The organism is Telluria sp. ZT3P26, from assembly GCF_059686035.1.
Genome location: NZ_JCASII010000001.1, coordinates 628,097 through 856,649, shown reverse-complemented (window position 1 = coordinate 856,649; position 228,553 = coordinate 628,097). Strand labels below are relative to the sequence as shown.

At 63.4% G+C, this 228,553-nt stretch carries 209 protein-coding genes, 3 tRNA genes and 1 pseudogene (2 of these 213 cut by a window edge); 122 read left to right on the top strand and 91 right to left on the bottom strand.

Annotation, left to right across the window (positions count from 1 at the left end):
• The 4 genes from rdgB to AC56LN_RS03770 form a co-directional block, all read right to left on the bottom strand.
• Window positions 1–515, bottom strand: the 5' portion of a protein-coding gene (rdgB, locus tag AC56LN_RS03785; RefSeq protein WP_499570776.1) for an RdgB/HAM1 family non-canonical purine NTP pyrophosphatase. It extends 76 nt beyond the left edge of the window; 515 of the gene's 591 nt are visible here — the first part of the coding sequence; its start codon is at window positions 513–515; its stop codon lies beyond the left edge, outside the window.
• A gap of 69 nt (window positions 516–584) precedes the next feature.
• Window positions 585–1,316: a ribonuclease PH gene (gene rph, locus AC56LN_RS03780; RefSeq protein ID WP_499570016.1), complete on the bottom strand. Its 732-nt coding sequence runs from the start codon at window positions 1,314–1,316 to the stop codon at window positions 585–587.
• An 11-nt stretch (window positions 1,317–1,327) separates the two neighbouring features.
• Entirely contained in the window at window positions 1,328–2,257 is a 930-nt protein-coding gene (locus tag AC56LN_RS03775; RefSeq protein ID WP_499570015.1) for a PP2C family protein-serine/threonine phosphatase, read from the bottom strand.
• 8 nt (window positions 2,258–2,265) lie between these two features.
• Window positions 2,266–3,273 carry a serine/threonine-protein kinase gene (locus AC56LN_RS03770; protein WP_499570014.1) on the bottom strand — a complete coding sequence of 336 codons (1,008 nt, stop codon included), beginning with the start codon at window positions 3,271–3,273 and terminating at the stop codon, window positions 2,266–2,268.
• A gap of 94 nt (window positions 3,274–3,367) precedes the next feature.
• On the opposite strand from AC56LN_RS03770, the gene AC56LN_RS03765 reads away from it, so the two are divergent.
• The 4 genes from AC56LN_RS03765 to AC56LN_RS03750 all read left to right on the top strand — a co-directional run bounded on the left by AC56LN_RS03765 (window position 3,368) and on the right by AC56LN_RS03750 (window position 7,648).
• Window positions 3,368–4,255, top strand: a complete 888-nt coding sequence (locus AC56LN_RS03765; protein WP_499570013.1) for a YicC/YloC family endoribonuclease — start codon at window positions 3,368–3,370, stop codon at window positions 4,253–4,255.
• Window positions 4,256–4,390: 135 nt separating this feature from the next.
• Entirely contained in the window at window positions 4,391–5,038 is a 648-nt protein-coding gene (gene gmk / locus AC56LN_RS03760; protein WP_499570012.1) for a guanylate kinase, read from the top strand.
• Window positions 5,039–5,116: 78 nt separating this feature from the next.
• The gene (gene rpoZ / locus AC56LN_RS03755) at window positions 5,117–5,320 is read left to right on the top strand and encodes a DNA-directed RNA polymerase subunit omega (protein WP_019922806.1); all 204 of its coding nucleotides are present in this window, start codon (window positions 5,117–5,119) and stop codon (window positions 5,318–5,320) included.
• A 78-nt stretch (window positions 5,321–5,398) separates the two neighbouring features.
• A complete protein-coding gene (locus AC56LN_RS03750; protein ID WP_499570011.1) occupies window positions 5,399–7,648 on the top strand; it encodes a RelA/SpoT family protein in 2,250 nt (749 codons plus the stop codon).
• Between the two features lie 123 nt (window positions 7,649–7,771).
• Here the strand turns inward: AC56LN_RS03750 and AC56LN_RS03745 are convergent, their stop codons facing one another.
• The gene (locus AC56LN_RS03745) at window positions 7,772–8,374 is read right to left on the bottom strand and encodes a biliverdin-producing heme oxygenase (RefSeq protein ID WP_499570009.1); all 603 of its coding nucleotides are present in this window, start codon (window positions 8,372–8,374) and stop codon (window positions 7,772–7,774) included.
• 28 nt (window positions 8,375–8,402) lie between these two features.
• The gene (greB, locus tag AC56LN_RS03740) at window positions 8,403–8,969 is read right to left on the bottom strand and encodes a transcription elongation factor GreB (RefSeq protein WP_343028046.1); all 567 of its coding nucleotides are present in this window, start codon (window positions 8,967–8,969) and stop codon (window positions 8,403–8,405) included.
• 47 nt (window positions 8,970–9,016) lie between these two features.
• Between greB and AC56LN_RS03735 the strand changes: the two genes are divergently transcribed.
• The 11 genes from AC56LN_RS03735 to AC56LN_RS03685 all read left to right on the top strand — a co-directional run bounded on the left by AC56LN_RS03735 (window position 9,017) and on the right by AC56LN_RS03685 (window position 20,056).
• Entirely contained in the window at window positions 9,017–9,709 is a 693-nt protein-coding gene (locus AC56LN_RS03735) for a sensor histidine kinase (RefSeq protein WP_499570008.1), read from the top strand.
• The gene (locus AC56LN_RS03730; protein WP_482899772.1) at window positions 9,702–10,349 is read left to right on the top strand and encodes a response regulator; all 648 of its coding nucleotides are present in this window, start codon (window positions 9,702–9,704) and stop codon (window positions 10,347–10,349) included. Before AC56LN_RS03735 ends, AC56LN_RS03730 begins: the two co-directional genes overlap by 8 nt.
• A gap of 102 nt (window positions 10,350–10,451) precedes the next feature.
• On the top strand, window positions 10,452–12,062 hold the full coding sequence (locus AC56LN_RS03725; RefSeq protein ID WP_499570007.1) for a GGDEF domain-containing protein: 1,611 nt from the start codon (window positions 10,452–10,454) through the stop codon (window positions 12,060–12,062).
• 193 nt (window positions 12,063–12,255) lie between these two features.
• Window positions 12,256–13,740 carry a flagellin N-terminal helical domain-containing protein gene (locus tag AC56LN_RS03720; RefSeq protein ID WP_499570006.1) on the top strand — a complete coding sequence of 495 codons (1,485 nt, stop codon included), beginning with the start codon at window positions 12,256–12,258 and terminating at the stop codon, window positions 13,738–13,740.
• An 86-nt stretch (window positions 13,741–13,826) separates the two neighbouring features.
• The gene (locus AC56LN_RS03715; RefSeq protein WP_499570005.1) at window positions 13,827–14,171 is read left to right on the top strand and encodes a flagellar protein FlaG; all 345 of its coding nucleotides are present in this window, start codon (window positions 13,827–13,829) and stop codon (window positions 14,169–14,171) included.
• A 180-nt stretch (window positions 14,172–14,351) separates the two neighbouring features.
• Complete coding sequence (fliD, locus tag AC56LN_RS03710) at window positions 14,352–16,973, top strand: flagellar filament capping protein FliD (RefSeq protein WP_499570004.1); 2,622 nt, start codon at window positions 14,352–14,354, stop codon at window positions 16,971–16,973.
• Between the two features lie 25 nt (window positions 16,974–16,998).
• Window positions 16,999–17,451: a flagellar export chaperone FliS gene (gene fliS / locus AC56LN_RS03705; protein WP_499570002.1), complete on the top strand. Its 453-nt coding sequence runs from the start codon at window positions 16,999–17,001 to the stop codon at window positions 17,449–17,451.
• A gap of 8 nt (window positions 17,452–17,459) precedes the next feature.
• Entirely contained in the window at window positions 17,460–17,795 is a 336-nt protein-coding gene (locus AC56LN_RS03700; protein WP_482899778.1) for a flagellar protein FliT, read from the top strand.
• A gap of 22 nt (window positions 17,796–17,817) precedes the next feature.
• Window positions 17,818–18,957: a flagellar hook-length control protein FliK gene (fliK, locus tag AC56LN_RS03695; protein ID WP_499569999.1), complete on the top strand. Its 1,140-nt coding sequence runs from the start codon at window positions 17,818–17,820 to the stop codon at window positions 18,955–18,957.
• Window positions 18,950–19,294, top strand: coding sequence for an EscU/YscU/HrcU family type III secretion system export apparatus switch protein (locus AC56LN_RS03690; RefSeq protein ID WP_499569998.1), 345 nt, complete (start codon window positions 18,950–18,952; stop codon window positions 19,292–19,294). Before fliK ends, AC56LN_RS03690 begins: the two co-directional genes overlap by 8 nt.
• Before the next feature lie 9 nt (window positions 19,295–19,303).
• Window positions 19,304–20,056, top strand: coding sequence for a flagellar brake protein (locus AC56LN_RS03685; protein WP_499569996.1), 753 nt, complete (start codon window positions 19,304–19,306; stop codon window positions 20,054–20,056).
• An 11-nt stretch (window positions 20,057–20,067) separates the two neighbouring features.
• Here the strand turns inward: AC56LN_RS03685 and AC56LN_RS03680 are convergent, their stop codons facing one another.
• Window positions 20,068–20,868, bottom strand: a complete 801-nt coding sequence (locus AC56LN_RS03680) for an alpha/beta fold hydrolase (protein ID WP_499569995.1) — start codon at window positions 20,866–20,868, stop codon at window positions 20,068–20,070.
• 157 nt (window positions 20,869–21,025) lie between these two features.
• On the opposite strand from AC56LN_RS03680, the gene AC56LN_RS03675 reads away from it, so the two are divergent.
• Window positions 21,026–22,552, top strand: a complete 1,527-nt coding sequence (locus AC56LN_RS03675; RefSeq protein WP_499569994.1) for an HD domain-containing phosphohydrolase — start codon at window positions 21,026–21,028, stop codon at window positions 22,550–22,552.
• Here AC56LN_RS03675 and AC56LN_RS03670 read toward each other — a convergent pair.
• Both AC56LN_RS03670 and AC56LN_RS03665 read right to left on the bottom strand, forming a co-directional pair.
• Window positions 22,549–23,133, bottom strand: coding sequence for a PEP-CTERM sorting domain-containing protein (locus AC56LN_RS03670; protein ID WP_499569993.1), 585 nt, complete (start codon window positions 23,131–23,133; stop codon window positions 22,549–22,551). The two genes, AC56LN_RS03675 and AC56LN_RS03670, sit on opposite strands and share 4 nt — an antisense overlap.
• A 35-nt stretch (window positions 23,134–23,168) precedes the next feature.
• Window positions 23,169–25,412 (bottom strand): phosphocholine-specific phospholipase C, encoded by a 2,244-nt coding sequence (locus AC56LN_RS03665; protein WP_499569992.1) that lies wholly within the window; start codon window positions 25,410–25,412, stop codon window positions 23,169–23,171.
• Between the two features lie 299 nt (window positions 25,413–25,711).
• On the opposite strand from AC56LN_RS03665, the gene AC56LN_RS03660 reads away from it, so the two are divergent.
• The 15 genes from AC56LN_RS03660 to AC56LN_RS03590 all read left to right on the top strand — a co-directional run bounded on the left by AC56LN_RS03660 (window position 25,712) and on the right by AC56LN_RS03590 (window position 39,780).
• Window positions 25,712–27,541 (top strand): ATP-binding protein, encoded by a 1,830-nt coding sequence (locus tag AC56LN_RS03660; protein WP_499569991.1) that lies wholly within the window; start codon window positions 25,712–25,714, stop codon window positions 27,539–27,541.
• The gene (locus tag AC56LN_RS03655) at window positions 27,538–27,915 is read left to right on the top strand and encodes a response regulator (RefSeq protein ID WP_482899787.1); all 378 of its coding nucleotides are present in this window, start codon (window positions 27,538–27,540) and stop codon (window positions 27,913–27,915) included. The genes AC56LN_RS03660 and AC56LN_RS03655 overlap by 4 nt, the downstream gene beginning before the upstream one ends.
• Window positions 27,916–27,942: 27 nt before the next feature.
• Entirely contained in the window at window positions 27,943–29,496 is a 1,554-nt protein-coding gene (locus AC56LN_RS03650) for an HD domain-containing phosphohydrolase (RefSeq protein WP_499569989.1), read from the top strand.
• On the top strand, window positions 29,493–31,529 hold the full coding sequence (locus tag AC56LN_RS03645) for an ATPase, T2SS/T4P/T4SS family (protein ID WP_499569988.1): 2,037 nt from the start codon (window positions 29,493–29,495) through the stop codon (window positions 31,527–31,529). Before AC56LN_RS03650 ends, AC56LN_RS03645 begins: the two co-directional genes overlap by 4 nt.
• A gap of 5 nt (window positions 31,530–31,534) precedes the next feature.
• Complete coding sequence (locus AC56LN_RS03640; protein ID WP_499569987.1) at window positions 31,535–32,659, top strand: type II secretion system F family protein; 1,125 nt, start codon at window positions 31,535–31,537, stop codon at window positions 32,657–32,659.
• 96 nt (window positions 32,660–32,755) lie between these two features.
• On the top strand, window positions 32,756–33,358 hold the full coding sequence (locus AC56LN_RS03635) for a prepilin-type N-terminal cleavage/methylation domain-containing protein (RefSeq protein ID WP_499569986.1): 603 nt from the start codon (window positions 32,756–32,758) through the stop codon (window positions 33,356–33,358).
• A gap of 24 nt (window positions 33,359–33,382) precedes the next feature.
• On the top strand, window positions 33,383–33,937 hold the full coding sequence (locus AC56LN_RS03630) for a prepilin-type N-terminal cleavage/methylation domain-containing protein (protein ID WP_499569985.1): 555 nt from the start codon (window positions 33,383–33,385) through the stop codon (window positions 33,935–33,937).
• 14 nt (window positions 33,938–33,951) lie between these two features.
• Window positions 33,952–34,398, top strand: a complete 447-nt coding sequence (locus AC56LN_RS03625; protein WP_499569984.1) for a type IV pilus modification PilV family protein — start codon at window positions 33,952–33,954, stop codon at window positions 34,396–34,398.
• On the top strand, window positions 34,395–34,886 hold the full coding sequence (locus tag AC56LN_RS03620) for a PilW family protein (RefSeq protein ID WP_499569983.1): 492 nt from the start codon (window positions 34,395–34,397) through the stop codon (window positions 34,884–34,886). Before AC56LN_RS03625 ends, AC56LN_RS03620 begins: the two co-directional genes overlap by 4 nt.
• Window positions 34,886–35,761, top strand: coding sequence for a DNRLRE domain-containing protein (locus tag AC56LN_RS03615; RefSeq protein WP_499570775.1), 876 nt, complete (start codon window positions 34,886–34,888; stop codon window positions 35,759–35,761). Before AC56LN_RS03620 ends, AC56LN_RS03615 begins: the two co-directional genes overlap by 1 nt.
• A 19-nt stretch (window positions 35,762–35,780) precedes the next feature.
• Window positions 35,781–36,905, top strand: coding sequence for a pilus assembly protein PilM (gene pilM / locus AC56LN_RS03610; RefSeq protein ID WP_499569982.1), 1,125 nt, complete (start codon window positions 35,781–35,783; stop codon window positions 36,903–36,905).
• Window positions 36,898–37,566 (top strand): PilN domain-containing protein, encoded by a 669-nt coding sequence (locus tag AC56LN_RS03605; RefSeq protein ID WP_499569981.1) that lies wholly within the window; start codon window positions 36,898–36,900, stop codon window positions 37,564–37,566. The genes pilM and AC56LN_RS03605 overlap by 8 nt, the downstream gene beginning before the upstream one ends.
• The gene (locus tag AC56LN_RS03600; protein WP_499569980.1) at window positions 37,563–38,093 is read left to right on the top strand and encodes a GspMb/PilO family protein; all 531 of its coding nucleotides are present in this window, start codon (window positions 37,563–37,565) and stop codon (window positions 38,091–38,093) included. Before AC56LN_RS03605 ends, AC56LN_RS03600 begins: the two co-directional genes overlap by 4 nt.
• A complete protein-coding gene (locus AC56LN_RS03595) occupies window positions 38,090–38,434 on the top strand; it encodes a hypothetical protein (RefSeq protein ID WP_499569979.1) in 345 nt (114 codons plus the stop codon). Before AC56LN_RS03600 ends, AC56LN_RS03595 begins: the two co-directional genes overlap by 4 nt.
• Entirely contained in the window at window positions 38,431–39,780 is a 1,350-nt protein-coding gene (locus AC56LN_RS03590) for a type II secretion system protein GspD (RefSeq protein WP_499569978.1), read from the top strand. The genes AC56LN_RS03595 and AC56LN_RS03590 overlap by 4 nt, the downstream gene beginning before the upstream one ends.
• A 6-nt stretch (window positions 39,781–39,786) precedes the next feature.
• Here the strand turns inward: AC56LN_RS03590 and fliE are convergent, their stop codons facing one another.
• Window positions 39,787–40,161, bottom strand: coding sequence for a flagellar hook-basal body complex protein FliE (fliE, locus tag AC56LN_RS03585; protein WP_499569977.1), 375 nt, complete (start codon window positions 40,159–40,161; stop codon window positions 39,787–39,789).
• 187 nt (window positions 40,162–40,348) lie between these two features.
• Here fliE and fliF point away from each other — a divergent pair, with 187 nt between their 5' ends.
• The 15 genes from fliF to AC56LN_RS03510 all read left to right on the top strand — a co-directional run bounded on the left by fliF (window position 40,349) and on the right by AC56LN_RS03510 (window position 54,926).
• Window positions 40,349–42,049, top strand: coding sequence for a flagellar basal-body MS-ring/collar protein FliF (gene fliF / locus AC56LN_RS03580; protein ID WP_499569976.1), 1,701 nt, complete (start codon window positions 40,349–40,351; stop codon window positions 42,047–42,049).
• Window positions 42,042–43,046, top strand: a complete 1,005-nt coding sequence (gene fliG, locus AC56LN_RS03575; RefSeq protein WP_482899802.1) for a flagellar motor switch protein FliG — start codon at window positions 42,042–42,044, stop codon at window positions 43,044–43,046. The genes fliF and fliG overlap by 8 nt, the downstream gene beginning before the upstream one ends.
• Window positions 43,046–43,789: a flagellar assembly protein FliH gene (gene fliH, locus AC56LN_RS03570; RefSeq protein ID WP_499569974.1), complete on the top strand. Its 744-nt coding sequence runs from the start codon at window positions 43,046–43,048 to the stop codon at window positions 43,787–43,789. Before fliG ends, fliH begins: the two co-directional genes overlap by 1 nt.
• 1 nt (window position 43,790) lies before the next feature.
• The gene (fliI, locus tag AC56LN_RS03565; protein WP_499569973.1) at window positions 43,791–45,215 is read left to right on the top strand and encodes a flagellar protein export ATPase FliI; all 1,425 of its coding nucleotides are present in this window, start codon (window positions 43,791–43,793) and stop codon (window positions 45,213–45,215) included.
• Between the two features lie 40 nt (window positions 45,216–45,255).
• Window positions 45,256–45,699, top strand: coding sequence for a flagellar export protein FliJ (fliJ, locus tag AC56LN_RS03560; RefSeq protein WP_482899805.1), 444 nt, complete (start codon window positions 45,256–45,258; stop codon window positions 45,697–45,699).
• Window positions 45,700–45,724: 25 nt separating this feature from the next.
• On the top strand, window positions 45,725–47,023 hold the full coding sequence (locus AC56LN_RS03555) for a flagellar hook-length control protein FliK (protein WP_499569972.1): 1,299 nt from the start codon (window positions 45,725–45,727) through the stop codon (window positions 47,021–47,023).
• A 199-nt stretch (window positions 47,024–47,222) separates the two neighbouring features.
• On the top strand, window positions 47,223–47,744 hold the full coding sequence (fliL, locus tag AC56LN_RS03550; RefSeq protein WP_499569971.1) for a flagellar basal body-associated protein FliL: 522 nt from the start codon (window positions 47,223–47,225) through the stop codon (window positions 47,742–47,744).
• Window positions 47,745–47,756: 12 nt separating this feature from the next.
• Window positions 47,757–48,740 carry a flagellar motor switch protein FliM gene (gene fliM / locus AC56LN_RS03545; RefSeq protein ID WP_482899808.1) on the top strand — a complete coding sequence of 328 codons (984 nt, stop codon included), beginning with the start codon at window positions 47,757–47,759 and terminating at the stop codon, window positions 48,738–48,740.
• Between the two features lie 47 nt (window positions 48,741–48,787).
• Window positions 48,788–49,231, top strand: coding sequence for a flagellar motor switch protein FliN (gene fliN / locus AC56LN_RS03540; RefSeq protein WP_499569970.1), 444 nt, complete (start codon window positions 48,788–48,790; stop codon window positions 49,229–49,231).
• The gene (fliO, locus tag AC56LN_RS03535; RefSeq protein WP_499569969.1) at window positions 49,228–49,911 is read left to right on the top strand and encodes a flagellar biosynthetic protein FliO; all 684 of its coding nucleotides are present in this window, start codon (window positions 49,228–49,230) and stop codon (window positions 49,909–49,911) included. Before fliN ends, fliO begins: the two co-directional genes overlap by 4 nt.
• Window positions 49,901–50,641, top strand: a complete 741-nt coding sequence (gene fliP / locus AC56LN_RS03530) for a flagellar type III secretion system pore protein FliP (protein ID WP_258835324.1) — start codon at window positions 49,901–49,903, stop codon at window positions 50,639–50,641. The genes fliO and fliP overlap by 11 nt, the downstream gene beginning before the upstream one ends.
• A gap of 12 nt (window positions 50,642–50,653) precedes the next feature.
• A complete protein-coding gene (gene fliQ / locus AC56LN_RS03525) occupies window positions 50,654–50,923 on the top strand; it encodes a flagellar biosynthesis protein FliQ (RefSeq protein ID WP_332532384.1) in 270 nt (89 codons plus the stop codon).
• 30 nt (window positions 50,924–50,953) lie between these two features.
• On the top strand, window positions 50,954–51,796 hold the full coding sequence (gene fliR, locus AC56LN_RS03520; RefSeq protein ID WP_499569968.1) for a flagellar biosynthetic protein FliR: 843 nt from the start codon (window positions 50,954–50,956) through the stop codon (window positions 51,794–51,796).
• A 54-nt stretch (window positions 51,797–51,850) separates the two neighbouring features.
• Window positions 51,851–52,759, top strand: coding sequence for an alpha/beta hydrolase (locus AC56LN_RS03515; RefSeq protein WP_499569967.1), 909 nt, complete (start codon window positions 51,851–51,853; stop codon window positions 52,757–52,759).
• Between the two features lie 139 nt (window positions 52,760–52,898).
• Window positions 52,899–54,926 carry an AsmA family protein gene (locus AC56LN_RS03510; RefSeq protein ID WP_499569966.1) on the top strand — a complete coding sequence of 676 codons (2,028 nt, stop codon included), beginning with the start codon at window positions 52,899–52,901 and terminating at the stop codon, window positions 54,924–54,926.
• Here the strand turns inward: AC56LN_RS03510 and flgL are convergent.
• From flgL to flgB, 11 genes are all read right to left on the bottom strand, one after another.
• Window positions 54,913–56,136 (bottom strand): flagellar hook-associated protein FlgL, encoded by a 1,224-nt coding sequence (gene flgL, locus AC56LN_RS03505; protein ID WP_499569965.1) that lies wholly within the window; start codon window positions 56,134–56,136, stop codon window positions 54,913–54,915. The two genes, AC56LN_RS03510 and flgL, sit on opposite strands and share 14 nt — an antisense overlap.
• A gap of 17 nt (window positions 56,137–56,153) precedes the next feature.
• Window positions 56,154–58,124, bottom strand: coding sequence for a flagellar hook-associated protein FlgK (flgK, locus tag AC56LN_RS03500; RefSeq protein ID WP_499569964.1), 1,971 nt, complete (start codon window positions 58,122–58,124; stop codon window positions 56,154–56,156).
• Window positions 58,125–58,222: 98 nt separating this feature from the next.
• A complete protein-coding gene (flgJ, locus tag AC56LN_RS03495) occupies window positions 58,223–59,200 on the bottom strand; it encodes a flagellar assembly peptidoglycan hydrolase FlgJ (protein WP_499569963.1) in 978 nt (325 codons plus the stop codon).
• Between the two features lie 15 nt (window positions 59,201–59,215).
• Complete coding sequence (locus tag AC56LN_RS03490; RefSeq protein WP_499569962.1) at window positions 59,216–60,328, bottom strand: flagellar basal body P-ring protein FlgI; 1,113 nt, start codon at window positions 60,326–60,328, stop codon at window positions 59,216–59,218.
• Between the two features lie 12 nt (window positions 60,329–60,340).
• A complete protein-coding gene (locus AC56LN_RS03485; RefSeq protein ID WP_499503436.1) occupies window positions 60,341–60,988 on the bottom strand; it encodes a flagellar basal body L-ring protein FlgH in 648 nt (215 codons plus the stop codon).
• Window positions 60,989–61,003: 15 nt separating this feature from the next.
• On the bottom strand, window positions 61,004–61,786 hold the full coding sequence (gene flgG / locus AC56LN_RS03480; RefSeq protein ID WP_499569960.1) for a flagellar basal-body rod protein FlgG: 783 nt from the start codon (window positions 61,784–61,786) through the stop codon (window positions 61,004–61,006).
• A gap of 64 nt (window positions 61,787–61,850) precedes the next feature.
• Complete coding sequence (gene flgF / locus AC56LN_RS03475; protein ID WP_499569959.1) at window positions 61,851–62,591, bottom strand: flagellar basal-body rod protein FlgF; 741 nt, start codon at window positions 62,589–62,591, stop codon at window positions 61,851–61,853.
• 18 nt (window positions 62,592–62,609) lie between these two features.
• Window positions 62,610–64,136: a flagellar hook protein FlgE gene (locus AC56LN_RS03470; RefSeq protein ID WP_499569958.1), complete on the bottom strand. Its 1,527-nt coding sequence runs from the start codon at window positions 64,134–64,136 to the stop codon at window positions 62,610–62,612.
• Between the two features lie 41 nt (window positions 64,137–64,177).
• Complete coding sequence (locus tag AC56LN_RS03465; protein WP_499569957.1) at window positions 64,178–64,894, bottom strand: flagellar hook assembly protein FlgD; 717 nt, start codon at window positions 64,892–64,894, stop codon at window positions 64,178–64,180.
• 19 nt (window positions 64,895–64,913) lie between these two features.
• Window positions 64,914–65,315 (bottom strand): flagellar basal body rod protein FlgC, encoded by a 402-nt coding sequence (gene flgC / locus AC56LN_RS03460; RefSeq protein ID WP_183555738.1) that lies wholly within the window; start codon window positions 65,313–65,315, stop codon window positions 64,914–64,916.
• A gap of 11 nt (window positions 65,316–65,326) precedes the next feature.
• Window positions 65,327–65,743 carry a flagellar basal body rod protein FlgB gene (gene flgB / locus AC56LN_RS03455; protein ID WP_482899821.1) on the bottom strand — a complete coding sequence of 139 codons (417 nt, stop codon included), beginning with the start codon at window positions 65,741–65,743 and terminating at the stop codon, window positions 65,327–65,329.
• A gap of 167 nt (window positions 65,744–65,910) precedes the next feature.
• Between flgB and flgA the strand changes: the two genes are divergently transcribed.
• The 5 genes from flgA (at window position 65,911) to AC56LN_RS03430 (ending at window position 69,341) form a co-directional block, all read left to right on the top strand.
• Window positions 65,911–66,609, top strand: a complete 699-nt coding sequence (gene flgA, locus AC56LN_RS03450) for a flagellar basal body P-ring formation chaperone FlgA (protein WP_499569956.1) — start codon at window positions 65,911–65,913, stop codon at window positions 66,607–66,609.
• Between the two features lie 116 nt (window positions 66,610–66,725).
• On the top strand, window positions 66,726–67,040 hold the full coding sequence (gene flgM, locus AC56LN_RS03445) for a flagellar biosynthesis anti-sigma factor FlgM (RefSeq protein WP_482899823.1): 315 nt from the start codon (window positions 66,726–66,728) through the stop codon (window positions 67,038–67,040).
• A 3-nt stretch (window positions 67,041–67,043) separates the two neighbouring features.
• A complete protein-coding gene (locus tag AC56LN_RS03440) occupies window positions 67,044–67,514 on the top strand; it encodes a flagella synthesis protein FlgN (protein WP_499569955.1) in 471 nt (156 codons plus the stop codon).
• 174 nt (window positions 67,515–67,688) lie between these two features.
• Complete coding sequence (locus AC56LN_RS03435) at window positions 67,689–68,924, top strand: GGDEF domain-containing protein (protein ID WP_499569954.1); 1,236 nt, start codon at window positions 67,689–67,691, stop codon at window positions 68,922–68,924.
• Between the two features lie 96 nt (window positions 68,925–69,020).
• Complete coding sequence (locus AC56LN_RS03430) at window positions 69,021–69,341, top strand: hypothetical protein (RefSeq protein ID WP_499569952.1); 321 nt, start codon at window positions 69,021–69,023, stop codon at window positions 69,339–69,341.
• 19 nt (window positions 69,342–69,360) lie between these two features.
• Here the strand turns inward: AC56LN_RS03430 and AC56LN_RS03425 are convergent, their stop codons facing one another.
• Both AC56LN_RS03425 and AC56LN_RS03420 read right to left on the bottom strand, forming a co-directional pair.
• A complete protein-coding gene (locus tag AC56LN_RS03425; protein WP_499569950.1) occupies window positions 69,361–70,506 on the bottom strand; it encodes a DUF1501 domain-containing protein in 1,146 nt (381 codons plus the stop codon).
• 3 nt (window positions 70,507–70,509) lie between these two features.
• A complete protein-coding gene (locus tag AC56LN_RS03420) occupies window positions 70,510–71,880 on the bottom strand; it encodes a DUF1800 domain-containing protein (RefSeq protein WP_499569949.1) in 1,371 nt (456 codons plus the stop codon).
• 187 nt (window positions 71,881–72,067) lie between these two features.
• On the opposite strand from AC56LN_RS03420, the gene AC56LN_RS03415 reads away from it, so the two are divergent.
• The 4 genes from AC56LN_RS03415 to AC56LN_RS03400 all read left to right on the top strand — a co-directional run bounded on the left by AC56LN_RS03415 (window position 72,068) and on the right by AC56LN_RS03400 (window position 76,924).
• Window positions 72,068–73,429, top strand: a complete 1,362-nt coding sequence (locus tag AC56LN_RS03415) for a chloride channel protein (RefSeq protein WP_499569948.1) — start codon at window positions 72,068–72,070, stop codon at window positions 73,427–73,429.
• Window positions 73,430–73,669: 240 nt separating this feature from the next.
• Entirely contained in the window at window positions 73,670–74,902 is a 1,233-nt protein-coding gene (gene nhaA / locus AC56LN_RS03410) for a Na+/H+ antiporter NhaA (protein WP_499569946.1), read from the top strand.
• Window positions 74,899–76,227 (top strand): TrkH family potassium uptake protein, encoded by a 1,329-nt coding sequence (locus AC56LN_RS03405; RefSeq protein ID WP_499569945.1) that lies wholly within the window; start codon window positions 74,899–74,901, stop codon window positions 76,225–76,227. Before nhaA ends, AC56LN_RS03405 begins: the two co-directional genes overlap by 4 nt.
• Window positions 76,220–76,924 (top strand): potassium channel family protein, encoded by a 705-nt coding sequence (locus AC56LN_RS03400; protein ID WP_482899832.1) that lies wholly within the window; start codon window positions 76,220–76,222, stop codon window positions 76,922–76,924. Before AC56LN_RS03405 ends, AC56LN_RS03400 begins: the two co-directional genes overlap by 8 nt.
• A gap of 33 nt (window positions 76,925–76,957) precedes the next feature.
• Here AC56LN_RS03400 and rfbC read toward each other — a convergent pair whose 3' ends face one another.
• From rfbC to AC56LN_RS03370, 6 genes are all read right to left on the bottom strand, one after another.
• Window positions 76,958–77,503, bottom strand: coding sequence for a dTDP-4-dehydrorhamnose 3,5-epimerase (gene rfbC, locus AC56LN_RS03395; protein ID WP_499569944.1), 546 nt, complete (start codon window positions 77,501–77,503; stop codon window positions 76,958–76,960).
• A complete protein-coding gene (rfbA, locus tag AC56LN_RS03390; RefSeq protein WP_499569942.1) occupies window positions 77,503–78,396 on the bottom strand; it encodes a glucose-1-phosphate thymidylyltransferase RfbA in 894 nt (297 codons plus the stop codon). The genes rfbC and rfbA overlap by 1 nt, the downstream gene beginning before the upstream one ends.
• A complete protein-coding gene (gene rfbD, locus AC56LN_RS03385; RefSeq protein WP_499569941.1) occupies window positions 78,393–79,298 on the bottom strand; it encodes a dTDP-4-dehydrorhamnose reductase in 906 nt (301 codons plus the stop codon). Before rfbD ends, rfbA begins: the two co-directional genes overlap by 4 nt.
• Window positions 79,295–80,371 (bottom strand): dTDP-glucose 4,6-dehydratase, encoded by a 1,077-nt coding sequence (gene rfbB / locus AC56LN_RS03380; RefSeq protein ID WP_499569939.1) that lies wholly within the window; start codon window positions 80,369–80,371, stop codon window positions 79,295–79,297. The genes rfbD and rfbB overlap by 4 nt, the downstream gene beginning before the upstream one ends.
• 661 nt (window positions 80,372–81,032) lie before the next feature.
• Window positions 81,033–82,283: a spherulation-specific family 4 protein gene (locus tag AC56LN_RS03375; protein WP_499569938.1), complete on the bottom strand. Its 1,251-nt coding sequence runs from the start codon at window positions 82,281–82,283 to the stop codon at window positions 81,033–81,035.
• Window positions 82,284–82,743: 460 nt separating this feature from the next.
• Window positions 82,744–84,927: a putative bifunctional diguanylate cyclase/phosphodiesterase gene (locus AC56LN_RS03370; RefSeq protein WP_499569936.1), complete on the bottom strand. Its 2,184-nt coding sequence runs from the start codon at window positions 84,925–84,927 to the stop codon at window positions 82,744–82,746.
• A 372-nt stretch (window positions 84,928–85,299) separates the two neighbouring features.
• Between AC56LN_RS03370 and AC56LN_RS03365 the strand changes: the two genes are divergently transcribed.
• Genes AC56LN_RS03365 through AC56LN_RS03345 form a run of 5 tightly spaced genes read left to right on the top strand, consistent with a single transcriptional unit; the run spans window position 85,300 to window position 93,396 of the window.
• Window positions 85,300–86,220, top strand: a complete 921-nt coding sequence (locus AC56LN_RS03365; protein WP_499569935.1) for a M35 family metallo-endopeptidase — start codon at window positions 85,300–85,302, stop codon at window positions 86,218–86,220.
• A gap of 5 nt (window positions 86,221–86,225) precedes the next feature.
• Window positions 86,226–89,042: a type VI secretion system Vgr family protein gene (locus tag AC56LN_RS03360; protein WP_499569934.1), complete on the top strand. Its 2,817-nt coding sequence runs from the start codon at window positions 86,226–86,228 to the stop codon at window positions 89,040–89,042.
• 9 nt (window positions 89,043–89,051) lie between these two features.
• The gene (locus AC56LN_RS03355) at window positions 89,052–91,289 is read left to right on the top strand and encodes a T6SS effector phospholipase Tle3 domain-containing protein (RefSeq protein WP_499569933.1); all 2,238 of its coding nucleotides are present in this window, start codon (window positions 89,052–89,054) and stop codon (window positions 91,287–91,289) included.
• On the top strand, window positions 91,286–93,103 hold the full coding sequence (locus AC56LN_RS03350) for a type VI lipase adapter Tla3 domain-containing protein (protein ID WP_499569932.1): 1,818 nt from the start codon (window positions 91,286–91,288) through the stop codon (window positions 93,101–93,103). The genes AC56LN_RS03355 and AC56LN_RS03350 overlap by 4 nt, the downstream gene beginning before the upstream one ends.
• A 26-nt stretch (window positions 93,104–93,129) precedes the next feature.
• On the top strand, window positions 93,130–93,396 hold the full coding sequence (locus tag AC56LN_RS03345; RefSeq protein WP_499569931.1) for a PAAR domain-containing protein: 267 nt from the start codon (window positions 93,130–93,132) through the stop codon (window positions 93,394–93,396).
• A gap of 1 nt (window position 93,397) precedes the next feature.
• Here the strand turns inward: AC56LN_RS03345 and AC56LN_RS03340 are convergent, their stop codons facing one another.
• The 6 genes from AC56LN_RS03340 to flhF all read right to left on the bottom strand — a co-directional run bounded on the left by AC56LN_RS03340 (window position 93,398) and on the right by flhF (window position 98,462).
• Window positions 93,398–93,913 carry a hypothetical protein gene (locus AC56LN_RS03340; protein ID WP_332532430.1) on the bottom strand — a complete coding sequence of 172 codons (516 nt, stop codon included), beginning with the start codon at window positions 93,911–93,913 and terminating at the stop codon, window positions 93,398–93,400.
• A gap of 79 nt (window positions 93,914–93,992) precedes the next feature.
• Entirely contained in the window at window positions 93,993–94,748 is a 756-nt protein-coding gene (gene motD, locus AC56LN_RS03335) for a flagellar motor protein MotD (RefSeq protein WP_499569930.1), read from the bottom strand.
• 9 nt (window positions 94,749–94,757) lie between these two features.
• Window positions 94,758–95,501, bottom strand: a complete 744-nt coding sequence (locus AC56LN_RS03330; protein ID WP_482899843.1) for a flagellar motor protein — start codon at window positions 95,499–95,501, stop codon at window positions 94,758–94,760.
• Window positions 95,483–96,211: an RNA polymerase sigma factor FliA gene (locus AC56LN_RS03325; RefSeq protein WP_343027940.1), complete on the bottom strand. Its 729-nt coding sequence runs from the start codon at window positions 96,209–96,211 to the stop codon at window positions 95,483–95,485. The genes AC56LN_RS03330 and AC56LN_RS03325 overlap by 19 nt, the downstream gene beginning before the upstream one ends.
• 42 nt (window positions 96,212–96,253) lie before the next feature.
• Window positions 96,254–97,072, bottom strand: coding sequence for a MinD/ParA family ATP-binding protein (locus tag AC56LN_RS03320; protein WP_499569929.1), 819 nt, complete (start codon window positions 97,070–97,072; stop codon window positions 96,254–96,256).
• Window positions 97,065–98,462: a flagellar biosynthesis GTPase FlhF gene (gene flhF, locus AC56LN_RS03315; RefSeq protein ID WP_499569928.1), complete on the bottom strand. Its 1,398-nt coding sequence runs from the start codon at window positions 98,460–98,462 to the stop codon at window positions 97,065–97,067. Before flhF ends, AC56LN_RS03320 begins: the two co-directional genes overlap by 8 nt.
• 301 nt (window positions 98,463–98,763) lie before the next feature.
• Between flhF and AC56LN_RS03310 the strand changes: the two genes are divergently transcribed.
• From AC56LN_RS03310 to AC56LN_RS03300, 3 genes and pseudogenes are all read left to right on the top strand, one after another.
• Complete coding sequence (locus AC56LN_RS03310; RefSeq protein WP_499569926.1) at window positions 98,764–99,087, top strand: hypothetical protein; 324 nt, start codon at window positions 98,764–98,766, stop codon at window positions 99,085–99,087.
• Between the two features lie 110 nt (window positions 99,088–99,197).
• Window positions 99,198–99,656 (top strand): annotated as a pseudogene (locus AC56LN_RS03305) (DUF2778 domain-containing protein).
• Window positions 99,653–99,928, top strand: coding sequence for a hypothetical protein (locus AC56LN_RS03300; RefSeq protein ID WP_499569925.1), 276 nt, complete (start codon window positions 99,653–99,655; stop codon window positions 99,926–99,928). Before AC56LN_RS03305 ends, AC56LN_RS03300 begins: the two are co-directional and overlap by 4 nt.
• A 36-nt stretch (window positions 99,929–99,964) precedes the next feature.
• Here AC56LN_RS03300 and flhA read toward each other — a convergent pair whose 3' ends face one another.
• The 3 genes from flhA to AC56LN_RS03285 all read right to left on the bottom strand — a co-directional run bounded on the left by flhA (window position 99,965) and on the right by AC56LN_RS03285 (window position 104,707).
• A complete protein-coding gene (flhA, locus tag AC56LN_RS03295) occupies window positions 99,965–102,076 on the bottom strand; it encodes a flagellar biosynthesis protein FlhA (protein ID WP_499569924.1) in 2,112 nt (703 codons plus the stop codon).
• A complete protein-coding gene (flhB, locus tag AC56LN_RS03290) occupies window positions 102,073–103,248 on the bottom strand; it encodes a flagellar biosynthesis protein FlhB (RefSeq protein WP_499569923.1) in 1,176 nt (391 codons plus the stop codon). Before flhB ends, flhA begins: the two co-directional genes overlap by 4 nt.
• A gap of 166 nt (window positions 103,249–103,414) precedes the next feature.
• Window positions 103,415–104,707 (bottom strand): MraY family glycosyltransferase, encoded by a 1,293-nt coding sequence (locus AC56LN_RS03285; RefSeq protein ID WP_499569922.1) that lies wholly within the window; start codon window positions 104,705–104,707, stop codon window positions 103,415–103,417.
• Window positions 104,708–105,042: 335 nt separating this feature from the next.
• On the opposite strand from AC56LN_RS03285, the gene AC56LN_RS03280 reads away from it, so the two are divergent.
• Window positions 105,043–106,185, top strand: a complete 1,143-nt coding sequence (locus tag AC56LN_RS03280; protein ID WP_499569921.1) for a hypothetical protein — start codon at window positions 105,043–105,045, stop codon at window positions 106,183–106,185.
• Here AC56LN_RS03280 and AC56LN_RS03275 read toward each other — a convergent pair.
• The 3 genes from AC56LN_RS03275 to AC56LN_RS03265 form a co-directional block, all read right to left on the bottom strand.
• Window positions 106,166–107,173: a fumarylacetoacetate hydrolase family protein gene (locus AC56LN_RS03275; protein ID WP_499569919.1), complete on the bottom strand. Its 1,008-nt coding sequence runs from the start codon at window positions 107,171–107,173 to the stop codon at window positions 106,166–106,168. The genes AC56LN_RS03280 and AC56LN_RS03275 overlap by 20 nt on opposite strands.
• Window positions 107,174–107,228: 55 nt before the next feature.
• A complete protein-coding gene (locus AC56LN_RS03270; protein WP_499569918.1) occupies window positions 107,229–108,323 on the bottom strand; it encodes a phospholipase A in 1,095 nt (364 codons plus the stop codon).
• A 156-nt stretch (window positions 108,324–108,479) separates the two neighbouring features.
• Window positions 108,480–109,196, bottom strand: coding sequence for a pseudouridine synthase (locus tag AC56LN_RS03265; protein WP_499569917.1), 717 nt, complete (start codon window positions 109,194–109,196; stop codon window positions 108,480–108,482).
• A 214-nt stretch (window positions 109,197–109,410) separates the two neighbouring features.
• On the opposite strand from AC56LN_RS03265, the gene AC56LN_RS03260 reads away from it, so the two are divergent.
• On the top strand, window positions 109,411–109,821 hold the full coding sequence (locus AC56LN_RS03260) for a hypothetical protein (RefSeq protein WP_499569916.1): 411 nt from the start codon (window positions 109,411–109,413) through the stop codon (window positions 109,819–109,821).
• A 407-nt stretch (window positions 109,822–110,228) separates the two neighbouring features.
• Here the strand turns inward: AC56LN_RS03260 and AC56LN_RS03255 are convergent, their stop codons facing one another.
• The 3 genes from AC56LN_RS03255 to AC56LN_RS03245 form a co-directional block, all read right to left on the bottom strand.
• Window positions 110,229–111,230 (bottom strand): S49 family peptidase, encoded by a 1,002-nt coding sequence (locus AC56LN_RS03255; RefSeq protein WP_499569915.1) that lies wholly within the window; start codon window positions 111,228–111,230, stop codon window positions 110,229–110,231.
• Between the two features lie 144 nt (window positions 111,231–111,374).
• The gene (locus AC56LN_RS03250) at window positions 111,375–112,034 is read right to left on the bottom strand and encodes an HAD-IIIA family hydrolase (RefSeq protein ID WP_482899855.1); all 660 of its coding nucleotides are present in this window, start codon (window positions 112,032–112,034) and stop codon (window positions 111,375–111,377) included.
• Window positions 112,035–112,125: 91 nt separating this feature from the next.
• Complete coding sequence (locus AC56LN_RS03245) at window positions 112,126–113,106, bottom strand: RluA family pseudouridine synthase (protein ID WP_499569914.1); 981 nt, start codon at window positions 113,104–113,106, stop codon at window positions 112,126–112,128.
• A gap of 664 nt (window positions 113,107–113,770) precedes the next feature.
• On the opposite strand from AC56LN_RS03245, the gene AC56LN_RS03240 reads away from it, so the two are divergent.
• The 3 genes from AC56LN_RS03240 (at window position 113,771) to moeA (ending at window position 120,136) form a co-directional block, all read left to right on the top strand.
• Window positions 113,771–116,959: an Rne/Rng family ribonuclease gene (locus AC56LN_RS03240; RefSeq protein WP_499569913.1), complete on the top strand. Its 3,189-nt coding sequence runs from the start codon at window positions 113,771–113,773 to the stop codon at window positions 116,957–116,959.
• A gap of 180 nt (window positions 116,960–117,139) precedes the next feature.
• Window positions 117,140–118,252: a GTP 3',8-cyclase MoaA gene (gene moaA, locus AC56LN_RS03235; protein WP_499569912.1), complete on the top strand. Its 1,113-nt coding sequence runs from the start codon at window positions 117,140–117,142 to the stop codon at window positions 118,250–118,252.
• Window positions 118,253–118,258: 6 nt separating this feature from the next.
• Entirely contained in the window at window positions 118,259–120,136 is a 1,878-nt protein-coding gene (gene moeA / locus AC56LN_RS03230) for a molybdopterin molybdotransferase MoeA (protein ID WP_499570774.1), read from the top strand.
• 336 nt (window positions 120,137–120,472) lie between these two features.
• Here the strand turns inward: moeA and AC56LN_RS03225 are convergent, their stop codons facing one another.
• From AC56LN_RS03225 to AC56LN_RS03210, 4 genes are read right to left on the bottom strand one after another with little or no spacing between them, the layout of a single operon-like run.
• On the bottom strand, window positions 120,473–121,798 hold the full coding sequence (locus tag AC56LN_RS03225; RefSeq protein ID WP_332532449.1) for a DNA recombination protein RmuC: 1,326 nt from the start codon (window positions 121,796–121,798) through the stop codon (window positions 120,473–120,475).
• A gap of 4 nt (window positions 121,799–121,802) precedes the next feature.
• Entirely contained in the window at window positions 121,803–122,204 is a 402-nt protein-coding gene (locus tag AC56LN_RS03220) for a group II truncated hemoglobin (protein WP_499569911.1), read from the bottom strand.
• Window positions 122,205–122,206: 2 nt separating this feature from the next.
• Entirely contained in the window at window positions 122,207–124,738 is a 2,532-nt protein-coding gene (locus AC56LN_RS03215) for an ABC transporter permease (protein ID WP_499569910.1), read from the bottom strand.
• Between the two features lie 21 nt (window positions 124,739–124,759).
• Window positions 124,760–125,767 carry an adenosine deaminase gene (locus AC56LN_RS03210; protein WP_482899863.1) on the bottom strand — a complete coding sequence of 336 codons (1,008 nt, stop codon included), beginning with the start codon at window positions 125,765–125,767 and terminating at the stop codon, window positions 124,760–124,762.
• Between the two features lie 551 nt (window positions 125,768–126,318).
• On the opposite strand from AC56LN_RS03210, the gene AC56LN_RS03205 reads away from it, so the two are divergent.
• The 17 genes from AC56LN_RS03205 to AC56LN_RS03125 all read left to right on the top strand — a co-directional run bounded on the left by AC56LN_RS03205 (window position 126,319) and on the right by AC56LN_RS03125 (window position 146,647).
• Window positions 126,319–128,241: a PrkA family serine protein kinase gene (locus AC56LN_RS03205; RefSeq protein WP_499569909.1), complete on the top strand. Its 1,923-nt coding sequence runs from the start codon at window positions 126,319–126,321 to the stop codon at window positions 128,239–128,241.
• Window positions 128,242–128,439: 198 nt separating this feature from the next.
• The gene (locus AC56LN_RS03200) at window positions 128,440–129,708 is read left to right on the top strand and encodes a YeaH/YhbH family protein (RefSeq protein ID WP_499569908.1); all 1,269 of its coding nucleotides are present in this window, start codon (window positions 128,440–128,442) and stop codon (window positions 129,706–129,708) included.
• A gap of 42 nt (window positions 129,709–129,750) precedes the next feature.
• Window positions 129,751–131,274, top strand: a complete 1,524-nt coding sequence (locus AC56LN_RS03195; RefSeq protein WP_499569907.1) for a SpoVR family protein — start codon at window positions 129,751–129,753, stop codon at window positions 131,272–131,274.
• 856 nt (window positions 131,275–132,130) lie between these two features.
• Window positions 132,131–132,796, top strand: a complete 666-nt coding sequence (locus tag AC56LN_RS03190) for an energy transducer TonB (protein ID WP_499569906.1) — start codon at window positions 132,131–132,133, stop codon at window positions 132,794–132,796.
• An 84-nt stretch (window positions 132,797–132,880) separates the two neighbouring features.
• The gene (locus tag AC56LN_RS03185; RefSeq protein ID WP_482899868.1) at window positions 132,881–133,825 is read left to right on the top strand and encodes a MotA/TolQ/ExbB proton channel family protein; all 945 of its coding nucleotides are present in this window, start codon (window positions 132,881–132,883) and stop codon (window positions 133,823–133,825) included.
• Window positions 133,826–133,828: 3 nt separating this feature from the next.
• Window positions 133,829–134,248: an ExbD/TolR family protein gene (locus AC56LN_RS03180; protein ID WP_258835394.1), complete on the top strand. Its 420-nt coding sequence runs from the start codon at window positions 133,829–133,831 to the stop codon at window positions 134,246–134,248.
• Between the two features lie 74 nt (window positions 134,249–134,322).
• A complete protein-coding gene (locus AC56LN_RS03175) occupies window positions 134,323–134,757 on the top strand; it encodes an ExbD/TolR family protein (protein WP_183555798.1) in 435 nt (144 codons plus the stop codon).
• 71 nt (window positions 134,758–134,828) lie between these two features.
• Window positions 134,829–136,058, top strand: coding sequence for a tetratricopeptide repeat protein (locus AC56LN_RS03170; protein WP_482899870.1), 1,230 nt, complete (start codon window positions 134,829–134,831; stop codon window positions 136,056–136,058).
• Window positions 136,059–136,279: 221 nt separating this feature from the next.
• Window positions 136,280–137,251: a bifunctional riboflavin kinase/FAD synthetase gene (locus AC56LN_RS03165; RefSeq protein WP_499569905.1), complete on the top strand. Its 972-nt coding sequence runs from the start codon at window positions 136,280–136,282 to the stop codon at window positions 137,249–137,251.
• A 112-nt stretch (window positions 137,252–137,363) separates the two neighbouring features.
• Window positions 137,364–140,249, top strand: a complete 2,886-nt coding sequence (ileS, locus tag AC56LN_RS03160; RefSeq protein WP_499569904.1) for an isoleucine--tRNA ligase — start codon at window positions 137,364–137,366, stop codon at window positions 140,247–140,249.
• 18 nt (window positions 140,250–140,267) lie between these two features.
• A complete protein-coding gene (gene lspA / locus AC56LN_RS03155) occupies window positions 140,268–140,810 on the top strand; it encodes a signal peptidase II (protein WP_332532458.1) in 543 nt (180 codons plus the stop codon).
• 19 nt (window positions 140,811–140,829) lie between these two features.
• Window positions 140,830–142,050, top strand: coding sequence for a bifunctional phosphopantothenoylcysteine decarboxylase/phosphopantothenate--cysteine ligase CoaBC (gene coaBC, locus AC56LN_RS03150; RefSeq protein WP_499570773.1), 1,221 nt, complete (start codon window positions 140,830–140,832; stop codon window positions 142,048–142,050).
• A gap of 16 nt (window positions 142,051–142,066) precedes the next feature.
• Window positions 142,067–142,516, top strand: a complete 450-nt coding sequence (dut, locus tag AC56LN_RS03145) for a dUTP diphosphatase (RefSeq protein WP_258835399.1) — start codon at window positions 142,067–142,069, stop codon at window positions 142,514–142,516.
• 21 nt (window positions 142,517–142,537) lie between these two features.
• Window positions 142,538–143,632, top strand: a complete 1,095-nt coding sequence (locus tag AC56LN_RS03140) for a M48 family metalloprotease (RefSeq protein ID WP_499569903.1) — start codon at window positions 142,538–142,540, stop codon at window positions 143,630–143,632.
• Window positions 143,633–143,715: 83 nt separating this feature from the next.
• Window positions 143,716–144,711 (top strand): XdhC family protein, encoded by a 996-nt coding sequence (locus tag AC56LN_RS03135; RefSeq protein WP_499569902.1) that lies wholly within the window; start codon window positions 143,716–143,718, stop codon window positions 144,709–144,711.
• Between the two features lie 92 nt (window positions 144,712–144,803).
• Window positions 144,804–145,721, top strand: coding sequence for a DMT family transporter (locus AC56LN_RS03130; RefSeq protein ID WP_332532462.1), 918 nt, complete (start codon window positions 144,804–144,806; stop codon window positions 145,719–145,721).
• Window positions 145,721–146,647, top strand: a complete 927-nt coding sequence (locus tag AC56LN_RS03125) for a DNA-3-methyladenine glycosylase family protein (protein WP_499569901.1) — start codon at window positions 145,721–145,723, stop codon at window positions 146,645–146,647. The genes AC56LN_RS03130 and AC56LN_RS03125 overlap by 1 nt, the downstream gene beginning before the upstream one ends.
• Before the next feature lie 10 nt (window positions 146,648–146,657).
• Here the strand turns inward: AC56LN_RS03125 and AC56LN_RS03120 are convergent, their stop codons facing one another.
• Window positions 146,658–147,071 carry a T6SS immunity protein Tdi1 domain-containing protein gene (locus AC56LN_RS03120; RefSeq protein ID WP_499569900.1) on the bottom strand — a complete coding sequence of 138 codons (414 nt, stop codon included), beginning with the start codon at window positions 147,069–147,071 and terminating at the stop codon, window positions 146,658–146,660.
• A gap of 170 nt (window positions 147,072–147,241) precedes the next feature.
• Window positions 147,242–147,318: transfer RNA gene (locus AC56LN_RS03115), tRNA-Met, on the bottom strand.
• A gap of 182 nt (window positions 147,319–147,500) precedes the next feature.
• Between AC56LN_RS03115 and AC56LN_RS03110 the strand changes: the two genes are divergently transcribed.
• The 4 genes from AC56LN_RS03110 (at window position 147,501) to AC56LN_RS03095 (ending at window position 150,764) form a co-directional block, all read left to right on the top strand.
• Window positions 147,501–148,082 (top strand): NUDIX hydrolase, encoded by a 582-nt coding sequence (locus AC56LN_RS03110; RefSeq protein ID WP_499569898.1) that lies wholly within the window; start codon window positions 147,501–147,503, stop codon window positions 148,080–148,082.
• Window position 148,083: 1 nt separating this feature from the next.
• Complete coding sequence (gene aat / locus AC56LN_RS03105; protein ID WP_499569897.1) at window positions 148,084–148,806, top strand: leucyl/phenylalanyl-tRNA--protein transferase; 723 nt, start codon at window positions 148,084–148,086, stop codon at window positions 148,804–148,806.
• A 65-nt stretch (window positions 148,807–148,871) separates the two neighbouring features.
• Entirely contained in the window at window positions 148,872–149,600 is a 729-nt protein-coding gene (locus tag AC56LN_RS03100; RefSeq protein WP_499569896.1) for an arginyltransferase, read from the top strand.
• A 114-nt stretch (window positions 149,601–149,714) separates the two neighbouring features.
• Window positions 149,715–150,764, top strand: coding sequence for a quinone-dependent dihydroorotate dehydrogenase (locus AC56LN_RS03095; RefSeq protein ID WP_499569895.1), 1,050 nt, complete (start codon window positions 149,715–149,717; stop codon window positions 150,762–150,764).
• A gap of 41 nt (window positions 150,765–150,805) precedes the next feature.
• Here the strand turns inward: AC56LN_RS03095 and AC56LN_RS03090 are convergent, their stop codons facing one another.
• The 6 genes from AC56LN_RS03090 to AC56LN_RS03065 form a co-directional block, all read right to left on the bottom strand.
• Window positions 150,806–151,735, bottom strand: coding sequence for a CysB family HTH-type transcriptional regulator (locus tag AC56LN_RS03090; RefSeq protein WP_499569894.1), 930 nt, complete (start codon window positions 151,733–151,735; stop codon window positions 150,806–150,808).
• On the bottom strand, window positions 151,732–152,805 hold the full coding sequence (locus AC56LN_RS03085) for a sulfate/molybdate ABC transporter ATP-binding protein (protein WP_482899883.1): 1,074 nt from the start codon (window positions 152,803–152,805) through the stop codon (window positions 151,732–151,734). Before AC56LN_RS03085 ends, AC56LN_RS03090 begins: the two co-directional genes overlap by 4 nt.
• A 19-nt stretch (window positions 152,806–152,824) precedes the next feature.
• On the bottom strand, window positions 152,825–153,730 hold the full coding sequence (gene cysW, locus AC56LN_RS03080) for a sulfate ABC transporter permease subunit CysW (RefSeq protein ID WP_499569893.1): 906 nt from the start codon (window positions 153,728–153,730) through the stop codon (window positions 152,825–152,827).
• Window positions 153,727–154,599, bottom strand: coding sequence for a sulfate ABC transporter permease subunit CysT (gene cysT / locus AC56LN_RS03075; protein ID WP_499569892.1), 873 nt, complete (start codon window positions 154,597–154,599; stop codon window positions 153,727–153,729). Before cysT ends, cysW begins: the two co-directional genes overlap by 4 nt.
• 213 nt (window positions 154,600–154,812) lie before the next feature.
• Entirely contained in the window at window positions 154,813–155,451 is a 639-nt protein-coding gene (locus AC56LN_RS03070) for a peroxiredoxin (protein WP_499569891.1), read from the bottom strand.
• A gap of 67 nt (window positions 155,452–155,518) precedes the next feature.
• On the bottom strand, window positions 155,519–155,905 hold the full coding sequence (locus tag AC56LN_RS03065; RefSeq protein WP_229424792.1) for a diacylglycerol kinase: 387 nt from the start codon (window positions 155,903–155,905) through the stop codon (window positions 155,519–155,521).
• 146 nt (window positions 155,906–156,051) lie between these two features.
• Between AC56LN_RS03065 and AC56LN_RS03060 the strand changes: the two genes are divergently transcribed.
• The gene (locus AC56LN_RS03060) at window positions 156,052–156,837 is read left to right on the top strand and encodes an IclR family transcriptional regulator (protein WP_499570772.1); all 786 of its coding nucleotides are present in this window, start codon (window positions 156,052–156,054) and stop codon (window positions 156,835–156,837) included.
• A gap of 111 nt (window positions 156,838–156,948) precedes the next feature.
• Window positions 156,949–157,917 carry an IS1595 family transposase gene (locus AC56LN_RS03055; protein WP_499569890.1) on the top strand — a complete coding sequence of 323 codons (969 nt, stop codon included), beginning with the start codon at window positions 156,949–156,951 and terminating at the stop codon, window positions 157,915–157,917.
• 48 nt (window positions 157,918–157,965) lie between these two features.
• On the opposite strand, the gene pbpG is transcribed toward AC56LN_RS03055, so the two are convergent.
• The 3 genes from pbpG to AC56LN_RS03040 all read right to left on the bottom strand — a co-directional run bounded on the left by pbpG (window position 157,966) and on the right by AC56LN_RS03040 (window position 160,928).
• Complete coding sequence (pbpG, locus tag AC56LN_RS03050) at window positions 157,966–159,132, bottom strand: D-alanyl-D-alanine endopeptidase (RefSeq protein WP_499569889.1); 1,167 nt, start codon at window positions 159,130–159,132, stop codon at window positions 157,966–157,968.
• A gap of 165 nt (window positions 159,133–159,297) precedes the next feature.
• The gene (locus AC56LN_RS03045; protein WP_499569887.1) at window positions 159,298–159,993 is read right to left on the bottom strand and encodes a nitroreductase; all 696 of its coding nucleotides are present in this window, start codon (window positions 159,991–159,993) and stop codon (window positions 159,298–159,300) included.
• Complete coding sequence (locus AC56LN_RS03040; RefSeq protein ID WP_499569886.1) at window positions 159,990–160,928, bottom strand: DMT family transporter; 939 nt, start codon at window positions 160,926–160,928, stop codon at window positions 159,990–159,992. The genes AC56LN_RS03045 and AC56LN_RS03040 overlap by 4 nt, the downstream gene beginning before the upstream one ends.
• 329 nt (window positions 160,929–161,257) lie before the next feature.
• On the opposite strand from AC56LN_RS03040, the gene phaP reads away from it, so the two are divergent.
• Window positions 161,258–161,830, top strand: a complete 573-nt coding sequence (gene phaP, locus AC56LN_RS03035) for a TIGR01841 family phasin (protein WP_499569885.1) — start codon at window positions 161,258–161,260, stop codon at window positions 161,828–161,830.
• A gap of 75 nt (window positions 161,831–161,905) precedes the next feature.
• Here phaP and AC56LN_RS03030 read toward each other — a convergent pair whose 3' ends face one another.
• From AC56LN_RS03030 to ltrA, 7 genes are all read right to left on the bottom strand, one after another.
• Complete coding sequence (locus AC56LN_RS03030; protein ID WP_499569884.1) at window positions 161,906–162,640, bottom strand: ABC transporter ATP-binding protein; 735 nt, start codon at window positions 162,638–162,640, stop codon at window positions 161,906–161,908.
• Window positions 162,640–163,410 (bottom strand): ABC transporter ATP-binding protein, encoded by a 771-nt coding sequence (locus AC56LN_RS03025; RefSeq protein WP_499569883.1) that lies wholly within the window; start codon window positions 163,408–163,410, stop codon window positions 162,640–162,642. Before AC56LN_RS03025 ends, AC56LN_RS03030 begins: the two co-directional genes overlap by 1 nt.
• Window positions 163,407–164,618 (bottom strand): ABC transporter permease subunit, encoded by a 1,212-nt coding sequence (locus AC56LN_RS03020; RefSeq protein ID WP_499569882.1) that lies wholly within the window; start codon window positions 164,616–164,618, stop codon window positions 163,407–163,409. The genes AC56LN_RS03025 and AC56LN_RS03020 overlap by 4 nt, the downstream gene beginning before the upstream one ends.
• A gap of 12 nt (window positions 164,619–164,630) precedes the next feature.
• Window positions 164,631–165,560: a branched-chain amino acid ABC transporter permease gene (locus AC56LN_RS03015; protein ID WP_499569880.1), complete on the bottom strand. Its 930-nt coding sequence runs from the start codon at window positions 165,558–165,560 to the stop codon at window positions 164,631–164,633.
• 230 nt (window positions 165,561–165,790) lie between these two features.
• Complete coding sequence (ispH, locus tag AC56LN_RS03010; RefSeq protein ID WP_499569879.1) at window positions 165,791–166,750, bottom strand: 4-hydroxy-3-methylbut-2-enyl diphosphate reductase; 960 nt, start codon at window positions 166,748–166,750, stop codon at window positions 165,791–165,793.
• 9 nt (window positions 166,751–166,759) lie between these two features.
• Window positions 166,760–167,212, bottom strand: a complete 453-nt coding sequence (locus AC56LN_RS03005; protein WP_499569878.1) for an FKBP-type peptidyl-prolyl cis-trans isomerase — start codon at window positions 167,210–167,212, stop codon at window positions 166,760–166,762.
• 136 nt (window positions 167,213–167,348) lie between these two features.
• Window positions 167,349–169,049 (bottom strand): group II intron reverse transcriptase/maturase, encoded by a 1,701-nt coding sequence (ltrA, locus tag AC56LN_RS03000; RefSeq protein ID WP_499569877.1) that lies wholly within the window; start codon window positions 169,047–169,049, stop codon window positions 167,349–167,351.
• Between the two features lie 1,171 nt (window positions 169,050–170,220).
• Here ltrA and radC point away from each other — a divergent pair.
• From radC to AC56LN_RS02980, 4 genes are all read left to right on the top strand, one after another.
• The gene (gene radC / locus AC56LN_RS02995; RefSeq protein WP_499569876.1) at window positions 170,221–170,892 is read left to right on the top strand and encodes a RadC family protein; all 672 of its coding nucleotides are present in this window, start codon (window positions 170,221–170,223) and stop codon (window positions 170,890–170,892) included.
• Window positions 170,893–171,102: 210 nt separating this feature from the next.
• Window positions 171,103–171,339 (top strand): 50S ribosomal protein L28, encoded by a 237-nt coding sequence (gene rpmB, locus AC56LN_RS02990; protein ID WP_183555830.1) that lies wholly within the window; start codon window positions 171,103–171,105, stop codon window positions 171,337–171,339.
• 13 nt (window positions 171,340–171,352) lie between these two features.
• The gene (rpmG, locus tag AC56LN_RS02985) at window positions 171,353–171,520 is read left to right on the top strand and encodes a 50S ribosomal protein L33 (RefSeq protein ID WP_005665735.1); all 168 of its coding nucleotides are present in this window, start codon (window positions 171,353–171,355) and stop codon (window positions 171,518–171,520) included.
• Window positions 171,521–171,606: 86 nt separating this feature from the next.
• Entirely contained in the window at window positions 171,607–173,172 is a 1,566-nt protein-coding gene (locus AC56LN_RS02980) for a DUF418 domain-containing protein (RefSeq protein ID WP_499569875.1), read from the top strand.
• A gap of 327 nt (window positions 173,173–173,499) precedes the next feature.
• Here AC56LN_RS02980 and AC56LN_RS02975 read toward each other — a convergent pair whose 3' ends face one another.
• The 5 genes from AC56LN_RS02975 to AC56LN_RS02955 all read right to left on the bottom strand — a co-directional run bounded on the left by AC56LN_RS02975 (window position 173,500) and on the right by AC56LN_RS02955 (window position 178,770).
• Window positions 173,500–174,711, bottom strand: coding sequence for a DesA family fatty acid desaturase (locus tag AC56LN_RS02975; RefSeq protein ID WP_482899899.1), 1,212 nt, complete (start codon window positions 174,709–174,711; stop codon window positions 173,500–173,502).
• A 103-nt stretch (window positions 174,712–174,814) separates the two neighbouring features.
• Window positions 174,815–176,185, bottom strand: coding sequence for a mechanosensitive ion channel family protein (locus tag AC56LN_RS02970; protein WP_499569874.1), 1,371 nt, complete (start codon window positions 176,183–176,185; stop codon window positions 174,815–174,817).
• Between the two features lie 12 nt (window positions 176,186–176,197).
• The gene (locus tag AC56LN_RS02965) at window positions 176,198–177,517 is read right to left on the bottom strand and encodes an RsmB/NOP family class I SAM-dependent RNA methyltransferase (RefSeq protein WP_499569873.1); all 1,320 of its coding nucleotides are present in this window, start codon (window positions 177,515–177,517) and stop codon (window positions 176,198–176,200) included.
• A gap of 43 nt (window positions 177,518–177,560) precedes the next feature.
• Window positions 177,561–178,190: a phosphoribosylglycinamide formyltransferase gene (gene purN, locus AC56LN_RS02960; protein WP_499569872.1), complete on the bottom strand. Its 630-nt coding sequence runs from the start codon at window positions 178,188–178,190 to the stop codon at window positions 177,561–177,563.
• 52 nt (window positions 178,191–178,242) lie between these two features.
• On the bottom strand, window positions 178,243–178,770 hold the full coding sequence (locus AC56LN_RS02955) for a barstar family protein (protein ID WP_499569871.1): 528 nt from the start codon (window positions 178,768–178,770) through the stop codon (window positions 178,243–178,245).
• A gap of 275 nt (window positions 178,771–179,045) precedes the next feature.
• Here AC56LN_RS02955 and AC56LN_RS02950 point away from each other — a divergent pair, with 275 nt between their 5' ends.
• The 8 genes from AC56LN_RS02950 (at window position 179,046) to AC56LN_RS02915 (ending at window position 187,380) form a co-directional block, all read left to right on the top strand.
• Entirely contained in the window at window positions 179,046–179,591 is a 546-nt protein-coding gene (locus AC56LN_RS02950; protein WP_499569869.1) for a glycine zipper 2TM domain-containing protein, read from the top strand.
• A gap of 133 nt (window positions 179,592–179,724) precedes the next feature.
• Entirely contained in the window at window positions 179,725–180,507 is a 783-nt protein-coding gene (locus tag AC56LN_RS02945) for a spermine/spermidine synthase domain-containing protein (protein WP_499569868.1), read from the top strand.
• A 16-nt stretch (window positions 180,508–180,523) separates the two neighbouring features.
• Window positions 180,524–182,320 carry a type IV pilus assembly ATPase TfpB gene (gene tfpB / locus AC56LN_RS02940; protein ID WP_499569867.1) on the top strand — a complete coding sequence of 599 codons (1,797 nt, stop codon included), beginning with the start codon at window positions 180,524–180,526 and terminating at the stop codon, window positions 182,318–182,320.
• Between the two features lie 72 nt (window positions 182,321–182,392).
• Window positions 182,393–182,468 (top strand) — tRNA-Lys (locus AC56LN_RS02935).
• Between the two features lie 548 nt (window positions 182,469–183,016).
• Window positions 183,017–184,048, top strand: a complete 1,032-nt coding sequence (locus AC56LN_RS02930; RefSeq protein WP_499569866.1) for an OmpA family protein — start codon at window positions 183,017–183,019, stop codon at window positions 184,046–184,048.
• Window positions 184,049–184,106: 58 nt separating this feature from the next.
• Window positions 184,107–184,433: a hypothetical protein gene (locus AC56LN_RS02925; protein ID WP_499569864.1), complete on the top strand. Its 327-nt coding sequence runs from the start codon at window positions 184,107–184,109 to the stop codon at window positions 184,431–184,433.
• A 386-nt stretch (window positions 184,434–184,819) separates the two neighbouring features.
• Window positions 184,820–186,076 (top strand): type VI secretion system Vgr family protein, encoded by a 1,257-nt coding sequence (locus AC56LN_RS02920; protein WP_499569863.1) that lies wholly within the window; start codon window positions 184,820–184,822, stop codon window positions 186,074–186,076.
• Between the two features lie 707 nt (window positions 186,077–186,783).
• Window positions 186,784–187,380: a hypothetical protein gene (locus AC56LN_RS02915; RefSeq protein ID WP_499569862.1), complete on the top strand. Its 597-nt coding sequence runs from the start codon at window positions 186,784–186,786 to the stop codon at window positions 187,378–187,380.
• A 70-nt stretch (window positions 187,381–187,450) separates the two neighbouring features.
• Here AC56LN_RS02915 and AC56LN_RS02910 read toward each other — a convergent pair whose 3' ends face one another.
• The 5 genes from AC56LN_RS02910 to AC56LN_RS02890 are packed head-to-tail and all read right to left on the bottom strand — an operon-like array spanning window position 187,451 to window position 192,680.
• On the bottom strand, window positions 187,451–187,846 hold the full coding sequence (locus AC56LN_RS02910) for a VOC family protein (RefSeq protein WP_499569861.1): 396 nt from the start codon (window positions 187,844–187,846) through the stop codon (window positions 187,451–187,453).
• The gene (locus tag AC56LN_RS02905) at window positions 187,843–188,952 is read right to left on the bottom strand and encodes an SGNH/GDSL hydrolase family protein (protein ID WP_499569860.1); all 1,110 of its coding nucleotides are present in this window, start codon (window positions 188,950–188,952) and stop codon (window positions 187,843–187,845) included. The genes AC56LN_RS02910 and AC56LN_RS02905 overlap by 4 nt, the downstream gene beginning before the upstream one ends.
• 45 nt (window positions 188,953–188,997) lie before the next feature.
• The gene (locus tag AC56LN_RS02900; RefSeq protein WP_499569859.1) at window positions 188,998–190,524 is read right to left on the bottom strand and encodes an MBOAT family O-acyltransferase; all 1,527 of its coding nucleotides are present in this window, start codon (window positions 190,522–190,524) and stop codon (window positions 188,998–189,000) included.
• 4 nt (window positions 190,525–190,528) lie between these two features.
• Window positions 190,529–190,786, bottom strand: coding sequence for an acyl carrier protein (locus AC56LN_RS02895; RefSeq protein ID WP_499569858.1), 258 nt, complete (start codon window positions 190,784–190,786; stop codon window positions 190,529–190,531).
• 1 nt (window position 190,787) lies between these two features.
• A complete protein-coding gene (locus AC56LN_RS02890; protein WP_499569857.1) occupies window positions 190,788–192,680 on the bottom strand; it encodes an HAD-IIIC family phosphatase in 1,893 nt (630 codons plus the stop codon).
• A gap of 263 nt (window positions 192,681–192,943) precedes the next feature.
• Between AC56LN_RS02890 and AC56LN_RS02885 the strand changes: the two genes are divergently transcribed.
• The 3 genes from AC56LN_RS02885 (at window position 192,944) to AC56LN_RS02875 (ending at window position 195,060) form a co-directional block, all read left to right on the top strand.
• Window positions 192,944–193,019: transfer RNA gene (locus AC56LN_RS02885), tRNA-Lys, on the top strand.
• 69 nt (window positions 193,020–193,088) lie between these two features.
• The gene (locus AC56LN_RS02880; protein ID WP_499569856.1) at window positions 193,089–193,697 is read left to right on the top strand and encodes an IMPACT family protein; all 609 of its coding nucleotides are present in this window, start codon (window positions 193,089–193,091) and stop codon (window positions 193,695–193,697) included.
• A 142-nt stretch (window positions 193,698–193,839) separates the two neighbouring features.
• Window positions 193,840–195,060, top strand: coding sequence for an MFS transporter (locus tag AC56LN_RS02875; RefSeq protein ID WP_499569855.1), 1,221 nt, complete (start codon window positions 193,840–193,842; stop codon window positions 195,058–195,060).
• Between the two features lie 24 nt (window positions 195,061–195,084).
• Here AC56LN_RS02875 and AC56LN_RS02870 read toward each other — a convergent pair whose 3' ends face one another.
• The 7 genes from AC56LN_RS02870 to AC56LN_RS02840 form a co-directional block, all read right to left on the bottom strand.
• Complete coding sequence (locus AC56LN_RS02870; RefSeq protein ID WP_499569854.1) at window positions 195,085–196,029, bottom strand: choice-of-anchor A family protein; 945 nt, start codon at window positions 196,027–196,029, stop codon at window positions 195,085–195,087.
• A gap of 71 nt (window positions 196,030–196,100) precedes the next feature.
• Window positions 196,101–196,940 (bottom strand): HDOD domain-containing protein, encoded by an 840-nt coding sequence (locus tag AC56LN_RS02865; protein ID WP_499569853.1) that lies wholly within the window; start codon window positions 196,938–196,940, stop codon window positions 196,101–196,103.
• Window positions 196,941–197,132: 192 nt separating this feature from the next.
• Window positions 197,133–197,540: a cell envelope biogenesis protein TolA gene (locus tag AC56LN_RS02860; protein WP_183555851.1), complete on the bottom strand. Its 408-nt coding sequence runs from the start codon at window positions 197,538–197,540 to the stop codon at window positions 197,133–197,135.
• Window positions 197,541–197,628: 88 nt separating this feature from the next.
• On the bottom strand, window positions 197,629–199,266 hold the full coding sequence (locus tag AC56LN_RS02855) for a methyl-accepting chemotaxis protein (RefSeq protein WP_499569852.1): 1,638 nt from the start codon (window positions 199,264–199,266) through the stop codon (window positions 197,629–197,631).
• 163 nt (window positions 199,267–199,429) lie between these two features.
• Complete coding sequence (locus AC56LN_RS02850) at window positions 199,430–200,872, bottom strand: efflux transporter outer membrane subunit (RefSeq protein ID WP_499569851.1); 1,443 nt, start codon at window positions 200,870–200,872, stop codon at window positions 199,430–199,432.
• Window positions 200,873–200,899: 27 nt separating this feature from the next.
• A complete protein-coding gene (locus AC56LN_RS02845; protein WP_499569850.1) occupies window positions 200,900–202,516 on the bottom strand; it encodes a DHA2 family efflux MFS transporter permease subunit in 1,617 nt (538 codons plus the stop codon).
• 7 nt (window positions 202,517–202,523) lie between these two features.
• Window positions 202,524–203,663, bottom strand: coding sequence for an HlyD family secretion protein (locus tag AC56LN_RS02840; protein WP_499569849.1), 1,140 nt, complete (start codon window positions 203,661–203,663; stop codon window positions 202,524–202,526).
• Window positions 203,664–203,777: 114 nt separating this feature from the next.
• Between AC56LN_RS02840 and AC56LN_RS02835 the strand changes: the two genes are divergently transcribed.
• The gene (locus AC56LN_RS02835) at window positions 203,778–204,434 is read left to right on the top strand and encodes a TetR/AcrR family transcriptional regulator (RefSeq protein WP_499569847.1); all 657 of its coding nucleotides are present in this window, start codon (window positions 203,778–203,780) and stop codon (window positions 204,432–204,434) included.
• Window positions 204,435–204,561: 127 nt separating this feature from the next.
• Window positions 204,562–204,747 (top strand): hypothetical protein, encoded by a 186-nt coding sequence (locus AC56LN_RS02830; protein WP_183555857.1) that lies wholly within the window; start codon window positions 204,562–204,564, stop codon window positions 204,745–204,747.
• Between the two features lie 68 nt (window positions 204,748–204,815).
• On the opposite strand, the gene AC56LN_RS02825 is transcribed toward AC56LN_RS02830, so the two are convergent.
• The 4 genes from AC56LN_RS02825 to aceE all read right to left on the bottom strand — a co-directional run bounded on the left by AC56LN_RS02825 (window position 204,816) and on the right by aceE (window position 211,649).
• Window positions 204,816–205,139, bottom strand: coding sequence for a hypothetical protein (locus AC56LN_RS02825; RefSeq protein WP_499569846.1), 324 nt, complete (start codon window positions 205,137–205,139; stop codon window positions 204,816–204,818).
• A gap of 158 nt (window positions 205,140–205,297) precedes the next feature.
• Window positions 205,298–207,124: a dihydrolipoyl dehydrogenase gene (lpdA, locus tag AC56LN_RS02820; RefSeq protein WP_499569845.1), complete on the bottom strand. Its 1,827-nt coding sequence runs from the start codon at window positions 207,122–207,124 to the stop codon at window positions 205,298–205,300.
• A 13-nt stretch (window positions 207,125–207,137) separates the two neighbouring features.
• A complete protein-coding gene (aceF, locus tag AC56LN_RS02815; protein ID WP_499569844.1) occupies window positions 207,138–208,799 on the bottom strand; it encodes a dihydrolipoyllysine-residue acetyltransferase in 1,662 nt (553 codons plus the stop codon).
• A 153-nt stretch (window positions 208,800–208,952) separates the two neighbouring features.
• Entirely contained in the window at window positions 208,953–211,649 is a 2,697-nt protein-coding gene (gene aceE, locus AC56LN_RS02810) for a pyruvate dehydrogenase (acetyl-transferring), homodimeric type (protein WP_499569843.1), read from the bottom strand.
• A gap of 340 nt (window positions 211,650–211,989) precedes the next feature.
• On the opposite strand from aceE, the gene folD reads away from it, so the two are divergent.
• The 8 genes from folD (at window position 211,990) to AC56LN_RS02770 (ending at window position 220,616) form a co-directional block, all read left to right on the top strand.
• Window positions 211,990–212,850: a bifunctional methylenetetrahydrofolate dehydrogenase/methenyltetrahydrofolate cyclohydrolase FolD gene (folD, locus tag AC56LN_RS02805; protein WP_499569842.1), complete on the top strand. Its 861-nt coding sequence runs from the start codon at window positions 211,990–211,992 to the stop codon at window positions 212,848–212,850.
• A gap of 20 nt (window positions 212,851–212,870) precedes the next feature.
• On the top strand, window positions 212,871–214,946 hold the full coding sequence (locus AC56LN_RS02800; protein WP_499569840.1) for a M3 family metallopeptidase: 2,076 nt from the start codon (window positions 212,871–212,873) through the stop codon (window positions 214,944–214,946).
• Between the two features lie 58 nt (window positions 214,947–215,004).
• Window positions 215,005–215,430 carry a DNA polymerase III subunit chi gene (locus AC56LN_RS02795; protein WP_482899944.1) on the top strand — a complete coding sequence of 142 codons (426 nt, stop codon included), beginning with the start codon at window positions 215,005–215,007 and terminating at the stop codon, window positions 215,428–215,430.
• Window positions 215,427–215,828 (top strand): DUF2486 family protein, encoded by a 402-nt coding sequence (locus AC56LN_RS02790; RefSeq protein WP_499569839.1) that lies wholly within the window; start codon window positions 215,427–215,429, stop codon window positions 215,826–215,828. The genes AC56LN_RS02795 and AC56LN_RS02790 overlap by 4 nt, the downstream gene beginning before the upstream one ends.
• A gap of 144 nt (window positions 215,829–215,972) precedes the next feature.
• Complete coding sequence (locus AC56LN_RS02785; RefSeq protein ID WP_499569838.1) at window positions 215,973–216,302, top strand: H-NS histone family protein; 330 nt, start codon at window positions 215,973–215,975, stop codon at window positions 216,300–216,302.
• Window positions 216,303–216,442: 140 nt separating this feature from the next.
• On the top strand, window positions 216,443–218,599 hold the full coding sequence (locus tag AC56LN_RS02780) for a virginiamycin B lyase family protein (protein ID WP_499569837.1): 2,157 nt from the start codon (window positions 216,443–216,445) through the stop codon (window positions 218,597–218,599).
• A gap of 118 nt (window positions 218,600–218,717) precedes the next feature.
• Entirely contained in the window at window positions 218,718–219,419 is a 702-nt protein-coding gene (locus AC56LN_RS02775) for an SIMPL domain-containing protein (RefSeq protein ID WP_499569836.1), read from the top strand.
• Window positions 219,420–219,527: 108 nt separating this feature from the next.
• Complete coding sequence (locus AC56LN_RS02770; protein ID WP_499569835.1) at window positions 219,528–220,616, top strand: CHAD domain-containing protein; 1,089 nt, start codon at window positions 219,528–219,530, stop codon at window positions 220,614–220,616.
• Between the two features lie 61 nt (window positions 220,617–220,677).
• Here AC56LN_RS02770 and katG read toward each other — a convergent pair whose 3' ends face one another.
• Window positions 220,678–222,936 carry a catalase/peroxidase HPI gene (gene katG, locus AC56LN_RS02765; protein ID WP_499569834.1) on the bottom strand — a complete coding sequence of 753 codons (2,259 nt, stop codon included), beginning with the start codon at window positions 222,934–222,936 and terminating at the stop codon, window positions 220,678–220,680.
• A gap of 232 nt (window positions 222,937–223,168) precedes the next feature.
• Between katG and AC56LN_RS02760 the strand changes: the two genes are divergently transcribed.
• Window positions 223,169–223,582: a BLUF domain-containing protein gene (locus tag AC56LN_RS02760; RefSeq protein ID WP_499569833.1), complete on the top strand. Its 414-nt coding sequence runs from the start codon at window positions 223,169–223,171 to the stop codon at window positions 223,580–223,582.
• Window positions 223,583–223,621: 39 nt separating this feature from the next.
• On the opposite strand, the gene bluB is transcribed toward AC56LN_RS02760, so the two are convergent.
• The 3 genes from bluB to AC56LN_RS02745 form a co-directional block, all read right to left on the bottom strand.
• The gene (gene bluB / locus AC56LN_RS02755) at window positions 223,622–224,257 is read right to left on the bottom strand and encodes a 5,6-dimethylbenzimidazole synthase (RefSeq protein WP_499569832.1); all 636 of its coding nucleotides are present in this window, start codon (window positions 224,255–224,257) and stop codon (window positions 223,622–223,624) included.
• Between the two features lie 5 nt (window positions 224,258–224,262).
• Complete coding sequence (locus tag AC56LN_RS02750; RefSeq protein ID WP_499569831.1) at window positions 224,263–224,637, bottom strand: (2Fe-2S) ferredoxin domain-containing protein; 375 nt, start codon at window positions 224,635–224,637, stop codon at window positions 224,263–224,265.
• A gap of 127 nt (window positions 224,638–224,764) precedes the next feature.
• Window positions 224,765–225,073, bottom strand: a complete 309-nt coding sequence (locus tag AC56LN_RS02745; protein ID WP_258835467.1) for a c-type cytochrome — start codon at window positions 225,071–225,073, stop codon at window positions 224,765–224,767.
• Window positions 225,074–225,251: 178 nt separating this feature from the next.
• Between AC56LN_RS02745 and AC56LN_RS02740 the strand changes: the two genes are divergently transcribed.
• The 4 genes from AC56LN_RS02740 to AC56LN_RS02725 all read left to right on the top strand — a co-directional run.
• Window positions 225,252–225,476, top strand: coding sequence for a TIGR04438 family Trp-rich protein (locus tag AC56LN_RS02740; RefSeq protein WP_482899953.1), 225 nt, complete (start codon window positions 225,252–225,254; stop codon window positions 225,474–225,476).
• Window positions 225,477–225,555: 79 nt separating this feature from the next.
• Entirely contained in the window at window positions 225,556–226,461 is a 906-nt protein-coding gene (locus AC56LN_RS02735; RefSeq protein WP_499569830.1) for a LysR family transcriptional regulator, read from the top strand.
• A gap of 2 nt (window positions 226,462–226,463) precedes the next feature.
• Entirely contained in the window at window positions 226,464–227,273 is an 810-nt protein-coding gene (lgt, locus tag AC56LN_RS02730) for a prolipoprotein diacylglyceryl transferase (protein WP_499569829.1), read from the top strand.
• Between the two features lie 76 nt (window positions 227,274–227,349).
• A protein-coding gene (locus tag AC56LN_RS02725; RefSeq protein WP_499569827.1) for a c-type cytochrome crosses the window boundary here: on the top strand, window positions 227,350–228,553 show its 5' portion. It continues 95 nt past the right edge of the window; only the first 1,204 of its 1,299 coding nucleotides appear in the window; its start codon is at window positions 227,350–227,352; its stop codon lies off the right edge, out of view.

The window sequence follows — 228,553 nt, the reverse complement described above, 5'->3', positions numbered from 1 at the left end:
GCCAGTTCGGCCGTGGTCTTGCCCAGCGACGGGATCAGGAAGTACGGATCGTAGCCGAAGCCATTCTCGCCGCGCGGCGTGGCAATGATTTCGCCATTCCAGCGGCCGTCGGCGATGATCGGCTGCGGGTCTTCCGGGTGGCGCACATACACCAGAACGCAATAGTAATAGGCTGACTTGTCGCTGAGCGTGGACAGGTCGGCGACGAGCTTGCGGCTGTTGTTGGCGTCGGATTTCGGCTCGCCGGCGTAGCGGGCCGAATACACACCAGGCGCGCCGCCAAGCGCATTGACGCAGACGCCGGAATCGTCGGCCAGCGCCGGCAAGCCGGTCAGGCGCGACGCATGGCGTGCCTTGGCCAGCGCGTTTTCAACGAAGGTGCCGAACGGCTCTTCTGCTTCCGGGACGTCGAATTCGCCCTGCGGATGCAGGTCGAGGCCGATCGGGCCGAGCAGTTGGGCGAATTCCTTGAGTTTACCGGCGTTGTTGGAGGCGAGGATCAGGCGCTGGGTCATGGTGGTCACGGTGCTGGTGAGGAAACCGGTCATTTTACCGGCTTCGCGCACCTGCCGCCCGAGAACCGGTCAGCCGACCCGCAGCGCCTGCTTCTGCAAATGGATCAGGTCGCCGATGCCTGTCTGCGCCAGGTCCAGCAGGCGGTCCATGGCGGCGCGGTCGAACGCCGCGCCTTCGGCTGTGCCCTGCACTTCGATGAAATGGCCCTGGTCGTTCATCACCACGTTCATGTCGGTGTCGCAGTTCGCGTCTTCGGGATAGTCCAGGTCGAGCACCGGCACGCCGTTCACCATGCCGACCGACACGGCCGCGACGAAATGCCGTACCGGCAGCGCCGTGATCGCGCAGGATGAGAGCAGCGTGCCGAAGGCATCGTGCGCGGCCACCATCGCGCCCGTGATGGCGGCGGTGCGGGTGCCGCCGTCGGCCTGGATCACGTCGCAATCCAGATGCAGCGTGCGCTCGCCGAACGCGTGCAAATCAAACGCGGCGCGCAGCGAGCGGCCGATCAGGCGCTGGATTTCCTGCGTGCGCCCGCTCTGCTTGCCGCGCGCCGCTTCGCGGTCCATGCGCTTGTGGGTCGAACGCGGCAGCATCCCGTATTCCGCGGTCAGCCAGCCCTGGCCCTTCCCTTTCAGGAAGGCCGGTACCTTGTCCTCGATGCTGGCCGTGCAGATCACCCTGGTGTCGCCGAACTCGATCAGCACCGAGCCTTCGGCGTGGCGCGTGTAGTTGCGGGTGATGACGATCGGGCGCAGCTGGTCTGGCGCGCGGCCGCTCGGGCGCGGTGGGTGGGTCATGGGGTCGGTCCTTACTTGAGCAGCTGGGAGGATTTTTCGATCGCTTCGCGGATCTCGGCGATGGCTTTTTCGATATCGTCTTCGTCGAATGCGTCGCTGCCTTCGGGCAGCGGGTCACCGGCGACAATGGTGGAGCTGACGGCATCCTCGGCCAGCATCTGGGTCGAGATCACATTCAGGGCATCGCCATCGATCGTGCCGGCCGCGCCCTGCCAGGCGATGGCCAGCGCGGTCGTGTTGTCGGCCTGCGCGCCGCCGATGGCAGCGGCCATCTGCACCAGTTCCGGCACCGCCTGCACGACGCCGCTCGTGGCCAGGCGGTGCACGATTTCGGTTTCGGGCAGCACGGACCACAAACCGTCCGAGCATAGAAGCAGCATGTCGCCATGCTGCAGGCTGTGCTGCTGCGACAGCTCGATCTTCGGCGGGCTCGACGCGCCCAGGCAGTTATAGAGCTTGTTGCGGTCGGGGTGCGTGTTGCGCTCGGACGGGTCGGCGCGGCCGCGTTCGAGCAGGTACTCGAAATGCGAGTGGTCGCGCGTGCAGGCCAGTACCTGCTTGCGGCGCACCCAGTACAGGCGCGAGTCGCCCACGTGCGCCCAGACGGCGCAGTTATGCTGGATCAGGCAGGCAACGACGGTAGTGCGCGGGATCTCGGGCAGGCCGTGGGTGACGGCATAGGCCTGGATGTCATGGTGCGCCTGCAGCAGCGCTTCTTCGAGGAAGCGCTCGGGCTTTTTCACATACGGGCGCGCCTGCAGGCGGAACATCGCCGACACCGTCTGCAGGGCGATGGTCGCGGCGATCTCCCCGCCCAGGTGGCCGCCCATGCCGTCGGCCAGCAGCAGCAGCAAGGCGTCGCGCGTGTAGCAGTAGCCCATCCGGTCCTGGTTGACCTTGCGTCCGCCAATATGGCTTTGTTGATACACCGAGAATTGCATGACTTCCTTTAATCGCGCCGGAATGCGCCGAGACGGTCGACCAGGCCGCGCCAACCGCCGCGTGCTTCGCCTGAACCTGCGACGTCGGCTTCGGCTGTCGACGGGGCCGTGGCCCGCGCCGGCAGCGGCGCGGCCGGCGCGGCCTGCAGCACCTTCTGGATCTCGAACACGCTTTGCGGCCGCATCAATGGGTCGAGCGCCAGGCACGCGGCCACCAGTTTGACCAGCTCCGGTGAATAATAGCCTGCCAGGCGCGCCAGATGGCGCGGCACGTGATCGTCCATGCGGCGCGCATCGACCGGCGGCGGCGTCGAGCGGCTCATGCAGGCGAGCATGGCCGCGCCCAGGCTGTAGATATCGGTCCAGGGGCCGAGCGCCGCGCCGCGTGTGTACAGGTCGGGGGCAGCAAAACCCGGCGTGTACATCGGGGCGAGCATCGGGGCGTCGGTATGCAGCGTCTGGCGCGCGGCGCCGAAGTCGAGCAGCAGCGGCGAGCCGTCAGTACGCAGGTAGATGTTGGCCGGTTTGAGGTCAAGGTGCAGCAGCTTGTTGGCGTGGACTTCGCGCAGGCCGCTGCAGACGCCGTGGAATACCTGGCGCACGAAGTTTTCGCTTAGGCCATTGCCTTTGGCAGCCGCGCGCGCGATGTGTTCCTGCAGCGAGTGGCCGGACTCGTAGGCCATGACCATATAGACGGTCTCATGGGCGCGGAAGAAATTGAGCACCCGCACCACGTTCGGGTGCACGATGCGCGCCAGGGCGCGGCCCTCTTCGAAAAAACACTTCAGGCCGATGCGAAAGACTGCCAGGTGGGGCTTGGCCACCACCGGAATCAATTGCCCCGGCTGACGCAGCGCCAGCGCGCTTGGCAGGTACTCCTTGATGGCCACTGCATTGCCTTCACTGTCATAGGCAAGATAAACAATACTGAACCCGCCGGACGCAATTTTCTTTACAATGCGGTATCCGGCAATTTCGAGTCCTGCGGGCAGAGGAGCGTTATTCTGTGCAGCCATCCAATTGGGTTTCCTTGCTAAACAGCGCGATTGTGTGGATAAATGTCGGCTTTGTAAAGAATAAAAACCGGGGATTTCATTGAGCATTTCAAGCATGACAGGTTATGCGGTCGCCACCAGCGAAGGCGCTGCCGGAACCCTCACGATCGAAATCAAGAGCGTCAACTCGCGCTTCCTCGATTTGCAGTTCCGCATCAACGACGATTTGCGCGCGCTGGAACCCGATCTGCGAACGGCCATCATGGCCGCCATCCAGCGCGGCAAGGTCGAAGTGCGCGTCTCGTTCGGCCGCAAGGTCAGCGGTGGCGCCGCAGCGCTCAATCAGGAACTGCTGGCCGACCTGGCCCGGCTGCAAGGCGAAGTGGCGCGTCACTTCGCGCAGGCCGCACCCATGACCGTGGCCGAACTGCTGCGCTGGCCCGGTGTCATCGAAGAATCGACCATCGGCCAGGAGTCGCTCCAGGCCGACGTCGCCGCGCTCACGGTTACCACCATTGCCGCGTTCGTCGACAGCCGCCGGCGCGAAGGCGCGGCGCTCGAAACGATGCTGCAATCGCGCATCGAATCGATGGAAGCGATCGTCAAGCGCATCACGCCGCTGATCCCGCAAGTCATTTCGCAATTCCAGAACAAGGCCATCGACCGCATGCAGGACGCGCTGGGCCTGGCCGGTCACGGCAATCCGTCGACGCTCACGCGCCAGGAAGTGCTGGAGCGGATTCGCCAGGAAGTGACCTTGTACGGCATCCGGATCGACGTGTCGGAAGAATTGTCGCGCCTGTCGGCGCACCTGAACGAAACGCGCCACATCCTGAAAAAAGGCGGCCAGGTCGGCAAGCGCCTCGACTTCATGATGCAAGAGCTCAATCGCGAAGCCAACACGCTCGGCGCCAAGGCGTCGGTGAAGGAACTGGCCGATGCGTCGATGGAGCTCAAGCTGCTCATCGAGCAGATGCGTGAACAGGTGCAGAACCTCGAGTAAGTTATAGATTGAATCGTCGGCCGCACCAGAGCCGGTTGAACGCGTGGACGGCTGAGCCGCCCACGCGTTCGACGTTAACCTGACCACCCGCGACACCATGCTCGCGCATATACCGTACTGACAAAGGACCCCGCCATGCTCCCACAAGCCTTTTCCGGCAGCCTGTTCGTCGTCGCCGCCCCATCCGGCGCCGGCAAATCGACCCTGGTCAACGCCCTGCTGGCGAACGAACCTGGCATCAAGCTGTCCATCTCCACGACCACCCGCCCACCGCGCCCGGGCGAACAGGATGGCCGCGAATACCACTTCACGACCGCCGACGATTTCGTCACGCGCGCCGACCGCGGCGAGTTTCTCGAGTGGGCTGAAGTGCACGGCAATTATTACGGCACGAGCCGCCTGTCGGTCGAGCAAGAAATGAAAAACGGCACGGATATTCTGCTGGAAATCGACTGGCAAGGCGCGCGCCAGGTACGCAAGCTGTTCCCGGACGCGGCCGGCATTTTTATTTTGCCACCATCGATCGAAGCGCTGGAACAGCGCCTGCACAAGCGGGGCACCGACGAGCCGCACATCATCACGCGACGCCTGCTGGCGGCGGGCGGCGAGATCGCTCACGCACCCGACTTCGAATATGCTATCATCAACGAAGAGTTTAACGTCGCCCTGGCTGAGCTGCAGGCGATTGTCAAAGCGACACGTTGCCGATTTGCCCAACAAGCTGCCCGCAACGCTACGCTGTTTGCCCAGCTGGGAATCCACGCGAATCAACCACAATCTTGACGAGCGCGCCGTTGCAGGCGCGCCGCACGCGTTGTTTTCACTCATTGTCACCTAACATTCAGCAACCCAGGAGCACACATGGCCCGCATTACCATCGAAGACTGCCTCAAGAACATCCCGAACCGTTTCCAGCTGACCCTGGCAGCAACGTATCGTGCGCGCCAGCTGCTGCAAGGCCACACCCCGAAGGTCGAAGCCAAGGACAAGCCAACCGTCGTCGCCCTGCGCGAGATCGCCGCTGGTAAAGTCGGCATCGAAATGCTGAAAAAAGTCCCGATGTAATCCCATTCGGGGTTGCCTGAATTTGCGTTATCCCGTCTTCTGTTATTCTGATCTCACCGCAGCCAGACGATTAACGTAATGAACCTGTTACCTCCAGATTCTGCTTCACGCAACCCTGCTCCGCGCGAGCGGCGGGCGGACAATCGTCCGCCCGACTTCATCGAGCCCGCCGGCCCCATCGTGCCGGGCGTGGCCTCGGTGACGCAGCTGATCACCAAGCTGTCCGAATACCTTACCCCCGCCGAACTCAAAAAGGTCAAGGAAGCCTACCGCTTCTCTGACGAGATGCACCTGGGCCAGGTCCGCAAGTCGGGCGAGCCCTATATCTCCCATCCGATTGCCGTTGCCGAAATCTGCGCCGAGTGGAAACTCGATGCGCAAGCCATCATGGCCGCGCTGCTGCACGACGTGATCGAAGACCAGGACGTCAAGAAGGATGAGCTGATCGAGCGCTTCGGCGCGCAGGTCGCCAACCTCGTCGACGGTCTGTCCAAGCTCGAGAAAATCGAATTCCAGAGCCAGCTCGAAGCGCAGGCGGAAAACTTCCGCAAGATGCTGCTGGCGATGGCGTCGGACGTGCGCGTCATCCTGATCAAGCTGGCCGACCGCCTCCATAATATGCGCACGCTCGGCTTCATGATTCCGGCCAAGAAGCGCCGCATCGCCGGCGAGACGATGGAAGTCTACGTGCCGATCGCGCACCGCCTCGGCCTGAACAATATCTACCGCGAGCTGCAGGACCTGTCGTTCTCGCACCTCTATCCGGTGCGCTACCAGACGCTGTCCAAGGCGATCAAGTCGGCGCGCGGCAACCGCCGTGAAGTGGTCAAGAAAATCCTCGAAGCGGTCAAGAACCAGCTCGAGGCCGGCGGCCTGAAAGCCGAAGTGCACGGCCGCGAAAAGACCCTGTACGGCATCTATAAAAAGATGCGCAACAAGCACCTGTCGTTCTCGCAGGTGCTCGACGTGTACGGTTTCCGCGTCGTCGTCGACAGCGTGCCCGAGTGTTATGTGGCCCTGGGCACCCTGCACGCGCTGTACAAGCCGATGCCGGGCAAGTTCAAGGACTACATCGCCATCGGCAAGATCAACGGCTACCAGTCGCTGCACACGACGCTGATCGGCCCCTACGGCACGCCCGTCGAATTCCAGATCCGCACGCAGGACATGCACCGCACCGCCGAAAGCGGCGTGGCCGCGCATTGGCTGTACAAGACGGGCGAATCGAATATGTCCGACCTGCAGCAGCGCACCCATGCGTGGCTGCAGTCGCTGCTCGACATCCAGCAGCAAACGGGCGACTCGGCCGAGTTCCTCGAACACGTCAAGGTCGACCTGTTCCCCGATTCGGTCTACGTGTTCACGCCCAAGTCGAAGATCATCGCCCTGCCCCGCGGCGCGACGGCGCTCGACTTTGCCTACTCGATCCACACCGGCATCGGCGACCACACGGTGGGCGTGAAGATCAACAACGAAGAGCAACCGCTGCGCACCGAGCTGCACAACGGTGACATCGTCGAGATCATCACGCAACCCGATTCGCGCCCGAGCCCTACCTGGCTGACGTTCGTCCGTACCGGCAAGGCGCGTTCGGCGATCCGCCATCATCTGCGCCTGGTCGACGTCAACGAGTCGGCCGAGCTGGGCCTCGAGCTGCTGACCCAGGCACTGGCCGTACGCAACATCAAGCCGGATCTGCCCGCCAGTGTCGTCGAGCGCCTGCTGGCCGAGTCGTCGGCCAATTCAATGGAAGAAGTGTTTGCCGACATCGGCATCGGCAAACGCATGCCGACGCTGGTGGCGCGCCAGATCTTCGGTCTGATGGAAGGCGACCCCGACCTGCTGCCGTCGCACAAGCCGCTGCCGGCCAGTGACATTGCTCCCGTCACGATCTATGGCAGCGAAGGCGTGGCCGTCCAGCTGGCGCCGTGCTGCCTGCCGATCCCGGGCGACCAGATCACGGGCCAGCTGCGCCGCGACCAGGCGCTGGTGGTGCACACCTGCGATTGCCAGACGGCCAAGCGCCTGCTCGCAAAGGAACCCGATCGCTGGATCGCCGTGCAGTGGGGCGACGACCTGAACCGCCGCTTCGACTGCCGTATCCGCCTGCTGATCAACAACGAAAAAGGCATCCTCGCCCGCGTGGCTGCCGAGATCGGCGAGTCCGACGCCAACATCACGTATGTGGGCATGGACGAGGACGACGAAAACATGATGACGCAGCTGCGCTTCACGATCCAGATCGCCGACCGGGTGCACCTGGCGCAGCTGATTCGCAATCTGCGCCGCGTGGCGGGCGTGAATCGGGTGGAGCGCGAACGGACGTAATTTCCGTTTTTCGGGACGTTGCCGATATAGGGTGGACGGCTATGCCGTCCACGCGTTCAAACCGACGTTGCTCCGTGGTAGGCGGAGACTGTTTGAACGCGTGGACGGGAAAACCCGTCCACCCTACTTGCTATCCAGGCTCAACTTCAAAATACTCTCGAACGCCGCGCACGCGCCGGCACAGGCATCGGCAATCTCGTCCGGCGACTTCACGTGTTCTTTCAGCGCCAGCATGAACGCACGCCAGCGCGGGCCCGGCCCGGCGTCACTCCCCTTCAGATAGCGCAGCGGATGCGGCGCCATGGCATCCTTCAGCTTCCCGTACAGTACCTTGCCGCCCAGTTGCGAGCCTTCGATCACGTAGCACACGCCCCAGCGGTACGCCGCGCTGGCATGGTGCGGCCACGCGTGGGCCGGCGCCGGTGCACGCAGCGGCGGCATGCCGGGCTCGTCCAGGTCCGCGCCGATCAGCGCCAGGCGTTCGACCGGCGGCAAGACCAGCTGCGGCCCATCCGCGAACGACGCCAGCCACGGCTGCAACGGTGCCAGCCAGTCGCGCACCATCGTCAGGTGCGCCGCATAGTCGTGCAAATCGGGGGCGGGCCCGGACAACGGCAGGCCGCTGTCGAGCCGTTCGTGTTGTTCGCTGGTCGCGGCGCGCAATGCCGCCAGGGGATCTGCCTGCTGGTGCATCGTCGTGTGCGCCGCTTCGTGAGGTCGGTTCATGCGCACATAGTAGCACCGGGCTGCAAGCTCAGTCGGTGACGGGTTCGGGATAGTCGACCGAGATGATTTCGAGCTCGTCCATGCCCAGCGGCGTCTGCAGCTGCGCCACATCGCCTTCGCGGCACTTGGTCAGCGCACGCGCTACCGGCGAGACCCAGCTGATCTTGCCATGCAGTGGATCGAGTTCGTCGATGCCGACGATCGTGATCGTGTGCTCTTCGCCGGCGCCATTGACGTAGCGGACCGTGGCGCCGAAGAACACCTGGTCGTTGCCATGCTGAATGCTCGGATCGACAACGAACGCCGAATCCATGCGCTTGGTGAGAAAGCGGATGCGGCGGTCGATTTCGCGCAGGCGGCGTTTGCCATAGATATAGTCGCCGTTCTCGGAACGGTCGCCATTGGACGCGGCCCAGTGCACGATGCGCACGACTTCGGGCCGGTCGACGTCGATCAGTTGAAGCAGCTCATCCTTGATGCGCTGGTAGCCGGCCGGGGTGATGTAGTTCTTGGCGCCGTCAGGAATCGCCTGCGCCAGCGCCAGGGCTTCATCATCGTCGTCGTTGTCGGACTCTTTTACAAATGCCTTGTTCATGGATGCATTGTAGCGAGACTTGCGCGCCCTTGTCGTATCATTCGACCATGCACCACCCCACCCCGCTCCAGCACGACCCCGACCAGGCCGCCCGACAGGACGAGCGCAGCCGGATCGCGCGCGAGCTGCACGATGACCTGGGCGGCAACCTCATCGCCATCAAGATGGCGCTGGCGCGGCTGGCGGCGCGCGTGCCGGCCGATCAGCCCGGCCTGGCCGGCCAGGCCCAGTACATCGACGACCTGGTCGACCGCACCATCGAATCGGTAGACCGCATTGGGTTCGGCCTGCGCGCCGCCGCGCTCGACCTGGGCCTGGCGGCTGCGCTCGCATGGCAGGCGCGCGAATTCACCCGCCAGACCGGCATCGCCGTGATCACGCACGGCCCCGCCGCGCTGGCGCCCGAGCCGGCGCCGGACCACGCCACCGCTCTCTTCCACATCGCTCAGGAAGCGCTGACCAATATTGCCAAGCATGCAGCCGCGACGCAGGTCACGCTGACGCTGCACCTCGACGATCGCCACCTCACGCTGTCCATCGGCGACAACGGCCGCGGCATCGACCCGGCCGTGCGCGTCGCGCCGGATGCGTTCGGCCTGCGCGGCATGCACGAACGGGCCAGCGCGCTTGGCGGCGCGCTGTCCTTGTCGCCGGCGCCCGGAGGTGGCACGATGTTGACCGTCAAGACCAGGCTGGCGCCGCCCGTGGCCCCGGCACAGAACAAGAAACAGGATGAGTGAAAAAGTAACAATCCGGGTATGCATCGCCGATGACCACGCGATCGTGCGCGAAGGACTCAAGCAGATCCTTGCCGACGAGCGCGACATCGTTGTCGCCGGTGAGGCCGAGGATGGGCACGATGCCGTGCGCCTGGCGGGCAAGACGCGCTGCCACGTGATGTTGCTCGATATCTCGCTGCCCGACCGCAATGGCATCGATGTGCTCAAGCAGATCAAGAAGGACAAGCCCGAGCTGTCGGTGCTGATGTTGTCGATGCACCGTGAAGACCAGTACGCGATTCGCGCGCTCAAGGCGGGCGCGGCCGGCTACATCACCAAGCAGAGCGCGCCGCGCGAACTGGTCACGGCCATCCGGCTGGTGGCAGGCGGGCAAAAGTATGTCAGTGCTGCGCTTGCGCAAAAACTGGCCAGTTCGATCGGCGAAGACCATGAAAGCGCTGCCCATGAGGGGCTGTCGGACCGCGAATACCAGACGCTGACGATGATCGCGTCCGGCATGACCGTGACGCAGATCGCGGGCGAACTGTCGCTGTCGGTCAAGACCATCAGCGAATACCGCGCACGCCTGTTGGTAAAAATGAAACTCCGGAGCAGTGCCGAGCTGACCACGTATGCGATCCGCAACGGCCTGGTCGACTGACGCCCCTGCCGCTTGTACTGCCACTGAATAGTTGTTGATGAGAGGCAAATAAACTGCCTATCATGTCGTCAATCCTGCAAACCCGGCACCGCGCTGCAATCCATGTCCACTCCGTCCACACCCGTCCCCGCTGCACCTGGCGCTGGTTCCGCTGCCACTCCTGCTGCAGGCGCGGCGGCAAACCCTGCCGACATCGCACGCGAGGCGTTTCGCCGCCTGGCCACGCGCCGTATCGCGCCGACGCCGGATGCCTACCGCGCCATCTATGACGAGATTGCCGGTACGCCACCGCCACCGCCCGCACCCGCTCCGGATCCGGGGGCGATCGAGGTACTGAGCGGGTTCGCGCGCCGCATGCTCGACACGCCGGGCGAGCTGGCCGAATACGGCCGGCGCATGACGCGCGCCATCAAGAACGGGGACTGGAGCGGCTACACCCAAGCACTGGCCCAGTTGAGCGAGCGGCATCTGCGGCGCAACACCCCGGTGATGGCGATGGGCGACGAAGAGCCCCAGACGCGCCTGCTGCGCGACATGCTGGCGCGCACGCTGTCGTTTGCCTGCGCATCTCTGCTGAGCGACAACCCGGAACAGGTCAAGGAGGCCGAAGCGCTGGGCGCCTTGGTCAAGACAGCCGTTGGCGAGAGCGAACTGCAGGAGATCGAGGCGCGCCTGAAGCAGTTGTGCTTCCAGATCGAGCTGCGCAAGGATGACAGCGCCGGCCAGCAGGAATTGCTGCTGCGGCTGTTCCGCCTGCTGCTCGACAATATCGAAGGCTTGCTCGAGGACGACAACTACATGCGCGGCCAGGTGGTCGCGGTGCAGGAACTGATCGCCGGCCCGATGGACACGCGCGCGCTGGAAGACGCCACGCGCAGCCTGAAAGACGTGATCATCAAGCAGAGTCACCTGAAGCATGGCATCGCCGACGTGCGCGCGACAATGAAGAACATGATGATGACGTTTGTCGACCGCCTGGGATCGGTGGCCGCCGCGACCGGCGACTACCACGCCAAGCTGGGCGACTTCTCCGAGCGCATCGGCGGCGCGACCGATATCAACGAACTCAATACCGTCCTGAACGACGTGCTGCGCGAGACCCGCCATGCGCAGGACGAAGCATTGGCCTCGCGTGACCGCATGGTGGGCGCGCACCGCGAAGTGCAGGAAGCCGAGCAGCGCATCCGCGAACTCGAAGCCGAGCTGCAGCATATGAGCGAGCTGGTGCGAGAGGATCAACTGACCGGCAGCCTGAACCGCCGCGGCCTGGACGACGTGTTCGAGCGCGAAAGCGCGCGCGCCGACCGCCGCAACACGCCGCTGTGCGTGGCGCTGCTGGATCTCGACAACTTCAAGCGCCTGAACGACACCTACGGGCACCTGGCGGGCGACGCCGCGCTCAAGCACCTGGTCAAGGTCGTGCGCGAGACGCTGCGCTCGATGGACGTGATCGCGCGCTTCGGCGGCGAGGAATTTTTGATCCTGCTGCCCGAGACGACGGTCGACGCGGCAGCGGCCGCCATGGTGCGGGTGCAGCGCGAGCTGACCCGGCACTTCTTCTTGCACGATAACGAGAAGATGCTGATCACCTTCTCGTGCGGGGTGGCGCTGCGGGTGCAGAACGAGGAGCAGGCATCGCTGATGGCGCGCGCCGACAAGGCGATGTACCAGGCCAAGAATAGCGGGAAGAACCGGGTAGTCGTGGCGGATTGACAAGTTCTGAACGCGTGTTTTTCCAGACAGGTAAAAAAAACGATTTATTTTGAGATCCGGCCCTAAACTTTTTCCATAGGGCACCGTTACCAGCAACAACAGCGGTTTGAACGTCACTGAATAGCGAGACGGACCAAAGTGAACAGCAGCACGGTCGCTGCACCCCTAGTAAGACCTAGTCTGGAGAAACACCATGGCATCAGTAATCAACACCAACGTCGCATCCCTGAACTCGCAGCGTAACCTGTCGACCTCGCAATCGCAGCTGAATACCTCGATCCAACGCCTGTCGTCGGGTATGCGCATCAACAGCGCCAAGGATGACGCCGCTGGTCTGGCGATTTCGGACCGCATGAATTCGCAAATCAAGGGCATGACGCAAGCTACCCGTAACGCCAACGATGGCGTGTCGATGGCGCAAACCGCTGAAGGCGCTCTGTCGAGCTCGGGCGACATTCTGCAACGTGTCCGCGAACTGGCTGTTCAATCGTCGAACGCATCGAACTCGGCCAGCGACCGCAAAGCACTGCAAACTGAAGTCACCCAGCTGACCTCGGAACTGAATCGTATCGCCAACACCACCGAGTTCAACGGACAGAAGTTGCTGGACGGCACAATGGGCACCGCGAACTTCCAGGTTGGTGCCAATGCTGGCCAGCTGATCTCGATGACCGGCGCAAACTTCAATACCTCGACCTACGGCAATAACCAAATTGGAAACAATGCGGACGAGGTCACCGCTGCCTCGTTGATTACTGCTGGTAAGGCCGTTATCTCCGGCGCGAACGGCACCAAATCGATCACCACCGCAACGGGTGATACTGCAAAGAGCGTTGCGGCTAAAATCAACACCGAATCGGCAGGGACCGGGGTCACCGCCACCGCACGTACCGATACGTATCTGAAGGGCGGCGCAGGTGCTTATACACTTGACCTGAATTCCGACAATAGCGCCGCTGCCGACAAGGTCACGGTCTCGTTCTCGGTTGGTGGCTCCGGCAGTACGTCGGACGATTACGCTGCGGCCATCAGTGCCTTCAATGCACAGACGGCAAAAACCGGTGTAACTGCATCGTATGAATCACAGAACGGCGGAGGCATCAAGCTGACCAATGCCGAAGGTAATGACATCAAGATCGCGAACACCGGCACAGGCGCCATAGCCATGGGCGGCTACAAGGCCGATGGAGCCCCGCTTAACGCAACCGGTTTTAGTCTGGTCGCCGCCAGCGGCGTCGGTGTGGCCAATGGTCGTATCACCATGGACTCTGACAAGAGCTTTTCCGTTGTCGAAACCACTACTGCTGACGTTGTCACCGCAGGGGCGACCGGCATCAATCTGGGCGGTAGCTCTGCGCTGAAAACGGTTGCCAAAATCGACATCAGCAGTTTTGAAGGGGCCCAGGAAGCAATCAAAGTCGCTGACGCAGCCTTGTCGTCGGTCAACGGCCAACGCGCCCAGTACGGCGCACTACAGTCGCGTTTTGAATCGGCGATCTCGAACCTGTCGTCGTCGACCGAGAACCTGTCAGCATCGCGCAGCCGCATCGTCGATACCGACTTCGCTTCTGAAACCGCAAAGATGACCCGTGGTCAGATCCTGCAACAGGCTGGTACCTCGATGCTGGCCCAGGCCAACTCGCTGCCGAACGGTGTCCTGTCGCTGCTGCGTGGCTAATCGCTAACGAGTAGTAACAACATCAAACGGTAAGCGGTTCCCCGGCTAAAGAAATTTGGCCGGGGAATTTTTACTAGGGGAACGCCATGCAGATCCAATCAACTGGCTCAACGCCCATCACGAAGCTGGACGAACGTCCAGTTGCGACGAGCGGGCAGGCCATTCCGGCGCTGAAAGTGACGCCGGAAAAAGCCCCCGCGGAACCTGATCTCGATGAGGTAACATCCGCCGTCAAGAAACTCAACGAAGCCCTGCCGCAATCGGCGCAGAGCCTGCAATTCGAGATCGACGAAGAGAGCAACGACGTAGTGGTCAAGATCATCGACCGCGACACGCGCGAAGTGGTACGCCAGATGCCGACCAAGGAGGCACTGGCAATGGCCAAATCGATCGACAAGATGATGGGACGTTTGCTCGATCAGACTGCCTGAATCACCTGCCGCTCACCATAAGCGCCGTACCCGCAGGGGTTCGGCGCTTTTTTACATGGCATGGCAGCATCTTCGCCAACCCGCTTCACTAAAATAAAAAGAGAGCGGCCTTTACCGCTCTTAAGAACCGTTTGTTTCTGCCGATAATGACTTACATTATTGCTTTCACCGGAGAAACTAGTGGCTCTCGACATTGACGGCATCGTTGCAAAGCTCATGCAGGCTGAAGCCAGGCCGCTGGACAACTACGCCAAGAAAACGGCCGCACTGCAGGCGAAAAACACGGCACTGAACCAGGTCAGCGCCGCAGTCGGCGCTTTCCAGGGCGCGCTGACGTCGCTGAACCAGTCAAACACGTTCCAAGGTCTGAGCGCCACGCCCTCCAACAAGAATATCTTCACCGGCACCGCCGGCGCTGGCGCCGTGCCAGGCAAGTACAAGGTCAACGTGACCCAGCTGGCCCAGTCGCAGAGCCTCAAGACGACCGGCATGGCCAGCAGCACCAGCACCATCGGCGCCGGTGCGCCAACCAATCTGACGTTCCAGTTCGGCACCGTGACCGGCGGCGGCTTCGGCGCCACCGGCAATGCGCTGGGCCTGGCCGCAGCTACGGGCGGCATCGCCAACGGCTCGCTGAGCCTGAACGGCGTGGCGATCAGCACCAGTCCGACCACCCGCAGCGCCCGCGCGCTGGCCGAGGCCATCAATGCGCAGAGCGAAAAAACCGGCGTCGTCGCCACGGCGGGCAGCACCGAGACCGCCGCCGACCTGTTCGCCGGCTTTGGCGACGTCAGCGTCACTGCCGGTTCCAGCTACGCGCTGTCGGTCGGCGGCGTGCAGCTGGCGAATCTGAATACCGGCAGCGCACCGCTCACGGGCGCCGGCCTCGATACCACACTGGCCAGCGCCGGCACGCGCAACGCTCTTGCTGCAGCGAACATTACTGTAAGCGGCAGCGCCGCTGCCGGTACGCTGCAGTTCAAGGCCGCCGATGGCAACACCATCGACGTGACCGAAACCGTTACCGGGACTGTAAAGGGCGGCATCAAGCACGCTGCCGGAGTAGACAATGCCGGCGCGACCACGACGGCGACGGCCGGCGTCACGCTTCGCTCGAACAACGGTAACCAGATCCTGGTTGGCGGCAACAACCCGGCGTCGGCCGGCTTTACTGCGGGCAGCGTCGGATTGCACCAAGGGTCCGGCTTTTCGCTCAATGGCGCGCTCAACAGCAAAACGATCACGCTGGAAGCGGGCGACCAGACGCTGCAAGGCATCCGCGACGCCATCAACAAGGCCGACATGGGCGTGACTGCGACCATCGTCTCCGATGGCAGCAGCAAGCCGTTCCACCTCGTGGTCACGTCGAACAAGACTGGCGAGGCGACGTCGATGAAGATCGGCGTGGCTGGTGAAGACGGCTCGGCGGGCGACCCGGCCCTTGTTTCGCTGTTGGGGTATGACCCGACCGGCGCGCAAGGCATGTCCCAGACTGCCGGTGCCCAGAGCACGCTGCTGAACATGAACGGCATCGAAATCAAGAGCGACAGCACCAGCGTCAAGGATGCGATCCAGGGCGTGACGCTCGACGTGAGCGCGGTCGGCAGCAGCACGCTGACGGTCACCAAAGACACGGCGGCCATCAGCACGGCGGTCAACGACTTCGTCAAGGCGTACAACACGCTCAACACGACAATGAGCGGCCTGACGAAGTACAACGCCGAAACCAAAAAGGGCGCCATTTTGCAGGGCGACGCCAGCGTGCGCGCGATCCAGAGCCAGATGCGGCGACAGATCAGCGCCGTCGTCGAGGGCACGGGCGGTAAACTCAATTCGCTGAGCCAGATCGGCATTGCATTCCAGCAGGACGGCAGCCTGAAGGTGGATTCAAGCAAACTGAACAAGGCAATCACCGACAACGCGGCCGACTTTGGCGGGCTGTTTGCCGCGATGGGCTCGACCACCGACGGCCTGGTCAAGTTCGACAAATCGACTGCTGCTACCAAGGCCGGCACCTATGGCGTGAACATCACCAACCTCGCGACCCAAGGTACGCTGACAAGCAGCGCCCCGTTGAACGCCACATCGACCATTGCACCGAACACGGTATGGCGCGTCACGCTGAACCAGACCGATCCTGTTACCGACAGCAAGACGCAGGAAATCAAGCTGCCTGCCGGCACCTATAACAAGGATGACCTGGCAGCGCTGCTGCGTTCGTCGATCAATGGCAACGCAGTCTTCGCCGGTGCGGGCGATACGGTCGAGGCCAAGGCGGGCGACGATCGCATCCTGACACTGTCGTCGAGCAAATACGGGGAGACTTCGAATATTTCGATTGCGGGCGTCAGCGGCAGCACGGTCGATTCGATCTTCGGCGGCGCCGCGCCAAGCAAGGGCTCGGACGTCGTCGGCACAATCGGCGGCGTGGCCGCCACCGGCAACGGGCAGGCGCTGACGGCAGCGGCAGGCTCGAACGCGGAAGGCATCCAGGTATCGATCACCGGCGGCATTCTCGGCGATCGCGGCACCGTGACGTTCTCGCAGGGCTTCGCGTTCCAGCTCAATAACCTGGCGACCAGCTTCGTCGGCAAGGACAGCCTGCTCAAGAGCAAAACCGACGGTCTGAACGTGTCGATCAAATCGGTCGCCGACCAGGCCGCGCGCTTCGAAACCCGCCTGGAAAGCATCGAAAAACGCTACCGCGCCCAGTTCGTCGCGCTCGACGCCATGATGTCGTCGATGCAATCGACCTCGGACTACCTTACACAACAGTTGGCGTCCATCGCGGCCAACTCATAATTTCAGCATCACCGGAGAATCTCATATGTTTGGAACCCCGAAACGCGGCGTTGGCGCCTATGCAACGGTTGGCCTGGAAACCGGCGTTGCTGCAGCGTCGCCACAGAAGCTGGTCGTGATGCTGTACGACGGCGTGATCGTTGCGCTGCTCAGCGCCATTAACCACATCAAATCGTCGAACGTGGCCGCCAAGGGCGCCTCGATCTCGAAGGCCATCACGATCATCGACAATGGCCTGCGCGCCTCGCTCGACCAGAAAGCGGGCGGCGAAATCGCACAGAACCTCGATGCGTTGTACGATTACATGAGCCGCCGCCTGCTGCAGGCCAATATGAAGAACGACATCGCGATCATCGAAGAAGTCCATGGCCTGATGTCCGACCTGCGCGAAGCCTGGGTCCAGATCGGCGAAAAGAACGATGCGCCCGAGCAGGCCGTGCCGGCCATCCAGCGTGCCCCTACCCTGATGAGCGCATAAGGTTGACGATGACGATGACGATGAACGGGCAAGAAGTGGTGTCGGTCTACGAAACGATGGTCGGTATCACCGAGCGCATGCTCGACGCGGCCACCGCCAGCGAATGGGATCGCCTGGCCGAACTCGAACAGGAATGCGCCGCCCATGCGCGCCGCCTCAAGGCCAACGAAGGCGTCAGCCCGCTGGCCGGCCAGGAGCGCGTGCGCAAGGTCGATGCGATCCGCCGCATGCTGGACGCCGACCGCCGCATCCGCGACCTGACCAGCCCATGGATGGCGCACCTGTCGTCCCTGATCAACAGCAAATCGACCGAACGCCGCGTCGCGCGCGCCTACGGCATCTGATGCGCCCGGCGGGGGTTGACTGATGCTGCCCCGCGATCTTGTTTCCGCCGTCACGCGCGTCACGCCGGCCCAGGCCGCCGAGCAGGCGGTCGACCCGCGCCAGCAAGCCTTTGCGCGCGCCGTCGCGCCGCTGCTGGGCAAGGCGATCCACGGCGAAGTCCAGGCCAGACTCACCGACGGCACCTTTGTCGTCAAGTTCGCCGACACCCAGGCGCGCATGCAACTGCCTCCCGGCGCCCTGGTCGGTGCCGACGTGCCGCTCACGCTGATCGGCCTGCATCCCCGCCCCACCTTCCAGGTTGGCACCCAGACCACCGCCACGGGCTTTGCCGAAGCCGGCCCCGCACCGCAAGCGGAAACTGACGCGCCGGGTGCCCCGCTGGGCTACCGCGAAGGCGCCGCCCTCGGCCGCGCCGGCGCGCTGCTGGCCTCCAGCGCCGGGCTGGGCACGCAGGCCTTCGCCGGCGGCACCGAAGCAAAAAACACCACGCTGAGTCCCACCGCCCAGGCCCTGGCCGGCGTGCTGGCGGCCGCCCAGAAAGCCGAGACGGTGCTGACCGCCGTCACCGGCCATGCGCCACTGGTGGCCACCCCGGACGCCGACCCGGCGGCGCTGGCTGCCGGCCTGAAACAGGCATTCGGCAAGAGCGGCCTGTTCTACGAATCGCACGTGGCCGAATGGGCGCAGGGGTCGCGCGCGCTGGCCGAACTGGCGAACGAGCCGCAGCAGCAGGCTGCGCAGGCCGGCGCGCGCCCGAATCCGCAGGATCCCGCGACCGCGCAGTTCATCAGCATGCAGCTGGCGGCGCAGGAGCAGTCGCAACTGGCGTGGAAAGGCCAGCTGTGGCCCGGCCAGCCGATGGAATGGGACGTGCAGCGCGAAGCCCACGGCGGCGGCGGCGACGAGCAGGCGATCTGGAACAGCCGCCTGCGCCTGCGCTTTCCTGAACTGGGCGAACTCGATGTGCAGCTGCGGATGGTGGGCGGCGCCTTGCAGATCGGGCTGGCGACCGGCGACGACGCCACCGCCGCCCTGCTGCGCCAGCACGCGCCGAACCTGGCCGGCGCGCTCGAGTCGGTCGGCACGCCGCTGGCGGGGTTCGACGCGCGCGCGCGGGCCGCGGTCGCGCCGCAGAATGATGATGATGGTGGCCATGAATAAGCTGGCCAACCAGCGCATCAAGAGCGCCGTGGCGATGGCCTACAGCGCCGGCGAAAAAGCGCCGACGGTGGTGGCCAAGGGCTCCGGCATGGTCGCCGAACAGATCATCCAGCGCGCCCAGGATGCGGGTGTGTTCGTGCACGAATCGAAAGAGCTGGTGTCGCTGCTCATGCAGGTCGATCTGGACCGCGAAATACCGCCGACGCTGTATCGAGCAATTGCGGAACTGTTGGCGTGGCTATATCATATTGAGTCGGCTAAAAAGAACGGTGAATCAATCCCCACCGCACCTGATCCGACGCCCCACCTCCCCCCAGAACAAGCGTCAAGGACATAAAGCCTAGCAATGGATGAAGCAGAACTGGAAGACTGGCACGACTACGAAGTCGCATCGCGCCGCGAGATCATCTCGCTGCTGCGCCAGATCGGCGAACACAACCAGCTGATCCGCCTGCTGATCAGGGGTGAGGCCGACGTCTGCGTGACCTCGATCCTGGCCGTGGACGAAGACAGCAACACGATCGTGCTCGATCGCTCGATCGATCCGGCCCAGAACCAGCGCATGACGGGCGCAGCGCGCGCGAAATGCGAAACCACGCTCGACAAGATCCGCATCCTGTTCGGGGCCGCCAACCTGGCCCCGACCGTCTGGCGCGGCGAGCCGGCACTGCGCGCCGACATTCCCCCTACCCTGATCCGCCTGCAGCGGCGCGAGTACTACCGGATGGCCACGCCGGTCAGCAATCCGGTGCGCGCACTGATTCCGGTCCCGATGGATGGCGGTGCCGGCGGCATGAGCGTATTCGCGCTGCATGACATCAGCGTGGGCGGCATTGCCCTTCTCGACAGCAAGCTGCTGCTCGATACCACGGTCGGGCGCGTGATCGCCAACTGCCGCATCGAACTGCCCGAGATCGGGCCGATCGCGACCTCGCTCGAGATCCGCAACTCGCTCGACCTCACGCTGCTGAACCACAAGACCACGCGCCGCATCGGCTGCCAGTTCGTCGACATCTCGCGCGGCGCGCTGGCGTCGGTGCAGCGCTACATCACCAAGCTCGAACGCGAGCGCAATGCGAAGCTGGCCGGGCTGGCTTGAACTGTCCGCGGTCAGCCTTGTTTGCTGGCCGCGACCGCTTCCAGGATCACCTTGGCCACATCGGCCGGGCGCGACTGCTGCGGCACGTGGCTCGATGGCAGCACGGTGGTGCGGGCGCCAATTTTCTTTGCCATTGCGCGCTGCAGTTGCGGATCGATCATGCGGTCCTTGCTGCTGACGATATACCACGACGGTTTGACTTTCCACGCAGCGCTGGCGGCTTTCTCGCCAAAAGCGCTGCCCTTGATCGGCCCCTGGGTCGCGCTCATCACGGCGGTCTGCGCGGCCGGCACGTCCTGCGCGAAGTCGTCGCGCATCGCCGCCGGCGGCAGGGTCAGGAAGCCTTCGCTGTCGGCCACCAGCTTGCCGATCCCCGGCGACGGCGCATACCCCTTGCCCAGCTCCGCGCTGGCCTGGCCGGCATCCGGCGCGAACGCCGCCACATACACCAGCGCCGCGACCTTGTCGTGGATGCCGGCTTCGGTAATCACGGTGCCGCCCCAAGAGTGACCGACCAGCACCACCTTGCCGGTCTGCGCATCGAGCACGCGCCGGGTGACGGCGACATCGTCCTTCAATGATGTGAGCGGATTCTGGATCGCGGTGACGTTCACGCCCTTCGCCTGCAGCAACGGGATCACCTTGGCCCAGTCGGAACCGTCGGCAAAGGCGCCGTGGACGATGACGACGGACGTCCCTGCTGGCGCCGGTGCGGCTGCCGGCGCGGTTGCCGGCGCTGCTGCCGATGCCGTGCCGGTGACGACGGCGGCTGCGATGGCGATGGTGCGAAGGGTGGTGGCAAGTGTGGTCATGAAGTTCTCCTGGTGGGTGGTTGCTACGGTGAACCCAGTATAGGAAGCGGCTTGCCAATCCGGTATCGGTCGATCGACCGATGCAGGCCGAACTGGCTATACTATCGGCGCCATCCAGCACGCAGGTACGTCACTGCCCATCCCACATAAAGGCTTCATGGACACGCTCATCCAGGCATCGACGTCACCGCTCTCGCCTGCCAGCATCAGCCTGCACGGCCACGACACGGTGACGCTGGCACAGGCCATCGAACTGCTCGCGATCGTCGGTGACCTGAGCATGGGCCAGCCGATCGATGCGTCGAGCCGCGCCGCGCGGCTCGCAACACGCATCGCACTGGCCGCCGGCTGCGACGTCACCGCGGCTGCCCACGCACGCATGGTGGCGCAGTTGCGCTGGTCGGGCTGTACCGCGAATGCCGCCGGCTTTGCCACGCTGCTGGGCGACGACGTTGGTGGCCGCCATGCGATGCTGGGCCGCACGCTCACGGCGCAGCAGGCCGCGCGCCTGGACCCGCACGGGGGGCACATCATGCCGCTGGCCGAAATCCACTGTGAAGTCGCGGGCGACATCGCCGCCATGATGGGCTTGCCCGCCGCGGTCGAGCACGGCCTGCGCCACGTGTTCGAACAATACGATGGCGGCGGCCTGCCCTATGGCCTGGACAGCGGCGCGGTGCCGGCTGTCGTGTATCACGTGGCGCTGGCCGGCGACATCGAGATCCTGGCGCGCGTGCACGGGTTGACCGTGGCGCTGGCAATGATCGAACGCCTGGGCGATGCCAAGTATCCGGCGGCGCTGGTGGCGCAGGTATTACCGCAGGCGCAGGCCTGGATCGAGGAACTCGACGACGCCGAAGAGCCGGCGCCGCTGAACGACTTCCTGCCGCTGTCGGTGCCGTTGACGCTGGTGGCCGACATGATCGAACTGAAGCTGCCCTGGCTGGCCGGCTATTCGCGCCGCGTGGCGCTGCTGGTGCAGCGCGCGGCGCAGGGGGCCGGCCTGCCGGACGCCGGCCAGCGCAGCCTGGCGCGCGCGGCGCTGCTGCACGGGATCGGGCGCGTGGCCGTGTCGAACACGGTGTGGGAACGCAAAGGGAAACCGAGCAGCGCCGACTGGGAAGCGATCCGCCTCGTGCCCTACTGGACCGCACGCGCGGGCAGCCGGATCGACGGCATGGCGGCCGACGCGCAACTGGCCTCGCACGTGTATGAACGGCTCGATGGCAGCGGCTACTTTCGCAGTCTCGATGCCGCCGCGCTCGGCCTGCCGCAACGCCTGCTGGCCGCAGCGGCCGTCTACGTCGCGCTGCGCTCGCCGCGGCCATGGCGCGCCGCGCACGAACCGGCGGCGACGCTGACACTGCTCGAAGCCCAGGTGACGGGCGGGCGCCTCGACCGCGCCGCCGTGGATGCCGTGCTGGCCGCCGCCGCTGGCCGCGCCGCGCCGGCGGCCGGTACCGCAGCGACCACCACGCCGGCATCGGCGCGCCAGCTGTTGTCAGCGCGCGAGGTCGACGTCCTCCAGCGCATCAGCCTGGGCGAAACCAACAAGGAAGCCGCGCGCGCGATGCGGATCAGTCCAAGCACCGTGCGCACGCATGTCGAGAGCATCTTTCGCAAGCTCGGATGCTCGACCCGCGCCGCAGCGACCTTGCGCGCGCTGACGCTGGGCCTGATTTAAGACTGCGCGCGGCGCAGCCGCAACGCACCGGCCATGCCCAGGCCGGCCAGCAGCAGCGCCAGCGAACCCGGTTCCGGCACCTCGGTTGCATCGGCAAAGCTGAAGTCGTCCATCGCATACGAACCCTGCGCGCCGCTGGAGACGACAACAGCATCGATGGCGCCGTCCCAGCCTGCATCCAGGAACGCCGCTGTGCCGGACAGTTGCAGCGCCGCCGTACTGGCGACCAGCAGGCCCTGGAAGTACAGGTCGAAGCGCACGCTGCTGTCCTCGTAGCCCGAGAACCAGGCGCCCTCGAACACCGTGGGCGCCAGGAAGCGGATCGTGCTGGCCACCGGCCCGCCGTCGGTCCAGTCGGTGGTGACCCGGCCCGTGCCCGAACGGGCGGCAAACGGATCCTGCTCGCTCGTGAAGACATTCAGGCCGGCGCCCGACCAGTCGAGGCCACCGTAGTTGGCGGCGACGGCGGCGTAGCCGTCGGGACCCACGATGTTGTCGAAATCGAGCACGGTCGCCGAGGCGAAGGGTGCGCACAGCGCGAAGGCGACGGCCGCAGCCGCGTTACGAAGCATGGGATGCATGGAATTCCTGTTGGTGGTGTTGGAGGCGGACATGGTCAGACCAGGCCCAGCGCCGGATCGCTGACGGTATGCCGGCCGGTTTCGACGCGGCCCGCAAAGCGGCGCAGATAGTCGGGCTGGCCCGACACCGTGGCGCTCAGGTCGTACCAGTAACCATTGGCCGCCAGCGGAATGCGCACGAGCAGTTCGGTGCGCGGCGCCAGCGTGTGCAGCTGGCGCAGCTGGGCGTAGGCGTTCGCATTCAGGTTGAACGTGCACGGCGCCGCGCCGGCATTCATCAGGCGCAGTACCAGTTCGCCCGTGGCGGCATCGCAGCGCACGTGAACATCCGGGCGTGCCTGGCCCGCGGCAACGGCGCGCAGCGCGCTGCCGGTAAAGTGGCGGTGATAGCCGTTCGGGCCCAGCACCCACAGGTCGTACGCGCCGCCCACTGCGGGCGTCCAGCTGTCGGCCAGCGATTTGCCTGCCTCGACGGTGTAACGGCGCGGTACGGCCGCCAGGTTCTTGCGGTCGTACACGTGGAAAACCGCGCCCTGGCGCCCGGTGTTGATGAAGTTCAGCGTCACCTGCACGGCGGCCATCGTGGCGCCCGGCTGCACCTGGCAGGTGGTGGCCAGTTCGTACGGCAGCGCGCGCGATGGCCGCGTGCCCGGCGCCTGCAGCGGCATCTGCGGCGATGCCGGCGGTGCGATCTGCGCCAGGCGTTGCTGCGCGGCGCGCAGGGCGTCGGCCTGGGCCTTGCTCCCGCGGCCCTGCAGCACCGGCAACGCCTCGTCGTTCGGCGTTGCAAAATTGAAGGCGCTGGTCAGGTCGCCGCAGACGGCGCGGCGATACGCGCTGATGTTGGGTTCGATGACGCCGAACCGCGCCTCGAGAAAGCGCAGCACCGACGTGTGGTCGAAGACCTGCGAATTGACCCAGCCGCCACGGCTCCACGGCGAAATCACATACATCGGCACGCGCGGGCCGGGCCCGTAGACGCGCCCGTCCGCCGCCGGTTGGCGGGTGCTGCCGACAGGCCGCGGGTGCGTGTAGTATTCCGGCCCCAGCGCGCCAGCAGACAAGGTGGTCTTGCCGGCGTAGCCGCCCTTGCCGTCCGGCGACGGCGCCGAGGGCGACGGCACGTGGTCGAAGTAGCCATCGTTCTCGTCGAAGTTGACGATCAGGACCGTCTTGCTCCAGACCTCGGGATTGGCCGTCAGCGCGTCCAGCACCTCTTGCAGGAACCAGGCGCCCTGCACCGGGCTCGACGGGCCAGGGTGTTCGCAATAGATCGATGGTGCGTTGATCCACGACACCTGCGGCAGCTTGCCGTCACGGATATCGCGCTTGAACGCGTCCAGGTATTGCTCGGGCTGGGTACCGGGCAAGGTGTTGGCGATGCCCTTGTAGAGGGGGTTCTTCGCGTTGTCGGTGGCCGCGTCATAGGCGTGGTACGGCAGCGCCTGGCCCGTGTTGGTGTACGGCTGACCAGGGGCACCGCCGCTGGACACCGGATAGCCCGACGCGATATTGGCGCGCCGGAACTGGCGGAACGCGCCGAGCATGTTGTCGCCCCATTCGTCGGGCATGTTCTGGTAGCTGATCCAGCTCACGCCGGCTGCCTCGAGACGCTCGGCATATGTGGTCCAGGTGTAGCCGGTGTTGACCCCGCCCGGCACGCCGTCGATCGCATCCCACTCGTTGGAGACGAAGGCCGTGCCGGTGGGTACCGCGCCATTGGTGCCGGTCAGGAAGAACGACCGGTTCGCATCGGTTCCGGTGTGCATCGCGCAGTGGTAGGCGTCGCAGACGGTGAACGCATTGGCCAGCGCAAACGCGAACGGGATCTCGCTTTCCTTGAAGTAGCCCATCGAAATGGGATTCTTGTAGCGCGGCCACTGGTCCATGCGGCCATTGTCCCAGGCCAGCTGGCTGTCGACCCAATCGTGCGGCGTGCCATTGACGCGCTGGGCATTGCCACGGCTGGCGTCCAGGTGGAACGGCATCACGACATTGCCGTTGGCCAGGCGCTGCTGCCAGACACTGCGCCCGTCCGGCAGCGGGATCGTGAAGCGGTCGCCGAAGCCGCGTACACCCTTGAGCGTGCCGAAATAATGGTCGAAGGCGCGGTTTTCCTGCATCAGGATCACGACGTGTTCGACGTCGCGAATGGTGCCCGTCGCGTTATTGGCCGGGATGGCAAGGGCGCGCTGGATGGCGGGCGGAAAAGCGGCAAGCGTGCCAGCGGCGATACCCGCGCGCGCACTATTGCGCAGGAAACTGCGTCGTGAGGTCATAGGATCTATCCAAAGACGTGAGTGTTTTAGCCAGGAAACTTATGTTGCAATATGTTGTCTTGCAGACATGATGTGAGACGGCACCAGCGTACGCCCCGATCGTGACGACGCCATGACACTGTGGATGGACTGACCGTGAAAGTGACATCAACGTGAAAACAACATTTCACGTTGTCATGCGATTATTTTTTTACAGAAATGTTGCACACGATTGGAATTGTATTTGCCTGATTGCAACCCGACACCTATAGTTTCGATCGTTACAGTTCGCTAGATTCCATTTCGCCAAGTCTATCCGCATGAAACTCAACCGCATCGGCATCATCCTCATCACCTGTGCGCTGGCGGCCATCACCCTCGTCGTCGCATTGCTCGTGGTCCGGCAGCAGGCCAGCCAGGCTGCGCAGGTGCGCAACAAGGGTGTCGGACTGGTCAAGGCGCTCAGTACGGTCCCGATGGCTCTCCTTGCCGACAGCAGCGGTCGCGGCGGTGTGCTCGCCGCCGTGCTTGCCTCGAACGACGACAGCGACTTCGCCTATGTCACGATCGGCGATGCGAACGGCCGCACGCTGGCCGAGATCGCTGGCAGCGGCAGCATCGCGCCTGCCACCCCGCTGCCTGCCGATGCGCGCACCGGCTTCGGCGAACGGACGCTGCCGGCAACGAACGGCGGCGCACCGTTGCGCGAATTCTATGGGCCGCTGGCAGACGCCGGCGGCGACGCCGCGTTCGTCCGCGTGGGCTTCCACCAGCCGGGCTTTACGGTTCTGGCGCAGGATGTGTCGTTCCTCGCGCTGCTGGCGCTGATGATGTTTCTGGTCGTTCCGGTCATGTACGTCGTCATCAAGCGCGAGATGGCGCCGCTGGCAGCGCTCAGCACCCAGCTGCGCGGCCAGCTGCGCCAGCTCGCCGCGCCCGGCAGGCCGGATCAGCCCGGCGCCGACGACATGCGCGAACTGATCACCAATATGCAGCACTACCTCGACCAGGCCGGCGCACGCATCCTCCAGCTCGAGGAAGGCTCGCTCAATACCACCGCCGACAACCGCCTGCTGCAATACGGCAGCAAGAAGCTCAATGCCGCGCTGCAGTCGCTGCCCGACGGCCTGTTGATGCTCGATCCGGCCGGCGACGTCACGTTCGCCTCCGGCAAGGTCGAGCCCCTGCTCGGCATCCCGATGGACCAGATCCTGGGGCAGCCGCTCGATGCCTGGTGCTGCGATCCGGCGCTGCGCACGCTGTTCGGCCGCTACAGCGGCGACCTGCGCGACAACGCCCGCTCGCACAAGATCGACTTCGCGCCGCTGAATGTCGAGGGCCGGCAACTGAGCGCCACCGCGCAACCGCTCAGCGGTGGGCACGGCACGATGTCGTTCGGCACGCTGGTCGTGCTGCGCGACGTGACCCGCGAATACCTGGCGCGCCAGGCGGGCAACGACTTCGTCGCGCACGTCTCGCACGAACTCAAGTCGCCGCTGAACGTCATCGGCATGTACGCCGAGATGCTGGCCGACAGCGACGACGAAAGCATGCGGGTCGAATCGCTGAACGTGATCCAGGACGAGATCGAGCGCATGAATGCGCTGGTCGGCAACCTGCTCAATGTGAGCAAGCTGGAAACCGGCAGCATGAGCCCCGAACGCAACCGCGTGCGCCTCGACGACATGCTGCGCGACGCGTATGAGCAGGCGCTGCCACGCGCCGAAGGCAAGCAGCTGCGCGTGCTCCTCGACCTGCCGCGCGAGCTCGAGGCCGTGGCGATCGACAAGGACCTGTTCCGCATTGCGCTGAACAACCTCCTGACCAATGCCATCAAATACAACCGCCCGGGTGGCAGCGTGACGCTGGCGGCCCGCAATGAGGACAATGAAATCGTGATCAGCGTACGCGACACCGGCATCGGCATCGCGCCGGAAGCCCAGGACCGCATCTTCGAAAAGTTCTACCGCGTCAGCGAAGCCGGTGCCGCCACCCAGCGCGGTGGCCATGGTCTGGGCCTGTACCTGGCCGCGCAGATCGTCGAACTGCACCACGGCCGCCTGGTCGTCGAAAGCGAGCCGGGCGTGGGCAGCACGTTCTCGGTCCACCTGAAGATCGTTTCCGCGCCCGCCGGCGCCGCCGTGCTATGAACCCGCGCCACATCCTGCTCGTCGACGACGAGCCCCATGTCCTGCGCGTGCTGCGCCTGTCGCTCGAACGCGAAGGCTATCTCGTCGTCACCGCCAGCGATGGCAACGCAGCGCTGGCCTGCATGGCGCAGCAGTTGCCCGATGTCTTGATCAGCGATATCCAGATGGACGGCATGGACGGGCGCACGCTGTGCCCGCTGGCCCGCGCCACCTATCCGGACCACCCGTTCCTGATCCTGGTCATGACCTCGATGACCGCGCTCGACGAGCGTGCCTGGGCGCGTGAACTGGCCAATACCGAATTCCTTGAAAAACCCCTGAGCCCGCGCCAGCTGGTGGCGCGGTTGTCCCGCCATTTTGCGGCCCTGGCGTGACGCCGCGCCAGCCACCAAAGCCTGCCCATGTCCCTTGATCTTCTGCCGACCCTCGACTACACCCGCCACGAGCGCTGGCTGCGCCGCAGTACCGGAAGCGATTACGCACTGGCCGTCTGCGACGCTGCTGGCGCGCCCTGCTGGAGCGCACCCGGCGACGCCACGCTCGCGCCCTGGATCACGGCGCTCAATGCCGATGGCTTCGCCTGGACTTCCGAGGGCGAGGGCATGCAGCGCCACAATGCCGGCGACGCGACGCTGCTGTACACGCCGATCATCGCCAAGCGCGGCCTGATCGGTTACCTGGCGGTCCGTGCCGACACGGCTGCCACGACCGCCACCGACGTGCCGTTCGCGTGGGACGCACTGGCCGAAGCGCTGGAAGACATCGCCAGCACGATTGCCGACGACTGCCGCACGCAGGGCGAGCTCGATGCGATGGCCGACGAACTGTCGGACCGCTACGAAGAGCTGCACCTCGTGTATGCGATCGACCGCCAGGTGCAGGACATGACCAGCGGCGAAGACCTGTTCGGCGAGCTGCTCGAAAGCTGGGCCGCCCACATGGACGCCGACGTCGCCGCCTTCATCAAGCCGGGCGAAAACCTGTGCGTGTCGGCCACCAACCTGTCGGCCCCGATCCACAACCTGGATCTGGTGCTGGTCGAGATGCGCGGCGATTTGTACCGCTTCTCGCATTCGTCGCGCCAGCCGATCGTCATGAACGAGGCCGACGACCCGCGCCGCGCCTACATCTTCACCGACATGCCGTTCAAGATCCTGTGCTGCCCGGTCTTCCAGGACAAGTCGGTGGTGGCGATCCTGGTGCTGCTCAACCATGCGCACAAGGAAGACTTCAGCAACAGCGACCGCAAGCTGGGCGAAGTGCTGGCCAATCACCTGTCGAGCCTGTCGCGCATGCACAGCATGCTGGCCGAAACGAGCAAGTTCAACCAGCAGATGGCGGCCGCGCTGATCGAGGCGGTCGAAGCGAAAGACCCGTACACGCGCGGCCATAGCGAGCGCGTGCACCACATCGCCATGGAAATCGGCCGCGCGCTGCGCCTGCCGGCGCGTGAGCTGGACAACCTGTTCTGGGGTTCGCTCCTGCACGACGTCGGCAAGATCGGCATCCCCGACGCCGTGCTGTGCAAGCCGGGTCGCCTGACGCGCGATGAATTCACCTTCATCATGGTCCATCCCGAGCGCAGCTACGAAATCCTGCGCCACATCGACCGTCTCAAGGGCGCGGTGCCGGGCGCGCGCCACCACCAGGAAAAGTACGACGGCACCGGCTATCCGCATGGCCTGGCCGGCAACGACATTCCGTACAATGCGCGCATCATCGCGGTGGCCGACACCTACGACTCGATCACCAGCTCGCGCGCCTACCGCGCCGGGCGCAGCCACGAAGTGGCGATGGCCGAGATCGCGCGCTGCGCCGGCACCCAGCTCGACCCGGGCGTGGTCGCAATGTTCGAGACGGTGTGCCGCGCCGAACCGGGCTGGATCGCCGAGTTCCGCATCGCACGCGATCCGGTCCCGGCCGCAGCACCTGCCCAGGTCGTCGCCACCGCATGAGCGAGAGCGCCGCCCCCGAGCGGATCACCCGCAGCCGCATCGGCGCCATGACGTACCTGGCGCCGCTGACGGCGCTGGTGGCCGACGAGGCCGTCCAGACGCTGCAGGCGGCGCTGAACGAATGCGTGGCGCAGCACCAGGTGTCGATCGTGGTCGACCTGGGCAAGGTCACGCTGCTGTCCGGGCGCGCGCTGAGCATGATGGCCGACATGGGCGAGCGCCTCGGCGAGCTGGGCGGCTGGCTCAAGCTGGCCTACCCGAATGCCCTGCTGCAGGACATCCTGGCGGCCACGGGCCTGCTGGAACAACTGCCGCTGTTCGATGCGCGCCCCACCGCACCGCGCCGCGTGCGCGAACCGGGCAGCAAGCTGGGAGACATCCTCGTCGAGCGCGGCGCAGCCAGCGCCGAGCAGGTCGCCGAGGCGGCGCGCCTGCAGGACCAGACCGGCAAGCGCATGGGCCTGATCATGGTTGAGCGCAAGTGGATCACCGAAGCGGCGCTGTACCAGGCACTGGCCGACCAACTGGGCCTGCCGTATGTGCAGCTGCGCACCGGCCTGTACGACCCGGGCGCGCTGGCGCTGCTCGAACGCGATGTCACGCGGCGCCTGAACGTGCTGCCGCTGTTCCAGGTGCAGGGCACGCTGACGGTGGCGAGCGCCGAACCGCAGGCCATCCACAGCATCGACGAACTGCGTGCCCGTACCGGCGTGCGCATCCGCATCGTGGTTGCGCCGCCGGCCGATATCCGGCGCCTGGCCGACGAAGCCTATGGCGGCGCCCTGCCCGATTTCGTCCAGACTGAAGCGAGCGACCTGGAGCTGATCGAGTCGACGATTCCCGACGACTACACGCAGATCGACGAAATGGCCGGCGCCAGCCCCGTCATCAATATGGTCAACGCCGTGATCCAGCGCGCGATCCGCGATGGCGCCAGCGACATCCACATCGAGATTTCACGCAACCGTGCCCGCATCCGGTTGCGCATCGACGGCGTGCTGTACGAAGTCATGTCGCCGCGTGTCGACCAGCACCCGGCGATCGTCTCGCGCCTGAAGGTCATGGCCAACCTCGACATCGCCGAGCGCCGCCTGCCGCAGGACGGCCGCATCCAGGTAGCGACCCAGGGCCGCACCGTCGACCTGCGTTTTTCTTCACTGCCCGGCATCTACGGCGAAAAGGTCGTGCTGCGCGTGCTCGACAAGAACCAGTCGATCCTCGATGTCGACAAGCTCGGCATGAATGCGCATGCGGTCGGCGCGTTCAAGCGCCTGCTGGGTCGCAGCCACGGCCTGATCCTCGTCACCGGCCCCACCGGCAGCGGCAAGACCACCAGCCTGTACGCGGCGATCAGCCACCTGAAAAGCATCGAAAAGAACATCGTCACGATCGAGGACCCGGTTGAATACCAGCTCGACATCATCAACCAGAACCAGGTCAATGACGCCATCGGCCTGAGCTTTCCGAAGATCCTGAAACACGTGCTGCGCCAGGACCCGGACATCATCATGATCGGCGAAGTGCGCGACCGCCAGACCGCCGAGATCGCGGTGCAGGCGGCGCTGACCGGCCACCTGGTGCTGACCACGCTGCACACCAATGACACGCTGGGAGCGGTGTCGCGCCTGGTCGAGATGGGCGTGGAGCCGTACCTGCTCTCGTCGGCGCTGATTGGCGTGATGGCCCAGCGTCTCGTGCGGCGCGTGTGCCAGGGTTGCCGCACCAGCTACCTGGCCACGCCCGAAGCGGCCGCCGCCTACCGCTGGCGCGGCCAGGGCGACCTGCGCCTGATGCGCGGACGCGGTTGCCCGGCCTGTTATGACTCCGGCTACAAGGGCCGCATGGGCATCTACGAGCTGCTCGAAGTGGGCCCCGACCTGCAGCGCATGATCGTGGCCAATGCCAGCAAGGACCAGCTGGCCGCGCACGTGGCCTCCACCGGCCACCACGACCTGTACGCCGACGGCATGGCGCGCGCTTTTGACGGCCACACGACGCCCGAAGAAATCGCGCGCGTCGTGCATTCGCTGTAACCGCCATGCCGATCGAACTCGACGCTGCCGTTGCAGGACCGGGCCCGGCCGGCAGGACCGCCCCGTCAGCCGCCTCGTGGTGGACGCTGGGCGCACGCCCGCCGGGCATGCGTGAACGGGCACTATTTACCGAGCGCCTGGCGCTGCTGCTCGAAACCGGCGTGCCGCTGCACACGGCGCTGCAGTCGCTGCATGACCAGACCGAACCGGGCCAGCTGCGCACGATGATCGGAACCATCGGCGACGACATCCTGGCCGGTGAACGCTTTTCGTCGGCGCTCGGGCGCCATGCGCTGTTCCCGGGCAGTTACGTCAACCTGATCGCGGCCAGCGAGGCCGGCGGCTTCATGGCCGAGGTGCTGGTGCAACTGGTCGAGCTGGACGAAAAAGAGGAGCGCCTGCGTGCCATGCTGGTCTCGGCCCTGTCGTATCCGGCGATCCTGCTGACGTTCTCGTTTGGTGTGGTGGTGTTTATCCTGACGTTCGTGTTCCCCAAGTTTGCCGTCATGTTCGCGTCGATCCATGACCAGTTGCCGATCACCACGCGCGTGCTGCTGGTGGTGAGCCAGGTGCTCACCGGCCATGCCGCGATTGTTGCGGCGCTCACGGCTGGCGCCATCGGCGCGTGCTGGGTGCTGATGCGCCAGCCCGGGGTGCGCGTCGCGATCGACCGCGCCAAGCTGCGCCTGCCGGTCGTGCGCGACGTGTTCGCCAAGATCTATCTGACGCGCCTGCTGCGCGTGATGGGCATTTCGCTTGAACACGGCGTGACGATCCTGGCCACGCTCGAGGCCTGCCGCGCGGTGGTGACCAATGCCGACTTCCAGCGCTTCATCCTCGACCTCGAACGTGATGTCACCGAAGGCAAAGGGATTGCTGCCGGCTTCGAGCACAGCAATTTCGTGCCGCTGTCGGTGCGCCAGATGATCGCCACCGGCGAGGCGACCGGCACGCTGGGCCGCGTCATGACCCGCGTGGCCGACTCGTACGACCGCGAATTGACGCGCCTGCTGGCGCGCCTGACGAAGATGGCAGAGCCGGTGATGCTGCTGGTGATGGGGGTCCTGGTCGGCACGATTGTCAGTTCGCTCATCCTGCCGATATTTAAATTGTCACGCGCCGTCCACTGAAGCGTTACTCAAAAACCACACTTTGTCACACGATTGACGAGTTAGTGCCGAACGGAAACACGCCCATGTTACGCTTCGGCATTACCTTTTTTAACCATGCAACGTCTTGTAAAGACGCTTGTTCAACTAATTAAATTTTCTATGTCGAGCTCATTCAAGCGCACTGCCGCCGCCGGTTTTACCCTGATCGAACTGCTGATTGTCGTGATTATTCTTGCAATTATTTCTGCGATTGCGATTCCTCAGTTTTCGGCGGCGACGTCGGATGCGCAACAGTCGGCGCTCGATGCCAATCTTGCTACCGTGCGCAATTCGCTGGAACAGTACCGTGCTCAGCACACTGGCAATGTCTATCCCGGTGCTGCTGCATCGAGCGGCGCCACTTGCCCTACCGGGGCGACGGCTGGCACCGGCGATGCAGGCAGCCTCAAGGCCATGCAGGACCAGATGCAGTTCCCGTCAAACGCAGCGGGACAGACATGCTCGGTTGCAAATGCCACGTTCCGCTACGGCCCTTATCTGCGCCAGGGCATCCCGCCTGAGCCGATCAACAACGATGCGACGGTTGTCATAACGAACGTGGGAGCGATCACGCCAGCCGCCGCCGGCAAAGGCTGGGCGTATGATGCCAAGTCTGGTCAATTCATCATGAACAGCAACGTCGTTGACCCTAACGGCAAAGCCTACTCAGCCCATTAAGCGATCGTGATTGTTTCGGACAGCATGCACGCACGTCGCTGCGCGGCGTACACGCTGACCGAACTCCTGATCGTGGTCGCGATCCTCGCCATCGCCGCCGCCGTTGCCATCCCGACGGCGCAACCGGTCGCGGAATTTCGCGCCGATGCGGCCGCCGGCGAAGTGGTCAACGCGCTGCGCTACGCCCGCGATAACGCGCAGTACAGTGGCGCGCAGCGGCTGTTCGACTGCGATGCCGCCGCCAACAGCATCGCGGTATTCGCGCTCGAGACCGACAAGACCACCACCAGGGCGGCGCGCGAACCGGTCGAGCATCCGTTCAACCGCGCCCCCTATCTGCTCAACCTGAACGCTGCCCCCGCCGGAAACACCATGGCCCTCGTGCGCTGCACCTTTACCTTCGATGACAACTCGACCGCTGCCGCCGTCGCCTTCGATGAAGCCGGCAAGCTGCTGCGTGGCGTGGGCAGCGGTCCGGCGCGCGATCGTGCGCTGCGTGCGGGCCAGGTCGTGCTGGGCGCCGGCAATGTCGAGCGCACGATCATCATCGACACCACCGGTCGCATCACGGTTTCCTGACCCGCTTGCCGACCATGCACGCTCTCCCATCGCGCACCAGGGCCGCCGGCATGACGCTGCTCGAAGCAGTGTTCGCCCTGCTGCTGCTGTCGGTCTGCCTGATTCCGGCCGCCAATGCGCTGCGCGGCGCCATCAACGTGCCTGCCGACAGTGCGCTGGCCGCGCGCGAACTCGACTGCGTCAGCACGCTGATGGACACCGTGCTGGCCGAACCCTACGCTGACCTGCTCAGCGCCGCCGGCACGTCCGATGCGTCGTCGGTCTATTCGACACCCGGTGGCGCGCGCGCACCGGCAATACCGGCCCATTGCCCGGCACTGACCGTCACCATCACCCGCTACGGCGTCGACAGCACGCGCAGGATCGGCCTGGGCGGCACCGGCGAGCATCTGCTGCGCGTGACCACGGCGCTGGCCGCCCCTGCCGGTCGATGGCCCCTGACCACGCTGGTGGCGCGATGACGATGCCCCGCCCTGCACACGGCTACACGCTGCTCGAACTGATGATCGGCCTGGCCATCGCGGCACTCGTGATGCTGCCGCTGAGCGAGATGCTGCGCGCCGGCGCCGACAGCGCGCGTTTCGTGCGCGCCGGCCTGGACCAGAACGCGGATGCCCGCTTCGCCATGGGCCGCATCGTCACGCAAGCCACGGGCGCATCACGACCAAAGGACGCGAATCTCGGCAACCCGGCCGCCTGGCTCACGCCGCTGCAGTACACACTCACCAACGGCGCCCTGGTCGAAACCGCTCCGGACGGCAAAACAGTGCGCAGTGCGGTGCTCGCCACCGGTGTGCGCGCATTCGACCTGCGCGTGCCGGACGTTGGCGCCGGACGTCACGTCCTGCGCATCGACCTCGTGCTCGACCGCCCGGATTGCGACGCCAGCGGCGGCCAGGACTGCAGCGTCGCGTATGCGCGCACCGTCCGCCTCGGAGCCGCGCCGTGATGCCGCGGCGCCAGGACGGCGCGTTGCTGCTGATGGTCGCGCTGCTGCTGGCCACGCTGGCGGCGCTGACATTCGGCATCAACCGCGCGGGCAGCGTCGAACTGCGCTCGATCAACGACGACTACGAGGGCCGCGCCGCCGCCTACCTGGCCGACGCCGGCGTTGCCGCTGCCAGGTGGTCGGGCCAGGTTGGTGCCTGCGTGACCCGGCCCGTCGGCCCGATTGCCCTGGGCGCCGGCACGGTGACCGTGGACATCAAGAAAGAAGACATCATCGACATCACCGCCACGGCCACCGTGAACGGGGCCACGCGTACGGTGACGCGCAACAAGATGCAACTGTACGATTTAAGGCAGACCGAACGCATCGACATCTCGGACGACACGACCGACACCACGATCGTGACCCCCAGCGCGGCGCCGCTGGAGAAGGACCAGACGCTGCGCCTGGTGTCCGGGAAATCGCACATCCTGATGAAATGGGATCTGGACGAGATCGACGACGACGTGCTGGTCGTGTCGGCCACGCTGAACCTGGTGCCGACCACCATCAGCGGTGTGGTGCGCCAGGTCGCAGCACATCGCGTGACGACGGAATGGGACAAGGGCGCCACCTGGATCAAGGCGCGTCCGGCGTCGAACTGGAACGGCGGCGACTATACGGACGCCGTGCTGGCCACGGCCGGCGTCGGCAGCCTTGCTGTCAACTGGGACCTGACCGGTCTGTTCGATGGCTGGGCCAGCAAGCGCTTGCCCGCCAATGGCGTGCTGCTGCGCCTGGTCAACGCCGACCAGTCGGTCAACTTTTACAGCCGCGAAGCACCCTTCGCCTTCCAGCGTCCAATGCTGCAGATCGTGCGCGCCAAGGAATGCTGATGATCGACGTGAACCCATCATGACACTGCGCCAACTCGTGACGACCATCCAGCGCCGTCTGCGGCCATCCGTAGCGCGGCCGATCGGCGCCGACTTCGCCGCCAACCGGCTCAACCTGGTGCAGGCCGACTGGCGCGATGGCGGCTGGCGCTTGCGCGCCGCCAGTTCGCTGCCCTATCCGATGCCGCGCGACGTGCTGCTGGCCTCGCCGAAGGCGCTGCTGCAGTTCGTCGATGCCGCGCTGGCGCAGGCGCCGTTCCAGGGCCGCCGCGTGATTTCGGCGCTGCCCCCGGCCGACGTACGCATCCTGCCGCTCACCGTGCATGTCGCCGCCGGCCAGACCGAGGCGCAGGCCGTGGGCCGCGCGGTGAGCGAGCAACTGGGCGAGCGCGCTGGCCAGCACGTCATCGATTATTACCAGGTGCGCGGCGCCGACATGGATGGCGGCGAGCGGCAGGTGCTGGTCGCCGCCGCGCTCAAGCACCGGGTACTCGATTACCTGACGATGCTGGAACACGCGCGCCTTGAACCGGTCGCGCTCGACATCGGCCCGGCCGCCATCGGGCGCCTGCTCGCCACGCTGCACGGCAGCGATGTCGGCCAGTCGGTCGCGCTGCTCAATTTCGGCGCTGCCAAAAGTTACCTGACCGTGATCTGGGGCCGACGCCTGATGCTGGATCGCGAGATCGCGTTTGGCGAAGACATGCTGGCGGGGGCCGTCGCCGGCGCGCTCGACCTGCAAGCCGATACGGCCGCGAGCCTCCTGCGCCAGCATGGCATCGGGGCGCGCCCGGGCATGGCGATCGACGACCCGCACATCGAGCTGCGACGCGCGATCCGCGCCATCCTGCACCCGGCCTGCCAGGCACTGGCCGACGAACTGGCCCACACGCAGGTGTACGTGGCCTCGCGCACGCGCGGCAGCTCGATCAGCCGCCTGTACCTCAATGGCAGCCTGGCGCGCTACCCCGATATCCAGTCACGGATCGGCGAGCTGATCGACGTGCCGGTGCACCTGCTCGATCCGTTCGGTGCGTTCCCCGATTCAGCCCGCGATACAGGATGTACTACGGCAGGCGAACAGGCGACGACGTCGCTCGCGCTGGCCACCGGCCTGGCGCTGCGCGGAGGCGCCGATGGCTGATATCGACATGATCCCGCGCAGCTACCGCGACGGCGTGCGCGTGCGCCGCACCCTGCGCCGCGCCGGCCTGGCGCTGGCGGCAATCGTCGTGGCTGCGGCGGCAGGCAGCGCCGCGCTGCGCTGGCAGAGCGCCGCGCTGGAGCGCCGCACGGCCACGCTGCAGCAGGCCGCCAGCGCAGCCACCGCCAGCCAGGCGCAGGCAGCGACCGAACACGCGGCGCGCGAGCGCGTGTTGCAACAGCAGGGCCTGCTGCGCGCACTGCGGCGCGAAGGCGAACTGGCCATGCTGGCCAACGCCATCGACACCGCGCTGCCCGAGACGGCCTGGCTGACCGCCGTCACCCTGCAACGCGACCTGCAACTGGCGCCGGCCAACGCCCCGGCACCGGCGCCGGCACCGGCGCCTGCCCCGGTGCCAGACGGCCGCGCGACAACGATCGCCACCGGCAACGCCGACGGCAGCACGCTGGTCATGGTCAGCAGCGTCGAACTGGCCGGCCAGGCTGCGGATTACAACGGCATCACCGATTTCCTGTCGAACCTGGGGCGCACGCCGGGCATGCACGGCGTCGAGCTGCTCTCGAGCAGCGCCAGTCCGACCACGCCGGCAATCGATTTTCGCGCCGTGGTCACGCTGGTCCCGCCGCCGGAGGCGCCATGAGCCCGAAACTGCGCGACCTGCTCGTCGCCCTGCCCGCGCGCCAGCTCAATCTGATCGTGGGCGGCGCAGTCGTCATCGTGCTGATGCTGGCATGGACGCTGGCCCTGCGCGCGCCCCTGGCCGCCTACCGGCAGCACAAGAGCGCGCTGGCCGCGATGGAAGCGTCAGGCGCAACCGCGCCTGTCGCCCTGTCGCCGTCGGCGCCCGCCCCTGCCATCACGCCAGCGGCCGCGCCGCCGGAGCCGGTGGCCCTCATTGCAGCGGTCAGCCGCAGCGCCACGCAATCCGGCGTGGCCGTGCTGTCGGCGGCACAGGGCGCGCAGCGCACCGTGGGGGGCGTGCGCCTGCTCACGGTCGAGATCGTGGCCAGCGGCGGGTACACCGCCATGCTGGACTGGCTCGCCGCGATCGAACGGCAACAGCCGACTGTCGGCTTGCAACGCCTGACCGTGGAAGCCTCCCCCGATACCGACGACCGCGCAATCACCCTGCAGCTTGTCATCTACGACACTGGAACACCACCATGAAACACCTCTTGATGCCGACGCTGGCGCTGGTCCTGGCCGGCATGGCAGCCAGCGTGCTGGCCAACCCTCCCCGCAACCTGCGCGATCCGTTCGTCAGCCGGCTGCCGGCCAGCGCGCCGCTGGCCGGCACCGCTATTGCCCCCGTGCCGGCCACGCCGCCACGCCTGCGCGCCGTGGTGCTCAATGGCGCGCACTCGCTGGCCAATCTCGACGGCAATGTCGTGGCCACCGGCGAGCGCGTCGCCGGCTACACGGTGCTGCGCATCGATGCGCGCGGCGTGCTGCTGGCGCATGCCGGCAACCAGCACCTGCTGACCATGCAGGACAAGGACACCCAATGACGCCGCGCTATCTGCTGGTCGCCCTGTGCGCAGCCTGGGCGTCGCTCGCACTGCCCGCGGCCGCAGCCGCGAACACTGCCGCGCCGGCCGTGGCGGTCAAGAGCACGGCCGCCGCACCGGTACCGCTGGCCCCGGTGACGATGTCGTATACGTTCCGCGACACGCCCATCGAGGAATTGTTCAACATGATTGCGCGCAGCGCGCGCATCAATATCGTGCTCGGCAAGGGGGTTGGCGGCAACGTTTCGATCAACCTGTACGACATGACGGTGCGCGAGGCGATCGAGGCGATCGCCGAAGCGGGCGGTTATGCGGTGACGGAACGCGCAGGCGGCTTCCTGATCTCGGACCCGAAGACGGGGCTCCCGGAGCGCAGCGCCATCCTGCAGGTCAAGGCCATGAAGGTGCGCTACGCCGACGTGACCAAGGTGGGCGCCATCCTGGCGCGCCAGATCGGCGTGCCCGGCACGGTAACCGTGCTAGACCAGACCAAGACGCTCGTCGTCGAAGCGACCGCGGCGGGCCTGGAGCGTGCCGCACTGGTGCTGCGCGAAATCGACCGCGCGCCGCAACAGATCCTGATCGAAGCGAAGATCCTGGAAATCACGCTCGACCAGAACGAGAATTTCGGCGTCGACTGGTCACGCGTGTTCAGCGGGGACGGCCCCGACACGGTGGGCACGACCGGCTTTGCCACGCGCGCCGGCCCGCGCTTTTTCCTGAACCTGGTCAATGGGAATATCGAGGCGTACCTGAGCGCGCTGAGCAACAAGGGCCGCGTTCACACACTGGCAACGCCGCGCCTGCTTGCCCTCGAAGACCAGGAAGCGAGCACGAATGTCGGCGACCAGCTGGGCTACCGCCTGACGACGACGATCAACAACGTCACCTCCGAGTCGATCGAGTTCCTGGACACCGGCGTGATCCTGCGCGTGACGCCGTCGGTCGATGCCGACGGCCGCATCATGATGAAGATCCGGCCTGAAGTGAGCTCGGGCTCGGTATCGGCCGGTATTCCCTCGAAGAAGACCACCGAAGTGAACACGCAGCTGGTGGCCAGCGACGGGCAACCGGTGCTGATCGGCGGCCTGATCAAGCGCAGCCGCACCTACCGGCGCCTGGGCATCCCGCTGTTGTCGGATATTCCGGTGATTGGCGGCGCCTTTGGCAGCACCGACGACGGTGGCGCAGCCACCGAGACGATTGTCGTGATTACGCCGCGCATCGTGCCGGCGAGCGGCCCGGCCATCGATGGCGTCACCGAACGCACGCTGCAACAGGCCGAGCAGACCATGCGCACGCGTGGCGACGTGCTCGACCGCAAGCTCGATACGCTCGACCGCTAGGGCCAACTACACCTGCATGTTCATGATGTCCTGATACGCGGACATCATCTTGTTGCGAACCTGCACAGTCGCCTGGAACGCGATGCTGGACTTCTGCATCGCCACCATCGTGTCCGACAGGCTGACTGTGTCGTCGCCCATCGTGAACCGCTTGCTCAGGGCTTGCGCCTCGGCCGAACGGTCGCTCACGCCCTGCAGCGTACTGTGCAGGGCTTCTGCAAAATCGAGCTTGACCGTCGGTTTGCCGCCGATCGCGCTCGCGCCACCCAGGCCACTGGCTGCCTCGGGCGCCGCCGACGCCTTGGTCGCTGCCGCCTTGAGCTGCTCCATCATGGCCTGGATCCGGCTTGTATCAATCCCGCCGATGCCGCCAATACTCATCTTGCCCTCCGCTGTTATCGCCTTGCAGACGCATCCACAAATGCACTCAGGAAAGCAGAATAGCAGCGCAGCAGCAAATCCGACGGGCGAATCAGGCCCGTAAACGCCCGCTATTTCGGGGTTTGAATGTTGCCTGGTGGCTCCATAATGCTGACTATTCCACCCATTTTGACCAGGCCCCTCCACCATGGCAGCAACTGCTGAAAACCTTATCGACACGCCACCAGGCACGCCGGCCCCCGCTACCCCGTCGTTTTTCCAGACGACGATGGGCAAGCGGGTCGCTGCGGGCGGTGGCGTCGCGCTCATCCTGGCACTGATGATTGCGGTCTGGATGTGGAGCCAGGCGCCGGAATACCGGGTCCTGTTCGCCAATTACAGCGACCGTGACGGCGGCGCGATTACCGCGTCGCTCGACCAGATGGGTGTGCAGTACAAGTTTTCGGAAGGCGGCAACGCGATCCTCGTGCCGGCCGAGCACATCCACGACCTGCGCCTGAAGCTCGCGGCCCAGGGCTTGCCGAAAGGCGGCAATGTCGGCTTCGAGCTGATGGAGAATCAAAAGCTGGGCGTCTCGCAGTTCCTGGAACAGGTCAATTACCAGCGCTCGCTCGAAGGCGAGCTGGCGCGTTCGATCCAGTCGCTGGGCTCGGTCGCCGCGGCGCGCGTCCACCTGGCGCTGCCGAAACCGTCCGTCTTCGTGCGCGACCAGCAAAAGCCGACCGCGTCCGTGCTGCTGAACCTGCAGCCGGGCCGCGCGCTCGATCCGGGCCAGGTCAGCGCCATCGTCCATCTGGTCGCGTCGAGCGTGCCGGAACTCACCACCGGCAACGTCACCGTCGTCGACCAGAACGGCGCGCTGTTGTCGGATACCAGCAACAAGGGCGCGGGCGGCAAGTCGCTCGATCCGACCCAGCTCAAGTACGTCGACCAGGTCCAGCAGAACATCATCAAGCAGGTCGAGTCGATCATCAAGCCGCTCGTCGGCGAAGGCAATGTGCGCGCCGAAGCGACCGCTGAAGTGGACTTCGCCCAGGTCGATACCGCCGCCGAAATGTACAAGCCGAATTCGCCGCCGGAACCGCAGGCGATCCGCAGCACGCAAAGTTCGGAAGTCGTCGGCGCGGGCACTGCTGCCTCCGGCGTGCCGGGCGCGCTGTCGAACCAGCCGCCGGGCGTGAACACGGCGCCGATCCAGGGTGCGCCGCCGGCCGAAGCCGCCCAGCCGACTGCCCCGACCAGCAAGAACTCGACCACGAATTATGAAGTCGACAAGACCATCCGCTACGAGCAGCGTCCGATGGGCGGCATCAAGCGCCTGACGGTCGGCGTGGTCGTGAATCACCGCCGCATCGTCGACCCGGCCACCGGCAAGGTCACCGTGCGTCCGCTGGCGGCAGCCGAAGTGGCCCAGATCAATGAGCTGGTCAAGCAGGCGATGGGCTACAACCAGGCACGCGGCGATACGCTGAACGTGACCAACGCGCCATTCGACGGCGTGGACAAACCGGCCGAGGCAGTGGTAGAACCGACCTGGTGGAGCGATCCGGCGAACTTCCCGCTGTTCAAGGACCTGGCCCGCTATGCGTTTGTCGCTGCCGTGATCGCGTTCCTGTACTTCCGCTTCCTGCGTCCGCTGCTGCGCCCGGCCATCAAGAAGTTCGACGAAGCCACCGCCGTGCCGGAAGAGCCGAAGGACGAAGAAAAGGACGAGGACGCCGAAGAAGAAGTCGCCGACACGCCGGCCGAAGAAGCGATCAAGGAAGAAGAAAAGATACGCCAGGACATGGGCTACCGCGCCAACCTGAAAATGGCGCAGGAGCTGGCAAACAAGGATCCGCGCATCGTCGCCAACGTAATCAAGGGATGGTTGGGTTCAAATGAGTGATAAAGACAAAGACAATACCAACAAGGCCGCCATCCTGATGCTGGCCCTGGGCGAAGCCGAAGCGGCCGAGGTGATGAAGTTCCTCGGTCCGCGCGAGGTGCTCAAGCTGGGCGCCGCGATGGCGCAGATGAAGGCGGTGCAACATGACCAGGTGGTGACGGTGCTCGAAGACTTCGTCACCGAGACCAATCTGCACTCGACCGTGGGCCTGGATTCGGACGAATACATCCGCCAGGTGCTGACCAAGGCGCTGGGCGACGACAAGGCGGCCGTGCTGCTCAACCGTATTCTCGGCGGCAAGGACGCGTCGGGCATCGAGAGCCTGAAGTGGATGGACTCGGTGTCGGTTGCCGAACTCATCCGCAACGAACACCCGCAGATCATCGCCACGATCCTGGTCCACCTCGAGCGCGACCAGGCCTGTGAAATTCTGGCAAACTTTACCGAACGGTTGCGCAACGACGTGGTGCTGCGCATTGCGACACTCGACGGCGTGCAGCCGGCGGCGCTGCGCGAACTGAACGACGTGCTGACCAAGCTGTTGTCGGGCAACGAGCACATCAAGAAGTCGTCGCTGGGTGGCGTGCGCACGGCGGCCGAGATCTTGAACTTCATGAGCGGCGAGCAGGAATCGGCCGTGATGGACAACATCAAGAACTACGACAACGACATGGCGCAAAAGATCATGGACGAGATGTTCGTGTTCGACAATATTATCGATATCGACGATCGTGGTATCCAGTTGCTGCTGCGTGAAGTACAGTCCGACATGCTGATCATCGCGCTCAAGGGCGCGTCGCAGGATCTGCGCGAGAAAGTGTTCAAGAATATGTCGCAGCGTGCCAGCGAAATGATGCGCGAAGACCTGGAGTCGAAAGGTCCGGTACGCTTGTCTGAAGTGGAATCCCAGCAGAAGCAGATTCTGCAGATCGTGCGGCGGCTGTCCGATGAAGGCCAGATCGTCCTGGGTGGTAAAGGAGAGGATTCGTTCGTCTGATGGCAATACCAAAAGAACAGCAGAGCGCCTACCAGCGCTGGGAGATGGCCTCGTTTGGCGACGAGCGCCCCAGCACGCTTGCACGGCGCGCCGCTGAAGCATCACCACCGGCGGGCGTGTCCATCAACGGCCTCGACCTGCCGCCGAACGTCATGCTGCCCAGCGTCGAAGAACTCGAAGCGATGCGCGAAGCGGCGCGCCAGGAAGGTTTCCAGCAGGGCCTGGACGAAGGCCGCGCGCAGGGGCATACCGAAGGCCACGCCGCAGGGCACGCCGAAGGCTATGCTGCTGGCAGCGCCGAGGGCGAAGAAGCCGCCAGGCAAGAGCTCGATCAATTGCGGACGGTCGCCGCCAGCTTCGGCGACGCCGTGGCGCAGGCGGACGAGACGATCGCGAAAGACGTGCTCGATCTGGCCCTGCGCCTGGCGCGCGGCATGGTGCGCACCGGCCTGGACGTGCGCCCCGAACTGATCATGTCGGTGGTGCGCGACGCCATCAACCAGTTGCCGATCCTGCAGCAGCCTGCCCTACTGACGCTCAATCCGCTCGATGCCGAACTCGTGCGCCACGGCATGGCCGAAGAACTGGCCACCGGCGGCTGGCGCATCATCGAGAACGCAGCGATCGCGCGCGGCGGTTGCCGCGTCGAGACCGCCAGCAACCAGATCGATGCCCAGGTAGAAGCCCGCTGGCAACGCCTGACCCATGCGCTGGCCGCCAACGTCGACTGGCTGAGCCCCTGATATGGACGACCACACCGCCCCGCACCCGCCCCAGGTGACGTCGCACGACCGCCACACGGCGCGCTGGAAAGCGTATATCCGCGATTGCGACACGCTCGTCAGCTTTGCCGAGCCGCTGCAGATTTCGGGGCGCGTCACGCGCGTGGCGGGCCTGGTCATGGAGTGCGTCGGCCTGCGCCTGGCCGTGGGCGCAGCCTGCACGATCCCCACCGCCAGTGGTCAGATCGAGGCCGAAGTCGTCGGTTTCGAAGGCGAGCGCCTGTTTTTGATGCCGCAAAGCGATACCGAAGGCGTCGTGCCCGGCTCGCGCGTGTTCCCTGTCGAAAGCGTGCTGCCGCCACCGGGCAGCGTGCCGCATGGACGGCGCCGGCCGCAGGACCGCGCACGCCACCTGCCGGTGGGCATCCAGCTGCTGGGCCGCGTCGTCGATGGCGCCGGCCGGCCGCTCGATGGCCTGGGCCCGCTCGGCACGTCCGACATGGCGCCGCTGAACGCACGCCCCGTGAATCCGCTCGACCGCGCGCCGATCAAGGACACGCTCGACGTCGGCGTGCGCGCCATCAATTCGATGCTGACGGTCGGCCGTGGCCAGCGCCTGGGCCTGTTTGCCGGTACCGGTGTCGGTAAATCGGTCCTGCTCGGCATGATCGCGCGTTACACCGAGGCCGAAATCATCGTGGTCGGCCTGATCGGCGAACGGGGCCGCGAGGTCAAGGAATTCATCGACCAGATTCTGGGGCCGGAAGGCCGCGCGCGCTCGGTCGTGGTCGCCGCGCCGGCCGACTCGCCGCCGCTGCTGCGCCTGCAGGGCGCGGCCTACGCCACCGCCATTGCCGAATACTTCCGCGACCAGGGAAAGAACGTCATGCTGATCATGGATTCGCTGACCCGCTACGCAATGGCGCAGCGCGAAATCGCGCTGGCGATCGGCGAGCCACCGGCAACCAAGGGCTATCCGCCATCGGTGTTCGCCAAGCTGCCGGTGCTGGTGGAACGGGCCGGCAACGGCCTGGAAGGCGGCGGCTCGATCACGGCGTTTTATACCGTGCTGTCCGAGGGCGATGACCAGCAGGATCCGATCGCCGATGCGGCGCGCGGTATTCTCGACGGCCACATCGTGCTCAACCGCCACCTGGCCGAAGCCGGCCACTATCCGGCGATCGACATCGAACAATCGATCTCGCGCGCCATGCACTCGATCACCACGCACGAGCACCAGCTGGCGGCGCGCAAGCTCAAGCAGCTGTACTCGCGCTACCAGCGCTCGCGCGACCTGATCAGCGTGGGCGCCTACGCGGCTGGCAGCGATCCGGTGCTCGACCAGGCGATTGCCAAGAATACCGAGATCGAGGAATTCCTGTGCCAGGAAATCCACGACAACGCCTCGCTTCCCGAGAGCTTGGGGCGATTGACCACGCTATTCTAGTGATTGCGGGCAATGTCATGCCGGTAGAATGTAATTCACCATGGCACAAGCTTCCGCTCTTGAAACACTGATCGACCTGGCGCAACGCGATTCCGACGCGGCCGCCAAGCGGCTCGGTGCGGCCCTGAAACTGGTCGAGGATGCCGAGCAGAAGCTGGCCATGCTGGTCGGTTACCGCGACGAGTACGCGCGCAAGCTCGACGCCGCCCAGATGGACGGCATCACGCCGTTCGCGTACCACAACTTCGTTGCCTTCATCGGCAAGCTGGATCACGCACTGAGTGGCCAGCGCGACGTACTCAAACATGCACAGAACAAGGCGACGTTCGAGCGCACGACCTGGCAGGACAGCGAGCGCAAGCGCCTGTCCTACCGAACGCTGAATGAACGCGCGGCAAGCGAAGCACTCAAGGTCGAGAACAAACGCGACCAGAAACAGATGGATGACCACGCAGCCCGTGGCGCCCGTTACAAACAACGCTGAACCCACGTCGAACTTCGAGCCCACCATGACGATGCAGACCAATCCCCTACCGTTCCAGGTCACCGGCGCCAGCGCAATGACGCAGCGCCCGGCCACGCCGGATCGCCTGGCCGACGCAGCACGCAGCGGCGGTACTGGCGGATTCAGTGCCACGCTGAACCGCGAAATGGCTACGCGCCAGCCGGCCGCGCCGGCGCCGCAACCGGCGGCGCAACCGAAACCGGCGCAGGGACCAAAGCCGGCCACCGCCGACAAGCCGGCCACCCGCGAGCCGGTGCGCGACGGCCCGACCCGGTCGAGCATCCGCCCGCCGATGCACGATGGCGACGCCAAGTCCACACAGGCGGCCACCAGCAACACGGCAGACGCGGCCAGCGACGCCGAGGATGCAGCCGCCGCAGAAGCCGCCGCGGCCGCTGCTGCAGCCACCACGCCAGTGACCGACATGCTCGCCTTCATGGCCAGCCTGACCCAGCCGGCCAGCACCGCCACGGTCGTGACCACGGAGGCTGCGGCAACCGGCGCCGCCACGGAAGCCGACGCACAACTGACGGCGCTCGACACGGCGCTCGACAATCTGAAGGCCATGACCACCGGCGCTACCGACGACACGGATGCCAGCGCCGGCGGCAAGGGCCAGGCACTGGCCAGCGGCGTGCAGCAGGCACCCGCCGAACTGCGCACGACGCAGGCGCCCGGCACCGCGCTGCCGCAGGGCGAGCAGGACGTCGGCCAGTTCCAGGCCCAGCTGCGCGACACCCAGCAACAGCAGCTGCCGGTGGCCGAAGAAGCTCCGGCCCCGCTGGCCGCACTGCAGGCGCAGGCAGGCAAGGTCGATGCAACGGGCAATCCGGCCATGCCGGGCGACCGCATCCCGGCGCGCCTGGGCACCCAGGCCTGGGACAACCAGGTCAGCCAGCGCATCGTGTACATGGTCGGCAAGGAACAAGCCGCCACGCTCACGCTGAATCCGCCTGACCTGGGACCGGTGCAGATCGTGCTGAACGTGACCAACGACCAGGCCACGGTCGCCTTCTCGTCCGACCAGCTCGACGTGCGCCAGGCGCTTGAAAACGCCCTGCCGCGCCTGCGCGAGATGATGAGCGAAAGCGGCATCGCACTGGGCAACGCCACGGTCGACGCCAACGTGCCCGACCAGCGCCAGCAACAGCAGGACAGCGACCGCCGGGCCCAGGGCGGCCAGGGCGGCGCCGGTGGCCTGACGGGCGATGGCCAGGACGCTGCACCGGCCGTGAACGAGGTCGCGCCGCGCACGCGCACCGTGTCGATTGGCGACCGCGGGATGGTCGATCTGTTTGCCTGATGCCGCTCTGGCATCAAGGGGGCGGCCACGTGGCCGCCCTTTTCCATTCAGTCATCGCACCTCAGCAACAATCACACGGATTACCACGCCTTCTCCCCTCTTTTCGAGGCTTGCCGGGACGCATCTTTCCGCGACAATGCCATAATGACGAACCCTCACCAACCAGCGGCAAAGACACAACTTGAAAGCGAATCCGAAAATGAAAGCTGATCCGAAAGCGGACACCGCAGCAGCACCTTCCGGCTCGAAGAAAAAGCTGATCATCATGATCCTCGCCGCCGTGCTGGTGCTGGGCGCAGGCGCGGGTGCGGGCTGGTACTTCACGCAGGGCGCGGCCGCCCATGGCGAAGAAGAAGACGCACCGGCCAAGGAAACCAAGAAAAAGAAAAAGAAGAACCCGGATGCCAAACCCGAATACGTGCCGATCGAATCGTTCACCGTGAACCTGCAACCGGAAAACGGCGAACAGTATTTGCAAGTCCAGTTCACGCTGCAGGTGGCAGGCCCCGAGCAGGCCACGCTGGTCAAGGACAATATGGCGATCGTGCGCAACCGCATGCTGTTGCTGCTGTCGAGTAAAAAGGCATCCGAGATCAGCACCGTCGAGGGCAAGCAGCAGCTCGCGACCGAGATCCGGACCGCCACTACCGAGCCCTTCGAGAAAGATGGCGACGAACAGGAAGTGTCCGACGTATTATTCACCTCGTTCATCATCCAGTAAATCCAGACAAACATGGCCGATAATTTCCTCTCCCAGGAAGAAGTCGATGCCCTCTTAAAAGGGGTCAACGGCGATCAGGACGACATCTCGGCGCCTGAAGACACCTCGGGGGTCCGCACCTACAACCTGGCAACGCAGGAGCGCATCGTGCGCGGCCGCATGCCGACGCTCGAGATCATCAACGAGCGCTTCGCCAGGTACTTGCGGATTGGGTTGTTCAACTTCCTGCGCCGCAGCGCCGAAGTGTCGGTCGGCTCGGTGCGGGTATCGAAGTACAGCGAATTCATCCGCAATCTGGTCGTTCCGACCAACCTGAACCTGGTGCACATGAAGCCGCTGCGCGGCACGGCGCTGATGGTGCTCGATCCAGGCCTCGTGTTCTTGCTGGTGGACAACCTGTTCGGTGGCGACGGGCGCTTTCATACCCGCGTCGAGGGCCGCGACTTTACCCAGACCGAGCAGCGCATCATCATGCGGATCCTCGATATCGTGTTCGAGGCCTACGCCAAGTCGTGGGAGCCGGTGTTCCCGGTCGAGTTCGAGTTCATCCGTTCCGAGATGAACACGCAGTTCGCCAACATCGCCACGCCGAACGAAGTGGTGGTGTCGTGCACCTTCACGGTCGAGCTGGGCTCGGTGTCGGGCCAGATCCACTTCTGCATGCCGTATTCGATGATCGAACCGATCCGCGATGCACTGACCTCGAGCCTGCAGGGTGAGGCACTCGAAGTCGACAAGCGCTGGGTGCGCCTGATGACGCAGCAGATCCAGGTCGCCGAAGTCGAACTGGTCGCGGTGCTGGGCCACGGCAAGGCCAATTTCGATGAAATCCTCAACATGAAAATCGGCGACGTGATCCCGATCGTGGTGCCCGAGATGGTGCAGGCCACCGTCGATGGCGTGCCCGTGATGGACTGCAGCTACGGCGTCTTCAGCGGACAATATGCGCTGAAGGTCGAGAAGCTGCTCGCCAACAGCGACACATTCAACAAGTAATCGGTATATTGGCGAGGCGCGCAGCGCCCGCCGCACAGGAGAACACCATGTCCGACAATCAGGAAGACCAGGAACACATCGACGACGATTGGGGCGCCGCTATTGCCGAACAGGCCGCGGCCGAAGCCGCAGCGCTCGAACGCCAGACGTCCACCGCAGCCGCCGCGCCGGTGGCCGCTGCAGCCGTGTTCAAGGATTTTTCGAACAAGGGCGCGCGCAACGAAACGCCGAACGATATCGACTTCATCCTCGACATCCCGGTGCAACTGACGGTCGAACTGGGCCGCACCAAGATCGCCATCAAGAACCTGCTGCAACTGGCGCAGGGTTCGGTGGTCGAGCTCGACGGCCTGGCGGGTGAACCGATGGACGTGCTGGTCAATGGCTGCCTGATCGCCCAGGGCGAGGTGGTGGTCGTAAACGACAAGTTCGGCATCCGGCTTACCGACATCATCACGCCGTCCGAGCGGATTCGCAAACTCAATAAATGATCGCACCCCGCGTCGCCGCCAGCCATTTCACGACCATTGCGGCGCTGCTGCTGTTGGCGGCGCCCCTCGCGCTGGCCCAGCCAGCAGCGCCGACAACCGACACCACCACGGGCCGGCCGGCCACGCCCGCCGTGCCGGCACCAGCCACCGTGCCCACCGTCACTGCACCGCCCGTTGCCGCGCTGCCGGGCGATGCTGTCGTACCTGCCGAGCCTGCCGTCCCTGCGAGCACCGTGGTGACGCCGGCGCCATCCACGACGACCACTGCCCCTGCCATCGCCCCGATGCGCCCGGCGCCGCAGGTCGCGCTGCCGGCGTCGAACGGCCCCGGCGCGGCGGGCCTGCTGCAAACGATTTTCGCGCTGCTGCTCGTGCTGGGCCTGTTGATCGGCCTGGCCTGGCTGCTCAAGCGCTACGGCCCCAAGCCGGGCGGCGGGCTGGCCAACCTGCGCGTGGTCGGCGCACTGAATCTTGGCGGGCGCGAACGCATCATGGTGGTGGAGGTGGGCGACCAGTGGATCGTCGTCGGCGCCGCACCGGGGCGCGTCAATGCGCTGCACACGATGCCGCGCCAGGACGTCGACCTGGGCTCGGGCACGGGCGCCGCGCCAGGCAGCATGCCGGCCACGCGCTTCGCCGACTGGCTCAAGAACACGATGGACAAACGCAATGCGTCATAAACACCTGTGGCTGGCCGCTGGCCTGGCCCTGCTGCCGCTGATCGCAGCGGCCCAGCCCGGCATCCCGGCATTCCAGAGCAGCCCGGCGGCCAACGGCGGCACCGCATATTCGCTGCCGGTGCAGACACTGCTGCTGCTGACCTCGCTTACCTTCCTGCCTGCTGCGCTCCTGATGATGACGAGTTTCACGCGCATCATCATCGTGCTCTCGCTGCTGCGCCAGGCGCTCGGCACGCAGACTGCGCCGCCGAACCAGGTCATGGTCGGGCTGGCATTGTTCCTGACGTTCTTCGTGATGGGGCCGACCTTCGACCGCATCTACAGCGAAGCGTACCTGCCGCTGCAGAACAATCAGATCCAGATGACCGAGGCCATGAACCGGGGCGCCGTGCCGCTCAAGGAATTCATGATCAAGCAGACGCGCGAATCCGACCTGGCGCTGTTCGTCAAGATTTCGCGGTCGCCGGCGCTGCAGGGCCCCGAAGACATTCCGCTGCGCGTCCTGATTCCCGCGTTCGTCACGAGTGAACTCAAGACGGCATTCCAGATCGGCTTTGCGATCTTCATCCCGTTCTTGATCATCGACATGGTGGTCGCCTCGGTCCTGATGGCGATGGGCATGATGATGATGTCGCCGGCCGTCATCGCGCTGCCGTTCAAGCTGATGCTGTTCGTGCTGGTCGACGGCTGGCAACTTCTGCTGGGCTCGCTGTCCCAGAGCTTCTACTAGAGGGCCCGCGCGATGACTCCCGAGAGCGTGATGACGATGGGCCGCACGGCCATGGAAGTGACCCTGATGGTGTCGGCCCCGCTGTTGCTGGTGGCGCTGATCGTCGGCCTGGTCATCAGTATTTTCCAGGCCGCGACCCAGATCAACGAGGCCACGCTGTCGTTCATCCCGAAGCTGGTCGGCGTGTTCGTCACGCTGGTGGTGGCCGGGCCGTGGATGCTGTCGGTGATGCTGGATTACATGCGCCAGGTGTTCACGGGTATTCCCGGCCTGATCGGTTAAGGCCCGCGTGCGCACGCCCGGAGGCGCCCGATGCTGACGCTGACTTCGGCGGAAATGAATGCCTGGATCGCCGGCCTGCTGTGGCCGTTGTCACGCATTCTCGGCCTGATCGCTGCCGCCCCGCTGTTCGGCAATGCCGGCGTGCCGGTGCGCGCCAAGGTCTCGCTCGGCATCCTGCTGGCGATCGTCATCGCGCCGCTCGTGCCGGCCGTACCGGCGGCCGACCCGACCTCGTGGGCGGGCCTGCTCATCCTGACCAAGGAAATGATCATCGGACTGGCGATGGGCTTTGCCATGCGCATCGTGTTCGCCGCCATCGAGTACGCCGGCGAGGTCTCGAGCCAGACGATGGGCCTGGGTTTCGCGATGTTCTTCGACCCCAGCACGCGCGGCCGCTCATCTGCCATCAGCCAGTTCATGGCGCTGGTCGCGACAATGGCCTTTCTGGCCGTGAACGGCCACCTGATTCTGCTCGAGGCGCTGGCCGAAAGCTTCATCACGATGCCGATTACCGACACCCCGTTTTCATCGAACACCGCGCTCGAACTGGTGCGCTGGGGCGGGCGCATCTTCTCGGCCGGGCTGCAGATCGCCATGCCGATCATCGCTGCGCTCTTGATCACGCAGGTCGCCCTCGGCATCCTGACGCGCGCCGCGCCGCAGCTGAACATCTTCGGCATCGGCTTTCCGATCACGCTCGGCGTGGGCTTTTTGACGCTGAGCTTAGTGCTGCCCTACCTGGGCGCGCCGATCGTCAACCTGTTCAACCAGGGCATCGAAGTGAGCAGATCGTTGCCGCGCGCCAGCAATCCGCAGCCGGGGACAGCGGGTGCGCAGCCGGTGGCCAGGCCGGTGGTGCCCGCGCCGGGATAACGGCGCCATCGCACTGCGCTACAATGAGAATCATTCTCATCTTTCATCAAGCGCATGGCCACTCCTGCTGCCGTTCCGACTGTTCTCCCGCGCCGCCGCATCCTCGCCGCTGCCGCCCTGTCCGTCATGGCCACGCCCCTGGCCCGCGCCGCCGCTGACTGGCAACCCGCCACGCTGCACCAGGCCCGGCAACGCGACATCACCTCGCCCATCACCGGCCAGACCTACCGCATCTTCATCAGCATCCCGACCACCCCGCCCCCGCCGGCCGGCTATCCGGTGATTTACGCACTGGACGGCAACGCGACCTTCCCGACGCTGGCGCTGATGGCGCGCACGATCCTGCCGCGGAGCACTGCGCTGCCCGTGGTCGTCGGCATTGGCTATCCGGGCGAGTTCGACTACGGGATGGGGCGCGGGCGCGACTACACGCCGCCGTCGGGTGCGGATGGTCCTGCGAAGGAAGGCGGCGCCGACCTGTTTCTCGACTTTATCGAGCGCGAACTCAAGCCGCTGATCGCGACACTGGCACCGCTCGACCCGGGGCGCCAGGCGCTGTATGGCCATTCGTACGGCGGCCTGTGCACACTGCACGCATTGTTCACCCGCCCGGCGATGTTCCAGACTTACCTGGCGGCCAGCCCGTCGATCTGGTACCGCGAGCGCGTGGTGCTGGGCGGGATGGACGGCTTCGGCCGGCGCGTTGCTGCCCTGTCCTCGAGACCGTCGCTGATGCTGGCCGTGGGCGAGCTGGAACAACCGTCAATCGCGAATGGTCCGCTGCAGGGCCGTGACGCCATCGCCGCCGCGCGCCGCATGGTGGACAACGCGCGCGAACTGGGCGAGCGACTGCAAAAGACCACTACCCTGGCGCGTGTGCAGTTCCACCTGCTGGCGCACGAAGACCACGGTGCGGCAACCTTCCCGGCAATGGCACGTGGACTTGAATTTTTCCTTACCTGACGTCAAGCATAAAAAAATACCAATTAAATGTGCAGTAGTGCGACTTAGCCAACCAACAATATTGCCTGGACCCTGCTAGCCTGACAATCCCGGTGCCTCGCTGCGCCAGCCGCCGACCCACTCATGGGCACGATCGACAATGACCCTTTCCAGACCTCTCAAAATCACCGGTTGGATCTTGCTGGCCATCACCGTGGCAGTAATCCTGTTCCTCATGCTGTTCGACTGGAACATGCTGCGTCCGTACATCAACCGCAAGGTGTCGGAGACGACCGGGCGCGAATTCGCCATCCGCGGTGACCTGGACGTCAGGTTCCAGCGCGATCGCAACGGCGAGACCGGCTGGCGGCGTTTCGTGCCGCAACCGCATATCACGGCCGATAACGTCTACATGAGCAATCCTGCCTGGAGCACGGTCGGCAAGCAGATGGCCGCCGCCCAGCGCGTCGAGGCTGGCGTGCGCATCCTGCCGCTGCTGACGAAGGATGTCGTGATCACCGACCTGCGCCTGGCCAATCCGGACATCGCGGTCCAGCGCCGCGCCGATGGCAGCAATTCGTGGACCTTCAAGGACAATGGCCCTTCCGCATGGAAGGTCGATCTGCAACGCCTGGCCTTCGACAGCGCCAAGGTGCGCTACGTGGATGAGCCGGTTGGTCTTGATTTGCGCGCCACCGCCGATTCGATCAAGGGCGGCGAAAACGCCTCCACCGCGGTCGGCGTGCCGCCATATGGTTTGGCGTTCACCCTGGCTGGCACCTACAACAAGGCAAAGATCACCGGCGGCGGCAAGGCCGGCGCGGTTCTTTCGCTTACTGGCGACAACACCAGCTTCCCGATCGAAGCAGAGGCCACCGCCGGCGACAACAAGCTCGGCCTGCGCGGCATCATCCGCGATCCGCGCTCGCTGTCGGGCTTTGCATTGAAGATGCAACTGGCCGGCGCCAGCATGGCCGACCTGTACGGGCTGACCGGCGTGCTGCTGCCGGAAACCCCGCCATATGCCACCAAGGGCACGTTGCTGGGCAAGAAAGACGGCGAGTTCTGGACCTTCACCTACAAGGATTTCACCGGCAAGGTCGGCGCCAGCGATATCGCCGGCACGCTCGCCTACGCCCAGCGCAAGCCGCGGCCGCTGCTGACGGGCGCGCTGACATCGCAGCAACTGCGCCTGGCCGACCTCGGTCCGACCGTGGGCGCCGACACCGGCGAAGGCACCAAGGCCGCAGGCAAGGTCAAGGCGCCGGCGCCGGGCAAAGCCCTGCCGGTCGACCAGTTCAACACGGCCAAATGGGGCGCGCTCGACGCCGAGGTCAAGTTCACTGGCAAGCAGATCCTGCGCACTGCCAACATTCCGCTGCGCGACATCGATACGACGATCCGCATGAAGGACAAGGTCCTGACGCTGACCCCGCTGAGCTTTGCACTGGCGGGCGGACGCATCACGTCGAATATCCGGCTGGACGGTCGCGACAAGACGCTGGACGCCTCGGCGCGGCTGGCGGCGCGCGGCGTGAAGATCCGTGAACTGTTCCCCAAGCTGCAATCGATGCAGGCGACCTTTGGCGAAATCAATGGCGACGGCGCGCTGGTCGGCAAGGGCAATACCGTGGCGGCCATGCTGGGCACGTCGCAGGGTGAAATCAATGCCGTGGTGACCGAAGGCACGGTCAGCCAGTTCGTCCTCGAACTGGCGGGCCTGAACGTGGCCAATGCCGTCTACGTCAAGATTTTCGGTGACAAGCAGACCATGCTCAACTGCGTGGCGGCGACCACCACGGTGCGCAATGGCCGCGCGAATATCGATCGCTTCGTGCTCGACAGTGAAGATGCAGTGGTGAACGCGACCGGCTACGTGGATCTGGCCACCGAGAAGCTCGACGTGGATGTGCGGCCGAAAACGAAGGGTGCGCGCATCCTGTCGCTGCGCACGCCGTTGTATGCGCGCGGCACCTTCACCGATCCGAAGGTGGGTCCGCACGCCGGCCCGCTGGCGCTCAAGGCTGGCGCGGCCGTGGCACTGGCAGCGATCAACCCGCTGGCCGCCCTGCTGCCGTTGATTAACGTCGACAAGGCGCCCGATACGAATTGCGGCGCCGAGATCAGCGCCGCGAAGCAACCACCGAAGGTGAACGGGAAAGTCGCGCCGAAGATCAAAGGTAGTTAAACAGCGACAGGCCCGACATCGTCTTGAACGACATCTGCGCCGCCTGCAGCGTCAATTGCTGCTGCGAGAAGTCCGAGATGGCCTTGACGGTGTCGAGGCCCACCAGGTCGTCGAGCGTGGCGGCGTACTGGATGTCCAGGTCGTCGCCGGTGCTGTCGAGGTAGTCGAGTTCCTTCATGTGCGCGCCGACCGATGACTGCACCGTCAGCACGTTGTCGTGCGCATTCTTCAGGTTGTCGATGGCCGTGTTCAGGCCATTGGTCAGTGCCGCCTTGCCGGCCGAGCCGTCGCCCGGCAGGCGCAGCGTGGCGATCAGGTCGGTCACGGTGGTAAACACCGACTGCTTCTGGCTCGGTTCGACGCTGAAGGTATCGCCATTGGCCGGCGCGCCCTTGATGTCGAAGGCCATGCCGCCAAAGGTGATCTGCTTGCCGGCTTCATAGGCGTTGCCGTCGCTGACCAGGGCTTTCGGATTGCTGCTCGTGTTGTAGACCGCATACGTGGTCACGGGCGGCGTGTCGGTGCTGACGGCAAACTCGATCCCGTACTTGGTGCTATTGAAGGCCTGGCGGTCCACGACCGAACCGGACGAGATCAGCGCCGCGCCCGTGTTGCCGCTGCCGGCCTGGGTCTGGAACGTGCCGTTACCGGTCGGGATCGCCTCGAAAATGGCGCTGCCCGATGCCGACAGCGGCAGTTTGCGCGAATCACTGACCTGCAACTGGCGCACGCCCTGGTCGCCCTGGTAGGCGGCCCCGGTGGGGGTACTGGTGAACGGCTGGGTGGTGGTCATGTAACCCGAAAACAGAAAGCCGCCCGATCCGTCGGCGGTATTGGCGATGCCCAGCAGGTCGGCCAGCCGGCCTTCGAGTTCGGTCGCCAGCTTTTCGCGGTCGCTCGGCAGCATCGTGGCATTACCGGCCGAGACGGCCAGCGTCTGCATGTCCTGCAACAAGTCCCCGGTGTTCTGCAGCGTCGATTCCACCTGCGCCAGCGACGACTTCGCGCTGTTGCGGTTGGTGGCGAACTGGGCGTTGATCTCTTGCGACTGGCTTACTTCGAGCGCGCGTGCCGAGGCGACCGGATCGTCGGCGGCGGTCAACAGGCGGCGGTCGGTCGACAGCTGCATCTGCGTGCGCGCGAGCGCGCCCTGCAGCGTGTTGAGCTGGTTGGTCGAGTTGGCATACAGGTTCGCGGTACTGATACGCATGATGTTCTTTCGCTGTGTTAGCGGCTGATCGACAGCAGCGTGTCGAAGATGGTGCCGGCAATCTGCATGACCTTGCTCGACGCCTGATAGGCCTGCTGGTACTTGATGAGATTGGCGGCTTCTTCGTCGAGGTTCACACCCGAGACATCGGCCTGGGCGCCGGTGGCCTGCGCCAGCAAGGCGTTGCCGGCCTGCGCATTGACCTGCACTTCGCGCGTCTTGTTGCCCACCTGGCTGACCATCTGCGCATACGACGACGTCAGCGTCGCGGTGCCGTTGTTGAAGATGTTCTTGGTCTGCAGTTCGCCCAGCGCGGCGATGTTGCGTGTGTCGCCCACGCCGCTGCTGTTGGTCGCGATCGTGAACTTGTCGCCGTTGCCCGGCTTGCCCGTCATCGTGACGCTGACGCCGCCGAAGCTGTAGGTCGAGCCGTTGTCGAACTTGACGCTATTGGCGTTCACCTGGCTTGACTCGCCCTTGCTGTTGACCACGGTGACCATGCCGGCCGGGAAGCCGGTCAGGTTGCCGCTGGTTTCATCGAAGGCGAGCGTGACCGGCAGCGCCGCCGGCGCGGTCAGGAAGTCCTTGGACACCTTGCCTTCGCTGATCTTGGCGGTGCCGGTATTGGTCAGCGGCATGCTGGTCAGGATCGGCGCCGCGGCGGCGATCTGCGACACATCGTTGGCCAGCACGTTGAAGTTGGCCGCGCCGTCGATGGTCGGGCGCACCAGGAAGGTGTCCTTGTTGCGCGCATTGTTCTTGAAATTGAACTCGACGCCGTCCACTTCGAACGTGGCCGTGCCATCGGCAGCCGGCGTGACGGTGCCCACTTCGGCATTGTCCGACTGGCGCACAACCTTGTAGCTCGTGCCGTTGAACGTGACTTCGTAGTCGCTGTCCTTGAGCTTGCCCGGATCGGTCACCTTCGCGGTCAGCTCGGCCGCCGGATTGGCATTGGTGCCCTTGGCGTTGTTGATGCTGGCGCCCACAAAGGCGGGGGCCACGCTGAAGAACGGCTGGCCAGGATTACCGTTCTGGTCCAGGCCAAGCTGGTGCTGCGCGTTGAATTCGAAGGCCATGCCGATCGCGATCTTGCCGAGCGCGCTCTGGGCCTTGTCGAGCGTTTCGGTCCGAAATTCGAGCACGCCACCCAGCTTGCCGCCGGAGAGCGCGCCATCGGGCAGCACCGCCACCTTCGTGCCAACCTGGTAACCCACTTCCAGGCGCGTGAGGTCGGTTGGCGAGACCATCGCCGCCAGCTGGAACGAATCGTTGCCCACTACCAGCGGCTGGCCGTTACCGATTGAAATCGTCAGGCTGCTGTTGTCGCCCTGCGTAACGGTGGCCTTGACGAACTTGTTCAGTTCGAGCACCACCTGGTCGCGCTGGTCCAGCAAGTCATTCGGCGGGCGCGTCGCGGACGAGGCGAAAGTGGAAATCTGTTCGTTGAGCTTGGCGATCTGCGAACCGTAGGTGTTGATGGCGGTAACGCTCGCTTCGATTTCCCCATTCACGCCGCTGCGGATTTCGCCAAGGCGCGAGTCGAGGTCTTGCAGGCGCGTGGCCAGCGTTTCGGCGCTCGACAGCATCGCCTGGCGCGACGGTACCGACGCGCGGTTGGCGGCCATGTCCTGCACGCCCTTGAAGAAGCCCTGCATCGCCGGCGACAGGCCCGACGTGGTGTCGGCCAGCAGGTTGTCGATCTGCTTGATCTGCGAATAATACGATTCCAGGCCGCTGGTGCTGGCCTGGGCGGAGCGCACCTGCGTGTTCAGGAAATTATCGCTGTAGCGCTTGATCTGCGCGATCTCGGTCCCGGTGCCGAGGAAGCCGACGCCGGTATCGAGCGCGGCCGACGTGGCCTGCACCACGGTCTGGCGCGAGAAACCCGCCACGTTCGCGTTGGCGATGTTGTGGCCGGTCGTGGCCAGGGCTGCCTGTGCTGCATACAACCCTGTCTTACCGATGGCGAGGAGGCTACCTGACATAATTTTTTTCTCTCTGTGACAGTACAGTCAACGGCAGTTTTTCAAAAAACTTGACGGTCGGCTGACATAAGAATGGCGTCAATGGGCGCACGCGATCGTTACGCCAGCGAATTCTTGATCAGGCGGGTCAGCTTGGCCGCGTAATTCGGATCGGTTGCATAGCCGGCGCGCTGCAGGCCCTGGGCAAAGGTGGCCGCGTCGCTGCTGCCGATGACTTTTTCGTAACGCGGATTCTTCGCGATCATGTTGGCGTAATCGCGGAACGAATCGGCCGGGCTGTCGTAGGCGCGGAATTTCTCGACCTTCGTCTGCGGCTTGCCATTCACGTATTCGGTGGTGACGGCAGTGGCGACCTTGCCTTTCCAGCTGGCCCCGGCCTTGATGCCGAACAGGTTGTTGCTGTTGCTGCCATCGGCGTTCCTGATCATGCGTTTGCCCCAGCCGGTCTCGAGCGCAGCCTGACCCAGCATGAACTTGGCCGGCACGCCGGTGGTCTGCTCGGCCGCATGGGCGTGCTCGTGCAGTTTTTCCTGGAACGCGCGCACGTGCGGCGCCTGGACCCGGCCCGTCTCGGTCGTTGCCGGCAGCGGCGGCGCCTTGCTGGCGGCAGTGCCGGATACCGCATTGGCCGCCGCGCCCGCGCCCAGCGCCGCGCCATTGCCGTACAGGGCCGCGGCGTTGTTCAGCGACGGCGTCAGGCGGCCGGCGCCAGCGGCGGCGTCGCCGCCCATGCCATCGGCGCCGATGGCCAGCGCCTGCTGCCCCATCTGGTTCGCGCTCAGCTGGCGCACCAGCACGTCGGCCAGGCCGACGCCACGCTTGGCCAGGTTCTGGCTGGTCTGCTGGTCGAGCATCGTCGTGAAGGTCTTGGTCTGCTGGTTGTCGGTCATGCCTTCCTGCGGCGTGGCATCGCGCATGCTCTTCATCATCATGTTGATGAACATCGCCTCGAACTGGGTCGCCGCTTCTTTCATGGCGGCCGGCGTACCGGCTTTCGCGCTGTTCTTCAGCCCGTTGAGGCTGTTCGTGTCGAGCGCGAGCTTGCTGGTCTGGTCAAGGTTGGGCGAGGCGATCATGGCGTGTCTCTTGATTTAGATGATTTCGAGCTCGGCGCGCAGCGAACCGGCGGCCTTGAGCGCTTGCAGGATGGCCAGCAAGTCTTGCGGGGTGGTGCCGATCGAGTTCATCGCCTTGACCACTTCGGCCAGCGATGCCCCGCCCTTCACATTGATCATCTGGCCTGGTTCCTTCTTGATTTCGACCGACTGGTTCTGCGTGACGACGGTCTGGCCGCCGGCCAGTGCGTTCGGCTGGCTCACCTGCGTATCGGAACCAATGGTGATCGACAGGTTGCCGTGCGAGATCGCGCAGTTGTCGAGCATCACGGCGCGGTTCATCACGACCGAGCCGGTGCGGGCGTTCATGATGACCTTGGCCGAGGCCAGCGGCTGGTTGACGTCGATCTGTTCCAGCATGCCCAGGAAGGCCACGCGCTGGTCGCTCGACGATGGCGTGCGCACGCGCACCACGCGCCCGTCCAGCGCCGTGGCAATGCCCGGCCCGAACTGGTCGTTGACAGCGTCGACGACGCGCGCGGCGGTGGCGAAATCGGTCTCTTTCAGTTCCAGGCGAATCTGGTTGTTCTCGCCCAGGTTCGATGCAACGGCGCGCTCGACCGTGGCGCCGGCCGAGATACGACCGACGGCCAGGTGATTGACCTGCACCTGCGCGCCGCCGCCCTGCGCCTGGACGCCCACGCCGCCCACCACCAGATTGCCCTGGGCCATGGCATAGACCTGGCCATCGGCGCCATGCAGCGGCGCCATCAGCAGTGTGCCGCCGCGCAGGCTCTTGGCGTTACCGATCGACGACACGGTGATGTCGAGCGTCTGGCCCGGCTGGGCAAACGCCGGCAGCGAGGTCGTGACCATGACGGCCGCCACGTTCTTCAGTTGCAGCTGGGTGCCGGCCGGCAGGTTGACGCCCTTCTGCTGCAGCATCGCGCGGATCGACTGCACGGTGAATGGCGTCTGGCTGGTCTGGTCGCCGGTGCCGTCCAGGCCCACGACGATGCCGTAGCCGGACAACTGGTTCTGGCGTACGCCGGCGATGGTGGCCAGGTCCTTCAGGCGCTCGGCGTGGGCCAGGGGCGCGATGCCGCCAACGATGGCGGCCAGCAGGACAACGGAAGCAAATTTACGCATGGTCAGGGTCTTTCAGAACGGCAGCATCGACAGGAAGAAACGCGACAGCATCGACGTCACTTCAGCGCGATCGAGGCGGCTGTTGGTGCGGTATTCGACGCGCGCATCGGCGATCACGTTGGACGAGACCATATTGCCGGCCTGGATCGTGTCGGGGCTGACCATGCCCGAGAAGCGGATGAACTCGGTGCCCTTGTTCATCGCGACCTGCTTTTCGCCGGCCACGATCAGGTTCCCGTTCGGGAGCACTTCGGTGACGGTCACACCGATCGTGCCGGTGAAGTTGTTCGACGCGCTCTGGTTGTCGCCATCGGCAAACTTGGTGCCCGATTCCAGCGCCACGCCGGCACCGATCACGCCGGCCAGCAGGCCCGGGCTGGTGAAGCTTGCGCTGCCAGTCTTGTTGCCCGAACTCGCGCCGGCCTTGGTCGCCGTCGTGCGCTCGCTGATATTGACGGTCAGCAGGTCGCCGATATGACGGGCGCGGCGGTCTTCGAACATTGGCCGGTAGCTGTTGACGTTGAAGATCGCGCCATCGGTGGCCGGGGCGCCGTCGACCAGCATCGGACGCGCGCTGGTCGGGCCCTGCACGATGGTGGTGGGGGTGGCGGCGCAACCGGCAAGCAGTACCAGCGCAGCGAACGAAGTCAGGATTTTCATGATGGCTCTGGACAATTAAAGCTGCGACAGTTTTTGCAGCATCTGGTCGGATGTCGTGATCGCCTTGCTGTTGATCTCATAGGCGCGCTGGGTCTGGATCATCGCGACCATTTCCTCGACCACGTTGACGTTCGACGATTCCACATAACCCTGCATGATGTTGCCAGCACCATTCGTGCCTGGCACGTTCAGGTTCGGGTTACCGGAGGCGGTGGTTTCGGTGTACAGATTCTCGCCGCGCGACTCGAGGCCGGCCGGGTTGATGAACGTGGCCAGCTGCAGCGCGCCGATCTGGGTGGTGGCGGTTTCGCCGGCGACAGTGACCGATACGGTACCGTCACGGCCCACCGTGATCGACTGGGCATTGACCGGCACGGTGATCGGCGGCTGGATCACGAAGCCGCTCGAGGTCACGAGCTGGCCGTTCTGGTCCTTCTGGAACGAGCCGTCGCGGGTGTAGGCCTGGGTGCCGTCCGGCATCAAGACAGGGAAGTAGCCAGGACCGTTGACCATCACGTCCTTGTCGTTGCCGGTCAGCTGGGGATTACCCTGGGTGTGGATGCGCTCGGTGGCGACGGTGCGCACACCGGTACCGATCTGCAGGCCCGACGGCAGATTCGTCTGCTGGGACGACTGTGCACCTGGCTGGCGCACGTTCTGGTACAGCAAGTCCTCGAACACGGCGCGCGACTTCTTGAAGCCGTTGGTGCTGACGTTGGCGAGGTTGTTCGAGATGACGTCGAGATTGGTCTGCTGGGCTTCCAGGCCGGTCTTGGCGATGTAGAGCGAACGGATCATTGCATTCTCCTATTGGTGGCAGGCAAATGCCTCCACGGACAATAGAATTATGCAGCGGCAACACTTAATTCAAAGCGAGGAGTTGGGTAGCTTTCGCCGCGTTGTTCTCGGCGTTCTTCAGCAAGCTCATTTGCGTGTCGAAAGAACGTGCCAGCGCAATCATGTCGACCATGCAATCGACCGGATTGACGTTGCTGCCTTCGAGCGCGCCGCCGGCCACCTGCACGGTCGGGTCGGCCTGGACCGGCGCGCCGTTCTTGACGCGAAACAGCCCGTCGTCGCCACGCACCATGTCGCCTTGCGGCGGATTGACCAGCTTCAGGCGCCCGATCACCGTCGGCGCAGCCGGCGTGTCGACGTTGGAAATCGTCGAGATGGTGCCGTCGCTGCCGATCGTCACAGTGGCGTCGGGCGGGACCGTGATCGGCCCGCCTTCCCCCGCAATCGTCTGGCCACCCGGCGTTTGCAGCACGCCGTTCGGACTCATCTGAAGGGCACCGTTGCGGGTGTAGGCTTCGGTACCATCCGGCATCTGCAGCGCCAGCCAGCCCTGCCCTTTCACCGCCACATCCAGATCGCGCCCCGTTGCCTGCAGCGGACCGGCGGCGAAGTCGTTGCCGGCGGTCGAGTCGACGACGAACGCACGGGTCGGCATGCCCGGGCCCTGCACCGGCGCCGCACGGAACATGTCGATCTGGGCGCGAAAGCCCGTCGTGCTCACGTTGGCCAGGTTGTTGGACGTCGTGGCTTGCTGCTCGAGGATGTGCTTGGCGCCGGAGGCGGCGGTGTAGATCAGGCGGTCCATGATGGGTTCCTAGATGGTTTAACGCAGGTTCACCAGCGTCTGCAACACCGAATCCTGGGTCTTGATCGTTTGCGCATTCGCCTGGTACACGCGCTGCGCGGTGATCATGTTGACCAGTTCGGCCGTCAGATCGACGCTCGACGCTTCGGTGGCGGACGATTGCAGCACGCCCAGGCCACCGGTGCCGGCGGTGCCCATCAGCGGGACGCCGGAATTGGACGATTCGGCCCAGGCATTGTTGCCCAGCGGCTGCAGGCCGTTCGGGTTGGTGAAGTTGGCAAGCACGACCTGGCCCAGGACCTTGGTCTGGCCATTGCTGTACTGGCCCAGGATGCTGCCATCGGCGCCGGTGGAGAAGCGCTGCAGCGAACCCGGCTTGTAGCCATCCTGCGCCAGGAACTTTTCGCTGGTGGTGGTGCCATACTGGGTGGTGCCGGCAAAGTTGATTTCCACCGGCAGGTTCAGTTCGGCGCCGGTCGACGGCACGATCGGGATGTCGATGTTGAACTTGCCGGCGGTGCCCGTGCTGGCCAGGTTCAGCGCGCCATTGGTGTCGAACTTGAGCGTGCCGATGGATTTCGGCTCCATCTTGAGCGCCTTGGCAATCGCGGCGTCGATCTGCACCGGGGTCGCGCCCGGGATCGCGGCGGCAGCCGCTGCGGCGGCGCGCACTTCGGCCAGGTTGTCGGCGGTGGCCAGGTTGCCGGCGCCCGTCGCGACCGCATTGGCGGCGTCGGTGGCGTAGGTGCCGATCGCGGTGGCCAGCGTGGCCGCCACAGGCGGCACGACCTTGCTGGCGGTATCCCAGGCGCCGCGCGACGCAACGGCCGCCGGGTCGGTCTGGGCCTTGCCGACCGCGTCCAGCGCGCCGATTTCGGTGCCGTCCTTGGCCGCGTACACATTCCAGGTGCCGTCACCTGTCGGCGACTTGACGTAGAAGGTCGACAGCGTGTGCGAGTTACCCAGCGTGTCGTACACGCTCATCGGCACCTGCTTGTTGTAGGTGTCCGGATCGGCCGGATCGAATTCGGTCTTCTTCGGCGGGCTGGCACGCGAATCGAGCTGGAGCTGGATCTGCACTTCCGACGTCACCTTCGGCGGCTGGTCGGCGGTATCGATCTTGAGCGGCACGGCGGTGCCGGCGGCCAGCAGGCCGTTGGCGCCCAGGCCATAACCGGTCAGCTTGGCGCCCTGGGCATTGACGATGAAGCCCTCTTTGTCGAGCGAGAACTGGCCATTGCGCGAGTATTGCACCACGCCGGCCTGTTCGATGCGGAAGAAACCGGCGCCGTTGATGGCGATGTCGAGCGGGTTGCTCGAGGCTTCGACGTTACCCTGCGTGAACTGCTGGGCGATGGCGGCGGTTTTCACGCCGATACCGGCGCTCAGTCCGCCCGCGCCGTTGAGGGCATTGGCGTAGACGTCGGCAAACTGGGTGGTCGACCCCTTGAAGCCGACCGTGCTGGCGTTGGCGATATTGTTGCCGATAACGTCCAGCGATTTGGCAGCAGCGTTCAAGCCGCTCAAGCCTTGTTGGAAAGACATGGTAATGCTCCAGTATAAGGTGAGAGAGTAAGCGGCCTGGCTTACAGCACTTGTTTGATATCGGCCAGGGCGACAGGGCCCTTGCCCGGCAGGTTCAGCTTGACGCCGTCCTTGCCATTCGTCGTGACGCTGGCGACGCTGTCGAATGACAGGGTCTTGGCGTCGGTCAGCTGTTCGCCGCCACGTGAAGCAACCACGCGGAAGGTATAGTTCCCATCGGGCAGCACGACGGGCTTGCCGTCGGCGTCCAGATTGTTCGGGTCGGGAATGCCATTCCAGGCAACCGGCACGATCCCGGCTTTCTGCTCGCCCAAATCGATTGCCGCCACGTCCTTGCCTGTGGCCTTGTCGACGATGACAACCTGCAGCTTGTCGGCCGGGCTCTCCAGTTCGATGCCCAGAATGGCCTGGCTCTTCGAGAGCAGGATGTCGTTGCCTTCGACCAGCACGCCATGACCGATCAGGTTGGTCGCCGACAGCGATTCGCTCGACTGGTAGCTGGCTTTCAGCGACTCCAGCGTGGTGTTCAGTTTGTTCACGCCGGTGACGGTCTGCAGCTGGGCCAGCTGGCTCGTCATCTGCGCGTTGTCCATCGGGTTGAGCGGATCCTGGTTCTTCAACTGGGTCACGAGCAGCGTCATGAACTTGTCGGTGTCGGCCTGGACGCTGTCGCCGGCGGCCTTCGCCTTGGCGTTCATGGTCGTCTGCAGGCTGGAGATATCGGACGTTGCGGTCGAGCTGGTGATTGGGCTGGTCATGGTATCGATCTGGTGGCGCTTACTGGCCGATGGTCAGGGTCTTGAGCAGCATGGTCTTGGCTGCATTCATGGTTTCGACGTTGGTCTGGTACGAGCGCGAGGCCGACAGCATATTGACCATCTCGTCGACCACGTTCACGTTCGGCATCGATACATAGCCCTTGTCGTCGGCCATCGGATGCTTGGGGTCGTACACCTGCTTGAGTGGCGACGGGTCTTCGACCACTTCGCGCACGCGCACGCCGGTCGCGCCCGAGGCGGTGGGCACCGACTCGAACACGACCGACTTGGCGCGGTAGGCTTCGCCCGACGGCGACGTGGCGCTGTCGGCATTGGCCAGATTGCTGGCCACCGTATTCAGGCGCTGCGCCTGGGCGCTCATGGCCGAACCGGACACGTTAAAGATATTAAATAGCGACATGGCGAGTTTCCTTATTGGCCCTGGATCGCGCTCAGGAGGCCCTTGATCTGGCTGTTGATCATGTTGATCCCGGCCTCGTAGCGCAGCGCGTTGTCGGCAAACTGGTTGCGCTCGACGTCCATGTCGACCGTGTTGCCGTCGACGCTGCCCTGCACCACGCCGCGGTACAGCACCGGCGTGCCATTGGCCAGCGTGTCGCCCGTGGCAAGACCGCGCGCCATGTGCTGCGTGTTGGTGGTGTTCATCGCACCGCCCGGCTTGCCGCCTGCCATCGCCCCCTGCAAGGCGGCCGCGAAATTGATGTCGCGCGCCTTGTAGTTCGGGGTGTCGGCATTGGCGATATTGGACGCCAGCAGTTCCTGGCGTTGCGAGCGCAGGGACAATGCCGTTTCATTAAAACGCATGTACTCGTCGAGTTTGCCGATCATGCTGCCTCCGGGCTGTGCTTTGTTGGGACAGAAGCGATCATACGGTTCGGCTCGCTACACCAATCGACGGAGAAGAGGCAACATTCCCCCCGCTATTCAAAGTTTCACTACGGAATCATTCGACCTAAGATAGCAGCATTCCCCAATCTCTGGTCGACCGCCCAACCATGACAGCAAAACTTGTCGCTTTTTCGCTGCTGGCACTTGTACATAGTGTTGCGCAGGCCCAGCAGGGGGCGCACAGCCGCCAGCAGCCCGAGGCCGTGCGCGCCGTGGTGCAGCAGTTCCTGGCCACCCAGAGCGCCGGCTTGCCGGGCCAGGTGAGCGTGCAGGTCGGCGCCATCGACGAGCGCCTGAGCCTTCCAGCCTGCCCGGCGCCCCAGGCATTCCAGCAACCGGGCGCGCGCCCGTGGGGCAAGACGACCGTGGGCGTGCGCTGCACGGCGCCGGCCTGGACGATATATGTGCAGGCCCAGGTCAGCGTCGTGGCCGAGTATGTCGCCGCCGGCGTGCCGCTGGCCCAGGGCCAGCCGCTGGTGCCGGGTCAGCTGGTGATGGTGAAGGGCGATATCGCCGCGATGCCCAATGGCATCATCACCGACATGGGCCAGGCACTGGGCCGCACGCCGACCGTGTCGCTGCCTGCCGGCACCGCCCTGCGCGTTGACGCGCTGCGCAGCCAGGCCGTCATCAAGCAGGGCCAGGCGGTACGGCTGGTATCGCGCGGCTCGAACTTTTCGGTGAGCAGCGAAGGCAAGGCCATCAACAATGCAAGCGACGGCCAGATCGTCCAGGTACGCACGACGGCCGGCCGGATCATCAGTGGCACGGCGCGCGATGGTGGCACCGTGGAGATCGTTTTATAGAAATTGTGATGTTCTCTTCGTCGAATCGGTGTGGATTGCTAAAGTTTGTAAAGGCGTGGCCGTTACAATGAGCAGATCCCGGAGCTTGTGCTCCGCGCACCGAGAAGGATGACGCCGTGAAAATCAACGACACACTCAAGAGCAACCCAGGCCTTCAACCCGCCACCACGCAGACGAACAACGCGCGTGGTGCCGACAAGGCAGCAACGACCGCGCCCCTGACCGGGGCGCAGACCGACAGCGTGCGCCTGTCCCCGCAGGGCCAGGCCATGGCCAGCAGCATCGGTGGCGGCGCGGCCGTATTCGACGCCAAGAAAGTAGAACGTATCAAGATGGCCATCGCCGATGGCCAGTTCCAAGTCAACTCCGAGAAAGTGGCTGACGGCTTGCTCGACACCGTACGCGACTTGCTCCATTCGAGACAACGCTAAACCATGACCACCAGCCCGTTCCAGACCCTCGCCGCCGAACACGATCACCTCACCGCCCTCCTGGCGCTGATGAAGCAGGAACAACAATCCCTGGTATCGCTCGATGCCGACACCCTGGCCACGCTGACCACACGCAAGAATGCGATGCTGGCCGACCTGGCCTCGCTGTCGCGACAGCGCCACGCAGCGCTGGCGGCGGCGGGCTGTGATGCTTCGGAAGCGGGCATGGAACCCTGGCTGGCCGTCAATGACGACGGCGATGCACGGCAACAATGGGAGCGCATGCTCGACGCTGCACGCGAAGCAAAAGAACTCAACCGCGTCAATGGCATGCTGATCAACAAGCAGCTGGCGCACAACCAGGGCGTGCTCAACGCCCTGCGCACCCCGACCAACGCACCGACCGGCACCATCTACGGCGCCAGTGGCCAGACCATGGGCGTGGGCGTCTCGAAACGCTACGTCGTCGGGTAAGCAGCGTCGCGCACGCAGCAGCCATTGCGGCCTGCAACGTTAAAATAAAGTAATTGAACAACGGCGCCAAATAAGCGCCCGGCCTGGATACATCGACGGCATAATACCGGCTCAGTTCGGTTTGCCCCCTCTTTGTCCATCACTGCGCATCCCATTGCGCCAGGCCCGTTCGCCATGCTCGCCACCCAGCAGATTTTCCTGATCGCGTCCCTGCTTTGCTTTCTCGTCTATCTTGCGCTGGGGTCGGCTGGCTCGCAATCCCTGCACGGCATGCGTGCCATGCGCTGGGCCGCGCTGCTGGGCCTGCTTGGCAATCTGCTGTATGCCTTTGGCCGTGAATTGCCGACGCTGCTGGGCTATGAGGTGGCCAATATGGCCTATTCCGGCGCCGGCGCCGCCCTTGCCGCCGGCTATCGCCAGTTGTCCGGACGCCAGGCGCATGGCAAAGTACTGGCGCTGCTGGTCGGTGCGGTCGGCCTCCTGACCGTACTGTTTCATGACTGGTTCGACTCGTTCACGCTGCGCAGCGCCGTCGTGTCGCTGTTCCAGGCCGGGGTCTGCATCGACATCGCGCACAGTGTGCTGGCGGGACGCGGCGAACACCAGCGCCGCCTGCACGGCCAGCTGCACCTGCAAGGCCCGGGACAGCAGCACGTGCAGCGCTTCGTGCTGCTCATGTGCGTGCTGGTCGCGGGCGGGCACGGGGTGCGCATGCTCTGGCTGCTGCTGGCGCCCGATCCACCGACGTCGCTGCTGCAGCCAAGCACGGCCAGCCTGGCGATCCTGACCGTCGCCGCACTGGCATTGCCGGCGCTGACCCTCGGTGGCCTGTTGACCCTGCACCGCCACATCGTGCACCAGGCCGAGTACATCGCCAACCATGACCACCTGACCGGCGCCTGGTCGCGCAAGGCGTTCTTCGAGATCGCCGAACGCGAAACGGCGCGTGCCAGGCACCGGCGCCAGCCCCTGGCCCTGATGCTGATCGACCTCGACCATTTCAAGGCGATCAACGACAGCGCCGGCCACGAAGCGGGCGACATCGCGTTGCAACTGGTCGCCACCCGCGCGCGCGACACGCTGCGCGCCGTCGATTGCATCGCGCGCCTGGGCGGCGACGAATTCGCCGTGCTGCTGCCGGGCGCCGACCTGGCGCGCGCGAGCGCCGTGGGCAAGGCGCTGGCTGCCGCACTGCGCGAGGCCACCAGCGCGATGCCGGCCGCGCAACGCCGGCTCACGCTGAGCATCGGCGCGACCGTCACGCTGGAGGGCGAACCATTCAAGACCACGCTGGCGCGCGCTGACTCGGCGCTGTACGCCGCCAAGTCGGCCGGTCGCGATCAGGTGGTTGCGCTCGCCCCGCCGCTGCATGTCGTGCGGCCGTCGCAGAAAGTCAGCGCCAGCCGCTGAGCGACCAGTCCTACGTCGGGACGCTCTGCGCTCCTATTGGGAAGCACGGGCTACGTACCCAACTGGATTGCATACCAACGCATCCAGGAGAACAGCATGAACAACGACAACACCAACGCCCAGAAAGACACCGGCCTGCGCGATGGCGGTCCCGATGCACTGGCGGGCTTCGTGGCGAACGACGCCGACGGCGACTCGAGCATCGGTCATCCTGCCAAGGGCACCAGCCAGTCGGGCATCAACAGCAACTTTGCCAAGGCTTCGCCGGAAAGCAATGTCGGCCCGGCCGGCGCACCACAGGCCAGCCACGGACAGGCGACGGGCGACGTACCGGGTGGCTCGCGCCCCAAGGCGCCAGGTGAGCCGGATGGCGAGGCGGCCGACGGCGGGACGGACACGCCGACGCGCCAGGGCTGATTGGCCCTTCAAGCATCCATCAACCGCGAAGCAGGCGCGCCGATGACGTTCCCGATGCCGAACCGGGAAACAGGACGCGCGCCGTGCGTTCAGGATCCAGCTGGAATGCACTGGCACAGGCATGCGCCACCAGCATGTCCAGGTCCAGGGTCGGCCTGAGATCGCGGCTCTCGAGCAGATCAGCGGGCGCCAGCCCGGGCCAGTCGGCGATCACCTTCCCGCCTTTGACCGCACCACCGACCAGCATGGCAGCCGACGCCGTTCCGTGGTCGGTTCCGCCCGTGCCGTTGGCTGCCACGGTCCGCCCGAACTCGGTGGCAACGAGGATCGTTGTCTGGTTCCAGGTATCGCCGAGTCCCTGCTGCAACCCGCTGATCAGGGCATCCAGATTGGTCAACTGCGTCGCCATGCGCCCTTTTTGCGCGCTGTGCGTGTCCCAGCCATTGGTTTCGATCATCGCGATCCGGGGGCCGTCCGCGCGCGCCAGGAAGCCTGCGGCCACCTTGCCCAGTTCGGCAGACGACGGCTGGCCCTTGCCGCCGCCGACCTCACCCGCCATGCCTTGCGCCTTAAGCGCCGTCGACCAGAGTCCGCTCAGCTGTGCATCTTCTTCATAGAGTTTTTGCACACGCAGCAGCAGATCGTCATTGGCGTGCGGAAGGCCGGATGGCGCGTACGAGGCAACATCGATCGCGCCACGCAGCGCCAGCGGCAGCGTCGGCGCGAACGCGATAGCCTGGTTGCTGCGCCGTGGCAGCATGCCGGCCAGCCGGTTCATCCAGCCATCCTTGACTTCAAACGGCGCCTTGCCGCCCGTTTCGAGGACATTCTGCGCATCGAAGTGCGAACGGTCGCGGTAGGGTGACGCCACTGCGTGGAACAGGCTGGCCTGCCCCGCCTTGTACAGCCCGGCAATGCCGGTCAGCGACGGGTGCAGCACAAAGGTGCCATCGAGCTTCAACGCCTCGGCGGGGTCAATGGCCAGCGCGCCGCGCAACCTGGCATACGCGGGATCGGCGTACGGGATCAGCGTGTGCAGGCCATCGGCAGCGCCGCGCTGGATGATGAACACGAAGCGGCGCTCGGTCTCAGCGCCTGCGAATGCGATTCTTGGCGCGGCAAGCAATGCTGCTGCGCTGGAAATGAAACCACGTCGGGTGAGCATGTTTTACCTTCTCAGGAATTCGGGCGACGCCAGCAGCAAGGCAAGCGCATTGGCGGGGCTTTCTGCCTGTGCAATGGCGGTGGCGGTCGCCCGGTTCAAGGTGTCCGGCAGTACGCGCGGCGCCAGGGCGCGCGCATCGATCCTGTTGCCGAACTCGGTGGCGAGACGCTGCGCGACTTCCACCCGGCGCAGCAGCGCATCCGGGGCCGCCCAGGTGGCGCTGACGTCGCCATAGCCGGCCGGCGAGCCAGGCCGCCAGACGGGCTGGCCGAGCCGCCCCAGCAGAAACTGGACGCGCGCCGCCGGCACCGTCTGCACGCCCATCGCACGCAGGCCGGACAGCGTCCAGTCCCAGGGCGACTTGAACTTGGCGGCCATTGGCGGCAGGCTATCTGCTGCGCTGACCAGTTCGCGGTACAGGGCCGTCAGGTCGCCGCCGCTCTGCAGGAACGTGTCCGCCAGCCGCTTGACCAGCGCCGGCGGTGGATCGTCCGTGATGAAGTGGCGGGCCAGCTTGGTGGCGATGTGGCTGGCCGTCGCCGGCGCCTTTGCCAGATCGCGCAGGATGGCCGTTGCCTGCTGTTCGCCATCGTCGGCATAACTGCGGCCCAGCACCGTCCGCACGCCGGGCTCGTGCTGGTTCGCCTGGAACCGGAAGGTCTGCGCGGTCCCTTCGGGCGCCTGCGGGCCGGGCAGCGTCCAGCCGGTCAGCGCGCGGGCAAATTCAACCACGTCGGCCTGCGTGTAGCCGCTGCGCACACCGAGCGTGTGGAGTTCGAGAATTTCACGCGCCAGGTTTTCGTTCAGGCCGCGTGGCGGCCGGTCCGGCGCTTTCGCACTCGCCCGCCGGCCAGCGACGCTGTCCGGCCCGGTCGAAATCGACTGGTCGAGATACAGCAGCATGGCGGGGTGGCGCACTGTCGCGAGCAGCATCTCCTCGAAGCGGCCGAGTACATGGGGCCGGATGGCATCGGCCTCGTAGCTGGCAGCAAACCCAAGGACCGGTACTTTTTCGACGGAGATCGCAAAATGGTTGGCCCAGAAGTGGGTCAGGCGCTCGACAAACGGCGTACTGCTTTGCAGGGCGCTGTTGGTACGCGCCTCCACGCCGGCCAGGTAGGCTGCCCTGCCCGCGCGCTGGTAGATTTCACGGATGCCGGCACGCTGCGCCTCGGGCGCGTTGCGGATGGCGCCCTGCTGCTCGGCCCACTGCGCGGCGCGCTCCGGGGTGCGTTCGATCGCGCGCCATGGCGCCGGCAGCGGCTCGTACGCTTCGAGCTGCGCCAGCAACCAGCGCCGTGGATCGTCAACGGGCTTGTCGTCCGGTCGCGCACCGAGGCCCAGGCGGTTGCGCGCAATGGAATCGTTGATCATGCCGCCGAGTATAGATCCGGAACTGCCCTGGCAGGTCATACCGGCCTGTATGGTATGTAACTGTCCGTAACGGCCGGACTGATCATGCGTGGCGATATCTTTCCATTTTTTGTGTCATTACAACGGTGTGGGCGCAAATACATTCGCACAAATCTATATAATACGGCCTCGTCCCCTCGAGCCCACCATGTCCCACGACCCCTCTCCGCACGACGTACGCTCCGCCTTCAAACGCGAACTCATCTCTGCCAATCTCTGGCGCACCCGCATCGTCGTCGTCGGCACGGCCTCCATCGCCGGCCTCGTGGTCGTGGCATTTACCTGGCTGGCCGAGTCGGCATTCGCCCAGTTCAACAAGATCGCCGAGTTCGCCTGGTGGGTACCGCTGATCTGGACGCCGCTCCTGTGCGCCGCCATCGTCTGGGTCACCCGGCGCTTCGTGCGCGGCGCTGGCGGCTCCGGCATTCCGCAAGTGATGGCGGCCCTCGACCCGGCGATTTCCGGCGGCCGGCGGCCCCTGCTCGTGTCCCTGAAAATCAGCTTCGCCAAGATCGGCCTGACCTCGGCCGGCCTGCTGGGCGGCCTGTCGCTGGGGCGTGAAGGCCCGTCGGTCCAGATCGCGGCCGGCGTGATGCTCGCCGCGCGCCGCTGGCTGCCGCGCGGCAGCGGCATCAGCGCCCATTCGCTGCTCGTGGCCGGTGGCGCAGCGGGTATTGCCGCCGCGTTCAACACGCCGCTGGCAGGGATCATGTTCGCCATCGAAGAATTGTCGCGCGCGCCCGAGCAGCGCAATAGCGGCCTGATCGTCGCGGCAATCGTGCTTGCCGGCCTGATCGCGGTGTCCGTGCATGGCAACGGCCCGCACTTCGGCGTCATCCATCCGGGGCCGATCGGCCTGTCGCTGTTGTGGCCGGGCTTGCTTGCCGCCGTCGTCTGCGGCTTTGCCGGCGGGCTGTTTGCCCGCGTGCTGATTGCCAGCCTGCGCGGCGTCTCGCCCGACCTGCCAACGCGCTGGCGCGCCCGCTACCCGGTGCGCTTCGCACTGGGCTGTGGCTTCCTGATCGCAGTCATTGGCGTACTGAGCGGCGGAGCGACCTATGGCAGCGGCAACGAAGCCACGCGCAGCCTGCTCGAGAACGAAGCCAATGTGCCAGTGGCGTTTGCCTTCTTCAAGTTCGTCGCGACCTGGCTGACCGCCTGGTCGGGCGTGCCGGCCGGCATCTTCGCGCCGTCGCTGTCGATCGGTGCGGCCATGGGCCAGAACATCGCCTCGATCACCGGCTACCCGCACAGCGCCGCGCTGATTGCGCTGGGCATGGTGGGCTTTCTGGCGGCTGCCACGCAGGCGCCGCTGACAGCCTTCATCATCGTCATGGAAATGGTCGACGGCCACAGCATGGTGCTCAGCCTGATGGCTTGCGCCGTCGTTGCCAGCACGGTCTCGCGCGTGCTCACGCCGCCGCTGTACAGTGCGCTGGCGACGATCCAGTTGCCACCAAGGCCCGCTCACCCGCCGAGCGCGGGTGAGCCGCCCGACCGTGCGCCATGACGCGCAGCCCGCGACGAAGCGTGGGCGGCTCGTCGATTGATTACGTTATAATCCGACCAGGGTGTTCATGCCGCCAGGCATGACAGGATTTGCGCTGGTCGGGCCGCCACGCGGGCTACTACGCGACCACCATGCACCTGCACCTTACGCCGCACTCCACTCGCACGCCAGCAGCAGCTGCGCCGCCTCACTTCACACGGGGGTTGCCAGATGACGCCCAAGCACTTTTGGAGATCCACCATGCGCATTGAAAAGCGTCTATCGAACACGTTCAAGGCATTCGCCGCGTCCGGCAAGGCGGGCGGCACGATCCTGATCCTGTGCACCATCCTGTCGCTGATGGTCGCCAACTCACCCTGGGGTGCGCCCTACCTGGCGTTCTGGCAGATCAACCTGGCCGGCCTGAGCGTCGAGCTGTGGATCAACGACGCCCTGATGGCGATCTTCTTCCTGCTGATTGGCCTGGAACTGCAGCGCGAACTGAATAACGGCGAGCTGTCCGACCTGCGCAACGCGCTGTTGCCGATCATTGCCGCGGCCGGCGGCGTGGCGGTGCCGGCGCTGATTCACTTTACGCTCAATGGCGGCACCCACACGCAGCCGGGCATGGGCATTCCGATGGCCACTGACATTGCGTTCGCGCTGGGCGTGCTGGCCCTGCTGGGCAGCCGCGTGCCGGCGTCACTCAAGATTTTCCTGACCGCGCTGGCCGTGATGGACGACCTGGCCGCCATCATCGTCATCGCCGTGTTCTATACGGCCGAGCTCAAGGTCGGCTACCTGGCCGGCGCGCTGGGCATGTTCGTCGCCTTGTTCCTGATGAATCGCCGCCTGCGCGTGCTGGCGCTGTGGCCCTACCTGCTGGGCGGCGCCGTGATGTGGTTCCTGATGCTGATGTCGGGCGTGCACGCGACGATTGCCGGCGTGCTGCTGGCCTTCACGATCCCGTATTCGCACACGCAGGACGATCCCGCGTCGCCAGCGCACCGGATGGAGCACGTGCTGCACACGCCGGTGGCGTTCGGGATCCTGCCGATCTTCGCGCTGGCCAATACCGGCATCGTGATCGGCGCCGGCTGGGCTGGCGAGCTGATGTCGTCGAACAGCCTGGGCATCATCGCCGGCCTGGTCGCCGGCAAGCCGGTCGGCATCTTCCTGTTCACCTTTGCCGCCGTGATGCTCGGCGTGTGCCGCCTGCCGCTCGACCTGGCATGGCGCCACGTGATCGGCGCCGGCCTGCTGGGCGGGATCGGCTTCACGATGTCGATCTTCATCACCAACCTCGCCTTCGTCGGTGAGGCCGAGATCATCAACGCGTCGAAGATGGCAATCCTGGCCGCGTCGCTGGCGGCGGGCATCCTGGGCTTCGTCTGGCTCAAGCTGTTCGGCGCGCCAGCCGAAGGCGACACCGATCCCGACACCATGGATTTCGATGACGGGACCCCGGACACCGGGCCATCGCGGGCGGCATGACCACCATTCTGCACCCGGCCAGGGTCGTCGTCCTGCTGTTTGCAGGCGCGATCCTGGCCGGCACGCTGCTGCTGATGCTGCCGCTGGCCAGCGCCAGCGGCCGGGGCGCACCGTTCATGGTGGCGTTCTTCACGGCCGTATCGGCCGTGTGCGTCAGCGGCATGGCCGTGGTCGATACGGGCACCTACTGGTCGGGCTTCGGCCAGGCGTCGATCATGGTGTTGTTCCAGCTGGGCGGCTTCGGCATGATGACGGCCGCCACGCTGCTCGGCCTGATGGTCAACCGCTCGTCGCGCCTGCGCACGCGCCTGATCGCGCAGACCGAGACGCGCTCGCTGGGCATGGGCGACATCGCCAGCGTGGCCCGGGTCGTGCTGACCGTATCGGTGCTGCTGCAGCTCGTGATCGCCGCCATCCTGTTCGTGCGGCTGCGCGCCGGGCACGACCTGGCGTGGGGCGATGCGGCGTGGAGCGCCCTTTTCCACGCTGTCTCGGCGTTCAACAACGCCGGCTTTTCGCTGCATGCCGACAGCCTTACCCGTTATGCCAGCGACGCGCTGGTGCTGCTGCCGATCATGGTGGCCATCGTGGTCGGCGGCATTGGTTTCCCGGTGCTGCACGACCTGCGCCACCGCTTGCGCGATCCGCGCCACTGGTCGCTGCACACCAAGCTCACCCTCACCGGCACGCTGTTTCTGCTCGTGGGCGGCTTCGCCACGGTGCTGCTGTTCGAGTGGGACAACGCCGCCACGCTGGGCGCGCTGTCGACGCCCGACAAGCTGCTCAACAGCATGTTCATTTCGGTGGCGTCGCGCACGGCGGGCTTCAACACCGTCGACTACAGCGTGCTGACGCCCGAGACCTGGGCGCTGCACTATCTGCTGATGTTCATCGGCGGCGGCAGCGCGGGCACGGCGGGCGGCGTCAAGGTGGCCACCGTCATGATCCTGGTCCTGCTCGTCGTGGCCGAAGCGCGCGGCCAGTCCGATACCGAGGCCTTCGGCCGCCGGGTCGGGATGGCGGCGCAGCGCCAGGCCGTTACCGTGCTTGTGCTGGGCAGCGTGATCGTGGCGCTGGGCACGCTGGCGCTGCTGCGGATCTCGCATTTCCCGACCGATCAGATTATCTTTGAAGTCATCGCCGCCTTTGGCAGCGCCGGCCTGTCCACCGGCATCACCGCCCAGCTGCCGGCCTCCGGCCAGGTGGTGCTGGTGCTACTCATGTTCGTCGGCAGGGTCGGCACCATCACCCTCGCAACGTCACTTGTTCTGGGCAAGCGGCGCATGCCCTATCGTTATCCGGAGGACCATCCAATTGTTGGGTAGAATTTTCACAGAACAGTTCGCTTTTTCAGCGGGCGACAGCGTCGTCGTCATCGGCCTGGGCCGCTTTGGCGGCGCGGTGGCGCAATCGCTGATGCGCCTGGGGCACGACGTCATGGGCATCGACCGCAAGGAAGAGCTGGTGCAGCTCTGGAGCGAGCGGCTCACGCACGCCGTGCAGGCCGATTCGACCAACGAGAACGTGATGCTGCAGCTGGGCGTGGCCGATTTTTCGCACGCCATCGTCGCCATCGGTTCGGACCTGGCGGCAAGCCTGATGACGCTGATGGTGCTGTCCGAACTGGGCATCAAGGATATCTGGGTCAAGGCGATGACGCCCGAGCATGGCCAGATCGCGCAGCGCATCGGTGCCCATCACGTGGTCTACCCCGAGGCGGACATGGGCGCGCGTGTGGCCCACCTGATCACCGGGCGGCTGATGGACTTCATCGAGTTCGAGGACGGGTTTGCGATCGCGAAGATCAATGCGCCGGCCGAGACGCACAACATCACGCTGGCCGAATCGCACGTGCGCGCGCGCTTCGGCGTCACGGTGGTGGGCGTGAAGCGGCTCAACGAAGACTTCCAGCATGCGCTGGGCGAGACCCGCATCCTGCCGGGCGACCTGTTGATCGTGTCGGGCCCGACCAAGAAGATCGAGCTGTTCGCCGGCGGCGAGAAGAAAGGCAGGAAGCGCTAGGGCCGTGCCAGGGCCCCGGGTCTGGTTGGCCTGTTACTCGAACACTTCCGCGGTGGCGAACATCGTGCCCTTCTCGTCCTTGGCCGAGACCGACGGTGTCGCGCTGATCGGCCAGGTGATGGCCAGGCTCGGGTCGTTCCAGACGATGCAGCGCTCGTGTTCGGGCGCGTAGTAGTCGGTGGTCTTGTAGACGAACTCGGCTGTTTCGGACAGCACGACGAAGCCGTGCGCGAAACCTTCCGGCACCCACAACTGGGCCTTGTTTTCGGCCGACAGGATTTCACCGACCCATTGGCCGAACGTCGGTGACGTACGGCGCAGGTCGACCGCGACATCGTAGACGCTGCCGGCTACCACACGCACCAGCTTGCCCTGCGGCTGCTTGATCTGGTAGTGCAGACCGCGCAGCACGTTGCTGGTCGACTTCGAGTGGTTGTCCTGCACGAACGACACCTTGCGGCCCACCGCTTCTTCAAAGCGGGCCTGGTGGAAGCTTTCAAAGAAAAAGCCGCGGTCGTCGCCGAACACGCGCGGTTCGATCTTCAGGACATCGGGAATTGCCAAGCGAGTAATTTGCATCAGAATACCTTCTCATTCAAGACACGCACCAGATACTGGCCGTAGCCGTTCTTGCGCAGTGGTGCTGCCAGTTCTTCGAGCTGGGCGGCGTTGATCCAGCCCTTGCGATACGCGATTTCTTCCGGGCACGCCACTTTCAGGCCCTGGCGCTGTTCGATCGTCGCGATGAACTGGCCGGCGTCGAGCAGCGATTCGTGGGTGCCGGTGTCGAGCCAGGCGTAGCCGCGGCCCATGATCTCGACATCGAGCTTGCCGATGTCCATGTACATGCGGTTCAGGTCGGTGATCTCGAGCTCGCCCCGTGGCGACGGCTTGAGCGTGCGCGCCATTTTGGCGACGTTCTGGTCGTAGAAATACAGGCCTGTGACCGCGTAGTTCGAGCGCGGCTTGGCCGGCTTTTCTTCCAGGCTGATGGCCTTGCCGTCGTCGTTGAATTCCACGACACCATAGCGTTCGGGATCCTGCACGTGGTAGGCGAACACGCTGGCGCAGTCGGTGCGGGCATCGGCGCGCTCGAGCAGCTGGTTGAAATCGTGGCCGTAGAACAGGTTGTCACCCAGCACCAGCGCCGATGGCGAATTGCCGATGAAGTCTTCACCGATGATGAAGGCCTGGGCCAGGCCGTCGGGCGACTCCTGCACTGCGTACGACAGGTTCAGGCCCCAGCGCGCGCCGTCGCCCAGCAGTTGCTGGAAGCGCGGCGTGTCTTGCGGCGTCGAGATGATCAGGATATCGCGGATGCCGCCGAGCATCAGGGTGCTCAGCGGGTAGTAGATCATCGGCTTGTCGAACACGGGCAGCAGCTGCTTCGAGATCGCCAGCGTGGCCGGGTGCAGACGGGTACCGCTGCCGCCGGCGAGGATGATGCCTTTGCGTTGCATAGCGTTGCTCATAGGTTTCCTTGTGCCGACAGTTCGGCAATCAATCGGTTGACGTGGTGGCGCCAGTCGGGCAGGTGCACGCCGAAACTGGCGCTGAACTTGCTGCAGTCGAGCCGCGAATTGGCGGGCCGCGCGGCCGGGGTGGGGAATGCGCTGGCCGCGATCGGCTGTACGGCATCCGGCCCGGCCTTGAGCTCGGCGCCATGGCTTTGCGCCTGCGCCAGCACGTGCTGGGCGTAGGCATGCCAGGTGGTGCTGCCGGCAGCGGCCAGGTGGTACACACCCGACAGGTGCTGCGCGTCCGTGCCCGGCGCGGCGATGCGGTGCAGCGCCAGCGCGGTGACATCGGCCAGCAGTTCGGCGCCGGTCGGCGCGCCATGCTGGTCGGCGACCACGTTAAGCGTTTCGCGCTCCTTGGCCAGGCGCAGCATCGTCTTGGCGAAGTTGCCGCCACGCGGTGCGAACACCCAGCTGGTGCGCAGGATCAGGTGGCGCGCGCCGGTGGCGGCAATACGCTGCTCGCCGTCGTACTTGGTGCGGCCGTACACCGACAGCGGATTGACGGCGTCGGTTTCGACCCAGGCGCCCTCTTTCGTGCCATCAAACACGTAGTCGGTCGAGTAATGCACGAGCCAGGCGTTGCCGGCCGCAGCTTCCTCGGCCAGCACGCCGGGCGAGACGGCATTCACGTTGTGCGCCATGGCAGCATCGGCTTCAGCCTTGTCGACCGCCGTGTAGGCAGCGGCATTGACGATGACGTCGGGGCCAAATGCGCGCACGACGGCGCGCAGCGATTCGGGATCGGTGAAATCGGCCTCGGCGCGGCCCAGCGCGCGCAGTTCGCCCAGCGGCGCCAGCGCCCGTTGCAGTTCCCAGCCGACCTGGCCGTCCTTACCGAGTAGCAGGATCTTCATGCGGCGCCGTTTTCTGGCGTGTACTGGCGGTCGACCCATTCCATGTACGCGCCGCTGGTGACGTTCTCGACCCAGGCGCCATTGGCCAGGTACCACTCGACGGTCTTGCGGATGCCCGTGTCGAAGGTCTCGGCCGGGCGCCAGCCCAGTTCGCGCTCGAGCTTGCCGGCGTCGATCGCGTAGCGGCGGTCGTGGCCCGGGCGGTCTTTCACGAACGTCATCTGCGTCGCGTACGACGCGCCATCGGCGCGCGGCTGCAGTTCGTCGAGGATCGCGCACAGCGTGCGCACGACGTCGATATTGGCTTTCTCGTTCCAGCCACCGACGTTGTACGTTTCGGCCAGGCGACCGTCTTCGAGCACGCGACGGATCGCGCTGCAATGGTCGGTGACGTAGAGCCAGTCGCGGATCTGCTGGCCATCGCCGTAGATCGGCAAGGGTTTACCGGCCAGTGCGTTGTGGATCACGAGCGGGATCAGCTTTTCCGGGAAATGGTACGGGCCGTAGTTGTTCGAGCAGTTGGTCGTCAGGACCGGCAGGCCGTAGGTGTGATGGTAGGCGCGCACCAGGTGGTCGGACGCTGCCTTGGTCGCCGAGTACGGGCTGTTCGGTTCGTAGCGGTGCTGCTCGGTGAAGGCCGGCGCATCGCTCTCGAGCGTGCCATACACTTCATCGGTCGATACGTGCAGGAAGCGAAAGCCAGCCTTGGCCTGCTCGTCCAGGCCGTTCCAGTAGGCGCGCACGGCTTCGAGCAGGTTGAAGGTGCCGACAATATTGGTCTGGATGAAGGCGCCCGGGCCTTCGATCGAACGGTCGACGTGGCTTTCGGCCGCGAAGTTCAGCACGGCCCGCACCTTGTGCTCGGCCAGCAGACGTGCCACCAGGGCGCCATCGCCGATGTCGCCGCGCACGAAGTAGTGGCGGCTGTCGCCTTCCAGGCTGGTCAGATTTTGAAGATTGCCGGCGTACGTCAGCTTGTCGAGGTTGACGACGGGTTCGTCATGGTGAGCGAGCCAGTCGATGACGAAGTTCGAGCCAATGAAGCCCGCTCCGCCAGTCACGAGGATAGTCATGCCTGCAGTTCCTGGTAAAGGTATCGGTGGCTGCGCGGCGCCTGGGCGCTGTGCGAACCTGGGAATGGTCGTGGACGAACGGCAGAGGCCATTCGTGCACTGTTGCTACTATTTTATGATGACTAGATAGCAAAAACGTGACATATCGGCACATTTTCCCGGCACTGTAGGTATTTTGTCAATGCCGGATAGCCTCGTCCGTTTCGTTGAGGTAATACTAACATTTGTCTGGCAAGTATGCCGCTCAAATGAAATTCGCCTCAAAACCACCTGATCTGCCAGCGCTCTGGCTGAGCAGTGCCGCGATACTCGACGAAGACCATGATTGCCAGGTCGACACTGGCCGATGGCAGCAGCGTCAGCGCCGACCGGCAGGCCAGGAAGTGTACGGTGGGTGTGGCAATTGCTCGAGCGGGTGCGGTGCATGATCGGTTTCCACAGGAAGTCGCTGCCTGCAATCGCGTGGGCAGGCTTGCCTTGCATGGGAATGATCAGTGTCGCTGCGTCGGTGGCGTGATGTACTTTCCCGTAGCGACTGGCGTCCCTGCCGCACTTGCGCTTATATCTTCCAGCTGGAATGCTGGCAGGACGCATTACGGGAAATTGGCCAGCCTTGGCAAGGCCGGCCTCGTTGGTGTCCTGAAATCAGCCTGAAAAACGACTAGTCCTGGAAGTAGAATTGTTGGCTCGAAGCTGCGCTATATAGCCTGGCGCTTGCCCACGAACCTGCACTGCTGGTGTCCATGGTGAGGGCGTACCCTGTCGTCTTGGCAGTGAAGTAGACCAGTCCGCCAGCCTCTCTCATGGCAAACAACTGACGATCTCCCAGCGTGCAGCTTTCCCATGTCACCGCATTGCCGTTGCTCGACCCTGCTGTCAGACACAGACCGCCGTAATTCAGCTTGTAGAAATTCTGTCCCGAGACGTTTTGGTAGATCAGATCCCAACTGGCGGCGGATGTACAAACTTGCTGCTCCGCGTGACCACTCGTGGCCGACAGGCAGAGATAGCTGGCTTTGTTAACGATCTTGCGGTTCAGGTTCCCCCAATTGACGCCTGGTGCTGCCGTGCTGCTGCCATTCAGAAGCTCGGTTTCTCGCGCCCAGTATGGCGGCAAGCTTCCCCACGTGTTTTCGCCAGCCTGCCAGTTGCCGCCGATATTGGTGACATAGCCATAATCCGCCCCACGGGTCTTGATTTCCTGAACAACACGTTCCATATCCGCCTGCGCAGGTACGGAGTGCACGAGATGCCATGTCAACACGCCTTTGGCGCGTGCTGTCGCCGTTGCGTTGGTGATCTGTTGGACCTGGCTGGTGTACGAGGACGTATCACTCTCGAACAGCACGGCTATTTCGCCTGCCTGTGTTGCAGTGACCACGCAATTGTCTGGAACGCCCGCATTGAACGCAATCGTTGCATCCGCACGGTACTTCTTCACGATGGTTCGCAGTTGCTGGTATTCGTTCACGAACGTTGCACAGTTCCAGTTCGCCGGGGCTGCTTCGTCGAAAAAGATTCCTTTGATGCTAGGCATCTGCTGGAAATAATTGCGGACCTGGGCTTCGATCCGCTCCCAGGTTTGGCAGACCCCCATCTGATTGCAGGAATGGTTGAAATAACCTGTCGGGACGTACCCTATCAGCCGTACGTTTCGGCTCGTCTGTTGATCGACGATGCTTTTATAGGTAGCAAGATCGGGGACCAACGTCGTTGTCTGGCCCTGAAAGATGCCACTGTCAGGGTTGATCAAGGCCAGCGATCCGGTAGGTAGCTGGTTGTACAGGCTTGCATTCGTGCCCCAGTAGCTGATGACGCCTATCTTGGTCGCGACCGCCTGCGCCTGAACCGGGGTCGAGATGCCACTTGCAACACAAGCCAACATGGCGCTCAGAAGTGCATATTTTTTCATACTGTTTCCTTTGTATGATTCGCTGAACATCAATGGGTGAGCGCCGGCAGACGCATCGCGTGAAGATCAAGCGCGGATTGAAGGCACGCATCAACAAATGGTGTGACTGACACTTGTCCCGGTCCATCAGCGCACGCTGCGTGCGCTGCCGTTCACTCAGGCGAGCGGGCGCCGACTGGCGGCAGCCACATTGTTCGCCAACAGGCCTGTTTGATACAGGTTGTGAATGACTTTCGTTTCATACCGACCGTGCCGGGCCAGGACCTTACGCCCGCAACAGTCAAAGAAGCGAAAATCCACTTCAAAACAACGCTTCATAGCGTGTTGAAGCTTATAACGTTGCCGCGGCGCGTACAACGACTTACGAAATACTTTTATATCTCGTTGTTTTTTTGGTTTTTAGTTACCTTTTACTTTCGAGCTCTTTCCATAAAGACGTGCCAGCTTGCGCAATGACCGTCTATTGGCCCGAGCCAGCAGGCGCCGCGCGCAGCAGCGCTTCGATGGCGTCCGGCGCTACCGGCCGGCTGTAGCAGAAGCCCTGCATCTGGTCGCAACCATGGGCGAGCAAAAAGGCAAGCTGGTCGGGCGTTTCCACGCCTTCGGCAATCACGTTGAGCTTCATCGAGTGAGCCAGGCCGATCACGGCGTCGACAATGGCGGCGTCGTCGGCATCGTCGGTCAGGTCGCTGACGAACGAGCGGTCGATCTTGAGGCTGTGGATCGGGAAACGCTTCAGGCTGGCCAGGCTGGAGTAGCCGGTGCCGAAGTCGTCGATCGCCAGCTGGACGCCCATGGCGGCCAGGCGCGCCATCGTTTCCGTGGCCGCCACCGGGTTCTGCATCAGCACGCTCTCGGTGATTTCCAGTGTCAGTGCGCGCGGGTCGCACCCCGTTTTCTCGAGCAGCACAGCGACGCGCTGGGCCACGTCCTGGCCGAGGAACTGGCGCGCCGACAGGTTCACGCTGACGCGCACCGGCGGCAGGCCGCCCTGCTGCCAGGCCACCTGCTGCGCCATCGCGGTTTCCAGCACCCACTCGCCGATCGGCACGATCAGGCCGGTTTCTTCGGCCAGCGGGATGAAGTCGGCCGGCGACACCATCGGCTTGCCCTGCGGCTGCCAGCGCAGCAGCGCTTCGACACCGCCCAGGTGGCCGGTGGCGATATCGACCACGGGCTGGTAGTGCAGCACGAATTCGCGGCGCTGCAGCGCGCGTTGCAGCTCGCTTTCCATGCGCAGGTGCAGCGCGGTCTGCGCGCCCATGTCGGCCATGTAGAAGCTGAAACCGTTGCCGCCCTCCCCCTTCGAGCCGTACATGGCGCTGTCGGCGCATTTGAGCAGCGTGGCGCTGTCAGTGCCGTCGCGCGGGAACATCGCGATGCCGATCGAACCGGTCGGGAATACCTCTTGTCCGCACAGCAGCAGTGGCTGGAACAGGTTGTCGAGCAGCTTGCGGGCCACGCGTGCGGCATCGGTCTCGCCGTTCATCTCGGGCAGCACGACGACGAACTCATCGCCGCCCTGGCGCGCCACGGTGTCGCTCTCGCGCAGCGTGCCGGACAGGCGGCGCGCGATCTCGACGATCAGCTGGTCGCCCGCATCGTGGCCGAGCGTGTCGTTGACGTGCTTGAACCGGTCCAGGTCGATGAACATGACAGCCACCTGCGTGCCGGCGCGGTGCGCATGCGCGATGGCGCGCTCGAGCCGGTCCTGCAGCAGCACGCGGTTCGGCAGGCCGGTCAGCGCGTCGTGGTTGATCACGCGCAGCAGCGCTTCTTCGGCGCCCTTGCGGCGCGAGATGTCTTCGACCACGGCGATGAAACGCTGGTTGCCGTAGGCGTCGCGCATCGTCGAGACGCTGACATTGACCCAGATCGGCGTGCCGTCGCGCCGCAGCAGGCGCCGTTCGCGCTGGTAGTCGCTGATCTCGCCGTCGCGCAGGCGCCTGACCAGCGTCAGTTCGTCCGGCAAATCATCGACGTGGGTCAGTTGCTGGAAGAAGCGCTGCAGCAGTTCGATTTCGCTGTAGCCCAAGATCTGCGCCATCTTGCCATTCACGCGCAGCAGGCGCCCGTCCGGGCCCAGCAGCACGATGCCCACCGCCGCCTGGCTGAAGGTCAGGCGGAAGAATTCCTCGCTTTCCTGCAGGCGCAGGCGCGCCTTGCGGCGGAAGGTGATGTCCTGGCCGATCAGCAGCAGCATGCAGCCGCCGGCCTGCTCGGTGCGGCGGATATTGAATTCGAGATGGCGCACGCCATCCGGGCGGCCATCGAGCGAGACCAGCACGTGGTCTTGCGGCGCGCCAGTGGCCAGGGCGTCGCTGACCCGCGCGGCCAGGCCGGCGTCGGGCAGCCAGCGCGCGAGCGGATGGCCGGCGCTGGCGGCTTCTTCCGGTGCGTCGATCAGTTCGGCCATCATGCGGTTCATCGAGCGCACGCGGCACTCGGCGTCGATGACCAGCAAGCCTGCCGGCATGCCGTCGATCACTTGCTCGAGGTAGTTGCGGTTTTGACCGAGCAGCGCATGCGCGTCCCGCAGTGCGTGCGCTTCGCTGGTGTGCCGCGCAAGTTCGGCGGCGGTGGCGTGCAGTTCGTCCGCCGCAACAAGGGGCGGCGCGGAGGTCTCGGTCGTGTGGATCATCATGGGAAGCACCTGTGGCTATCCAACGTAATCGAGTGTTATTTTTTTGTTGGATACGATTGTTGCATGATAGCAAACCAGCGCCGTGGAGGCGATGGTTGTCGATCTCCTGTTGTTATTTTGTGTGAGGTTTCTGCATAGTCACTGACCTGATGCAAGTTGGTCAGTTGCTGCCGCTGCAGCAGCGCAATGTGGGCAGAGAAAATGAGGTGAGAGTCATCCGGTCGAACCCAACCGGAGTCCACCATGCATTCAGGTTTTTCGCTATTGCGCGCCACGGGCGCCCTCGCCCTATCGTGCAGTGCCGGCGCGGCGCAGGCCTAGGTCATCGCCACGCTGAGCCCGGCGCAGCCGGCGGTTGGCCGCGGCGACAACGTGCTGGTGACCGTCACGCTGACCAACACGTCGGACACGGTCCGGCACCTGCTGCGCTGGCGCACGCCGCAGCAGGACCTCGAGGCGCCGCTGTTCGAGGTGCAGCGCGACGGCCAGCCGGTGCGCTACCTGGGCCGCCGCATCAAGCGCGCCGCGCCGGGGCCAGCCGACTACCTGCAACTGGCACCGGGCGCCGCGCTCACGCACACGGTCGAGCTGTCGCGTTTCTACGAGATGCGCGTCACCGGCAGCTACACGATCCGCTATCGCAGTCCGGCCCTGCACGCGCCGGACACGACTGCCGGCGCGGTCGTGGGTGAGCTTGCTTCCAACGGCGTCACGATCCGGGTGGAGGGCAGCAGCACGCCGATCCTGCAGGATGCCGCCGCCCCGGGCTTTGCCAACTGCAGCAAGGCGCAGCAGACGCAGCTGGTGACCGCGATGGCAGCCGGGCGCGCGATGGCGGCCGACAGCCAGGCTTATTTGACCTCGGGTGCGTCATATGGCGCGCGGTACGCGCTGTGGTTCGGGGCGCAGGATGCCACGCGCGGCGCAAAGGTCACGGCCAATGTCACGGCGATCAGGGAGGCGTTCGAGGACAAGCCGGTCAGGATCGACTGCGATTGCGACGAACCCTATTTCGCCTACGTGTATCCGGCGCGGCCGTACACGGTCTGGGTCTGCAAGGCGTTCTGGGCGGCAGCAACGACCGGGACCGATTCGCGCGGCGGCACGCTGTTGCACGAGCTGAGTCACTTCGATGTGGTGGCGGGCACCGACGACCACGTGTACGGCCAGGCCGGCGCGGCGGAACTGGCGCGCAGCGCGCCGCAGCGGGCGATCGACAACGCCGATTCGCATGAGTATTTTGGCGAGAACACGCCGGCGCAGGCGAGCGTGTCACAGGCTGCCGGGGAGTGAGTGACATGACACTGCCTGTCACCACCCTTGCCGCCGCCCTGGCCAGCTACCGGCTCGACACGCACAACCGGCCCCTGCGCATGGTGCTGGGCCAGCCCGGCGCGGCCGATGTCAATGCGCTGCTGCCGCATTACGCCAGCGCCAGCGAATCCGTGTGCGGCGGCCTCGAACTGCAGATTCTGTGCCTGTCCGAAAGCGCAACGCTCGAACTGAAGCGTTTCATCGGCCTGCCTTGCGAGCTGCAGATCGTGACCGATCGCGGCAACCTGCGCAGGCTGTGCGGGATCGTCACGGCGGCCGCATCAGGCCACAGCGATGGCGGGATCGCGAGCTACAAGCTGACCGTGCGCGACGCGTTGTCGGTGATGGACGCGACACAAACGACACGCGTTTTCCGCGACAGGAATGAGCTCGAGATCATCGAGCTGGTCCTCAAGGAATGGCAACGAAACAATCCTGTGATCGCCTCGACCTTCGACTTCGAGATCGCCAGCGGCCTGCTCAACCGCACGCTCCCGAAGCGCGCGCTCACGATGCAGCTGAACGAATCGGATGCCGGCTTCGTGCGGCGCCTGATGCAGCGCCGCGGCATCGCCTGGTTCGTTCGCCCGGGCAGAGCCGACCGGCAGAGTCAGGCCGGCGGCGAGGCCGCCGGCATCGGCCACACGCTGATGCTGTTCGATGATGACACGGCGCTGGCGTGCAATGCGGCAGCCACCATCCGCTTTCAGCGCGACGACGCGACCGAGGAGCGCGACGCGATCACGCTCTGGAGCGCCGAGCGCACGCTGGTGCCTGGCCATACGTCGCTGCACAGCTGGGATTACCTGAACCCTGCCAATGGCGGCGCAACGACCAGCTCGCCGCTACGCGTCGACCAGGGCAAGACCGGGAACGCGCTGGCCGCCGGCCTGGAACACTATCAGGTGACGGCGCCGCATCGTGGCGACAACCGCGCCGACCTGCTGGCCATCAGCGATGCGCTGGTGGCGCACCACGAGTTTATCGCCAAGTGCTTCCATGGCGAAGGCGCGGTGCGCGACCTGGCCGTTGGCGAGTGGTTCGGTCTGACGGGCCATCCCGAGATCGACAAGCACCAGCCCGACCAGCGCGAATTCGTGGTAACCGCGCAGCGCATCGATACCACCAACAACCTGCCGGCAGACATCAACGCCCAGGTCGAACGGCTGTTTGCGCGCAGCGGCTGGGACACCGCCCGGCTCGGCGACACCAATCACGCGCTGCGCTACCGGTCTCGCTTTAGCTGCGTGCGCCGCGGCGTGCGGATCGTGCCGCCACCACCAGTGATTCCGCAGCCGCAGTTGCAGAGCGCGATCGTCGTCGGACCAAAGGACGAGGCCGTGTGGTGCGATCACCTGGGGCGCGTCAAAATCCGCTTCCCGGCAACCCGCGCGCAGGATCACGCACATGCCGATGGCGCCGGCGCGTCGGGTTCGGATCGCGACTCGGCCTGGGTACGCGTCGCGTCCGGCTGGGCGGGTAATGGCGGCGGCAACCAGTGTGGCGCGCGCCTGCTGCCGCCCGTGGGCGCCGAGGTACTGGTGGCATTCGCCGGTGGCGATCCTGACAAGCCGGTCATCATCGCCCAGGTCTACAACGGCGCCGCCCCGCCTCCCGCCTTCCGGCGCGAAGGTGGTCTGCCCGCCAACCGCTTTCAATCAGGCCTGCGCAGCCGCGAAATCCACGGCCAGCGCGGCAACCAGCTGCGGCTCGATGACACGGCCGGGCAGATCAGCGCGCAGCTGGCGAGCGACCATGGGGCGAGCGAACTCAATCTGGGCTACCTGACCGAACCGCGCCAGGAAGGCAATGCCAGGGCGCGCGGCGAAGGTGCCGAGTTACGCACCGAAGAAGCCATTGCACTGCACGCGGCGCGCGGCATCCTGCTCAGCGCCTGGAAGCTGCTGGGCGGTGCCGGCGACAAGGGTGCGCAGCTGGCCCGCGACGATTACCTGGGCCTGCTACGCGATTGTGGCGAACTGTGCGCGTCGCTGGGCAACTACGCAGTGCAGCACAACGGGCTGGCCATCGACACGGCCGAACAAGAAGCACTGCTGGCGCGCTTCACGACGTGGGAAGACGGCAGCAATACCAAGCCGGAAGCGACGCAGCCGGGCGAACCGGTGATCGCCGTGACATCCCCGGCGGGGATCGGCTTTGCCAGCTCGAAAGCCGTGGTCAGCTACGCGGGCACCAACGTCGACACGGCCGCGCAGCAGCACATGCAATTCACTGCGGGCCAGCGGTTCTCGGTCAACGCCGGCAAGGGGCTGTCGCTGTTCGCACATCACGGCGGGCTGCATGCGATCGCCCACAACGGCAAGCTCCTGATGCAAAGCCAGCAGGACGACACGGCCATCGAATCGGCGCAGAACATGCAGCTCACGGCGACGGAGGGCACGGTGACGGTCACGGGCAAGGTCATTCTGCTGGTGGCTGCTGACGGTTCGTTCCTCAAGCTGGGCGATGGCCCGCCCGTGCTGGGCAGCAAGGCGCCTTTGCAATTTCATGCGCCGGATTACACGTTCGACGGACCTGAATCGATGGCGGCGCAGTTCCCGACATTTGGCGCTGGCGGTGCGGACCAGAAACTGGAACTGCGCTATCCGCGGGGCGTTGCGGGCGACGACTGCGCCGAGCCGCTGGGGGCGTTGGTGAAGGACATGAAGATGCGCGTGGCGCTCAGTGATGGCACGGGTCTTGAGGGTGTCAGCGATGCGCAGGGCAAGTCGGAATTGATGGCGCGCGATGCGATGCATATGGCCGAGATCGTGCTGTCGCGCGGTGGCGAAGACCAATAGGAGAACGAGATGGCCAGCAAATATCCGAAAAGTGAATACGTCATCAAACGCGACAACGCGCTGCTGCAACCCTGTCGCATCAGCGACAAGGTTGTCGATGTGCCGCGGGAGCAACCCTGCAACATCATCGTGGTACACGGCGTAAACGATGTTGGCACCAGCTATGGCGCAGTCGAGCAAGGGCTGTGCGCGGGACTGCAGGATCGCCTGCTGCGCAAGTTCAAGCCTGGGACGTACCGGATGCCTGGCGCAAAGGACAAGGAGACGCTGCTGGATGATCCTGATGCGTTGTTTTTCAAGCGCGACATGGCGCCCGATACGGATAGTCCGGTGATTCCGTTTTACTGGGGTTTTCGTGAGGTGGGCAATCTGACGAAGACCGTGAATGGCCAGAAGACGGACCGTAACGGCAATCGCCTCGACAAGGATCTGTCCAAAGGAGGCGGCCCGTTCGGCAATGCCACCAGCACGCTGCCCGACATGTGGAACAAGGGCATCTATGCGCCATTCGATCCGGCCGGTGACCCGCTCCGACCTGTCAAGACCGGACCGGGACGAATGTACATGGTGCTTGCTGCGCGACGCCTGGCAGCGCTGGTCGCGATGATTCGCCAGTATGAGCCCACTGACACTGTCAACATCGTCGCGCACAGCCAGGGTTGTTTGATCAGTTTGCTGGCACAGGCTTTTCTTATGGAGATCGGTGAGCGTACGGCGGATACACTGATTTTGACGCATCCACCGTATAGCCTTGATCAAGGGATGGGCATGTCGATGCGGACTGCCGCATTCGTCAAGGGCGATATGGACGGAGCCATGAGCAATTTCTATGACCTGATCTCTGACAGACAAACGATCAGGGCTCGCCTGGATACGCTGGTCAATATCGTTACAGGCGTCGCGAAGTCCAAGACAACCTCGCCGGTATTTTCCCGCATTAGTGAAACAGACTCCGGCGGCATGGTGCATGCCCGCTGGAAACCGAATTCTGACCGAGACAACCGGGGCAAGGTCTACTTATATTTCAGCCCAGAGGATATGACGGTCGCACTCGACAATATGCGCGGCATTGGCTGGCAAGGCGTGCCGGATACCGTTGCAAATGTAATCACCTCAGAAGAGGTGAGAGCTTACGCAAAGAGTCATGACGATGCGCCTCCGCCGCGGCGGCGCAAGGCTCTTGGCGAGCTCGGCTTTGCCTTCCGTCAGAGGGTGTTCACAGCAAAGCTGCGATCACATCCAGGGACGGGAAAGGCCGCGCCAGTGCTAGTAGGTCAGGCGCCGCACGATTTCATCTTGAGGCTACCGAACGAAGACGACCATGCCCACGTTGCGGCAAGCGGCCGCACCCTGCGCGAGTCATTACCGGTGACGTCATCAGCGACGATCGAGCAGGAAATCGACCGGCGGGGAGTCAGGACGATCAATGGAGAGGCGCTCAAGATGCCATGCAAAGCGGACATTGTGGGCAATCAAATCGATGCAGACAAGATTCCAGCACATTCCATGCTCGCCCGGGTCACTCCCAAGGATCGTGGGCCTTGCGAAGAAGTCGATGCAATTGATGCCGCTACCGCCGTGACAAGCAATAAAGGTCTTCAGGTCAGGGATGAAGGACTACAGGCGACTGTCATTGCGTCATTGCGGTCATGGAGGACCGGCGATGTCGTGGAGTCTGATCTTAAACAGCTGGAAGCCGCGTACAACCAGGTCAAGCGTCCCGGCAATACTAACCCTGAGGATAGGGAACGCATAGTGTCAGGCGAACGTTTCGCCAATGGTGCGATCAAGGCGCAGATAGAAGAAAGCCCTAATGCGGCAAGGCTGCGCTGGCAGAAAGAGCTGAGTCCTAAATCGTTTCATAGCGTGATTTTCGCAAGTAGCAAGAATCATCGGCAGGTCACTGCATACGACTTATCGATTGGAAGCGGCAAGGCGGTGAGTGATCCCACGTTTTACGCATATTTGTGCGCAGTGGCGGATTGGCGGCTCAAGATTATGGACACCGATGGGCAGCCGCGAGACGGGATATTCACTTGGGACAAATTCCTCACCTTGTTTCATGCATACCTTGCAGGTGAACCCAATTGGCGTAAGCAGACGATCGAAGGCAATGCCAAATATTATTCCCGTGGTGTTCTTCCAGAAGGATTGCCGCTATTGACAGGAAAATTATGGGACATCGTTATTTCCGAGACGATATCGGGCGCTCGCGTAATGGCATCCCAATCGAAAGGGAAGTCATGAGCAGCACATCAAAAAATAGCATCACTTACGAGCACTACAGGGCATGGAAATATGTGCTGGGAGCGCTAATTGCATATCCAGTTCTAGCGTTACTGTGGATGCTTTTTGATATTTGGGTCTTGCATCCTGACCTTCTGAATATCGACATGGGTTCGACAATGAATAAAGTTAGATGGCTTGGTATTCCTCTTCTGTTAGTGACCACCCTTTTTGGTGGCAAGTGGCTGGTCGACGCGCATGCAGCCAATAGCCGCGCACGTGAATGGCAGCTGAAAACGCAACAGCTAGAGAAACTGAACTCCGCTGCGACATCCAAACAGTTGAGACGCGAATACGTGCTCGAAGTGCTGGGACTGGGCGTCACGGTCGAACAGTACCGCCAGGGCAAACTATGGAATGTGCTGCAACAAGGGGGGCCCTATACGAGCGTTCGCGAGACTGACCCCGACAAGTACCCATGGTCCGGAACGGCCAAGAGCGGCCAGACTGGCAATCGCACCAACGATGCTTTGGAAAACGGTGCAGATGCGTCACCGATGTTTTGGGGCGTTCCATCAATGTATGCACGTGGCCCAATGGACGACCCTGCGAAGCAGCCAAGTGAAACCTGGCCGATGGCCGGATTGGCAGGTAACGCAGAAGGTACCGGCATGGCATGGCATCTGTTTGCAATCGGTCCTTGGCGCATCGGCGAACGCCCCGACCAACTGCTGGAGCAAGCATTTACATTTTTCGATGCAAACCCCGACCTTCCGTATCTCGTTTTGCTTAGTACGGACAGCGATTCAAGTCGTGACTATGGGAAAGCGGCCGACAGAGAATTTCGCGTTCGAGATGGTCATTACATTCCAGAATATACCGATGCCAGTACCGTCTTCGTCCTAGCTCGACGTGAAAGGGTTGAGCCACTGCGCCCCTATGCGTGGAACGACCCAGACAACGATTATCTGCAAGAGACGCTGCGCAAGATGTATTACCAACTTCAAGACAATGTGCCAATACCTGCCAGAGTGGCTGAGAGATTTCCGGGCATCACCAGACAACCCACCGTCGCCGAATGGCTCCCCGCCGCCGCCAAATTCGCCAAACACCCGGTCTTCGACCGCCCCGAAAGCACGCTGCTCGACGACTACAAACGCTGGGCCAACCCGCCGCCAAAAGACTGGAAGCCAACCCCGTGGTTCCCGGTCCCCTGGAACCGCAACCAGCTCGCTGCTTTCGACGCCCTCCCCTCGATGGGCTTCATCCACCGCCCCGTGTTCGTCAAGTTCGAGGATGAGCAAGGCAAGCCAGTCAAGCGCCGCGATGCGCGTCAAAAGCTGCTGGAAGCCGGCTGGCAGCAGGCGCTGCAGACGCTGCCCGAAGCGCAGCGCGCCGCAGGCCCGGCCCGCATCATCGCGGCGTTCAACCACGACACCGAACAGAAGATCGCGCTGGCAGGCACGCTGCACGCGTACGCCGCGCAGGGTGGCCCCGACATCGACACCGGCAAGACGTCGCAGTTCATCGATACCGACCACCGCATGGGCAATACCGGCGCCGCGACCTTCTTCGTGCAGATGGCGGTTGGCGTGATGGGCAGCTACATCGACGGCGGCGCCTCGGCCGCGATCAATCTGCGCGACCCGGCCGGCGCCAGCATCGTGTTCATCAGCCCGCCGACTAAGGAACGACGCGAGGCGCAAGGCGCGAACATCTTCAAGCATATCGTGCACCCGTCGATCGATCCGGACAACTACAAGCCACCGACAGTGGCGTCAGTACTGGGCGCAAACGCAGACGCACACCCCGAACACGACACCGCATCCGACTGAATCACCATCCAGGAAAAGGCTCAATCATGCGCAATATCATCAGGCTCGGCGACGCCACCTCGCATGGCGGCAAGGTCCTCAGCGTCAGCGCGCGGCATGTCAGGGTGGGAGGAATTCCGGTAGCGTGCGTGGGCGACACCTGCAGTTGCCCCGTCAAGGGTCACAACGGCTGCAAGATCGTCAGCGGCTCGGCACAACATAAAATCGATGGCAAATTGATCGCCTTCGATGGCGACAAGACGAGTTGTGGCGCGACGCTGATCGCCAGCGCCACCAACTGCAAGGCGCCGTGAATCAGCGCGCGGCCATCCTGACCGTGTGCGAGAACTTCACCGGCAGCGCCGGGCTGCTCTTGATCCCGCCCGCGTCGAGCTTGCGCAGATCCGTCACCCACGGGCCGGCGTAGCGGATCTCGTAACTGTGCTGGCCTGGCTTGAACGCATACGCCTGCGTGATGTCGAGGGTATTCAGGTAGGTCGTCTGCGGCTTGACCTCGAGATAATCGGCTGGCCCGAGCGGGCCGCGCTTGACCATGCGGCCCGTGTAGGCGACCGTGTCCGTCAGTGAACTCAGCGCAAAACGGGGGGCGCTCAGATCGTCGCCCAGCGCGATTTCGCGCGGGATCCATATCGGTACGTCGCCCCGGTTTTCGATCAGCACCCTTACCTTCACCTTGCCGGCCCCGGTTTCGACCTCAAGCCGGTGCTGGACGTTCACCTTGGCCTCCACGGCCTTGACCACGCCAACCAGGCCGACCAGCGACAGCACCATTGCCAGCTTGGCCGCCGGCGAGCTTCGTTTGACATGCATTGCGACTCCTCGAGGATTCACGGCAGGCGTCACCCGCGTGACGCTGCCAGTCGATTATGACATGATTTCAACAATACATTCACGGAAGTATGTTACCGCCGGTCTCGGGCAGCGCCGCCAGGATCATCACCGCCACGCGCCGGTTGCGCGCCTTGCCGGCCTCGTCGGAATTGGGCGCCACCGGCCGCGTCGCCGCAAAGCCGATCGCAGACAGGCGCACCTCGGGCACGCCGTTGGCGGCGAACAACCGCACCACGCTGCTCGCGCGCGCTGTCGACAGTTCCCAGTTCGATGGATACAACGGATTGGCGATCGGCAGGTCGTCGGTGTGACCTTCGACCTCGATGCGGTGCGTGTCGTTCCTCAGCAGGCCGGCCACCTGCGCCAGGATTTCCTGGCCTTCGCCATCCAGCACTGCTTCGCCCTGCGGGAACAGCACGCTGGCGTTGATCTCGACGCTGATGCCGCGCGCGTTCTGGATGACCCGCACCTGGCCCGACTTCACCAGCGGCAGCAAGGTCGCCGACAGTTCGCGCGCCATCACGCCCATTTTTTCCTGCTCGCGCCGCGCCGCTTCGTTGCGGCGGCGGTTGATGATGTGCGACAGCGGCAGTACCGGCTCGACATTGGTGTTGACCTGCGTGGCCGCGCCGCGGCCGCCGAATGCATTTCCCAGCGCATCGGACAGCACCTGGTACTTGCCCTCGTTGACGATGGAAATGGCATACATGACGACGAAGAACGCGAACAGCAGTGTGATCAGGTCGGCGTACGAAATCAGCCAGCGCTCGTGGTTCTCGGTGGAGACATCGTCGTCGTAGCGCTTGCGGGCCATGGTGGTGGGTTAGTGGTGCGTGAGCAGGCTGGCGACGCGTTCGTCCACGACGCGGCCATGGTCGCCACTGGCCAGGTCAGAAAAGACTTCGGCCAGGATCTCGTACTGCGACACCTTGTCGCTGACGATGGCCTTGAGCTTGTTGCCGACCGGGTAGAAGAACAGGTTGGCCATGCCCACGCCGTACACGGTCGAGACAAACGCGACCGCGATGCCGGAACCCAGACGGGCCGGATCGGACAGGTTTTCCATCACGTGAATCAGGCCCAGCACGGCGCCCAGGATGCCGATCGTCGGCGAATAGCCGGCGGCCGATTCCCAGATGCGCGCCGCCTGGCGCTGGGCGAATTCGTAGCCGTTGATTTCGTGTTCGAGCAGGCTGCGCACCTTGTCGGGGGCGATGCCGTCGACCACCAGGCGCAAGCCCTTGGCGACGAACGGGTCGGCCTTGTTCATGAATTGTTCGAGCGACAGCAAGCCGTCGCGGCGCGCCGTCAGGCTCCACAGCGCGATCTCGCGCGACAGTTTCTGGCGGCCGTTTTTCGGTGGCACGAATACCCAGCGCAACATGGTGATGCCGCGCAAGAAGGTGCGGGTCTCGCTTTGCAGCAGCACGGCGCCGAAGGTGCCGACCACCACGATGGCAAATGCGGCAGGCTGGATCAACGACGAGAACTTGCCGCCGTCGAGGGTATAACCGAGAAAGATGCCGGCGATTGCCAGCACCAGGCCGATTACGCTGGCCCAGTCCATAATTGCTCCCGTAAGGTGGTGCGCAAACGTGCGACGGCCTGGGTGTGCAGCTGCGACACCCGCGATTCACTCACGCCCATCACGGCGCCGATTTCCTTCAGGTTCAGTTCTTCTTCGTAGTACAGGCCCATCAGGAGTTTTTCACGCGGCGGCAGCTTGTCGATCGCATCGATCACGGCCTGGCGAAAATCGGTTTCCATCAGGCTGCGCAACGGGTCGGCATCGTCCACCGCATAGCGGTCGAGGAAATTGTCGCTGCCTTCGTCGGCGTGGAAGTCTTCGTAGTACAGCAGCTGGTGACCACCCGAGTCGGCCAGCATGTCCTGGTACTCGTCGAGCGAGATCTTGAGCGACGCGGCCACTTCGGATTCGCTGGGAGGGCGGCCCAGGCGCTGCTGCAGCGACTGCATCGCGCCCTCGACCTTGCGCATGTTCTGGCGCGTGCTGCGCGGCATCCAGTCGCTGGCGCGCAGCTCGTCGAGCATTGCGCCGCGGATGCGCAGCACGGCGTAGGTCTCGAACTGCGCGCCGTGGTCGTCTTCGTAGCGGTTGATCGCGTCGAGCAAACCGATCATGCCGGCCTGGATCAGGTCATCGACCTCCACCGAAGGCGGCAGCTTCGCCTTCATGTGGTGGGCAAGACGCTTTACCAACGGCATATGCTCCGTCAGCAAAGAATTCTTGTCCGCTTTCCCTTTGACCGTATACATGCTGGCGTATGTCTTTTTCTTTATATGTCGTTGGCGACGGTGTCAGGAACCGATGGACGCGCTGCCCTGACGGCCGAATTGCGGCAGTGCCGGCAGTGCGAACTTGCCGGCCAGCTGGCGAAACGCGACCGATGCACCGGCCAGCGGAAACGCATCGACCACGGCCCGGCCCAGGCGCGCAGCGCGGTGCAGGTATTCGTCGGCCGGCACGGCGCCCATGAAACTGAGCTTGACGGCCAGGTAACGTGTTGCTGCCAATGACATATTATCGTATACCACCTTGGCCTCCCCCTCCGTCGCGCCGGTCACCAGGATGCCGAATGGCCGGCGGCCCAGTTCCTGCGTCAGGCGCTTGATGAGCGCGTAGGCATTCGTGATCGACGCCGCACTGGTGGAGACCTGGATCACGATCTCGGAACTGGACATCAGGGGCACCGGGAATTCACCGTCCGGCCCCAGTTCGCCATCGACGATCACGATGCCCGCCTGCGTGGCCAGCACGTCGAACGTCTTGCCCAGACGGCGCACATCGTCGGTCGATTCAGGCGTGCCCATGGGCACCACCGAAAAGCCTTGCGGGGCCGAATGGATCACCTGGTTCAGGGCGCTTTCCTGGCGCGCGACCTGCAGCAGCGAGGCGCCGCGGTTCAGGCCCAGGCGGCGAGCGACGCCATACTCGACGTTGCAGGCATCGACGATCAGCACGTCATTGCCGGTCTGGGCCAGCGAGGCGCCCAGGTTCACCAGCATCGCGCCCTTGTCGTCTTCCGGCGTGGCCGACAGGAACGTGAGCACGCGCGGACGCGGGCCCTGCAGCATGCGGCGCAGGCCTTCGGCCTGGTCGAAGTCAAAACTAGCCATGCGACACCTCGCGGCGGGTGGCCTGCGCGGTGGCTGCCATCAGCATCGGCAGGTCGGCATCAAGCGGCGCCACGCCGCGGTTGCGGAATGCGCGGTCGATCAGCATCGCGCTGTCGGCCACGTGCAGGTCTTCCGGCACGCGCTGGCCGTTCGAGACGTAATGCAGTTTGAGCTTCTGGCGGATCACGATGTCGAGCACGCCGCCGGTGGAGGCTGCTTCGTCCATCTTGGTCATGATCGCGCCGTGCAGGCCGCTGCCCTGGTAGGCGCGCACGACTTCGTTCAGCGTCTCGTTGGTCGACGTCGAGTTCAGGCACAGCAGGCGTTTGACTTCGGCGCCCGAGCCCGACAGCATCGCGACCTGCTCGGCCACCATGTGATCGCGCTGCGACATGCCGATGGTGTCGATCAGCACCGTGTGCTTGTTGCGCAGTTCTTTCAGGGCGATGCGCAGGTCGGCTTCGTCCTTCACCGAGTGCACCATCACGCCGAGGATCTTGCCGTAGATGCGCAGTTGTTCGTGACCGCCGATACGGTAGGCGTCAGTGGTGATCAGGGCCAGCTTGTCCGGGCCGTGGCGCATCACGCAGCGCGCGGCCAGCTTGGCCGTGGTGGTGGTCTTGCCCACGCCGGTCGGTCCGACCAGCGCGAACACGCCACCTTCGGACAGCATCGCGTCTTCGTTGCCGATGGTCGTCAGGTTGCGGGCCAGCACCGTCTTCACCCAGCGCATGGCTTGCGCCGCGTCGTTGGTGGCCGGCATTTTTTCGATGATGTAGCGCGCCAGCGTGGCCGAGAAACCGGCGGCCAGCATTTCGCGCAGCACGGTGGCCTTGTGCGGCTCGCGCTGGGCGGTCGAGCCCCACGACAGTTCGGCCAGCTGGGTTTCCATCAGGCCGCGCATGGCGCGGATTTCGCTCATCATGTTGCTGACTTCGGCGTTCGCCGATTCCTTGGCCTGGGTGATGGCGGCGCTCATCATGGCGGTCATGGCGGCCATGTCGATGGTCGGCTCAGGCGCCGGTGCGCGGCGTTCGGCGTAGGTTGCGGCCGGCTCAACCGGGGCCAGTGGGGCGACTGGCGCGACATAGGCAGGCGCGACCGGCGCGTTCATGACTGGACCGGCATCCTGGTAGCGGCGTGCCGGGGTGACGCGCGGGGCGGCTGGCGCGAGTTCGTCGAAGTGCTGCAGTTGTGGCTTTGGCTGGGCCATCTCGGAATCCGCGACCGGCGCGGACAGCGAGGCGACGTCATCGTTATCGAGCGCCAGGATTTCGACAGCGCCATCGACGGGACGGTTGGACAGGATGACGGCATCCGGGCCCAGGGCTTCACGCACCTTGCGCAATGCATCCCGGGAAGTTGCCGCTGTAAATTTCTTCACTTTCATCGTGGTTCTCCGCACTTCAATCTATGTTCTGCATGACGGGCACATGCCCATCGATAGGAATCATTATTGTCGATGCCGTGCGGAAACGATCAGCCGAGAAGGATGGGGAAAAGGGCCTATTTCCCCACAAACAGAAAAAGTGATACTGGTTTCCTGGAATCTGGCAGGGTCGGTGCAAACACAGTCCGGGTTTGCGCTGGCGCAGACAGGTGGCATCCGGGCACCGATCTTGCCAATGCCGGCGGGGTCGAACCATGACTGGTACGGCTGGCGTCCCAGTTCTACTCATCAGGAGACTCGCATGACACGCTCGATCCGGCTGATCTACCGTAACGTAAGGGGCCGTGTACGCCAGAATTTCGGCTGGGCCGGCCTCACCGAACGCTCCGCCGTACTGATTACGGCGGCCGAATGGCGGCCGACGGCCGACCCCTTCGATTCACCACCTGGCCGCCCTCTGCTGGGCGAGGCCAATGTGTATGTCACCAATATCGGGCCGCATGATCCTGAAGGCAACGTCGGTGGTGTCGAGTTTCATCTGCATGTCGACTGGAACAGCCCGTTGCATGTCATGGTGACCATCACCGACCTGGGGCCGATCGAAGAGCAGATCGTGATTGGCTAGGCGCCATGGCGCGCCGCTGTGGCAGCGCCATCCGTTGTGACACCTCAGCAACTGCCTGCATCAGCTACCTATGATCAGAAGCTCCTCAACCGGGCTTCAAGGAGTTCTCTATGATCGAATGTACATTCAAACTCAACGGTGAACCGCTGAGTACGTTTGAAATGAGCTCGTTAAAATTTCCAGCCTTCTCCGGGCTTGGTGAACATAAAAATCGACGGGAGTTCGCCTGTGCCGCAGGCGTCGGCCCAATTCCGCCAGGCGCCTACTACATCGTCAATCGTCAGTCAGGCGGCAGGTTCGGTCCGCTACTTGATTTCATCAAGGACAGGTCCGACTGGTTTGCCCTGTACGCAGCCGACAAGCACATTGACGATGAAGTCTTTTGCAATACCGTGAAATGAGGAAATTTCAGGCTGCACCCAGCCGGTACGCGCGGCATCAGTCAAGGGTGCATTACGCTGACAACCCGGACTGACTTCGACGTACTGCGACATCAACTCATCGCAGGCGGTCAGGTTCTCATTCCAGGCACCTCATTACACGCTTATGGCCGAGTAACTGTCCAATGAAGAGAGTACTGATACGACTGTCTCTGATCATCTGGGTCCTTGCTGGCACTGTTGTGCTCGCCCGCTTTCTGCTCATCCACCACGACCTTTTCCCACCGTTCCCGGAGGCGTGGGCAATTTGGCTGATCAACCTGTACGGCTCAAGGGATGGCGAAGAGCTGGCCGATCTTGAGATACTCGTCGCCCTGGGGCTGGCCTTCAGCGCGATTCTGACGGTCACGACGCTTGGCTGGCTGGTCTGGCGTCACATCCATCGCCCTGCTCCGGCATGATGAACACAGGGCAGCGCCTGCGCTGCCCCTTCCCTGTTACATCGGCACGCCCACGAGGCTCGTCACGCGAATCGTCTTGGTCTCGGGCACTTCAGCATGCGACAGCACCTTGAGGGCGGGCACGGCGCGGCGCAGGAAGCGCGAGAGCAGCACGCGCAGCGGCGCCGGCACCAGCAGCACGGGCGACAGGCCCATCTGCTCCTGCTGGTTGGCGGCGTGCGCTGCCTGCTGGGCGATCGTGTCGGCCAGGCCCGGCTCGATGCCGGTACCGTCGCCGCCGGCGCCCATCGCCTGCATCAGCAGACGCTCGAGGCGGTTGTCCAGGGTCATCACCGACAGCTCGTTCTCGCCCGGGAACAATTGCTGGACGATCGCGCGGCCCAGCGACACGCGCACCACGGCGGTCAGTTCGGCCGGGTCCTGCGTCATGCCGGCGTGCTCCGACAGCGCTTCGATGATCGAGCGCATGTCGCGGATGTGCACGCCTTCGACCAGCAGGTTCTGCAGCACTTTTTGCAGCGTCGACAGCGAGACGACTTTCGGCACCAGGTCTTCGACCAGTTTCGGGGTTTCCTTGCCCAGGTGGTCCAGCAGCGCCTGCACTTCCATGCGGCCCAGCAGTTCCGACGCGTGCAGCGTGATCAGGTGGTTCAGGTGCGTGGCAACGACGGTGCCGGCATCGACCACGGTGTAGCCCATGCTTTGCGCTTCGTCGCGCAGGCTGGCTTCGATCCAGGTCGCCGGCAGGCCGAAGGCCGGGTCGGTGGTGACCACGCCTGGCAGCGTGCCGCTGGCCATGCCCGGGTTGATCGCCAGGAACTGGCCGTTGAGTGCTTCGCCGCTGCCCACTTCGACGCCCTTGAGCGTGATGCGGTAGGCCGATGGCTTGAGTTCCAGGTTGTCGCGGATGTGCACCGGTGGTGCAAGGAAGCCGACTTCTTGCGCGAACTTCTTGCGGATGCCCTTGATGCGCTTGAGCAGCTCGCCGCCCTGGTTCTTGTCAACCAGCGGAATCAGGCGATAGCCCACTTCCAGGCCCAGCGTATCGACCGGCATCACGTCCTGCCAGGTCGCTTCTTCGCTCTCGGCCGGCGTCGTGCGGGCGGCAGCAGCGGCATCGGCCACGGCGGCGGCTTCCGCCGCGGCCGGCGCTTCTTTCCTGCGCTTCGAGATGACATAGCCACCGGCAGCGAGCGAGCCGGCCAGCAGCAGGAAGACCATGTTCGGCATGCCCGGGATCATGCCCAGGCCACCGATGATGGCGGCGGTGATGTACAGCGCTTCCGGACGGGCGAACAGCTGGTTCGTCAGTTGCGAGCTGACGTCTTCATCGTTGGCCACGCGCGAGACCACCATACCGGCCGCGATCGAAATGATCAGCGAAGGAATCTGGGCCACCAGGCCATCACCGATGGCCAGCAGCGTGTAGATCTTGGTGGCTTCGCCGATGGCCAGGTCGTGCATCACGACGCCGACGATCAGGCCGGCAATCATATTGATCACGGTAATCATGATACCGGCGACGGCATCGCCCTTCACGTACTTCGAGGCACCGTCCATCGCGCCGTAGAATTCGGCCTCTTGCGAGACTTCCTGGCGGCGCTTGCGTGCTTCGTCTTCACCGATCAGGCCGGCGTTCAGGTCGGCATCGATCGCCATCTGCTTGCCCGGCATCGCATCCAGCGCAAAGCGTGCGCCGACTTCGGCGATACGGCCCGCGCCCTTGGTCACGACCGAGAAGTTGATGATGGTCAGGATGATGAAGACGACGATACCGACGGTGTAGTTACCGCCGATCAGGAAGTGGCCGAAGGCCTCGACGACCTTGCCGGCAGCGGCGCTGCCCGTATGGCCTTCGGTCAGGACGATACGGGTCGACGCGACGTTCAGCGCCAGGCGCAGCATGGTCGACACGAGAAGAATCGACGGGAAGGCCAGAAAGTCGAGCGGCTTGACCGTGTACAGCGCGGTCAGCAGCACGATGATCGACAGCGCGATATTGAAACTGAAGAATACGTCCAGCACGAACGCCGGCAGCGGCAGGATCATCATCGCCAACAGCATGATGATCAGGATCGGCGCCGCCGCCTTGCCGCCTTGTGCTCCAAGGCCGCTCATCCAGGCTGGCAGTTTCATGCTGTTGGTCATTCAGTTGCTCCATTATCGGGTGCCGGTCGCTGCTGCGAAGCCGGGTTCAGCGGGTCCATCTCGGCAGGTACTTTCAACCTGGTCGGGCGATCCGGGTAGTCGCCCTCGCCCTTCTTGTATGCCCGCAGCTGGTACACGTAGGCCAGCACTTCCGCCACCGCCGAGTACAGCTTTTCCGGAATCTCTTCATCGATCTCGGTGTGCTTGAACAGGGCGCGGGCCAGGGCCGGGGCTTCGAGCATGGGCACCTTGTTCTCGGCTCCCATTTCGCGGATCTTGGCAGCGACGTCATCGACGCCCTTGGCCACTACCCGCGGTGCGCCCTTGCCATCCGCATACTTCAGTGCGACTGCGTAGTGCGTCGGATTAGTAACGATCACATCAGCAGTAGGGACATTCTGCATCATCCGGCCCCGGGCCATTTCGCGCTGCATCTGCCGAATCTTCCCCTTAATCTGAGGATTGCCGTCCGACTCCTTCGATTCCTGGATCATTTCCTGGCGCGTCATTTTCAGTTTGTCTTTCCAATGCCACAACTGATACGGACCATCGATGAGGGCAATCACCCCCAGCGCGCCGGTGATGAACAGGAACGAGCGGCCGATCATGTCGCCGACGTGGGCGCTGCTTTCATTGAGCGGCTCGACCGCCAGGCCCAGCATCGCCTCCTTCTGCCCGCTGACGACGATCCAGGCCACCACGCCGATGATGATCGTCTTGATGATGGCCTTGAACAGCTCGACCAGCGCGTTCTTGGAGAACATGTTGCCGATACCCTTGATTGGGTTGAGCTTGCCGAAGTTCGGCATGAATGCCTTGGACGAGAACAGCCAGCCACCGATCAGCATCGGCGAAATCAGGGCGATGAGCATGATGGCGCCGGCGATCGGCAGACAGGCCAGCAGGACGCTGACGATGTCGTTGAGAATGCGTTCGAGCAGGATATTGGGATTGAAAATTTGCTCGCGGTCGAGCGTGAGACCGGACTTGAGCGAGGTCGCCAGCCTGCCGACAAGCATGCCGCCAAAGGCCCACAGGCAGGCGCCGGCCGTCATCAGAACGGTAAAGGTCGCCAGCTCGCGCGATCGGGGAACGTCGCCCTCTTCGCGCGCTTTCTCGATCTTTCTGGGCGAGGCGTCTTCGGTCTTTTCTGCGTCGCTATCTTCCGACATGGTGCCCCCGCTCGATTGCCATGCAATATCTTATCCGCGCCTTTGTACCGCGCGAGCGAGATTATCGCCGAAATTGCCGTGCAGACAGATCGAGAACAAGTGGGGAAACCGGCCCCAGTTCAGGGGCGGCGCCGTGCAGACCGCAGACTGCGGTCTGCATTGGGAATTACATGCGCCGACGCGCGAGGACCGGCGCCGCTGGCTGGTGGCCGTGATCCGACAAACCGCCTGGCTGGTTGGCGGATGGATTGGCGATACGCGCCGCGACCAGGCCCGCCGTGGCGCCCTGGCCATTGTTGCTGGCGGTGATGAGTGGCTTGGCCAGGACCGTCGCTGCCTTCGGCGTCAGCGGCGCGGCTGCGACTGGCATGACGATCGGTGCATGGCGACGACGGGCGCGCCAGGCCGAGACAACCAGCGCATAGACAGCCAGGTACAGCGCGAAACTGGCCAGGGCGCCCTGCACCAGCACCGCTGGCTCGCCCGCATAGTTGACCGCCAGCGCAGCCGGCACCAGGGCAATGCCCCACGAGACCGGCGAAACGAAGGCATTGCGCAGTGGCGGCGGCAGCATGCGCAGGTAGCGCGCCGTGATCGCCGTCTTGACCAGGCTGTGCAGGTGCCAGCTGTCCGGGTGACCCGGATGGCGGCGGCACCACAGGCGACGCATGATCGTGAAGACGGTTTCGAAGACCGGGTAGGCGCAGGCCAGCAGCGGTGCCCAGGCCGAGACCGACGGGTTGCGGTAGACCAGCATGACCGACAACCAGGCCAGCAGGAAGCCAAGCAGGTAGGCGCCGCCATCACCCAGGAACAACTTGCCCAACGGGAAATTGACGACGAAGAAGCCGGCAGTCACGGCGCAGATCACGAAGCACAATTGCGCCAGGTGAACGTCGCCAGCGCCATGCGCTATCAGACCCAGTGTGCCCAGGCCGATGACGACAGTGCCGCTGGCCAGGCCATTGAAACCATCGATGATGTTGACGGCATTGGCCACACCGCCGACCGCGAACGCAGTGAACAAGACCGAGAACGGCAGCCAGGCCAGCATGTCGTCAAGCAGTGGCAGGCCCGTGTGCTGCAAGCTCACGCCCGTGAGGCACCAGCACACGACGCCGCTACCGATGGTGGCCAGCAGACGGGTGCGTACAGAGACAGTACGGGTCAGGTCTTCGGCCAGGCCAAAGACAAAGGCTGGCAGCGAGGCAATGAGAACGGGCAGCAACAGATCGCGCTGCGCTTGCGGCAGCACGCCCAGTGCCAGCCACAGGCCGGTCATGATGGCGGCGCCGCCGATACGCGGCGTTGGCGTGATATGGAATTTCTGGACGCCACGCGTTGCATCAAGCGAGTAACGGCCGTGCCAGCGTGTGGTGAGCACGAGCAGCAGCGATACGATCAGCGATGTGGCGAAGCCGATTTCGAGGCCGGCTAATGGCAGGTTATAAATACTCATAGAACCACTTGGTTAACTCGTCAATTCTATCGCATTTCGGGTCATTTCTTCCCCAATCGTGTCGGCGAAGGCTTTCTCGCGCAATCTCACTCATTATAAACAGTGTCATGCAAGCCCTTGATTGGGAACGACTTATTAAGCGATTTTAGGTACGTTGCGCTGCAACAATCAATAGTACAGATACTTCTCCTACCATTTCTCAACAAATTGTTACACTTTTGTGTGGTGATATTTAGATAGTTTTATTTCTTATTACCCAATTGGGGCAAATCATGACGCGCCGATATTCAACCGCACGAGCGTTCTATTCGGTCGTCGTGTTATGTCTGGGCGCCATGCATACTGCAAATGCGCATGCCCAGACCACCGCATCGCCCGACCTCATCGACGCCCGCGCCCGTTTGCAGGAAGCCGAAGCACGGCAAGCGATTGCCGAAGCCGAGCGCGCCGAACTGCTGGCACGCCTGCCGCCAGCCCAGACCAGGGCCCTTGGCGGCAGTGTCGAGACCCGCGGGTTCGGCGCCGCCGGCCTGGCACGCGCGTTCGACCTGACGCTGGAACTGGCAACCGAACTGTGCCGGATTCTGCCACCCGAACGGGTTGTCATCCTGTACGACCCGCTCGTTACCCAGGGCATCGTGGTGGCGCGCACTGTCGATGCCGCGCTGGTCAGGCAGGCGCAAGAGCTGGCCACGCGCAACGCCGAGCTGCAGCGCTACATCGAGGCCAGCACGACACCCGGCGCGCGCCGGCGCAACACCATGCTGCTTGCCTGGCTGACCGCGCCGGCGATGGTGCTGCGCGCCGGGGCCGATCTGGCGAGCCTGTTCAAGACCGACACCACGCTGGCCGGCACTGCCTACGGCGACGGCGCCCGCGCGCTGTTTGCCAGTGCCATGGCGCGCAGCTGCCCTGCCCGCCTGGCTGGCCTGAGCGGCGGCTATATGGGCGAACTCGACGTCACGCGCCACGCCGCCCTGCTGGAACGGGTACGGCTGGTCGGCCTGGAACGCGCCGCGCTCGCGCGGCACGTCGATGTCCTTGATGCGCTGGCCGACGCCGCCAAGGGCGAGCGCAAGAAAGAACTGGCCGCCATCGCGGCCGCTGCGATGGCAGAGCTCAAGGCGGCCGACAGCTTCATCGACTCGCTGCGCGCCGGCGACGCCAGCGACAAGAGCCCCCTGGTCACGACGGCGCGCTACCTTGGCCAGGCCGGGCGCAGCGCGGGTGCACTGGTGCTCGATGTCGACCTGCGCCTGGAAGGCCTTGCCGTCCAGCGCGATCACCTGTTCACGGGCGAACGGCTGGCCTTGTCCGGCGTGGCATTTCTCTGGTACCGGCTGCACGAACCGGATGGCCGGCTGGTACGCGCCGACGCGCTGCGCAGGATCAGCCGGCCGGTGCAGGTCAATCTGCGCGGCGTACCAGGCGGCGATGGTTTTTGGGACGAGCCCGGCGTCAGGGCGCCGCAGCCCTGAGCGTCTGCTCGATCGCGCCGAACAGCGATTTACCGTGCGCGTCGAGCATCTCGATGCGCACCGTATCGCCAAAGCGCATGAACGGCGTGACCGCTTCGCCGCCAGCGGCCATCTCGATCCAGCGTGCCTCGGCAATGCTGGCGTAGCCCGGTGTGTGACGCCGCGTCGGCCGGTTCGATACCACGCCCGCGCCGACGATCGTCCCGGCCGCGACCGCTCGCGTCGTCGCCAGCGCCGACAGCAGCTGGGCAAAATTGAACGTCATGTCCTCGCCCGCCTCGAGCGTGCCGACCGGATTGCCATTCAATCGAACGCGCAGCGGCAGTGCGGCTTTCGCAGCCGCCCACGCATCGCCCAGCTCATCCGGCGTGACCGCCACCGGTGCGAATGCGGTCACCGGTTTGGCCTGCAGCAGGCCGAAGCCGGCTGCCAGCGCATCCGGCACCAGGTTGCGCAGCGTGATGTCATTGGCCAGCACCAGCAGGCGAATCTGACCCAGCGCCGCATCGGGTGTCGCGCCCTGGCGCAGGTCGCCACTGACGATGGCCAGTTCGGCGCCAAAGTCGATGCCCCATTCTTCGCGCGCCAGCACCAGGTCTTGCGTGGGCCCGAGCAGGCCATCGCCTGCGGCGTGGCGCAGCTGGGGCGCGTCGCGCCATGCGGCCGGCACGCTGCTGCCAAGCGCGCGCTGTTCCAGTTCGTGATGGTGCAGATAGGTGGCCCCGCACACGCGGGCGCTGGCGCGCGGCAATGGCGCCATGCACAGGGTCGGGTCGAAATCGAATGCGCGGCGCGCCCTGGCTTCACCCTTGCCATCGTTCAGCTGGCGGTAGAGGGCGTCGAGTTGCGGGGCAATGAAAACCCAGTCATCGAGCGCGGCGCGCAGACTCGGCGCGATGCCGTCGGCAATGTGGGCAGTGGACAGGTCGCGCGACACCACGGCCAGCTGGCCGTCGCGGGTGCCGTCGTCCAGCGAGGCAAGTTTCATGGGCGGGCTCGTGGGAACAAGCCCGCCATTCTACGATATGGCAGGTGCGAAGCGATCAATACTTAACGATGACACCGACGCCCAGGCTGCGCTGGAAGTAGTTGTAGTCGATCATGCTCTGGCCATAGCCGGCGAACGCATTGACATAGCCCTTGATCGGGCCGACCAGTGGGAATGCCCAACCGACCTGGACTGCACCCTTGTCGGTGCTGAAGTTGCGGCGCACGAGGGCCGATACTTCATGGCCGCCACCCATGCGGTAATTGCCGGCCAGTTCGAAGCGGCCCATGAAATCGGTGATGTCCGGGTTGTTGTCGTCTTCCAGCGATTCATTGACGCGCTTCCAGAGCTTGGCGGTCATGGTCAGCGGACCACGTTCCAGGCCCATTTGGGCGTAGTAACGGTTCCAGCTACGCGACAGGCTCGACGACTGGCCGTTCGACTGGTGCACGAAGCCCAGGTTCAGGAAGCGCACATTGATGCCGGCCAGGGCGAAGTCCAGCGGCATGACTGCCATGATCTCCGGCTGGTAATTGGTTTCGCGGAACGGGCTCGATGCCTTGTGGTTGGCCGCTTGCCAGAACGAATTCTGGGTGTAGCCGAACCAGACGTCGATTGGTTGCTCGAACAGGGTTTCGACCAGTTTCATCTTCACACTGAGCTGGAATTCCAGTTCAGCCTTCGACAGGCCTTCGGCATCCGGGTCGGTCGCCAGGAAGTCCGCATACGGCGCTTCGTTCGGGCGGTGCGTGCGGGTAGCGATCAGGTAGTTCGGGTGGTGCGGACGGAACTTGAACGCGCCGCGCTTGTCGCGCGGATCGAGTTCCCAATGGCTGCTCAGCGTGTATTCAGCGGCGGCCTGGACGGTTGGATCGACGGTGGCGGTGTGGTCGACGGCGCTGTTCAGCGGGGCGTCGAACGCGCTCTGGGCAGCCACGGCCGGGGCGACGACCGGCGTCGATGCGGTGCTCGCGGCAGCTGCGCTGCCGGTGTTGGCGACGCGGTCGAAGCAGGCGAGGCGCTGGGCGCTGTCGAGGATCGGGGTACATTCGACCAGGGTGGCCGGCTGGCTCTGTGCCATGACTGGCAGCGCCAGCAGCAATGGAATCAGGGCGAGGGAATGGGAGAGGCTCGGTCGGTATGCGTACATGGTTATTTTTCTGGAAAAGTCGTTCGTGCGACAACCGGTGCCCGGACGCCGTCGAAACGGAGTGTCGCGGAATTTGGCTGAATATGTCGCACGAATATTGTGGTTAAGCATGTTCCGTTGTGAAATTTCCACAACTGCATGCGGGGATGTGGTATGTCAGGCCGGTACGAGCAGGTCGAGCTGTGCCTGATCGAGGAAACACCACTCGCCTTCGGCCAGTCCCAGCGCGGCCAGCGTCAAGCCGCCGATCTGGGCCCGGTGCAGTGCGCTGCAGTGATTCTCGGCAGCAGCCAGCATGCGCTTGACCTGGTGGTATTTGCCCTGCTCCAGCACGATCTCGATGGCGCGTTCGTCCAGCTTGACGCACGACACGGCCTTCAATGGCGCCGGCTCGTCGTGCAATTGCACGCCAGCGAGCAGTTTTTCGACGAGTTCATCCGTCACCGGCTCGGCCGTGGCCGCGTGGTACACCTTCGGCACGTGGCGCTTGGGCGACGACTGCGCATGGATGAACGGGCCGTCGTCCGACATCAGCAGCAGACCGGTCGTGTCATGATCGAGTCGGCCGACCGGCTGCACATCGCGCCAGGTAAATTGTTCTGGCAACAGCGTCAGCACGCCCGGATGGTGGCTCGGTTTGCGCGAGCATTCGAAATTGGCCGGCTTGTACAGCGCAATATAGACGCGTTCGCGGTAAGCCCATTCTTCGTCGAACACGGTCAGGACCAGACCCTCGGTCTCGAACGTGGCCTTGAAGTTGTCGGCCACTTCGCCGTTGACGGCAACGTCGCCATCCTCGATCAGGGCGCGGCAGTATTTGCGGGTGCCGAATCCCTGCGATTGCAGGATGCGGTCTAAGGACAGTTTACTCATGGGGCGAGACTTTACCAGAACCGGTCCGCCCCGGACAGACTGACAATCAGAGCAATGTTTTTTAGTCAACTTGCATGCCGCGATTCATTTGAGCAGCATCAAGTCTGAAGAAATTCCTATTGATAGACTTCAACATGTTAGGAATCCGCCTAACGGCCCTGATGGTCCTTTGCCTTACATCAAGGTGCAATTCCGCCAGAGAACAGGAACGAACGTGAACGATGATCTCGACATCTGCTACGACAATCTCTCACCGCACGACGTGCATTGCGCGCGACAGCGGGTTGCGCGGGCACACGCAGCGCTGTTTCCCACACTGATGGCATTGGCGCGCTGGAGCAGCGGCGCCCGCCCCCTGCCGCAGGATGACCGGTTCCGGCTGCGCACGACGTGGTTTGCGCGCACCGGCACTGCCCATCAGGAGTGGCTCGAGCGCGGCGGCTTTGCCCAGCATGACGATTTGCCGCCACTGCGCCAGCCAACCATGTGGCATCCACCGCGCCTGGTACCACCCTCGACGCCTCAGGCCGATGATGACCTGACTGACCAATGCAACGACAGCCATCCGCACCACCCGTCACGCCGCACCGGCCGCGATGACGATGCCGCCAGTGCGGCAGCATGACCTGATGTCGGCAACACCCCTCACGGCATCGCCACAGACAACACCCGTCAACGACGGCTGGCACGACAGAGCCTGACAAAGCCCGCGCCAGCCGCACTCCCCTGTTCCCTCAATGAGAAAACAACGGACGTAGGGTGCGCGGCTGTGCCGCCCACGCGTTCAACGCAACACCGCTCGACCAAAAGAAAACGACGGCCTGGGCCGTCGTTTCCAATCCCGCCGCGCGCATGCGCCCGTCCGGGACAGTCCTACCGCGAGGAATGACAATTCTCTCGAATACCGCACCGCGGTGCGGTCGCCAGCGTCCGCCGTCCGGGATCGGTCGACAAGCATGTCAACCCATCCACTGCAGCGTCGGCCACCGTTCTACTATAGCCGCACATCGTGAGGTTTCAAGAACAAAATGCTTAGCGCAATCTGGGAACGGCGTGGTGATACGCCGCCTTGATGGCGCTTTCACCCACCGATGCACCAAATTTCTTCAGCACCCGCTCCGGCAAGCCTTCATGCGCCGTGTAGTCGACGATGTCTTCGGCCTTGACGATGTCGCGCGCCACCGTATCGACCGTGCCGAACGCATCGGCCAGGCCCATGTCGACGGCGCGCGCGCCGGTCCAGTACAGGCCCGAGAATGTCTCTGGCGTCTCTTTCAGGCGCTTGCCGCGCCCGGCGCGCACCACCGAGATGAATTGCTGGTGAATCTCGTTGAGCATGGCCTGGGCATGTTCACGGTGCTTTTCCGATTGCGGGCTGAACGGATCGAGGAACCCCTTGTTTTCGCCCGCCGTCATCAGCCGGCGCTCGACACCGAGCTTTTCCATCGTGCCGGTAAAGCCGAAGCTGTCCATCAGCACGCCCACCGAGCCGACGATCGAGGCCTTGTTGACATAGATGCGGTCAGCAGCCGAGGCGATGTAGTAGCCACCCGAGGCGCAGATCTCGTCGACGACGACATACAGCGGCTTGTCGGGATAGCCGCGCTTGAGGCGCTGGATTTCGTCGACGATGATGCCGGCCTGCACCGGGCTGCCGCCCGGGCTGTCGATGCGTAGCACGACGGCGGCCGAGCCGGGATCGGAGAACGCCTTGTTCAGCGACGGGATCACGGTGTCGGCCGCGCCGCTGCCTTCGGCCTCGATTTCGCCGTTGATTTCGATCAGCGCCGTGTGGCGGCCGAGGTTTTCGGTGTCGCCGCTGGCGAAGTTGAAGTCGTAGTAGGCCCACAGGGCCAGCAGCGCCACGATCAGGAAGCCGAGCTTGAAGAAGATGCTCCAGCGGCGCGCGGAGCGCCGCTCCTGGACCGTGGCAAATACCAGTTTCTCGAGCGTGTCGCGCTCCCAGTTGCTCATCGTCGGATTCGACGCGAGCCGGCTGTCGCCAGGTTGGTCAATGCTCGTATGGTCACTCATAAAGTCGGGAAGGTGGACACGAAACGCCGTCCCCGCGCGTCACGCGCGGGGCTGTTCGTGCGGCAGTCAGTATATCGTGCCAGCGCCGTCGCGTACGGTCGGCTAGGCCATGCGTACGCCGTGGGCCCGCCGCCCCGCCCGGCCTCAGGCGTGCTCGAGCAGCCAGGCATGCAGCTCGGGGATGTTCCTGGCAGAGAACAATGGCTGGCAGGCGTGGAGCTGGCTGACGGGATGCGCGCCGAACTCGACCGCAATACCGGCCGCGCCCGCATTGGTGGCCATCTGCAGGTCGTGCGTCGTGTCGCCGATCATCACCGTGCGGCGCAAATCCTGGCCCAGCTCGCGCGTGAGTTCCTGCAGCATCGCCGGATGCGGCTTGGAGAATGTCTCATCGGCGCAACGGGTCGCGTCAAAGATCGACAGCAAACCGGTCGCATTCAGTGCGCGGTTCAGACCGACGCGGCTCTTGCCGGTGGCCACGGCCAGGAAATAGCCTTCGCTGGAGAGCTCGTTGAGCATCTCGGGCACGCCCTTGAACAGCACCAGCTGATGGTCCTTCGTCAGAAAGTGATACCGGTAACGCTCGACCATGCGCGGATACAGCGCCGGCTGGATATCGGGCATCACCGCCTGCATCGCTTCGGCCAGGCCCAGGCCGATGACGTGCGCCGCCGACGAATCGGTGGGCACGGGCAAGCCCAGGTCGCGCGCCGCTGCCTGGATGCACTTGACGATGGCGGCGGTGCTGTCCATCAAGGTACCGTCCCAATCGAAGACGATCAGGTCGAATTGTTTTCTAGCCATAATTAGTGGCGGCCAGGCCGCCGGTCCCCTGTTGTTTTTTATTGGTGCGCTTTGGTACTTGCGCGATTCGGTTGCTCTGCGCCAGGTGGTCTTACACCGGGGCGCCCAGACTGGTCAGGAAGCGCTCACACTCGGCCGGCATCGGCGCGCGCAAGGTCATGCGCTCGCCCGAATCCGGGTGCGTGAACGTGATCTGGTGCGCGTGCAGAAACATGCGCTTGAGCGCGCCACGGCTGTCGTTCGCCTTGTGCAATTGCTTGTTGAACGCGAAGTCACCGTATTTTTCATCGCCCAGGATCGGAAAGCCCGACGAGGCCAGGTGCACCCGGATCTGGTGCGTGCGGCCCGTCTTGAGCTCGGCTTCGAGCAAGGCGAAATTGTGCCATTTTTTTAACAGACTGAAAATCGTGTGCGCTTCCTGGCCGCCGGCCTGGACCAGCACGCGCTTCTCGCCCTCCGCGCTCGTGTATTTATGCAGCGGCAAGCGGATGTGCTGGCGCTTGTTCACCCAGTCGCCTTTCACGGCCGCATAGTAACGCTTGTCAGTCGTGCCTTCGCGCATCTGGTCATGCAGGTGGGTCAGCGCGCTGCGTTTCTTGCCGATCAACAAGAGGCCCGAGGTTTCGCGGTCGAGCCGGTGTACCAGTTCGAGGAACTTCGCCTGCGGGCGCGCGGCGCGCAATTGTTCGATCACACCATACGACACGCCGGAGCCGCCGTGCACGGCCACGCCGCACGGCTTGTCGATCACGAGCAGGTGCGCGTCTTCATAGACCACGGCAAATTCGGCGCCGGGCGCAGCGTGCTCGGCCGATTTTTCGGCGATGCGGATGGGTGGAATGCGGACAGTATCGCCGGCAACCAGGCGGTACAACTGGTCGATGCGGCCCTTGTTGACGCGCACTTCGCCGGAGCGAAGGATGCGGTAGATGTGGCTCTTCGGTACACCTTTACAGACACGCAACAGGTAGTTGTCGATGCGCTGGCCGGCTTCTTCTTCGTCGATTGTCACGAACTGCGCTTGCAGTGCTGCGGGGGATGAAGGGGGGACACTATCGTTCTGCATTGCCATTCGGTCTGTCTTCCCAGAAATTCTCTCTAAGTCCTTCATTTTGAATATATAATCGACAGGCGGCGGTCAAACCTCTGCTGGTGTAAGAATTAAAATGAAATTTTACACTGGGGCACGCCCCATCGGCCCCGCCAAATGCAAATTCGATGGAAAGAACGTGTACGCACATCCTTGCGCCAATCAAGGTTGCAACCGATTTGTAATCGGATTGCGCGCAATGATGCCGGATTGGATTGTCAGGATTCTTAAGGATAAGTACCAGCAAGCATCCTTAACAAAGTGCTTGCCGGTTGATGGTGTCGATAACGCTTGTCGTTTTCGCCGACCCCGCTGCTGCAGCAGCCGCACCGCTTGAGCAAGGCTGTTCTTCGCCTCCAGGCCGGTCGATGGTTGCTTGCGCCCAGGTTCGGCTGGCTGTGGCACACCCTCCCTTGTTCGCTGCTGTGCCAACCCCAATGTGGTGGCAGGTGACGAACAAAAGTTGCGGCGTGTTTAGACAATGACGTTCGGCTCCACAGCGCCCCGTTGCGGCAGCGAAGTTACTTTGCTGTACCGCACGCCCGGGCATACCCCCCTCCTGTCACCCGTCCCCGCATACATCCCTGTAGCTGCGCCGCCCGCGAGGGCGGCCTTCACACGGCCCCCGGGTCACGGAGCACTAAAAATGAAACGCATGTTGTTTAACGCGACGCAGCAAGAAGAGCTGCGCGTCGCTATCGTCGATGGCCAGAAGCTGATCGACATCGATATCGAGACTGCCGGTCGCGAACAGCGCAAGTCGAATATCTACAAGGGTGTCATCACCCGCATCGAACCCTCCCTCGAAGCCTGCTTCGTCAGCTACGGCGAAGACCGCCACGGTTTCCTCCCCTTCAAAGAAGTCGCCCGCACGTATTTCCGTGAAGGTGTCGACGTGCGCAATTGCTCCATCAAGGAAGCGCTGCGCGAAGGCCAGGAAATCATGGTCCAGGTCGAAAAAGAAGAACGCGGCAACAAGGGCGCTGCCCTGACCTCGTTCATCTCGCTGGCCGGCCGCTACCTCGTCCTGATGCCGAACAACCCGCGCGGCGGCGGCGTATCGCGCCGCGTCGAAGGCGAAGAACGCCAGGAACTGCGCGAAACGATGGACAAGCTCGACCTGCCGCAAGGCATGTCGGTCATCGCCCGCACTGCCGGCATCGGCCGCAATGTCGAAGAACTGCAGTGGGATCTGAACTACCTGATGCAACTGTGGCGCGCGATCGAAGGCGCCGGCAAGTCGTCCAACGGCGCGTTCCTGATCTATCAGGAATCGTCGCTCGTCATCCGCGCGATCCGCGATTACTTCCAGCCGGACATCGGCGAAGTGCTGATCGACACCGACGAAATCTATGAACAGGCGCAGCAGTTCATGAGCCACGTGATGCCCGACATGGCGCACCGCGTGAAGCGTTACAGCGACGACGTGCCGCTGTTTTCGCGTTTCCAGATTGAACACCAGATCGAAACCGCCTACGCGCGCACCGTGCCGCTGCCATCGGGCGGCGCCATCGTGATCGACCACACCGAAGCGCTGGTCTCGATCGACGTCAACTCGGCCCGCGCCACGCGCGGTTCGGACATCGAAACGACCGCCTTCAACACCAACTGCGAAGCGGCCGACGAAGTGGCCCGCCAGTTGCGCCTGCGCGATCTGGGCGGCCTGATCGTGATCGACTTCATCGACATGGAAGTGGCCAAGAACCAGCGCGAAGTCGAACAGCGCCTGAAGGATGCGCTGCACCATGACCGCGCCCGAGTCCAGATGGGCAAGATTTCGCGCTTCGGCCTGATGGAACTGTCGCGCCAGCGCCTGCGTCCGTCGCTGTCCGAAGGCTCCCACGTGACCTGCCCGCGCTGCTCGGGCACCGGCCACATCCGCGATACCGAATCGTCGGCCCTGCAAGTCCTGCGCATCATCCAGGAAGAGGCGATGAAGGAAAATTCGGCCGCCATCCACGTGCAGGTGCCTGTGGACGTGGCTGCCTTCCTGCTGAACGAAAAGCGCGGCGAAGTGCTCAAGATCGAGAACCGCCACCGCATCACCGTGATCCTGATCCCGAACAAGCATCTGGACACCCCGCATTACAAGCTCGAGCGCATCAAGCACGACGATCCGCGCCTCGAAGACGCGCACGCCAGCTACGCCATGGCCGAGTCGGCCGATACCGACATGGCGTACGCGAAACGCCAGAAAGAAGAAGCCAAGCCGCGCCAGGAAGCCGTCGTCAAGACGATCACCCCGGCCCAGCCTGCCCCGCTGGTCGACCGCAGCGAAGCGGCCAAGCCGGCCAAGCCCGCCGCTGCCCCTGCCGTGGCGGTACCCGTGCCTGCACCGGTGGAAGAAGAAGGTTTCTTCGCCAAACTGCGCAACTTCTTCTTCGGCAAGCCCGAACCGAAAGGCGCCGCACCGGCCGTGCTGGTGGAAGTGCCTGCTGCCGCCCCGGCCCAGGCCGAGCGCGACCGCAACAATCGCACCAAGAATGGCCGTACCGGTGGCCGTCCAGGCGGCAAGCCGGGGCGTGAGCGCGAAGAGCGCGAGCCGGTTGCCAAGACTGGCGCACCGGGCGAAGAGCTGGCCAAGGGTCCGGACGCCGAAGCGCGTCCACCACGCCCGCCGCGTCCGCCACGTCCACCCCGCGAAGGCCGTGAGCCGCGTGAACCACGCGAGCCGGCCGATGCCGCACCACGCGTCGAAGGCGCCGAGCGTCCGGAACGTGCCGAGCGTCCTGAACGCGGCGAGCGCAAAGAGCGCCAGCCACGCCAGCCGCGCGAGCGCACCGAGCGTACGGAACGCACCACCCAGGTCATCGAAGCCAAGCTCGATGAAATCAATGTCAGCCAGGTGGTGTCGAACACCACCGTCGCCGTGACCACCACCGGTCCGGAAGGCAGCCAGGAAGTCGTGCAGCAAGTCATCAAATCGGTGACCACGATCGGCCCGGATGGCGAAGAAGTCGAGATGGATGGCGACGAGCCACGCCGTCGTCGTCGTCGTGGTGGCCGTAACCGCAACCGTCGCGATCGTGACCAGATCGAAGGCGAAGGCGGCGAAGGCAACGAAGAAGCACCAGCGTTCGCGCCGGTAGCGGACGAAGAAGTGGCCAAGGTCGCAGCAGCGGCGCGCGCCGCCAAGGCCAAGCCGGTCCAGACTGGCACCCAGGCGCCATGGCCGTTCCCGACGTCGGCATCGATCGCCGCCAAGGACGTTGCGGCGCAGGCGCCAGCAGCAGCCCCGGCACCAGCGGCAGCGCCGGTCGAAGGCAATATGTTCCCGACGTCGGCATCAATGGCGGCAGCGACGGCCGCGGCGGCACCTGCCAACGTCGAGCCAGTCAACTTCCCGACGGCGGCATCGATGGCAGCGCCGGCAGCGGTATCGGCACCGGCACCGGCACCGGCATCGACCGAACCGGTGATGTTCCCGACGGCGGCGTCGGTGGCGGCTGAGCATGCTGCGGCCGAGCCGGTCTTGGCCGAGGCTGCGCCTGCGCCTGCGCCAGTCGAGCCAGCGCCGGTGGTGGAAGTTGCCCCTGCGCAGGTTGCCGAGCCGGTAACCGCCGTGGCAGTCAAGCCCGCACCAGTGGCAGCAGCGGCCGTGACCACGGCGCCCGCGCCAGTGGCTGCAACCCCGGCTGCAACCCCGGCGCCGAAGCTGGACGACATGCTGGCCGAAGCCGGCCTGCAACTGGCTGCAACCGACCCTGAAAAGCTGCGCGCCGCCCAGGCCGCAGCAGCGCAGGCGGCCACGCCGGTGCGCGTCGGCCGTGCCCGCAAGCCGGTGGTCGTGCCGGTCGACGAGCCGCTGGTGCAGGTCGATACCAGCCGCCAGTAAGCACTAAGTAGTACCGTACGTCGTTCCCGCGCAGGCGGGAACCCAGGTTGATGAGCGTTGCGATGACGCTGGCAACCCGGGTTCCCGCCTCCGCGGGAACGACGCATTTAGGCCCCGTTAACACCTCCAGCGACACACCCGCGCCCGGCAGTATTCCCGGGCGCATGCTATCGTATTGGAATGGCTGAAAAAATCATCCTTATCAATGACCTGCGCTCATCGAAGCTGCGGGTCCCGGCCGTGCCGGAACCACCGACGGGCCTGTTGAGCGACGCGCTCGGCCGGCCGCTGCATGACTTGCGCATTTCCGTCACTGACCGCTGCAACTTCCGCTGCGTGTATTGCATGCCGAAGGAAGTGTTCGACAAGGATTACCAATACCTGCCGCATGGCGACCTGCTGTCGTTCGAAGAGATCACGCGCGTGGCGCGCCTGTTCGTTGCGCACGGCGTCGAAAAGCTGCGCCTGACGGGCGGCGAACCGCTGCTGCGCAAAAATCTCGAACGCCTGGTCGGCATGCTGCGTGCGATTCCTACACCGAGCGGCCGCCCGCTCGACCTGACCCTGACGACCAACGGCTCGATCCTGGCGCGCAAGGCGCAAGCCCTGAAAGACGCGGGCCTGGACCGGGTCACGGTGTCGCTCGACGCGCTCGACGACGGCGTGTTTCGCAGCATGAACGATGTCGACTTTTCCGTGGCCGATGTGCTGCACGGCATTGACACCGCGCATGCGGTGGGCCTGGGGCCGGTCAAGGTGAACATGGTCGTCAAGGGCGGTACCAACGTCGACCAGATCCTGCCGATGGCGCGCCACTTCAAGGGCTCGCCGACGATCCTGCGCTTCATCGAATTCATGGACGTGGGTGCGTCGAACGGCTGGGACATGCGCGACGTCGTGCCGTCCGGCGACGTGGTGCGCCGCATCTCGGCCGAGCTGCCGCTGGTGCCGGTGGCCGCCAACTACAGCGGCGAGACCGCCTCGCGCTGGCGCTACCTCGATGGCGACGGCGAGATCGGCGTGATTTCCAGTGTCACGCAGGCGTTCTGCGGCGATTGCAGCCGCCTGCGCCTGTCGACCGAAGGCAAACTGTACACCTGCCTGTTCGCCACGCGCGGCCACGATATGCGTGCGCTGCTGCGCGAAGGGCATGACGACCTGGCACTCAGTGGCGCCATCGCGCAACTGTGGCGCGGCCGGGCCGACCGCTATTCCGAAACCCGCTCGGCAGAGACCGGCACGGGCCAGCTGGATGGGCCACGCCGGGTTGAAATGTCCTATATCGGTGGTTAATTGACGATGCAAGCAGGCTTGATCAGCGGAATGGTTCTGGCGGGCGGGCGCGGCTCGCGCATGGGTAACGTGGACAAGGGCTTGCAGCCGTTCCGTTCCAGCACGATGGTCGAGCAGGTACTGGCGCGCTTGCGGCCGCAGGTCGGGTCGCTGGCGATCAGCGCCAACCGCAATCTCGACACCTACCGCGGCTTTGGCGCGCCCGTGCTGACCGACGAGATGGCCGATTTTCCGGGTCCGCTGGCCGGGCTCGAAACGGGTTTGCGCCACTGCGCCACGCCGTATCTGCTGACCGTGCCATGTGATTCGCCATTCCTGCCACCCGATCTGGCTGCGCGCCTGTTCGCTGCGCTGCAGGAGCACGACGCCGACGTGGCCTACGCCGCGACGCACGCTGCCGGGATGCCTGTGCAACCGCATCCGGTGTTCTGCCTGGTGCGCGCCGACCGGCTGCCTTCCCTGTCGGCTTATCTCGCCGCCGGCGGTCGCAGCGTCGAGGGCTGGTTGCGTGACGTGAACGCCGTCGATGTCGTGTTCGACGATGCCGACGCCTTCCGCAACATCAACACGCTCGACGAGCTGCGCCAGCTCGAACAGCCCGCCTTCCCTGCCAGCCTGGCCCAGGTGGCCAGCTGCATCAATGGCTATGATCCGGACGCGCTGCGGGTACGCGACGCCCAGCGCATCATCCGCGAATTCGTCCAGCCGGTACGCGCCGTCGAGATGGTGGCGCTGCGCGCAAGCCTGGGCCGCGTGCTGGCGCGCGACCTGGTCTCGCCGATCAACGTCCCGGCGCACGACAATTCGGCGATGGATGGCTACGCACTGCGCGGCGCCGACCTGCCACTGGACGGCGTCGCGAGCTTCAAGGTGGTCGATATCGTCTATGCGGGCAAGCCGTCCGCTGTCGTGCCCGGCCCCGGTGAATGCGTGCGCATCATGACGGGCGGCGTGATGCCGGCCGGCTGCGACAGCGTGCTGCCACAGGAATTTGCCGACAGCGGTGACGACGTCGCGATGACGGTGCGCGCCGGCGCGATCCGCGCTGGCGACAACCGCCGGCTGGCCGGAGAAGACCTGAACATCGGTAGCGCGGCACTGAAGGCGGGCCGCATCATCCGGCCATCCGACCTGGGCCTGTGCGCATCGCTCGGCTTTGCCGAAATTCCCGTGCAACGGCGCCTGCGCGTGGCCTTCTTCTCCACTGGCGACGAACTGCGCTCGATCGGCGAACCGCTGGGCGAAGGCTGCGTCTACGACAGCAACCGCTATACGATCTACGGCATGCTCCAGCGCCTGGGCTGCGAGATCATCGACATGGGCGTCGTGCGCGACAGCCAGGAAGCGCTGGAAGACGCGCTGCGCACCGCCTGTGAAAACGCCGACGCGATCATCACGTCGGGTGGCGTCTCGGTCGGCGCCGCAGACTACACCAAACAGGTGATGGCGCAGCTGGGCGACGTGACCTTCTGGAAAGTGGGCATGCGCCCTGGCCGCCCGCTGGCGTTCGGACGCGTCGCATCGAACGGCCGCAGCGCCTTCCTGTTCGGCCTGCCGGGCAATCCGGTGGCCGTGATGGTGTCGTTCTACTTCTTCGCGCGCGACGCGCTGCTACAAATGATGGGCGCCAACGCCCCGCTGCCGCTGCTGCAAGCGCGCTCATCCGAAGCGATCCGCAAGAAGCCAGGCCGCACCGAATACCAGCGCGGCATCATCACGCGCAGCGCCGACGGCATCCCCGAAGTCCGCCTCACCGGCGCCCAGGGCTCCGGCATCCTGCGCTCGATGTCCGAAGCCAACTGCATGGTGGTACTGCACGACGAGCAAGGCAACGTGGCTGCCGGCGAGATGGTCGACATCCTGCCATTCGAAGGCCTGTTCTAAGCCCATAACGCAGCGCCACACCTGCCGCAATCACCAAATTCTTGCCCCTAGACCCTTACAAAACAATTAGGGTCAGAGTCGAATTGTTTGACAACTTTGGATAATTGCCCATTAAGTCGACTCTGACCCTAATTAATTTCGGCTAGTTTTGCGACCAAATCGAGTCATCCTGGAAATTGAGTTCCAGCCGGAATCAGATTTGGCGTTTGGCGGCTAAAAACGCTCTAAAACAATGAGGGTCAGAGTCGAATTGTTTGACAACATTGGGTAATTGCCCATTAATTCTACTCTGACCCTGATTGTTTTTGTGACCTGTGGGAAATTGTAGGGGTGTTGTCAGTCTTCGCGTTCCAAGCCGTCAGAACCCAGGAGTAATTGGGCGGCTTCGCTTGGGAGCGCTTCGACGGATTTGAGTTTGCGGGCCATCTGGCGGCTGCGGACTTCGGCGTTTTCGATGTTTTTCGCTGCCCGCTCCAGCGTTGTTTTCGTCGCGGCCAGCACGTCGCCGAACTTGGTGAATTCGGTTTTGACTGCGCCCAGCACCTGCCACACTTCGGATGAGCGTTTTTCCAGCGCCAGCGTGCGGAAGCCCATTTGCAGGCTGTTGAGCAAGGCGCTCAGCGTCGACGGGCCGGCGATTGTCACGCGCAGCGTGCGCTGCAGGTCGTCGGCCAGGCCCGGGCGGCGCATCACTTCGGCGTACAGGCCTTCCGTTGGCAGGAACAGGATCGCGAAATCCGTCGTCTGTGGCGGCGAGACGTATTTGTCGCAGATGGTTTGGGCCTCGCGCCGCACTGCCCGTTCCAGCTCGGCGCCGGCGCGGATGACGCCTTCGGCGTCCGCAATGTCGGCTGCAGCCTGCAGGCGCTCGTACTGCTCCTTCGGGAACTTGGCGTCGATCGGCAGCCACAGTGGCGCGCCGCCGTCGACCGTGCCCGGCAGCTTGATCGCAAATTCTACCCGCGCGTTCGAGCCTGCCACCGTCTCGACGTTCTTCGCATACTGCTCGACCGTCAGCACCTGCTCGAGCAGCATCTCCAGCTGCACCTCGCCCCACGTGCCGCGCGTCTTCACGTTCGTGAGCACGCGCTTGAGGTCCCCCACGCCGATGGCCAGCTGCTGCATCTCGCCCAGGCCCTGGTGGACTTTTTCCAGCCGCTCCGACACCTGGCGGAAAGATTCCGTCAGCCGCGTTTCCAGCGTCGCGTGCAGCTTTTCGTCGACCGTCTGGCGCATCTCTTCCAGGCGCTTGCCGTTGTCCGCCTGCAGGTCGCGGATCTTCGATTCGAGCGTGTTGCGCACTTCGAGCATGCGCTGGGCATTCGATTCGGTGAGGTTGCCCAGCGTTTGCTGCAGCGTGTCGGCAAAGCGCTTGAGCGCGCGCGCCTGCTCTTCGCGCCCGCTGCTCGACTGCAGCTGCATCTGCTGACGCATGCTGTCGAATTGCTGGACCGAGGCATTGTGATATTGGGCCAGGTGGCCGGCGGTCTCCTGGCGCGTCGATTGCGCGCTGGCCTGCAATTCCTGGCGCAGCTCGCGCTCGAGCCGTTCGATGTGCGCGCCGTTGCCATCGCCGCTGCCGCGCAGGCGCAGCAAGACCAGCACCAGCAACGCGATGATGAGCGCGAGGCCCACCAGGATCAGGATCTCTGCTGTCGTCATCGTTTCAATCGGCCTTGTTGCGCATCCAGTCGGCGGTCTGGAAGAAAGAGGTCATCAGGCGCACCCGCAGCGCCTCGTCATAGCCCAGGTCTTCCATCGCCCACGCCATCGCGCGCAGCCACGCGTCGCGCTCCCTGGTGCCGATCGCGTACGGCAGGTGGCGCGCGCGCAGGCGCGGATGGCCGTAGCGTTCGATATACAGGTCCGGCCCGCCCATCCACCCGGACAAAAACATGAACAGCTTGTCGCGCGAGCTGTCGTTGGGCACCGGGTGCATCACGTGGATGTTGGCGAACTCCGGCTCGAGCTGCATCAGGTCATAGAAACGGTCCACCAGCGCGCGCAGACGCTCGGCGCCGCCCATGATCTCGTACAGCGTTGGCGTGTCGGTTTGCGTATCCTGCATGCTCACGCCTCCCGCAACGTCTGCAGCGGCGGCTGACGCAGCACGCCGCGCAGGCCGAACCAGCCGCCAAGGATCGCGCACAGGATCCCTACCACCAGGCCGGCCAACCACACGCCCGGCGCGAACGTCCACGGGAATTTGAACTGGTACGTCGCCAGCGCCCAGCCCAGCGCCGCAGCGCCCGTCGCCGCGAGCAGGCCTGACAGCCCGCCCACCAGCACGAACTCGATCCGCTGCGCCCGCGCCAGTTGCTGGCGCGTCGCGCCCAGCGCCCGCAGCAGCCCGCCTTCACGCGTGCGCTCCGACGTCGATCCCATCAACGCCGCATACAGCACCAGCACGCCCGAGGCCAGCGTGAACAGGAACAGGAATTCGACCGCGACCACCACCTGGTCCAGCACATCCTGCAGCTGGCGGATGATGCCGGAGACATCGACCACGGTCAGGTTCGGGTACGCACGCGTGAGTGCATTGCCCAGGTTCGCGCCTTCGGCCGGCACGTGGAACGCCGTCATGTAGGTGGTCGGCGCATTGGCCATCGCGGCCGGGTTGATGATGACGAAAAAGTTGGCGCGCATCGAGCCCCATTCGAGCTTGCGCACGCTGGTGATCTTTGCGTCCACCATCAGTCCCGCCATGTCGAAGCGCAGGCTGTCGCCCAGCTTCAGGCCAAGGCGGTCCATGATGCTTTTTTCGACCGACACTTCGGCCAGGCCGGGCGCATCCCTGAACCACGCCCCTTCGACGACCTCGTTCCCCTCCGGCAGCGCATTGGTCGTCGACAGGTTGAATTCGCGGTTCGCCAGGCGGCGCGCCTCGCCGTCGGCGAAGGTGTCGCTCTTGATGGCGGCGCCGTTGATCGCCGTGAGGCGCCCGCGGATCATCGGGAACAGCACCGGCTCCTTCACGTTGGCCGCCACCAGCTGGCCTTCGACGCCCTTGGTCTGCTCGGGCAGGATGTTGATCACGAAGCGGTTCGGCGCGTCGGCCGGCGTGGCCGACTGCCAGGCCGCCATCAGGTCGCCCCGCACGACGGTCAGGAGCAGCAGCGCCATCAGGCCGAGCGACAGCGAGACCACCTGCACGACCGTGGCGCCGGGCCGGCGCTGCAGCGACGTGACGGCAAAGCGCCAGGCCTGCTGCGGGAACAGGTTGCGCATGCGGCGCAGCAGCTTGAGGCCCAGCCAGGCCACGAGCGCGAAGAAGGCGAAGCCACCGAGGAAGCCCCCGGCCGTGATCAGCGCCAGCGTCAGGTCGCCCGCCTGCCAGTAGAGCAGCAGGAAGAAGGCGCCCACGCCCAGGCCATAGGTCGCCAGCGCGGCCGGTTGCGGCGCGCCGGCTTCGCGCCGGATCACGCGGTTGTGCGGCACATTGCGTAATTGCAGAATTGGCGGCAGCGCAAAGCCCACCAGCAGCAGCATGCCCGTGGCCACGCCCTGCAGGGCCGGCAGGATCGACACAGGCGGCAGCTCGGTGCGGATCAGCGATGCAATCAGTTCGAGCAGCACGAAGTGCGCGCCGAAACCCACCAGCACACCGAGCACGCTGCCCAGCAAGCCGACGAGGGCGAATTCGGTCACGTACATGACGGTGACCTGGTTCTGGGTCAGGCCCAGGCAGCGCAGCATCGCGCAGGCATCCAGGTGGCGACTCATGAAGCGGCGCGCCGCCATCGCCACGGCCACCGCCGCCAGCATCGCCGACAGCAAGCCCACGAGCGACAAAAATAAACCCGCCCGATCGAGCGTCGCGCGCATTTCCGGGCGTCCGTTCTCGAGCGTCTCGATGCGCACGCCCTTCAGGTTGCCGTCCCTGATCTGCGCGCGCAGCCAGGTTTCGTAGGCTTTGATGGTCGCCAGGTCATTGCGGTTGGTCGAAGCAATCTGCAGCCGGAAGTCCACGCGTGCAAAGTCGTCCACCAGGCCCGTGGCCTTCAGGTCGTCCATCGACAGCATCACGCGCGGCGCGAAATTCGCGAACGACGCGCCTTTATCGGGCTCGGTGGCGATCAGCTGCGTGATGCGCAACTGGCTGTTACCCAGTGTGAGCATGCCGCCCACCTGCGTTGACAACTGCGCGAGCAGGCCGGGATCGACCCACACGGTGCCCGGCGCCGGCACGGCGCGCGTCGGCTCGCCGCGCGCGCCACTGGCCGCGACCGGGTCGGTCGTGATCTTCATCTGGCCACGCAGCGGATAGCCTTTCGACACAGCCTTGATCGACGAGAGCTGCGCCAGCGAGTCGTCGCCCTCGCCTGCCTGCGCCATACTCGGGAAGGTCACCGTGTCGGCCAGCAGCAGGCCGCGCCGCGTGGCTTCGTCACGCCAGGCCTGGGGTACCGGGTCATCGGTCTTGACCAGCAGGTCGGCGCCCAGCAGCTGGTGCGCGTCGCGGTCCATGCCGGCGCGCATGCGGTCAGTGAAGAAGCCGACCGACGTGAGCGCCGCCACGGCGACGATCAGCGCCACCAGCAGGAAGCGCAGTTCACCGGCGCGCCAGTCGCGCGCCGTCATGCGAAGTGCCTGGACGAACATGGCGTCGCTCCGTGGTTAAGGTCAGGCGTTGGCGAAGAAGTCGTCGACTTCGGCCAGGAAGGCGCGCTTGCGCTCCGGATCGATGAAGGCGGCCTGGAAGCTGTTGCGCGCCAGTTGCTGCGCGTGCGTCGCATCCAGCGGCAAGGCGTCAAAAGCGGCGAAGTAGTTCTCGTTGACGTAGCCGCCGAAATAGGCCGGATCGTCCGAGTTGACCGTAACGGCCAGGCCAGCGTCGAGCAAGGTGCGCAGGTTGTGCGAACCCATGACGTCGAACACGCGCAGCTTGATGTTCGACAGCGGGCACACGGTCAGCGCCATCTGCTCGCGCACCAGGCGCTCGACCAGCGCCGGGCTTTCCAGGCTGCGCACGCCGTGGTCGATACGCTCGACCTTGAGCACGTCGAGCGCGCTTTCGATGTAGGCCGGCGGGCCTTCTTCACCAGCATGCGCAACCAGGCGCAGGCCCAGGTTGCGGGCGCGCTCGAACACGCGCGCGAACTTCTCGGGCGGGTGGCCGACTTCGGACGAATCCAGGCCCACGCCGATGAACTTGTCGCGGTACGGCAGCGATTCGTCCAGCGTGGCGATCGCGTCGTCTTCCGACAGGTGGCGCAGGAAGCACATGATCAGTTCGGCGCTCAGCGGCGCATCCTGACAGGCGCGCCAGATGCCGTTGATGACGGTCTCGAACGGCACGCCGCGCGCGGTGTGTGTTTGCGGGTCGAAGAAGATTTCGGTGTGGCGGACATTGTCGGCATGCGCGCGCGCCAGATAGGCGGCGGTCATGTCGTAAAAGTCCTGCTCGGTCAGCAGCACGCTGGCGCCGGCATAATAAATGTCGAGGAACGATTGCAGATCGCTGAAAGCGTAGGCATCGCGCAACGCTTCGACCGAGTCATAGGCCAGCTGGACGTTGTTTCTTTGTGCCAGAGCAAAAATCAGTTCTGGCTCAAGCGAGCCCTCGATATGGATGTGCAGTTCAGCCTTGGGCATGTTCTGCAACAGGGTGCGCAAGCGGTCGTCAAGCATGGTGTTCTCCAACAGGTGTTCAGTGAATAAGGTCGCGTTGAGGCGACCGGCAAGTGTAACGCATGCGTGCGATCGCCTCATGCCCTAGCGAAAAAGCGTGGGTTCATCGTTTGGGCAGTGCACGATTGACGTGCGTCGCCTGTTGTACAGCCGGTGAAAACTCGATACGCTTTGCATGAACCTGAATGTGGTTCAAACCGTGTTCATGTACCTTCCGTGCGCACGTGCCGCGCAGGTCAATATCTGATTTTCTGTTGTTAAATCAAGCACTTGTTGCAGGTTCATTATGTTGTGCAACAGGACTTTGACTTCGGAAACTATTAGGCACATAATAAATTTCAGTAACGCAAAACGACGCCCTCCGCACTGCAGTCTGTCCGATATGTTCGGATTGACAACAAGCAATCGCACGCGCACCTTCCACGACGCCGACCACACTGGCGCCGCACGTGACGAACGAACAAGGAGTACGCCGAAATAACCGGGGCCCCGGGCAGCGCCATGCGCTGTTGTGACAGTGATTCGTTGTTGGCACATTAAAGGAACTTCAAATGAGCATCTTTGATAACTACACGGCCCGCTATGAGCGTACTCGGGAAGAGGAATACTCGATGACCGAGTTCCTGCAGATGTGCAAGCGCGACCCGCTGACGTATGCCAGCGCGCCAGAGCGCATGCTCGCTGCCATTGGCGAACCCACATTGGTCGATACCCGTCTCGATTCACGCCTGTCGCGCATTTTCGCCAACAAGGTCATCAAGATCTATCCGGCGTTTCGCGAGTTTTACGGCATGGAAGAAGTGATCGAGCAGGTCGTTTCGTATTTCCGCCACGCGGCGCAAGGCCTGGAAGAACGCAAGCAGATCCTGTACCTGCTGGGCCCGGTGGGCGGCGGCAAGTCGTCGATTGCCGAAAAACTCAAGAGCCTGATGGAGCTGGTGCCCTTTTATGCGATCAAGGGTTCGCCCGTCAACGAATCGCCGCTGGGCTTGTTCAGCGAAGACGAGGACGGCCAGATCCTCGAAGAAGATTACGGCATCCCGCGCCGCTATCTGCGCGCGGTGCCGAGTCCCTGGGCCGTCAAGCGCCTGCATGAATTCGGCGGCGACATCAACAGGTTCCGCGTCGTGCGGCGCTATCCGTCGATCCTCAAGCAGGTCGCCATTTCCAAGACCGAGCCGGGCGACGAAAACAACCAGGATATTTCATCCCTGGTTGGCAAGGTCGATATCCGCAAGCTCGAGGATTTCTCGCAGGACGATCCGGACGCCTACAGCTATTCGGGCGGCCTGTGCCTGGCCAACCAGGGCCTGATGGAATTCGTCGAGATGTTCAAGGCACCGATCAAGGTGCTGCACCCGCTGCTGACGGCCACGCAGGAAGGCAATTACAAGGGCACCGAAGGATTCGGCGCGATCCCGTTCGACGGCATCGTGCTGGCCCACTCGAACGAATCGGAATGGAAGACCTTCCGCAACAACCGCAATAACGAGGCATTCCTCGACCGCATCTACATCGTCAAGGTGCCGTACTGCCTGCGGGTGTCGGATGAAGTGAAAATCTACGACAAGCTGCTGCGCAATTCGTCGCTCGACAAGGCGCCCTGCGCGCCCGGCACGCTGCGCATGATGTCGCAATTTGCCGTGCTGTCGCGCCTGAAGGATCCCGACAATTCCAGCATCTATTCCAAGATGCTGGTGTACGACGGCGACAACCTGAAGGACACCGACCCCAAAGCCAAGTCGCTGCACGAATATGCCGACTACGCCGGCGTGGACGAAGGCATGAACGGGTTGTCGACCCGCTTTGCTTTCAAGATCCTGTCGAAGGTCTTCAACTTCGACAATACCGAGGTGGCCGCCAATCCGGTGCACCTGCTGTACGTACTCGAGCAGCAGATCGAGCGCGAGCAATTCCCGCCCGAGACCGAGCAGCGCTACCTGTCATATATCAAGGAACACCTGGCGCAGCGTTACGTCGACTTTATTGGCAAGGAGATCCAGACGGCCTATCTGGAAAGCTATTCCGAATATGGCCAGAACATCTTCGACCGCTACGTCACGTTTGCCGACTTCTGGATCCAGGACCAGGAATTCCGCGATCCCGATACCGGCGAGAGTTTTGATCGCGAGTCGCTGAACGCCGAACTGGAAAAGATTGAAAAGCCGGCCGGCATTTCGAATCCGAAGGATTTCCGCAACGAGATCGTCAACTTCAGCCTGCGCGCGCGCGCCACCAATGCGGGCAAGAATCCGGCCTGGACCAGTTATGAAAAGTTCCGCAGCGTGATCGAGAAAAAAATGTTCTCGAATACCGAGGAACTCCTGCCGGTGATTTCGTTCAATGCGAAGGCGAATACCGACGACGCGAACAAGCACGCCGATTTCGTGGCGCGCATGGTCGAGAAGGGCTACACGCCGAAGCAGGTACGGCTGCTGTGCGAGTGGTATCTGCGGGTGCGCAAATCGTCGTAAGCACCAACGCTCAGGCAACAGCGTTGCCGGCTGCCCGCAGGCCGTCAGCCGGCAACGTCCCACGCTGAACGTGCGGCGTACGCGCGTTCGCATAGCGTATTAAGATAAGGGTGCTGCCGTTGTGATGGCGGCGCCACAGCGCCACACCAGCGTGTCATCAACGCCGGATCCGCGCTTACATTGAGCAGGAGGCCTGTTTTGACTTACCTCATCGACCGCCGATTGCAGGGCAAGAACAAGTCTGCGGTCAACCGCGAACGCTTCCTGCGCCGCTACAAGGCGCAGATCAAGGATGCTGTCGGCCGCGCCATCAAGGGCCGCTCGATCACCGACATCGAAAACGGCGAGAAGGTCACCATCCCCGTCAAGGATGTCAACGAGCCGCACTTCGGCCACGCCCATGGCGGCGTCTGGGAAACCGTCAACCCCGGCAATACCGAATATCAAAAGGGCGACCAGTTCAGTCGCCCGCGCGGCGGTGGCGGCGCCGGCCGTGGCCGCGCCGGCAACAGCGACCAGACCGTCGAGGACGATTTCATCTTCGAGCTGTCACGCGAAGAATTCATGAATTATTTCTTCGAAGACCTCGAGCTGCCAAATATGGTCAAGACGCAATTGACCCAGACCATTGAATACAAGAACCAGCGCGCCGGCTACAACGTCTCGGGCACACCATCGAACATCCACGTGCTGCGTTCGCTGCGCGGCGCACTGGGCCGGCGCATCGCCGTGGGCGGTCCGGCGCGGCGCCAGTTGTCCGAAGCCCAGGAACAATTGCAGGCGCTGTTCGACGAAGGCGCACCGGGCGACGACCAGGGCGTCATCGAACTGAAGGACCACATTCATCATCTGCGCATCCGGCTCAATGCGATTCCGTTCATCGACCCGTTCGACCTGCGCTATGCCAACCGGATCAAGGTGCCCAAGCCAAGCACGCAGGCGGTGATGTTCTGCATCATGGACGTGTCGGGCTCGATGGACGAAACGCGCAAGGACACGGCCAAGCGCTTCTTCATCCTGCTGTATCTGTTCCTGAAACGCGTGTACGAAAAGATCGATGTGGTCTTCATCCGCCACCACACGGCCGCGGCCGAGGTCGACGAGAACGAATTCTTCCATTCGCGCGAGTCGGGTGGCACCGTCGTCTCGTCAGCCTTGCACCTGCTGCAGAAAGTCCTCAGTGAACGCTACGGCAGCGCTGACTGGAATGCCTACGTGGCGCAAGCCTCCGACGGCGACAACTGGGACAACGATTCGGTGCTGTGCAAGCAGATCCTGTCCAATGGGATCATGCCGCGCGTCCAGTACTACACCTATGTCGAAATCACGGATGGCCCGCCACAGAACCTGTGGGAACAATACTGCGACGTCGCCAGCCAGCACCGCAACTTTGCGATGCAAAAGATCGTGACCCCGGCCGATATCTATCCCGTGTTCCGGGAACTGTTCAAGAAGCAGGCCAAGTAGCCGCGCGAACAACCGAACCAGCCAACCGCAGCGAGGTGCCCCATGCCAAGAGATCCGGATAACCCGCGCGCCCTGCCCGAGCAGTCGGAATGGACCTTCGACCTGATCGAGCAAGCGCATGAAGAAATCAGGCGCGTGGCGCAGCGCTACGGCCTCGACACCTATCCGAACCAGCTCGAGATCATCACTGCCGAGCAGATGATGGATGCGTACACCTCGGTCGGGATGCCGGTGTCATACAACCACTGGTCGTTCGGCAAGCATTTCCTGAGCACCGAGAAAAGCTACCGCCGCGGCCAGATGGGCCTGGCCTATGAAATCGTCATCAATTCCAATCCCTGCATCGCGTATCTGATGGAAGAGAACAGCCTGACGATGCAGGCCCTGGTGATCGCGCACGCGGCGTATGGCCACAACTCCTTCTTCAAGGGCAATTACCTGTTCAGAAGCTGGACCGATGCCGATGCCATCGTCGACTATATGGTGTTCGCCAAGAATTACATCGCCGAATGCGAGCAGCGGCATGGCATCGATGCGGTAGAAGACGTGCTCGACTCCTGCCACGCGCTGCAGAACTATGGCGTGGACCGCTACAAGCGCCCGGCCAAGCTGTCGGTGGCGCAGGAGGCGGCGCGCACCAAGGAGCGCGAAGAGTATGCCCAGTCACAAGTCAACGCCATCTGGCGCACGCTGCCGCTGCGTGAAGAGCAGATACTCAGCGCCGCGCCCGTGCGCTTTCCGCCAGAGCCCGAAGAAAACCTGCTGTACTTCATCGAAAAATATGCACCGCTGCTCGAGCCGTGGCAGCGTGAACTCGTGCGCATCACGCGCAAGATCTCGCAATATTTTTATCCGCAGCGCCAGACCCAGGTGATGAACGAAGGCTGGGCCACGTTCTGGCACTACACGATTCTGCAGGACCTGTACCAGGAAGGCATCGTCGGCGACGGCTTCATGCTCGAATTCCTGCAAAGCCACACCAACGTCGTCTACCAGCCGCCAGCCAACAGCCCGTATTACAGCGGGATCAACCCGTATGCGCTCGGCTTCGCGATGATGAGCGACATCCGCCGCATCTGCGAGCACCCGACCGACGAAGACCATACCTGGTTCCCCGACATTGCCGGGAGCGACTGGCGCAAGACGCTGGACTTCGCGATGCGTAATTTCAAGGACGAGAGTTTCATTGCGCAGTACCTGTCACCAAAGCTGATCCGCGAATTTCACTTCTTTGCCGTGCTCGACGACGACCGCAGCGACAAGTTGTCGATCTCGGCCATTCACGACGAAGCCGGGTACCGCTACGTGCGTCACAAGATGGCTGAACAGTACAACCTGGGCAGCCGCGAACCCAATATCCAGGTCTGGCAAGTCAATACGCGCGACGACCGCGCGTTGACGCTGCGTCATACGCAGTACAACCGCCGTCCGCTGAACCAGCAGGCGCAAGAGGTGCTAAAACACATTGCCCGTCTGTGGGGCTTCGACGTGCGCCTGGAGACAGCCGATCCCAACGGCCACGTCGTCAGCTTCCTCGAGTGCCGGCGCGAGAAGCGCGCGCGCTGAGCGTTGGGTGGACGGCTGCGCCGTCCACCCTACCGTGCCTTGGGCTCATCAAACGCGACGATTCAGCCCTCTTCAATCAGCTCCATCACGGTTTCAGGTGCAGAAATCGACCTGCGCGCTGGCCCAACCCGCCCTACTTTCCGCCCTTTCCACATGTAAATACCATGAGTGCGTAGCACTACGTACGTGGTCGCGTTCTCTTGGTATCGCCAATAAACCGATTTCATGGTATGTTGCCGTCATCACATGTTGGCGCTGTCACATCCACGTCATGGCAATATGGTGGTGAAGTACCTAGCAAAACTAAGTAATATAGTTTGGAGAAGCAGGTGTGGGGGCTCGCAGCTTTCTTTCCTGTCAAGTTGACGTGATTGTTGGGCGCACGGTTGAGTTATCTCAATGGTGACAAGTCGTATAACTTTTATCTATAGCGTGTCATGGCAGGCGCTGGTTCCAGGTGCGTTGCTCTTGACTACCGGATAGGGAGATTCGCGATAGTTCGACGAAAAGTCGATGCCTAGTCATAGGAAATTTGCCAAACCAATTAATTAGCGACAATAATTTGGCAAAAGCAGCCTGAGCATTGATCTTCCACGTGACGAGGAGAATCCATTAATAGATTAGACAATTTCCGGACTTCCAAACCCCGACGTGCAGCCCGTCAGTTCTTGTATAGATGAGCTGCTTTGCCTGCTTTTACAAGCAGTTAGCGGTCCTTTCGCTGCTGTAAAAATGTATGTGCAAAAAAGAATTCGTAGGTATAATTCCTCGAATGTCCCGGATGCGGCTCTAGGTTTCCGTCGTATTTAGTGGGTTTGGTAGCAACAAAAAAGAGTTGGCATTGGAGAAATATGGCATGAATTTTTCGAACGAAAAGCAACCCGGGAAAAATTTCACAGGATTGATCGTTGTGATCATCTTCCACATCCTTGTGGGTTGGGCACTCGTGGCCGGCCTGGGTACCCGGATCGTCAGCACGGTGACCGAAGCTGTGGAAACCAAGCTGATTGAAGAAGTGGCACCACCGCCACCACCGGAAACCCCGCCACCGCCACCACCGCCGGAAATGAAGGCCCCACCGCCTCCGTTCATCCCGCCGGTTGAAGTGCAGGTGCAGCAGCCGCCACCGCCGCAGAACGTGATCGCCGCAGCAACGACGACGCCGCCACCGACCACGTCGCTGGCACCGCCTGCACCACCGGCACAACCTGCGCCGCCAGCACCACCGGCACCGCGTGGCGTCAGCCGCAGCGAGGCAGTAGCAGACTTTAATACTTGCGCACGTCCGGAATATCCGCGTTCGTCGCAACGCAATGAAGAAACGGGTACCACGACCCTGCAGTTCCTGATTGGTGTCGATGGTCGCGTGTTGGAAGCCAAGCTGGCGAAGTCAAGTGGCTTCCGAGACTTGGACCGGGCCGCGCAATCGGCTCTGAGCAAATGCCGATTCAAGCCAGCCATGATCGATGGCAAGCCGGAACAGGCGTGGACAGCGGTGCAGTACGTCTGGACGCTGGAATAAAACCGGGACAAAACACCGTCTCAAACTTTGATTGTCGTTGTCGTAAGTTCAGCGAACTGTCTATTTAAATATTTTGGAGGAAGCATGTTTAAGAATACCCGTTTGTCCGCTTTCCTGGCGGCTGTCCTGTTGTCGGTAACCGCAGCATCGGCGCTGGTGTCGGCACCAGCCTTCGCTCAAGCAACCCCAGCAACCGACGCAGCTGCCCCAGCGACGACCGACGCGGCTGCACCAGCTGTCGATCCAGCTGCTGCTCCTGCTGCTGACGCTGCTGCTGCCCCGGCCGACGCCGGCGCGCCAGCTGCTGCACCAGGAACCGAAAAAAGCGAAGAAGTCTACAACCCGTACGGTCTGCAGGCCATGTGGGAACACGGCGACTTCGTCAACAAGGGCACCCTGATCATTCTGTCGCTGATGTCGATGGGTTCGTGGTACATCATCATCACCAAGCTGATCGATCAGCAAAAAGTGATGAACCAGGCTAAAGACATGAAAGCCAAGTTCTGGAAAGCACCGTCGATCGTTGCTGGTTCGGCTCAGCTGAAAGAAGGTTCGCCATTCCGCTTCATCGCTGAAACCGGCACCAAGGCTACCCAGCACCACGACGGCGCGCTGCTCGAGCAGATCGACCTGTCGACCTGGGTTACCATGCAGATCCAGCGCGCTGTTGACCGTGTTCAGTCGCGTCTGCAAGATGGCCTGTCGTTCCTGGCAACCGTTGGTTCGACCTCGCCGTTCATCGGTCTGTTCGGTACCGTCTGGGGTATTTACAACGCACTGACCGCCATCGGCATGTCGGGTAACGCGTCGATCGACAAGGTTGCAGGTCCAGTCGGTGAAGCACTGATCATGACCGCCTTCGGTCTGTTCGTTGCAGTTCCTGCCGTGCTGGGTTACAACTGGCTGGTTCGTCGTAACAAGACCGTGCTGGAAGATGTCCGCTCGTTCTCGGCTGACGTGCACTCGGTACTGATCTCGGGCGCAATGTCGACCTCGAACGCAGCAGTCAGCGCCAAAAAGATTGGATAAATTATGTCGATGAGTGTCGGATCCGATAACGGAGAAGATGAGCTGAATTCAGAGATCAACACGACGCCACTCGTTGACATCATGTTGGTTCTGCTGATCATCTTCCTGATCACGAGTCCGGTGGTTCTGAAGCTGCAACAGGTTGCACTGCCTGCAGAAGAGAACCAGGTCACGCTGACCAAACCGGAAGACGTTAACATCACCGTCAATAAAGACGGCGAAATGTACTATAACCAGCTGCACCTCGCGAACACGGACGAACTGTTCAAGTTTCTCGCGGAGCAGTCGGTGAAGGTGCCGCAACCGGCAGTAAAAGTTCGTGGCGACCAGGAAGCACGCTACGAAGCAATCGGTCGGGTCATCTACACGGCACAACGTGCCGGGGTGCAGAAGGTTGGCTTCGTGATCGAGCCACCGGGCTGATAGCCCTGCACGCGGCGTCAGGCTCATCGAGCCGGGCGCCGCGCCCTTCTCCCGACATTTGAAAAGGAAACACCATGAGTATGAGCGTAGGTTCGAGCTCCGCTAAGGATGCTGATCCGGAACCGATGATGGAAATGAACATGACGCCGTTGATCGACGTCCTGCTCGTTCTGATCATTATGCTGATCATCACGATTCCGAAGCAGAACCACTCGGTCAATCTGAACATGCCGACGGGTACCCCGCCACCGATGACGGATGTCAAGCCGGTTGTGGTCACCATCGACGTGGACTTTGACGGCACCATCCTCTGGGATGGCGAAGTGATTCCGGATCGTGCAGCCCTCGAAGCGAAGATGAATGCAGTAGCAGCGATGGCTGACCAGCCTGAAGTGCACCTGCGTCCGAATAAGCTGGTAGAGTATAAAGTTGTAGCTGGCGTGATGGCATCTGCCCAGCGCATCGGCGTCACCAAAATCGGCATGGTCGGTAACGAGCAATTCCAGTAATCGTTCCATGTTTTGACCAACACGGCAGGGCTACCCCCTGCCGTGTCCATTTTGAAATAAGGATTTTTCAGATGATCAAGTTCCGTCTCGCTCACCTCAGTATCGCGATGGCCGCACTCGGCTTCGTTGCCGCCACTCCGGTGATCGGCCTGTCCTCCGCTGTCGCTGCAGAAGCACTGCGTGCGGAAATCGGCAAACCACTGCAGCAAGCCCAGGCACAAATGAAACAGGGCAAGCACAAGGATGCTCTGGCGACCCTGCGTGGACTGGACAAAGTGGGCAACAAGACCGCCAACGAGACTTACACGATCGAGCGCGTTCGCGCTGCGGCAGCCTCGTCGGCCGGTGACTTTGACACCGCCGCCAAATCGTTCGAAGCACTGCTCGATTCGGGCAAGCTGAACGCATCCGAGCGTTCGCAGTTTTCAGAAGGCCTGGTCGGCATTTATATGCGCGCCGGCGATCTGAACAAAGCCAACAGCACGATCCAGTCCCTGCTCAAGCAGAAAGACGATCCGAAGCTGCGCGCTTACCTGCTGCAGAACTACTACAAGCAAGGCAACACTGCCGCGCTCGAGCAGGAACTGCGCACCATCGAAAAAAGTGGCCGTCTGAGCGAAGATCAGCTCGGCATGCTGGCCAATATCCAGCTCAAGAAAAACGATACGGCCGGCTATGTCCGCACCATCGAGAAGCTGGCAGCAAGCTATCCGAAAGCCCAGTACTGGACCGACCTGCTGAACCGTGTGCAGCGTCAGCCAGGTTACTCGCAGCGCCTGAACATCGATGTCTATCGCCTGAAGCTGGCCAATAACCTGCTCAAGAAGCCAAGCGAGTTCATGGAAATGGCCCAGCTGGTGCTGCAGGCGAAAGCCCCGGCCGAAGCGCTCAAGGTCATCGACCGCGGCTACAAGGCCGGCGCACTGGGTACCGGCACCGATGCCGCACGCCATCAGCGTCTGAAAGAACTGGCTGAGAAGAACCTGGCCGAGCAAAACAAGAACTTTGCTGCGCTCGAAGCCGAGTACACCGCTGCCAAGGACGCAGACCAGATGGTTGGCCTGGGTTACGCGCTGGTGCAGGCTGGCCAGGCCGACAAGGGCCTGAAAATGATGGAAGCGGCGATCAAGGCCGGCGGTCTGCGTAATGCCGAAGAAGCCAAGCTGCGTCTGGGCGAAGCCTACGCCGTCGCTGGCAAGAAGCAGCAAGCCATCGCTGCCTTCAAGACCGTTGGCGGCAAGGACGGCACGGCTGAACTGGCCCGCTACTGGATCCTGGCAGTCAACCACCCACTGTCGTAAGCGTGATGGTGGACGGCATCGCCGTCCACCCTATGTTGCAAACGGCCAAAACGCCGCCTTCGGGCGGCGTTTTTGTTTGATCGGCTCGGGCATCACACGCCCCACGCCATCAGCGGCCATCCATTCCTCTTATGCAACGTCGGTTTGCTGCGCAGTTCCCGTATAATCAGGCTTTTGGCGCCGCATACCGACAGCATGGCGCGCAACCGGAACCAGACTTGATGAAGGTATTTCGCGGACTTCCCAACGACAGGGCGCGCGCACCCTGCGCGCTCACGATCGGCAATTTCGACGGCGTCCACCGGGGCCACCAGGCCCTGCTGGCGCAGGTGCGCGGCGCAGCCGACCGGCTTGGTCTGGACGCGGCCGTGATGACGTTCGAACCGCATCCCCGCGAATACTTTGCCCGGAAACTGGGTGACCCGTCAAAAGCCCCGGCCCGTGTGGCCAATCTGCGCGACAAGCTCGAAGACCTGGACCAGGCCGGCATCGACCGCGTCATCGTCGAACATTTCAATGAGCAGTTTGCCGCCATGTCGCCGCAGGATTTCGTCCAGCGCGTGCTGGTCGACGGCCTGCACGTCAAGTGGCTGATGGTCGGCGACGACTTCTGCTTCGGCGCGCGCCGCGCCGGCAACATCGCGATGCTGACCGAAGCCGGGCGCGAACACGGTTTCGAAGTCCACACGCTCGGCACCGTGATGCAAGGCGCAGAACGCATCTCGTCGTCGGCCGTGCGTGCCGCCCTGGCCCAGGGCGACTTCTGCGCCACCAGCCGGCTGCTCGGCCATCCGTACGCGATGTCGGGTCACGTCATCCATGGCGCCAAGCTCGGCCGTACGCTGGGCTTTCCGACGCTGAACCTGCGCGTGGCCCATCGCCCTGCCCTGTCCGGCATTTTCGTCGTGCAGGTGCATGGCCTGGCCGACCATCCGCTGCCTGCCGTAGCCAGCCTGGGCGTGCGCCCGACCGTCGAAGACGCCGGCCGCACCTTGCTTGAAGTCCATGTGTTCGACTACGCCGGCCAGTGTTATGGCAAGCTCGTGCGCGTGGAATTTCTCGCCAAGCTGCGCGACGAAGAAAAATACGCCGACCTGGCCCTGCTCACCGCTGCGATCGACAACGACGCGCTGCAAGCGCGCGCGTTCTTCGACCGGCGTAACGCCGCCCTGAACGCGACCGACCGAATTTGAGTGCGCTTCCCGGCCAGTCAACGACTGGCAGGAAGCGCCTCCCCCTGTTTGCCAGACCCCATTCGACGCGGCGCCCGGCGCCGTGCACACGAACACCCAACAAAAGAACCTTATGTCCGATACCAAACAGCACAACCCTGCCAAGGGCGGCAAGAAGCCCGAGAGTAAATACCCGGTCAATATGACCGATACCCCGTTCCCGATGCGCGGCGACCTCGCCAAGCGCGAACCGGGCTGGGTCAAGCAATGGCAGGACAAGAAAATCTACGAGCGCGTGCGCAAGGCGGCCAAGGGCCGTCCGACCTTCATCCTGCACGATGGTCCTCCGTATGCGAATGGCGACATCCACCTGGGCCACGCCGTCAACAAGATCCTGAAAGACATGGTGCTGAAGTCGCGCACGATCGCCGGTTTCGACGCGCCCTACGTGCCGGGCTGGGATTGCCACGGCATGCCGATCGAGATCCAGATCGAAAAACTGTACGGCAAGAACCTGCCGACGGCCGAGGTGCTGCAAAAGGCCCGCGCCTACGCGCTCGAGCAGATCGACCGCCAGCGCGCCGGCTTCATCCGCCTGGGCGTGCTCGGCGAATGGGACAACCCGTACATGACCATGGCCTACAGCAATGAGGCCGATGAGCTGCGCGCGCTCGGCACGCTGCTCGAAAAAGGCTATGTCTACCGCGGCCTGAAGCCCGTAAACTGGTGCTTCGATTGCGGTTCGGCCCTGGCCGAAGCCGAAGTCGAGTACCAGGACAAGCGCGACCCGGCGATCGACGTCGGCTTCCCGTTTGCCGAACCGGAAAAAATCGCGGCTGCCTTTGGCCTGGACAAACTCCCGGCCGGCGATGGTTTCATCGTCATCTGGACCACGACCCCATGGACGATCCCGTCGAACCAGGCGCTCAACGTCGGGCCGGAAGTCCAGTATTCGCTGGTGCAAGCCGAACGTGACGGCAAGCCGCTGCTGCTGATCCTGGGTTCCGAGCTGGTCGAATCGTGCCTGACGCGCTACAAGCTCGAAGGCACCGTGATCGCCACCACGGTTGGCGAGAAGCTGGCCGACATCAACTTCAGGCACCCGCTGCACGCGCAGGACGCGTTCTACGACCGCCTCTCGCCGCTGTACCTGGCCGACTACGTGACGGTCGACAGCGGTACCGGCGTCGTGCACTCCGCGCCTGCCTACGGCCTGGAAGACTTCGTGTCGTGCAAGGCGCATGGCATGCAGGACGACGACATCCTCAAGCCGGTCATGGGCGACGGCCGTTTCGTGTCGACGCTGCCGCTGTTCGGCGGCCTGACGATCTGGGAAGCGAGTAAACCAATCTGCGCGGCGCTGACCGAAGCAGGCGCGCTGTTCGAACTCAAGATGTTCGATCACAGCTACATGCACTGCTGGCGCCACAAGACGCCGATCGTCTACCGCGCCACCAGCCAGTGGTTTGCCGGCATGGACCTCACGCCGAAGGATGGCGGCCCGACCCTGCGCCAGACCGCACTGGCCGGCATCGCCAAGACGCAGTTCTTCCCGGACTGGGGCCAGGCGCGCCTGCACGGCATGATCGAGAACCGCCCGGACTGGACCCTGTCGCGCCAGCGCCAGTGGGGCGTGCCGATGGCCTTCTTCATCCATAAAGAAACCGGCACGCTGCACCCGCGCACGCCGGAACTGCTGGAGCAAGTGGCCAAGCTGTTCGAAACCGGCGGCATCGACGCCTGGCACACGCTCGACCCGGTCACGCTGCTGGGCGACGACGCTGCCATCTACGAAAAGAACAAGGACACGCTGGACGTCTGGTTCGATTCGGGCGCAACCCACCAGACCGTGCTGCGCGGCTCGCACAAGGAGCAGCTGGGCTTCCCGGCCGACCTGTACCTGGAAGGTTCGGACCAGCACCGCGGCTGGTTCCACTCGTCGCTGCTGACGTCGTCGATGCTCAATGGCGAGCCGCCGTACAAGGCGCTGCTCACGCACGGCTTTACGGTCGACGAGCACGGCAAGAAGATGTCCAAGTCGCTCGGCAACACGATGGCGCCGCAGAAAATCTCCGACACGCTTGGCGCCGACATCCTGCGCCTGTGGGTGGCCTCGACCGATTACACGGGCGAGCTGTCGATCGGCGAAGAGATCCTCAAGCGCGTGACCGAATCGTACCGCCGCATCCGCAACACGCTGCGCTTCCTGCTGGCCAACACGTCGGACTTCAATCCGGCCCAGCACGCGGTGCCGATGGGCGAACTGCTCGAGATCGACCGCTACGCGATCGCCTCGATGGCCCAGCTGCAGAAGGACGTGGCGGCGCACTTCGAGCGCTACGAATTCCACCCGGTCGTCTCGCGCCTGCAGAACTACTGCTCGGAAGACCTGGGCGGCTTCTACCTGGATATCCTGAAGGACCGCCTGTACACGACCGGCATCGATTCGCCGGCGCGCCGCTCGGCGCAGACCGCGCTGTGGCATATCGCGCATGCGCTGCTGCGCGTGATGTCGCCGGTGCTGTCGTTCACGGCCGAAGAAGCGTGGGCCGTGTTTGCAGACCAGGAAACGTTCAACGCCAGCGATGAAACCATCTTCACGCAGACGCTGTGGACGTTCCCCGAACTGCCGGACGGCGATGCGCTCCTGGCCAAGTACGCGTTGCTGCGCCAGGTGCGCCTGGACGTGACGAAGCAGCTGGAAGAAGTGCGCACCTCGGGCGCGATCGGTTCGTCGTTGCAGGCCGAACTGGCCATCAAAGCGTCGGGCGAGAAATACCGCGCGCTCGCCAGCCTGGATGACGACCTGAAGTTCGTCTTCATCACGTCGCAGGCAAGCGTCACGGAAGTGGCAAGCGAGGCTGAGGAAGCCGTGGCCGTCGTGCCGTCGGACGCCGAGAAGTGCGAGCGCTGCTGGCACTATCGCCGCGATGTCGGCCACGATTCAGCACATCCAACGCTGTGCGGCCGTTGCACGAGCAATCTGTTCGGCGCCGGCGAAGCGCGCCGTTTCGCATAAGTACTGAGTCCAGACACCATGGCAACCAAAAAGAAACCAGCGCCTTCGGGCGCCACCCTGATCAAGCGCAGCACCAACAAGAGCGTCGGCGCCAGCATGTTCCCCTGGATCGGGCTGTCCCTGATCATCGTCCTGCTCGACCAGGTGACCAAGCTCACCGTCGAACGCACCTTCGCGTACGCCGAAACGGTGCCGATCACGGGCTTCTTCAACCTGATCAAGGTGTACAACCCGGGGGCGGCGTTCAGCTTCCTGGGGGATGCGAGCGGCTGGCAGCGCTGGCTGTTCCTGGGTATCGCCATTGGCGCCGTGGTGTTCTGCCTGTACATGATGAGCAAGAACGCGACCCAGCGCCTGTTCTGTTTCGCGCTCGCGCTGATCATGGCCGGCGCAGTGGGCAACGGCATCGACCGCGTCGTGCACGGCCACGTGATCGACTTCCTCGATTTCTACTGGACCGGCATCGGCCACTTCCCGGCCTTCAATATCGCCGACATCGGCATCTCGGTCGGCGCCGTGCTGTTCGTGCTGGATGAATTCCGGCGCGTAAACAAGTCGTGACCGGGACGGAACCATGAGCATGGACCTGAAAGGCAAGCGCATCGTCCTGGGCCTGACCGGCGGCGTGGCCTGCTACAAGGCGGCCGAACTGTGTCGCGCCCTGGTCAAGCACGGCGCCAGCGTGCAGGTCGTGATGACCGAGGCGGCAACGCATTTCATCGGCGCCGTCACCATGCAGGCGGTGTCGGGCAACCCGGTCTACCTGGACCAGTGGGATGCGCGCATGGCCAACAACATGGCCCATATCGACCTGACCCGCAATGCGGATGCAATCCTGATCGCGCCCTGCTCGGCCGATTTCATCCGCAAGCTCGTGCACGGCGCGGCCGACGACCTGCTGTCGCTGCTGTGCGTGGCACGGCCGCGTCACGTGCCGCTGCACGTGGCGCCGGCGATGAACGTCGAGATGTGGGACAACCCGGCCACGCAGCGCAATGTGGCGCAGCTGCGCGCTGACGGCATCTGCCTGTTCGGCCCTGGCCGCGGCGCGCAAGCCTGTGGCGAGACGGGCATGGGGCGCATGCTCGAAGCAGATGAACTGGTCGACGAACTGATCGCCTCGTTCCAGCAAAAGGTGCTGGCGGGCCGGCGCGTGATGATCACGGCCGGGCCGACGTTCGAACCGATCGATCCGGTGCGCGGCATCACCAATCTGTCGTCCGGCAAGATGGGTTACGCCATCGCGCGCGCCGCGCGGGAAGCCGGCGCGGACGTCACGCTGGTCTCCGGGCCGGTGTCGCTGCCCACGCCGCACGGCGTGCGCCGCATCGACGTGCTCACCGCGCAGCAGATGCACGACGCGGTGATGGCCGGCGTCACGGGCCAGCACGTGTTCATCGGCGTGGCCGCAGTGGCCGACTGGCGCGTGGTCAATGCCAGCGACCAGAAACTCAAGAAAACGCCTGATGGCGCTCCACCGGCGCTGGAATTCGCGCAGAACGCGGACATCCTGGCCTCGGTGGCGGCGACCGTGTCGCTGTCGGGCTGGCCGTACTGCGTGGGCTTTGCCGCCGAATCCGAGCACCTCGAAACCTATGGTGCGGCCAAGCGCGAAAAGAAGGGCATTCCCCTCCTGGTCGGCAATATCGGGCCGCAGACGTTCGGCCAGGACGACAACACGATCATCCTGTTCGACGAACACGGCCACGTGCTGCTCGAGCGCGCCGACAAGCTCACGCTGGCGCGCCAGCTGGTGTCCGAGATCGGCAAGCGCCTCGAACAACGCTCCCTGCTCACCTGATACCCAAGAATTTGCAATGAAACACATCGACCTCAAAATCCTCGACCCGCGCATGCAGGACCTGCTGCCGGCCTACGGCACGCCGGGCAGTGCGGGCCTGGACCTGCGCGCCTGCCTGGATGCGCCGCTGACCATCGCCCCGGGCGAAACCGTGCTGGTGCCGACGGGTCTCGCGATCCATATCGGCGATCCGGGCTACGCCGCGATGATCCTGCCGCGCAGTGGCCTGGGCCACAAGAGCGGCATCGTTCTGGGCAATCTGGTAGGCTTGATCGACTCCGATTACCAGGGCCAGCTGATGGTCTCCACCTGGAATCGCAGCAGCACTGCCTTCGTGCTGCAGCCAATGGATCGGCTCGCGCAGCTGATCATCGTGCCGGTACTGCAAGTGGCTTTCAACGTGGTGACGGACTTCGCGTCGAGCGACCGTGGCGTCGGTGGGTTCGGCAGCACCGGCAAACAATAACAAACCATGAGGAGCACCCTGATGCGCATCCAGCGTCTGCACCGATTCACTTCCCCGGCCCTTGTCCTCGCTACCGCAGCGCTACTCGCTGCCTGCAGCACGCCGGGACCAATGCAATCGTCGACCGGCCCGGGCGACCAGCCGGCCGGGCCGGTGCCGGGCAAGCCCGAGGTCACGCCGCAGATGGCCGCTGCCGCCGAGGTGCTCCAGCGCATGGCAACGCAGCACGACCGCCTGTACCGCGTCGCAGCACCGCTCCTGATCGACAACGCCGCGCTGTGTACCAAGCACGCGCGCAACCTGCTGGGCTTCACGGCGAAGAACCGCTACACCTATCCGGGCCAGTACAACGAGGCAGCATGGGTGGTGCTGGGCATGAACGAGCGCCTGCAGGTCACGAATGTTCTCAATGGCAGCGGCGCAGCCAAGGCTGGCCTGCGCCAGGGCGACCGCCTGCTGGCCGCCGCCGGCACCCCGCTGCCGGAAGGCCAGAATGCACTGAGCAAGGCCGGCGCCGTGTTCGGCCCGATCATGGCCAAGCAGGCCAGCCTGCCGCTGTCGATCGAGCGTAGTGGCAAGCCGCGCGACCTGACCATTCCCGTCACGCGTGCCTGCGCCTTCGCCATCGAACTGGGCAACGCTGACAACATCAACGCGTACGCCGACGGCAGCCGCGTGATGGTCACGCGCGGCATGCTGGGCTTCGCCCAGAACGACGACGAACTGGCGTACGTGGTGGCGCGCACGATGGCGCACAATATGCTGGGCCACGCGGCCACGCAGCGCAATGCGGCCACCATCGGCAGTATCATCGACAACCTCACCGCCATCACGCCCGACACCTCGATGCTGATCGGCAGCGGCGGCATCAAGGCGATGCCGGCGGCCGACGACGTCGCGGCCGACCGCCTGGCGGTCTACCTGCTGGCGCGCGCCGGCTACCGCTACGAAGGTGCGTCCGCATTCTGGAAGCGCCTGGCAGCGACCTACCCGGCGAAAATCCTCAATGGCTATACGGCGAACCACCCGGCCACGCCGATGCGCGTGGCGGCGATCGACAAGGCCGTGATTGAAGTCAAGGCCAAGCAAAGCGGGAACAAACCACTGGTGCCCTGAGCGCTGGCCTGCGCGCCGACACGTGCGGCGCTTTTTTTGTATGATTGTCCATCTCATTCACCCGCCCCGGCGACACGAACACCATGGACAGCATCGACCTCGACGTACTGAAAACCTGCGCCGCCTGGCTGGACGGCGGCCAGCGCTGCCAGCTGGTCACGGTCATCAAGACCTGGGGTTCCAGCCCGCGCCCCGTGGGCGCCACGCTGGCCATCTGCGAAGACGGCCAGGTGGTCGGCTCGGTCTCGGGCGGTTGCATCGAGGACGACCTGATCGCCCGCGTGCGCGACAACGGCATCGAAATCACCCTCCCCGAGATCATCAGCTACGGCATCAGCGCCGACGAAGCGCACCGCTTCGGGCTGCCCTGCGGCGGCACCATCGAGCTGGCGATCGAACCGCTGTCGGTCGACAGCGGCATCAACGAGCTGCTGGCGCGCCTGGGCGAGGGTGAACTGGTCGAGCGCAGCGTGCAACTGGATACCGGCGCCGTCACGCTCGCCACGGCGCAGGCCACGGCCGTTCAGCGCGTCGAGGATGGTGTACTGCACACGCTGCATGGTCCGCGCTGGCGCCTGTACATCATCGGCGCCGGCCCGCTGTCGCGCTTCCTGGCGCAGATCGCCGCCGGCATGGATTACCGCGTCACCGTATGCGACCCGCGCGAAGAATACCGCAGCGGCTTTCATATCCCCGGCGTGACGCTGGTGCATGCGATGCCAGACGACCTGGTCATCGACGCGAAGCTCGATGCGCGCAGCGCCGTCGTGGCACTCACGCACGACCCGAAGCTGGATGACTTGGCGCTGATGGAAGCGCTCAAGTCCGAGGCTTTCTATGTCGGCGCGATCGGCTCGCGCGCCAACAATGCCAAGCGGCGCGAGCGCCTCAAGCTGTTCGACCTGACCGACGTTGAACTCGCACGCCTGCACGGCCCGATCGGGCTGTACATCGGCAGCAAGACGCCCGCTGAAATCGCGGTCTCGATCATGGCTGAAATGACGGCCGTGAAGAACGCGGTGCCACAGACGCTACTCATGCCGCATGCGGCCGCACTGACGCTCGCCAGCGCCGCCTGACGCGCGGGTATCGATGGCAAGAAGCGGCTGGCACATTGCTGCCGGCCCTGCCACAATGGTCAGCCTGACAACTGGCCATTTTTTTCGACCTCATGAACACCGCGAACATGCTGCGCCTCGTTGCGCTGGCCGCCATCTGGGGCGGCTCCTTCCTCTTCATGCGCATCGCCGCCCCGGTGCTCGGGCCGGCCGTACTGATCGAATACCGGCTCGCGCTGGCGGCCGTGTTCCTCGCGCTGGTGAGCTGGGTGCTGCATCTGCGCGGGCGCGGCGCGCCGCTGAACGTGCGCCGCCACTGGCAGCATTACCTGATCCTGGGCCTGTTCAACTCTGCCCTGCCCTTTTTGCTGTTCGCGTTTGCCGCGCGCACGCTGTCGGCGTCGGTGCTGGCGGTGCTCAACGCCACCGCGCCGATGTGGGGCGCGCTGGTCGGCGCCGTGTGGGCGCGCCAGCAAGTCACGCGGCGCAGCGCCCTCGGCCTGCTGCTGGGCACCGCCGGCGTTGCGCTGCTGGTCGGCTTTGATCACGTGGCCGAACGCCCCGGCGCGGGGCTGGCCGTGGCCGCCGCGCTGATTGCCGCCTTCAGCTACAGCGTCGCCAGCCAGTACACGAAGTCGGCCGCTGCCAGCAAGGGCGGCGTGGCGCCGTTCGCCAATGCACACGGCTCGATGTGGGCCTCGGCCCTGCTGGTGCTGCCGCTGGTCGCGTTCTTCCCGGCGCCGGGCGAGCCGACCGCTGGCATCATGGCCGCCGTGGTAACGCTGGGCGTGGTGTGCAGCGGCATTGCCTACATCGTCTATTTCAAGCTGATCGAGGATGTCGGCGCCACGTCGGCGCTGACGGTCACGTTTCTCAGCCCCGTGTTCGGCATCCTGTGGGGCGCGCTGTTCCTGCATGAGGTCATCGGCTGGCACACGATCGCCGGCTCGGCAATCGTCCTGCTCGGCACGGCGCTGGTGACCGGATTCAAGCCCACCTGGCGGCGCGTGCCGGCGCCAACGGGAATTTGATGACTGCATCCCACACGATCGCCCTGCCGCCCGGCTACCGCGTCGCCGACGTGCTGGCATTTCACGGCCGCGATCCCGAGCGCGTGGCCGAGCAGGTCGACGCCGACGGCTTGCGCAAGGGCGTGCTGCTCGGTGGCGTACCGACGCTGCTGGACATCCGGTTCGGAGATGGCGCCGCGCAGTGCCGCGTGACCTTCGACGGGCCGGTCACGCCGGATGTGCAGGCACGGACGCGCGAGGCGCTGCTGAACGTGCTGGGCCTGCGGATCGATCCGACGGCGTTCGGCGCGGCTGTCCAGGCCGATCCGTGGCTGGGGCCCGTCGTGGCGCGCCAGCCGGGGCTGCGCATCGTGCAGTCGGCCACGATCTTCGAAGCGCTGACCTGGGCCATCATCGGCCAGCAGATCAACCTGACGTTTGCCATCGCACTGCGCCGCACGCTGATTCAACTGGCAGGCCGCGCGCATTCGTCCGGCTTGTGGTGCTATCCGGAGGCGCTGGATGTGGCCCGGCTCGACATCAGCGAACTCACGGGCCGCAAATTCTCGAACGCCAAGGCCGAGACGATCCTGCGCGTGGCGCGCATGGTGGTCGATGGCAGCCTGGTGCTCGAGCGGCATGCTGGCGTGGAGGATATTTCTGGCTCGGCGAGCGCCGAGGTCAGCGAAACACTGCTGGCGATCAAAGGCATCGGCCCCTGGACTGTCAACTACGTGCTGCTGCGCGGCTATGGCTATCCCGATTGCTCGCTGGAAGGCGACGTCGCCGTGCGCGCTGCCCTGCACAAACTCTCTGGGAGCGCAGCCCGGCCAACCGTAGCGGAGGCCGAGCGCCTGCTGGCACGCTACGCGCCGCACCGGACGATGGCGGCGGCCTACCTGTGGGCGAGCCTGGCCGATACGCCGGCGGCGGACAAGCCCGCCTAGTTTTTAATGTCTAGTTCCAGCGCGGCAAACCGTCAAACTGCTGCGCCCCCTCCCCCGAAAACCGGATCAACGCCGCCAACGGTACAGTCGCCAGGTTATCGCACCCATACTTGCCGCCAAGCGCACTGGGAATCTTCAGGCAATAGGTGCGCCCGTCGGTGAGTGGCCCCAGCGCTGCTTCGGCCAGGCACACGGCCTCGGGCATGTACCAGTCGTTGAGAAAATCCTGGTTGTACGACAGCGCATCGAGCGCGGCGCGGTTGCTGGCCAGCGGCTCGCAACAGAGCTCGTGCGGGCGCAGGCACCAGAACTTGTCGTCTTCGTCGCGGATGATGAGATTGCCGAAGGCATTGGCGCCCAGTACCTCGACCGCGCTCATGCCCACCCAGCCCCAGGATTGGTTGATGTCGTCTACATCGATCATGGCTTGCTCCCCGACTTGTCGTCCGTTGCGGGTTGGACCGGGCAATCAGCCATGCATTGCGACGCAGGTACGTAAGGTTGACCTGTATCGAGGCCCTTACAGAGAAGCAAGAAAACAGGGCCGGAAAAACGAGAAGCCGCTGATTCTTTCGAATCAACGGCCTCTAATCTTGGTTGCGGGGACAGGATTTGAACCTGTGACCTTCGGGTTATGAGCCCGACGAGCTGCCAGACTGCTCCACCCCGCGTCTGTGAAATGAATTATACGCGTTCGACCGTCATTAAGCAAACCTAATCCTTTCTGCATGGCCGATTGAAGAAACTTATACCTCTGCCGCCGTCGCCAGCGCCAGCCGTGAACGCGGCCCCTGACCCTGCCGACGCCGCATTCGGTGTACAGTATTGCCACGACCAACCTGCCCTATCCACCATGAAATTCTGCTCCGAGTGCGCCCACCCTGTCGTGCTGGCCATTCCCGAAGGCGACAACCGGCCGCGCTATGTGTGCACGCACTGCGCCACGATCCACTACCAGAACCCGAAGCTGGTCGTCGGCTCCATTCCCGTGTGGGAACACGATGGCGAAGTCCAGATCCTGCTGTGCAAGCGCGCGATCGAGCCGCGCTACGGCTACTGGACGCTGCCGGCCGGGTTCATGGAAAATGAAGAGACCACCGAGCAGGCGGCGCAGCGCGAAACCGAAGAAGAAGCCGGCGCCAATGTCGAACTCGGCCCGCTGTTTTCGCTGCTGAACGTCGCCCACGTCCACCAGGTCCATCTGTTCTATCTGGCGCGCCTGCGCGACCTCGACTATGCGGCAGGCATCGAAAGCCTGGACGTGCAACTGTTCACCGAAGCGACCATTCCGTGGGACGACCTGGCCTTCCCCACCATCCGCACGACGCTGGAACTGTTCTTTGCTGACCGGATCAAAGTGCGCGACGGTGGTGACTTCGGCTTTCACAGCGTGGCCGTCAACCGCCCCATGATGGCCCCACGCGAACCGGACTGACATGATTCCCTGGCTCGAGACCGACACGCCGTTCCCCGATGTGTCGAAGGCATTGACGGTCGAAGCGCCGGGCCTGCTGGCCGCCGGCGCCGACCTGTCGCCGGCGCGCCTGCTGCAGGCCTACCGCAACGGCATCTTCCCGTGGTTTTCCGAAGGCCAGCCGATCCTGTGGTGGAGTACCGATCCGCGCATGGTGCTGTATACCGACCAGTTCAAGGTCAGCAACAGCCTGGCAAAAACATTGCGCAAGATCGAGCGCAGCCGCCTGGACGGCGGACGCTGGGACGTGCGCTTCGACAGCGCCTTCGACGACGTGATGCGCGCCTGCGCGGCGCCGCGCCGCGACGGGCCCGGCACCTGGATTTCGGACGAGATCATCGCCGGCTACACGGGCCTGCACGCGCTGGGTTACGCGCACTCGGCCGAGGTCTGGCTCGATGGCGAGCTGGTGGGCGGCGCATATGGCGTCTGCATCGGCCGCATGTTCTATGGCGAGTCGATGTTTGCACGCGTGTCCGATGCGTCCAAGGTCGCGCTGGCCTATCTGGTGGCGTTCCTGCGCCATCATGGCGTCGAGATGGTCGATTGCCAGCAGGAGACCGGCCACCTGGCGTCGCTGGGCGCCACGCCGATCCCGCGCAGCCGCTTTCTTGAACACGTCCACCGCGCCACCGCCAGACCCGGTATCGACGCATGGACGGTGACGTCACCGTTGCCTGGCTAACGGAATCGCGGCGCGGTTTTCGCTAGAATAGACAGCAACCCCACGTCGTCCCGAGAGCTCCTTGCATGACGCACCTACACGACCTGCCCTTCGCCACGCTGCAGTTCTATACCACGGCGCCCTACCCGTGCAGCTATCTCGACGCGCGCCAGGCGCGCTCGCAGGTCGCCACGCCGTCGCACCTGATCAATGCCGACGTGTATTCTGAGCTGGTCAAGAATGGCTTCCGGCGCAGCGGCATCTTCACCTATCGCCCGTACTGCGACGGCTGCCAGGCCTGCATCCCGGTGCGCGTCAAGTGCGCCGACTTCACGCCCAACCGCACCCAGCGCCGCGTCTGGAAGCGCCATGGCAACCTGGTCGCGATGGTGGCCAACCTGGCCTTCTCGGACGAGCACTACGCGCTGTATCTGCGCTACCAGACCACGCGCCATGTCGGCGGCGGCATGGACCAGGACAGCCGCGACCAGTACGCGCAATTCCTGCTGCAAAGCCGCGTCAACACGCGCCTGGTCGAGTTCCGCGAGCCCGACGGCACCCTGCGCATGGTGTCGATCATCGACGTGCTGTCCGATGGCCTGTCGTCGGTCTATACCTTCTTCGACCCGGATATCGAGAACGCCTCGTACGGCACCTACAACATCCTGTGGCAGGTCAACCAGGCGCACGAACTCGGCTTGTCGCACGTGTACCTGGGTTACTGGATCGCGCAGAGCCCCAAGATGGCCTACAAGATCAACTTCAGGCCACTCGAAGCGCGCATCGACGGGCAATGGGGCGTTCTGGACGCCTGAACCTGTTGCGTGCCGGGTCACTGGACACAACCGCTAACAATTGCATTGGCACTTCGTTACGTACTGGACCCTGCCGCACGTTAGAATGTCGGGGATACGTCAACCGAGTACCCCATGCCAGATAAAATCCTGTATACCCTCGTTCGACCCGCACTGTTCTCGCTCGATCCCGAAGCGGCGCACAACCTGACCCTGCCCATGCTGCGTCGCGCAGCTGCGCTCGGCCTGACCGGCGCCATCCGGAAGCCACGGCCCGATCCGCGCACCGTCATGGGTATCACGTTTCCCAATCCCGTCGGCCTGGCCGCCGGGCTGGACAAGGATGGCGCGTACATCGACGGCCTGGCTGCGCTGGGCTTCGGGTCCATCGAAATCGGCACCGTCACGCCGCGTGGCCAGGCCGGCAACCCGAAACCGCGCATGTTCCGGCTGCCGCGCGCGCGCGGCATCATCAATCGCATGGGCTTCAATAACGGCGGCGTCGACGCGTTCGTGGCCAATGTGCAGGCGTCGCGCTTCTTTCAGGAGAAGCAGGGCGTGCTGGGCCTGAACATCGGCAAGAACGCCGACACGCCGATCGAGCGCGCTGCCGACGACTACCTCGAATGCCTGCGCAAGGTGTACCCGTATGCCAGCTACGTGACGGTCAACATCTCGTCGCCGAACACGCAGAACCTGCGCCAGTTGCAGGGCGCGTCCGAACTCGACGCCCTGCTGTCGCAGCTCAAGCAAGAGCAGATGCGCCTGGCCGACCAGCACGGCCACTACGTGCCGCTCACGCTCAAGATCGCCCCGGATGTCGACGGCGACCAGATCCGCGACATCGCCGGCGCCCTGCTGCGCCACAAGATCGACGGCGTCATCGCCACCAATACCACGCTCAACCGGCGCGATGTCGAAGGCATGAAGCACGCGCAGCAGGCAGGCGGCCTGTCGGGCGCGCCCGTGTTCGAGCAATCGAATATCGTGATCCGCGCGCTCAAGACCGAGCTGCGCGACGACATCCCGATCATCGGCGTGGGCGGCATCATGCGCGGCGCCGATGCGCGCGCGAAGATCGCGGCCGGCGCCAAGCTGGTGCAGTTGTACAGTGGTTTGATCTACGCCGGGCCAGGCCTGGTGCGTGATTGCGCCGACGTGCTGCGCGAGAAAAAGAAGAAGTAAACCCGGCCGGCGCGCCAGTCTGGCGTGCCGGCAGCACCACCCTATTCTGCGGTCGCAATCGCCTTCTCGATATCGGCCCGCGTATAGCCTTGCGCGAAGCGCTCGATGAAGTGAAACGCATACGAGCGCAGGTACGACCCGCGCCGCACCGCCAGGCGCGTGACGTTCTGCGCGAACAGGTGCGATGCCTCGATCGCGCGCAGCCCCTTGTCGCGGCCATGGTCAAAGGCCATCGACGCCACGATTCCCACCCCCATCCCCAGCGACACGTATTGCTTGATCACGTCCGAATCCATCGCCGTGAGCACGATATCGGGCGCCAGTCCGGCTTCGAGGAACGCCGCATCGATATGACTGCGGCCCGTAAAGCCCTGGTCATACGTGATCAGCGGATGCTCGGCCAAATCTTCCAGACGCAGCGGCGAACCGCTGGCGAAGATCGGATGGCCTTCCGGCGCCACGATCAGATGGCTCCAGCGGTAGCACGGGAACGACACCAGGTCGGGAAACGCCGACAGGCCTTCGGTCGCGATGCCGATATCGGCCTTGCCCGACGCGACCCAGGCTGCGATGTGTTCCGGCGCGCTTTGCTGCAGGGCGATGCGCACGTTGGGAAACGCGGCGCGAAACGATTGCACCACCTGCGGCAGCGCGTAACGGGCCTGCGTGTGGGTCACGGCCACCGTCAGCGTGCCGCTGTCCTGGCCGGCGAATTCGCGGCTGGCCTGCTGCAGGTTCTCGGCTTCGACCAGCAGCTTTTCAACGATGCGCAGGATGCCCTTGCCGGGCGGCGTCAGGCCCGTGAGGCGCTTGCCGTTGCGCTCGAAAATCACGACGCCCAGTTCATCTTCGAGTTCACGGATCTGGCGCGACACGCCGGGCTGCGACGTGAACAGCGCGTTGGCCACGTCGGTCAGGTTGAAGTCGCGCCGGGCCGCTTCGCGTACCGAGCGCAGCTGCTGGAAGTTCATGCGGCGCTACCCTGGTCGACAAAGACTTCGATCCGGCGCGGACGCACCACCAGCGTGTCGCCTTCTTTCAGGCCCAGGCTGGCAAAGCGCTCGTTGGGCAGCACCGCTTCGATCATCTGGCCATTGTCGGCGCGCTCCAGATCCAGCTGGGCCAGCGGCCCGATCGCATGGGCGCGGCGCAGCTTGGCGACGACGCCCTCGGCGCCCGGCGTGTAGCGCTCGACATCCAGATCATGCGGGCGCACGTAGCCAATGCCGGCGCCGTCGCGCACATCGATGTGCTGCGGGGCCTGGAAGTTGACGTCGCCGCTGGCCAGCACGCCTTCGTGGATGCGGCCATGGAACAGGTTGACGTTGCCCAGGAAGCCGTACACGAACGGCGACGCCGGATGGTTGTAGACCTGGTCGGGGCTGCCCAGTTGCTCGACGCGGCCCTTGTTCATCAGGACGACCTGGTCGGCCACCTCGAGCGCTTCTTCCTGGTCGTGTGTGACGAAGATCGACGTCACGTGCAGGTCGTCGTGCAGGCGGCGCAGCCAGCGCCGCAGTTCCTTGCGCACCTTGGCGTCCAGCGCGCCGAACGGCTCGTCGAGCAGCAGCACGCGCGGCTCGACGGCCAGCGCGCGCGCCAGGGCGATGCGCTGACGCTGGCCACCGGACAGTTGCGGCGGGTAGCGGTCGGCGATCCAGTCGAGCTGCACCAGTTCGAGCAGCTTTTTGACCTTGTCACGGATCTGGTCTTCACTCGGGCGCTCGCTGCGTGGCTTCACGCGCAGGCCAAAGGCGACGTTCTCGAACACGGTCATGTGCTTGAACAGCGCGTAGTGCTGGAACACGAAGCCGACCTGGCGCTCGCGCACATGGCGGTGCGACGAATCCTGGCCGTCGAGCAGCACGGTGCCCGAGTCCGGGTATTCCAGGCCCGCGATGATGCGCAGCAGCGTGGTCTTGCCGCAGCCCGACGGGCCGAGCAACGCGGTCAGTTCGCCGTCCGGGAACTGCAGCGAGACGTCGTCGAGCGCCTTGAACTGGCCGAAATTTTTACGGATGTGTTGGACTTCAATCGTCATGCGTGGCTCCGGCGGATATTCAGTGAGGGGCGTCCAGCGAGGCCGACTTGGCCTGGTGCAGACGCCATTCGATAAAGGACTTGATGGCCAGCGTCACCAGCGCGAGCAGCGCCAGCAGCGACGCCACAGCAAAAGCGGCCGTGAAGTTGTATTCGTTGTAGAGGATCTCGACGTGCAGCGGCATCGTGTTGGTTTCGCCGCGGATGTGGCCCGAGACCACCGAGACCGCGCCGAACTCGCCCATCGCGCGGGCATTACACAGGATCACGCCATACAGCAGGCCCCATTTGATGTTCGGCATCGTCACGCGCCAGAACGTCGACCAGCCCGATGCGCCCAGCACCAGCGCTGCTTCTTCTTCTTCGGTGCCCTGCTGCTGCATCAGCGGAATCAGCTCGCGCGCCACGAACGGGAACGTGATGAACACGGTGGCCAGCACGATGCCGGGCACGGCGAACAGGATCTTGATGTCGTGCTCGGCCAGCCACGGGCCGAACCAGCCCGACGCGCCGAACAGCAACACGTACATCAGGCCCGCGATCACGGGCGAGATCGAGAACGGCAGGTCGATCAGCGTCAGCAGGATGCTCTTGCCGCGGAATTCGAACTTGGTGATGGCCCAGGCGGCCGATACACCGAACACGAGGTTCAGCGGCACCGAGATCACGGCGGCAATCAGCGTGAGCTTGATGGCCGAGACCGCGTCCGGATCGATGACCGATTCGACATACACTTCCCAGCCCTTCTTGAGCGCCTCGGTAAACACCGCCGCGAGCGGGATGAACAGGAACAGCGTCAGGAACACCAGCGCGATGGCGATCAGCACAACGCTGACCCAGCGCGGCTCGAGCACGCTCGTGTCGAGGCGTTTGCCGCGGGGCGCCGGTGGGCGTGGCGGCGTGACTTTGTCGAGAACGGCGCTCATGATTTGCCTGCCCGTTTGCGTGTCCAGGCCTGCAGCAGATTGATCGTCAGCAGCAGGATGAACGAGAACACCAGCATCACGACGGCAATCGCGGTGGCGCCGGCGTAGTCGTATTGTTCGAGTTTGGAGATGATGAGCAGCGGCGTGATCTCGGACACCATCGGCAGGTTGCCGGCGATGAAGATCACGGAGCCGTATTCACCGGTGGCGCGCGCGAAGGCCAGCGCGAAGCCGGTCAGCAGCGCCGGTACGATGGTCGGCAGCACCACGCGGGTGAACGTCTGCAGCGGCGGCGCGCCCAGGCTGGCGGCGGCTTCTTCGAGTTCGCGTTCGGCTTCTTCCAGCACCGGCTGCACCGTGCGCACGACAAACGGCAGCCCGATGAAGGTCAGCGCGACAACGACGCCCAGCGGCGTGAACGCCACCTTGATGCCCCATGCGGCGAGGTATTGGCCGATCCAGCCATTCTGCGCGTACAGGGCGGTCAGTGTGATGCCGGCCACGGCAGTGGGCAGCGCAAATGGCAGATCGACCAGCGCATCGATGAAGCGCTTGCCGGGGAATTTATACCGTACCAGCACCCAGGCGACGATGCCGCCGAACACGACGTTCAGGGCGGCTGCGATCAGCGACGCGCCAAAGCTGAGGCGATATGACGCCATGACGCGCTCGGACGTGACGGTGGCCCAGAACTCGGCCCAAGTCATGCTGAAGGTATTGAGGAACACCGCCGACAGCGGGATGAGAACGATCAGCGCCAGGTAAAACAGCGTGAAGCCGAGCGAAATGCCAAAGCCGGGAATGACCCGGCCCGGTGCTTTCGACGACTTGGACGCTGCTGTGCTGCCTGGCATAGCAAGCGATGTCATGCGAGTCCTTATTACAAATTCTTCTATTGGACGCTAATATTCTCACGTGATCTACATAACGCAAACGAAGCAATCCTTATTTGTATAGACACGAAACGCTATGTAGGCGTGCAGCGCTTGCATGGCGATATGCGGAAATCTTCGATGGCCGGATAAAAAAAAGGTGGCCCAGGCATGTGCCCGGGCCACCTTTGTGGTGCCGTACGAACTGGCTTACTTGTTCGGCTGCGGCGTCATGCGCAGGTAAGGACGTGGCGATTCGAAGCCTTTCGGGTACTTTTGCTTGATCACGTCAGGATCGGTGACGGTCAGCGGAATGATGACGTCGTCGCCATCTTTCCAGTTACCCGGCGTGGCAACGGTGTAGCCATCGGTCAGTTGCAGTGCGTCGATCACGCGCAGCACTTCGTCGAAGTTGCGACCGGTGCTCATCGGGTAGGTGATGGTCAGGCGCACTTTCTTTTTCGGATCAATGATGAACAGCGAACGAACGGTGGCAGTGGCCGACTGTTCCGGGTGGATCATGTCGTACAGCGTCGAGACCGAGCGGTCGGCATCGGCGATGATCGGGAAGCCCACCACGGTTTGCTGGGTTTCCTCGATGTCACGGATCCAGTCGCGGTGCTGTTCGGCCGCGTCGACCGACAGTGCGATCGCCTTGACATTGCGCTTGTCGAATTCAGGCTTGAGCTTGGCAGTCAGGCCCAGTTCGGTGGTGCAGACCGGCGTGAAGTCGGCCGGGTGCGAAAACAGCACGACCCACGAATCGCCTGCCCATTCGTGGAAACGGATCTTGCCAATGCTGGAATCTTGTTCGAAATCGGGGGCGGTATCGCCAAGGCGTAAGGTCATGGTCATCTCCTGTGATTGATCAAACTTGTTCGGGTCGCCATCCAGCAAGGATGGCACGTTGCATGGTCTACATGAAGCGATTGTAGAGGACGACGGCCCAGGTGGCGAACGCCAGCAGCAGCGTCAGTGCGACGGCGGCGCTGCCGATATCCTTGGCCGCTTTCGACAATGGATGGCGCTCGAGCGAAATACGGTCGACGACCGCCTCGATCGCCGAATTGATCAGCTCGACGATCAGCACCACGATCAGCACGCCGATCATGGCCAGACGCTGGAAGCCCGAGACCGGCAACAGCAGTGCGATCACGCTGGCCACGACGATCAGCACCACCTCTTGCCGGAACGCCGCTTCGCTGCGCCAGGCCCAGCGCAGGCCGTCCCAGGTGTTGCGGCACGCCGCGCCAATACGCTCGAGGCCGCGCAAGGTCTTGAATTCGCTGATCGGGTTGTCCATCGTTGTCCAGTGAAGATGCAGGAACGTCATTATGCAGCCTCCCGATCAGCATGTGGCAACCTCGCCCACAAAGCAAGGCCGGGTTTGCGTGAGCGTTTCACATCATGGTATAAAGAATGGGCCTACTGCACCGCACCAACCATCATATGAAAATGGAAACGCCCCAACCCGCCAAGACCTCGATCCAGGTGATCGAACGCATGACCCTGCTTCTGGACGCCCTGGCCAGCTATTCCGACCCGGTCAGCCTCAAGGAGCTGGCGCGCGTGTCGGGCCTGCATCCCTCCACGGCGCACCGGATCCTCAACGATATGGTGGTCACGCGCTTTGTCGACCGTGTCGAACCGGGCACGTATCGGCTGGGCATGCGCCTGCTGGAACTGGGCAATGTGGTCAAGAGCCGGCTCTCGGTGCGCGAAGCGGCGCTCGACGCCATGCGCGCCCTGCATCGCAAGACGCAGCAGACGGTGAATCTGTCGGTGCGCCAGGGCGACGAGATCGTGTACATCGACCGGGCCTTCTCGGAGCGCTCCGGCATGCAGGTCGTGCGCGCCATTGGCGGGCGCGGTCCGCTGCACCTGACCTCGACCGGCAAGCTGTTCCTGTCCGTGGACGACGTGAAAGCCACGCGCGCCTACGCCACCCGAACGGGGCTGGCCGGTCACACGCGCAACTCGATCACCGAGCTGGCGCGGCTGGAACGCGAGCTGAGCCTGGTGCGCTCGCGCGGCTATGCGCGCGACAACGAAGAGCTGGAACTGGGTGTGCGCTGCATGGCCGCCGGCATCCACGATGACAGCGGCAAGCTGGTGGCAGGATTGTCGATTTCGGCGCCGGCCGACCGCCTGCAGGAAGACTGGCTCGAGGATCTGGTGCAGACCGCGGCGCGGATTTCGTCGACGCTCGGGTATCGGCCGATGCCGACGGTATGAATATAACCATGGCAGATGCAACAAGGCGCAGTCAACGTTAAATAGAGACTAGCTTTGAACTGACGAGTAGTCCAATGGTCCAACCCCTGTCCGCAGCGTCAGGAGTCGATCATGAAAGCGCCACGTTTCAAAGGCTGGTTCGCAAAACTGCCTTCGCTGAACCAGCCGCAGCGGCGGCAAGTGCTTGATGCCCTGCATCCTGCCGCCGGGCTCGATCAGGTGGTTGCGCTCATCACTGAGGTCAGAGCGCCAGGCCGCTGCTGCCCGCGATGCGGCAACGAGCACTGCTACCGGCACGGGTTCGCCAACGATTTACAGCGCTACCGCTGCTGTGCCTGCGGCCGCACCTTCAACGACCTCACCGGCACGCCGCTGGCGCGGCTCAGGCACAAGGCCAAATGGCTCGCGTATTCGCAAGTGCTGCTCGATTCTCTCCCCGTACGCAAGGCAGCAGATCGGCTCGGGGTACACCGCAATACGGCCTTTCGCTGGCGTCACCGCTTCCTGCATTGGGTCAAGCTTGACCGGCCTGCGGCCCTGAATGGCATCGTCGAGGCTGACGAAACATTTCTGCTCGAATCACAAAAAGGTTCGCGCACGCTCGATCGGCCACCGCGCCGCCGCGGCGGCCATGCTGCCAGACGGGGCATTTCCAGTGAACTCGATTGCATCCTGGTTGCGCGCGATCGCGAGGGGCGCACGGTCGATGCCGTCACTGGCCGGGGTGCCCTCACGGCTGCGCGACTCGAGCGTGACTTGCTGCCCAGGCTCGACAGGCAGGCCTTGCTGGTCAGTGACGGTCATCCCGCTTACCGCGCCTTTGCACGCAAGCACAGGATCGCGCACGAGGCTGTCAATGTGCGCGCCGGTGTGCGTGCAAGGCGTCTGGGCAGCCTTGCCATCCACGTGCAGAACGTGAACGCTTACCACCAGCGCTTCAAGGCCTGGCTGCAGGGCTTTCGTGGCGTGGCTTCGCGCTACCTGACCAATTACCTGGGCTGGCGCTGGGCCTTGGATGGAGAGCGGGTTATTTCGCCGGAACATTTGCTTCGCATTGCCATCAGCGTCATCAACAGATAACGCTGACTGAGCCAACAACAAGGGCAGGCGCGAGGCCTGCCCTGTTTCTCAGCGCGCCAGGCCCGGCGCGCTGGCAGTGATGGTCGATGGCCGGATGGCGTCGACATCCATCCGGTCCGGCAGCGACTCGATCAGGCGGCGGATGCGGCCGGCGTCGGCCGTGCGCGACATCTTGCCCTTCGAATCCAGGAACACCATCACCACATTGCGGCCATGGATCATGGCCTGCATCACCAGGCAGCGCCCTGCTTCGTTGATGAAGCCGGTCTTTTGCAGACCGATATTCCAGTCAGGCAGCGAGACCAGGTAGTTGGTATTGCGATAGTGCATCGTACGGCCGCTGGCTTGCACGGTGGAATTGGGCGTGGTCGAGAATTCGCGCAGCACCGGGTCGCCATGCGCCGCCATGACGAGCTTGGCCAGGTCGCGCCCGCTCGAAACATTGCGGCTCGACAGGCCGCTGGAGTCGACGTAATAGGTATCGCGCATGCCCAGCTGCCGTGCCTTGGCATTCATGGCACCGACGAAGGCGTTGATGCCACCGGGATAGTTACGGCCCAGCGCCGACGCGGCGCGGTTCTCGGAACTCATGAGGGCAATATGGAGCAGTTCGCGGCGCGTCATGCTGGCGCCGACCGGCAGGCGTGAGCTGCTGAACTTGTGGCGATCGACGTCGTCGTCGGTCACGCGCAGGACTTCGTCCAGGTCTTGCCTGGCGTCCATCACGACCATGCCCGTCATCAGCTTGGTCAGCGACGCGATCGGCAGTGCGACGTTGGCGTTTTTCTCGAACAGCACTTCGGCGCTGTTCTGGTCAACCACATACGCCACGTTCGAGCGCAACGCCAGCGGATCGACCGTGTTGTCGAGCCCAGCCATGTCGCCGACGGTCTTGGCAGCAACACCGACCGCGACGGCAGCAGCGGCAGTGCGCACCGGCTGATACGTGACGACGCGCTTGCCGCGCACCGTCTTGACGCGGCGGATCATGCGAGGACGCTCGCCCGCTGCTGCCAGTTCCTGGCGCTTGGCCCGTTTGCTGCGTTTGGCCGTGGTTTTGCGCACGACCTTGCGTGTGGCTTTTTTCTTGGCGGCGGTGGATTTTTTCGCCTGCTCGGTCGCGCCGGCACCTGCGCCAGCGCCGGCACCGGCGGCTTGCACCGGGGAGAAGGCAAATAAAGCGGCAACTACAGTAGCCACAGCAAGTTTGAACATGATGAAGCCCCTGACCCGAACAGATGAGATACGTAGTGAAGTGTAGCGGAACGACGTTCGTTCGCAAGCAAAATTCACATTCCGCGCGGCAATAACCGATTAAAACAACACGAACATGAAAACAATTTTTCTTTTGATATCAACAGGATATTGACGGTATTTACGCTAGTCCATGAAGCGGGCGAAGCCGTGGGCGGGCTCGCGCTCGGTCACCAGTGTGTTTTCGATCCGCTCGGGATCGGCCCAGCCCAGTGCCATGCCGCAGACGACCATCTCATTGGCCGGCAGGTCAAGTTCGGCACGGATGATCCGATGATACTGCGTGAATGCCGCTTGTGGACAGGTGTCGAGACCCCGTGCGCGCGCCGCCACCATGATGTTCTGTAAAAACATGCCGTAGTCGAGCCACGATCCCTGCGCCATGATGCGATCGATCGTGAAGATCAGGCCCACGGGCGCGTCGAAGAACGCATAGTTGCGCGCATGCTGGGCCGCCATGCCGGCCTTGTTGTCGCGCCCCAGGCCCAGCAGGCTGTACAGATCCCAGCCAACCTTGCGGCGCCGGTCGATATAGGGCGACGTCCATTCGCGCGGGTAGTAGGCGTATTCCTCGGTATGTGCGCTTGCCTGCCCGGGATCGGCATTGACGGCCAGGATGGCGCCAGAGAGCCGCGCGCGCGCCGCGCCAGTGAGCACGTACACCTTCCACGGCTGCGTGTTGGTGCCGGACGGCGCCCGCGCCGCAACGTCGAGAATGCGCGCGATCTCGTCGCGCTCCACCGGCTTGTCGAGAAAGGCGCGGATCGAGCGGCGCGACGTGATGGCGGCATCGACTGCTTGCTGGGCGGGACTGCTGATCATCGGAGGTTCCTTGGTTTCTTGACGACAAAGGCGACGCCGCTGACGGCGACGATCATCCCGGCCAGCCCAAGCAAGCTGAACGATTCACCGAACAGCAGCCAGGCCATGATGGCGGTGGTGGGCGGGGTCAGGTACATCAGGCTGGTCACTTCCGTGGCCTGGCTGCGCCGGATCAGGGTAAACAACAGGAAGATGGCGCCGATCGACAGCGCCAGCACCGACCAGACCAGGGCCAGGATGAAGTCGCCGCTCCAGGTGATGCGGCTGAATGCCGGATCAAGGCCTTCGAGCCAGATCGCCAGTGGCACCAGCGCCAGTACCGTGGCGCCGAACTGGATCACGGTGCCGGTGCGCAGATCGAACTGCGGACAGAAGCGGCGCTGGTACAGCGTGCCGGCCGTGATGCTGAGCAGCGCGAACAGGCACAGGGCCAGCGCGGCGGGCGACATGCCGGCCAGGCCGAGCTTGGCATACACGACCAGTGCCACGCCGGACAGGCCCAGCAGCAAACCAAGCCATTGCAGGCGCCGCACGCGTTCGCCGATCAGCGGCGCGGCGGCCGCCGTGAGGATGGGCTGCATGCCGACGATCAGCGCCGTCAGCCCCGCCGGCATGCCCAGGTCGATGGCAGCCCAGACGCCGCCCAGGTACCCGGCCTGCAACAGCAGCCCGGCCAGCGCCACATGCCCGATCCGGCCCCGCGGCCAGGGCGCGCGCCAGATGAGTACGATCGGCAGCAGCACTGCCAGCACGCCCAGGCAACGCACGATGAGAAAGGTCAGCGGCGGCGCGTAAGGCAGGCCGAACTTGGCGACGATGAAGCCGGTGCTCCACAACAGGACGAAGAACAGCGGGACGGGCGACAGCCATGGGGCTGCCGGGACGGCAGCCGGAGTAGCAACAGAAACCGGCGGAGAAGCGGCGGGCTGTGACATGGATGAACGGGGATCCCGAAAAAACCACGGTAGTTAAGGTAAAGACAAGGATCGAGTCTAGCACACGGCCCCAATGCGACAAAAAAAGGCGAAAAAAGAATGTTCGTTTGCGGTAGATCAATTGAGCTTTCTCATGACAAATGCATTCTTGTCACTTCCGTACCACGGGATTGTGCATCGCATCAAAATCGCTTGACGCCTCAAACGAACTGGCACAAAATCTGCCCTGTTGCGGTGCACAAAAGAAGAGCTTCGTCGCGTTTGCCAAAGAACCTGCCCCATACCCGAGCAACAGTCCATTCACGAAACGTAACATTTTGGAGAGACACATGTTTGCAATCCCTGAGCAGTTTTCGACCGCCACCAAGACCAGCCTGGAGTCGCAGTTCGCCCTGTTTTCGTCGCTGACGTCGAAGACGTTCGAGAGCATGGAAAAGCTGGTTGCCCTGAACATCAGCACGGCACGCGCCAGCCTCGAAGAATCGTCGGCCCTGGCCAGCAAGATGCTGAGCGCCAAGGATCCACAAGAGTTCTTCTCGCTGGCCGCTACCCAGGCCCAGCCAAGCACCGAAAAAGCCATGGCCTACAGCCGCCAGCTGGCATCGATCGCCAGCGGCACCGGCGCCGAATTCTCGAAAGCGGCCGAAAGCCAGATCGTCGAAGCCAACCGCAAGGTGATTTCGCTGGTCGATGAAGTGAGCAAGAATGCACCGGCCGGTTCGGAAAACTTCGTCGCCGCCGTCAAGACCGCCATCAGCAACGCCAATGCCGGTTACGAGCAGTTCAGCAAGACCTCGAAGCAGGCTGTCGAAGCCATCGAAACCAATGTGAACGCTGCCGTGTCGCAATTCTCGGCTAACGCTGCCAAAGCCACGAACTCCGCAACGGCTGCTGCTGCGTAAGACTGCAGCATCGCTGATCGGTAAAAAAATGGCCGGGTCGCGCAAGCGTCCCGGCCATTTTTACGTCCGCATGGGTTATTCGCCCAGGTAGGCCGCCTGCACGCGGGGATCGGTCAGCATGTCGCGCGCATTGCCCGTCATGATGATCTCGCCCGACTCCATCACATAGCCGCGGTGCGCGGCCTGCAGCGCCAGCTTGGCGTTCTGCTCGACCAGCAGGATCGTGATGCCCTGCTGCGACACATCCCGGATCACCTCGAAAATCTTCTCGACCATGATCGGCGACAGGCCCATCGACGGCTCGTCGAGCAACAGCAGCGTGGGATGGCACATCAGCGCGCGCGCCATCGCCAGCATCTGCTGTTCGCCGCCCGAGAGCGTCCCGGCCAGCTGGCCCGCGCGCTCTTTCAGGCGCGGGAACACGCTGTACCATTTCTCGATATCGGCATCGATCCCGGCCTGGTCATTGCGCGTGTAGGCGCCCATCAACAGGTTTTCGTGAATCGACATGCGGGTGAACACCCCCCGCCCTTCCGGCACCATCGCCAGCTTTTGCTGGACCATGCGGAACGACTGCGTGCCACGTAGCGGCTGACCCAGGTAGCTGATGTCGCCTTCGACCTTGCATGGGGGCAGCGTGCCCGTGATGGCCTTCAACGTCGTCGTCTTGCCGGCGCCATTGGCGCCAATCAGCGTGACCAGTTCGCCCCGCGCCACTTGCAGGTCGATCCCCTTGACCGCCTTGATGCCGCCGTACGCGACTTTCAGGCCTGCGATCTGCAGGATCGTTTCATTCTTCATTGCGTCCATCAGTGCGCACCTCCCAGATAGGCATCGATCACGGCCTGGTTTTTCTGGATCTCGGCCGGCACACCTTCGGCGATCTGCTTGCCGTATTCGAGCACCGTAATGCGGTCGCACAGGCCCATCATCAGTTTGACGTCGTGCTCGATCAACAGCACGGTCTTGCCCTGCGCCTTGATCTTGACGAGCAGTTCACGCAGACCCAGTTTTTCGGTGGCGTTCATGCCGGCCGCCGGCTCATCCAGCGCCAGCAGTTGCGGATCGGTCGCCAGCGCGCGCGCGATTTCCAGGCGCCGCTGGTCACCGTACGACAGGAACTTTGCCGTGCGGTTGGCAAACTGGCCGATGCCCACGAAATCGAGCAGCTCCTGGGCGCGGACGCGGATCGCCCGCTCTTCTTCACGCGCCGCCCTGTGGCGCAGGATCGCGCCGAGCACGCCCTGTCTGGTGCGCACATGGCGCCCGACCATGACGTTTTCCAGCGCGGTCATCTCGCCGAACAGGCGGATGTTCTGGAACGTGCGCGCAATGCCGGCCCTGGCCACGTCGTGCGGGGCCGACGGCGAGTACGCCTTGCCGGCCAGCTCGAACGTGCCGCTGTCGGGCTGGTACAGACCCGTGATCACATTGAAGAACGTGGTCTTGCCGGCGCCGTTCGGGCCGATCAGGCCATAGATCTGGCCCTGCATGATGCGGATGCCGACATCGGTCAGCGCCTGCAGGCCGCCGAAGCGCTTGTTGACGCCGGCAATATTCAGAATGACCTGGTCGTTCATGTCGTGCTCGCTTCTTCATCGTCACGCGCCAGCGCAGCGTTCGGGCGCTCTTCCTTGTTGGGCGACGGCCACAGGCCAGCCGGGCGCACCAGCATGATCAGCACCAGCGCCAGGCCGTACAGCAACTGGCGCAGCACTTCGGCCTCGATGATCACCTTGCCGAACAGCGCCTGCTGGGCCGGGTCGACCACGTGGCGCAGCACTTCCGGGAGGGCCGCCAGCAGCACGCCGCCCAGCACCACGCCCGGGATGTGGCCGATACCGCCGAGCACGACCATGGCCAGCACGGCGATCGACTCGGTCAGCGAGAACGATTCCGGCGATACAAAGCCCTGGAACGCGCCAAACATCGCACCGGCCACGCCGCCGAACGACGCGCCCATCGCAAATGCCAGCAGCTTCACGTTGCGGGTATTGATGCCCATCGCCTTGGCCGCGATTTCGTCTTCGCGGATCGCGACCCAGGCGCGGCCCAGGCGCGAGTGCTGCAGGCGACCGGTGATGAAGATCGACGCGATCACCAGCGCCAGGAACAGGAAGTAATACGCGTTCACCGACGGCATCGCGTAGCTGCCGATGTGCACCGTGGCGTTGGACCCCGCCTCACCCGCCAGCGACACCCCGAAGATGCGGATCGGGTCGATCATGTTGATCCCCTGCGGCCCGTTGGTGAAATTGATCGGGTCGTTCAGGTTGTTCATGAAGATACGGATGATCTCGCCGAAGCCCAGCGTCACGATGGCGAGGTAGTCGCCGCGCAGTTTCAGCGTCGGGGCACCCAGCAGCGCGCCGCACAGCGCAGCGCACAAGGCCGCCAGCGGCACGATTGCCCACAGCGACAGGTGGATGCCGTTCTGCTGGATCTCGGGGCCGAAGAACGCGACCAGCGCTTCGCCAATGGCGGGCGAATAATAGATCACCGATTCCAGCAGCGCGGCGAACTGCGGCGACGAAAACAGGCCGACCAGGTAGGCGCCGACGGCAAAGAACGCGATATAGCCCAGGTCGAGCAGGCCGGCAAAGCCCACCACGATGTTCAGGCCCAGCGCGAGCATGATGTACAGCAGCGCGATATCGATGATGCGTACCCACGAGTTGCCGAATTGCGCGGCAAAGAACGGGAAGATCAGCAGCAGCACCAGCAGGAGCGCCATGCTGGTGTAGGCCTGGCGCGGCTTGTGCTGGGTGTCGAACGTCAGGAGTGCCATGGTGTGCTCCGGTTAAGCGCGGTCGGCCACGCGTTCGCCCATGATGCCGGACGGGCGCAGGGTCAACACGAGGATCAGCACCACGAAGGCGAAGATGTCCTGGTAGTGGCTGCCGAGGAAGCCGCCGGTCAGGTCGCCGATATAGCCGGCGCCCAGCGCTTCGATGATGCCGAGCAGGAGGCCACCGAGCATGGCGCCATAAATATTGCCGATGCCGCCCAGCACCGCGGCACAGAACGCCTTCAGGCCCGGCAGCACGCCCATCGTGAACGTGATCGACGCATAGTTAGCGCCCCACATCACGCCGGCGACGGCGGCCAGCGCCGCCCCGATGGCGAAGGTCGCGACAATCACGCGGTTCGAATCGACGCCCATCAGGCCAGCCACGCGGGGGTTCTCGGCCACGGCGCGCATCGCGCGGCCCATTTTGGTGCGCTCGACCAGCAGCACGAGGCCACCCATTGCCAGCGCAGCCAGTACCAGCAGCAGCACCTGGGTTTGCGAAATCATGGCGCCGCCGATCATGATCGGTTCGGACGACAGCAGTTGCGGGAACGGCAGCGGGCTGCGGCCCCAGATCATCATCGCGAACGTCTGCAGCAGGATCGAGATGCCGATCGCCGTGATCAGCGGCGCCAGGCGCGGCGCATTGCGCAGGCGGCGATAGGCGATGCGTTCGATCAGGATATTGACCAACATGGTGACGGGAATGGCGCCGAGGATCGCCAGCGCCAGTTGCACATAGCCAGGCAGGCCAGGCACATAGGCTTCAAGCAATTGCAGGATGGTCAGGCCAATCATCGCGCCGACCATCAGCACGTCGCCGTGGGCGAAATTGATCAGGTTGAGAACGCCATACACCATCGTGTAGCCGAGCGCGACCAGCGCATACATACTGCCGAGCACGAGCCCGTTCAGTAGTTGTTGGATAAAGGTTTCCATCGTTCCGCCTGTTGTGCAATAACAAAAAACGGCACGCCGGGATATCCCGAGGTGCCGCTCATGGTCTGAAGCCGCTGCTTTACCGTAGTGTGCGGCCGAACAACGCGCCGCTCAGCGCATCGCCACGACAATTCCGAGCGCCGCCATCATAGCTTGGCTGCCGGAAAACTAACAACGGTAAATGGCGGCAGTAGCAAATTTTTGCTTTCTGCCGGAACGAAAAATAATGTTCAGCCTTCGGCCTTGAAGGCCACTTGCCGAACGCCGTCCAGCCCTTTCGGCAGCGGGAACGTCACGTTCTCTTCGACGCCTTCGAGGGCGCGCACACTGGCCGCGCCCAGTTGCTTGAGGCGATCGATCACGGCTTGCACCAGCACCTCGGGCGCCGACGCGCCGGCGGTGACGCCGATGCGTTTCTTGCCATCGATCCAGGCCGGATCGATGGCGGCCGCGTTATCGATCATGTAGGCAGGCGTCCCCATCTTGTCAGCCACTTCGCGCAGGCGGTTCGAGTTGGAGCTGTTCGGGCTGCCGACGACGATCACCACTTCCACCTGCGGCGCCAGGAACTTGACGGCTTCCTGGCGGTTGGTGGTGGCGTAGCAGATATCGCCCTTCTTCGGCTCGATGATGTTCGGGAAGCGCACCTTGAGCGCCTCGATGATGTCGGCCGTGTCGTCGACCGACAGCGTGGTCTGCGACACGTAGGCGAGCAGGTCCGGATTGCGGACCTGCAGGTTCTCGACATCGGCGACCGTCTCGACCAGGTGCATGCCTTCTTCGGCCTGCCCCATCGTGCCTTCGACTTCCGGGTGGCCATCGTGACCGATCATGATGATCTCGGCGCCGAGCTTGCGCATCTTGGCCACTTCGACGTGCACCTTGGTCACCAGCGGACAAGTAGCGTCGAAGATCGTCAGGCCGCGCGCTTCGGCGTCGGCCCGGACCGCTTTCGACACACCGTGGGCCGAAAACACCAGCGTGTTACCGGGCGGGACGTCTTCAAGCTGTTCGATGAAGATCGCGCCCTTGGTGCGCAGGTCGGCCACAACGTACGCGTTGTGGACGATTTCATGGCGCACATAGATCGGGGCGCCGAATTGGGTCAGGGCGCGCTCGACGATTTCGATGGCGCGGTCCACGCCGGCGCAAAAGCCGCGCGGCTGGGCAAGCAGAATCTCATTTTCCATAGTCTTCCTTTACAGCACCGAGATCAGTTTCACTTCGAACTGGAGCGCCCGGCCAGCCATCGGATGGTTGAAGTCGAACAGGGCCGAGTCCTCGCGCATTTCAAGCAGCACACCGGCAAACCGGCCGCCCTTCGGCGCATTGAATTCGACCACTTCGCCGACCAGGTAATCGGCACCCGGCACCGAATTGTCTTCCAGCGTCGCTTTGGACACCGACTGGATCAGTTCCGGGTTACGTTCACCGAACGCTTCCTGCGCACTGAGCTCGAAGGTCTGGTGCGTGCCTTCGGGCAGGCCGAGCAGGCGTTCTTCGAGGAACGGTGCCAGTTGGCCCTGACCCAGCATCAGCGTTGCCGGCGTGCCGTTGAAGGTGGTGATCACATCAGAACCACCGGCAACAGCCAGACGGTAATGCAGGGTCAGGTATGAGGATTCATTGACGACAGGAGCAGCGTTGGCCATGTTCTTTGCGACGTTTCGTATGAGTGCGGGCAGCCCCGGTAGGGGAGGGTAGGAAGGGCCTGTTGCCAGAACCCCTCCCCCCTAAGAACCGTGCTTGCGACTTTCACCGCACACGGCTCAAGCTTAATAAAAGTTCCTATGCAGGAACCGGTTTAACAACTTGCAAATTTCGGCTATGCACGCGGGCATGGCAGTTGGGGTGCAATAATACGCGATTTCTAAGGGCCTCGGAGCCGCCCGCCACCCGGTACTCAATGTGGTGGTCATGCCAGCCGGTTTCCATGTTCATCTCATATCCGCACAACGCACACATGCCGCGTTGGTTCATGTACAACGTCGCCAGCTCCTTCCGGTAACTAATGTTCTTCAACATTCGCTTCCGTCGGAGGTCTTCGCCGTACTCTTCCCATTGCGGATCGAAGGGATGGAACTCCCCTTTGATCTTTTTGTGGCGTTCGATGGGAGTACCCGCGAGCGAGTACAGTTCCATCACCTGTTTGCTACCATCCTTCGCAACAACGTCCGCAGCAAACACCCAATTTCGTCCGCCGACTGACCGCCAATATTTCTGGCGAATCCACCCGGCGTTCTTGTTGGGATGCCTTCGCTTGGCCCACCGCATTAGCCGCCATAACAACAACGACTCCATGCGCGAGAACGCTTCCTTGGCCACGACGGGGCTGTGGTATTGCGCCCAGCCCCGTAGCATCGGGTTCAGCAGTTGGATCAGATCCTGCTGCCTTACCATCAAATGTTCGCCGATGACCTTCCTCAACTTTTCATAAAACGCTTCCACGTTCTTTTTACTCGGCTTGATGAGCAGTTTCCCCTCATACTTCCGGAAATTCCACCCAAGGAAGTCAAAACCTTGGTCGATGTGCACAATTTTGGTCTTTGCCTGAGACAGTCGCAATCCTCGTACTGCGAGGAAGCTTTCTACCCAAGGCCGAATCTCAACGTCCAGCAGCTCTTGCGAGGCGCCGGACACTACGAAATCGTCCGCGTATCGTATGACACCAACTTTTAGCTTTTCGACTTTTGACTTACCGACTTGCGCACCGAGGTACTCGATCAGTTTCGTCTCCAATCCATTTAGCGTCCAATTTGCCAATGCAGGGCTGATGATGCCGCCCTGCGGCGTTCCTGCTGTGGTTGCCCTCAACTGCGCCCGGTCAACTACTCCAGACTTCAACCACTTCCGAAGGATCGTCTTGTCCATGCGAACGTTGTCGATCAGCCAGTCGTGATTAATGTTGTCGAAGAAGCCTTCGATGTCAGCATCAAACACCCATTGCGCCGAAACCTTCCGACACGTCTGGAGAAAGATTTGTGACATCGCGTCAGCTGTGGAGCGGCTCTTCCTAAACCCATACGAGTTCGGGTCGCTCACAGTTTCAAGAACCGGGTCGAGCGCCAGCAGGTGTAACGCCTGCATGGCTCGATCTTTCATGGTCGGGATGCCCAAGGGACGTTCCTTTCCATTGGCCTTGGGTATATAGACCCTCCTTAGTGGCAGGGGCCGATACCGACGCTTCTCCAACCGCGCAATCGCTGCAAATTTCTGCAGCGGCGTATCCCATAGCTGCTGATCTACGCCTGCGGTACGCTTGCCTTGATTCTCCGTCACTCGTTTGACTGCCAGCGCTTTCGCGCTGAACGAGCGGGTCAGCCACCGTTGCAGGGATTTCACCCGTCGCCAGTCGCCTTCCTGTGTTGCCTTCGTTAGACGAATCTGCATGACTCTCACGTTCTTCTGCACACGCCGCCAATCAATGGCAGCCCATTCAGTAGGAACAAGCGAGGACGCAGAATCGAAACTATTTTCGATTACTTTCATTGCCGAGCCTCGTCGTAGTGATGCCCGCCGAGGACGTAGCTCTCCCCCGAAGGAAAGAACTGCATCCCTTCGGGGCGAATTTGTCTACTTGTCTATGTAGTCGCTGAACGACTATTGCACCAGATGGAAGTCTGCCCGTTTTCACGGTAGGACAAAGTTTGAATCCATATCCGACCCATTACAGGCCAGCGTTCGCTTTTTCCATCCTCCCATACCCGCTCCGCCGTGGGCTTCCCTTACGGGTTGCTTGCCCGCCCCGATGTTCTGAGGCAGGCGGCGAAACGGGCTTACCACGTTCCCTGCGATACCAGCACGGCCTAATTGCACCGCACATGACTGTTTAGGGTCTGACTCTCCCCCGGTGGTTTGATAACGACGTGCCCCCAGTTTGCACAGGGGCATCCAACCACGCACCTTTTTGGTCCAGGCCAACAGCAGATTGGGCCTGTTAATAGTCACGAGGGTTCAACCGTCAGTTCACTTTATGTTACCCATGCAGCCTCACCTAGCCCCTTAACCGCCTTTCTGCTGGCAGTCTCCACGCATCCATTCACATGGGGAGCGCGCTGCTTGCGCAGGGGTACATTGTCATCGAAGCTTCACACCCCTCCGTTACCAGAGACGCATGTCCGACTAGGTGACAAGTGGTCGTACACCCGGTCACAGCCTCTAATGTTCCAGAGGTGTGACAAGGCATCGCAGAACTTGTGCGATCTTGTTGGTCATCCTTGTTTGATCTGGCCGCAGATGGCCATTCCCTACTCCTGCTGATCCGAGGATCGCCGCATAAGTTCGTCTGGAAAATTTTCTAGAACTGTAGCGACGAAGCAACGTTTATTTCCTTTATGAGCGAAATCGCGGGCTCATCGATATCGAAATAACAAGTGAAAACTTGATCTCGACGTGTCTGTGCCTAGCGTTGTTGCAGTATGGTTTTCTAGTTTTCACCCTGAATTGCAGACGCAATTAGGGAGCCCACGGCATTTATGTGTCAGTCCGAATGATTTAGTTAATTAAATCAAGGACTTGCCGAGTGACTTGCAAGGTAGGTACAACTTCTAATGCTTGCCGTAGAACGGCGATCGCGACTACGTGTCGCACGCAAACCGCTATTGTAAGCCACGCGCGCACCTTGCGCCCGGGCTGCCTCTTTTTTTGGCGAGGAATCACGATGGGCATTTGTGACTGGCCTGAGCAGGACCGCCCCCGCGAGCGCTTGCTGCGCGACGGTCCGGCGGCATTGACAGACACCGAATTGCTGGCAATCTTCCTGCGCGTTGGCGTGGCGGGGAAAAGCGCCGTGACGCTGGCGGGCGACACCCTCGCCCACTTCGGCTCGCTGCAGCGGCTGCTGCATGCCGATGCCGGCGAGTTCGGACAGCTGCACGGGCTCGGGCCGGCCAAGTATGCGCAGCTCCAGGCGGCGCTGGAGCTGGCACGGCGCGCGGTAGCCGAGCAGTTCCGGCGCGAGGCGCTGTGTTCGCCTGAAGCGGTGCGGCATTATCTGCGCAGCCATTTTGCGCTGCGCACCCATGAATCGTTCATCGTGATCTTTCTGGATATAAAAAACCGCCTGATCAACTGCGATGACATGTTCAGGGGCACGCTGACGCATACCAGTGTCTACCCGCGCGAAGTCGTCAAGGCAGCGCTGCGGCGCAATGCGGCGGCCGTGATCCTGGCGCACAACCATCCGTCCGGCGTGGCCGAGCCCAGCGATGCGGATCTGCGGCTCACGGACGCGCTGACGCAGGCGCTGTCACTGGTCGAAATCCGGGTGCTGGACCATTTCGTGGTGGCCGGCAACCAGGTGTATTCGTTTGCCGAGAATGGGCAGTTGTGACGGATTTGCCACCAGCGCGCCGCTCTGTCATTGGCATAAATTACAGCGCGTAAACAGGGGCTTACCCGTGTGCATAGAGCGATTTGCGCGATTGTTAAATTTTTTATTATCCTTAATTAACCATTGTTTTTCGCAAGTGATTGATTCCGCTTCATTTTTCGCGCTATACTCTCGTTTTTCCAGTCCTGGAACATATTTAAGGAGTGCACTATGGCACGTGTTTGCCAAGTAACCGGCAAGGGTGTGATGGTTGGTAACAACGTCTCCCACGCTAACAACAAAACGAAGCGTCGTTTCCTGCCTAACCTGCAGAATCGTCGTATCTACGTCGAATCCGAAAACCGCTGGGTTTCGCTGCGTTTGTCGAACGCCGGCCTGCGCCTGATTGACAAGCTCGGCATCGATGCCGTGCTGGTCGACATGCGTGCTCGTGGCGAAAAAGTTTAATTAGGGAGCTATCATGGCAAAAACTGGCCGCGACAAAATCAAGCTGGAATCGACTGCAGGTACGGGTCACTTCTACACCACCACCAAGAACAAGCGCACGATGCCGGCGAAAATGGAAATTACCAAATTCGACCCTAAGGCACGTAAGCACGTGATCTACAAAGAAACCAAGATCAAGTAATTGATCCTGTTGTCTTTCAAAAAGCCGCCGGCGCAAGCCTGGCGGCTTTTTTTATGGGTGACCACCGTCCGCGTTACCATGGCGGAATGACAAGCTCGTCCCTGCCCTCCCTCTCTCCCGACACCGACCGCCTGGATGCCCTCGATGTGCTGCGCGGCTTTGCGCTGATCGGCATCTGCGTCGCCAACGTCGAATTTTTCAACCGGCCCGTGGTCGAATCAGGACAAGGCATCCCGGCTGGCCTGCATGGCCTGGATTGGTTTGTCGCGTTCCTCGTCGCCTATCTGGTCAGCGGCAAGTTCTGGACGATCTTTTCGCTGCTGTTCGGCATGGGCTTCGCGCTGATGCTCGAGCGCGCCCGCGTGGCCGGGCGGCCATTCGCGCCAACCTACGCCCGCCGGGTCGGCGTACTGCTGGCGATCGGGCTGCTGCACCACACCTTGCTGTGGAGCGGCGATATCCTGATCAGCTATGCGGTCGGCGCGCTCGCGCTGATGCTCGCCCTGCTGGCGCCGGCGCGGGTGCTCGTGGCCGCATTCATTGCCTGCGCCGCACTGCCCCAGATTCCCGGCATGGGCTGGCTGGGCTGGCTGCTAGGACCCGTCATCCTGGCGGCGCTGGTTGCGCTATACCTGCGCGCGCGGCAAGCGTGGCTGTTTCCGCTGCTGACGATCGGCGCCGGTGTGTTGATGCTGGCGGCGGCATGGGGCAGCAAGGGCGACGACACGACGATGCTGGCCGCGATCGGCGCCATCTTTTTGGTGCTGGGCCTGCTCGCCTGCTGGCGCGGGCCATCGGAACAAAAGCCGCTGCGCATCGGTCTCCAGATCGTACTGCTGACCTATTGTCTGATCGCAGTGGAAGCCGGCGTGCGGCACGTTGGACCTGCGGTTGCCCAGATGACGAGCGCCAGCGCCGGGAACGCCGAGGTACGCACCGACAATAGCCGCACGCTGCGCTACCGCGAGCAGGTCGCGCGCAGCGTCGAAGAACGCACCGTACTGACCCAGGGCAGCTATCGCGATGCAGTAGCGATGCGCTTCAAGCAACTGGCCGAACGCATGCGTGACGAAATCGGCTTCTCGGTCCTGCTGGTGGGCGTGTTCCTGATTGGCGTCTGGTTCGTGCGATCCGGCGTAATCGCGCGCGCAGCCGGGCACAAGCCGCTATACCGACGGCTGGCCATCATCGGTATCCCGCTGGGCGTCGGACTCGGCCTGCTCGGCAGCCTGATTGCGACCGGCCGGCCGCCTGGGGTCGACGACGGCGGCCATGATCTTGCCTACGCCCTGCTGTCGCTGGGCAGTCTGCCAGCTGCGCTTGGTTACATCGGCGCTGTCATGCTAATGCTGAACAGCCATAGCGCCCTGGCAAAAATCCGCCTGCTGGCGCCGTTCGGGCGCATGGCTCTAAGCAATTACCTGATGCAGTCCCTCGTGTTCTCACTGTTGTTTTATGCCCACGGAATGGGACTGTGGGGGATGGCACGAACGGCGCAAGTAGGCATCGCGCTGGGATTATGCGTTCTGCAGATCGGTCTGAGTCACTGGTGGCTCGCGCGTCACCAATACGGCCCGGTCGAATGGGCCTGGCGCGCCCTGACCTACCTGACCTTGCCCCCGATGCGCATAAAAAGCCGGGGTCAGGTCTGACATTCAGACACGATCTCGACAGTCGTAGTCGCAAAAGCGGGGGTCGGGTCTGACATTTGGACACGGTCTCGACAGTCAAGTAGTCGAGAACCGCTGACGCCGTGTCGTGCTACAAATGCACGACCCACCATCGAAGTGATTAAGGCTGAGGTTGTGTCCGAATGTCAGACCTGACCCCGGCTGTGTAGGCGTTAGGGCTGAGATCGTGTCCGAATGTCAGACCTGACCCCGGCTGTGTGACCCCGGCTGTTTAAGTGAATGATGCAGGGCTGACCAAATGCAAAACGGCTCCCGAGGGAGCCGTTCTTTCAAGCCGCTGATACAGGATCAGGCATAGGTACGCAGGCGCAGCGAAAACTCTTGCAACGCCTTGATGCCTGATGCTTCGGCGCGGTTGCACCAGTCTTGCAACTGATGCAGCAACTGATCGCGGGTGTGGTGCGAACGCTCCCAGATTGCGCCCAGTTCCACGCGCATATTGTGCATGGTCTCAAGCGCTTTGCTGTGCTGGAACAGCTCGATCAGCTGCTCTTTCTGCGACAACTCGAGCTTGGCCGGTTCGCGCTGCATCAGCTTGCGCGAGCTTTTCAGGAAGCGCGTTTCCAGGCCACTTGCATGCTTGCGCTGCTCAAATTCCTCATGGAACGCGTGACGCACCGATTTTGCATACTTGGCCATCACGTCGTAACGGTTGGCGATTACCGATTGCAGCGTATCGAAGTCGGCCTGGTCCTTGTTCTTGGCCAGTTTCGGCTTCGGCGCCACTTTCTTGACCTTGGCCAGACCCACCATCTCGAGCATGCGGATATAACCCCAGCCCAGGTCGAACTCATACCACTTGCTCGACAGCTTGGCCGACGTGGCATACGTGTGGTGGTTGTTGTGCAGCTCTTCGCCGCCAATCAGGATGCCCCAAGGGAAGATGTTGGTCGCGGCATCGCTGCAATCGAAATTGCGGTAGCCCCACCAGTGGCCCAGGCCATTGATGATGCCGGCAGCAGTGATCGGAATCCACATCATCTGCACGGCCCAGACCGACAAGCCGATGATGCCGAACAGCGCAACGTTGATCACGAGCATGGCGACGATGCCCATCATGCTGCGGCCTGTGTACACATGGCGCTCGATCCAGTCGTCCGGGGTGCCATGGCCATACTTGTCCATGGTTTCCTGAACCTTGCTCTCGGCGCGGTACAGCTCGGCGCCTTCGAACAGCACCTTGCGGATGCCGCGCGTTTGCGGGCTGTGCGGATCTTCTTCGGTGTCGCACTTGGCGTGGTGCTTGCGGTGGATCGATGCCCACTCTTTCGTGACCTGACCAGTGGTCAGCCACAGCCAGAAGCGGAAGAAGTGACTTGGAATCGGGTGCAGGTCAAGCGCGCGGTGCGCCTGGTGGCGGTGCAGGTACACGGTGACGCTGATGATGGTGATGTGCGTGACCACCAGCGTGTACAGAACGACTTCCCATGCCGAAAAATCCAGCAGGCCGGTCGACAAGAACGACAGCACAGCGTGCAAAGTGTCGTTAAAGAAATTCATTCAGTCTCCAATGCAGGGCTTGTATGACGACGATCAGGAAGATCGCACATGCATAACCCTTGCATTTTACGTGTTTCTACTGCCACACGGCAGCAACACGCCTTCAATTTTTGCCTAAATCCGCGCCAGTCTGTTTTACGCCACCTTCGGTAGCGTCTGGTGCACCCTGCGGCGTGCGCGCCATCATCGACGTGATGTGCGCATCGAGCAGGCGCGTGTCCATCGAAGGATGGCCGAGCTTGATCGTGCCCGCGTGTACCAGCGCGTAAATCTTGCGGTTGACTTCCGAGATCGGTCCGCCCTGCCCGTTTTCCGGGTCGCCCAGGAAGAAACCGACTTCCAGCTCGTAGCCATCGGCGACAAATGCCGTCAGCAGCACGTTCGGGGCCGGTGTTTCCAGGACGCGGTCAACGCCCTTCGGTTGCTCTTCCAGCAACGGCATCACCACCGCCAGATCGCTGTCATACGACACGACCAGCTTGGTGACGGCGCGCACGTTCTTGTTTGTCACCGACTGGTTCAGCACCACGCCGGTAATCAACATCTCGTTCGGCAACAGGGTCTGCGTACCGTCGGCGCTACGCAACACCGTGTAGCGCGTATTGATGCGCGAAACCTTGCCGGAATACTTGTCGAGCGTGATCGGATCGCCAATCGCCAGGCTGCGCTCGAACAGGATGATGAAACCGGATACGTAATTACTGGCAATCCGCTGCATGCCCAGACCCAGACCCACACCGAGCGCGCCGCCAAACACCGACAGCACGGTCAGGTCCAGTCCCGCCAGAGACAGGCTGAACAACACGGCAACGAGGATCAGCGCAGCCCGGCCCACACGCGCCAACGCGACGCGCAGCGACGAGTGCATGCGCTCGACATGCATCAGCCGTTCTTCAAGCGCCGCGCCGGCCCATAGCGCCAGGATCATCAGCACGACGATCGACACGACGCCCTGCAACAGGTCGAGCAGCGAGGTTGTCTTTGCACCCACCGGCAGCATGGTCGTTTCGAGGGCACGCAACACGTCCGGCAAGATGCCGGTCAGGTGGAGCGCCACGATGATCCAGGCCGTGAAGGCAAACACGCGCTCGAACGTCTGCAGTGCTTCGCCCACCTGGCCACGGCGTGCGAACGCGCGCCGCAGCAGGTAGAAGAAGGTGCGGATCACCGCCAGCGACACGAACAGCGGCAGCGCCACGCGCAGCAGGTTCACGGTCTGGAAGTGTTCCAGGATGACCTTGCTCAGAGACAGCAGCGCCACAGTCAACAGCGGCCCGAGCACACGGGCAACGCCGCCCAGCCCGACACGCATCAAGCGGCCCTGTTCATCGCGGTTCTTGAGTAGCGACCGCCCGATCAACCCTGCCAACCCCCAGCCCACTGCCACGCAGAAGACGATGGCAAGCGCCTGCCACAACAGGGCAGGATTGCGCGCGTCGACAGTCAGGACATTCCAGAGGTCGGACAAGGGCATCGCAGGGTTTCCTTATTCGTCGTCGGTCGCCGTCACGTCGGCATCGGCATCGGCCTTGACTGGCGCAGCCTTGACCAGCGCCTTGCGTTGCAGCACGGCGGCGAAGAAGCCATCGGTCTGATGCTTGTGCGGCAAGAGCTTGAGGTACTTGTCCATCTCGAGCGGAATCTTTTGCTCGGCCAGCACCTGGCTCATCGGCACCAGATCGAAATCAGGGTGCGTCGCCAGGAAGCCTTCGACGATGACGTCGTTCTCTTCATCCAGCAGGCTGCAGGTGGCGTACACGAGGCGGCCACCGTTCTTGACCAGGCGCGCAGCACCGTCCAGGATCGCGGCCTGCTTTTCCTGCATCTCGGCGATGGCGCCCAGTTGCTGACGCCACTTGACGTCCGGATTGCGGCGCAAGGTGCCCAGACCCGAGCATGGCGCATCGACCAGCACGCGGTCGATCTTGCCGGCCAGGCGCTTGACCTTGGCATCGCGCTCGTGCGCGATCAGCACCGGATGCACGTTCGACAAACCGCTGCGCGCCATGCGCGGCTTCAGTTTGGCCAGGCGCTTTTCGGACACGTCGAATGCATACAGGCGACCCGTATTGCGCATCAGGGCGCCCAGTGCCAGCGTCTTGCCGCCGGCGCCGGCGCAAAAGTCGACCACCATCTCGCCGCGGCGCGCGCCGACGATCTGCGACAGCACCTGGCTGCCCTCGTCCTGCACTTCGATCGCGCCTTCCTTGAACAGCGGCAGGTTTTGCAGCGCAGGCTTTTGCTTGACGCGCAAGCCCAGCGGTGCGTACGGCATCGGCTCGGCGATGATCGGCGCTTCGAGCAGCGTGGCGATGACCGCGTCGCGCTCGGCCTTGATCGAATTGACACGCAGGTCCAGCGGCGCAGGCGTATTGAGCACCGCGGCCAGTTCCAGTGCTTCGGCTTCGCCGAACTGGGCCACCAGCTTGTCGTACAGCCATTGCGGCAGGTTCGCTTGCACCGGACCTGGCAGCAACGTGCGGTCGACTTCCTTGATACGGGTCAGGAAGTGGGTTTCGTCTTCGGTCAGGCCACCGATCGAATCGATGCCGGCCGTCTCGGCCAGGCCCAGCAGCGCCAGGCGGCGCATCGACGGCGTGCTGCCATGACCGGCGAAATCGGTGAAGAACGACTTGTTACGCAGCACCGAATACACGGCTTCGGCAATCACGCCACGCTCACGGCCGCCAAAACGCGGGTTGTCCTTGAAGAAACGCGACAGGGTGACGTCGGCTGGCGATGTAAAACGGAGAATCTCGCGCAAGACTTCTTCGGTCTTGGCGACGATCGCTGGAGGCAATCTCATGTAAATCCTTGGGTTGTAAACTGCTTACTTAAAACAATGCGTTCTAAATACTGAGGGTGTCGAAGCTGGGCTCGACAATGCGCACCGCGCCATCTTCGATGACCAGACGGTCTTCGACGAACAGGCGCACCGCGCGCGGATAAATCTTGTGTTCTTCGACCAGCAGGCGGGTAGCGAGCGTGGCTTCGGTATCGCCCGGCAGCACGGGAATGCGCGCCTGCAATACCGCCGGACCGTGATCGAGTTCGGCCGTGACGAAGTGGACTGTTGCGCCATGTTCGACACACCCGGCGTCAAGCGCCTGCTGGTGCGTGTGCAATCCCGGGAACAGCGGCAGCAGCGACGGGTGAATATTGAGCATCCGCCCGGCATAATGCTCGACGAATGGCGCCGTCAGGATGCGCATGAAACCGGCCAGCACGACCAGGTCGGGCTCGAAGACGTCGATGGTTTCCTGCAGCTTGGCGTCGAATTCAGCGCGGCTGGCGAATGTCTTGCTCGGCACCACCGCAGTGGGAATGCCGCGCGCCTGCGCAAATGCCAGGCCGCCGGCGTCGGGTTTGTTGCTGATGACGGCGGCGATACGGGCTGGCCAACCTTCGGCATCAAGCGCTCGCACGACCGCTTCCATATTGCTTCCGCGGCCCGAAATCAGGATCACGATATTTTTCATAGGCGGCATTGTACCGTAACGACGGGCACCAAATGCTGCCTTTGGTCCTGGCTCAGGCGGTCGGCGGCACCGTTGCGAACGAGTAGAACACGCGGAACGGCACCTTCTTTTCGGCCCAGAATTCGGCCGCATCTCGAAACACGTCAAGCAGGTTTTCGCGGGCTTCCTTGTCGAATTTCTGGGCGCTTGGCAGCTGCTCCAGCACCACGATAAAGCCCGGCTGGGGGCCGGCTTCGTGGACGGTTTCGGTCAGGCATTTGCGCAGCGCGTCGAAGTTCTTGCTGCACGGTTTTGGGAAATAAAACTGTTCGCCGATTCGGGCGCAGACTTGTTGTTTGGTGAGCGTGTTGGCGCAATGTGCGTACAGAAAATGATGTCCGAGTTGCCCCGCCTCCTGTTGCAGATCGCCAACGTTAAACGCGCGGATCGCTTGCACAATATTCGGCGCCACTCTCATCAACAAACTCATTTTTTCCTCAAGTTGACCTGTCAATAACGCGCCATGGCGCAACCCGTCGCGACGCCATGGGGCGTTGCTGCCGCTTTCCTCGCTGTCGTTGCTATACGCCAATAAGTCCATGATTTGTGTAAGGGTAACGTTTTGTGGTATTGGAAGCAACCCAAATGTGCATTGCGAATAGTCATTTGTAAGAATCGGTACCGGCCTGGCTGGCGCAAAACCAGGGCAAATCGGGCCTGATTCATTCTGGCGCGCTTCCACAGTCGGGCAATCGGCTGTTACATTTTGTTGCCACGGGGACTCGATGTGTTTTTGCGATCGGCGTACTATCAAGACTTGAACGCATACTGTATTTATTGTCGTATTTAACGTTGCACCACTGAACGAGGACCATCATGAAATTCCAAGCCAAACTGATCATCGCGGCCCTGGGTGTGGCCACCCTGCCGCTCGCGCAGGCTGCCGACTTTGAAGATTTCGGCCGGGTGGTGCGCGTCGAACCGCGCGTCGAACAAGTCCGCACCCCGCGCCAGGAATGCCGCACCGAATACGTGCAAGTGCCAGTGCAGCAAGAACGGAATGCGGGCGGCACGATCGTTGGCGGCATCGCCGGCGCGCTGCTGGGCAGCCAGATTGGCAGCGGCAACGGTAAAGTGGCCGCGTCGGCCGCAGGCGCCATCGCCGGCGCCATGGTAGGCGACCGTGTCCAGAACAATGGCCGCCAGGGCAGCAGCGTGCAAGAACAAGCGGTGCAGCAATGCCGCACCGTGGAAGCGATCGAATCGCGCACCTCGGGCTACAACGTGACCTACGAATACCGTGGCCAGAACTATACGTCGCTGATGCGCAATGATCCGGGCAACCGCGTGCGCCTGCGCGTATCGGTCCAGCCACTGGACAGCTACAACGACGGCCAGGCCTATAGCCAGTACCAGCGTTAAACATCGGCATCATTCAGTAACGACAACGCGGCCCCGGTGGCCGCGTTGTCGTATGCAGGGCGCCGATCGTGGGCCGAGCTTGCGCTGCGGGAACGCAACCGCCGATAATAGGACGATTCCATCAGGCAGTCTTATGCTCATCAAACGCAAATCCATCGAACAGGCCGAGTCGTCGCGCCGCCCTTCCCGCAAGCCCAAGTACGCGCCCGTCACGCTGTCCGAACAGGAAGGCGTACGCTACCTGCATTTCGGTACCGAATGGGTCCAGGGCGCCATGCGCATCCGCAAGCCCGACTGGCCGGAACTCGAGTACGCGCAGCAGATGATGGCCTGGATGCTGTTCATCGAGTCGCCACGTGCCATCGGCCAGCTCGGCCTGGGCGCGGCCACGATGACCAAGTTCTGCTACCGCCAGTTCCCCGAGGCGACGGTCACCGCCATCGAGCTGAACCCGTCGGTGATCGCCATCTGCAACTCGATGTTCAAGCTGCCGGGCCTGGACGAGCGCCTGACTGTGCTCGAAATGGATGCGCTGGACTTCGTCGAAGACCCGCAGCACCACGGCGCGTTCGACGTACTGCAATGTGACCTGTACGACGCCACCGCACGCGGCCCGGTGCTCGACACGCCGGAGTTTTACGTGGCCTGCGCCAATTGCCTGACCGACGACGGCATCATGACCGTCAACCTGTTCGGCGACCACCCGAGCTTTGCCAAGAACCTCAAGGCCATGAAGTTCGCCTTCGGCCACGTATTGTGTCTGCCCGAGGTGCACGATGGTAATGTGGTCGCGCTCTGCTTCAAAATCCGACCGCTACTTGACGAGGACGCGCTGACCAAACGGGCGGCGCAGATCAAACTCCAGACCAAGCTGCCCGCTGCGTCCTGGGTCAAGGGATTGTTCGCCACCGATTGATTTGCCAAGGGCCACCGTGAACGCCATCCTGCAAAAACCCGCCAGTCTGCGCAAGCTCGACCTGCAATCGATTTTTTCGTGGCTGCTGGCCGACGGGATTGTCACGAAGGACAACGTCAAGGCCCAATTCGCCCAGGCCCAGGGCATTCTCAAGAATGCACCGGGCACGATGCACCCGCTCACGGCGGTGGCGCAATGCAAGCTCGTTTCAGAATTGCCCCCCAATCGCCTGCTCACGCTGGACGTGCTGACCGAATGGTGCGCCGCCAAGGTCGGCCTGCCCTTCATCCGCATCGATCCGCTCAAGATCGATTTCACGAAAGTGGCCGACGTGATGTCGGCCGGCTACGCGGCGCGCTTCAATATTCTGCCCGTCGAAATGACGGCGACAACGCTGGTGGTGGCCACGGCCGACCCATCGCTGACGGAATGGGAAGCCGAGATCGCAAAAGTCGCGCGGCGCCGCATCGAGCTGGTGCTGGCCAATCCGCTCGACATCGCACAGTACATTTCGCAGTTCTTCGCGCTGGCCAAATCGATCCGCGACGCCAACCGCAGCAGTGGCCAAGACGTCGCGATGCGCAACAATTTCGAGCAGCTGGTCGAAATGGGCAAGGCGAACAAGCAGTTCGATGCCAATGACCAGCACATCGTCAATATCGTCGACTGGCTGTGGGGTTACGCCTTCGAGCAGCGCGCCTCGGATATTCATTTGGAACCGAAGCGTGAACTTGCTGTCGTACGTTTTCGCATCGACGGCGTGCTGCACCAGGTGTACCAGGTGCCGGCCGTGGTCATGATTGCAATGACGGCGCGGATCAAACTGCTGGGACGCATGGACGTGATCGAAAAGCGCCGCCCGCAAGATGGCCGCATCAAAACCCGCACCGCCGGCGGCCAGGAAGTCGAATTGCGCCTGTCGACGATGCCCACCGCGTTCGGGGAAAAGCTCGTGATGCGTATTTTCGACCCTGAAGTCGTCGTCAAGACATTGCCCGAGCTGGGCTTTCCGGCTGACGACGCCCTGCGCTGGGATCGCCTGACCAAGCGCCCGCACGGCATCATCCTCGTGACCGGCCCGACCGGCTCGGGCAAGACGACGACGCTGTACACGACGCTCAAGGCGCTGGCGACGAGTGAAGTCAATGTCTGCACGGTGGAAGACCCGATCGAAATGGTCGAGCCGGCCTTCAACCAGATGCAGGTACAGCCGGGGATCGATCTGTCGTTTGCCGATGGCGTGCGCTCGTTGATGCGCCAGGATCCGGACATCATCATGGTCGGCGAGATCCGCGACCTGCCGACAGCCGAAATGGCGATCCAGGCGGCGCTGACGGGACACCTGGTGTTCTCGACGCTGCACACGAACGACGCGCCATCGGCGGTCATGCGCCTGATCGAACTGGGCGTGCCGGATTACCTGCTCGAAGCCACCCTGATCGGCGTGATGGCCCAGCGCCTGGTGCGCACGCTCTGCCCTGCCTGCAAGGAACCCGGTGGCGAATTGAGCGACGATGTGTGGGACAGCGTTGGGGGTGCGTGGAAGATTCCGAAGCCTGCGGTCGCGTATCGGCCCATCGGTTGTCCGGAATGCCGCCAGACCGGCTATCGGGGGCGGACAGGGATTTATGAGCTATTGAGCGTGAGTGAGGGGTTTGGCAAGCTGATGCGTGGTGCCGGCGACCTGGTGGCGCTGCGTCAGCAAAGCGTTCTGGATGGGATGAAGCCGCTGCGCATTGCCGGGGCGATGAAGGTGGTGGAAGGCGTGACCACAGCGGACGAGGTGCTGAAGGTGACGTCGGCCTTGTCCTGAGTGGTTCTTCGCAGAAATTTATGCGACAGGCCTAGCGCGATGCCGGATCGCCCGCTATAATGCTGCCTCCTTGGGTCGTTAGCTCAGCTGGTAGAGCAGCGGACTTTTAATCCGTTGGTCGCAGGTTCGAATCCCGCACGGCCTACCAAGAATCATCAGAAAGCCCACGAATCTCGGTTCGTGGGCTTTTTGCATTCTGGCTACGCTTTGGTCGCTTGGGAAAACGTCTGGCCTCGCCAAGTCCATTGGGGTTGCCTGTGCGCGACCCAAATTGGATAAGCCATCGACGCGCCATCGCATCTCTGCATCTAACTCCATGGTCAAACTCCCGGTAACCGTCACCTATATAAAAACCCGACATCAATGGGATAAGAACACCTTGCCGAGCCACTCAGCCAAAGAAAAATTAATTAATACGAAGGATTTCTGGGCATAGGTTTCAATACATCCTTGAGGACATTTATATTTCCACATAAAAATATCACTAAATATCACTTAGTCAGATTTTGGATTGATTCAATAGCACCGCTAATAGAATTCATTTATCAAAACTTCGCAAGCAATTTGGAATACGGAGATATGTGAAAGTTGCCGAAAGTTAATCGATGCGGTTGATCGAGAAAAATCCATTACCTTCCATTTTGATATTGAATAAATCAGTTAAAATTCGGCGGATTCCATTTTGTAAAGACAGGCATGCCTAAATATTCCGTCGCCATTGCTCTGATCGTCATGAGCCTTCCTTTGGTCGCCTGCAAACCCAAAGCATCCTCGCCAAACTCAGATGCTCCAGTTACTACGGTGACCTCATCCCAAGGCACGAATGGCACGACTGCCGCACCGGTTACCGGCGGCACGCCAGCATCCCAGGCACAATTCGATATCGAAAAAGTCCCAGTCAGCAGCGGTGTGATGCCACCCTTCCCTTATCTCGAATATCCTTCAGGTCTCAGCGAGGAGGGTCGTTTTACTACCAAGGCGAATTTTGACTCGCTCCATGTCGTCGTTGGAAAGCAACTCAGGAAAGTGGAAGGTCGTGTCGAATCACACAAGTTTTACCTCAGTGATGTGAACATGAGCGAAGCGGAAGCGCGACGAAACTACGAAAACCTGATCGCACAAATGGGCGGTGTAAAGGTCAACAGTGCGACACCTTCGGAACTGGCTCCCCCCTTAAGCGCGGAAAATTCTGCAAACGAGCAGAAAACCCGCTTCGCGGACTTGGGTATGACTTACGACGTCTATTTGGTACGAAAACCTGACCAGCTAGTGTGGATCGTGCTCATGTCGGGCAGAAGCGCTGTCAGCACACTCGTAGTAGCAGAACAGCCATTCAAGCAGACGATCTCCTTTGTCACGGCCGATGCAATGCAAAGCCAACTGGCTTCGGCCGGCCACGTCGCACTGTATATCAACTTCGATACGGACAAGGCTGCCATTCGCCCGGATGGTCGGCCAGCAGTAGACGAGATCGCCAAACTTCTGGAGAAGGACCCTTCCCTCAAGCTGACCATCGAAGGCCATACGGATAATGTTGGCGATCCGGCCCACCACAAGGCCTTGTCACAGCAGCGAGCGGACGCCGTGATGGGCTCGCTGCTTGCCGGGGGCATTTCCAAGGACCGCCTGAATGCCGTGGGTCTGGGCGATGCCAAGCCGGTGGCTGATAACCAGGACGATACGGGTCGCGCCAAAAACCGACGCGTCGAACTGGTCAAGCGTACCTGATGCGTGGGCAGACCAACTGCCCCCATCCATTCCAGACGCTATTCATCAAAGGAACGACATGAAACACGGATTGAAACTTGCCGGCATGATCGCTGCCATCGCCCTGCATCTTCCAGCGCATGCCGATGAGAAGTTGGACATGCTAAAGAAAGTGAACATCGATGGATGCATGAGTGTTATCCAGATAGACGAAGATGCGCCCAAGGATCCCAAGCTGGCCAAGCCTTATTGCACATGTGTCTATGAGACGCACTTCAACAACTTCACCAAGCCAGAACTTGCCAGCATGTTTTTGGGTACGCCGGCACCCCCGAACCTGGACAAGAATGTGCAGATCCGGCTTCAGGCAGCCATCAAGGAGTGCCGCAAGAAAATCGGTGCCTGATCGTCACGGTGTCTCGCCACAAGGCGGGCCCGAACCTTCGTGTCCGGGCAGGCCGATGTCGCACTGGATGACGTCAGAGGATCGCCACAGCGCCGCCGCCAAGCCGACTACTAAAATTTGTTGCTGTAAAGAGGGCGTTACGAGAAATCGTGACGCCCTCTTTGTTTCGGCGCGTCCGATTTTTACAACGACTCCACCGTGGAGCCCTAGCGCCTAAGGGCCAGGCATACACATCTTGGCTGGTGTGCAGCGACACGTCGCACGGCCTTGCGTCTCGTCAGTAAGTTCCCTCAACTCAATAACTACAGTCAGAAGTTCGTCGCACGTTCAGGCGTGCTCGCGTCACAACGCGCGCATCCCGACGTCACCAATCCGCAGCTCAACCGATGAGCGAGACGATGACTGACCTGCAAACACTGCTGGACGCCCACCAGAACACCCGCCTGCTGCGCATGGCTTTCGCGGAGAACGACGGCCCACAAGCTACGCTGATGGTGAACCGGTTGGTCGGCACGGAATACGTGTCGCGCGACTTCGCCTACACGGTGGAACTCCTGAGCGACGACGCCAGGATCGAACTCGCGGCCATCCACGGCAAGCTGCTGTGCATCTCGCTTGTACAGGCTGACGGCAGCCTGCGTCCATTCACCGGGTATGTGAGCTCGTTCAAACTGGTCAAGACGGATGGCGGCGTGGCGTTCTACGAAGCCGTCCTGCGGCCATGGCTGGCGCACACGCGCCTGCGCCGCAACAACCGCCTGTTTCATGCGCAAAGCGTACGCCAGCAAACGGAGACGATCTTTGCCGGCTACGGCAGCCTGCCGGACTACGACTGGAAGGTCGCCGATGAGCAGCCACAATTCACGATGGCCACGCAGTGGGACGAGACCGATCACAACTATCTGTGCAGGCGCTGGGAAGCCGCTGGCTACAGCTATTGGTACGAGCATACGGGCGAAGGTCACATGCTGAAGGTCTGCGACGACTCGCGCACTGCAGACCCGATCGACGGGCCGTCGCCTGGTATTCGCTTTCATGGCGCCGGTGGCGCAGTCGACGAGGACGCGTTCAGCGACTGGAGTGCGTTGCGCCAGTGGGCGTCCGGCCAAGCGACGGTGAGCGGCTTCGACTTCAAGCATCCCTACCCGATCCACGCCGGTACCGTCACCATTGCCCGGCAGGGCGATGTGCCGAAACTCGAGGTGCACAGCTATGAGGGGCATTACGGCTTCCTGCACCACCCGGGCGCCTCCCGGCTTTCACGGCTGCGCATGGAGGAAATCGAAGCCCGCGGCGAGCTGTACGAAGCACGCGGCAATAATCGGCGCGTCGCTGTCGGCAGGTGGTTCAAGCTGCTTGACCATTTCAGTGAAAGCGAAGACAGCGAATTCCTGATTCTGGAAGTGCATCACGAAGCCAGCAATAATTATTTGCAAGGCAAGAATGTGCTTGCCGAGTACAAGAATCGCGTGCTTTGCCAGAGCAAGACCGTGCCTTGGCGTCCGGGCCGCGGCTTCAACAGTGCGACGACCAGGCTGCTGACCCTGCAGACCGCCATCGTGGTCGGCCCGGAAGGCCAGAGCAGCCTCAACGCGGGAGAGTTAGTCGAAATTCTAAATAGTTGCCCACCGCCACGAAAATAAATTATGAAAAACAAGTTCAAAATAATAGATATAAATCACATCCCCGGAGCAGCGTTACCAATTTCGGACCGGACGTTCTATCAGTGCGTGAACTGCTGGAGCATTCTAGTATCTAATCCTTCGGACAATGAATACTGCATCTGTGGAAACGTCTCCATTGATGTTGATGCGGGAAGGGCTGGAGCTAGAAACGAAAATTTTCTCCGAGTGTTACGGATAGCGAGTGCAGACTAATCCGCATGCATAGCCAAACTAACTGATGTAACTGACGCTGCATAATCAAATAAACCAGCCCTTCCAACGAAAGATTTAGTATCCGACCAGCATCAACAGGGCGATATGGAGCGCGATAAGATAACTGCATTGTTCATTCCAAAAACGGAATGATGCAGGAAATGAAGGATTTATATGGTGATATTGGTGGCTTTAGAAAAAAAAGTATTTTTTCTCCTATAGCAGACCGCTATTCAATAAGGTATTTTTTCACATGTGTCTCGTATGAATTTTCGCCATGGGGACTGTTCTAGAATTAGCCGTTGGGATGCAAGCACGCGCGTCTCAGTCGCAAATAAGACAGGTGTAACTCCAACCGCTGTGCAAGCTCCCCACCCGCTGTCGCACAACGTCCACACCCACCACCTCCTGAACATCGCCAACGCAACCTTTACTGCTAAAGTCTCGCATCTTTACAACAACCGCCCCCCCCCGTGAAAGCCATAACAAAACTCTTCGAACTCGGTTACGTGTTCATCGTCATCCTGTTCTTCGCCTGCGGCATCGGCCTCGTCGTGCTGGCTGGCGTCGAAATCTGGTCTGCCCTCAGCCCTTCCGCCGATACTTCTGCCCGCGAACGCTTCGACCTCATCCTGGAATGCATCGGCATGTTGACCATTGCCGTCGCCGCTCTGGGCCTTGGGCAAACCGTGCTGGAAGAAGAAATCCAGCGCGAAGCCAACATCAGCTCGCCAACCCGCGTGCGTCGCTTTCTGTCGCGCTTCCTGATCGTGGTCGTCGTGTCCCTGTCGGTCGAGTGCCTGATCGGGGTCTTCCAGTTCGTCCATGGCAGCCCTGAATATTTGCCACACGCTGCGTCAATAGGTATCGCCGCCGCCGCCCTGCTCGCAACCTGGGGCCTGTTCGTGCGGATGAATACGAGCGCGGAGGAACTCGAGCCGCATGCAATGCACGACGTGCAGGCGGAGGACAAAGTCATTGAAGGCGAAGACGTAGCGGAAGAAGGTGAACAGCACGCCGAAGAGCAGGGCGAGGATTACCACGGCGACTTGGACAAGAAGACGACGTAATCGAAAAAGCGTCAACGCCAAATAGTTGGCGTTGACGCTTGCTAAGGCGCCAAAAAATTCATCGCGGTGATCAAGCTTCGATCAGCTCGATAATAAAATTCAGTTCCGTCATCAGGAACACCACCCGCTTGCCTCCGAACGCGACTGCGGGTTTTGGCTCATTGAGCGGGAACCCGCCTTTCGAACGCAAATTGTCGAGAGTCGCATCGAAATCGGCTGTGCTGTAGGCCACATGGTTCAGGATATTGCGCCGCGACTTCAAGATCCCGTCCACCGGATTTCCCTCTCCGAACGGCGCGACCAGCTCATAGCAGATGCCTGACGCATCAAACAAGAACTGCACCTTTACCTTGATGACAGGATCAGTAAAGATCTCGGAGCGTCTGGTGATCGGGATGATGTTGCTGATGGCCTCATCGCCAACTGCGATATCGTGGACGAATACACCGATATGATCAAATTTCATTTCTTTACCAAATCCGCTTTGAGCAGTTCGGCAGCGCCGGCTGCCTGATTGAAATTACATGCAATTCCCAGATCGGTCATGTCGGCAGCATCCTCGATACAACGATTCAAGAGTTCGCTGAATATTTGCGCCCCTTCCTGGCTAAGGTGTGCGCCATCGACAAACATCGTCTCGGTCCACACCGGCTGCTGATGCTGTAGCAACTGGAAACCTGAATATTGCGAATCTACACGGTGCAGATAAGCGAGATAGGCCGCGTTATAGCGCTGGTCATGCGTGTTGCCAGTGTTGGTGTTATACGGCGTAATCAAGAAATAAGTCTTGATGCCGGCACGCTCCAGCATTGCCAGCGTCGCTTCAAAATAGCTTTGCTGAATGGGAAGCGGCGCAAACGGAACCGGTGTATGTTCCATGGCGTTGCGAGCACCGGCCTGCTGGGCTGCACGACCGTACGAAGGGTACCCGCGCGCCAGAACCACCTCATTGAATTTTTGGCGATTCATGTCCGTTCTCGCCATCAACCGGCTGTCAAGAAGACTGTCGAAGTAAATCGCCGGAAACCCGTAAGCATAGGCGATATCGCGGACGATACCATCGAGCCCTAGTTTCGGCGTTACTGCCAGATAGCTTTTGTCGTTCAGGCGTGCCGCTTCACGCCGCACCTCGGAAAGTTCGCGCCATCCAAGCGCGCCGTAACGTGCAGCGTTATCCCACAACCAAGGCTGGATGATCTCGAACGCCCCCGGATTAAATGACAACATCATCACTGCCGGCTTCGACTCACATGCCAGCATCGATTTGACGAAAAAGTAACTTTCGATTGGTGTGCCACCGGCGACGGCCAAATTGGTAGCGACCTTTTTCAAGCGCGCGGGAATCAGCGCGGAGTCCGCGCGCGAGTCGCCGAAAATCGCTACCTGGCCCAGGTCGCAGTGACTCACCAGGGAGCGCTTGGCATTCCATACCGAGTAACCCGTTTCCAGGAAGCGCTCGCGCTGCGTGGCCGTATATACCCATGAGACGCCCATGACCACAGTCACGCACAGCAGTAACGTCGCCAGGTAAGACAGGAGTGTGCTCCTGCCGATATCATCTTGTACCAGCATGTTTTCTTCTATAAAAAAGGTTGTCTTGCGTAATCGTTGCTGACATCAGAACTGAAAGTACATGAACTCGGATGTGCCGCCGAGCGCCATCAGGGAGACCGCCAGCATCACGCCAACCGCGCATGCCCACCTGGCATTGGCTTTCCAGATCAACGGCACACGCTTCGAAAACGCATCGACCTTGGTCAGCGCAGGACCGAACTGCCCCATGATTTGCTGTACGTTCGGGCAGCCCCAGACGATGATTGCCAGTACCAGCAGCCAGATCATGTCGGCTTTTCCGACCGCGAACACAAACCCGTTCAACCCCAGCATGCTCTGATACATCGTGATCGCATTGTCCAGCGATGATGAGCGAAACAGCACGAGTGCGACAACGACGGCGATATACGTCGCTGCAATATTCAGGATGCGGCGTAGCCACGCCGCCCATGGCGTGGAACTTTCGTTTGCAGTCCCCCTGAAAATTCGCATCGCGTGGTTGACGGTCAGGTAGGCGCCGTGGAGTAAACCGAACAACAGAAATTGCAACCCGGCGCCATGCCACAGGCCGATCAGCGCCATGGTCAGCATGGTCGGTAAGGCAGTCATCGACAAAAACCCGCCAAGTGTCTTCTGATTGGCACGCTTGGTGCCGAAGCCGTGATCGCTGCGCCAGCGCACGACTGCCAGTGCCATTGGGTTGTACAAATACTGGTTTAGATAGCGCGTCAACGTCATATGCCAACGCTGCCAATATTCAATGATGCTTTGCGATTTGAATGGGGAATTGAAGTTCAGCGGAAAGCGCACATTGAACATGCATGCCAGTCCGATGGCCATATCCGAGTATCCCGAAAAGTCGAAATACAGTTGCATCGAATAGCGAACTGCGACCCACCAGGCACCGTAGAAGGACAAATCGCCGGGGGCATCGAAGCCGGCAGTGACGTCGCCACCCAGGGGATCAGCAAGGACGGCCTTCTTGAAAAGCCCCATGACAAATATCGTCACGCCGACCGAGAAATTAATGAGCGAAAAACGGTAAGTCAGTTTTTCGGCAAATTGCGGCATCATTTCGCGGTGATGCAAAATTGGCCCGGCGATCAGGTGCGGGAAAAACGTCACGAACAAGACGTAATTCAAGAACCCACGCTCCTTGGCCACGCCCTGCTTCACATCGATCAGGTAGCCGATCTGGGTGAATGTGAAGAACGAGATGCCCAGAGGCAGAAGAATTGGATCGGCATGCACCTCGAAACCGGCGTTTTCAGTGAGGAACTTGGCAACCTCGAAAAAATACTTGTAGTAGAACAGCGCCAGCAGATTCAAGCCAACGGCAAGCGCCAGCAACGCACTTTGCAATGCCGGGCGCTGACCAGACCTGGCCACGACCTCAGACATACCGTAGTTGATCAGAATCGACGCGATCAGAATCGGAAGGAAGGCGGGATTCCACCATGCGTAGAACACCAGCGACGCCAGAATCAGCCAAGCTGCGGCCGATTGGCGACCATAGCGCGCGCTTGCAAAAAATCCTGCCAGTGCTACCGGCAGGAAAAATGCAATGAAAACATAAGAGTTAAACAGCATGGTTTCAGCGCGGTGTCGACTTACCCAATTTTCCAACGACCAGTTTCACCAAGTCGCCAACATTCTTCATTTCCTCGACTTCCGCCGTGTGAAATTTGATTTTGAATTCGCGTTCAACCTGGACAACGAGCATCACGTGGTTGACTGAGTCCCATTCGTCGATGTCGTCAGCGCTCATGCTGACATTGAGCTGCAGATCGGGCAGATCGAACAGATCGCGGAAAATTTCTTCAAGTTTGAGTAATACGTCTGCTTCGGTCATGCTAGTTCTCCGTGATAACAAAAAAGGTGGGGAGCGCCTGGTAGGCATCCAGGTGTAATTCGAATTGCTGATCCGTCCCTGACTGGTCTGGCAGCGCCGTGAAGCCCAAACGCAGGTAGTGTTCTGCGACCATGCTGTTCTTTTCCGTTGGACGGAAGTGACCGATCAGGCGGTTTGCACCCACCCGCCGCGCCTCATTGACGACGATGCCGAGCACCGCGTGCTCGACCTGCCGGCCGAGCACGCGACAACTCATGAGCCAGGTGTCGAGATCGATTGTTTTCTCAATCAGATAACCGATGACGATTGAAATAATGCCGTTGTCGCCAAATTTGTCGACTAACCGCATCTGAAGCGGTAGCGCCGCCGGATTTTCCAGAAGCTTGCCGACTTCGTCGGCGGAGTAACGCCTGGTGGTCAGGTTAAACTGGTTGGTTTTGTTGATCAGCTGAACCACGCGCGCCTGGTCCGAGTACGTGAATCGGCTCCAGTGCAGCGTCATGTCGAGGCTCTTGAGGTAACTGGGCAGATCGGTCGCGCTGTCGCGCTCGGATTCTCGTTCAATATTCGCCTTGTACTGTTGCGTGCGCATGGCGTCTTCCGCCGTCATTGCGATGCCTTCGAAGTAACCGGCGCGCGCAATCGTCGCGGTATAGAAGGCCGGATCTTCCGGCAACTCGGGCACGGCCACCATCGGCAATTCGCGGCGAACAATATTGCGTTCAAATGGGTTATCGTCTGCGAACACGATGGCATCAAGACCAATATTGAGCTGACGGGCAATCGCGCGAATAGCGGTCGCCTTATCACCCCAACTGGCAGAAAAGCAGGCGATATCGTCGCGCCGGAGAATCATGTCCGGGTGCTGCTCGAATGGCAACAAGGCGTTCTTCTCGTCGTTCTTTGAGCACACTGCAAGAATCACACCGCGCCTGGATAGGTCTTTTGCATAGCGCTGGAAATCGCTGAATGCCTCCCCCAGCGCATTACCCTGTCCCAGCACGATGCCGTCGATGCCGTCGTCACCGATGACCCCGCCCCACAACGTATTGTCGAGATCGAGCACCATGCATTTGCGGGATTTACCTTGCTGCGCCGCAAGAATCCTGCCGACGATGTCGCCATACATAGGCATGGCTGCCAGATGCACTTCCTGTTTGGCGCGGTGCCACATCGCCGGATCGTGCCACGCTGCCAAGCCATCCTCGGTTGCCCAATGATCGAGCGCCAGCAACGTAGCGCCCTCGTCGAGAGCGCATTTCCTGAGCTGTTCGTTCAGGCGTGCCACGAGTGCAGCAGGCGACCCGGGCAGCCGGTTTTCATTTTCGCCGAACAGCCGCGGGTGAATGGGCAGGATGGTTTGCTGGATGATCTCGCACCCGAACTTGCTGCGCGCGGAGCGCCACAACCCGACAATATGATCGATTGCCGCAGCGACGCGCACTTCGCTGGCCTCTGACGATTCGCCGACCTGATAACCAGCCAGCAGATGCCTGGCATCGAAGGCGAACAAGACGGTATTCGGCGCCCATGCATGCAGGTCCGAGCCTTCATCACGGATGTCCTGAACATATTGACCGTAATTTCCTTGATACAGGCTGACCCAGATATTGCGGCGCAGGGCGCCAACACGGATGCCTGCGTGCAGATGGTCAACCGTGGAGGACCCCAATACGGCAAGCCGCACCGGTTTTGTCTCAAGATGGACCGGACATTGCTTGAACAGCTTGAGCAGTTGACGATCTAGCTTGGTCGTCGCCATCATATCGAGACGCGCGTTGGCCAGTTCACCTAGCGCAGTCCACGCTGAAGCGTTATCCAGCGCCGTGACGCGTCGCAAACATTCATTCCAATCAGGTTGATGCGGCAACCAGGTGAGTTCCGGACTTGACATACTCTCTCGACATTCGTTAACAATAGAATTGTTAAACATGAAATTATAGTAAGAAACATTATTATTAGTGCAACCTGAAGTATAGAAATTAGCTTGCCTTATAGATAGTTTTTTTTTAGTTCTCGTACCAAAAATCAGAACTATGATGGGCCGGCGCAACAGTCAAGCCAACCCGATATAGGGAGCATCAGCGACGTTACCCAGAAAAGTGACTGGAAGCACTTGGTAAATCTGCCAAGTGCCGCTATAATCTCGTCTTCTTCGGGTCGTTAGCTCAGCTGGTAGAGCAGCGGACTTTTAATCCGTTGGTCGCAGGTTCGAATCCCGCACGGCCTACCAAAGATTCATCGACAACGCCAACCTTCGGGTTGGCGTTGTCGTTTTCGTTGTTCTTTTACTGCGCGCCCCATGCCCCAGACCATTGCCAGCGCCGTCCACCACGAACTGATCATCAAGAAAAGCCGCTTCATCGCGTGCGTGCAGCCGATGGCTGACCGTGCTGGCGCGCAGCAGGTCGTGGCGGCGCTGCGCGCGCAGCATCCTGGTGCGGCGCATGTGTGCTGGGCATTGCTGGCCGGCGGCCAGTCGGCGGCGGTCGATGATGGCGAGCCGAGTGGCACTGCCGGGCGGCCGATGTTCGATGTGCTGCGCCACCAGGATCTCGATGGCGTGCTGGCCACGGTGGTGCGCTACTTCGGCGGCGTCAAGCTCGGTGCAGGCGGCCTCGTGCGGGCCTATACCGACAGCGTGGCGCAGGCGCTGCTTGGCGCGCCGAAGATTCCGATCATCAAGCTGCGCCAGCTGCGCTGCAGCGCGCCGTATGCGATGGAAGGGATGCTGCGGCGCGAGCTCGATGCGGCCGGCGCCACGCTCGACGAGGTAGCCCATGGCGACGATGTGCAGTTCACGTTCAGCCTGCCGGCCAGCGACGCTGACGGCATCCGCGCGCGACTGGGCGACGTGGGCCATGGCCGCATTGTGTGGCCGCCGGACGACGACGAATCACTGCCCGGCTGAGCCGGCCCATTCGGGCGCCCTATACCTGTCATCACGACTCGTGAGCGGACGTTTGCGCCTGCAGCCGGTATAGTGACAGACCCAGCCGCAAATTCCTCCGTCGGCAGGGATCATTTTCCACCGCAGTACAACCACCTCCCCTGTGATCAAGAAAAGCCTACTTCCCCTCGCCCTTGGCGGCTTCGGCATTGGCATGACCGAATTCGTCATGATGGGCATCCTGCCCGATATTGCCAACGGTCTGCAGATCAGCATTCCGCAAGCCGGCTACCTCATCACCGCCTACGCGCTCGGTGTGGTGGTCGGCGCGCCGACCCTCGTCACCATTGTCGCCGGCCGTCCGCCGCGCACCGTGTTGATCTGGTTCATGCTGATGTTTGCCGTGTTCAATGCGATGTCGGCGTTCGCGCCGAACTTCGAGACGATGATGGCGTCGCGCTTCCTGGCCGGCTTGCCGCATGGCGCCTTCTTCGGCGTGGGCGCGGTCGTCGCCAGCCGCCTGGCCGAACCCGGCAAGACAGCGGCGGCGATGGCCATGATGTTTACCGGCCTGACGCTGGCCAATGTGCTGGGCGTGCCGCTTGGTACCTGGATCGGTCATGCGTTCGACTGGCGCATGGTGTTCCTGATCGTCGCGGTCATTGGCTTGCTGACCATGTGGAGCCTGTATCAGTGGGTGCCGCCGATCGCGCCAAGCAAACGCACGGGCCTGATGCAGGACCTGCGCATCTTCAGGCACCTCGATCTGTGGCTGGCCCTGGGCATCGTGTCGATCGGTACCGGCGGCTTCTTTGCGTGGTTCAGCTATATCGCGCCGCTGCTGACCGATGTCACGGGCTTCAGCACGGGTGCGCTGCCGCTGATCATGACGGCGGTCGGCGTCGGCATGACGGTCGGAGTGCAGTTTGGCGGCTATCTGGCCGACAAATTCCATCCGCTGCCAGCCCTGTTGATCCTGATGGTCTCGATGACCGCCCTGCTGCTGTGCAATGGCCTGATGGCCGAGTCGAAAATTGCGATGGTGGTGCTGGCGTTCCTGACTGGCGCCAACGCGCTGGCGATCGGTCCGCCGGTCCAGGTGCTCCTGATCGAGCATTCGCGCGAAGCCGAGATGCTGGGCTCGTCGCTGGGTCAGGCAGGCTTCAATGTCGGCAATGCGCTGGGCGCCCTGCTGGGCGGGATTCCGCTGACGCTGGGCTTTGCCTACACGGCGCCGCAGTGGGTTGCGGCGGCGATGGCGCTCTGCGGTGTGATCCTGACGGCATTGATGCTGACCCGTCGCCAGTGGAAAGCGCGCGAGTTGGCCAGGACAGTCGAGCGTATGCTCAGCGAAGCACAGCCGGCAACTTCGCCGCCAGCGTAACGAGAATCAAGTTCAGCCGCTTGCTCAGTCCGGACGCAGGCGGCGCCGGCGCGAGGCGACAACGCCAGCGATGCCCGCTGCGCCAGCCAGCATCAACGCCAGCGTGCCCGGCTCGGGCACCTCGGCCGGCGGCGTGTTCTTGACGAGCTCGAAGCCCGCCACGTCAACCGGCTTGAAGTAATGGTTCGAGTTCACCTGGACGCTCGAGTTCCATGTATCGGCAACCACCTGGCCATTGATCACGCCCCAGCCGTTTTCGACAGTGGCATACGGCGCCAGCACGCTGCCGATGATGCCCTTGACGTTGACTGTCTCAGCTTCATAGAAGTTGAACAACACGTTGTAGCCGCTCAGTGGTTCAAAGCCGATATTGCCGCCATTGAACCCGCCCTGCTTGCCGCTGATATTGAAGATCAGCGTCTGGCCTGCGCTCAGTCCGCTCAGCATCCAGTTGTCGCCGCCGTTGAAGAAGTCGGCGTTGACATTGAAGACGTCGACGCCGCCCTTGCCGCTGCCAGTGACCTTGTTGGCGCTGTACTGGCGCGTGACCGTGCCGGTGGATGCAACCAGGCTCAGGCCGCTGGCGATATCCTTGAACTGCTGGGTTGCAACGGCAAAATCGACCGGGCTGATGGTGGTGCCGGGCGTCTGCGCGGCATTGCTCAGTGTGGTGGTGCCGCCGGCATAGGTCTTGCCGTTGCTGATCGCGCCGTTTTGCAAGAACAGATTGCCGCCTGCGGCCACCGCATAGCCGCCATACGCGGCCTTGCCGTTCTGGTTGACTGCGTAACTGGCGATCGAGACATTGCCCCCGGAAACGATGGCACCTTCGACATCGCTCGAGTTGGCGGTGAAATTGCCAACGGTGAAGACATTGGCACCACCCATGACCGAACCGATATCGAGCACGCCGGCGTGCGCACCGGTCGTTGCCAGTGCTGCTGTTAGCAATATGCCAAGCTTAATCACGATAATTCCATGCAGAAATTGATAATGATTAATAGTATCATCACCACAAGCGGTTCTGCACAGCAAGCACATTACACGAGCGCGATACCACCCATTGCACGTGCGGTCTCGGCCGCTTCTTCCAGTATCTCGGCCAGCGTGACTTCATCGAACACGAAGTCGATCGCGTTTTCATCGTGCGGCGGCAGTGGCTCGCGCGGGGCGTCGAGCGGCGACGGCACCGGCGCGTACTGATTGGCCATCAGCAGCGTGTCGAGCAGTGTCGCGGGCGGCATATTCAGCCAGCCGCCACGCATGTCGGCAATGGCCTCGGCCACGGCCGGCGGAATCGACAGCTTCTTCATGACCTCGGCGCTGACCACGTCCTCGCACAGCGCGCCCCAGTTGTCGGCATCGTCATCGAGCAGGCCGGGAAATTCATCGGCCCGCGCCAGCAGGTAGAAAGCACCGACCTCGTGCACGATGCCAGCGAACAGCGCAGTGTCGGCATTGACGCCCGTCACGCGCCCCGCCAGCGAATAGGCAAGCGCGGCCATGTGGGTCGTGTGCTCCCACAATTGTTCCGCCTTGGCGCGCAGCTGTGGATCCTTGATGCGGTTGCCGAACTGGCGTACCACCAGGCTCGCGACGAGCGCCTGCAGGCGGCGGTAGCCGATGCGCGTGACGGCGGTGCGGACATTGGTCACGGGCAGCGAACTGCTGCCGCCACATGCCGCCGTGTTGGCCATGGCGACCGTGCGCGCAGCCAGTTGTGGTTCGGCCAGCACCAGCCTGATTGCCTCATCGATATGGCAATCGGGATTGTCGAGCGCCTGCTGCAGGCGCAGCACGGCATTCACGCTGGTGGGGAACGTAATTTCGCCGCGGACAGCTTGCGCGGCGATGTATCCAAATGCTTCGAGTTTGTTCACCCGGCGATTATAGCGCCCGCCGTAAGCCCCACCGGGCGTGTCTGCATGCCCCATGCCCGGCACGCGCCAACTGTGGCGTCAAGGCCACACGCACGCCGGATACAACAACGTCGTCCGCAGAACAAGTCCGGGGACGACGTCGTCATGACAGGCGCTGACCGCAGTGAGGTGCGGCCAGGTCCGGTTCAGGAATTACTTGGCCTTGTTGGCGTCGCGTGCTGCATCGCGGGTCGACTTGGCTTGCATTTCGCACTTGTCTTCTGCATCGCCTTTCAGGGCGTCGCATTTTTCGTCAGCCAGGTCGTACTCGGCTTCGATGACGTTGCCGCGGGCTTTCATCACGTTGTTGCCGGTGTTGTCGAACTTCACCACTGCATCGTGTTCGGCCTTTGCGCGCATCAGCTTGGCTTCATCTTCGCAGATGTCTTCTGCGTTGCCGCTCATGGCGTCGCACTTGTCTTTGGCGACTTTGTAGTCGGCCTTGGCCTTGTCCATGGCCGTTTTGTGCGCAGCCTTGTTGACGGTCTGGGCGGCTGCAGGTGCGATACCAACAGCGGCGAAGGCAGCGGCGGTGATCAAGGTGGCGATGAACGATTTCATGGTGATGTCCCTTATTAGGTTGTTGGTGTAGCCATTAAACGCCATCCCCAGCAACCGCTCTGTGCGGCACCGTACACTTATTAAAAAATCAATTAAGCAAATGCGGTTGATAGCCTGCTGCGGCTGTTGCCCTGGCAGGCGAAGCAGCGTGTGCGTCGCCCTCCAGCCGGAAGATGCTCACCAGCTGCGCCAGGCGCTGCGATTCGTCTTCCAGCGTGGCCGCCGAGCCACTGGCCTGCTGCACCAGCGCCGCATTCTGGCGCGTGGCTTCGTCAATCTGGCCGATCGCGCCATTGACCTGCTCGATACCGGCGTTCTGCTCGACCGTCGCATGACTGATCTCGGCCATGATGTCGGTCACGCGTTTGACGCCCGTGACGATCTCGCCCATGGTCTCGCCGGCGCGGTCGACCAGCACGGCGCCCGCATCGACGCGCTCGACCGAGCTGCCGATCAGGACCTTGATTTCCTTGGCTGCTGCTGCCGAGCGCTGGGCCAGGTTGCGCACCTCGGTGGCGACCACGGCAAATCCACGGCCCTGCTCGCCGGCACGCGCCGCTTCGACAGCGGCATTGAGCGCCAGGATGTTCGTCTGGAACGCGATGCCATCGATGACGCCGATGATGTCCACGATCTTCTTCGACGATTCGTTGATCGACGCCATCGTGTCGACTACCTGCGCGACGACCTCGCCGCCGCGCAGCGCCACGGCCGATGCCGACTCGGCCAGGCTGTTGGCCTGGCGTGCATTCTCGGCGTTCTGGCGCACGATGCCGGTCAGTTGGGCGACCGACGTGGCGGTGGCGTGCAGCGTGCCGGTCTGGCGCTCGGTGCGGCTGGACAGGTCGCGGTTGCCATCGGCAATTTCAGTGGACACGGCGCTGATTGCCAGTGTGCCGTTGCGCACCTGGGACACGATGCGCACCAGGCTGTCGCGCATCCCCTGCATCGCAAACAGCAGGCTCTTGTTGTCGCCCGGGCGGGTGACGATCGCCACGCCCAGGTCGCCGCCGGCAATGGCCGAGGCGATCGATGCCGCGTAATCCGGCTGGCCGCCCAGTTGACGCAGCAGGCCACGGGCCGTGTACCAGGCAGCCAGCGAACCGGCGGCAATCGCGCCGACGCACAGCAGCGCCATCCAGCCGACGAATCCCTTGGCCATCGCGCGGGCATCGGCGGCCGCTTCGTTATTCAGTTTTTCTTCGAGATCGATCAGGCGGTTGATGCTGGCGAGCCAGCCGCTGAACGCCGGCGCGGCCGATTGCGACAGCAGCGCGGCTGCTTCGGCGCCCTGGCCGGCAGCGTGCAGCGCGATCACGCGCTCGATCAGCGGCTTGGTGATGTTTTCCTGCGCCTTGATGGCGGCCAGCGCGTCCTTCTCTTCTGGGAGCATGTCGGTGCGCTCGGCGAACAGGGCGTCCAGCGGGCCGGCCGAGCGCGCGTAGTTGTCGTCCAGCGTCTTGATCAGCGCGATGGGCGTTGCAGCGCCCGCCGGATCAGCCGCCAGCACCACGTCGCGCAAGGCAATCGCGCGGTCGTGCACGCTGCCGCGGAAATTGATCGCGTAGCGCTGCTTGACGCTGTTGACGTCATTGATGTAATTCAGGACATTTTCGATGCGCCCCACGCGGCTTGCGCCCAACGCGACCAGGACGATCATCAGCAAAAAGACGACGCCATAGCCGAAAGCCAGCCGGGCGCCGATCGTGAGGTTCTTGTTTTTCATGGGAAGGGTCGAGATATATGGGTCGCAAAGAAAACTGTCTGTTTTCTTTCAGCGAGCGCAAATATATCACCCGATATTGCCCATTGGAATCAAATCTGAATCGTGTGCACCATTACGCAACACCTGCCCGTGGTCGGTCGTGACAACCACGGGTCGGCGCGTGTCAGCGCACGGTTGCCAGCGCCGCGCCCTGCTCCCAGCCACCACCCAGGGCACGCACCACCGCCACCGTCGCCAGCAGGCGCTGGGTGCGGATCTGCGCTGCGGCGCGGTCGGCCGCCAGCGTGCTGCGCTGGGCATCGGTCACGTCCAGATAGGTCGACACGCCACGGTCGTAGCGCGCCTGCGCTACCAGCAGCGCACGCGCCGCCGCCTGCTGTGACTGGGCCTGCACCTCGCCCTGCCTGGAGCGCTGCTCGACGTCCGACAACGCATCTTCGACTTCGCGCAGCGCCGTCAGCAGGCGCGTTTCGTGATTTGCCCGTGCCTCGTTGTAGCGCGCTTGCGCCAGCGCCAGATTGGCGCGGTTGCGGCCACCGTCGAAGATCGGCAGCGACAGGGCCAGCGGCCCGGCCGAGAACTGGCGCGCACCGCCGCTGGCCAGGTCGTTCAGGCTTTGCGAGGCGTAGCCGAAGTTCCCTGTCAGCGACAGCGCCGGATAGAACGCGCCTTCGGCCACGCCAATCTGCGCATTGGCCGCCTTCAGCTGCGCCACGCTGGCCGCCAGGTCGGGGCGCTGGCCCACGAGGCTGGCCGGCAGGCCCACCGGAATCGCTGGCGGCTGCGGCAATGCGCCCGCCGCCGTCTCGGGCAGGAGCGGTGCAGTAGGCGACGCGCCCACCAGCGTGGCCAGTGCATGCTCGACCAGGTTGCGCTGACGCTGGACTTCGTGCAGGTCGGCTTCGGCGTTGGCACGCTCGATGCGGGTGCGCGACACATCGAGCTCGTTCGACAGCCCGGCATTGAAGCGCGCTTCGATCAGGTCCTGCGACTCACGCCGCGTTGCCAGCGCATCGCGCAGGATCGCCATTTCGGCGTCCAGCCCGCGCAACTGCCAGTAATTCGACGCCACCTGGCCCGAGAGCATCAGCAGCACGCCATCGCGATCGATCTGCGCGGCCAGTGCCTGCGCGTCGCTCGCTTCGACGATGCGGCGCACGCGGCCCCACAGGTCGAGCTCATACGAGAACGACGCGGCCACACTGTAGTTGTTGCCCTCGATCGAGCGGCCGCCGAGGGCCAGGCCCTGCGACGTTTCGCTCGACGTGCGGGCATTCGACACGCCCGCGCCCACCGACACGGACGGCAGCTGCCCGGCGCGCACGACGCCCAGCTGCGCCTGCGCCTGCAGCAGGCGTTGGGCCGCCGCTTCGACGCCCGGGTTGTCGCGCAAGGCGCGCGCTTCCAGCGTATCGAGCGTCGCGTCGCCAAACACCTGCCACCAGGTGGCAGGCAGGTGCGCGCCGTCCGTGCTGGCATCGACGTGGCGGAATGCCGCATCGGCGGGTGCCGGCGGCGCCTTGAAATCCGGGCCCAGCGTGGTGCAGCCGGCGAACAGGGTGCTGATGGCGATCGCGAGGACGCCGTCAAGTACAGGCTTGAACATGGTTTGTCTTTTCAATTGAATGCGGGTTCAGTGACCACCGCCCCCACCGCCGGGCGACTTAACCTTGTCGGCCATCCAGATCGCCGCGATGCAGCCGATCAGGATGATGCCGATGATCCAGAAGCCGTCGTTGTAGGCCATCACATACGATTCACGCCGCACGAGGCGGTCGACCACGCCCAGTGCCTGGTTGGCCGCCGCCGCCGGGTCGATGCCCTTGGCGATGAAGGCCTGGGTCAGCATGTCGAGCCGCTCCTGCGTGGCCGGCGCATAGGTCGATACGGACTCGCCCAGGCGCGCCGAGTGAAAGTGTTCGCGGTTGGTCAGCGTGGTGGCCAGCAGCGCGATGCCGACCGAGCCACCGAGATTGCGCGTCATGTTGAACAGACTCGAGGCCGAGCCCATTTCGCGCGGCGGCAGGCCGGACATGGCGAAGTTCGACAGCGTGAGCATCACGAACGGCTGGCCGATGGCGCGCACGACCTGGGTCCACATCAGCTGGTCGTAGCCGGTGGTGGCATCCATCGTCGAATTCATGATGCACGAGATGCCAAACATGAACAGGCCGAAGCTGCACAGGATGCGGTTGTCCACCTTGGAGGACAGCTTGGCCGCGAACGGCATCACCAGCAGTTGCGGCAGGCCGACCCAGGCAATCACTTCGCCGATCTGCATCGGCGTGTAGCCGGCGATCTGGCCCAGGTACAGCGGCAGCAGGTAGGCCGAGCCATACAGGCCCATGCCGATCACCGCCGACAGCGTCGTCGCGACCAGGAAGTTACGCTGGCCGTACAGCGCCAGGTTCACGAACGGATCGGGGCGCGTAAAACTGAGCGCAATCCAGCCCAGGATGCCGGTCAGCGACAGCGCGGCGAAGGTCACGATGAAGCTCGAATCGAACCAGTCCTTCGAGTTGCCCTCCTCCAGGAAGATCGTCAGGCACGCCAGGCCCATGGCCATCAGCGCGATGCCGAGCCAGTCGGCCTTGATCAGCGTGCGGACATTGGATTTTTCAGGATCCATCCCCCACAGCATGCCGGCAATCAGCAGCACGCCCGGCACCCAGTTGATGTAGAAGACCGACGGCCAGCCATACAGCTCGGTCAGATAGCCGCCCAGCGTCGGGCCCATGGCCGGCGCCAGCGTTGCCGTCAGGCCGAAGATGGCCATGCCGGTGGCGCGCTTGGACGGCGGCAGGCGCGTCATCACGAGCATCATCGCCATCGGGATCAGCGCGCCGCCGGTAAAGCCCTGCAGCATGCGAAACACGATCATGCTCTCGAGGCTCCAGGCCGCGCCGCACAGCGTCGAGAACACGAGGAACAGTACGGTGGTGCCCACCATGTAATTGCGCATGCCGAAGGCGCGTGTGAACAGCGCCGTCATCGGGATCACGACAATCTCGGCGCACAGGTAGGCGGTGGAGATCCACGAGCCTTCTTCCTGCGTGGCCGACAGCGTGCCGAGGATGTCGCGCAGCGACGAATTGGTGATCTGGATGTCGAGCACCGCCATGAAGGCGCCCAGCATGCCGGCGGCGATCGCGACCCAGGTGCGCAGGTCGACTGCGGCCCCGTTGGCGGGCGCGCCGGGCATCCCGCTGCCCATCGCGCCCGACGGGGCTGATTTGCTCAAGCTCGTCATGGTGTGCTTAGCGCGCGGCTGCGGTCTGCGTCGGTTTCACGTCCTGGTTCAGCCTGACCTCGGCCACCACCGACATGCCCGGCACCAGGCGGCCCGCGTACTTCTTGACGTCCTGCGGATCGAGCGTGATCTTGACCGGCACGCGCTGGACGATCTTGGTGAAGTTGCCGGTGGCGTTATCGGCCGGCAGCAGCGCGAACTGGTTGCCCGACGCTGGCGAGAAGCTGTCCACGCGGCCGACCAGATGATGGTCGGGCAGCGCATCAACTTCGAGGCTCACGGCCTGGCCCGGCGCAAGGCCGCCCAGCTGCGTTTCCTTGAAGTTGGCGACGACCCAGACGTTGTCTTCGACCACCGCCAGCATTGCCTGCCCCGGCTGCACGCGCGCGCCGACTTCGACGCTGCGCCGGCCGATGCGGCCCGCCACCGGCGCCACGATGCTGTTGTAGGCCAGCTGCTGGCGCGCGTCCTTCAGCTGCGCCTGCAGCACCTTGATTTCGGCCTTGAGCACATCGCGGCCCGCTTCGGCAGCACCGATCTGGGCCTGCGCGGCGGCGGCATTGTCGCGGCGCGCGGCCACGTCGGCCACGGCGCTGGCGCGCGCTGCGCTCGACGCATCCACTTCGGATTTCGACACGGCTTTCATCGTGTCGTTGTACAGCTGGCCGAAACGCTCGGCGTCCTGGCGGGCGCGCAGCAACTGGGCTTCGGCCTGGCGTACCTGGGCGCCGGCGGCGCCGGCCTGGGCGCGCACCTGCAGCAGCTGGGCGTCGGACTGCTTGACCTGCTGCTCCATGCTGGCAATCTGCGCCTGGATCTGTTCGACGCGCACGGCCTGGTCGGCCGGATCGAGCAGCGCCAGCACGTCGCCCGCCTTGACCATCTGGTTGTCTTCGACCAGTACCTTGGTGACCACGCCGGCCACGCGCGACGAGACCTGGTGCATGCGCCCGGTGACGTAGGCGTTTTCGGTTTCCACGAAATGGCTGCTGCGGTACCACATGCGCCCACCGGCGCCGATGGCCAGCAGTGCAATCACACCGACCACGACCAGAACGCGCTTGTTGGGCGGCTTCTTGGCGGCGGGAGCGTCCGCCCGAGGTTGCGCTGCGCTCGCCTGCCCTGCCTTGATGTCGTTCTCTGCCATGGTGCTGCTCCGAAATGAAATGAAATGGATTCGTCGCATTATTCGCCATCAATACAACGAAGTCAAGAAATGAAACGGTTGCATTTCATTTTATTTTGCTCTAGAGTCGAATGTATGAATACAGCATCGACTTGCACCAAATCCGCCGGGCGTCCCAAGGCAGCCGACGTCGAAACGCGCAACCAGGAACTGATCGAGGCTGCGTGCCGGCTGTTCCTGAAAAACGGCTATACCCGCACCAGCCTTGAATCGATCGCGCGCGAAGCGCGGGTGGCCGTGCGCACCATCTACGTGAAGTTCGGCGGCAAGGCCGGCCTGCTCAAGGCCGTGCTTGCATCGCGCCGGGAGCGCCTGTTTGCAGAGCGCAATATGGATCTCGACACGCGCCCGCTGCGCACGATCCTGGATGAATTCGCGCGCGACTTCTACACCCTGCTGGTCGAGCCCGACGCGCTTGCGTTGCAGCGGGTGGTGATCGCCGAAGCCAGCACGAATCCCGAACTGGCGGAAGCGTTCTACGAAGGCGGCCCGCGCATGACGCGCGAAATGCTGGCGCGCTTCTTCGCGCGGCCGGATATCCGGCAGCAACTGCGCGACGACGTGCCGCCATCCATCATCCTGACGCACCTGATCGGCTGCATCAACGGCGACCCGGTCGGGCGCTTTCTGTTCCCGGACGCCGAGCCGTCCGGCGAGGAAGCACGGCGCCAGCTGGCAGCACGCATGGAACTGTTCTACAGCAGCGTGCTCAAAGCTGACCGCGCTTCCTGAATGTAGCCATGCGGAAAAAGTCGGTGTGCCATCGTACCGACAGCCTCGCCAAACTATGTCATTATGTAAATGTTCACAACGGGTGTCGTGAATTCAAATAAGAGCGGTGTGACCGCGAGGAGAAAGTATGAGCAAGTCGTCCAGATACGAATGGCGTGATCAGGCAGCTGCCCTGCAAGAGCGTATGAAGAGCTTTATCGAAAATCCGGGCGATGACCAGCTGGAAGCAGTCATCGCCGACATGCGTACCTACGCAGCAGCCGCCAAGAATGGCGCAATCGATATTCCGGAGCGCTTCGTCAGCTTCGCCTGAAGCCTGCGATGCCGCTGCCTCCATGCCGCCCGGTGCAAACCTGGCGGCATTTTTTTTGTCGGATGTTGTCAGGCGGTCGACAGCGGCACCGGCCGGTCCTGCTCGTCGGCCTCGTGGACGCGGGTGAGAAAATGCATCTTGCGCGGCGCCCGGTGCCGTTCGTGGAGCTCACGCGTGACGACCTCGACGCGGCGTGGCCGCAAGGCAAGCTGACACGGATCCGCAACCCCGCCGCCGCCGGGTATCGCATCGGCCAGTTGCTGCGCCAGCGGCTGGGCCACGGTGCCGGAGATGACCGTGGCTGTGCCATGGATCGCGGTGTGGAGTTCGAACGCATGGGATTGCGGCAGCACGTACACGGTGCCGAGGTAGTCGTTGCTGTACTCGTCCATATGCCCTCCGGGGCTGTGCGAGAAACGCGGCATCTGCGCTGCCGCAGCGTAGATTCATCTTAGACCTTTGACAGCATGCTGCAAGCGGCATGCACGATGCTGGCGCCCAAAAAAAACCGGGACCTTCACGGTCCCGGTTTTGCTTGCCACGTTATCGATCAGCGCTTGCGCGGTGGTGGCAGATCGGTACAGACACCTTCGTAGGCTTCGGCTGCCATGCCGATCGACTCGCCCAGCGTCGGGTGCGGGTGGATCGTCTTGCCGATGTCCACGCCGTCGGCGCCCATCTCGATCGCCAGCGCGATCTCGCCGATCATGTCGCCTGCATGCGTGCCGACGATGGTGCCGCCGACGATGCGGTGCGTTTCAGCGTCGAACAGCAGCTTGGTGAAGCCTTCGTCGCGGCCATTGGCCACGGCGCGTCCGCTGGCGTTCCACGGGAAGTGGCCCTTCTCGACCTTGATGCCCTGCTGCTTGGCTTCGTCTTCCGTCAGGCCGACCCATGCCACTTCAGGATCGGTGTAGGCCACCGATGGAATGACCTTGGCGTCGAAGTGGGTCTTCTTGTCGAAGGCCGCTTCGGCCGCCACGTGCGCCTCGTGCACTGCCTTGTGCGCCAGCATCGGCTGGCCCACCAGGTCGCCGATGGCGAAGATGTGCGGCACGTTGGTGCGCATCTGGCTGTCCACGGCGATGAAACCGCGCTCGCTCACCGTGACGCCGGCCTTGTCGGCAGCGACCTTCTTGCCATTCGGGCTGCGGCCCACGGCCACCAGAACCAGGTCGTACAGCTGCGGTTCCGGCGCGGCAGCACCCGCTTCGGCCGCTTCGAACGTGACCTTGATCCCTTCCGGCAGCGCTTCCACGCCGACGGTCTTGGTCTTCAACATGATGTTGTCGAAGCGGTGCGCGTTGTACTTCTGCCAGACCTTGACGGCCTCGCGGTCCGCGCCCTGCATCAGGCCATCCATCATCTCGACCACGTCGATGCGCGCGCCAAGGGTCGAATACACGGTCGCCATTTCCAGGCCGATGATGCCGCCACCGATGACGAGCATCTTCTTCGGTACCTGGCGCAATTCCAGCGCGCCCGTCGAATCGACGATGCGCGGGTCTTCCGGCACGAACGGCAGCTTGACGACCGACGAACCGGCCGCAATCACGGCCTTCTTGAAGGCGATGACCTTCTTGCCGCCATCGGCTGCGGTGACCTCGATGTGGTTCGGGCTGACGAACTGTCCGACGCCCTGCACCGTGTTGACCTTGCGCGCCTTGGCCATGAAGGCCAGGCCGCCGGTCATCTTCTTGATCACGCCATCCTTGTAGCCGCGCAGCTTGTCGATGTCGACCTCTGGCTTGGCAAATGCCACGCCCAGATCGGCCATGTGCGCTGTTTCATCCATGACGGAGGCCACGTGCAGCAGCGCCTTCGACGGGATGCAGCCCACGTTCAGGCACACGCCGCCCAGCGTCGCGTACTTCTCGACCAGCACGGTGTTCATGCCCAGGTCGGCCGCGCGGAACGCAGCAGAGTAGCCGCCGGGACCGGCGCCCAGCACCATCATGTCGCACTCGATGTCGACCGCGCCGGTGTAGCTCGACGGGGTCGGTGCAGGACCAGCGGGCGCTGGCGCCGGGGCCGGCTTGGCGGGCGCCTGCGATTCGGTCGGCGCGGCTGGCTTGTCCGCCGGCTTGTCGGCCGGCTTGGCCTCGGCCGCAGGGGCAGCAGCAGGAGCAGCAGCAGCGGCGCCCTCCTCCACCGTCAGCAGCAGCGTGCCTTCGTTGATCTTGTCGCCGACCTTGACCGTGATCGACTGCACCACGCCCGCGTGCGTCGACGGGATTTCCATGCTGGCCTTGTCGGACTCCACGGTGACCAGGGACTGGTCGACCTTGATCGTGTCGCCGGCCTTGACCATCAACTCGATCACTTCGACGTCCTTGAAGTCACCGATATTCGGGACTTTCACTTCAACAGTGCTCATCAGTGCGCTCCAATCACAGAAGGGTCTTGCGCAGGTCCGCCAGCACTTCGCCCAGGTAGGCGGAGAAGCGCGCGGCGCCGGCGCCGTCGATCACGCGGTGATCGTACGACAGCGACATCGGCAGCATCAGGCGCGGCTGGAAGCTTGAGCCATCCCACACCGGCTTCATCGCCGACTTGGACAGGCCCAGGATAGCCAGTTCAGGTGCGTTGATGATCGGGGTGAACGCGGTACCACCAATGCCGCCCAGCGACGAGATGGTGAACGTTGCGCCCTGCATCGCGGTTGGCGGCAGCTTGCCGTCACGCGCCTGCGCCGACAGTTCGCCCATTTCGGTGGCGATCTGCGAGATGGTCTTCTTGTCCGCATCTTTCACGACAGGGACCACCAGGCCATTCGGCGTGTCGGCTGCGAAGCCGATGTTGTAGTACTGCTTCGTGATCAGCGCCGCGCCATCGCCCGACAGCGACGCATTAAATTGCGGGAACTTCTTCAGCGCGGCGACGCTTGCCTTGATGACGAAGGCCAGCATGGTCAGCTTGACAGCGGACTTCTGCTTGGCCAGCGATGCGTTGGTGTCGACGCGGAACTGCTCCAGGTCGGTCACGTCGGCTTCGTCGAAGTGCGTCACGTGCGGGATCATGACCCAGTTGCGATGCAGGTTCGGGCCCGAGATCTTCTTGATGCGCGACAGCGGCACGGTTTCGGTCGGACCGAATTTCGAGAAGTCCAGGGATGGCCAGGCCAGCAGGTCCAGGCCGACGCCACTGCCACCGGCTTTGCCTGGTGCAGCAGCAGGCGGCGCTGCCATCACGCCCTTGACGAAGTTCTGCACGTCCTGCTGGGTGATACGGCCTTTCGGACCGCTGCCCGGCACACGGCCCAGGTCCACGCCCAGTTCGCGCGCGAACTTGCGGATCGATGGCGAAGCGTGGGCTTTCGCGCCGGTCACGCCTGGGGCGGCTGGTGCTGGTGCTGGTGCGGCGGCTGGTGCAGGTGCTGCAGCGGGTGCCGGTGCCGGCGCGGCAGCAGCAGGTGCAGCGGCGGCTGGCGCGGCTGCAGGTGCGGCAGCCGGCGCGCCACCGGTCGCTTCCACGACCAGCACGAGCGAATCCTTGGCCACCTTGTCGCCAACCTTGACCTTGATTTCCTTGACCACGCCGGCATGGCTCGACGGGATTTCCATGCTGGCCTTGTCCGATTCGACGGTCAGCAGCGACTGGTCAACCTTGATCGTGTCGCCCACCTTGACCATCAGTTCGATGACTTCGACTTCTTTAAAATCGCCGATGTCCGGCACGGTCACGTCGACCAGGCCGCCGGATGCAGCGGGTGCGGCGGCCGGCGCTTCGGCAGCAGCCGGCGCAGGGGCAGCCGGTGCAGCGGCAGGTGCAGCTTCGGCAGCCGGGGCAGCAGCAGGCGCGTCAGCCGCGCCGCCCGCTTCTTCGAGCAGCAGCACGAGCGAACCTTCGGCAACCTTGTCGCCGACGTTGATCTTGATTTCCTTGACCACGCCGGCGTGGCTCGACGGGATCTCCATGCTGGCCTTGTCCGACTCGACGGTCACCAGGGACTGGTCCACCTTGATGGTGTCGCCCGGCTTGACCATCAGCTCGATCACTTCCACTTCCTTGAAGTCGCCGATATCAGGGACTTTGACTTCCACAATGCTCATAGTGTTAGCTCCGTTATTTTTTGAGTTAGCGTCCGAGCCGTCGTTCCAGCGAAGGCTGGAACCCAAGTTTGCCTGCACCCTGGCGCGCACGAATCAATCGGCTACGCGAAGGACTTGGGTTCCCGCCTGCGCGGGAACGACGGTTCATGAGCATTACTGGGTCACCGGATTCGGCTTGTTCTGGTCGATGCCGTACTTGGCGATCGCCTGCGACACGATGGCGCGGTCGATCTTGCCTTCGTCGGCCAGTGCGCGCAGCGATGCCACCGTGATGTAGTAACGGTTCACTTCGAAGAACTCGCGCAGCTTGACGCGCGAATCCGAGCGGCCGAAGCCGTCCGTGCCCAGCACTTTGTAGGTGCGGTCCTTCGGCATGAAGCCGCGGATCTGCTCGGCGAACATGCGCATGTAGTCGGTCGTCGCGACGATCGGGCCACTGGTGGCGGCGAGCTGCTCGGTGACGAACGGCACGCGCTGCGGCTGCTCCGGATTGACCATGTTCCAGCGTTCGCAATCGTTGCCGTCACGTGCCAGCAGCGTGAGCGACGGCGCCGACCACACGTCCGCATCGACGTTCCAGTCGTTCTTGAGCAGTTCGGCCGCAAAGATCGACTCGCGCAGGATGGTGCCGCAACCGATCAGCTGGACGCGCTGGGCGTTGTCCTTGCCGCCCTCTTGCAGCAGGTACAGGCCCTTGAGAATGCCCTCTTCCTGGCCAGGCTTGAGGCCCGGCTGCGGGTAGTTCTCGTTCATGATGGTGATGTAGTAGAACACGTCTTCCTGTTCTTCCACCATGCGGCGCAGGCCGTCCTGGATGATGACCGCGACTTCGTGACCGAAGGTCGGATCGTACGGCAGGCAGTTCGGCACGGTCGCAGCGATGATGTGGCTATGGCCGTCTTCGTGCTGCAGGCCTTCACCGTTCAGCGTCGTGCGGCCGGCGGTGCCGCCCATCAGGAAGCCGCGCGCACGGATGTCGCCCGCCAGCCAGACCAGGTCGCCCACGCGCTGCATGCCGAACATCGAGTAGAACGTGTAGAACGGGATCATCGTGCGGTTGTTCGACGAGTACGACGTCGCTGCAGCGATCCACGAGCTCATGCCGCCCGCTTCGTTGATACCCTCTTGCAGGATCTGGCCTGCCTTGTCTTCGCGGTAGTACATCACCTGGTCGCGGTCGACCGGCTCGTACAACTGGCCCTGCTGGTTGAAGATGCCGATCTGGCGGAACAGGCCTTCCATGCCGAAGGTACGCGATTCGTCGACCAGGATCGGCACGATGCGCTGGCCGATGCTTTCGTCCTTCAGCAGGCTCGTGATCACGCGCACATACGCCTGGGTCGACGAGATTTCGCGGCCTTCCGGGGTTGGCTCGAGCACGCCCTTGAACGATGCCAGTGCCGGCACGGTCAGCTTTTCGTCCGACTTTTCACGGCGCTGTGGCAGGTAGCCGCCCAGTGCCTTGCGGCGCTCGTGCAGGTACACCATTTCGGGCGCATCGTCGGCCGGCTTGAAGAACGGGATGTCGGCCAGCTGGTCGTCAGGGATCGCAATATTGAAGCGGTCGCGCATGTCGCGGATCGCCTGGTCATCGAGCTTCTTGGTCTGGTGCGCGGTGTTGCGCGCCTCGCCCGACTTGCCCATGCCGAAGCCCTTGACGGTTTTCACCAAGAGGACCGTTGGCGTGCCCTTGTTCTCCTGCGCATTCTTGAACGCGGCGTAGATCTTGTGCGGATCGTGGCCGCCACGGGTCAGGCGCCAGATGTCGTCGTCGCTCATCTTCGACACCATCTCGAGCAGCGCCGGATCCTTGCCGAAGAAGTGCTTGCGCACGTAGGCGCCATCCTTGGCCTTGTAGTTCTGGTATTCGCCGTCGACCGATTCCATCATCACGCGCTGCAGGATGCCGTCCTTGTCCTGGGCCAGCAGCGGATCCCACTGCGAGCCCCAGATGACCTTGACGACATTCCAGCCGGCGCCGCGGAAGTCGGCTTCGAGTTCCTGGATGATCTTGCCGTTGCCGCGCACCGGACCGTCCAGGCGCTGCAGGTTGCAGTTGACGACCATGACCAGGTTGTCGAGCTGCTCGCGCGCGGCCATGCCGATCGCGCCCATCGATTCCGGCTCGTCCATCTCGCCGTCGCCGCAGAAGACCCAGACCTTGCGGTTGTCGGTCTTGGCGATGCCGCGTGCGTGCAGGTACTTCAGGAAGCGCGCCTGGTAGATCGCCATCAGCGGGCCCAGGCCCATCGAGACGGTCGGGAACTGCCAGAAGTCCGGCATCAGTTTCGGGTGCGGGTACGACGACAGGCCCTTGCCATCGACTTCGCGGCGGAAGTTCAGCAGCTGCTCTTCGGTCAGGCGGCCTTCGAGGAAGGCGCGGGCGTAGATACCAGGCGACGAGTGGCCCTGGATGTACAGCAGGTCGCCGCCGTGGTCTTCGGTCGGTGCGTGCCAGAAGTGGTTGAAGCCGGTGCCCAGCATATTGGCCAGCGAGGCGAACGACGAGATGTGGCCGCCCAGATCGCCGTCGGCGCGGTTGGCCTTGACCACCATCGCCATCGCGTTCCAGCGCATCCACGAGCGCAGGCGCTCTTCGTATTCGAGGTTGCCGGGCGAGTTCTGGTTCAGGTGCGCGGGAATCGTGTTGACGTACGCGGTGTTGCTCGAGAACGGGACGTGCGCGCCGCGACGGCGCGCCAGGTCCACCAGGCGCTCCATCAGGTAATGGGCGCGTTCCGTTCCTTCATGTTCGATCACCGCCTCCAGCGCATCGAGCCATTCCTTGGTCTCGATTGCATCCGGATCGTTGGCGGTTTGCGAGGTCAACTGGTCGAGTTGAGCTGCCATGTCATGCGTCTCCTAGTGTGGTACGCCCCATCCGATCCCTGCGCAGGCTGGCGGCGGTTGATGAAATTCGAACTATCTTTTAGCTAAACCATCAGATTCTAACAGTGGACTTCCCCATTTTCAAACTATGATATTCGATTTCATAATGTGAAAACCTATGCTGCAACTGCACAATTTGTATAGGGAAACGTTGAACTTCCTGCCATCAAACATCGTATACCGAAGCGCCTGAAACACGGCAGAAATGGGCATTTTCAGCTTCGCGCAAGGGCCGACAGCGACCGGCAAGACGGGCGTGGGCCGTATAATTCTGTTTTTGTCCAGCGACGAGCCTCCCACCATGCCAGCCCAACACATCGACGGAATCCTCCTTTCCCAACAACTGCGCGCCGACATCGCCGCGCGCACTGCCAGGCTCACCGCAGCCGGCAAGCAGCCCGGCCTGGCCGTGATCCTGGTCGGCGAAGATCCTGCCAGCCAGGTCTATGTGCGCAACAAGGTCAAGGCCTGCGGCGACGTGGGTTTCCATTCGGTGCTCGAAAAATACGACGCCGACCTGAGCGAGGCCGCCCTGCTCGATCGCATTGCAGCATTGAATACCGACCCGGCCATCCACGGCATCCTGGTGCAGATGCCGCTGCCGAAGCACATCGACCCGAACAAGGTCATCGAAGCGATTTCGACGGCCAAGGATGTCGACGGCTACTCGGTGCTGTCGGCCGGTGAACTGATGACGGGCCTGGAAGGCTTCCGCCCCTGCACCCCGTACGGCTGCATGAAACTGATCGAAACCACGGGTGTCGACCTGCGCGGCAAGCACGCCGTCGTCATCGGCCGCAGCAACACCGTCGGCAAACCAATGGCCATGCTGCTCTTGCAAGCCAATGCCACCGTGACCATATGTCATAGCGCGACCGCGGATCTGGGCTATCACACCCGCCAGGCCGATGTCGTGGTGGCCGCTGTCGGCCGCCGCAATACCCTGACCGCCGATATGGTCAAGCCGGGCGCGATCGTGATCGACGTGGGCATGAACCGCGACGACGCGGGCAAGCTGTGCGGCGACGTCGATTTTGCCGGCGTGCGTGACGTGGCTGGCCACATCACCCCGGTGCCGGGCGGTGTGGGCCCGATGACGATCACGATGCTGCTGCAAAACACGGTGGAATCGGCGGAACGCGAATTGAAGAACCAACGCTAACGAATCTGGAAGGACTATTGATGACGAACGAAACGAGCAATCCCCTCCTCGACTTTTCCGACCTGCCGCGCTTTGACGCGATCAGGCCCGAACATGTCACGTCCGCCATTGACAGTCTGATCGCTGAGGCGAACGCCGTCGTGGCCCAGCTCGAGGCGCCGCTGGATGAGGTTACCTGGGCCACGCTGGCCCCGCTCGACGACGTCGGCGAGCGCCTGGGCCGCGCCTGGGGCGTGGTCGGCCACCTGAACCACGTGGTCGACACGCCAGAACTGCGCGCCACCTACAACGAGAACCAGCCGAAAGTGGTCGAGTTCTCGACCGCGCTGGGTCAGAACGAGGCGCTGTTCACCAAGTACAGGCAGCTGCGCGAAAGCGCCGGTTTCGACGCGCTGAGCGACACCCGCAAGCGCATCGTCGAGAACGCGCTGCGCGACTTCCGCCTGGGCGGCGCCGAACTGGCCGCCGACAAGAAAGAACGCTTTGCCGAAATCCAGGAAGAGCAGTCGCAGCTGTCGACGCGCTTTTCGGAAAACGTGCTCGATGCCACCAACGACTACAAGCTCGTGGTCGACAGCGAAGCCGAACTGGCCGGCCTGCCGGACGACGTGAAAGCTGCTGCGAAAGCCGCCGCCGAACGCGATGGCAAGACCGGCTGGCTGTTCACGCTGCACTTCCCGTCGTACTTCCCGATCCTGCAGTTCAGTACCAACCGCGCGCTGCGCGAAACGATCTACCGCGCCACCGCGACCAAGGCGTCCGACGCTGGCATCATGTTTACCGATGTCGCAAAGTGGGACAACTCGTCCAACATCGTCAAGTTGCTGCAACTGCGCAATGAAGAAGCAAAGATGCTCGACTACGGCAGCTTTGCCGATATCTCGCTGGTGGCCAAGATGGCCCAAAGCCCGCAGCACGTGATCGAATTCCTGGAAGACCTGGCGCGCCGCGCCCGCCCGTATGCCGAGAAAGACCTGGCCGAACTGCGCGCGTTTGCGCGCGACGAGCTGGCAATCGACGACCTGCAATCGTGGGACGTGGCCTTCGCGTCCGAAAAGCTGCGCGAGCAGCGTTACGCGTTCTCGGCCCAGGAAGTGAAGGAATACTTCCCCGAGCCGAAAGTGGTCGCCGGTTTGTTCGGCGTGATCCAGGAGCTGTTCGGCGTGACCGTGCGCCCGGACGACGCGCCAACCTGGCACCCGGACGTGCGCTTCTTCCGCATCGAGCGTGACGGCCAGCTGGTCGGCCAGTTCTACCTCGATCTGTATGCGCGCGCCGGCAAGGCCCAAGGCGCGTGGATGAACGATGCGCGCGGGCGCCGCCTGCTCCACGGCGGCACCGTGCAGACGCCAGTGGCGTACCTGGTCTGCAATTTCACGCCGCCGGCAATGAAAGATGGCGTGCTGCAGCCGTCGCTGTTCACGCACGACGAAGTAACCACACTGTTCCACGAATTCGGCCACGGCCTGCACCATATGCTGACCGAAGTCGAAGAACTGTCGGTGTCGGGCATCTCGGGCGTTGAATGGGATGCGGTGGAACTGCCATCGCAGTTCATGGAAAACTTCTGCTGGGAGTGGGACAAGCTGCAGCAGATGACGGCGCACGTGAAAACAGGCGAGCCGCTGCCACGGGCGCTGTTCGACAAGATGACGGCCGCAAAGAACTTCCAGTCCGGGATGCAGACGCTGCGCCAGGTCGAGTTTTCACTGATCGACATGCACCTGCACTACGACTTCGACGCGCACAACGGGCAAGTCCAGGCGCTGATCGACGACGTGCGCCGCAACTTCGCGGTCATCACGCCGCCGTCGTTCAACCGCTTCCTGCATTCGTTCAGCCACATCTTCGCGGGTGGCTACGCAGCCGGCTACTACAGCTACAAGTGGGCCGAAGTGCTGTCGGCCGATGCCTATGCTGCATTCGAAGAAGCGGTGGTCGATGGCGGCGCCGACCTGTTCGAAACGGGCCGGCGCTTCCAGCGCGAGATCCTGGCGGTGGGCGGTTCGCGCCCGGCGCTCGATTCATTCAAGGCCTTCCGCGGCCGCGAGCCATCGATCGATGCCTTGCTGCGCCACAGCGGCATGAATGCCTGACCAATTGGATTGACCCTGTCGGGAGTGTTAGCGCACTCCCGATTTTCCATAAGCGCCCATGACCCGCATCGACTTTCATACCAATATCCCGGATAAGCTGGCCTATGCCTGCCGCCTTGCGCGCAAGGCATATGGCGCGCGCGCCAAAATCGTCGTGCTGGCCGATAGCCCCGAACAGGCCGACGCCTTGAATGCGGCAATGTGGACCGTGTCGGATACTGATTTCATTCCGCACGTGATGGCAGGCGATTCGCTGGCGCCACAAACGCCGATCGTGATTACCGATAATGAAGACAGCGAGCTGCCGCACCACGATATGCTGGTGAACCTGACGCGCCGCAGGCCGCGCAATTTCACGCAATTCGCGCGCGTGTTTGAAATTATCTCGATCGATGAAGAAGACGCCGCCGAAGGCCGCAAACGCTATATCGCGTATAAAAAAGAATCCTATCCCCTGACCCACTTCGTCGCAGGACAGTCATGAGCCACGATCCCGCTTTCGATGCAAGCATTCCCGTCCTGACCGAGATCGTCGCGGAACCAATCGTGCCGGACGTGCCGGTGACGCCGCCTGCGCCAGTCACGGACGCCGCGCCGCACGATGCGCCAGAGGCGCTGGAACAGCGCGCCGTCGACCACTGGAGCGGCGAGCAATGGAGCGTGATGGAGCGCCGCGTCACCGGGCGCGTCCTGCAGCAATTGCAGGGCCGGATCGATTTCGTGCTCGAACAGCGCCTGCGTGACGGCATTGCCGACGCGGTCGACAAAGCGATGGCCAGTTTCTCGGCCGATATTCGCAGCAGTCTCGGCGATACACTGAGCGACGTCGTCACGCGCGCAGTTTCGCAGGAAATCGCGCACATCAGAATGCTGGACAAATAAATCTGCACCACTGGCCATTCTGCCTTCCATTTGATTCGAAATTAACCCCGCGCACGATTGTCATTCCAATTTGACGATTCAATAGTAAAATCCCTGCGCGGCTCTTCGAAACGAATCGAATCACCTAATCAAGGAAGAAACAAAATGGCAAACATCAATCTGTCGGGTTATAACCTCGCCGAACTGAAAGGTCTTCAATTCGATATCGAAAAGGAGATCAAAAACCGCCAGCAGCAAGACGTAAAGAAAGCGCGTGAGCAAATTCTCGAGATCGCCCAGAATATGGGCATCTCGGTCGAGGAACTGCTGGCCAAGGGCGGTACCAAAGCCAAGAAGACGGGCGGCGCCAAAGTCAGTCCGCAATATCACAACCCTGCCGACAATACCCAGACCTGGACTGGCCGCGGCCGTCAACCGAAATGGGTCGTTGAAGCACTGGGCAAGGGCAAGTCGCTGGACGATCTGCGTATTTAATACCGCAGCACCGATTGCGCAACACGTATTGACCGCACGCCGCCGCGACCTCTGTCCGGCGGCGTTTGCGTTTTCCCCTGTTCCATCCGTTCGCGTGTTTCGGCTAAGATCGCAACTTCAGCCATTCTCCGGTCGTCTTCGTGAAACGCACTCCCCTCATTGCAGCGCTTGCCGGCGCCGCCATCCTGGCCGTCGGCACCGTCTTCTGGTACACCGACCGGATCGAATCCCACAGCGGCGCCACCCCGGTGCTGACGGCGCCGGTGGCCACTACCCAGCCCTTCTGGCCCGCCCGCGTGCACCTGCTGGCCGGAGACGGCCAGGACGGCGCGCTGGATGGCGCCGCGCTGGCCAGCCGCTTCAGCGATCCGTATGGCGTGGCGATCGGCCCGCGCGGCGCGATCTATGTCGCCGACGGGGGCGAGGCCAACCGCATCCGCGTCGTCCAGCCCGATGGCGCCGTCTCGACGCTGGCTGGCGGCAAGGAAGGCTTTGTCGATGGCCTGGGCACTGCCGCGGCGTTCAATACGCCATCGGCCATCGCGCTCGACCATCTGGGCAACCTGTACGTGGCCGACACGGGCAACCATGCGATCCGCCGCATCGCGCCGGGTGGCGCCGTGACGACACTGGCCGGCAACGGCAGCCCTGGCTATGCGGACGGCATTGGCCGTGCAGCCCAGTTCAACGGCCCGGTCGGCATCGCGGTGGACGACGCCGGCATCGTCTACGTGGCCGATACCTACAACGACCGCATCCGCCGCATCGCCCAGGATGGCACGGTGACCACGCTGGCCGGCACCGGCAAGCCGAACCTGTTCGACGGCCCCGGCACGGCCGCGGCGTTCGACACGCCAAGCGCGCTGGCCGTCGACCATGACGGCAACCTGTACATCGCCGACACCGGCAACAACGCGGTGCGCCGCCTGCGCCCCGACGGCACGGTCGACACGCTCGCGCTGCCGCCCGAGGCCGAGCGCCGGCCCGCGCTGCGCCGCCCGGTCGGCCTGGCCGTCACGCGCGACGGCTACCTGTACATCGTCGCCAGTGCCGGCGGACGCATCCTGCAGATGACGCCGACGGGCGAATTCCGCCCGCTGGAGGATGCCGACCGCCCGCTCGAGCCGAACGGTTTCGGCAGCGACGGCACCGTGCAGCTCAACGGCCCGCGCGGCATCGCCGTCGCGCGCGACGGCAGCCTGGTGGTGGCCGATGCCAACGCCCACCGCCTGCACCGCCTGGCGCCGCCGCGTGCGGGCGAAGCCGCTCCGGTACTGGCGCGCCCGGCGCTGCAACGGCGCACGGCACCGATGCCCTGGCCGATCGGCCCGCAGGACACCGTCCATGAAGTGGTGGGCGTGATGGGCGAAGTACGCGGCACGTATGGCGGCGACAGCCGCGACCATTTCCACGCAGGCCTGGACGTGCGCGGCGACGTCGGCGCGACCGTGCTGGCGATCCTGCCGGCCAAGGTGACCGACCCGTATGCGAACTGGGGCTTCAACAACCTCGGCGAAGGCATGAGTGTCGGGCCGCTGTCGTACATCCACATGCGCGTGGGGCGCGACCCGCAAGGCCGCGCGCTCGATCCGCGCTTCCAGATCCAGCGCGAAGAAACCGCCAATGGCAAGACCACCGGTAAAGCCATGCGCGTGCGGGTGCCGCGCGGTACCCGCTTTGCCGTTGGCGACAAGCTCGGCACACTCAATGCACTCTCGCACGTGCACCTCGATTACTACCAGGGCGGCACGCTCGTCAATCCACTGACGCTGCCGTTCATCGGCTTCGTCGACACGGTCACGCCGACGATATCGCGCATCGCGCTGTATGACGCTGCCGGCAAGCGCATCACGGCGAAGAAGGGCCAGCCCCTGCAGCTGGACCGTACGCTGGGCGACGTCCAGATCGTCGTCAACGCCTATGACCAGGTCGATGGCAACCTGGCGCGCCGCAAGCTGGGCCTGTACAAGCTGGGCTACCAGGTGCTGCGCGCCGATGGCACGCCACTCCCCGGCTTCGAACAACCCGTCATCACGCAGGTCTACGACCGCCTGCCGCGCAACCCTGACGCCGTGAAAGCCGTCTACGCGCCCACCAGCGGCATCACGGTGTATGGCAGCGCGTCGACCCAGTTCGACTATGCGCTGAACAACCGCCTGCGCGATGGCAAAATCGAGACGGGCAGCTGGCGCATCGCCGACCTGGCGCCGGGCGAGTACCTGCTGCGCATCCACGCCGCCGACTATGCGGGCCAGGTGGCGCAGAACGGCCGCGACCTGGCGTTTGTGATCGAGTAAGCGCGCATATGCGCGCCACATAATATAGACCTTGATGTCTACTTTATATAGACATCAAGGTCTAGAGGTCATAACCTTGTCCTGACCCGGGAATGTTCCCGCTACGACAAGGATCATCATGCTCAAGATGTTTGCCGCCGCATTGGCCAGCGCTGCCCTGCTGCAGGCCGCGCCCGCCCACGCTGCCGACCTGCCCGCCTACCCGTTCATCCACGTAACGGCGGCTGCCGACCTGCACGTGATGCCCGATACGGGCGAGATCGACTTCGAGATCGTCGCCACCGATGCCGACCTGGACGCCGCATGGAAGCTGGTCCAAGAGCGCCTGGCAGCGGCCCGCGCGCTGCTGGCCGAACAGGGCGTGAAGGTCGAGGACATCTCGGTGCAGGACGTGCTGCGCCGCCCGCTCAAGGAGGGCGAGCGGGTGACGGCGATCGAAACCCGCGCCGCCGTGCACGCCACGGTGCGCGACCTGAACGGGTGGACGGCGCTGATCCGGAGCCTGATGGGTTTGCCCAATGTCGAAGCGCTGGCCGTGGCCTTCAGCCGCAGCGATGCCGACAGGATCGAGGCGGAACTCGTCAGCCAGGCGCTGGGCGCGGCGCGCGTAAAGGCGCAGAACATCGCGCGCGGCATTGGCGCCAAACTGGGCCCGGCCGGTGGCGTGGCGCTGGCGCCACTGAAGAACCTGTCCAACGCGATGGGCCTGGCCAGCGATGCGCCGCGCTACCCGTCGGTGTCGTCGCCACGCGATCCGCAGCTGGTGGGCGTGCAGAAATTCGTGCAGGGTGTGGACGTGATTTACCGGATCGCCAAGTAAGCTGCCCCGCCTTGCCGTGCGCCATGTCACGTGCCTGTCATGGAGATGTGAACGGATGAGTGCTCAGGCGTATGATGGACTCATCCACTGTCCACGAGAGGCACCAGCATGAGCAAGCACCATAAAACGAAGCACCTGACGCCTGAGATCGCGCCGGTCGCCACGCCCGATCTGACGGACGCAGTGACCATCACCGAGGCAACCGAGGCGACCGAGGCAGCCGACGAACCGCAGACGGACCAGCCGCTGCCGCAAGAGCCAGCGCCAGCGACAGCGACAGCGACAGCGCCAGAAGTCAAACAAGCACCGATCGGCGCCGTCAAGGCCGAACCGGTCCACCTGCGCGGGCGCATGACGCTCGAAGATGCGTTCCAGGCCATTGGCCTGAATTGTGTGGCGCAGATCGAAGCGAACGTGCCGGGCGTGCTGAAACAGCATGTCGAAAGCCTGCACCAGATGCGCGTTGGCCTGCGCCGCCTGCGCGCGCTGCTCGCGATGTTCGAGGAACTGGCGCCGCCGCCGGTGCCGCTGCATGCGAGTATCGAATGGCTGTCCGGCGAACTCGGTCCCGCGCGCGACTGGGACGTGCTGGCCGATTCCACGATCAAGCGCGTGCCGGGCATCGATGCGCAGGCGCTGCGCCAGGCCGCGCACGACCGCGCCACGGGTCACCACGCGCAGATCCTGCACGTGCTGCGCGATGCGCGTTACACCGAGCTGATGGCGCAACTGAAAGACTGGCTGGGCGAGCGCCGCTGGCAGCCGGAAGGCGGCCTGCCGAAGGATTCGCCGCTGCTGGAACGCGCCGAGAAAAGCGCCCTGCCCCTGCTGCGCGCGGCCGAGAAGCGGCTGGCCAAACGCATCGACGGGCTGGACGAAACCGATGCGCCGGGCCGTCACCGTGTGCGCATCGCCGCCAAGAAGGCGCGCTACGCGGCAGAATTCTTCCGCGACCTGCTGCCGGCGCAGCGCGTCAAGCGCTACCTCGGGCACCTTGAAAAGCTGCAGGACCGCCTGGGCGCACTGAATGACCTGGCCGTGGCTGACCAGCTGCTCGAAGAACTCAAGGGTGGCAGCAGCCAGGTCGCCAAGCAGGCAGCCTATGTGCGCGGCTATATCGCGGCGACGGGCGAAGCCGATGCGCAGGGGTTGTCGAAGGTGCTGGCCGATGTCGCCAAGCGCCGCATCACGCGCTGATCTGCACCGGCCAGGCTGAAAAGAAAAAGGCCCGGGATTCACCCCGGGCCAGACTACACAGTTACTTCACGTCGAAGCGGTCCAGCTCCATCACCTTGGTCCAGGCTGCCACGAAGTCCTTCGTGAACTTCTGGCCGGCATCGGCGCTGGCATACACTTCGGCGATCGAACGCAGCTGCGCATTCGAGCCGAACACCAGGTCGACACGCGACGCGGTCCACTTCTTCTCGCCGGTCTTGCGATCGCGGCCTTCGAAGCGTTCGACGCCCTGGCCAGGCCGCGTGGTCGGCCGCCACTCAGTGGCCATGTCCAGCAGGTTGACGAAGAAGTCATTCGTCAATGCGCCCTTCTGCTGCGTCAGCACGCCGTCGGCGCTGCCGCCGGTATTGGCGCCCAGCACACGCAGGCCACCCACCAGCACCGCCATTTCCGGCGCCGTCAGCGTCAGCAACTGGGCGCGGTCGATCATCAACGATTCAGCCGGGATGCTGTACACGGCTTTCTCGAAGTTGCGGAAGGCATCCGCGACCGGTTCCATCGCATGGAACGATTCCACATCGGTCTGCTCCTGCGACGCATCGGTGCGACCCGGCGTGAATGGCACAGTGATGTCGTGGCCCGCCGCTTTGGCTGCTGCCTCGACACCGGCATTGCCGGCCAGGACGATCAGGTCGGCCAGCGACACCTTCTTGCCACCTGCCTGCGCCCCATTGAACTCGCCCTGGATGCTTTCAAGCTGCGCCAGCACGCGGCCCAGTTGTTCAGGCTCGTTGGCAGCCCAGTCCTTTTGCGGGGCCAGGCGGATGCGCGCACCATTGGCGCCGCCGCGCTTGTCCGAACCGCGGAAGCTTGCGGCCGAAGCCCACGCCGTCGCCACCAGCTCGCCGATGCCCAGGCCGGACGCCAGCACCTTGTCTTTCAGTGCTTTGGCATCGGCGTCGTCAATCGCCGCGCCTTCAGCAGCCGGCACCGGATCCTGCCAGATCAGCACTTCGGCCGGGACTTCCGGGCCGAGGTAGCGGGCGCGCGGGCCCATGTCGCGGTGGGTCAGCTTGAACCAGGCGCGGGCGAAAGCGTCCGCAAACTGGTCCGGGTTTTCCAGGAAGCGACGCGAAATCGCCTCGTAAGCCGGGTCCATGCGCAGGGCCAGGTCGGACGTCAGCATCGTCGGACGATGGCGCTTGGCAGCGTCATACGCATCCGGAACGGTTTCTTCGGCATCCTTGGCTACCCACTGGTGGCCGCCGGCCGGGCTTCTCGTCAGTTCCCACTCATGGCCGAACAGGTACGTGAAGTAATCGTGGCCCCACTGGGTCGGCGTGCTGGTCCAGGTGACTTCGAGGCCACTGGTGATCGTGTCCGGGCCCTTGCCGCTGCCGAAGCTGTTCTGCCAGCCGAAGCCCTGCGCATGCAGGCCGGCCGCTTCCGGCTCTTCCTTGACGTGCTCGGACGGACCGGCGCCGTGGGTTTTGCCGAAGGTGTGGCCGCCGGCGATCAGCGCCACGGTTTCTTCGTCGTTCATGGCCATGCGGCCAAACGTGTCGCGGATGTCGCGCGCCGATGCGACCGGGTCGGGCTTGCCGTCCGGGCCTTCCGGGTTCACGTAGATCAGGCCCATCTGCACTGCCGCCAGCGGGTTCTCGAGGTCGCGCGAATGGGTGATCTCGCTGTCGTCATCCTTGTCGATGACGCCGCGGCCTTCGACGCCGGGCGAACCCACCGTGTAGCGCTCGTCGCTGCCCAGCCATTTGTTTTCACGGCCCCAGTAGACGTCGAGGTCGGGTTCCCACACGTCCTGGCGACCACCGGCAAAGCCGAAGGTCTTGAAGCCCATCGTCTCAAGGGCGACGTTACCGGTCAGGATGATCAGGTCGGCCCACGAAATCTTTTCGCCGTATTTCTGCTTGACCGGCCAGATCAGCCGGCGCGCCTTGTCGAGGCTGACGTTGTCGGGCCAGCTGTTCAGGGGCGCGAAACGCTGCTGGCCACGGCCGGCACCGCCACGGCCGTCACCGATGCGGTAGGTGCCGGCGCTGTGCCATGCCATGCGCACGAACAGGCCGCCGTAGTGACCGAAGTCAGCCGGCCACCAGTCCTGGGAATCCGTCATCACCTTGGCCAGGTCGGCCTTGACTGCGTCGAGGTCGAGGCTGTTGAAGGCGGCGCGGTAATCGAAGTCGCCGCCCATCGGGTCGGACTTGGCCGAATGCTGTGCCAGCAGATCGAGACGCAGCGCCTTTGGCCACCAGTCGCGGTTGGTCGTGCCGGTGCCGGCTGCGCCGCTGAACGGGCACTTGGCCGGGATATTGTCCACACTCATTTGTTTCTCCTGTCTGGTCGGTAAGATTTGACAAAATTATAGGGAAACTTCGGGCGTTCATGGATTGGCAATGTTGATGGGTGTGATAGCGGTTCGTCGCACGGAAGACTGACGGCAGAATCTCCGCACGCGCACCTTTGACCCGCCCTTGATTTCCACACGACAACATTACATCGACTTCCACTTTTTGACACGGTATCGTTCCTTCTTTCCAATAAGAACGAATTTTACAATGTCGATCAATCAACTCGTCTACGTCAGCCAGGCCACCCGCAAGATGTCCCCTGCCGACCTGGCCGCCATTCAGGATACGGCGAAAAACAACAATGCTCCACTCGACGTGACGGGAAGCTTGTTTTACAACGGTGGGTGGTTTTTGCAGGTGCTGGAGGGGCCGGTGAGCACGCTCGACAAGCTGTACCAGAAGATCGAACTCGATCCGCGCCACAAGAATTCGCGCGTCCTGTACAACGAACCAGCCAAGTTCCGTACGTTCCCACGCTGGAGCATGAACATGATCAACCTGAACGATCGTCAGGCCGACAAATACGATGATCTGGTCGAGGTGCTGGAAGCGGCGCAAGCCAATCGCCGGATCGGCGCAGCGACCCCGGCAGTGGCGTTACTGAAACTGTTTGCGAGCTGATTGCGAGCTGATCCCGAGCTGATGCCGCAACTGCGGCCGCTACCAGCGGTCGAACGTGACAAAATCGTCCAGCGTGCCCCGCTGGGCCCAGCCTTCCAGTTCCAGCATCGGCTTCTCATAGAACGCGGCCACATGGCCCAGGCACAGGATCGCCACCGGCTTGCCGCCTTCCGGAATCCCGAGCAAGGTCGCGAGGTGGTTGGGATCGAACAACGAGACCCACCCCATCCCCAGGCCTTCGGCGCGCGCTGCCAGCCACATGTTCTGGATTGCGCAGGACACCGAGGCCAGGTCCATCTCGGGCAGCGTGCGGCGCCCGAACACATGCCGCTCACGCCCGTCCATCAGCGCCACGACCAGCACCTCGCCGCATTCACGTAGTCCTTCGACCTTCAGGCGCATGAATTCCGCGCCACGCTCGCCCAGGGCGTCGGCGGTGGCCACGCGCTCCGCTTCGACGAGCGCGCAGATCTGTTCACGCAATGGCGTTGACGCGATGCGGATGAAGCGCCACGGCTGCATCATGCCGACGCTGGGCGCCTGGTGCGCCGCCGTCAGCAGGCGCAGCAGCACCGCCTCGTCGACCGCGCCGGGGATGAAGTGGCGCACGTCGCGCCGTTCGGCGATGGCGCGGTAGACGCCGTCGACCTGGGCGTCGTCGAAACGGTGCGCCATCGTCGTCACGCCTGTGTGTCCGCCTGGTGGAACACCAGGTCCCCGACCGGCTCGCCCTTACACAGGTGCTGGTCGATGATGCGGTCCATATTTTCCGGCGTGACGTCGTAGTACCAGGTACCGTCCGGCTGGACGCAGACGATCGGCCCGCCCTTGCACGCGGCGAAGCAGCTCACCCGGCTGCGTTTGACGCGCAGCGGGCCGCCATCCAGGCCACCGGCCTTGAGCTTCTCGCCCAGGCTGTCGAACAGCGCCTGTGCAGCGCCATCGGCATTGCAGCGCGGGCCGGTGCACACGAGCAGGTGGCGACGGTAGACACCGATGGTGGGCTTGACGACCTGGCGGGGCGTATCGGGTACAGGGGAATCGATGGTGGTCATGCTTTGGTCAGGTGGGGTCGCAGGCGAACAAGGGGCGATCTTACACCACGCTGCCTGTGCGCCCCCCAATGAAAAAGCGCGCCTTGCTCACGCAGGCGCGCTTCATGTCGTGCTGCAGCCGGATGGCTTATTTGGTCGCGAGCACCCACTTGACCAGCGAGCGTGCTTCGGCTTCGCTGACCTGTGGATTGGCCGGCATCGGGATCGGGCCCCAGGTGCCCGAACCGCCCTTGAGCACTTTCTGCACCAGCTTGTCTTCGGCGCCCTTCTGGCCCGCGTATTTCTCGGCGACGTCCTTGTACGCCGGTCCGACCAGCTTGGTAGCCGACGTGTGGCAGGCCATGCAATTCTTGGCCTTGGCCAGGTCGGCCTGGGCCAGGGCGCTGCCTGACGCAAACGCCGACAGCACGACACACAACAACAGGGACCGCTTCATGGGATTCTCCGGATTAATGACTGAGTGAATTTTACCGGCAATCCTCCAGACCTTCTGCAAGCGATACACTCTGTAACGCGATCACCACATTTGCTCATACGGTGTAACAGAAAACTGCCAGATTTTCCCATAGGCATCATTTACGCCGTAAGATGTGCGGTCACAAGGAGTTTTTACCATGCCCCTGATCCTCTTGATCGCCCTGCTTGCCGCCCTGCGCGGCTTCGAAGTCTGGCGTTTCGCCGACCTGTCCTGGTGGTACATCATCGGCCTGATGGTGGTCGCGTTCATCTGGTTCGAGTACATCGAAAAGGCACTGGGCCTGGACAAGCGCAAGGCTCACGACGTCGATGAACAGCGCCGCGCCGACCGCGTGAAAAAATCGCTGGAAAAACGCCGCTGACAAGACCCCGGCGCTGTCGTCGTTGTGCTGTGATACATTGAACAACTCACCCAGACTTGTTCATTCATCTTCTCCATCAATGCATCCCGAACTGCGCCAGCTGCGCCATTTCGTCGCCGTGGCCGAAGAGCTGCATTTCGGCCGCGCCGCACAGCGCCTGCACATGACGCAGCCGCCGCTCTCCCAAAGCATCGCCAATCTCGAAGACCTGCTCGGCGCGCCGCTGTTCCTGCGCAACCGCCGCATGGTCGGCCTGACGGCGGCCGGCAGCGCGCTGCTGCCCGAAGCCCGCCGCATCCTCGACGAAGCCAGCGCCCTGCCCGAGCTGGTGCGGCGCGCGGCCAGCGGTGAAGCAGGCCGCCTGGCGCTGTCGTTTGTGTCCACGGCCGGCCTGGGCATGCTGCCCGACGTGCTGCGCCGCTACCGCACCGCATTCCCGGGCGTGCGCCTGGTGCTGCACGAGGCGACGTCCGACGTGCAGTTCGACGACCTGCTGTCCGGCCGCATCGATGCCGGCTTCGTAATCCCGCTGCAGCCGGGCGCACCGGCGGGCGTGGCCGATCCGGCGCTTGACTACCGTAAGCTGCTCGACGAACCGCTGGTGCTGTGCGCGCCGAGCGGACTGGCGGCGCTGGCCGCACCGGGGCCGGTGTGGCTGCGCGACCTGCCCCCGCTGCCGCTGGTGATCTTCCCGCGCACGGTGGCGCCCAGCCTGCACGATGCGATCCTGGCGTGCTACCGCGCCGCCGGCGTGCTGCCCACGATCGGGCAGGAGGCGATCCAGATGCAGACCATCGTCAGCCTGGTCTCCGGCGGCATGGGCTTGGCACTTGTGCCACAATCCGTCTCGAACCTGATGCGCCCCGGCGTAGAATACCGTGCCTTGCGCGACGCCACGCCGCTGGCCGAAACGGGCCTGGCATGGCGGCGCGATAACGATTCGCCCGTCCTCAAGGGCTTCCTGGACTTATTGAAGAAAGACTGATTATGCTGATTCATCCGCAGCCGGACCCGATCGCGCTCGCGCTCGGGCCGGTGCAAATCCACTGGTATGGCCTGATGTACGTGGTCGCCTTTGCCCTGTTCATCATGCTGGGCCGCGTGCGCATCCGCATGCCGCACGTGGCGGTGCAGGGCTGGACCAAGGATGACCTGGACGACATGCTGTTCTACGGGATGCTCGGTGTGATCATCGGTGGCCGCCTGGGCGAAGTGCTGTTCTACCAGCCGCTGTACTACCTGGCGCACCCGCTCGAGATCTTCATGATCTGGCGCGGCGGGATGTCGTTCCATGGTGGCTTCCTGGGTGTGCTGATCGCGATGGCGCTGTGGGCCCGCAAGCGCCGCCGCAACATCCTCGACGTGTACGACTTCATCGCGCCACTCGTGCCGCTCGGCTACGCAGCCGGCCGCATGGGCAACTTCATCAACGCCGAACTGCCGGGGCGTCTGGCCGATCCGAGCCTGCCGTGGGCGATGATCTGGCCGGGCGTGGCCGGTCCGCGCCATCCGTCGCCGCTGTACCAGGCGCTGATCGACGGCGTGCTGGTCTTCATCATCCTGTGGATGTTCGCGCGCAAGGCGCGTCCGCGCCTGGCCGTGGGCGCCATGTTCACGCTGCTGTATGGCTGCGCGCGCTTCTTCACCGAATGGTTCCGCGTACCGGATTGGGAAACCACCGTATTCGGCCTGCCGATCACGTCGGGCCAGGTGTTGTCGCTGCCGATGATCGTCGCTGCGCTGGCGATGCTGGTGTGGGCATATCGCAAAGCACCGGCGCAGCCCGTGACGGCATAAGTCCCCTGGGTGGGCGAACGCACAGAGCGCCCACCCTTGCTGCATTCACAATGGGACTCCTCTATATGGAGTCCCGATGGTTCAAGTCCGGCGCACACGACATATCGGCTGGTGGCTGCTGCTCGCAGCCGTCATCGTCGCCAGCGGCATCGCGTTTGCCATCATGTGGCGGCCCACGCTCGCGCCGCACACCGCACCACAATCCTTCGACACCACCCGCATCGACCGCGGCGCCAACCTGGCGCGCCTTGGCATGTGCGCGTCTTGCCATACGCCGGACCTGTCGCGGCCATTCGCCGGCGGCAAGCCGATGAACACCCCGTTCGGCACGGTCCACAGCACCAACATCACCCCCGACACCACCACCGGCATCGGCGCCTGGAGCGCAGCAGCTTTTACACGCGCGATGCGCGAAGGCGTCGCGCGTGATGGTCACCTGTTGTATCCCGCCTTCCCGTACAACCACTATGTACGGATGACCGACGGCGACATCCAGGACCTGTATGCCTATTTCATGACGCGCCCCGCGATTGTGGCGCCGGCGCGCGAGAACCGGATGACCTTCCCGTTCGGGTTCCGCCCCTTGGTCGCATTCTGGAATGTGCTGTACCTGGACGACGCGCCATGGCAGCCAGTGGCCGGGCAATCGGCCGAATGGAACCGCGGTGCGTATCTGGCGGATGCTGTCGCACACTGCGCAGCGTGTCACACACCGCGCACGCTGCTGGGCGGACCCGACCTGAAGAAACAGCTTGGCGGCGGCGAAGCCGATGACTGGTATGCGCCGGCGCTGAACGAGCATTCGCCATCACCCCTGCCCTGGACCCGCGACCAGCTGCAGGCATACCTGCGCACCGGCGTCGCGCACGACCACGCGATGGCGGCCGGGCCGATGCAGGATGTGGTCACGCACCTGGCGCAAGCGGACGAGCGTGACGTGGTGGCGCTGGCCGCCTGGACCCACACTCAATTGGCCAAGGCGCCGCCGCGCGCGACACCGGCGCAGCAGGCCGGCCCGCTGCCTCAGCCCGCGAAGAATGACACCGACCTGCAACGCATGACGCTCGGCTACGCCGTGTATGCCAATTCGTGCGCACGCTGCCACGACGCCGGGCGCGACGCCAGTTCCGGCACCGCGCTGCCGCTGCAAAAGGCGATCGCGCTGTACGACCCCGACCCACGCGACCTGATTCACATCACGCTGGACGGCATCACGCCGCCCGATGGCGAGCCGTCGCGCTTCATGCCGGCCTTTAAAACGATCCTGACTGAGGAACAGA

Excerpts from the sequence above, each read along its gene's own strand:
- greB (WP_343028046.1), bottom strand. The coding sequence starts at position 8,969 with ATGAACAAGGCATTTGTAAAAGAGTCCGACAACGACGACGATGATGAA.
- rpmB (WP_183555830.1), top strand. The coding sequence starts at position 171,103 with ATGGCACGTGTTTGCCAAGTAACCGGCAAGGGTGTGATGGTTGGTAAC.
- rfbC (WP_499569944.1), bottom strand. The coding sequence starts at position 77,503 with ATGCAAATTACTCGCTTGGCAATTCCCGATGTCCTGAAGATCGAACCG.
- AC56LN_RS03135 (WP_499569902.1), top strand. The coding sequence starts at position 143,716 with ATGGACAGCATCGACCTCGACGTACTGAAAACCTGCGCCGCCTGGCTG.
- fliL (WP_499569971.1), top strand. The coding sequence starts at position 47,223 with ATGAAAGCTGATCCGAAAGCGGACACCGCAGCAGCACCTTCCGGCTCG.
- AC56LN_RS02850 (WP_499569851.1), bottom strand. The coding sequence starts at position 200,872 with ATGTTCAAGCCTGTACTTGACGGCGTCCTCGCGATCGCCATCAGCACC.
- AC56LN_RS03130 (WP_332532462.1), top strand. The coding sequence starts at position 144,804 with ATGAACACCGCGAACATGCTGCGCCTCGTTGCGCTGGCCGCCATCTGG.
- AC56LN_RS03350 (WP_499569932.1), top strand. The coding sequence starts at position 91,286 with ATGAGCAGCACATCAAAAAATAGCATCACTTACGAGCACTACAGGGCA.
- AC56LN_RS03005 (WP_499569878.1), bottom strand. The coding sequence starts at position 167,212 with ATGGCCAACGCTGCTCCTGTCGTCAATGAATCCTCATACCTGACCCTG.
- AC56LN_RS03660 (WP_499569991.1), top strand. The coding sequence starts at position 25,712 with ATGAAACTCAACCGCATCGGCATCATCCTCATCACCTGTGCGCTGGCG.
- rfbD (WP_499569941.1), bottom strand. The coding sequence starts at position 79,298 with ATGAAGATCCTGCTACTCGGTAAGGACGGCCAGGTCGGCTGGGAACTG.
- AC56LN_RS03175 (WP_183555798.1), top strand. The coding sequence starts at position 134,323 with ATGAGTATGAGCGTAGGTTCGAGCTCCGCTAAGGATGCTGATCCGGAA.
- AC56LN_RS02975 (WP_482899899.1), bottom strand. The coding sequence starts at position 174,711 with ATGAATTTCTTTAACGACACTTTGCACGCTGTGCTGTCGTTCTTGTCG.
- AC56LN_RS02830 (WP_183555857.1), top strand. The coding sequence starts at position 204,562 with ATGAGCAAGTCGTCCAGATACGAATGGCGTGATCAGGCAGCTGCCCTG.
- AC56LN_RS03490 (WP_499569962.1), bottom strand. The coding sequence starts at position 60,328 with ATGCGTAAATTTGCTTCCGTTGTCCTGCTGGCCGCCATCGTTGGCGGC.
- moeA (WP_499570774.1), top strand. The coding sequence starts at position 118,259 with ATGCAAGCAGGCTTGATCAGCGGAATGGTTCTGGCGGGCGGGCGCGGC.
- AC56LN_RS03595 (WP_499569979.1), top strand. The coding sequence starts at position 38,090 with ATGAAACACCTCTTGATGCCGACGCTGGCGCTGGTCCTGGCCGGCATG.
- rpmG (WP_005665735.1), top strand. The coding sequence starts at position 171,353 with ATGGCAAAAACTGGCCGCGACAAAATCAAGCTGGAATCGACTGCAGGT.
- fliG (WP_482899802.1), top strand. The coding sequence starts at position 42,042 with ATGAGTGATAAAGACAAAGACAATACCAACAAGGCCGCCATCCTGATG.
- AC56LN_RS02955 (WP_499569871.1), bottom strand. The coding sequence starts at position 178,770 with ATGGACTTATTGGCGTATAGCAACGACAGCGAGGAAAGCGGCAGCAAC.
- AC56LN_RS03770 (WP_499570014.1), bottom strand. The coding sequence starts at position 3,273 with ATGGCTGCACAGAATAACGCTCCTCTGCCCGCAGGACTCGAAATTGCC.
- AC56LN_RS03720 (WP_499570006.1), top strand. The coding sequence starts at position 12,256 with ATGGCATCAGTAATCAACACCAACGTCGCATCCCTGAACTCGCAGCGT.
- AC56LN_RS02900 (WP_499569859.1), bottom strand. The coding sequence starts at position 190,524 with ATGCTGTTTAACTCTTATGTTTTCATTGCATTTTTCCTGCCGGTAGCA.
- AC56LN_RS03420 (WP_499569949.1), bottom strand. The coding sequence starts at position 71,880 with ATGATCAACGATTCCATTGCGCGCAACCGCCTGGGCCTCGGTGCGCGA.
- AC56LN_RS02895 (WP_499569858.1), bottom strand. The coding sequence starts at position 190,786 with ATGACCGAAGCAGACGTATTACTCAAACTTGAAGAAATTTTCCGCGAT.
- AC56LN_RS03515 (WP_499569967.1), top strand. The coding sequence starts at position 51,851 with ATGGCCACTCCTGCTGCCGTTCCGACTGTTCTCCCGCGCCGCCGCATC.
- AC56LN_RS02970 (WP_499569874.1), bottom strand. The coding sequence starts at position 176,185 with ATGCCCTTGTCCGACCTCTGGAATGTCCTGACTGTCGACGCGCGCAAT.
- AC56LN_RS03190 (WP_499569906.1), top strand. The coding sequence starts at position 132,131 with ATGAATTTTTCGAACGAAAAGCAACCCGGGAAAAATTTCACAGGATTG.
- AC56LN_RS03405 (WP_499569945.1), top strand. The coding sequence starts at position 74,899 with ATGACCACCATTCTGCACCCGGCCAGGGTCGTCGTCCTGCTGTTTGCA.
- cysT (WP_499569892.1), bottom strand. The coding sequence starts at position 154,599 with ATGACATCGCTTGCTATGCCAGGCAGCACAGCAGCGTCCAAGTCGTCG.
- rph (WP_499570016.1), bottom strand. The coding sequence starts at position 1,316 with ATGACCCACCCACCGCGCCCGAGCGGCCGCGCGCCAGACCAGCTGCGC.
- AC56LN_RS03085 (WP_482899883.1), bottom strand. The coding sequence starts at position 152,805 with ATGACGATTGAAGTCCAACACATCCGTAAAAATTTCGGCCAGTTCAAG.
- AC56LN_RS03210 (WP_482899863.1), bottom strand. The coding sequence starts at position 125,767 with ATGCTTGACGACCGCTTGCGCACCCTGTTGCAGAACATGCCCAAGGCT.
- AC56LN_RS02740 (WP_482899953.1), top strand. The coding sequence starts at position 225,252 with ATGCCCCTGATCCTCTTGATCGCCCTGCTTGCCGCCCTGCGCGGCTTC.
- AC56LN_RS02925 (WP_499569864.1), top strand. The coding sequence starts at position 184,107 with ATGAAACACGGATTGAAACTTGCCGGCATGATCGCTGCCATCGCCCTG.
- rpoZ (WP_019922806.1), top strand. The coding sequence starts at position 5,117 with ATGGCCCGCATTACCATCGAAGACTGCCTCAAGAACATCCCGAACCGT.
- AC56LN_RS03125 (WP_499569901.1), top strand. The coding sequence starts at position 145,721 with ATGACTGCATCCCACACGATCGCCCTGCCGCCCGGCTACCGCGTCGCC.
- flgK (WP_499569964.1), bottom strand. The coding sequence starts at position 58,124 with ATGTCAGGTAGCCTCCTCGCCATCGGTAAGACAGGGTTGTATGCAGCA.
- AC56LN_RS03440 (WP_499569955.1), top strand. The coding sequence starts at position 67,044 with ATGACCACCAGCCCGTTCCAGACCCTCGCCGCCGAACACGATCACCTC.
- AC56LN_RS03360 (WP_499569934.1), top strand. The coding sequence starts at position 86,226 with ATGACACTGCCTGTCACCACCCTTGCCGCCGCCCTGGCCAGCTACCGG.
- AC56LN_RS02745 (WP_258835467.1), bottom strand. The coding sequence starts at position 225,073 with ATGAAGCGGTCCCTGTTGTTGTGTGTCGTGCTGTCGGCGTTTGCGTCA.
- AC56LN_RS03690 (WP_499569998.1), top strand. The coding sequence starts at position 18,950 with ATGAATAAGCTGGCCAACCAGCGCATCAAGAGCGCCGTGGCGATGGCC.
- ileS (WP_499569904.1), top strand. The coding sequence starts at position 137,364 with ATGTCCGATACCAAACAGCACAACCCTGCCAAGGGCGGCAAGAAGCCC.
- AC56LN_RS03670 (WP_499569993.1), bottom strand. The coding sequence starts at position 23,133 with ATGCATCCCATGCTTCGTAACGCGGCTGCGGCCGTCGCCTTCGCGCTG.
- AC56LN_RS03645 (WP_499569988.1), top strand. The coding sequence starts at position 29,493 with ATGAGCGAGAGCGCCGCCCCCGAGCGGATCACCCGCAGCCGCATCGGC.
- folD (WP_499569842.1), top strand. The coding sequence starts at position 211,990 with ATGCCAGCCCAACACATCGACGGAATCCTCCTTTCCCAACAACTGCGC.
- AC56LN_RS03725 (WP_499570007.1), top strand. The coding sequence starts at position 10,452 with ATGTCCACTCCGTCCACACCCGTCCCCGCTGCACCTGGCGCTGGTTCC.
- AC56LN_RS03110 (WP_499569898.1), top strand. The coding sequence starts at position 147,501 with ATGAAATTCTGCTCCGAGTGCGCCCACCCTGTCGTGCTGGCCATTCCC.
- AC56LN_RS03355 (WP_499569933.1), top strand. The coding sequence starts at position 89,052 with ATGGCCAGCAAATATCCGAAAAGTGAATACGTCATCAAACGCGACAAC.
- ltrA (WP_499569877.1), bottom strand. The coding sequence starts at position 169,049 with ATGAAAGTAATCGAAAATAGTTTCGATTCTGCGTCCTCGCTTGTTCCT.
- AC56LN_RS03620 (WP_499569983.1), top strand. The coding sequence starts at position 34,395 with ATGACGATGCCCCGCCCTGCACACGGCTACACGCTGCTCGAACTGATG.
- AC56LN_RS03700 (WP_482899778.1), top strand. The coding sequence starts at position 17,460 with ATGACGATGACGATGAACGGGCAAGAAGTGGTGTCGGTCTACGAAACG.
- fliP (WP_258835324.1), top strand. The coding sequence starts at position 49,901 with ATGCGTCATAAACACCTGTGGCTGGCCGCTGGCCTGGCCCTGCTGCCG.
- AC56LN_RS02920 (WP_499569863.1), top strand. The coding sequence starts at position 184,820 with ATGAGCGAGACGATGACTGACCTGCAAACACTGCTGGACGCCCACCAG.
- AC56LN_RS03285 (WP_499569922.1), bottom strand. The coding sequence starts at position 104,707 with ATGAGTATTTATAACCTGCCATTAGCCGGCCTCGAAATCGGCTTCGCC.
- AC56LN_RS03775 (WP_499570015.1), bottom strand. The coding sequence starts at position 2,257 with ATGCAATTCTCGGTGTATCAACAAAGCCATATTGGCGGACGCAAGGTC.
- AC56LN_RS03090 (WP_499569894.1), bottom strand. The coding sequence starts at position 151,735 with ATGAACTTCCAGCAGCTGCGCTCGGTACGCGAAGCGGCCCGGCGCGAC.
- AC56LN_RS03485 (WP_499503436.1), bottom strand. The coding sequence starts at position 60,988 with ATGAAAATCCTGACTTCGTTCGCTGCGCTGGTACTGCTTGCCGGTTGC.
- pilM (WP_499569982.1), top strand. The coding sequence starts at position 35,781 with ATGACACTGCGCCAACTCGTGACGACCATCCAGCGCCGTCTGCGGCCA.
- fliJ (WP_482899805.1), top strand. The coding sequence starts at position 45,256 with ATGGCACAAGCTTCCGCTCTTGAAACACTGATCGACCTGGCGCAACGC.
- AC56LN_RS02930 (WP_499569866.1), top strand. The coding sequence starts at position 183,017 with ATGCCTAAATATTCCGTCGCCATTGCTCTGATCGTCATGAGCCTTCCT.
- fliS (WP_499570002.1), top strand. The coding sequence starts at position 16,999 with ATGTTTGGAACCCCGAAACGCGGCGTTGGCGCCTATGCAACGGTTGGC.
- AC56LN_RS03470 (WP_499569958.1), bottom strand. The coding sequence starts at position 64,136 with ATGTCTTTCCAACAAGGCTTGAGCGGCTTGAACGCTGCTGCCAAATCG.
- AC56LN_RS03555 (WP_499569972.1), top strand. The coding sequence starts at position 45,725 with ATGACGATGCAGACCAATCCCCTACCGTTCCAGGTCACCGGCGCCAGC.
- AC56LN_RS02860 (WP_183555851.1), bottom strand. The coding sequence starts at position 197,540 with ATGAAATCGTTCATCGCCACCTTGATCACCGCCGCTGCCTTCGCCGCT.
- AC56LN_RS03640 (WP_499569987.1), top strand. The coding sequence starts at position 31,535 with ATGCCGATCGAACTCGACGCTGCCGTTGCAGGACCGGGCCCGGCCGGC.
- AC56LN_RS03655 (WP_482899787.1), top strand. The coding sequence starts at position 27,538 with ATGAACCCGCGCCACATCCTGCTCGTCGACGACGAGCCCCATGTCCTG.
- flhA (WP_499569924.1), bottom strand. The coding sequence starts at position 102,076 with ATGACCAACAGCATGAAACTGCCAGCCTGGATGAGCGGCCTTGGAGCA.
- flgJ (WP_499569963.1), bottom strand. The coding sequence starts at position 59,200 with ATGATCGCCTCGCCCAACCTTGACCAGACCAGCAAGCTCGCGCTCGAC.
- AC56LN_RS03435 (WP_499569954.1), top strand. The coding sequence starts at position 67,689 with ATGCTCGCCACCCAGCAGATTTTCCTGATCGCGTCCCTGCTTTGCTTT.
- AC56LN_RS03205 (WP_499569909.1), top strand. The coding sequence starts at position 126,319 with ATGAGCATCTTTGATAACTACACGGCCCGCTATGAGCGTACTCGGGAA.
- AC56LN_RS03750 (WP_499570011.1), top strand. The coding sequence starts at position 5,399 with ATGAACCTGTTACCTCCAGATTCTGCTTCACGCAACCCTGCTCCGCGC.
- nhaA (WP_499569946.1), top strand. The coding sequence starts at position 73,670 with ATGCGCATTGAAAAGCGTCTATCGAACACGTTCAAGGCATTCGCCGCG.
- AC56LN_RS02825 (WP_499569846.1), bottom strand. The coding sequence starts at position 205,139 with ATGGACGAGTACAGCAACGACTACCTCGGCACCGTGTACGTGCTGCCG.
- AC56LN_RS02945 (WP_499569868.1), top strand. The coding sequence starts at position 179,725 with ATGCTCATCAAACGCAAATCCATCGAACAGGCCGAGTCGTCGCGCCGC.
- rfbB (WP_499569939.1), bottom strand. The coding sequence starts at position 80,371 with ATGACTATCCTCGTGACTGGCGGAGCGGGCTTCATTGGCTCGAACTTC.
- AC56LN_RS03465 (WP_499569957.1), bottom strand. The coding sequence starts at position 64,894 with ATGACCAGCCCAATCACCAGCTCGACCGCAACGTCCGATATCTCCAGC.
- AC56LN_RS03605 (WP_499569981.1), top strand. The coding sequence starts at position 36,898 with ATGGCTGATATCGACATGATCCCGCGCAGCTACCGCGACGGCGTGCGC.
- AC56LN_RS02845 (WP_499569850.1), bottom strand. The coding sequence starts at position 202,516 with ATGACGAGCTTGAGCAAATCAGCCCCGTCGGGCGCGATGGGCAGCGGG.
- fliQ (WP_332532384.1), top strand. The coding sequence starts at position 50,654 with ATGACTCCCGAGAGCGTGATGACGATGGGCCGCACGGCCATGGAAGTG.
- AC56LN_RS03120 (WP_499569900.1), bottom strand. The coding sequence starts at position 147,071 with ATGATCGATGTAGACGACATCAACCAATCCTGGGGCTGGGTGGGCATG.
- AC56LN_RS03180 (WP_258835394.1), top strand. The coding sequence starts at position 133,829 with ATGTCGATGAGTGTCGGATCCGATAACGGAGAAGATGAGCTGAATTCA.
- fliE (WP_499569977.1), bottom strand. The coding sequence starts at position 40,161 with ATGAGTATTGGCGGCATCGGCGGGATTGATACAAGCCGGATCCAGGCC.
- fliH (WP_499569974.1), top strand. The coding sequence starts at position 43,046 with ATGGCAATACCAAAAGAACAGCAGAGCGCCTACCAGCGCTGGGAGATG.
- AC56LN_RS03320 (WP_499569929.1), bottom strand. The coding sequence starts at position 97,072 with ATGGCTAGTTTTGACTTCGACCAGGCCGAAGGCCTGCGCCGCATGCTG.
- AC56LN_RS03030 (WP_499569884.1), bottom strand. The coding sequence starts at position 162,640 with ATGGACGCAATGAAGAATGAAACGATCCTGCAGATCGCAGGCCTGAAA.
- AC56LN_RS02760 (WP_499569833.1), top strand. The coding sequence starts at position 223,169 with ATGTCGATCAATCAACTCGTCTACGTCAGCCAGGCCACCCGCAAGATG.
- ispH (WP_499569879.1), bottom strand. The coding sequence starts at position 166,750 with ATGGAAAATGAGATTCTGCTTGCCCAGCCGCGCGGCTTTTGCGCCGGC.
- AC56LN_RS03745 (WP_499570009.1), bottom strand. The coding sequence starts at position 8,374 with ATGAACCGACCTCACGAAGCGGCGCACACGACGATGCACCAGCAGGCA.
- AC56LN_RS03195 (WP_499569907.1), top strand. The coding sequence starts at position 129,751 with ATGCCAAGAGATCCGGATAACCCGCGCGCCCTGCCCGAGCAGTCGGAA.
- AC56LN_RS03165 (WP_499569905.1), top strand. The coding sequence starts at position 136,280 with ATGAAGGTATTTCGCGGACTTCCCAACGACAGGGCGCGCGCACCCTGC.
- AC56LN_RS02800 (WP_499569840.1), top strand. The coding sequence starts at position 212,871 with ATGACGAACGAAACGAGCAATCCCCTCCTCGACTTTTCCGACCTGCCG.
- moaA (WP_499569912.1), top strand. The coding sequence starts at position 117,140 with ATGGCTGAAAAAATCATCCTTATCAATGACCTGCGCTCATCGAAGCTG.
- fliK (WP_499569999.1), top strand. The coding sequence starts at position 17,818 with ATGCTGCCCCGCGATCTTGTTTCCGCCGTCACGCGCGTCACGCCGGCC.
- AC56LN_RS03635 (WP_499569986.1), top strand. The coding sequence starts at position 32,756 with ATGCAACGTCTTGTAAAGACGCTTGTTCAACTAATTAAATTTTCTATG.
- flgA (WP_499569956.1), top strand. The coding sequence starts at position 65,911 with ATGACAGCAAAACTTGTCGCTTTTTCGCTGCTGGCACTTGTACATAGT.
- AC56LN_RS03100 (WP_499569896.1), top strand. The coding sequence starts at position 148,872 with ATGACGCACCTACACGACCTGCCCTTCGCCACGCTGCAGTTCTATACC.
- AC56LN_RS03590 (WP_499569978.1), top strand. The coding sequence starts at position 38,431 with ATGACGCCGCGCTATCTGCTGGTCGCCCTGTGCGCAGCCTGGGCGTCG.
- AC56LN_RS03300 (WP_499569925.1), top strand. The coding sequence starts at position 99,653 with ATGAAGAGAGTACTGATACGACTGTCTCTGATCATCTGGGTCCTTGCT.
- AC56LN_RS02785 (WP_499569838.1), top strand. The coding sequence starts at position 215,973 with ATGGCAAACATCAATCTGTCGGGTTATAACCTCGCCGAACTGAAAGGT.
- AC56LN_RS03040 (WP_499569886.1), bottom strand. The coding sequence starts at position 160,928 with ATGTCACAGCCCGCCGCTTCTCCGCCGGTTTCTGTTGCTACTCCGGCT.
- AC56LN_RS03650 (WP_499569989.1), top strand. The coding sequence starts at position 27,943 with ATGTCCCTTGATCTTCTGCCGACCCTCGACTACACCCGCCACGAGCGC.
- AC56LN_RS03615 (WP_499570775.1), top strand. The coding sequence starts at position 34,886 with ATGCCGCGGCGCCAGGACGGCGCGTTGCTGCTGATGGTCGCGCTGCTG.
- AC56LN_RS03340 (WP_332532430.1), bottom strand. The coding sequence starts at position 93,913 with ATGCATGTCAAACGAAGCTCGCCGGCGGCCAAGCTGGCAATGGTGCTG.
- coaBC (WP_499570773.1), top strand. The coding sequence starts at position 140,830 with ATGGACCTGAAAGGCAAGCGCATCGTCCTGGGCCTGACCGGCGGCGTG.
- flhF (WP_499569928.1), bottom strand. The coding sequence starts at position 98,462 with ATGAAAGTGAAGAAATTTACAGCGGCAACTTCCCGGGATGCATTGCGC.
- lspA (WP_332532458.1), top strand. The coding sequence starts at position 140,268 with ATGGCAACCAAAAAGAAACCAGCGCCTTCGGGCGCCACCCTGATCAAG.
- gmk (WP_499570012.1), top strand. The coding sequence starts at position 4,391 with ATGCTCCCACAAGCCTTTTCCGGCAGCCTGTTCGTCGTCGCCGCCCCA.
- pbpG (WP_499569889.1), bottom strand. The coding sequence starts at position 159,132 with ATGTTCAAACTTGCTGTGGCTACTGTAGTTGCCGCTTTATTTGCCTTC.
- bluB (WP_499569832.1), bottom strand. The coding sequence starts at position 224,257 with ATGGCGCACCGTTTCGACGACGCCCAGGTCGACGGCGTCTACCGCGCC.
- AC56LN_RS03425 (WP_499569950.1), bottom strand. The coding sequence starts at position 70,506 with ATGCTCACCCGACGTGGTTTCATTTCCAGCGCAGCAGCATTGCTTGCC.
- lgt (WP_499569829.1), top strand. The coding sequence starts at position 226,464 with ATGCTGATTCATCCGCAGCCGGACCCGATCGCGCTCGCGCTCGGGCCG.
- lpdA (WP_499569845.1), bottom strand. The coding sequence starts at position 207,124 with ATGAGCACTGTTGAAGTGAAAGTCCCGAATATCGGTGACTTCAAGGAC.
- flgF (WP_499569959.1), bottom strand. The coding sequence starts at position 62,591 with ATGGACCGCCTGATCTACACCGCCGCCTCCGGCGCCAAGCACATCCTC.
- AC56LN_RS02905 (WP_499569860.1), bottom strand. The coding sequence starts at position 188,952 with ATGCTGGTACAAGATGATATCGGCAGGAGCACACTCCTGTCTTACCTG.
- dut (WP_258835399.1), top strand. The coding sequence starts at position 142,067 with ATGAAACACATCGACCTCAAAATCCTCGACCCGCGCATGCAGGACCTG.
- katG (WP_499569834.1), bottom strand. The coding sequence starts at position 222,936 with ATGAGTGTGGACAATATCCCGGCCAAGTGCCCGTTCAGCGGCGCAGCC.
- AC56LN_RS03675 (WP_499569994.1), top strand. The coding sequence starts at position 21,026 with ATGGACACGCTCATCCAGGCATCGACGTCACCGCTCTCGCCTGCCAGC.
- AC56LN_RS02890 (WP_499569857.1), bottom strand. The coding sequence starts at position 192,680 with ATGTCAAGTCCGGAACTCACCTGGTTGCCGCATCAACCTGATTGGAAT.
- AC56LN_RS02880 (WP_499569856.1), top strand. The coding sequence starts at position 193,089 with ATGCCCCAGACCATTGCCAGCGCCGTCCACCACGAACTGATCATCAAG.
- AC56LN_RS03095 (WP_499569895.1), top strand. The coding sequence starts at position 149,715 with ATGCCAGATAAAATCCTGTATACCCTCGTTCGACCCGCACTGTTCTCG.
- AC56LN_RS03020 (WP_499569882.1), bottom strand. The coding sequence starts at position 164,618 with ATGGCACTCCTGACGTTCGACACCCAGCACAAGCCGCGCCAGGCCTAC.
- AC56LN_RS03045 (WP_499569887.1), bottom strand. The coding sequence starts at position 159,993 with ATGATCAGCAGTCCCGCCCAGCAAGCAGTCGATGCCGCCATCACGTCG.
- AC56LN_RS03185 (WP_482899868.1), top strand. The coding sequence starts at position 132,881 with ATGTTTAAGAATACCCGTTTGTCCGCTTTCCTGGCGGCTGTCCTGTTG.
- AC56LN_RS03630 (WP_499569985.1), top strand. The coding sequence starts at position 33,383 with ATGCACGCACGTCGCTGCGCGGCGTACACGCTGACCGAACTCCTGATC.
- flgL (WP_499569965.1), bottom strand. The coding sequence starts at position 56,136 with ATGCGTATCAGTACCGCGAACCTGTATGCCAACTCGACCAACCAGCTC.
- cysW (WP_499569893.1), bottom strand. The coding sequence starts at position 153,730 with ATGAGCGCCGTTCTCGACAAAGTCACGCCGCCACGCCCACCGGCGCCC.
- AC56LN_RS03325 (WP_343027940.1), bottom strand. The coding sequence starts at position 96,211 with ATGTATACGGTCAAAGGGAAAGCGGACAAGAATTCTTTGCTGACGGAG.
- flgB (WP_482899821.1), bottom strand. The coding sequence starts at position 65,743 with ATGATCGGCAAACTCGACGAGTACATGCGTTTTAATGAAACGGCATTG.
- flhB (WP_499569923.1), bottom strand. The coding sequence starts at position 103,248 with ATGTCGGAAGATAGCGACGCAGAAAAGACCGAAGACGCCTCGCCCAGA.
- AC56LN_RS03255 (WP_499569915.1), bottom strand. The coding sequence starts at position 111,230 with ATGAGTGACCATACGAGCATTGACCAACCTGGCGACAGCCGGCTCGCG.
- AC56LN_RS03070 (WP_499569891.1), bottom strand. The coding sequence starts at position 155,451 with ATGACCTTACGCCTTGGCGATACCGCCCCCGATTTCGAACAAGATTCC.
- AC56LN_RS03060 (WP_499570772.1), top strand. The coding sequence starts at position 156,052 with ATGAAAATGGAAACGCCCCAACCCGCCAAGACCTCGATCCAGGTGATC.
- AC56LN_RS02910 (WP_499569861.1), bottom strand. The coding sequence starts at position 187,846 with ATGAAATTTGATCATATCGGTGTATTCGTCCACGATATCGCAGTTGGC.
- fliI (WP_499569973.1), top strand. The coding sequence starts at position 43,791 with ATGGACGACCACACCGCCCCGCACCCGCCCCAGGTGACGTCGCACGAC.
- AC56LN_RS03240 (WP_499569913.1), top strand. The coding sequence starts at position 113,771 with ATGAAACGCATGTTGTTTAACGCGACGCAGCAAGAAGAGCTGCGCGTC.
- AC56LN_RS03680 (WP_499569995.1), bottom strand. The coding sequence starts at position 20,868 with ATGACCACACTTGCCACCACCCTTCGCACCATCGCCATCGCAGCCGCC.
- motD (WP_499569930.1), bottom strand. The coding sequence starts at position 94,748 with ATGGCCCGCAAGCGCTACGACGACGATGTCTCCACCGAGAACCACGAG.
- aat (WP_499569897.1), top strand. The coding sequence starts at position 148,084 with ATGATTCCCTGGCTCGAGACCGACACGCCGTTCCCCGATGTGTCGAAG.
- AC56LN_RS03170 (WP_482899870.1), top strand. The coding sequence starts at position 134,829 with ATGATCAAGTTCCGTCTCGCTCACCTCAGTATCGCGATGGCCGCACTC.
- purN (WP_499569872.1), bottom strand. The coding sequence starts at position 178,190 with ATGAAAAATATCGTGATCCTGATTTCGGGCCGCGGAAGCAATATGGAA.
- AC56LN_RS02965 (WP_499569873.1), bottom strand. The coding sequence starts at position 177,517 with ATGAGATTGCCTCCAGCGATCGTCGCCAAGACCGAAGAAGTCTTGCGC.
- AC56LN_RS03345 (WP_499569931.1), top strand. The coding sequence starts at position 93,130 with ATGCGCAATATCATCAGGCTCGGCGACGCCACCTCGCATGGCGGCAAG.
- aceE (WP_499569843.1), bottom strand. The coding sequence starts at position 211,649 with ATGGCAGCTCAACTCGACCAGTTGACCTCGCAAACCGCCAACGATCCG.
- AC56LN_RS02950 (WP_499569869.1), top strand. The coding sequence starts at position 179,046 with ATGAAATTCCAAGCCAAACTGATCATCGCGGCCCTGGGTGTGGCCACC.
- AC56LN_RS02750 (WP_499569831.1), bottom strand. The coding sequence starts at position 224,637 with ATGACCACCATCGATTCCCCTGTACCCGATACGCCCCGCCAGGTCGTC.
- AC56LN_RS03225 (WP_332532449.1), bottom strand. The coding sequence starts at position 121,798 with ATGACGACAGCAGAGATCCTGATCCTGGTGGGCCTCGCGCTCATCATC.
- fliR (WP_499569968.1), top strand. The coding sequence starts at position 50,954 with ATGCTGACGCTGACTTCGGCGGAAATGAATGCCTGGATCGCCGGCCTG.
- AC56LN_RS03250 (WP_482899855.1), bottom strand. The coding sequence starts at position 112,034 with ATGGCTAGAAAACAATTCGACCTGATCGTCTTCGATTGGGACGGTACC.
- AC56LN_RS03055 (WP_499569890.1), top strand. The coding sequence starts at position 156,949 with ATGAAAGCGCCACGTTTCAAAGGCTGGTTCGCAAAACTGCCTTCGCTG.
- AC56LN_RS03270 (WP_499569918.1), bottom strand. The coding sequence starts at position 108,323 with ATGTACGCATACCGACCGAGCCTCTCCCATTCCCTCGCCCTGATTCCA.
- AC56LN_RS02835 (WP_499569847.1), top strand. The coding sequence starts at position 203,778 with ATGAATACAGCATCGACTTGCACCAAATCCGCCGGGCGTCCCAAGGCA.
- AC56LN_RS03025 (WP_499569883.1), bottom strand. The coding sequence starts at position 163,410 with ATGAACGACCAGGTCATTCTGAATATTGCCGGCGTCAACAAGCGCTTC.
- AC56LN_RS02790 (WP_499569839.1), top strand. The coding sequence starts at position 215,427 with ATGAGCCACGATCCCGCTTTCGATGCAAGCATTCCCGTCCTGACCGAG.
- AC56LN_RS03310 (WP_499569926.1), top strand. The coding sequence starts at position 98,764 with ATGACACGCTCGATCCGGCTGATCTACCGTAACGTAAGGGGCCGTGTA.
- AC56LN_RS03245 (WP_499569914.1), bottom strand. The coding sequence starts at position 113,106 with ATGGCAATGCAGAACGATAGTGTCCCCCCTTCATCCCCCGCAGCACTG.
- AC56LN_RS03330 (WP_482899843.1), bottom strand. The coding sequence starts at position 95,501 with ATGGACTGGGCCAGCGTAATCGGCCTGGTGCTGGCAATCGCCGGCATC.
- AC56LN_RS02840 (WP_499569849.1), bottom strand. The coding sequence starts at position 203,663 with ATGGCAGAGAACGACATCAAGGCAGGGCAGGCGAGCGCAGCGCAACCT.
- AC56LN_RS03430 (WP_499569952.1), top strand. The coding sequence starts at position 69,021 with ATGAACAACGACAACACCAACGCCCAGAAAGACACCGGCCTGCGCGAT.
- AC56LN_RS03600 (WP_499569980.1), top strand. The coding sequence starts at position 37,563 with ATGAGCCCGAAACTGCGCGACCTGCTCGTCGCCCTGCCCGCGCGCCAG.
- AC56LN_RS03715 (WP_499570005.1), top strand. The coding sequence starts at position 13,827 with ATGCAGATCCAATCAACTGGCTCAACGCCCATCACGAAGCTGGACGAA.
- AC56LN_RS03510 (WP_499569966.1), top strand. The coding sequence starts at position 52,899 with ATGACCCTTTCCAGACCTCTCAAAATCACCGGTTGGATCTTGCTGGCC.
- AC56LN_RS03665 (WP_499569992.1), bottom strand. The coding sequence starts at position 25,412 with ATGACCTCACGACGCAGTTTCCTGCGCAATAGTGCGCGCGCGGGTATC.
- AC56LN_RS02855 (WP_499569852.1), bottom strand. The coding sequence starts at position 199,266 with ATGAAAAACAAGAACCTCACGATCGGCGCCCGGCTGGCTTTCGGCTAT.
- AC56LN_RS03625 (WP_499569984.1), top strand. The coding sequence starts at position 33,952 with ATGCACGCTCTCCCATCGCGCACCAGGGCCGCCGGCATGACGCTGCTC.
- AC56LN_RS02735 (WP_499569830.1), top strand. The coding sequence starts at position 225,556 with ATGCATCCCGAACTGCGCCAGCTGCGCCATTTCGTCGCCGTGGCCGAA.
- AC56LN_RS03765 (WP_499570013.1), top strand. The coding sequence starts at position 3,368 with ATGACAGGTTATGCGGTCGCCACCAGCGAAGGCGCTGCCGGAACCCTC.
- fliO (WP_499569969.1), top strand. The coding sequence starts at position 49,228 with ATGATCGCACCCCGCGTCGCCGCCAGCCATTTCACGACCATTGCGGCG.
- AC56LN_RS02795 (WP_482899944.1), top strand. The coding sequence starts at position 215,005 with ATGACCCGCATCGACTTTCATACCAATATCCCGGATAAGCTGGCCTAT.
- fliF (WP_499569976.1), top strand. The coding sequence starts at position 40,349 with ATGGCAGCAACTGCTGAAAACCTTATCGACACGCCACCAGGCACGCCG.
- AC56LN_RS03015 (WP_499569880.1), bottom strand. The coding sequence starts at position 165,560 with ATGGAAACCTTTATCCAACAACTACTGAACGGGCTCGTGCTCGGCAGT.
- radC (WP_499569876.1), top strand. The coding sequence starts at position 170,221 with ATGGGCATTTGTGACTGGCCTGAGCAGGACCGCCCCCGCGAGCGCTTG.
- phaP (WP_499569885.1), top strand. The coding sequence starts at position 161,258 with ATGTTTGCAATCCCTGAGCAGTTTTCGACCGCCACCAAGACCAGCCTG.
- fliM (WP_482899808.1), top strand. The coding sequence starts at position 47,757 with ATGGCCGATAATTTCCTCTCCCAGGAAGAAGTCGATGCCCTCTTAAAA.
- AC56LN_RS02980 (WP_499569875.1), top strand. The coding sequence starts at position 171,607 with ATGACAAGCTCGTCCCTGCCCTCCCTCTCTCCCGACACCGACCGCCTG.
- AC56LN_RS03685 (WP_499569996.1), top strand. The coding sequence starts at position 19,304 with ATGGATGAAGCAGAACTGGAAGACTGGCACGACTACGAAGTCGCATCG.
- AC56LN_RS03370 (WP_499569936.1), bottom strand. The coding sequence starts at position 84,927 with ATGATGATCCACACGACCGAGACCTCCGCGCCGCCCCTTGTTGCGGCG.
- AC56LN_RS02770 (WP_499569835.1), top strand. The coding sequence starts at position 219,528 with ATGAGCAAGCACCATAAAACGAAGCACCTGACGCCTGAGATCGCGCCG.
- AC56LN_RS03415 (WP_499569948.1), top strand. The coding sequence starts at position 72,068 with ATGTCCCACGACCCCTCTCCGCACGACGTACGCTCCGCCTTCAAACGC.
- AC56LN_RS03215 (WP_499569910.1), bottom strand. The coding sequence starts at position 124,738 with ATGTTCGTCCAGGCACTTCGCATGACGGCGCGCGACTGGCGCGCCGGT.
- AC56LN_RS03735 (WP_499570008.1), top strand. The coding sequence starts at position 9,017 with ATGCACCACCCCACCCCGCTCCAGCACGACCCCGACCAGGCCGCCCGA.
- aceF (WP_499569844.1), bottom strand. The coding sequence starts at position 208,799 with ATGAGCATTGTGGAAGTCAAAGTCCCTGATATCGGCGACTTCAAGGAA.
- AC56LN_RS03140 (WP_499569903.1), top strand. The coding sequence starts at position 142,538 with ATGCGCATCCAGCGTCTGCACCGATTCACTTCCCCGGCCCTTGTCCTC.
- AC56LN_RS03730 (WP_482899772.1), top strand. The coding sequence starts at position 9,702 with ATGAGTGAAAAAGTAACAATCCGGGTATGCATCGCCGATGACCACGCG.
- AC56LN_RS02775 (WP_499569836.1), top strand. The coding sequence starts at position 218,718 with ATGCTCAAGATGTTTGCCGCCGCATTGGCCAGCGCTGCCCTGCTGCAG.
- rfbA (WP_499569942.1), bottom strand. The coding sequence starts at position 78,396 with ATGAGCAACGCTATGCAACGCAAAGGCATCATCCTCGCCGGCGGCAGC.
- fliN (WP_499569970.1), top strand. The coding sequence starts at position 48,788 with ATGTCCGACAATCAGGAAGACCAGGAACACATCGACGACGATTGGGGC.
- flgG (WP_499569960.1), bottom strand. The coding sequence starts at position 61,786 with ATGATCCGTTCGCTCTACATCGCCAAGACCGGCCTGGAAGCCCAGCAG.
- flgC (WP_183555738.1), bottom strand. The coding sequence starts at position 65,315 with ATGTCGCTATTTAATATCTTTAACGTGTCCGGTTCGGCCATGAGCGCC.
- AC56LN_RS03265 (WP_499569917.1), bottom strand. The coding sequence starts at position 109,196 with ATGAGTAAACTGTCCTTAGACCGCATCCTGCAATCGCAGGGATTCGGC.
- AC56LN_RS03275 (WP_499569919.1), bottom strand. The coding sequence starts at position 107,173 with ATGAAACTTGCCTCGCTGGACGACGGCACCCGCGACGGCCAGCTGGCC.
- AC56LN_RS03280 (WP_499569921.1), top strand. The coding sequence starts at position 105,043 with ATGCATACTGCAAATGCGCATGCCCAGACCACCGCATCGCCCGACCTC.
- AC56LN_RS03375 (WP_499569938.1), bottom strand. The coding sequence starts at position 82,283 with ATGAAAAAATATGCACTTCTGAGCGCCATGTTGGCTTGTGTTGCAAGT.
- AC56LN_RS03220 (WP_499569911.1), bottom strand. The coding sequence starts at position 122,204 with ATGCAGGATACGCAAACCGACACGCCAACGCTGTACGAGATCATGGGC.
- AC56LN_RS03065 (WP_229424792.1), bottom strand. The coding sequence starts at position 155,905 with ATGGACAACCCGATCAGCGAATTCAAGACCTTGCGCGGCCTCGAGCGT.